At 46.9% G+C, this 230,686-nt stretch carries 166 protein-coding genes (2 of these 166 only partly in view); 141 read left to right on the top strand and 25 right to left on the bottom strand.

Annotation, left to right across the window (positions count from 1 at the left end):
* From A8709_RS21095 to A8709_RS21135, 9 genes are all read left to right on the top strand, one after another.
* Positions 1 to 591 carry the 3' portion of an AraC family transcriptional regulator gene (locus A8709_RS21095; protein WP_065854830.1) on the top strand. Its footprint begins 345 nt before the window's first position, so only the last 591 of its 936 coding nucleotides appear in the window; its start codon lies beyond the left edge, outside the window; the stop codon is at positions 589 to 591.
* Positions 592 to 795: 204 nt separating this feature from the next.
* Positions 796 to 3,504, top strand: coding sequence for a family 78 glycoside hydrolase catalytic domain (locus A8709_RS21100; RefSeq protein ID WP_065854832.1), 2,709 nt, complete (start codon positions 796 to 798; stop codon positions 3,502 to 3,504).
* A 103-nt stretch (positions 3,505 to 3,607) separates the two neighbouring features.
* Positions 3,608 to 4,567: an AraC family transcriptional regulator gene (locus A8709_RS21105; protein ID WP_065854834.1), complete on the top strand. Its 960-nt coding sequence runs from the start codon at positions 3,608 to 3,610 to the stop codon at positions 4,565 to 4,567.
* Between the two features lie 148 nt (positions 4,568 to 4,715).
* Positions 4,716 to 6,566 (top strand): cache domain-containing sensor histidine kinase, encoded by a 1,851-nt coding sequence (locus A8709_RS21110; protein WP_065854836.1) that lies wholly within the window; start codon positions 4,716 to 4,718, stop codon positions 6,564 to 6,566.
* Entirely contained in the window at positions 6,563 to 8,188 is a 1,626-nt protein-coding gene (locus tag A8709_RS21115; RefSeq protein ID WP_065854838.1) for a response regulator, read from the top strand. Before A8709_RS21110 ends, A8709_RS21115 begins: the two co-directional genes overlap by 4 nt.
* A gap of 98 nt (positions 8,189 to 8,286) precedes the next feature.
* Entirely contained in the window at positions 8,287 to 9,648 is a 1,362-nt protein-coding gene (locus A8709_RS21120) for an ABC transporter substrate-binding protein (RefSeq protein ID WP_065854840.1), read from the top strand.
* 65 nt (positions 9,649 to 9,713) lie between these two features.
* A complete protein-coding gene (locus A8709_RS21125) occupies positions 9,714 to 10,604 on the top strand; it encodes a carbohydrate ABC transporter permease (RefSeq protein WP_065854842.1) in 891 nt (296 codons plus the stop codon).
* The gene (locus A8709_RS21130; protein WP_084225257.1) at positions 10,604 to 11,437 is read left to right on the top strand and encodes a carbohydrate ABC transporter permease; all 834 of its coding nucleotides are present in this window, start codon (positions 10,604 to 10,606) and stop codon (positions 11,435 to 11,437) included. The genes A8709_RS21125 and A8709_RS21130 overlap by 1 nt, the downstream gene beginning before the upstream one ends.
* Positions 11,438 to 11,562: 125 nt before the next feature.
* Entirely contained in the window at positions 11,563 to 15,093 is a 3,531-nt protein-coding gene (locus tag A8709_RS21135; protein ID WP_065854844.1) for a discoidin domain-containing protein, read from the top strand.
* A 359-nt stretch (positions 15,094 to 15,452) separates the two neighbouring features.
* On the opposite strand, the gene A8709_RS21140 is transcribed toward A8709_RS21135, so the two are convergent.
* Genes A8709_RS21140 through A8709_RS21150 form a run of 3 tightly spaced genes read right to left on the bottom strand, consistent with a single transcriptional unit; the run spans position 15,453 to position 18,588 of the window.
* A complete protein-coding gene (locus tag A8709_RS21140) occupies positions 15,453 to 16,223 on the bottom strand; it encodes an SGNH/GDSL hydrolase family protein (RefSeq protein WP_167357145.1) in 771 nt (256 codons plus the stop codon).
* A 2-nt stretch (positions 16,224 to 16,225) separates the two neighbouring features.
* Positions 16,226 to 17,227 carry an aldo/keto reductase gene (locus A8709_RS21145; RefSeq protein ID WP_065854846.1) on the bottom strand — a complete coding sequence of 334 codons (1,002 nt, stop codon included), beginning with the start codon at positions 17,225 to 17,227 and terminating at the stop codon, positions 16,226 to 16,228.
* Between the two features lie 35 nt (positions 17,228 to 17,262).
* On the bottom strand, positions 17,263 to 18,588 hold the full coding sequence (locus A8709_RS21150; RefSeq protein WP_084225259.1) for a DUF455 family protein: 1,326 nt from the start codon (positions 18,586 to 18,588) through the stop codon (positions 17,263 to 17,265).
* 55 nt (positions 18,589 to 18,643) lie between these two features.
* On the opposite strand from A8709_RS21150, the gene A8709_RS21155 reads away from it, so the two are divergent.
* On the top strand, positions 18,644 to 19,612 hold the full coding sequence (locus tag A8709_RS21155) for an AraC family transcriptional regulator (protein WP_084225261.1): 969 nt from the start codon (positions 18,644 to 18,646) through the stop codon (positions 19,610 to 19,612).
* A gap of 96 nt (positions 19,613 to 19,708) precedes the next feature.
* Here the strand turns inward: A8709_RS21155 and A8709_RS21160 are convergent, their stop codons facing one another.
* Positions 19,709 to 20,113, bottom strand: coding sequence for a CBS domain-containing protein (locus tag A8709_RS21160; protein WP_065854853.1), 405 nt, complete (start codon positions 20,111 to 20,113; stop codon positions 19,709 to 19,711).
* Between the two features lie 235 nt (positions 20,114 to 20,348).
* Here A8709_RS21160 and A8709_RS21165 point away from each other — a divergent pair, with 235 nt between their 5' ends.
* The 11 genes from A8709_RS21165 (at position 20,349) to A8709_RS21215 (ending at position 40,360) form a co-directional block, all read left to right on the top strand.
* Positions 20,349 to 21,299, top strand: coding sequence for a sensor domain-containing protein (locus tag A8709_RS21165; RefSeq protein ID WP_065854854.1), 951 nt, complete (start codon positions 20,349 to 20,351; stop codon positions 21,297 to 21,299).
* 717 nt (positions 21,300 to 22,016) lie between these two features.
* Complete coding sequence (locus tag A8709_RS21170) at positions 22,017 to 22,898, top strand: carbohydrate ABC transporter permease (protein ID WP_065854856.1); 882 nt, start codon at positions 22,017 to 22,019, stop codon at positions 22,896 to 22,898.
* Positions 22,895 to 23,761 (top strand): carbohydrate ABC transporter permease, encoded by an 867-nt coding sequence (locus tag A8709_RS21175; RefSeq protein ID WP_065854858.1) that lies wholly within the window; start codon positions 22,895 to 22,897, stop codon positions 23,759 to 23,761. The genes A8709_RS21170 and A8709_RS21175 overlap by 4 nt, the downstream gene beginning before the upstream one ends.
* 20 nt (positions 23,762 to 23,781) lie before the next feature.
* Complete coding sequence (locus tag A8709_RS21180; RefSeq protein ID WP_065854859.1) at positions 23,782 to 25,143, top strand: ABC transporter substrate-binding protein; 1,362 nt, start codon at positions 23,782 to 23,784, stop codon at positions 25,141 to 25,143.
* Positions 25,144 to 25,201: 58 nt separating this feature from the next.
* The gene (locus A8709_RS21185; RefSeq protein WP_065854860.1) at positions 25,202 to 26,215 is read left to right on the top strand and encodes a LacI family DNA-binding transcriptional regulator; all 1,014 of its coding nucleotides are present in this window, start codon (positions 25,202 to 25,204) and stop codon (positions 26,213 to 26,215) included.
* A 24-nt stretch (positions 26,216 to 26,239) separates the two neighbouring features.
* Complete coding sequence (locus A8709_RS21190; RefSeq protein ID WP_084225263.1) at positions 26,240 to 27,205, top strand: N-acetylglucosamine kinase; 966 nt, start codon at positions 26,240 to 26,242, stop codon at positions 27,203 to 27,205.
* Complete coding sequence (locus A8709_RS21195; protein WP_425262341.1) at positions 27,174 to 28,526, top strand: 6-phospho-beta-glucosidase; 1,353 nt, start codon at positions 27,174 to 27,176, stop codon at positions 28,524 to 28,526. Before A8709_RS21190 ends, A8709_RS21195 begins: the two co-directional genes overlap by 32 nt.
* Positions 28,527 to 28,798: 272 nt before the next feature.
* Positions 28,799 to 30,601: a sensor histidine kinase gene (locus A8709_RS21200; protein WP_065854862.1), complete on the top strand. Its 1,803-nt coding sequence runs from the start codon at positions 28,799 to 28,801 to the stop codon at positions 30,599 to 30,601.
* A 2-nt stretch (positions 30,602 to 30,603) separates the two neighbouring features.
* Complete coding sequence (locus A8709_RS21205; protein WP_244163283.1) at positions 30,604 to 31,755, top strand: response regulator; 1,152 nt, start codon at positions 30,604 to 30,606, stop codon at positions 31,753 to 31,755.
* Positions 31,756 to 31,897: 142 nt separating this feature from the next.
* A complete protein-coding gene (locus tag A8709_RS21210) occupies positions 31,898 to 39,193 on the top strand; it encodes an S-layer homology domain-containing protein (RefSeq protein WP_065854866.1) in 7,296 nt (2,431 codons plus the stop codon).
* 201 nt (positions 39,194 to 39,394) lie between these two features.
* Entirely contained in the window at positions 39,395 to 40,360 is a 966-nt protein-coding gene (locus A8709_RS21215) for a GNAT family N-acetyltransferase (protein WP_065854867.1), read from the top strand.
* Positions 40,361 to 40,449: 89 nt separating this feature from the next.
* Here the strand turns inward: A8709_RS21215 and A8709_RS21220 are convergent, their stop codons facing one another.
* Positions 40,450 to 42,732, bottom strand: a complete 2,283-nt coding sequence (locus A8709_RS21220) for a helix-turn-helix domain-containing protein (protein WP_065854869.1) — start codon at positions 42,730 to 42,732, stop codon at positions 40,450 to 40,452.
* Between the two features lie 337 nt (positions 42,733 to 43,069).
* Between A8709_RS21220 and A8709_RS21225 the strand changes: the two genes are divergently transcribed.
* The 6 genes from A8709_RS21225 (at position 43,070) to A8709_RS21245 (ending at position 53,545) form a co-directional block, all read left to right on the top strand.
* Entirely contained in the window at positions 43,070 to 43,975 is a 906-nt protein-coding gene (locus tag A8709_RS21225) for an ABC transporter permease (protein ID WP_065854870.1), read from the top strand.
* An 18-nt stretch (positions 43,976 to 43,993) separates the two neighbouring features.
* Positions 43,994 to 44,854, top strand: a complete 861-nt coding sequence (locus tag A8709_RS21230; RefSeq protein ID WP_065854872.1) for a carbohydrate ABC transporter permease — start codon at positions 43,994 to 43,996, stop codon at positions 44,852 to 44,854.
* A 175-nt stretch (positions 44,855 to 45,029) separates the two neighbouring features.
* Entirely contained in the window at positions 45,030 to 46,538 is a 1,509-nt protein-coding gene (locus A8709_RS21235) for an extracellular solute-binding protein (protein ID WP_244163275.1), read from the top strand.
* Between the two features lie 116 nt (positions 46,539 to 46,654).
* Positions 46,655 to 52,516 (top strand): S-layer homology domain-containing protein, encoded by a 5,862-nt coding sequence (locus A8709_RS21240; RefSeq protein WP_208607721.1) that lies wholly within the window; start codon positions 46,655 to 46,657, stop codon positions 52,514 to 52,516.
* 298 nt (positions 52,517 to 52,814) lie between these two features.
* A complete protein-coding gene (locus A8709_RS35480) occupies positions 52,815 to 52,946 on the top strand; it encodes a hypothetical protein (RefSeq protein ID WP_279615888.1) in 132 nt (43 codons plus the stop codon).
* Positions 52,947 to 53,278: 332 nt separating this feature from the next.
* Complete coding sequence (locus tag A8709_RS21245) at positions 53,279 to 53,545, top strand: hypothetical protein (protein WP_065854876.1); 267 nt, start codon at positions 53,279 to 53,281, stop codon at positions 53,543 to 53,545.
* 67 nt (positions 53,546 to 53,612) lie between these two features.
* Here A8709_RS21245 and A8709_RS21250 read toward each other — a convergent pair whose 3' ends face one another.
* Positions 53,613 to 54,860 (bottom strand): carbohydrate-binding protein, encoded by a 1,248-nt coding sequence (locus A8709_RS21250; protein ID WP_065854878.1) that lies wholly within the window; start codon positions 54,858 to 54,860, stop codon positions 53,613 to 53,615.
* A 514-nt stretch (positions 54,861 to 55,374) separates the two neighbouring features.
* On the bottom strand, positions 55,375 to 56,244 hold the full coding sequence (locus A8709_RS21255) for an AraC family transcriptional regulator (protein WP_065854880.1): 870 nt from the start codon (positions 56,242 to 56,244) through the stop codon (positions 55,375 to 55,377).
* A 148-nt stretch (positions 56,245 to 56,392) separates the two neighbouring features.
* Here A8709_RS21255 and A8709_RS21260 point away from each other — a divergent pair, with 148 nt between their 5' ends.
* The 32 genes from A8709_RS21260 to A8709_RS21415 all read left to right on the top strand — a co-directional run bounded on the left by A8709_RS21260 (position 56,393) and on the right by A8709_RS21415 (position 106,743).
* Positions 56,393 to 58,714, top strand: a complete 2,322-nt coding sequence (locus A8709_RS21260; protein WP_141692606.1) for a glycosyl hydrolase family 95 catalytic domain-containing protein — start codon at positions 56,393 to 56,395, stop codon at positions 58,712 to 58,714.
* 270 nt (positions 58,715 to 58,984) lie between these two features.
* On the top strand, positions 58,985 to 61,315 hold the full coding sequence (locus A8709_RS21265; RefSeq protein ID WP_065854884.1) for a glycoside hydrolase family 95 protein: 2,331 nt from the start codon (positions 58,985 to 58,987) through the stop codon (positions 61,313 to 61,315).
* Between the two features lie 127 nt (positions 61,316 to 61,442).
* Positions 61,443 to 63,743 (top strand): helix-turn-helix domain-containing protein, encoded by a 2,301-nt coding sequence (locus A8709_RS21270; protein WP_065854886.1) that lies wholly within the window; start codon positions 61,443 to 61,445, stop codon positions 63,741 to 63,743.
* A 209-nt stretch (positions 63,744 to 63,952) separates the two neighbouring features.
* On the top strand, positions 63,953 to 65,086 hold the full coding sequence (locus A8709_RS21275) for an SGNH/GDSL hydrolase family protein (protein WP_065854888.1): 1,134 nt from the start codon (positions 63,953 to 63,955) through the stop codon (positions 65,084 to 65,086).
* 346 nt (positions 65,087 to 65,432) lie between these two features.
* Positions 65,433 to 66,287 (top strand): ABC transporter permease, encoded by an 855-nt coding sequence (locus A8709_RS21280; RefSeq protein ID WP_065855138.1) that lies wholly within the window; start codon positions 65,433 to 65,435, stop codon positions 66,285 to 66,287.
* 23 nt (positions 66,288 to 66,310) lie between these two features.
* On the top strand, positions 66,311 to 67,207 hold the full coding sequence (locus A8709_RS21285) for a carbohydrate ABC transporter permease (protein WP_065854890.1): 897 nt from the start codon (positions 66,311 to 66,313) through the stop codon (positions 67,205 to 67,207).
* Positions 67,208 to 67,314: 107 nt separating this feature from the next.
* The gene (locus tag A8709_RS21290) at positions 67,315 to 68,994 is read left to right on the top strand and encodes an extracellular solute-binding protein (RefSeq protein ID WP_065854892.1); all 1,680 of its coding nucleotides are present in this window, start codon (positions 67,315 to 67,317) and stop codon (positions 68,992 to 68,994) included.
* Between the two features lie 120 nt (positions 68,995 to 69,114).
* The gene (locus A8709_RS21295) at positions 69,115 to 71,574 is read left to right on the top strand and encodes a glycoside hydrolase family 27 protein (protein WP_244163276.1); all 2,460 of its coding nucleotides are present in this window, start codon (positions 69,115 to 69,117) and stop codon (positions 71,572 to 71,574) included.
* Positions 71,575 to 71,610: 36 nt separating this feature from the next.
* Positions 71,611 to 73,503, top strand: a complete 1,893-nt coding sequence (locus A8709_RS21300; protein WP_065854893.1) for a hypothetical protein — start codon at positions 71,611 to 71,613, stop codon at positions 73,501 to 73,503.
* 147 nt (positions 73,504 to 73,650) lie between these two features.
* Positions 73,651 to 74,910: an MFS transporter gene (locus tag A8709_RS21305; protein WP_065854895.1), complete on the top strand. Its 1,260-nt coding sequence runs from the start codon at positions 73,651 to 73,653 to the stop codon at positions 74,908 to 74,910.
* A gap of 243 nt (positions 74,911 to 75,153) precedes the next feature.
* On the top strand, positions 75,154 to 76,458 hold the full coding sequence (locus A8709_RS21310) for an ABC transporter substrate-binding protein (protein WP_065854897.1): 1,305 nt from the start codon (positions 75,154 to 75,156) through the stop codon (positions 76,456 to 76,458).
* Between the two features lie 86 nt (positions 76,459 to 76,544).
* Positions 76,545 to 77,435: a carbohydrate ABC transporter permease gene (locus tag A8709_RS21315; protein ID WP_244163285.1), complete on the top strand. Its 891-nt coding sequence runs from the start codon at positions 76,545 to 76,547 to the stop codon at positions 77,433 to 77,435.
* The gene (locus tag A8709_RS21320) at positions 77,432 to 78,277 is read left to right on the top strand and encodes a carbohydrate ABC transporter permease (RefSeq protein WP_244163277.1); all 846 of its coding nucleotides are present in this window, start codon (positions 77,432 to 77,434) and stop codon (positions 78,275 to 78,277) included. Before A8709_RS21315 ends, A8709_RS21320 begins: the two co-directional genes overlap by 4 nt.
* Positions 78,278 to 78,300: 23 nt before the next feature.
* The gene (locus tag A8709_RS21325; RefSeq protein WP_065854899.1) at positions 78,301 to 79,125 is read left to right on the top strand and encodes a response regulator transcription factor; all 825 of its coding nucleotides are present in this window, start codon (positions 78,301 to 78,303) and stop codon (positions 79,123 to 79,125) included.
* Positions 79,122 to 80,834 carry a cache domain-containing sensor histidine kinase gene (locus A8709_RS21330; protein WP_065854901.1) on the top strand — a complete coding sequence of 571 codons (1,713 nt, stop codon included), beginning with the start codon at positions 79,122 to 79,124 and terminating at the stop codon, positions 80,832 to 80,834. Before A8709_RS21325 ends, A8709_RS21330 begins: the two co-directional genes overlap by 4 nt.
* 173 nt (positions 80,835 to 81,007) lie before the next feature.
* Complete coding sequence (locus tag A8709_RS21335) at positions 81,008 to 82,282, top strand: response regulator transcription factor (protein WP_065854904.1); 1,275 nt, start codon at positions 81,008 to 81,010, stop codon at positions 82,280 to 82,282.
* Positions 82,283 to 82,302: 20 nt separating this feature from the next.
* Positions 82,303 to 84,033, top strand: coding sequence for a sensor histidine kinase (locus tag A8709_RS21340; protein ID WP_065854906.1), 1,731 nt, complete (start codon positions 82,303 to 82,305; stop codon positions 84,031 to 84,033).
* Between the two features lie 91 nt (positions 84,034 to 84,124).
* Positions 84,125 to 85,027: an ABC transporter permease subunit gene (locus A8709_RS21345; RefSeq protein ID WP_065854908.1), complete on the top strand. Its 903-nt coding sequence runs from the start codon at positions 84,125 to 84,127 to the stop codon at positions 85,025 to 85,027.
* Between the two features lie 11 nt (positions 85,028 to 85,038).
* Positions 85,039 to 85,965 (top strand): carbohydrate ABC transporter permease, encoded by a 927-nt coding sequence (locus tag A8709_RS21350; protein WP_084225273.1) that lies wholly within the window; start codon positions 85,039 to 85,041, stop codon positions 85,963 to 85,965.
* Positions 85,966 to 86,059: 94 nt separating this feature from the next.
* Positions 86,060 to 87,580 carry an ABC transporter substrate-binding protein gene (locus A8709_RS21355; RefSeq protein WP_065854911.1) on the top strand — a complete coding sequence of 507 codons (1,521 nt, stop codon included), beginning with the start codon at positions 86,060 to 86,062 and terminating at the stop codon, positions 87,578 to 87,580.
* A 102-nt stretch (positions 87,581 to 87,682) separates the two neighbouring features.
* A complete protein-coding gene (locus A8709_RS21360) occupies positions 87,683 to 90,715 on the top strand; it encodes a discoidin domain-containing protein (RefSeq protein ID WP_065854913.1) in 3,033 nt (1,010 codons plus the stop codon).
* Between the two features lie 41 nt (positions 90,716 to 90,756).
* A complete protein-coding gene (locus tag A8709_RS21365; protein ID WP_065854915.1) occupies positions 90,757 to 92,697 on the top strand; it encodes a glycosyl hydrolase family 28 protein in 1,941 nt (646 codons plus the stop codon).
* Positions 92,698 to 93,106: 409 nt separating this feature from the next.
* On the top strand, positions 93,107 to 94,402 hold the full coding sequence (locus A8709_RS21370) for a glycoside hydrolase family 16 protein (protein ID WP_208607722.1): 1,296 nt from the start codon (positions 93,107 to 93,109) through the stop codon (positions 94,400 to 94,402).
* A 197-nt stretch (positions 94,403 to 94,599) separates the two neighbouring features.
* On the top strand, positions 94,600 to 96,882 hold the full coding sequence (locus tag A8709_RS21375) for a glycoside hydrolase family 3 C-terminal domain-containing protein (RefSeq protein ID WP_065854917.1): 2,283 nt from the start codon (positions 94,600 to 94,602) through the stop codon (positions 96,880 to 96,882).
* 44 nt (positions 96,883 to 96,926) lie between these two features.
* The gene (locus A8709_RS21380; protein ID WP_244163278.1) at positions 96,927 to 97,805 is read left to right on the top strand and encodes a metallophosphoesterase; all 879 of its coding nucleotides are present in this window, start codon (positions 96,927 to 96,929) and stop codon (positions 97,803 to 97,805) included.
* A gap of 189 nt (positions 97,806 to 97,994) precedes the next feature.
* Complete coding sequence (locus A8709_RS21385; protein WP_065854921.1) at positions 97,995 to 98,966, top strand: N-acetylglucosamine kinase; 972 nt, start codon at positions 97,995 to 97,997, stop codon at positions 98,964 to 98,966.
* Positions 98,967 to 98,978: 12 nt separating this feature from the next.
* Positions 98,979 to 99,863: a MurR/RpiR family transcriptional regulator gene (locus A8709_RS21390; RefSeq protein ID WP_065854923.1), complete on the top strand. Its 885-nt coding sequence runs from the start codon at positions 98,979 to 98,981 to the stop codon at positions 99,861 to 99,863.
* Positions 99,864 to 100,029: 166 nt separating this feature from the next.
* Entirely contained in the window at positions 100,030 to 101,388 is a 1,359-nt protein-coding gene (locus A8709_RS21395) for an extracellular solute-binding protein (protein WP_141692607.1), read from the top strand.
* Positions 101,389 to 101,488: 100 nt separating this feature from the next.
* Positions 101,489 to 102,388, top strand: a complete 900-nt coding sequence (locus A8709_RS21400; RefSeq protein ID WP_065854925.1) for a carbohydrate ABC transporter permease — start codon at positions 101,489 to 101,491, stop codon at positions 102,386 to 102,388.
* Positions 102,389 to 102,412: 24 nt separating this feature from the next.
* The gene (locus tag A8709_RS21405) at positions 102,413 to 103,249 is read left to right on the top strand and encodes a carbohydrate ABC transporter permease (RefSeq protein WP_065854927.1); all 837 of its coding nucleotides are present in this window, start codon (positions 102,413 to 102,415) and stop codon (positions 103,247 to 103,249) included.
* Between the two features lie 36 nt (positions 103,250 to 103,285).
* The gene (gene murQ, locus A8709_RS21410) at positions 103,286 to 104,191 is read left to right on the top strand and encodes an N-acetylmuramic acid 6-phosphate etherase (RefSeq protein WP_065854928.1); all 906 of its coding nucleotides are present in this window, start codon (positions 103,286 to 103,288) and stop codon (positions 104,189 to 104,191) included.
* A 167-nt stretch (positions 104,192 to 104,358) separates the two neighbouring features.
* Positions 104,359 to 106,743: a polysaccharide lyase 8 family protein gene (locus tag A8709_RS21415; protein ID WP_141692608.1), complete on the top strand. Its 2,385-nt coding sequence runs from the start codon at positions 104,359 to 104,361 to the stop codon at positions 106,741 to 106,743.
* Here A8709_RS21415 and A8709_RS21420 read toward each other — a convergent pair.
* Positions 106,718 to 107,524 carry a helix-turn-helix domain-containing protein gene (locus A8709_RS21420; protein ID WP_065854932.1) on the bottom strand — a complete coding sequence of 269 codons (807 nt, stop codon included), beginning with the start codon at positions 107,522 to 107,524 and terminating at the stop codon, positions 106,718 to 106,720. The genes A8709_RS21415 and A8709_RS21420 overlap by 26 nt on opposite strands.
* A gap of 158 nt (positions 107,525 to 107,682) precedes the next feature.
* Between A8709_RS21420 and A8709_RS21425 the strand changes: the two genes are divergently transcribed.
* The 3 genes from A8709_RS21425 (at position 107,683) to A8709_RS21435 (ending at position 110,826) form a co-directional block, all read left to right on the top strand.
* Positions 107,683 to 108,492: a phytanoyl-CoA dioxygenase family protein gene (locus A8709_RS21425; RefSeq protein WP_065854934.1), complete on the top strand. Its 810-nt coding sequence runs from the start codon at positions 107,683 to 107,685 to the stop codon at positions 108,490 to 108,492.
* 176 nt (positions 108,493 to 108,668) lie between these two features.
* Positions 108,669 to 109,697 carry a LacI family DNA-binding transcriptional regulator gene (locus A8709_RS21430; RefSeq protein WP_065854936.1) on the top strand — a complete coding sequence of 343 codons (1,029 nt, stop codon included), beginning with the start codon at positions 108,669 to 108,671 and terminating at the stop codon, positions 109,695 to 109,697.
* 7 nt (positions 109,698 to 109,704) lie between these two features.
* Positions 109,705 to 110,826 carry a glycoside hydrolase family 88 protein gene (locus A8709_RS21435; RefSeq protein ID WP_065854938.1) on the top strand — a complete coding sequence of 374 codons (1,122 nt, stop codon included), beginning with the start codon at positions 109,705 to 109,707 and terminating at the stop codon, positions 110,824 to 110,826.
* A 1,179-nt stretch (positions 110,827 to 112,005) separates the two neighbouring features.
* Here the strand turns inward: A8709_RS21435 and A8709_RS21445 are convergent.
* Positions 112,006 to 112,926, bottom strand: a complete 921-nt coding sequence (locus A8709_RS21445) for an aldo/keto reductase (RefSeq protein WP_065854942.1) — start codon at positions 112,924 to 112,926, stop codon at positions 112,006 to 112,008.
* A 150-nt stretch (positions 112,927 to 113,076) separates the two neighbouring features.
* On the opposite strand from A8709_RS21445, the gene A8709_RS21450 reads away from it, so the two are divergent.
* The 7 genes from A8709_RS21450 to A8709_RS21480 all read left to right on the top strand — a co-directional run bounded on the left by A8709_RS21450 (position 113,077) and on the right by A8709_RS21480 (position 122,757).
* Positions 113,077 to 113,463 carry a MerR family transcriptional regulator gene (locus A8709_RS21450; RefSeq protein ID WP_065854943.1) on the top strand — a complete coding sequence of 129 codons (387 nt, stop codon included), beginning with the start codon at positions 113,077 to 113,079 and terminating at the stop codon, positions 113,461 to 113,463.
* Positions 113,460 to 114,569: a GntR family transcriptional regulator gene (locus A8709_RS21455; protein WP_065854945.1), complete on the top strand. Its 1,110-nt coding sequence runs from the start codon at positions 113,460 to 113,462 to the stop codon at positions 114,567 to 114,569. Before A8709_RS21450 ends, A8709_RS21455 begins: the two co-directional genes overlap by 4 nt.
* Before the next feature lie 232 nt (positions 114,570 to 114,801).
* Entirely contained in the window at positions 114,802 to 117,816 is a 3,015-nt protein-coding gene (locus A8709_RS21460) for an alpha-mannosidase (protein ID WP_065854948.1), read from the top strand.
* A gap of 120 nt (positions 117,817 to 117,936) precedes the next feature.
* Positions 117,937 to 120,300 (top strand): AraC family transcriptional regulator, encoded by a 2,364-nt coding sequence (locus A8709_RS21465; RefSeq protein WP_065854950.1) that lies wholly within the window; start codon positions 117,937 to 117,939, stop codon positions 120,298 to 120,300.
* Between the two features lie 108 nt (positions 120,301 to 120,408).
* The gene (locus tag A8709_RS21470; RefSeq protein WP_065854952.1) at positions 120,409 to 121,227 is read left to right on the top strand and encodes a metallophosphoesterase; all 819 of its coding nucleotides are present in this window, start codon (positions 120,409 to 120,411) and stop codon (positions 121,225 to 121,227) included.
* Between the two features lie 533 nt (positions 121,228 to 121,760).
* Entirely contained in the window at positions 121,761 to 122,546 is a 786-nt protein-coding gene (locus A8709_RS21475) for a TetR/AcrR family transcriptional regulator (RefSeq protein ID WP_065854954.1), read from the top strand.
* A gap of 16 nt (positions 122,547 to 122,562) precedes the next feature.
* Positions 122,563 to 122,757 (top strand): hypothetical protein, encoded by a 195-nt coding sequence (locus tag A8709_RS21480; RefSeq protein ID WP_065854956.1) that lies wholly within the window; start codon positions 122,563 to 122,565, stop codon positions 122,755 to 122,757.
* Positions 122,758 to 122,893: 136 nt separating this feature from the next.
* Here the strand turns inward: A8709_RS21480 and A8709_RS21485 are convergent, their stop codons facing one another.
* Entirely contained in the window at positions 122,894 to 123,703 is an 810-nt protein-coding gene (locus A8709_RS21485) for an ABC transporter permease (protein WP_425262342.1), read from the bottom strand.
* Positions 123,700 to 124,590, bottom strand: coding sequence for an ATP-binding cassette domain-containing protein (locus A8709_RS21490; RefSeq protein WP_065854959.1), 891 nt, complete (start codon positions 124,588 to 124,590; stop codon positions 123,700 to 123,702). The genes A8709_RS21485 and A8709_RS21490 overlap by 4 nt, the downstream gene beginning before the upstream one ends.
* Positions 124,591 to 124,921: 331 nt before the next feature.
* On the opposite strand from A8709_RS21490, the gene A8709_RS21495 reads away from it, so the two are divergent.
* From A8709_RS21495 to A8709_RS34705, 4 genes are all read left to right on the top strand, one after another.
* Entirely contained in the window at positions 124,922 to 125,851 is a 930-nt protein-coding gene (locus A8709_RS21495) for an ABC transporter permease (protein WP_244163279.1), read from the top strand.
* Positions 125,852 to 125,865: 14 nt separating this feature from the next.
* Positions 125,866 to 126,753 (top strand): carbohydrate ABC transporter permease, encoded by an 888-nt coding sequence (locus tag A8709_RS21500; protein ID WP_244163280.1) that lies wholly within the window; start codon positions 125,866 to 125,868, stop codon positions 126,751 to 126,753.
* Between the two features lie 106 nt (positions 126,754 to 126,859).
* Complete coding sequence (locus tag A8709_RS21505; protein WP_065854960.1) at positions 126,860 to 128,419, top strand: DUF3502 domain-containing protein; 1,560 nt, start codon at positions 126,860 to 126,862, stop codon at positions 128,417 to 128,419.
* Between the two features lie 187 nt (positions 128,420 to 128,606).
* Positions 128,607 to 131,714, top strand: coding sequence for a discoidin domain-containing protein (locus A8709_RS34705; protein WP_065854962.1), 3,108 nt, complete (start codon positions 128,607 to 128,609; stop codon positions 131,712 to 131,714).
* Positions 131,715 to 131,804: 90 nt separating this feature from the next.
* On the opposite strand, the gene A8709_RS34710 is transcribed toward A8709_RS34705, so the two are convergent.
* Positions 131,805 to 132,080, bottom strand: a complete 276-nt coding sequence (locus A8709_RS34710; protein ID WP_167357146.1) for a hypothetical protein — start codon at positions 132,078 to 132,080, stop codon at positions 131,805 to 131,807.
* 242 nt (positions 132,081 to 132,322) lie between these two features.
* On the opposite strand from A8709_RS34710, the gene A8709_RS21520 reads away from it, so the two are divergent.
* The 9 genes from A8709_RS21520 to A8709_RS21555 all read left to right on the top strand — a co-directional run bounded on the left by A8709_RS21520 (position 132,323) and on the right by A8709_RS21555 (position 138,392).
* Complete coding sequence (locus A8709_RS21520) at positions 132,323 to 134,023, top strand: CocE/NonD family hydrolase (protein ID WP_065854968.1); 1,701 nt, start codon at positions 132,323 to 132,325, stop codon at positions 134,021 to 134,023.
* Between the two features lie 158 nt (positions 134,024 to 134,181).
* Positions 134,182 to 134,325 (top strand): VWA domain-containing protein, encoded by a 144-nt coding sequence (locus tag A8709_RS33785; protein ID WP_084225279.1) that lies wholly within the window; start codon positions 134,182 to 134,184, stop codon positions 134,323 to 134,325.
* 97 nt (positions 134,326 to 134,422) lie between these two features.
* Complete coding sequence (locus A8709_RS21525; protein WP_065854970.1) at positions 134,423 to 134,833, top strand: hypothetical protein; 411 nt, start codon at positions 134,423 to 134,425, stop codon at positions 134,831 to 134,833.
* A 631-nt stretch (positions 134,834 to 135,464) separates the two neighbouring features.
* A complete protein-coding gene (locus A8709_RS21530) occupies positions 135,465 to 136,004 on the top strand; it encodes a hypothetical protein (RefSeq protein ID WP_065854972.1) in 540 nt (179 codons plus the stop codon).
* Complete coding sequence (locus tag A8709_RS21535; RefSeq protein ID WP_065854973.1) at positions 136,001 to 136,411, top strand: GNAT family N-acetyltransferase; 411 nt, start codon at positions 136,001 to 136,003, stop codon at positions 136,409 to 136,411. The genes A8709_RS21530 and A8709_RS21535 overlap by 4 nt, the downstream gene beginning before the upstream one ends.
* Before the next feature lie 17 nt (positions 136,412 to 136,428).
* Entirely contained in the window at positions 136,429 to 136,935 is a 507-nt protein-coding gene (locus A8709_RS21540; RefSeq protein ID WP_065854975.1) for a DUF402 domain-containing protein, read from the top strand.
* 110 nt (positions 136,936 to 137,045) lie between these two features.
* Positions 137,046 to 137,174 carry a hypothetical protein gene (locus A8709_RS35485; RefSeq protein ID WP_279615889.1) on the top strand — a complete coding sequence of 43 codons (129 nt, stop codon included), beginning with the start codon at positions 137,046 to 137,048 and terminating at the stop codon, positions 137,172 to 137,174.
* A gap of 145 nt (positions 137,175 to 137,319) precedes the next feature.
* Positions 137,320 to 137,583, top strand: a complete 264-nt coding sequence (locus A8709_RS21545; RefSeq protein ID WP_065854977.1) for a hypothetical protein — start codon at positions 137,320 to 137,322, stop codon at positions 137,581 to 137,583.
* Positions 137,584 to 137,834: 251 nt separating this feature from the next.
* A complete protein-coding gene (locus A8709_RS21555; protein ID WP_084225281.1) occupies positions 137,835 to 138,392 on the top strand; it encodes a DUF2569 domain-containing protein in 558 nt (185 codons plus the stop codon).
* Positions 138,393 to 138,491: 99 nt separating this feature from the next.
* On the opposite strand, the gene A8709_RS21560 is transcribed toward A8709_RS21555, so the two are convergent.
* From A8709_RS21560 to A8709_RS21580, 5 genes are all read right to left on the bottom strand, one after another.
* Positions 138,492 to 139,820 (bottom strand): FtsW/RodA/SpoVE family cell cycle protein, encoded by a 1,329-nt coding sequence (locus tag A8709_RS21560; RefSeq protein WP_065854982.1) that lies wholly within the window; start codon positions 139,818 to 139,820, stop codon positions 138,492 to 138,494.
* Entirely contained in the window at positions 139,817 to 140,149 is a 333-nt protein-coding gene (locus A8709_RS21565; protein ID WP_065854984.1) for a PadR family transcriptional regulator, read from the bottom strand. Before A8709_RS21565 ends, A8709_RS21560 begins: the two co-directional genes overlap by 4 nt.
* 180 nt (positions 140,150 to 140,329) lie before the next feature.
* Complete coding sequence (locus A8709_RS21570) at positions 140,330 to 140,803, bottom strand: SRPBCC family protein (protein WP_065854986.1); 474 nt, start codon at positions 140,801 to 140,803, stop codon at positions 140,330 to 140,332.
* A 29-nt stretch (positions 140,804 to 140,832) separates the two neighbouring features.
* Positions 140,833 to 141,273, bottom strand: coding sequence for an SRPBCC family protein (locus tag A8709_RS21575; RefSeq protein WP_065854988.1), 441 nt, complete (start codon positions 141,271 to 141,273; stop codon positions 140,833 to 140,835).
* 14 nt (positions 141,274 to 141,287) lie between these two features.
* The gene (locus tag A8709_RS21580; RefSeq protein WP_065854990.1) at positions 141,288 to 141,776 is read right to left on the bottom strand and encodes a MerR family transcriptional regulator; all 489 of its coding nucleotides are present in this window, start codon (positions 141,774 to 141,776) and stop codon (positions 141,288 to 141,290) included.
* 196 nt (positions 141,777 to 141,972) lie between these two features.
* On the opposite strand from A8709_RS21580, the gene A8709_RS21585 reads away from it, so the two are divergent.
* Positions 141,973 to 142,389, top strand: coding sequence for a VOC family protein (locus A8709_RS21585; protein WP_065854992.1), 417 nt, complete (start codon positions 141,973 to 141,975; stop codon positions 142,387 to 142,389).
* A gap of 84 nt (positions 142,390 to 142,473) precedes the next feature.
* Here the strand turns inward: A8709_RS21585 and A8709_RS21590 are convergent, their stop codons facing one another.
* Positions 142,474 to 144,486 (bottom strand): beta-galactosidase, encoded by a 2,013-nt coding sequence (locus A8709_RS21590; RefSeq protein WP_065854994.1) that lies wholly within the window; start codon positions 144,484 to 144,486, stop codon positions 142,474 to 142,476.
* A 146-nt stretch (positions 144,487 to 144,632) separates the two neighbouring features.
* Between A8709_RS21590 and A8709_RS21595 the strand changes: the two genes are divergently transcribed.
* From A8709_RS21595 to A8709_RS21720, 26 genes are all read left to right on the top strand, one after another.
* Positions 144,633 to 145,466 carry an AraC family transcriptional regulator gene (locus tag A8709_RS21595; RefSeq protein WP_065854996.1) on the top strand — a complete coding sequence of 278 codons (834 nt, stop codon included), beginning with the start codon at positions 144,633 to 144,635 and terminating at the stop codon, positions 145,464 to 145,466.
* Positions 145,467 to 145,623: 157 nt separating this feature from the next.
* A complete protein-coding gene (locus tag A8709_RS34715; RefSeq protein WP_065854998.1) occupies positions 145,624 to 146,427 on the top strand; it encodes an NPCBM/NEW2 domain-containing protein in 804 nt (267 codons plus the stop codon).
* Positions 146,428 to 146,603: 176 nt separating this feature from the next.
* Positions 146,604 to 147,380, top strand: a complete 777-nt coding sequence (locus tag A8709_RS21605; RefSeq protein ID WP_065855000.1) for an ABC transporter ATP-binding protein — start codon at positions 146,604 to 146,606, stop codon at positions 147,378 to 147,380.
* A gap of 18 nt (positions 147,381 to 147,398) precedes the next feature.
* Positions 147,399 to 148,220, top strand: coding sequence for an ABC transporter permease (locus A8709_RS21610; RefSeq protein WP_065855002.1), 822 nt, complete (start codon positions 147,399 to 147,401; stop codon positions 148,218 to 148,220).
* A gap of 33 nt (positions 148,221 to 148,253) precedes the next feature.
* Entirely contained in the window at positions 148,254 to 149,111 is an 858-nt protein-coding gene (locus A8709_RS21615) for an ABC transporter permease (protein WP_065855004.1), read from the top strand.
* Between the two features lie 22 nt (positions 149,112 to 149,133).
* Entirely contained in the window at positions 149,134 to 150,729 is a 1,596-nt protein-coding gene (locus A8709_RS21620) for an FAD-dependent oxidoreductase (RefSeq protein WP_065855006.1), read from the top strand.
* The gene (locus A8709_RS21625) at positions 150,726 to 151,067 is read left to right on the top strand and encodes a 4Fe-4S dicluster domain-containing protein (RefSeq protein ID WP_065855008.1); all 342 of its coding nucleotides are present in this window, start codon (positions 150,726 to 150,728) and stop codon (positions 151,065 to 151,067) included. Before A8709_RS21620 ends, A8709_RS21625 begins: the two co-directional genes overlap by 4 nt.
* A gap of 184 nt (positions 151,068 to 151,251) precedes the next feature.
* Complete coding sequence (locus A8709_RS21630; RefSeq protein WP_065855010.1) at positions 151,252 to 152,856, top strand: FAD-dependent oxidoreductase; 1,605 nt, start codon at positions 151,252 to 151,254, stop codon at positions 152,854 to 152,856.
* On the top strand, positions 152,853 to 153,188 hold the full coding sequence (locus A8709_RS21635) for a 4Fe-4S dicluster domain-containing protein (protein WP_065855011.1): 336 nt from the start codon (positions 152,853 to 152,855) through the stop codon (positions 153,186 to 153,188). Before A8709_RS21630 ends, A8709_RS21635 begins: the two co-directional genes overlap by 4 nt.
* Positions 153,189 to 153,200: 12 nt before the next feature.
* Positions 153,201 to 154,253, top strand: a complete 1,053-nt coding sequence (locus A8709_RS21640) for an ABC transporter substrate-binding protein (protein ID WP_065855013.1) — start codon at positions 153,201 to 153,203, stop codon at positions 154,251 to 154,253.
* Between the two features lie 34 nt (positions 154,254 to 154,287).
* Positions 154,288 to 154,902: a nitroreductase family protein gene (locus A8709_RS21645; protein ID WP_141692609.1), complete on the top strand. Its 615-nt coding sequence runs from the start codon at positions 154,288 to 154,290 to the stop codon at positions 154,900 to 154,902.
* Between the two features lie 4 nt (positions 154,903 to 154,906).
* A complete protein-coding gene (locus tag A8709_RS21650; RefSeq protein WP_065855017.1) occupies positions 154,907 to 156,166 on the top strand; it encodes an MFS transporter in 1,260 nt (419 codons plus the stop codon).
* A 152-nt stretch (positions 156,167 to 156,318) separates the two neighbouring features.
* Positions 156,319 to 157,446: a glycoside hydrolase family 88 protein gene (locus A8709_RS21655; protein ID WP_065855019.1), complete on the top strand. Its 1,128-nt coding sequence runs from the start codon at positions 156,319 to 156,321 to the stop codon at positions 157,444 to 157,446.
* A gap of 698 nt (positions 157,447 to 158,144) precedes the next feature.
* Entirely contained in the window at positions 158,145 to 159,107 is a 963-nt protein-coding gene (locus A8709_RS21660) for an ABC transporter permease (RefSeq protein WP_065855021.1), read from the top strand.
* Positions 159,108 to 159,124: 17 nt separating this feature from the next.
* On the top strand, positions 159,125 to 160,006 hold the full coding sequence (locus tag A8709_RS21665; protein WP_065855023.1) for a carbohydrate ABC transporter permease: 882 nt from the start codon (positions 159,125 to 159,127) through the stop codon (positions 160,004 to 160,006).
* A 122-nt stretch (positions 160,007 to 160,128) separates the two neighbouring features.
* Complete coding sequence (locus A8709_RS21670; RefSeq protein WP_065855025.1) at positions 160,129 to 161,691, top strand: extracellular solute-binding protein; 1,563 nt, start codon at positions 160,129 to 160,131, stop codon at positions 161,689 to 161,691.
* A gap of 119 nt (positions 161,692 to 161,810) precedes the next feature.
* Complete coding sequence (locus A8709_RS21675) at positions 161,811 to 168,074, top strand: fibronectin type III domain-containing protein (RefSeq protein WP_208607723.1); 6,264 nt, start codon at positions 161,811 to 161,813, stop codon at positions 168,072 to 168,074.
* Between the two features lie 206 nt (positions 168,075 to 168,280).
* Positions 168,281 to 170,071, top strand: a complete 1,791-nt coding sequence (locus A8709_RS21680; RefSeq protein WP_065855028.1) for a sensor histidine kinase — start codon at positions 168,281 to 168,283, stop codon at positions 170,069 to 170,071.
* 18 nt (positions 170,072 to 170,089) lie between these two features.
* The gene (locus tag A8709_RS21685; protein WP_065855030.1) at positions 170,090 to 171,178 is read left to right on the top strand and encodes a response regulator; all 1,089 of its coding nucleotides are present in this window, start codon (positions 170,090 to 170,092) and stop codon (positions 171,176 to 171,178) included.
* A gap of 142 nt (positions 171,179 to 171,320) precedes the next feature.
* Positions 171,321 to 172,661: a glycoside hydrolase gene (locus A8709_RS21690; protein ID WP_065855032.1), complete on the top strand. Its 1,341-nt coding sequence runs from the start codon at positions 171,321 to 171,323 to the stop codon at positions 172,659 to 172,661.
* A gap of 84 nt (positions 172,662 to 172,745) precedes the next feature.
* Positions 172,746 to 172,976: a hypothetical protein gene (locus A8709_RS21695; RefSeq protein ID WP_065855035.1), complete on the top strand. Its 231-nt coding sequence runs from the start codon at positions 172,746 to 172,748 to the stop codon at positions 172,974 to 172,976.
* Positions 172,977 to 173,124: 148 nt separating this feature from the next.
* A complete protein-coding gene (locus A8709_RS21700) occupies positions 173,125 to 174,963 on the top strand; it encodes an AraC family transcriptional regulator (RefSeq protein WP_065855036.1) in 1,839 nt (612 codons plus the stop codon).
* Between the two features lie 97 nt (positions 174,964 to 175,060).
* Positions 175,061 to 176,071, top strand: a complete 1,011-nt coding sequence (locus tag A8709_RS21705; protein WP_065855038.1) for an ABC transporter substrate-binding protein — start codon at positions 175,061 to 175,063, stop codon at positions 176,069 to 176,071.
* Positions 176,072 to 176,228: 157 nt separating this feature from the next.
* A complete protein-coding gene (locus A8709_RS21710; protein WP_065855040.1) occupies positions 176,229 to 176,942 on the top strand; it encodes an ABC transporter ATP-binding protein in 714 nt (237 codons plus the stop codon).
* A complete protein-coding gene (locus tag A8709_RS21715; RefSeq protein ID WP_208607724.1) occupies positions 176,939 to 178,177 on the top strand; it encodes an ABC transporter permease in 1,239 nt (412 codons plus the stop codon). Before A8709_RS21710 ends, A8709_RS21715 begins: the two co-directional genes overlap by 4 nt.
* 153 nt (positions 178,178 to 178,330) lie before the next feature.
* The gene (locus A8709_RS21720) at positions 178,331 to 180,379 is read left to right on the top strand and encodes a Na+/H+ antiporter (protein ID WP_065855044.1); all 2,049 of its coding nucleotides are present in this window, start codon (positions 178,331 to 178,333) and stop codon (positions 180,377 to 180,379) included.
* A 615-nt stretch (positions 180,380 to 180,994) separates the two neighbouring features.
* Here A8709_RS21720 and A8709_RS21725 read toward each other — a convergent pair.
* Positions 180,995 to 181,633 carry a DUF2306 domain-containing protein gene (locus tag A8709_RS21725; RefSeq protein ID WP_065855046.1) on the bottom strand — a complete coding sequence of 213 codons (639 nt, stop codon included), beginning with the start codon at positions 181,631 to 181,633 and terminating at the stop codon, positions 180,995 to 180,997.
* Positions 181,634 to 181,835: 202 nt separating this feature from the next.
* Here A8709_RS21725 and A8709_RS21730 point away from each other — a divergent pair, with 202 nt between their 5' ends.
* The 3 genes from A8709_RS21730 to A8709_RS21740 all read left to right on the top strand — a co-directional run bounded on the left by A8709_RS21730 (position 181,836) and on the right by A8709_RS21740 (position 184,818).
* The gene (locus tag A8709_RS21730) at positions 181,836 to 182,534 is read left to right on the top strand and encodes a hypothetical protein (RefSeq protein ID WP_065855048.1); all 699 of its coding nucleotides are present in this window, start codon (positions 181,836 to 181,838) and stop codon (positions 182,532 to 182,534) included.
* A 131-nt stretch (positions 182,535 to 182,665) separates the two neighbouring features.
* On the top strand, positions 182,666 to 183,937 hold the full coding sequence (locus A8709_RS21735; RefSeq protein ID WP_208607725.1) for a hypothetical protein: 1,272 nt from the start codon (positions 182,666 to 182,668) through the stop codon (positions 183,935 to 183,937).
* 5 nt (positions 183,938 to 183,942) lie between these two features.
* Positions 183,943 to 184,818, top strand: a complete 876-nt coding sequence (locus tag A8709_RS21740; RefSeq protein WP_084225299.1) for a sugar phosphate isomerase/epimerase family protein — start codon at positions 183,943 to 183,945, stop codon at positions 184,816 to 184,818.
* 66 nt (positions 184,819 to 184,884) lie between these two features.
* Here the strand turns inward: A8709_RS21740 and A8709_RS21745 are convergent, their stop codons facing one another.
* A complete protein-coding gene (locus tag A8709_RS21745; RefSeq protein WP_065855052.1) occupies positions 184,885 to 186,489 on the bottom strand; it encodes a copper amine oxidase N-terminal domain-containing protein in 1,605 nt (534 codons plus the stop codon).
* Between the two features lie 187 nt (positions 186,490 to 186,676).
* On the opposite strand from A8709_RS21745, the gene A8709_RS21750 reads away from it, so the two are divergent.
* The 12 genes from A8709_RS21750 (at position 186,677) to A8709_RS21805 (ending at position 200,975) form a co-directional block, all read left to right on the top strand.
* Positions 186,677 to 187,258: an RNA polymerase sigma factor gene (locus tag A8709_RS21750; RefSeq protein ID WP_065855054.1), complete on the top strand. Its 582-nt coding sequence runs from the start codon at positions 186,677 to 186,679 to the stop codon at positions 187,256 to 187,258.
* Positions 187,251 to 188,126, top strand: a complete 876-nt coding sequence (locus tag A8709_RS21755) for an anti-sigma factor (protein ID WP_065855056.1) — start codon at positions 187,251 to 187,253, stop codon at positions 188,124 to 188,126. The genes A8709_RS21750 and A8709_RS21755 overlap by 8 nt, the downstream gene beginning before the upstream one ends.
* Positions 188,127 to 188,253: 127 nt before the next feature.
* Positions 188,254 to 188,862: a TetR/AcrR family transcriptional regulator gene (locus A8709_RS21760; protein WP_065855058.1), complete on the top strand. Its 609-nt coding sequence runs from the start codon at positions 188,254 to 188,256 to the stop codon at positions 188,860 to 188,862.
* A 222-nt stretch (positions 188,863 to 189,084) separates the two neighbouring features.
* Positions 189,085 to 189,861 (top strand): ABC transporter ATP-binding protein, encoded by a 777-nt coding sequence (locus tag A8709_RS21765; RefSeq protein ID WP_065855060.1) that lies wholly within the window; start codon positions 189,085 to 189,087, stop codon positions 189,859 to 189,861.
* A gap of 28 nt (positions 189,862 to 189,889) precedes the next feature.
* Positions 189,890 to 190,921, top strand: a complete 1,032-nt coding sequence (locus tag A8709_RS21770) for an aliphatic sulfonate ABC transporter substrate-binding protein (protein ID WP_065855062.1) — start codon at positions 189,890 to 189,892, stop codon at positions 190,919 to 190,921.
* A 121-nt stretch (positions 190,922 to 191,042) separates the two neighbouring features.
* Positions 191,043 to 191,789: an ABC transporter permease gene (locus A8709_RS21775; protein WP_244163286.1), complete on the top strand. Its 747-nt coding sequence runs from the start codon at positions 191,043 to 191,045 to the stop codon at positions 191,787 to 191,789.
* A complete protein-coding gene (locus tag A8709_RS21780; protein ID WP_065855066.1) occupies positions 191,786 to 192,595 on the top strand; it encodes an ABC transporter permease in 810 nt (269 codons plus the stop codon). Before A8709_RS21775 ends, A8709_RS21780 begins: the two co-directional genes overlap by 4 nt.
* Positions 192,596 to 192,631: 36 nt before the next feature.
* A complete protein-coding gene (locus A8709_RS21785; RefSeq protein WP_065855157.1) occupies positions 192,632 to 193,975 on the top strand; it encodes an LLM class flavin-dependent oxidoreductase in 1,344 nt (447 codons plus the stop codon).
* A 504-nt stretch (positions 193,976 to 194,479) separates the two neighbouring features.
* Positions 194,480 to 196,945, top strand: a complete 2,466-nt coding sequence (locus tag A8709_RS21790; protein ID WP_065855068.1) for a discoidin domain-containing protein — start codon at positions 194,480 to 194,482, stop codon at positions 196,943 to 196,945.
* A 98-nt stretch (positions 196,946 to 197,043) separates the two neighbouring features.
* The gene (locus A8709_RS35230) at positions 197,044 to 198,273 is read left to right on the top strand and encodes a family 16 glycosylhydrolase (protein ID WP_065855070.1); all 1,230 of its coding nucleotides are present in this window, start codon (positions 197,044 to 197,046) and stop codon (positions 198,271 to 198,273) included.
* A 221-nt stretch (positions 198,274 to 198,494) separates the two neighbouring features.
* Positions 198,495 to 199,619, top strand: coding sequence for a PepSY-associated TM helix domain-containing protein (locus A8709_RS21800; protein WP_065855072.1), 1,125 nt, complete (start codon positions 198,495 to 198,497; stop codon positions 199,617 to 199,619).
* A gap of 273 nt (positions 199,620 to 199,892) precedes the next feature.
* A complete protein-coding gene (locus tag A8709_RS21805) occupies positions 199,893 to 200,975 on the top strand; it encodes a Gfo/Idh/MocA family protein (protein ID WP_065855073.1) in 1,083 nt (360 codons plus the stop codon).
* Positions 200,976 to 201,207: 232 nt separating this feature from the next.
* Here the strand turns inward: A8709_RS21805 and A8709_RS21810 are convergent, their stop codons facing one another.
* Positions 201,208 to 202,182, bottom strand: a complete 975-nt coding sequence (locus A8709_RS21810; protein WP_065855158.1) for an aldo/keto reductase family protein — start codon at positions 202,180 to 202,182, stop codon at positions 201,208 to 201,210.
* 182 nt (positions 202,183 to 202,364) lie between these two features.
* Between A8709_RS21810 and A8709_RS21815 the strand changes: the two genes are divergently transcribed.
* Positions 202,365 to 203,246, top strand: a complete 882-nt coding sequence (locus A8709_RS21815; RefSeq protein ID WP_065855160.1) for a TolB family protein — start codon at positions 202,365 to 202,367, stop codon at positions 203,244 to 203,246.
* Positions 203,247 to 203,286: 40 nt separating this feature from the next.
* Here A8709_RS21815 and A8709_RS21820 read toward each other — a convergent pair whose 3' ends face one another.
* A complete protein-coding gene (locus A8709_RS21820; protein WP_065855075.1) occupies positions 203,287 to 204,057 on the bottom strand; it encodes an AraC family transcriptional regulator in 771 nt (256 codons plus the stop codon).
* A 140-nt stretch (positions 204,058 to 204,197) separates the two neighbouring features.
* Here A8709_RS21820 and A8709_RS21825 point away from each other — a divergent pair, with 140 nt between their 5' ends.
* Entirely contained in the window at positions 204,198 to 204,965 is a 768-nt protein-coding gene (locus A8709_RS21825; RefSeq protein WP_065855077.1) for a phytanoyl-CoA dioxygenase family protein, read from the top strand.
* A 491-nt stretch (positions 204,966 to 205,456) separates the two neighbouring features.
* A complete protein-coding gene (locus A8709_RS21830; RefSeq protein ID WP_341833433.1) occupies positions 205,457 to 206,152 on the top strand; it encodes a hypothetical protein in 696 nt (231 codons plus the stop codon).
* 428 nt (positions 206,153 to 206,580) lie between these two features.
* Here A8709_RS21830 and A8709_RS21835 read toward each other — a convergent pair whose 3' ends face one another.
* Together A8709_RS21835 and A8709_RS21840 are read right to left on the bottom strand one after the other, a co-directional pair.
* Positions 206,581 to 207,192 carry an SGNH/GDSL hydrolase family protein gene (locus tag A8709_RS21835; RefSeq protein WP_065855080.1) on the bottom strand — a complete coding sequence of 204 codons (612 nt, stop codon included), beginning with the start codon at positions 207,190 to 207,192 and terminating at the stop codon, positions 206,581 to 206,583.
* A 20-nt stretch (positions 207,193 to 207,212) separates the two neighbouring features.
* On the bottom strand, positions 207,213 to 208,625 hold the full coding sequence (locus tag A8709_RS21840) for an FAD-dependent oxidoreductase (RefSeq protein ID WP_065855082.1): 1,413 nt from the start codon (positions 208,623 to 208,625) through the stop codon (positions 207,213 to 207,215).
* A 239-nt stretch (positions 208,626 to 208,864) separates the two neighbouring features.
* Here A8709_RS21840 and A8709_RS21845 point away from each other — a divergent pair, with 239 nt between their 5' ends.
* From A8709_RS21845 to A8709_RS21910, 14 genes are all read left to right on the top strand, one after another.
* Positions 208,865 to 209,905: a LacI family DNA-binding transcriptional regulator gene (locus tag A8709_RS21845; protein ID WP_065855084.1), complete on the top strand. Its 1,041-nt coding sequence runs from the start codon at positions 208,865 to 208,867 to the stop codon at positions 209,903 to 209,905.
* Positions 209,906 to 210,024: 119 nt separating this feature from the next.
* Positions 210,025 to 211,641, top strand: coding sequence for a response regulator (locus tag A8709_RS21850; protein WP_065855086.1), 1,617 nt, complete (start codon positions 210,025 to 210,027; stop codon positions 211,639 to 211,641).
* Positions 211,642 to 211,657: 16 nt separating this feature from the next.
* On the top strand, positions 211,658 to 213,538 hold the full coding sequence (locus tag A8709_RS21855) for a sensor histidine kinase (protein ID WP_065855088.1): 1,881 nt from the start codon (positions 211,658 to 211,660) through the stop codon (positions 213,536 to 213,538).
* Positions 213,539 to 213,675: 137 nt separating this feature from the next.
* A complete protein-coding gene (locus tag A8709_RS21860; protein WP_065855090.1) occupies positions 213,676 to 214,950 on the top strand; it encodes an FAD-dependent oxidoreductase in 1,275 nt (424 codons plus the stop codon).
* A gap of 156 nt (positions 214,951 to 215,106) precedes the next feature.
* Positions 215,107 to 216,075 (top strand): ABC transporter permease, encoded by a 969-nt coding sequence (locus tag A8709_RS21865; protein WP_065855092.1) that lies wholly within the window; start codon positions 215,107 to 215,109, stop codon positions 216,073 to 216,075.
* A 15-nt stretch (positions 216,076 to 216,090) separates the two neighbouring features.
* Positions 216,091 to 216,966, top strand: a complete 876-nt coding sequence (locus A8709_RS21870; RefSeq protein ID WP_065855094.1) for a carbohydrate ABC transporter permease — start codon at positions 216,091 to 216,093, stop codon at positions 216,964 to 216,966.
* Positions 216,967 to 217,043: 77 nt separating this feature from the next.
* On the top strand, positions 217,044 to 218,597 hold the full coding sequence (locus A8709_RS21875; protein ID WP_065855096.1) for an extracellular solute-binding protein: 1,554 nt from the start codon (positions 217,044 to 217,046) through the stop codon (positions 218,595 to 218,597).
* Positions 218,598 to 218,850: 253 nt separating this feature from the next.
* Positions 218,851 to 221,136 (top strand): AraC family transcriptional regulator, encoded by a 2,286-nt coding sequence (locus A8709_RS21880; protein ID WP_065855098.1) that lies wholly within the window; start codon positions 218,851 to 218,853, stop codon positions 221,134 to 221,136.
* Between the two features lie 246 nt (positions 221,137 to 221,382).
* On the top strand, positions 221,383 to 222,351 hold the full coding sequence (locus tag A8709_RS21885; protein WP_065855100.1) for an ABC transporter permease: 969 nt from the start codon (positions 221,383 to 221,385) through the stop codon (positions 222,349 to 222,351).
* A gap of 11 nt (positions 222,352 to 222,362) precedes the next feature.
* Positions 222,363 to 223,256 carry a carbohydrate ABC transporter permease gene (locus A8709_RS21890; protein ID WP_084225287.1) on the top strand — a complete coding sequence of 298 codons (894 nt, stop codon included), beginning with the start codon at positions 222,363 to 222,365 and terminating at the stop codon, positions 223,254 to 223,256.
* A gap of 58 nt (positions 223,257 to 223,314) precedes the next feature.
* Complete coding sequence (locus A8709_RS21895) at positions 223,315 to 224,958, top strand: type 2 periplasmic-binding domain-containing protein (RefSeq protein ID WP_065855102.1); 1,644 nt, start codon at positions 223,315 to 223,317, stop codon at positions 224,956 to 224,958.
* A 103-nt stretch (positions 224,959 to 225,061) separates the two neighbouring features.
* Positions 225,062 to 226,948: a heparinase II/III domain-containing protein gene (locus tag A8709_RS21900; RefSeq protein ID WP_065855105.1), complete on the top strand. Its 1,887-nt coding sequence runs from the start codon at positions 225,062 to 225,064 to the stop codon at positions 226,946 to 226,948.
* Between the two features lie 46 nt (positions 226,949 to 226,994).
* The gene (locus A8709_RS21905; protein ID WP_065855107.1) at positions 226,995 to 227,687 is read left to right on the top strand and encodes a hypothetical protein; all 693 of its coding nucleotides are present in this window, start codon (positions 226,995 to 226,997) and stop codon (positions 227,685 to 227,687) included.
* A 64-nt stretch (positions 227,688 to 227,751) separates the two neighbouring features.
* On the top strand, positions 227,752 to 229,803 hold the full coding sequence (locus tag A8709_RS21910; RefSeq protein WP_065855108.1) for a CBM96 family carbohydrate-binding protein: 2,052 nt from the start codon (positions 227,752 to 227,754) through the stop codon (positions 229,801 to 229,803).
* Between the two features lie 89 nt (positions 229,804 to 229,892).
* Here A8709_RS21910 and A8709_RS21915 read toward each other — a convergent pair whose 3' ends face one another.
* Positions 229,893 to 230,686: the 3' portion of an aminotransferase-like domain-containing protein gene (locus A8709_RS21915; RefSeq protein WP_065855110.1), read on the bottom strand. Its footprint extends 571 nt past the window's final position; the window shows 794 of its 1,365 coding nt (coding positions 572–1,365); the start codon falls outside the window, past its right edge; its stop codon occupies positions 229,893 to 229,895.

Raw genomic sequence — 230,686 nt, forward strand, 5'->3', positions numbered from 1 at the left:
AATATGGATAGCATTCCGTGGGAAGAAGAGTTAACCCATCGCCCCCATGTGGTGCTGAATGAAATTTCATTCCCTGATCATATGCAGCCTAGCGACCCTATTTTTGTAGCCAATCTATTAAAAGATTTACTCGCTACCTTTGTATCCAAGGAATATGGCTATCATTTAAGACTGCGTATTCTACTGTTGCAATTGCTAGAGGCTCTGCTCAAAGATATTGCGACAGACGATGGAGTCGGCAAACGGCATAAATATCGGGAAACCATTGCCGGGGCTATCCAAATCATGAAAAATCATTACAAGGATCCGCCGGATTATCGGAAAATGGCCAGTGATTTCGGGTTATCGCTCAATTATTTCCGCACGCTTTTTAAAGAAGCGACAGGTAAAGCCCCATTGGAATATTTGATTCAAATACGCATGGATAAAGCGAAGGAACTGTTAACCAATTCGAACTATTCAGTCGGAGAAATCAGCGAAATGGTGGGCTATGATAACATTCATCATTTTAGCAAACTGTTCAAAAAAATTGAGGGCATTTCGCCCAAACATTACTTAGAGTCTTTGACGGGCAGAAGGAAGAGTTGGTAAATAGGAGGAGGGAAATGATTCACGATCCCTAGTCGGACGCCTGGCGTTTCGATTAGGGATTTTTGTATACCCGAATGATCCAGAACAATAAACGTAACCATGTCCAAAAAATCCACCTCCAGCGTCGATTTTGTTCTCCCTATTCGTGCCCCTTTTCTCCTAAGATAGAGGTAAGAACGCAGGGATTATTAAGGAGGAAAAAGTATGAATCAAGCTTGGCACCTAACGAATCTAAGAACGAATGCCATGGTAAATCCATTGGGGGTGGAAACAGCCGCTCCCTTATTAAGTTATATTATCGAAGCTTCTGCTCGGAATCAGCGCCAACACTTTTATCAAATTCTAGCAGCGTCTTCTATATCCAGCTTAAAGAATCATATCGGTGATATGTGGGATTCAGGCAAAGTCGCGGGAAGAGCAACTAGCAACATACTGTATCAGGGTCAAGTGTTAACCTCGAGGCAGCGTGTCTATTGGAAGGTTCGTGCATGGAACGAGCTAGACCAGGTTTCAGATTGGAGTGAACCTTGCTATTGGGAAGCTGGACTTCTGCATAAAACAGACTGGACTGGCGCTTGGATTGGACAGGGGGAGTCGTGGGAAGGCAACCGTTCTGTGGTTCCTATGTTTGCTAAAGAGTTCGTGACCGCGGATGATAAAAAAATTACGGAAGCCAGACTCTACATAAGCGGTCTGGGGCTATTCGAAGCTCACTTGAACGGTAGGAAAGTGAGTGAGAATTATTATGAACCCGGTGAAAGTGACTGTAGAGATACCGTTTACTATGTGACTTATGATGTGACGGAGCAGCTGCAACGGGGGCATAATGCGATTGGCATTCTCCTTGGTAACGGCATGTACGGCAATTATGAGGAAGTGAGCACGCTAACTGGAGATCGTCTGCGTTATTCGAAGACAGATGGACTTGCAAAGAGCACCTCGTGGCAGGGCCTGTATGGAAGATTGAAGACAATCGCGCAAGTCGAAGTCACGTATGAAGACGGTACGGTGGATACGATTGTGACAGATGAGAGCTGGGTATTCACGGAAAGTCCGACGACATTCTCAGGCTGGTTCGGCGGTGAAGATTATGATGCGACGAAGGAAGTAACTGGCTGGCATTGTGCGGGGACCTCCCGGGACAATTGGGATCAGGCGCAAATCATGGAGCCTCCAATGGGTAAGCTGACAGCGAGAGAGTGTCCACCCATCACGATCGTTGAGAGCTTCCAAGCTGCATCGGTTACGAAGCTAGCGAGCGGCAATTATCTCGTCGATATGGGCAGGAATGGCGCCGGGATACCTGAAATCATTTTGACCCATACCACGCCGGAGATGGCAGGTGGCAAGATGACCTTATACCCAGCGGAAGTACTAACGAGCGAGGGCGGAGCAGACCCACATAGTGGTATTCAATATATTGAGTGGGGAATTGTTTACAACAGCTATATCGTAGGTGGAAAAGGGGAAGAGCGGTGGAAACCAACCTTTGCCTATCAAGGATATCGCTATATTGAAGTTGAACTTAGCCCGGAGTTAGCAGACTGGGTTCCGGATGTGACTCAGTTTATCAGTCATCTCCTAAGAACGGATAATGACATTGTTGGTACATTTCGGACATCAAGTGAGGAAATCAATACCATAGATACGATTATTACACGCGCGATTGAAAGTAACATGTACAGTGTTCTAACGGATTGTCCGCATATGGAGAAATTAGGCTGGGCAGAAGTGAGCCAGTTCATGTTTAATTCCATCGCATCGACATTTGATATCCAAGCCTGGATGAAGAAATTCACGAAGGATATGATGGATTCCCAAGAGGAAAGCGGTGAATCCGTCGCGATTGCCCCTGAATACCAGCGGATTACATTCCTGTACAAAGATCCGAACTGGGGCGGCGCGCTTGTCCTTACACCATGGCAGATCTATCAGGTTTATGGGGATTCGACCATTCTGAAGAACGCTTATCCGAATATGAAGGCTTATATTGCTTATCTCAAAAGCCAGACAACCGACAATCTGCTCATCGGCTATGCCCAAATTGGCGAATGGGGAGCCTATGATACCTCTACGCCTACCGACTTCGTGGCGACGTGTGCGTATTACCGAATTGTGCATACAGTAGCTCAGATAGCAGATGTTCTAGGGCATGCTGACGAGGCAACTTCTTATCTGGATCTTGCCGCAGCCATTAAAGCTGCGTTTAATCTCGCCTATTATGATGCCGCTACAGGCATCTATGGCTCAGGCAGTCAAGCGAGCTACGCTTGCGCGCTGTTTAGTGAATTGGTCGAAGAGACCCATATTCCGGGGACGTTAGAGCTGCTGGTTAAAGCGATCGAAGTGACGGACTATCATTTGAGCACAGGTGAGGTTGCCCTCAAGCAAATGTTATCGGTCTTAGCGAACTATGGCCGCAACGATGTCGTGTATCGCATGGTCACGAATAAAACGCAGCCAAGCTACTTGTACTTTGTGAGCCAAGGGGCAACAACGCTGCCCGAGTATTGGGATATGGCTCGATCGCAAAATCATTGCATGATGGGACACGCCAAGGAATGGCTTACGCGTTCACTGGCAGGGATTTCCCCAACATCGCCCGGCTATGACTCTTTTGAGATCAAGCCGTATCTGCCAGATGATTTGGCTGAAACAGAAGCAACGATGAAGTGCAATTATGGGATGATTGCTGCTCATTGGATTCGAGACATTACGAATAAGCAGCTTACTTTGAAAGTAACCATTCCGGTAGGTCCCGAGGCTAAAGTGTATGTCCCAAGATGCGGTGGAGCTAATCTTCGCATGGATGGGCAAGAGATCGCAGCTGCCCAAGATGACAGTGGCTCGTATTATGTGGTGGATCACGTAGGATCAGGAACGTATGTATTCTCTACAGATATTGTGGCTTAACATAGACGACCACAGAAGAAAGAAAATGCTTCAGCTGGTGCCCAGAAATGATAACATGGAAGTACCAACTATCATCTGGCCCTGTGGCCGTGGGAGACCACTTATGCTGCCTTTCATGCAAATGCTCCAGAAACAACCCATACGGCCCTACGTTCGATTTGCGCATCATATGCTTCAAGCCCTGGATATCGTGCCGCGTATCATATTCGATCATGAATTTGTTTGGATTGAAAAAGGGAAAGGCATTCTGACTGTGGGCGAGTCATTTCTCCCGTATCAGAAAGGGGATTTGCTGCTGATCCCCCCAGGAACGGTGCATGCGTTGTCGGGGCCCTTTGAAGCGCATAAAGCGATTCACTTTGATTGGGAGCACCGACCTGAGGCGCAAGAGTCACTCGATCAGCAGATCGATGACGGGCAGGCAGGGCGATTCCGCCTTCATGGGGGATCCCTTTGGCTGCCCCATGCCATTGTATTTCAAAAGGTTGGCGATGAAATCATCGCGGCCATTGATGAGATTGTAGACGTATACCAATCGAAGGCCACGTTTAGATCGCTGCAGCTTCAAGCTGCTTTCAGCAGGCTGCTCCTTCATCTCGTGATGGATGTAGATGAGGGGCGCACCGCATATGTTCAGCTTGTTTCCAAGGATTCACCTCACATGGCAGCCACGTTGGAGGAGAAGGCTGAGATTACGGGGCTAGCCGACCAGTTGATGACAAGGGTCGAAAAAGCGGACGTGGATCCGGGCATCTTGCAGGAATTGATGCAGCCCATTCCGCTTGGCGAAGCACAGATCAGGCGTCTATTCAAAAGACAATTTGGCTATACACCCCATATGTATGTAACCCTGCTATGTATGAATAAGGCTCGGAAGCTGCTGCAAGAAGGCTCGAAGTCGGTACAGGAAATTTCCTTTTCTTGCGGCTATGAAGACGCCAAATATTTCAGCAGACTGTTCCGTAAGCTAGAAGGTGTTGCGCCTGCGGAGTTTCGCGAGCTGCACAGGCTATACCGCGCGGAGCAGAGTAGTAAGAAAAGTATAGTGAAAAAGGTAGAATAATTGGATGTTTGTTCCACCCAATCGGTTATATAATTAGTGTACGTACACCAATAAATACGGTAACTTTTCGATGAGCCAGAGTATCGTTAAGCTGCCGTATTTGTCGTGTTATACTGGATAAAACTGGCATGAAGAGGCGGGTAGGGCAATGGCATGGTTTCGAAGACTATACAAGCGTGTTGTTACGGATTCCAGCATATTTAATAAAATTTTTTATGGCGTTTTAATCATTGTCTGCTTGGTCATATTCGTATCGAGCTTCTTTTCTTACAAATATACTAGGAATATGTATGTGGATGAAGCCGTAAAGAATGCTGCTCGGTTAGTCGACAATATCAATACCGAATTTGAAGATAATTTGGATCAGGTCGATCAGATTATCCAATCGATTTATGCAGAAACGGATTACGCAGATTCCAGTAACAGCATCAAGGAGATTCTATCTACGAAGTCGTACACAGGCATAGAAGATGAATTTCATTCGTTAAAAGTCATCCGCAACTTTTTCCAGAGACTGATGTTTCTACGAAAAGATTTTAATAGTTTTTACATCTATTCCTCCAAAGAGAAGGTTTTTTCCTATGCAATCGGCGGCAAAAATAAATTGGATTACTCGCCTACGAATGAAGCTTGGTTTAAACAAACGATGGAAGCCGATGGGAGAACGATTATTTTGCCGCCTCACTATCCTTTTCAGCTTCAATATAATAAGGAAGTTATTTCTTTCTCCAGACTTTTAAAAAATATCGATGATTTCAATGCGGAGCCGTACGGTGTTATTTTACTGGATTTGTCCATGGATTCGTTGAAAGGCATTATTGATAAAGCAAGATTAAGTGAAAAGACAGGTGTTCTATTCCTAGATCCGCAAGGAAACGAAATCTATCAGAACAAAGTGGAACAAGGGAGCATCGTCTTAAATAAGCAAATTTCCCATCAAATTATGACGGAGAGTAATGGGAACTATCAGGATACAATCGATGGGAAATCGTATCTAATTTCATTTAATACATCAAGTGTAACGGGATGGAAGCTTCTTACGCTAACGCCATATACAGAAATCGTCAAAGGCGGAGATCGGCTTTTACTCTTTTATATGGAGCTCGGTATTGCCGCTGTGATGATTACCATTCTCCTCGCTTATATGTTTTCTAAAGTGATGTTTAAGCCGATTCACAAGCTGCATAAAGGGATGAATAAGGTGAAAGCAGGCAGCTTTGAATTTCAGTTGGAGCATTACGCAAACGATGAATTAGGTCAGCTGATCCAGAGTTTTAACGCCATGGTATCCACGATCCGAACCTTAATTACGGAGAAATATGAAGAGAAGCTCGCCCGAAGTGAAGCGGAATTTAAGTATTTGCAGGCTCAAATTAATCCGCACTTTATGTATAATACCTTGCAAATTATTAGCTCTATGGCAATTGTGAAAAAGGTTCCTGAGATTCATCAGGTTTCCAAAAGCTTGGCCAAAATCATGCGATATAGCTTGAACACAGATAACAATCACAAAAGTGTGCAAGAAGAATTGGAAATTGTCAGTTCGTATCTGGATATTCAGAAGCTTCGTTATAAAGAGTATTTAAATTACCAAATAGACGTTGAACAGATTGGGCATGTACCTATTCTTAAATTAGTTATCCAGCCCATTGTTGAGAATGCGATTGTCCACGGTATAGAACTCAAGGGTGCAAACGGTTGGATTCAACTCTCCTCTCGCATCGAGGGGGAACATGTTTGTATTGATGTCTTTGATAACGGTGTTGGCATACCCCGTGATCGGTTGGAAAAGCTGATGCAGCACATGAATCATACGGAGACGATGGAATGGAGCGCTTCTTTGACAGACAATAACCATATTGGTTTAAAAAATATTCATCAAAGGCTCAAGCTCATGTATGGGGCTGAATACGGTCTGCAGATCGAGAGTGAAGAGGGAAATTGGACGAGAGTTACGATACATATTCCATTACCTAGGCCCGAAGGGAGATTGACATGATACGAATCATGATTGTTGATGATGAAGAGTGGATTCGACTAGGTTTGCGCGAACAGATCGATTGGAGCTCACTAGGTACGGAGATAGTCGGGGAAGCTCAGAATGGCCGAGTAGCTCTGCAAATGCTGGATGAATTGCGTCCGGATATTGTTTTGACGGACATTCGTATGCCTGTGATGGATGGCATCACTTTGCTCGAACATGCACATCAAGCTTATCCCGATATTATTTTTATCGTTATCAGTGGGTTTGCTGAATTTGAGTATGCGAGAAAGGCACTCACGTACCGGGTTTTTGATTATTTATTGAAGCCGATTGAAGAAGACAAGCTGGAAGCATCGATTCAGAATGCGGTGGCGATCATCAAGGAGAATGAAAAGACGAAGCAAGATCTTATCGACCTTAGAATTCAATTAAATGAAAGCAGTCATTTATCGCGGGAGAAGTTTCTTACTAGCCTTCTTACAGGCTCGCATGTTGGCGTCGAGGAAATGACACGTGAAATGGACAGAAATCAGCTGTCGTTCAATTGGCCTTATTTTATGATAACGGTTGTTAAGGTGGAGAATTTCACGGAGATAACAGCAAGGCATTATAATAGCGAGTCCAATGTCTCTAGTTTTGTTATTAACAATGTCATCAGCGAGTTAGTCGAACACATCGATAATATGATTGTATTTCGAAATTACACGAAGCAAGATGAGCTGGTCATGATCAAGGGCTTTGATGATGGTGAATATCAGGAAACGATTCAAGAGCTTACTGCCGAATGCAATCGGATTATTACAAGCGTGAAATCCATTATTCGGTTCGAACTTTACATGGGGATGAGCAGCGGGTTCGCGTCAATGAAGGATGCGGCGCAATCTTATACACAGGCTGTAGAAGCAGTCCGTCATGCAGGGATGGTACATCATAGTCGTATTGTACAGTACGACGAAATTACACGTAGAAATGACTATTTTATTTATCCGGATGATAAGGAGAAATCATTCCTTTATTACTTGGAGAATGGGTATAGCAAGCAAGTTACCGATATGATCGAAGATTTTTTCCGCGAAATTAACAATAGCCAGTCGCTGCATCCGCAAAGTATACGGAATACCGTCTTAGAATTATGTATGCTAATGAATAAAACGGTGAAGAAATATCAAGGGCTGTTGGAAGACATTCTTCAGGAATCCAACCTCCCAGATAAGATTACGAACGAACTATTCAGCAGCGCAGCGCTGGAAAATTGGCTGAAGCAAAGCGCACTGAAAGCGCTCTATTTTATTCAAGCCAATAAAAAAGTCGGCTCTAAAAAAGCATTAGATGATATTGTCGCCTATCTCCAGGCTCATTACGCCGAGAATATTAATTTAAATAGTGTGGCTGAAACGTATTTTATTAATCCAGCATACCTGTCAAGGATTTTCAAGAATCAGATGGGTCAGAACTTTAATGAATATGTAAGCAAAATTAGAATGGATGCCGCAGCCCGCTTGTTGCAACAGGACCACTTGAAATTAAGTGATATTTCATTGCGGGTCGGATATGAGAACGTCAATTATTTTCTGAAAAAGTTCAAAGAACATTTTGGTTGTACACCAAGTGAATATAAAAAGGTAGGAAAAATGTAGTGGAAGTAGTCAAATATTTGGATTATCTGCTCCAATTAAAATCGATATGATGAATACATAGAGCAGCACGCTTTAATCCAAATAGAGGAGGGTTTACATTGAGAAAAATCTCTTTACTAGCGTTAGCTTGTACATGTACAACCGTGTTGGCAGCAGGTTGCGGTACGACAGCAAGCACATCACCGACGCCTGCGTCAACTACGAGTGCGGCGCCTGCAGCTTCAGCCTCAGCACCGGCAGCAACGACGGCTGCAGCCAAACCGGTTACGCTCAAATATTTAACGTGGGATTATGCGGATAGAACCAAATCCACAGATGCTTGGATTAAGGATATGAAGGAAAAGTATAACATCACAATCGAGATGCAAAATGTGCCGACGGATCAGTATGAATCGTCTTTTAAAACCAAATTGGCTGCCAATGACTTGCCGGATCTGGTCGCTGTGCACGGGGTAGATAAAGGGCTTGTTGCTGAAAAAGCACATATCGATGCCAAACAGTTCTTAGATCTGTCGGATCTTAAATCCGTCTCCGAATATTTGCCTGCTGTCATTAAAGACAGGAAGGATAATAAAGCGAACAAATTATTCTATGTGCCTGTCTCCACGAACGTCTTAGGAGTTACCTACAATAAGAAATTATTCAAAGATAACGGGCTGACGGTGCCTACGAATATCGATGACTTCGTTGCAGCTGTAGAGAAGCTGAAAGCGGCTAATGTAACGCCTATCGCTGGAAGCTTTAAAGATGCGTGGACAACACAAATCGTTAATTTCATTGCCTTTGGCCAATATGTGAATAGCAAGGACATGAATACGAGAGTGAAGCTTGCTGACGGCTCCTTGAAGTATGGGGATATTAAACAGGATGTGAGCAAAGCGCTTAATGTGCAATTAGATTGGCTGAGTAAAGGGTACTTCACGAAAGATTATCTCGGTACGGATGTGAATGTGGCTAGTGCCATGGTCGGAACTGGAAAAACAGCGATGCTGATTAACGGAACATGGCAGTATAAATCCGTGCAGGACGCTGATCCTAAAGCGGAAATCGGATTCTTCGCTCTTCCTCTGAATGCCAAAGGGGAGAAAACAGCGGTTCCGACATCAGCGGACTCGGGTATTATGATCAATGCGGATTCCAAGAATGTCGAAGCGGCTAAGATTGCTTTGAACGCGTATTTGAGTGCTGATAATCAAACACGTGTCATCGCCGATCTGAATGGGATTTCCACCAACACCAAGGTGAAATCCGATAACGCCTACATTGCAGAGGTAGTAGGGGCCATGTCATCTGGCGATGTACAGCCGGATTGGTGGGGAGGCAACAGTAACTATCAGCCAAGCGGTTCCACCTTTGTTTATGATAAAGAGATGCAGAATTTAGTCGCGAAGGGTAAAACGGTCGATCAGTTTATCAGCGATTTTGATAAAGCGAATGATAAGGCACTAGAGAAAAAATAGCATAAAGCTGGCCAGCATGCATGTGAAATGCTGGCCTCTTTATTTCAATAGGGAGGCATGAAAAGATGTGGGCACATCGACATAAAGTATTTCTGGAGTTGAAATGGTTTGGATTTCTGCTGCCGGCATTGATTTTTTATTTGGTATTCTTTCTAATTCCAACGTTAAGCTCCGCTTATTATTCGTTGACGGATTGGGATGGCGTGACCAGCACATTCATTGGGTTGGATAATTTCAAAGAATTATTCCGCGATACGATGATTGTCACCACCTTCAGAAATACAGCCATATATACGGTGTCAATTACGTTGCTGCAAAACTTGTTTGGACTTCTACTAGCCTTGATTTTGGTTAAGAAGTTCGTAGGTGTGAATATCATGCGGACGATCTTCTTTATGCCTTTTATCTTCAGTACGCTATTAATTGGCTACATATGGGGCTTCATTCTTGAACCAAACATTGGTGTCATTAATCACTTGTTAGATGCGATTCATCTTGGCGGACTCAAGGTCGGTTGGCTGAGTGATCCCGCATGGGCCAAACGGATGATTATCGTGGTTACGATATGGCAATTCGTGGGATACACCATGTTTATTTATATCGCTGGTCTTCAAGGTATTTCGAAGGAGCTGTATGAATCTGGGGATATCGATGGCGCATCTGGCTGGAATAAATTTATTCATATTACATTCCCCTTAATCGCTCCGTCTTTTACGATTAACATCATGCTTTCTTTAATTGGCAACCTTCAGATATTCAATCAGATCTACGCCTTAACAGGCGGTGGCCCTGGTTACGCGACGGAATCCATCGCATCGATGATTTACCGTATCGGTTTTGGTAGTGGTTCTAGATGGGGATACGGATCGGCATTATCGATCGTGATGTTCGTCTTTATTTTAATACTAACGATTATTATGGTTAGCTTTCTGCGGAAAAGGGAGGTTGAAATGTGATGAGCAAATCTGCCTCCAGGGTGATGGGACCCCTATACAAGTTTCTCTTGTGGGTAATATGTCTGCTTCATATGTATCCCATCTTGCTTGTTCTGATCTCATCGGTCAAAACCAAGCATGAATTAGCCGTAAATTCGTTCGGGTTCCCTAGGGAATTCACACTGACCTACTTCAAGACCGCTTTCCAGACGATGCATTATTTTCAATCCGTTTATAATACTTTGCTCATTGCTATCGTTTCGGTCATCGGTTCTGTTTTGATAGCTTCTATGGCGGCTTATGCCATATCCAGAAAGAACAATCGTTTTTATAACACGATGTATGTGGTATTTCTGGCCGGCCTTATTATCCCTTTTCAAATGACGATGATTCCTTTATATAAAGTGATGCTAGGTTTCCATTTAATTAATACGTACCAAGGTGTCATTTTTATCTACCTAGCCACACTAGCCCCTTTTTCTGTTTTCCTATTAACCGGATTTGTAAAAAGCATTCCAAGAGAGCTTGAAGAAGCGGCTTCCATCGATGGCTGTGGGATGTATCGGACTTTCTTTGCAATCGTATTTCCGTTACTGAAACCAGCGCTGACAACGGTCAGTATTCTGAATCTCTTCACGATCTGGAATGACTTTTTAATGCCATTACTTTACTTAAATGATAGTCACAAAATGACGCTTACCGTTCAATTATCATCGTTCCGTGGGTTGTATTTTAATGATTGGTCGCTTATTTTTGCTGGTGTTTGTATGATTGTGGCCCCGATGCTGCTCGTCTATTTGTATGCACAACGGTTCATTATTGGGGGCATTACGGCAGGAGCATTGAAAGGATAGTTCAGTTAAGGAGCGAAATTCGAGGAAAGGAGGACGTAAGTGGAAGTCACGCCCAAGTTCAAATCGAAGCTAGTACGACAAGGATGGCTAGTTCCTGTATGCTAATTTGAAGGAGATGACTGTTGGTGAGAAGTTATGTGAAAACACTGTTCATGAGTGGGATTTTGTTAACCGCAATTTTTATTGGCCTATGCGCATTCACAAACGAGACATGGGCAGCCTATACGCCAAGTATCAATACGAGCCCGACGCTTCCTCAGGATGATGTTGTCATTTATACCGAGAACGTGGTTGACTTTGGTGCTGTTGCTAATAATCCAGCGGTGGACAATACGACAGCGTTTCAGAACGCGATTAATGAAGCTTATGCGAATGGCGGGGGGATCGTTTATGTACCTGCAGGTGATTGGAGACTGAATGGAACGCTCGTTCTAAAAAGAAAGGTCACGCTGCGCGGAGAATGGCGGAATCCAGATACCGCTGGTAATGAGGCAGCACAAGGCACAATTCTAAGTACGACAGCGAATCAAAATAACCCAGGCGGCTCTCCATTCATTACAGTAGCATCAAATGCGGCAGTCAAGAATCTGAGCATTTGGTACCCGAACCAAAGCTACGCCAGCCCTTCAACCTATCCCTATACGATTTCGGAAGGGGTATTTGATACGGAAGATGCCGCCCATCATGGTTTTGCGGTCATCAATGTAACGATCTATAACGCTTACAAAGGTATCGAAACAGGAAATGGGCTTTCACAGTCCCAAGAGCCGATGATCAAGAACGTAATGATGACTGCCTTGAATACAGGCGTGCATCAGACGAATGATTGGAACTTTGGGAATACGGAAAGCGTACATATTTCCTCCAAGTACTGGATCAATTCTGCACTTTCAGGTGCACCAAGCTCTTCACCGAATCAAGCTACTTTAACAAGTTATATGCGTGCGAATATGACGGGCGTCTTGTTGGATGGCCATATTGACGGCATTAATTTATACGATATTCGAGTGGAAGATGCCAAAATCGGGATCGATTGTGCCAATCGGTGGACACAGATTTCCAATATTACATTGAATAATGTCAATACAGGTGTTTACTACCATTACAGCGGTGGCGGAAATGCTGGGAACTCTTTAGTCGGCGGAACGATTAATGTCCTTGCAGGAACAAATACGTACGGCATCAAAATGAATCAAATTGGTGAGGCACTCATACAAGGGATTACAATTGGCGGCACTCCGACCAATGGCGTTTACTTTGATTCCAGCACGGAAACGTTGAATCTCATGAAGATGACTTTTACGAATTGGACTGATTCCGCCATTAAGGTTATGCAGGGAAGCGCCTTGATTGAGGCATCCGCTTTCAACTTGAGCGGTACGCATATTGCCTTGGATAGTCGAGTGAAATCGGCTTCGATTCTAGGAAATACGTTTACAGGAACGCCTACGATTACTTATGTGCCTTCACCGCAAATCTTCATTGATCATACATCGCTGGGCATTCCTAACTTGCCGGCCATTACGACAACCTACACGATGTTGAAAGAAAGAAAACCCGCTAATCCCACTAATTTCTACAACATTACGACCTATGGTGCAATAAGCGGCACCTCCAATCCCGCAACTGACAATACGACAGCTATTCAAAATGCCTTGAATGCAGCTTCCACTGCAGGCGGCGGTACCGTATTCGTCCCTGCTGGCTATTGGATGGTAAAAGGACAACTCACCATTCCAACAGGTGTTGAATTGAGAGGCGTAGCCGAATCGTCTTCCATGGGCGACAATAAAGGTTCAACCTTATTCTCCTACGCAAATCAAAATAATCCAAGCGGAACGCCATTTATCACGATGAATGCAGCAAGCGGCTTGCGAGGCATCATGGTGTATTATCCAGATATGGGCACAAGCAGAACGATGACGTATCCTTACACAGTGAAAGGGAATGGAAACGGCATTTGGATCCGCGATGTGCGGCTTGTCAATTCATGGAATGGAATCGATTTCGCATCCGTCCGCTCCGATAACTTTGAGTTTTCTGGCATATCCGGCAATGTTAGAAATATAGGGACTTTTGTTAGCAACGGCTCAACAGGCGGCATTATGGAAAATCAAATGCAAGCCTGGACCGGTGAAGGTGCCGAAAGTGCTGCCCTAGCTTTTCCTAATAACTCCTATCGCGATCATATCTCGTTAGCCAGCACGGCTTCTCCATGGAAGTTTGGTTCTACTTCGAATATCACTGCGCTGCAGATGTCCGTTTATTTACCAGACACAGGGATTGATTCACAGGCAGCAGGCTTAAGATTCGTTAATGATGGAGGAACGACGAATAATTTCACTTGTATCACGTGCCAAACCGATGCGACTTCTACGGCGCGGATCGACGCTGGCGGCACGATCAATCTTGTGGATTTCGGAGGCACACAAACGGGGTTAATCACCGGCTCTACATTTGCGGGTACAGTGAATGTATTTGGCTATCGCTATGCGGATCATGGCACGATGGTGACGATGAACGGCGGAACGTTGAATGCGTATCAGTTTATTACCTCGCCAGAAGATATTAGGTTCCAATTGAATGGTGGCACTTCTAATTTTTATGGGACGTATTTAACATACCCCTCACCGTATACTTCGTTTACCGTTGGTGCTTCGATCACAGCGGCGAAGATAGTCGGAGGAGCAGGAGTAGGCGGGATTGGTGTTGCGAATAGTGCAGGTTCCAAGCTTGTGCAAAGCAATAATATCGATACCAAATACAGCAGTGTTACGGCAACTGCAACCAGTTCAGCGGAAGATGCAAATTGGGGATTAAGTAAAGTCGTGGACGGCAATCCTAATTCAGTTAGCGGTGCTTATGGGTGGTCAAGTACCCTGACGCCAACGGTGAATCATACAGAATCGCTTACGCTGGATCTGGGTAATACCCGATCATTAGGCCGAGTCGATTTATATCCGAGAAATGATGGCGTGAATACGGGATATGGATTCCCTGTAGATTTCACGATTCAAGTTTCGACGAATGGTACGACTTGGACGACGGTGGTTACAAAATCCGGGTATGCTTTACCAGGTAATGCTGTGCAAAGCTTCACGTTCACGCCACAAGCAGCTCGCTATGTCAAAGTGCAAGGAACGAGCCTACGAGCTAATCCCAACGATGGCAACCTATATCGCATGCAATTTGCAGAAGCAAGCTTATTGGCTGTCACTAGCGTAAGCGCTACAAGCACAGTCGAAGACGCTAGTTGGGGCATTTCCAGATTAACGGACGGTAATTTGACGAGTGTTTCTGGTTCCTACGGATGGACCAGCAGCAATAACACAGGAGCTAATCATACTGAGTCCGTTACCTTAGATTTAGGTGCTAGCAAATCGATTTCCAAGGTTGATTTGTATCCACGTACAGATGGCGTTAATTTGGGGTATGGATTCCCAGTTGACTTTACCATTCAAGTTTCCACGAACGGAACAAGTTGGACGACAGTGGTTACGCGTACTGCGTATGCGAAGCCGGGTAATGCTACGCAGAGCTTTACGTTTACGGCACAAAACGCTCGTTATGTGAAAATTGAAGGCACGAGCTTGCGCTCGAATCCGAATGATTTCAATACGTATCGGATGCAGTTAGCTGAGGCTATTGTTTATTGAAAAAGGGGATAGAAAAAGGGTGTCTCATAAGTAGATTCTACTACTTCTAGCGCAGCTATCATCTTCTGACCAATAAGCACCCGCAGTGCTCTTATCGCATGAACAATCACGAGATTTGAAGTGATAGTCACGCTAGGATTGCTTATTCTACAAGTATGCGCTCAAAATGGCACCGCGTGCGACCCATACGCACTCCATGTGGGCTTATCGAACGAATAATCACGATTGCTGAAGCAATAAGCACACTAGGATTCCCTATTCGGCAAGTGCCCGCTCAAATGAGGCTGTCTCTAAAGGTCTGACAAGACCTAAGAGACAGTTTTGTTTTTTTTGTTTAATAATAGCTAGAAACAAAGGTGTTAATCGATTTCCCCTCGATTCCAATTATGTATGACTTTTGGGGCAGCCTCTTCTTTTAGTAATTTCTCTGCCATAGCTATGGCTAGCTGAGTGTGAAATTGGCGATCTGGGTGGTTGATGCCATTGGCGAGCCGTGCATGCAAGTCTTGACCATCCCGCGCTTGCTCGAACCAAAGCTGATAAGCATCTAAGACAGGGACATTCTCCGCTGCAGCTAGTGTCAGCATGGCCTCGCGGTAAAGGGCCAAGTACCCATGCTCCGCCGTGTGTAAAAAAGAGGGAACAGCAGGTCGATCACATGCATGGATGAATGGGTTGTCCGAGGTGATCATCCCCGTAGGGGTGATCAATAAAATATCGGCCTCCGTACGTGATCGAATAGAAGTGATGAGCTCGCGCAGCGCTTCCGTATAGGCGGCTAGCCCGCTCGGGCCGTCATGCGCATCATTGACACCGAAGCCGATCGTCACGAGATCGGGCATAAATCCGAACAGATCGCGCTCCCAACGCGCTCTAGATTGATGCGCGGTATCGCCAGAGACGCCGGCATTGATAACGCTAATCACGCTGCGCGGATAACGCTGCTCGATCAATCGTTTCACTTGCGCATGGTAGACGGCATCGAGATCGAGCGTGGCGTATTCCATGCAGCCCTGCGTGACGCTGTCGCCGAAGGCGACATAGACGACGGGCCGTTCACGCACATCGTCTGCCTTGCCGATAAGTCGACTTCGAAAGCGGTTGAAGGGGGAAGGAGGGCTAGTACTCACCATCAATTCGTCTCATCCGGATTGTGGTAGTTACGCGGCCAGTTGAAAGGTTGTAAAGCTTCCAGCAGCTCAGTTGGTAGCGGTTCGCCATCGGACACCTTGATGTTCGCCTCTAGCGAACGAATGGAGCTCATGCCAGGAATCGAACAGGATACCGCAGGATGGGACAGTGAATAACGCAGAGCAACTTCTGCCAGACTCGTATATTGGTCGCCTGTTAATTGACGAATAACAGCTTTCATCATCTCAACTTTGTCAAAAGTGCGAGCAAACCGGTCATTTTTGAAATAATGGCGGCGGAAGTCTTCAGGTGCGAATTGGTTGTACGTATCTTTCGTCCATGTCCCCGTTAGAGAACCTTCATCGAATGGCACGCGTGCCAGCACGGCGACGCCAGTCTCTTCGCAAACTGGAAACAATTCCTGAATTGGACGCTGTTCAAAAAGGTTAAAAATGACCTGCTCCGACTCTGTCATGCCACGTTTTGCTATTTCGATGCCATCTTCTGGGCGGTAGTCACGAATCGAAACGCCGATGGCGCGTATTTTGCCTTCTTGCTTTAATTGAGACAGGGTATCGAACCATTCTGTCTCTTCAATGCCACGTGTGAACCAGCCGTGCAGCTGGTACACATCGATCGTCTCCAGCCCGAGGCGCCGCAGGCTGGCTTCGCATTGCTCCCGCAAGTAAGCAGCAGGATAACGGGAAGCCATATCTGGATTGTCGATGCTAGGGTGCGGCCACTCGACGGGTTGAACCTTGGTGGCGATATAAATATGATCGCCATGCCATTGTTTTAATGCCGCGCCGATAACGGATTCTGACCGGCCCTTGCCGTACATTTGAGCCGTATCGACGAAATTAATGCCGCGCTCCCAGGCAGATAAGAGCAGCTTTATGGAGTTCCCATCCTCGACAGGTCCCATGTCGCCTCCGAGCCCCCAAGCACCGAAACCGATTTCGGAGACACGCCAGCCCGTTTTTCCATATGTGCGGTATTTCATGAGTAAGATTCCTCCAATTCTAATGGTTTAGTCGTTTACAGCTTATCAAATACAAGATTTTTGAATTCGATTTTGCCGCAGAAGGCAAAGTGCGTTATGCTGCTGCGTTCTTCAGCATTGAGTTTACTGAGATCGCTGCCTGGCGCAGCTTCAGCAAAACGTCGATCCATAATGCCGCGTACGATGTCATCTAAGCTGCGATCATCTTGGAGGCGATGTTTGTAGAGGAAGGGCGTCCATTTCTTGCCGAATTTGACATGTGTTCGCTCGTCGACAATATCGATCTCTGCTGTCATACCGGAAATAATATCTGATTTGGCATAAAAGGAATCCATCGATTTCTTCTTGCGGCTGAAGGAACACGATTCACCGAACATCGTTAATTCTGCATAGAAATGCTCCAGCTCTTGGGTAGCATCCTCGACAAAAGGAATCGGGAATTGCTTGATATCGAAGCCCAATTGTTCCAATCTGCGCACACCCATCTGATGGTGACGGCATTCATCCCAGATGTGGCGGCTGAAATCAACGAAAAATTCAAAGGGCATGTCGTCCATACCATAGAAAACGTAGCACATCGGATCGACGACCTGGATTTCTGTCATGTAGTGCCACATGAAGATTTTCAAATTATCGCGCACATCTTCCGGTGGATGATCAAAGTCTCCCTTTTTCAACCAGTCTGGCATCGTACGTTTCTTAGGTGCGGGTCCATAGGCCTCCACAAGTGGTTTCGCTGGTTGTGCAGTTACGCCGAAGTCACCACGCCCATCGATGCCATTCAGATGTCGAACGTAATCGCGTGCGTATTTGCGCCATCTTGTTACGCTTTCGAGGGTGGCAGGGTCCTTCACGCACTCATGGATTAGTCGTTTGGCCCATTCGATCTGATCGCGTTTTTTTGGCAATAATTCGGTAATAAGCTCTAAGGTTGGCGCATCGAAGATCGGGTCGAGTGATTCAGTAAGTCGTTCTAGTGCGTGGATGATTTCCGTTTTCACTTCCATGTACCAGCCAGCCAGAAATGCGTAGAATCCGTCCGCTGCCGCTACATCCTGCAGAAAAGTCTGGATTTGAGGCGTAGGAATATGGATCTTGGCGTTGGCCGCCAGCTCTTCCTTGCGCTCAAGAAGCCGATGGGCACAGGTCATATCGATCCACATATGTCGACAAAGCTCGGACTTCCATTCAAGCTCCTTCGCCGCGGGAACCCAGCCTGCGATAAGTCGGGCGGATGCCCAATCCAGAAAAATAAAACGATTCAGAAGTGAGATCTGTTCCGGTACTCGCATCCAGTAATCTCCTAGTTTGTTGCGCAAATCCTGCGATTCGAATCTCTCAATTTCAAAATGAACAGTCATAGGAACGCCAGCCTTTCCTGGTGATTTCGTTTAACTTAACTGATACAATTGTATAATGAAGGCTGCAAACGGACTTGGTGGATTTAACGAACAAACTGGCGAATCCGACAGATTGAAGGAGCGGCGAGACAACGTGACCGATGTGTATAGTAACGATAAGTTTTTAGAAAGTAAGGATTTTCTCTTCCATGCCTCTCCTTATCTCATTGCGAGCAATGAGACCATTCTTCCGCATGCGCACGAGTTCGTCGAGCTCGCTTTCATCAGTCATGGTGAGGGAGAACATGAATATGAGGGAACGTGGTTTCCGATATCGCAAGGTGATATTTTCATCATCGAGCCAGGGAAGGCTCATGGCTACCGTGTTGGAGCGGGACAGCAATTGAAGGTTGTGAATGTGCTGTTCGTGCCCTCGCTTTTGACTATGGAGCTTGAAGCGCTGTCGAACGTGACATCGTTTATGGACTTTTTCTACATGGAACCCTTCCTGCGGTCGGACGTGTCATTTCAGTGCAAATTGACATTGAATGCGAAGCAGCAGTTCGAGCTGCGAGAGTTGATGGAGCAGCTCATTCACGAATTTAGAAGTAAGGAAAGCGGCTATCGTTTCCTGATTAAGACGAAATTGATAGAGATTTTCATAACGTTAAGCCGCATCTATGAGAAAAATAAACAAAAACCGCTCTCCTCCATCACAAGTGATAGAGAAATGATTGAGCGGGTCTGTCAATTCATCGAATCGCGGCATGCAAGCCCGCTAACGCTCGAGCAGGTGTGCTCAATGGCAGGCATGAGCCAAAGTAAATTCACCGCGCTGTTTCGCGGGGTGGTGGGCAAGACCTTTTTGGAATATCGCAACGATATGCGGATTCGATTCGCTAAGCGTCTTCTGGAGACGACGGACGAGAAAATCATCCACATCGCGAAAGAAGTCGGCTTCGATGATCTAAGTCATTTCAACCGACTGTTCAAGCAAGAGGTTGGCGTATCACCCGGGAAATATCGGCGGTCGGCGGATATCTAGCGTATTTTATGAAGCATAGCTGATTGGAAAGGATGTAAAAAAAAGGATAGGAACGGGGCCCTTGAGCCCTATCCCTATCCTTTTTCCTACGACCATTTAATCCGTGATATTTCTCGTATAGTAGGCAATAATGTCCTTGCGTCGAATGATACCGAGGAAAATGCCTTCTCTATCTACAACGGGAACAAAGTTCTGGTCCGCGGCCAGAGCCAGCATATCCTCCATGTGTGCATCGATCGCAACGCATTCATTAAAAATCCGCTTCTTGATGTTGGTGACCGTAATCTCGTCCATGTTATCGAAGGTCAAGCCGGGCGTGCACTTCAGTTTCCATAATAAATCGCCTTCTGCTAGGGTGCCAACGTATTTTCCATTCTCGTCGATAATCGGAATCGCAGTATAATGGCAGGCTTCCAGTCGATCTATGGCATCTTTCATGGAAGCAGAAGTCGACAGGTAAGCTACTTTGTCTTTGGGTAATAGAAATGATTTAATTTCCACTGTGTTTCGCTCCTTTTTGTCCCGAGTAACGTCATCTCTTTTATTAAACCATACTTCACCTAGGAATAGGCAAGTTTAGACGGAGTAATAATTGGAAATGTGACCAAATGTGTCATAAAAAGGCCATATTCATTCTAGCAGGTGTTGTGTTTCAGGCTGTTGAATTAAGGGGAGAGCGCATCGAATAGCCCGCAATGATCGAATGGTTGCATATAAAAATGGGGAGTGTGTTACCATGCAAATACCACTAAAGGAATTGCAATTTTATAAAAACTTTGATGAACTTGCTAGGGATATTTTAGACATGGCCAAAGAATTTATGCCGGATAGACTTATTTACCTCACCACGTTTACGGATAAACACCAAGTGATCATAAAACTTTCAGAAACAAGTAGAGAGATCCATATCATTGAGGGCATGGTCATTGAGATCACTGAAACTGTGTGTAACCGAATTGATTTTGACAACAACAGGCCTTTGATTTTTGAAGATATGAGTAAAGAAACGAAGTTGGATGATCTGCGGAAGGCGCTTATCGGTGCCAATATTAATTCCTATCTAGGGGTGCCTATTCTTCTTTCGAATGGGAAGGCGTTTGGGACATTGTGTGCTGTTCATACCGATGCTAATGAATTTAGTACGAAAAGTATCAAAATGCTCCAAAACATCGCAAAACTGTTCGCTTATTACTTAAATTTAGAGCGGCTTGCCTATAGAGATTCTTTAACAGGGCTATATAATCGGCAGTTCCTACATAAATATTTTGAGGATTCTCCCGCGGGAGGAGGCGTACTATTTTTTCTTGATTTGGATGGTTTCAAAAAGGTAAATGACTTGTATGGACATGATACGGGAGATTTAGTCCTACGGGAAGTGGCCTTACGGCTTGACCAATTCGTCCAGCAGCATCAGGGCTTTGCTGTCCGACTAGGCGGAGATGAATTCATAATAAACATGATCGATCTATCTGACAAAGATGAGATTAGTCAGTATGCGGAAAGCTTACTTGCCCGGTTATCATCCTGGGACACTCAGCTAGAAGCGCTCCAATTATCGGTAAGTATTGGGATCGAATTGTATCCACCGCATGCGAGCAACCTGTTAGATACGCTTCTCAAAAATGCGGATAATGCGTTATACCGTGCCAAGGCAAATGGAAAGAATGGATATCAGTTTTTTTCTTAAAAGTAAGGAGCGCAGCTGCGAGCTGCCTAGGTTATGGCTATCTCAAGGGGATATTGCCTGTGAGATAGCCGGGGGACCATGATGGTGCAGCAAGTCGATAAAATCGACTTGCAGGAAATAATCAGAGGCCTCGAAGTGTAATAAGTCGAAAAAATAGAGCTGCTTGTCCGAGAGTCAATAGTAGCCAAATCCGGCTAACTGGAGTAGAATCGGGTCCCGCCGCAGGAAAATAGTCGGAAAAACCGGCTATCTCGAGTAGAACCGGGTCCCGCCGCAGTAGGATAGCCGGAAAATCCAGCTAACTCGAGTAGAACCGGGTCCCGCGGCAACAAGATAGCTGGAAAATCCGGCTAACTCGAGTAGAATCGAACCCAGCGGTAGTAAGATAGCCGACAAATCCGGCTAACTCAAGTAGAATGGAGCCCCGAGGCAGTAAGATAGCCGGAAAATCCGGCCAACTCGAGTAGAATCGATCCCCGCGGCAGTAAGATAGCCGGAAAATCCGACTAACCTAGTAAAACCGTTGCCCGCCGTTGCCCGCCGTTGCCCGTCCCGTTACCCGCCCCTCTGCACCTTCAAAGGCTGCTCGATCCTCGTTAAATTGCCGCCGAGCCCCCACAAAAAAAGCGATTGACATCCACTTCCACCCATATTAATATTAACCCATAAAGTATAAACGTTTATACTTAAGAAATTTTAAGGGAGGTGAAAACAACGATGTTAACTCGCAATGCCCGATATTTTTACTTCTTCATTACGCCGTGGCTCATCGGCGCGCTCGTGTTCATGCTGTACCCGATTGTCTCTTCGCTTTACTTCAGCTTCACAGAATATGACATTATTCATACGCCGAAGTGGATCGGGTTACAGAACTATACCAAGATGTTTCACGACGAATTATTCTGGCGCGGCGTCAAAGCAACGCTCATCTTCACCGTTTTCAGCGTCCCGCTGCAGTTAGTCTTATCCTTGCTGTTCGCTGTGCTTGTGAATCAGAAGGTCCCGTTCCGACGGCTGTTTCGCACGGCGCTCTATTTTCCAAGCATGATATCGGGCGTAGCACTCTCACTCTTGTGGTTATGGGTATTCAATTCCCAAACAGGCATGATGAATTACATGCTGGGTTTGTTCGGAATCCAAGGACCCAGTTGGCTGGAGAATGAGCATTGGGCGCTCGCGGCGATGGTCATTATGACGATGTGGGGAGCAGGGGCAGGGATGATCATTTTCCTAGCTGCGCTGCAGGGTGTGCCGACCTACTTGTATGAAGCCGCGAAGTTGGAGGGAGCAAGCCGCTGGCAGACGCTCCGCAACATAACATTGCCGGCCATTTCACCGGTCATCTTGTTTCAGCTGATCATGGGGATCAATGATTCGTTCCAAGTATTTACGCAAGCGTTTGTCATGACCAAAGGCGGTCCGCATTACGCTACACAGTTCTATGTTTATTATTTGTGGCAGAATGGCTTTAAATTTTTCAAAATGGGATATGCCTCTGCGCTGGCTTGGGTACTGCTCATTCTAGTCATGATCATGACCTACCTGGTCATGAAGATCTCCAAGCGATATGTGCATTATGAAGGGGGGGATGGCGCATGAGCCTCAGTTCAATCAAAACGGCAAAAAAGAATACGCTTACATCTAAAATTCCACAATTTCTTGTTCTAGCCATCCTCGTCATACTAGCGGTTATTATGGTGTTTCCATCCATTAACATGTTTTCAACAGCCTTGAAGTCACAAGCGGAAGTACTTAAGTTTCCACCGAAAATTATCCCCGAACATATTGAACTGAGTAATGTGAAAAAGCTTTTTACGACGTATCAATATGGCTTATGGTACAGGAATAGCCTATGGATCGGCCTTGTTACCGTCATCGGAACCGTGCTGTCGTCCTCGTTCGTAGCCTTTGGATTCGCCCGTTATCAAGCCAAAGGCAAGCAATTGCTATTCGCTTTTCTGCTCGGTACGATGATGCTGCCTTATCCTGTGCTCATGATTCCGCAATTTATTCTATTTAAGCAGATGAATTGGATGGACTCCTTTTTGCCGATTACCGTCCCTGCATTCTTTGGTTCAGCTTACATGATCTTTCTCATTCGTCAATTTTTCACGTCGCTGTCCAATGAACTTTTCGATGCGGCAAGAATGGATGGATGTTCGGAATTCCGCCAATGGTGGAGCATCGCTTTACCGCTATCGGGTCCGGTTCTTTCGACTGTTGCGATATTTTCATTCATCGGGAGCTGGAATGATTTACTCGGACAGGTGCTGTATCTGAGCTCCACGGAGAAATTTACCCTGACGATTGGCATGACATCGATGTATGCCTCGGCAACTCGTTTGGTCCCATGGAATCTGGTGATGATCGCGGCCATCTTAGCTGTGATTCCGATTTTGCTTTTATTTACTTTCGCGCAAAAGTATTTCGTTCAAAGCATTGCCATGACCGGCGTCAAGTAACGAATAGGGAGGATCTAGCCATGAAGAAAAGTATGCTGTCTGTAAGTTCTTTAGCTGTGATGCTTGTGGTAAGTTCAGTTGTAACGGGATGTTCGGATACGAAGAGTGACAACGATAAATCGGTGACGATTACCCAGTTTGTGCCCGACTTGCCTGACAAAACCTTTGTCGAACAGCTTGTACCCGATTTTGAAGCAGCGCATCCGAACATTAAAGTGAAAATTATGAAAGCCCCTTATTCCGAATTTGATTCCAAACTGCAATCCCTCGTCGCAGCAGGTACAGCGCCAGATGTAACCTCACATTGGGGAGAGATGGGTTTCATTGAGTTCATGGATAAAGGGATGCTTCGGGATATGACAGATCTCGTCCAGGCTGATAATTTTAAAGCGGCTGACTATGGGATGTCTGATGATGTACTGAACATTTATAAAATAGATGGCAAAAACTACGGGATACCGGTGTATAGCTATACTTCTTTGATGATCTACAACAAAGATATGTTTGATAAAGCCGGGATTCCATATCCACCGTCAGACTTTGAAGACAAATCATGGACCTTCGATAAGATGATGGAGGTTGCGAAGAAGCTTTCCAAACCGAGCGATGACCCGGAGAAAGCCCAATTCGGAGTGGATTGGGGCTGGGCTGAGAAGGATATGAGGCTCATTTATTTCGGCGCTAAAGTGTACTCAGAAGATACATGGAAGAACGGCGGTCATCCAACTGCATCCTATTTCAACTCTCCTGAAGCGGTCAAAGCGAATCAGCGGCTGCACGATATGATCTATACCGATAAGGTGATGCCTTCCAAAGAATTCACTAAGGCTGTCGCTGGGCAGGGCGGAGATCCTTTCGCCACAGGTAAGGTCGGCATGTCAGTAGCAGGTGCATGGATTCTCGCTTCTGTGAAGGATTACAGTTTCAAGGTCGGCGTTGCGGCTGTACCGATTGGTTATAACGATAAAGCGCGCGATGTGCTCTATATCGATCCGCTTGTGATTCTGAAAGATTCGAAGCATCCGAAGGAAGCGTATGAATGGATTAAATTCCAGCTGCAGAAGAACGTGCAAGAGAAGGCGATTGAGCTAAGCGGGGGTACACCGCCATCGAACGAACAAGCTGCTGAGAAATATTATAATCTGTATGCGCCAGCCATTGACCCGAAAGATCTAAAGAAAGTCGTGGAAGGCGGATTAAAATATGGAACAGAATCCTACAATCATTTGATTTCGAACTATTCGCATATTCTTGATGTGGTCAATAACGAAATGGATCAGATGGATAATGAAAAGGCGAATGCAACCACGATAAGTCCGGTTTTGGATAAGAAAGTGAACGATCTATTGACCGAGTTGAATGCAAAATATAAGAAGAATTAGGAATCTGCTATAATGAAACCGAATACGATTCGACTATCAAATTCGGGAGATCATGCGAATGAAAAAAGTTAGTATTTTAGACGTAGTGGAAAAATCAGGTGTTTCCCTGGTCACGGTATCCCGCGTATTGAACAATTCGACGACCGTTCGGGAGAGTAATCGTCAGAAAGTTCTTCAAGCCATGAAGGACCTAGGCTATACGCCCAGCTCGGCTGCCCGCTCACTAGCAAGAGGATCAACCGGATTAATCGGCATCACCTTGCAAACGCTTGGTGACACCGTATTTGACGGGATTATTCACGCGGTGAATGAAAGCCTGGAGGCCAAAGGCTATTTCTTAGCCTTATCTATCGCTTCTACTGCGCAATTGGACAACAGTGCGGTTAATCACTTCTTGTTCCAAGAGGATCGGGTAGACGGCATCATCCTGCTCTCCACTTTTGCGGAGAAGGAGTATGTGCTGGAGTTGAAAAGGAAGAAGATTCCTTTCGTCATTATTGATAATCATATTGAAGATACGAAGGCTGTCACAATCAATGTGGATAACTTTATAGGTGGATATGAGGCGACGAGGCATTTATTGGATCTTGGTCATAGTCAAATCCTGCATATTAGCGGTCCAGAGTTGTATCTCAGTGCGAGGGATCGAAGAAGAGGATACGAGCAAGCGATGACTGAGGCGGGGTTCGCGCCAACCGTTATTGGCACAGACGAATTTAATATTCGCTGTGGATTTAATTCCGTCAAAGCTTGTCTGGCACAGGGGATTCGGCCTACAGCCGTGTTTGCCGGCGAAGACGGTCTTGCGCTTGGCGCGATGGATGCTTTTCGGGATGAGGGTTACCGTATTCCTCAGGATATCTCGATTGTTGGTTATGATGATCAATATTTCGCCAAGGAGATTCATCCGCGTCTAACGACGATTAGGCAGCCTATGGAGAAATTAGGGAAAGAAGCCGTTCGGATTCTGCTCGACATGATAGACGGGCCATCCAAACGGAGTAAATCCGTCTGTTTGAAGCCGGAACTTATTGTGAGGGAGTCGACAGCGGAATGCGCAGCACATAAGTAGATTAAAGGATGGAGCCGAACGAATTTGAAAGCTTACTTAGGCGTGGATGCCGGCGGTACGAAAACGAAGGCGATGATTACCGATGAAGCAGGCCGAGTCCTCGCGATCGCTAAAGCAGGTCCAGGGAATCACCAAATTCGGGTTGATATGGCCAGAAGCAATATTCACAGCGCTGTTCACGAGGCGTTAAGGAGCGCAGCACTGCAGGTCAAAGATATTGCCGTAGCTTGGTTCGGTTTAGCCGGTGCAGATCGAGAGGCCGATTATCGCATCTTGCGTCCGATCGTGGCAGAGCTGGGTTTCGCTCAATCGGAAATCGTCTGTGACACCATGATTGCCCTGCGGGCAGGGACAACAAGACCCTATGGCGTCGTTTCCATATGCGGGACGGGCACGAACTGCGCGGGGGTGAACCCTCATGGGGAAGTGTACCAGTGCGGAGGCTTTGGTTATGCCTATGGTGACTTTGGCGGCGGCAGTGAGCTGGCGGTGGAAGCGTTTCGATCTGTCATACGTGCATGGGAAGGGCGAACAGCACCAACGCTTCTGACAGATCTTGTTCTAGCGAAGCTGCAATACGATTCCGTAGCGCAATTATTTCATCATTCATTAGATACGCAGCTGCGGATACCACCCGACTTAGCTCCCTTAGTATTCACAGCAGCGTCAGGCGGAGATGCCATTGCCCGTCAAATTCTGAAGAAGCAGGGCGAAGAGCTAGGAATATCAGCAAAAGCTGTGATTCAAAAGCTGGAGATGCAGCACGAAGTCTTTGATCTCGTGTTAGCAGGAAGTGTTTTGACCAAAGGTGCGAGTTCTTTCTTACATCCTTACATTGCGGAACAGGTTGCGGGGGTTGCACCAGGCTGTCAATTGAGGATACTAGACGTAGATCCCGTGGTAGGGGCTGTTTTCCTAGCGATGGAGAAGGATGGCATTTCGCTTACCGATGCCATATATGCGAATATCGCGCAAGTATCTCATGTTTAAGGAGTTGTCTGGATTGAAGAAGCAAGTCAAAGTGGTTGTCATTGGAGGCGGTTCTTCTTACACGCCGGAGCTGATTGAAGGATTTATTTTACACTATCAGGAATTACCTGTATCGGACATTTGGCTCGTGGATATTGAAGCTGGCAAGCAGAAGCTGGACATTGTGGGCCAATTAGCCCTGCGGATGGTTGAGAAATCGGGTCTTCCCATTCGAGTGCATATGACGCTTGACCGTAGATTGGCTCTGAAGGATGCAGATTTCGTATCTACCCAGATGCGGGTTGGCATGCTGCAAGCAAGGGTGTGGGATGAGACGATTCCGCTGAAGTACGGTGTAATTGGTCAGGAAACGACCGGCCCCGGCGGGATGATGAAAGCGTTCCGAACGATTCCGGTGCTGCTCGATATTTGCAAGGATATGGAGGAGCTGTGCCCCGATGCTTGGATGCTGAACTTCACGAATCCAGCAGGGATGGTGACAGAAGCGATCTATACGCACTCATCCGTTAAGGCCATAGGGATATGCAACTCGCCGATTTCTGTTTATAAATGGTTATCCAAGCTATATGATGTGGAGCCTAGCCGTATCTATGCGGAGTTCGCGGGGCTTAATCATCTGCATTGGGTGACGGACATTCAGGTGGATGGCAGCTCCAAGCTGGAAGAACTGCTTCAAAGCAACGACAGCTACTCTGCCCAAAATGTACCCCAGTACAACTGGAACGCTGCATTTATGCGGTCGTTGGGGGCGATACCTTCGTATTATTTGAAATATTTCTATTTAAATAAAGAAATGCTCGAAGATCAACTGGCTTCATCTACGAAGGAAGGTACGCGGGCTGAAATCGTGAAACGACTCGAAGATGAATTGTTTGAGCTGTATCAAGATCCGAATTTAAATCATAAACCGGCTCAACTGGAGCAGCGCGGTGGTGCGTATTACTCGGAAGCAGCAGTCAAATTGATGAAATCCATCTACAACGATACTAGAGATGTCCAAACATTGAATGTTCGCAATGGCTCGAATCTTGATTTTCTTCCGGAAAATGCGTGTATTGAGGTCAACAGTTTGGTGACGAAGCAAGGACCGATTCCACTGCAAGTGACGACGGTGCCCGACGCGATCAAGGGACTGATGGCGTCAGTCAAAACGTATGAACAGCTAGCGATCGAAGCGGCGGTACGAGGTGATCGCGGGTTAGCACTGCAAGCATTGGCGCATCATCCGCTGGTTCCTTCAATTAATGTGGCGGAGAAGATGCTGCACGAGTTATTGGAGCAAAACAAAGAATTGCTTCCTCAGTTTTATCCTAAAGTATAAACGTTTATAATTATAACGACCTCAAACCTACGTGTTTGGGGTCGTTTGTAATGGGAAGAAATTTTCCTATTCGTAATTTGCTCCATTTGGTAAAACTAGAATCTTGATAATTGAGACTCGAAGACGTGCAGGTATTCTTCCGATGTTTTCGAAAGGCGTAACGCAGGAAGACCAACTTCATAGACACCCCATGAAGAAGATGTTATCTTAACTTCAATAGATATTTGTTGAACGAGCCTGCAGGGCGGTTCACAATCAGGGGAGAGTCAGCTGTGACCACAATTCAATGGATGTCATTATTGCTTATTCTCGCGGCTGTGTTAATGCTGTATGTCGCATTTCTTTCTTATCAGAAACGTCATCTGCCGGTCGCGAGAACGATGGTGCTCATCATGCTGGGAGCGACCTTCTATGCGGTAGGTTATGCCTGCGAGCTGCTGAGCCATAACCTCTACGAAGTGAAGCTGTCCCTGCAAATTGAATATGTCGGTATTCCGTTCGTAACGACGCTTTGGCTTTTTCAAGTTATCCAATTCTCCGGAACCGCTTCTCGCTATCGCAAACGCCTTGCGGTGGCGTTGTTCATTATCCCTGCTGGGGTCTTTTTTCTCCATTTGACCAATGAGTGGCATCACCTTTTTTATGAGCAATATTTGTTAAATGAGAGTTCTTCGATCCCGCTGTACCAAACGGTCAAAGGACCTTGGTATAAAGCTCACACCCTCTATAATTATTTCGTTGTTGTGTGCGGATTTTTCTTATTTATCCCGATGTATTGGCGATCTTCGCGAGTCGTTCGTAAGCAAATTATTGTGCTCACGATGGGGGCTGCGGTGCCATTGCTGTTCAATATCTCCCTCTGGTTCGGGATCATCGTGGATTTGACGCCTTTCGGGTTCGCTGTGTCGGGTATCGTCTACGCGTGGGGGATTTTACGGTTTAACCTGCTTCGGTTTACGCCGCTCGCGCTGACCCAGGTGTTCGATTCGATCCGGGACGGAGTCATTCTGCTTGATTATGAGGATCAAGTCGTCAGCTACAATAAAGCGGCCGAATGGGTGCTGCCGGAGCTTGCTTCGACCAAGCACTATCCTGCTGATGTCGGGGAGGCTTTGTCAGCCAATCCAGAACTGATTATGCAAATTCGTAGTGCATATAACGGAAACGAGCGTTTCCCATTTCAACGCGTTCAAGCGAACCGAAGCAAGCATTATCACTGCAGTGTATCATTTATCTATGATTCTGGTACGCGAATCGGGAAAATGGTTATGTTTAACGAAATTACGGAATTGAAGGAAAATGAGGCTCGATTGCGGGTAAACGCGAACCAACTGTCCGAGCTGAATTCGTTTAAGGATAAGTTATTTACCGTCGTGGCACACGATATTCGCGATCCGATCGCGCTGCTTGTCAGCTTAACCGAGCTGCTAGGTGAAGAGCTCGCTGCCGATGAAAATGAACATGCCGAATTATTTCGAGTCCTCCAAGGACAAGTGCAGAGCACGTTCCATCTCGTCGAGAACTTGCTAGATTGGTATCGCAGCCAGAAGGGGAAAGTTGTGTTTCGCCCGTTAGGCTGGAATTTGCAGCAAGTTGTTCGACAATCGCTGATGCTAGCTGATTCCAAAGCAGCTATGAAGCAGATCATGCTGAGGGAGCATATTGATCAGAAGCTTACTGTGAGTGCAGATAAGGAAATGCTCGATCTCATTCTGCGGAATTTGCTCTCCAATGCGATTAAGTTTACCGGAATCGGTGGAGAAATTACGATAAGAGCGGCGGTAGACAAGGATCGAATTCTTGTGTCCGTAAGCGACAACGGAGCGGGAATGGATGAGGAGTCGGCAGAAATGCTGCGCCGAGAAGATCCGTCCATCCCGGTGACAATCCCCGAGGAAGATGCTGGACATGCCAGATTCGGACTGATGTTAACACGTGAATTCATTAGTATTCATGGGGGGAAGCTGTGGTTTGATAGTGTGCCTGGCGTTGGCACGACGTTTTTCTTCACATTGCCCAGCTCAGCTGGCGGAACAGGGCGATTTGATCGATGGCAGGGAGGTGAGAACGCTTGAAAGTGATCTTAGTGGACGATGAGCCGACCATGCATTTGATTCTGAGCAAAATGTTAAATAAGCTGCCCGAGGTTCAGGTAGCGGGTGCGTTCACAGATACGAAGTCGGCAGCCGACTTCTTAGAGGAGCATACAGACATCGGTCTAGCTTTCGTGGACATCGCGATGAAAGGCGAGAATGGGATGGCCATCGCTGCCAAACTGGAAGCTGCTGGCTCTGCCATTCAAGTTGTTTTTGTCACCTCACATAAGGATTTCGCGCTAGAAGCTTATGAGCTCTCGGTGGTGGACTACTTAATCAAGCCGGTGTCCCAGGAGAGGCTGCAGCGGACGGTACAACGGGCGCTCATGAATTGGCGGGCTTTTCACCACGCGGCATCGCTTCAAGGTACGGCTGCTTCTCAAAATATTCAAAGATACATCATAACGGCGCTCGGAGACGTTGTTGTAAGTAATGACACGGGCCGTCGCGTGAAGTGGATTTCACGCAAATGCACGGAGCTTTTCGCCTACCTTTTGCTATATCGCGGCAGACGTATTCCTCGTTCTAAGCTCGTGGCGGATATTTTCGGGGGCATGGAGCAGGCGGGTGCAGAGAGCTATTTGAATACAACCGTGTATCAATTGCGCAAATCGTTGGAACCACTGGGCATGCGCGAAGTTGTTCGTTCGGAGAACGATGGCTATGCGCTTGAATTGAATGATTGTGTTCTCGATTACGTGGCCTTTGCTGAACAAGTGGAGGAACTGTCATCATTTGACGTGGAAAATATGGAGAGAGCTCTACAAATTGAACGGTTGTATACAGGCGATCTGTTCGGAGATAAAGCGTATGTGTGGGCGATTCATGAAACAGAGCGTTACGGCCAAGTCTATAACGCCTTCGTCAAACGCCTTGCTGCCTCGCTTATTCAACTTGGAGATACGAGCGCTGCGTCGAAGCTGTTGCTCAAGCTGAATGAGCGCAATCCGCTGGACGAATCAGTGATCCGTCAGCTCATGACGATACGTGAATTGACCGGTGACAAAAAGGGATTGACGGCACTATACACCGATTATGTTCGACTGCTAAGTCAAGAACTCGGCATCCGTCCTTCGGAAGAGTTGAATCAGCTATACGACACGATGTTACGGGGCATAACCGATAAAAAATAAACAGACAAAACCGCGAAGCCTGCCGCTGCGCGGTTTTTGTCTGTTTATGATCGAATCTTTCATTATTCTTTTATTGGGCTGTACTAAACTTAACTTAGTTTAAGGTAAGGGATGTACAGGGATAAGAGGAGTGAAGGTAGATATGACTACGAAGGTGTTATTTAGAAGGTTTATGATTCGTTTATTATTGGGATTGATGTTAGTTTCATCGATGCCGTTTTCGTCTTTATTAACATTACCTGCGCTAGCTAACGGACCAGACGGCAGCACTGATTGGTCGGAATGTGCTGCGGAGGGTGGAGTCTGCGCGTTTTCAGGGACCAAGGAAGTGCGTTTCTGGGGAATAGGAACACCTGCTGTGCCGGCTAATTATGGCTATACTTCACAATTAATGACGGGAGGGACACCATGCACAACGGCTGCTTTCGGCAATATTGATCCTGCTTCTGGGACGTTTAAAAAGTGTTACTACCGAAACGTACAGTTGGATAGCCAAGTATCGTCCATGGCTAGTGAGCACGATAAGAAAGTGACGTTTAGATTTCATGTATATGCCATACAGGCCGGTACGTTAGATGATTTGAAGAGTAAGATATCCGTGAAAAAAACAGGTGAGACAACTTACTCAGCCCTAGGAACCGAAGATACCGTTGCGAATCCAACATCTACCGCGACGTTGAGTACGGTTGAAATCAACTTTAAAGACGCTTTAGTTGGTTCGGAGAACGCCATTCAGATAGCTCCAGAGGCATTCAAGGATAGCAACGGCGATCCGATTGAGATACCGGTGACGTCAATTGTCGTAGGCGAAGCGCCAGACGGAAGCCTTGGCTGGACGAATTGTTCTGCACTATATGGAAGTTGTAGCTTTACTGGGACGAAAGAAGTGCGATTATGGGGAACAGGTGCCCCTGCGATACCTGCTGATTATGATTTTGTAGCTAAAATTAGTACGGACAGTACGCTTTGCAGAGTTTCTGAATTCGGTGGCATTGATCCTGCATTTGGGACCGTTGAACGGTGTTACTACAGAGACGTACAGCTGGATAGTGCAGTAACGACGACAATGAGCGGACCCAATAACAAAGCGGCGTTGACCTTTCATACGTATGCCAAACAAACGGGCACATTGGAAGATTTGAAGCGTAAGATTACAGTGAAGAAAACAGGTGAGGCTGCCTACACAGCCCTTGGTGCTGAGGATACCGTTGCCAACCCAACCTCTACAGATACGTCGAGTACGCTTGTCATCAAATTTAAGGATACGTTAGTCGGTCCGGAGAACACGATACAAATTGCGCCTGGGGCTTTCAAGGATAGCAATGGGAAACCGATTAATGTACCAGTAACTGTTTCCATAACGTCATTACCAACTGGACCAGACGGCAGCCCGGGTTGGACGGATTGTAGCGATGAAGGCGGGAATTGTTCTTTTCGAGGGACGAAAGAAGTGAGGTTATGGGGTATAGGACCCAATTATGGCTTTATAAGTCATATCTTTAGAGATGTTACGGATAGTCCGCGCTGTCAAACGTACTTTATTGGTAGTTATGATCCTGCACCAGGTTCTCCGAAAAGGTGTTACTACCGTGATGTCCAACTCGATAGTGCAATGACAACGGTCGTTAGCGGACTCAATAACAAAGTGACGCTTACATTTAATATGTACGCGATACAGGCAGGTACATTAGAAGACTTGAAGCGTAAGATTATGGTGAAGCGAACGGGAGATGCTGCCTATTCAGCGCTAGGTACTGAGGATACCGTTGCTAATCCATCCTCTACGACGATTTCAAGTACCCTCGAAATTAACTTTAAGGATCCGCTAGTTGGGCCGGGAAACGCCATTCAGATCGCTCCTGAGGCTTTCAAGGATACCAATGGCGAACTAATAGACCTATTGGTCTCTACTGCACTAAAGGAGCCTCTTGCTATAGACGCAGCACCGGACGGCAGCCTGGGCTGGACATTTTGTGCGGTGGAAAAAGGGAATTGCAGCTTTACAGGGAGGAAAGAAGTGCGATTCTGGGCAACGGACCAACCTGACAAATTTCAATCTAGCATAAGCACAAAAGATATGGCCTGTACCCTTGCGTCCTTCGGCAATCATGATCCGGCCCCTGAATCCGCTAAAAGGTGTTACTACCGTGACGTACAGCTTGATAATAACGTGATGACAGTCATCAGCGGAAGTAATTCGAAAGTGACGGTCACATTTAACACAAATGCCGTTCAAGCGGGCACTTTAGAAGATTTGAAGAGTAAGATAACCATTAAAAAAACGGGTGATGCTGCCTATAAGGCGCTAGATACCGAAGATACACTTGCCAATGTCACCGCTACGGCTACTTCGAGTACATTCGAAATTAATTTTAAGGATGCGTTAGTGGGTCCGGAGAATGCCATTCGGATTGCGTCTAACGCATTCAAAGATAGCAATGGTCATCTCATCGACATCGTGGTGACGTCTATTGTAGTAGGTGTTATCCCAGATGGCAGCATTGGTTGGACGTATTGTGCTGCGGATGGCGAGAATTGCAGTTTTGCCGGGCTAAAAGAAGTGAGATATTGGGGAATCGGCACGCCAGCGCCTAATTATGGCTATCGAGCTAAAGTCATTTCGGGCGGTACGGCGTGTACAATGGCTGCCTTCGGTAACACTGATCCTGCCAATGGCACATATAAAGCGTGTTACTACCGGGATGTTCAGTTGGATTACAACGTGTCGACTGTCGTTAGCGGACAAAACAATAAAGTGACATTTACATTTTCTACGTATGCCCTACAGGCGGGCACTTTAGAAGAATTAAAGAATCACATCACCGTTAAAAGATCAGGTGACACTGCCTTTGCTGCTCTAAGTCCAGAAGATGTTGTTGCCAATAGAGTATCTACGGCTACATCGAGTACGCTTGAGATGACCTTCAAGATCAGCTTAGTTGGTTCAGGAAATGCGATACAGATAGCGCCTGGGGCATTCAAGGATAGTAATGGTCAGCCCATCGACATAGCGATTACATCTTCTTTAACCCTATTAGGTCTTGGACCGGACGGTAGTGCGGGTTGGACATATTGCGCCGCAGATGGCGGGGGATGTAGCTTTTCGGGAACCAAAGAAGTGAGATATTGGGGAATCGGGACACCTGCTGTACCTGCTAATTACGGCTTTAGCGCTCAAATCGTAACGAGTTATACGACATGTTCAACAGGTGCATTCGGCAGTATCGATCCTGCACCCGGTACGTCCAAAAAGTGTTACTACCGTGACGTCCAGCTGGATAGTGCAGTTAAGACAGTCGTTAGTGGACCCAATAATAAAGTGAAAATAACATTGAATACGTATGCCATACAGGCGGGTACTTCAGAGGAATTAAAGAATATGATTACAGTTAAACGAACAGGTGAGACCGTCTATAGAGTATTAGGTACGGAAGATACAGTTGCCAACCCAACATCCATGGCTATGATGAGTACGCTTGAAATCAATTTTAAAGATCCGTTAGTGGGTGCAGACAATGTGATACAAATCGCTTCAGGAACCTTCAAGAATAGCGATGGTCAGCCCATCGACATGTCGGTGACGTTACCTGTAACGTTGTTACCCGCGGCACCGGACGGCAGCCTCAGTTGGACGTATTGTGCAGAAGATGGCCAATTTTGTAGCTTCACCGGTAAAAAAGAAGTGAGATATTGGGGAATCGGTACGCCTGCGGTACCCGCTAATTACGGATTTAGATCCCTATTTGCAACGGACGTTACGGCTTGTTCCAAAGCTGCTTTCGGTAAAGTTGATCCTGCATTTGGCACGACGAAAAGGTGTTACTATCGGGATATCCAGCTTGATAATAACGTGAAGACAGCGGTTAGCGCACTCAACACGAAAGTAACTTTTACATTTAATACGTACGCCATTCAAGCGGGATCTTTAGCAGATTTGAAGAGTAAAATTTCGATAAAAAAAACAGGTGCTTCCACCTTCACAGCGCTAGATGCAGAAGATACGGTTGCGAATCCAACATCGACAGCTGAATCGACTACGCTTGAAATCAATTTCAAGGGCACGCTAGTTGGTTCAGGGAACACCATCCAGTTAGCTCCTGGGGCGTTCAAAGATAGCAATGGTCTGGCAATCAACATTACGATTACAGCCTTATTATCCTTGTTACCCACTGCACCAGATGGCACTTTTGATTGGACATATTGTGCAGCAGAGAATGGCAATTGTCCCTTTTCTGGAACGAAAGAAGTGAGATATTGGGGAACAGGCGCACCTGCAGTACCGGCTAATTATGGCTATTTATCGAAAGTCGTTACGAATGGTATCGTGTGTGATGGAGATAATTTCGGTGGTATGGATCCTGCTTCTGGCACGTATAAAAGGTGTTACTACCGTGCTGTCCAGCTGGATAGTGCAGTGAATTCAGTCGTAGGAGGAAGCCATAACAAGGTGACGGTTACCTTTCCTACATATGCCATCCAGGCTGGCACTTTAGATGAGTTGAAGCGTAAGATTACGGTTAGAAGAGCAGGCGACGCAGCCTACAAAGCGCTAGGCGCGGAGGATACAGTTGAAATCCTATCATCTACGGCTACTATGAGCATACTTGAAGTCAACTTTAAGGATGCGTTAGTTGGCTCAGGAAACACTTTAAAGATCGCTGCTGGGGCATTCATGGATAGCAATGGTGAGTCAATCAACATAGGAGTTTCATCCCCTTTAACCATGCCGCTGGAAGTGAACACGGTAGCTGCGAATGATACTCTGATTACGGGTACAGCCGAAGCGGGCTCTACGGTAACAGTAACTGCTGGTGCAGGTACATTGGGAACAGCAGTTGTGACAGATGGTACGTTCGCCATACCGATTGCTGTTCAAACCGTAGGTAAGACGCTTATGATTATCGCAAAGCATGTGGAGAATAATGTCATTCTAACCGCGACAGTCACGGTAACAGCCGACGTAACAGCACCAGCAGCACCTTCCGTGCATGCAGTGAATATTGTAGATACCTTCGTAACAGGTTCAGCGGAGGCTGGTTCCACGGTAAAGGTGAAAGCAGGGGCCAGTTTGCTTGGAACAGCACTAGCAGGAGTCGGTGGAGCTTACTCCGTACCGATTGCAGCTCAAGCAGCAGGCACACAGCTTACGATAACAGCTACGGATATAGGGTTAAACGAAAGTTTACCAACCCGTGTCATCGTAGAGCAGACGGATGAACAAGCGGTAACCGCTGCCATGCAAGCCCTGGCAATTATATATGGCGGCAGTGATGGAGCAGCAAGTGTAACGCAAGCTGTAGGCTTGCCGGCAGCCGGCATAAACGGGACGACGGTTGTATGGGTGTCTAACCATGCCGCAATTAACCCAACGACAGGTGCAGTAACACGCCCTGCATATGGGGCAGGTGATGCGTCGGTAACGTTAACTGCTACGATCAGTAAAGGCGCAGTAAGCGAGAGCAAAGCCTTCACACTGATTGTAGCTGCGGAAGCAGCTAACCATAACGCAGACTTGAGCGGCTTGCGTGTAAGCAGCGGAGCATGGAACGAGACGTTAGACGCGGCAGTAACAAGCTACGCGCTGAGCGTGCCGAATAGCATCGCCAGTTTAACAGTTACGCCAACGGCGACAGATGGGTTGGCGAGTGTGAAAGTAAACGGAGTGATCGTTGCAAGTGGAGAGCTAAGCGCAGCAATTCCTTTGGACGTAGGTACGAATACCATTCTCGTAGCCGTAACAGCACAGGATGGTACGACCGCGAAAACCTACTTGATTCAAGTCACAAGGGTCAGCAACGACGCGTTGCTGTCGAGTCTGACGGTTGACCAAGGCACATTAGCTTTTGAGCCGTCTGAACTTGCTTATAACGTAGATGTGGCGAGTACGGTTACAAGTCTTCTTTGGACCGTCACCAAAGCGAATTCCAGTCAAACTTTGACTGTTACGGGAGTGACGTACAGCACAATTTCAGTTACGGGCAATGTGTACACTTATAGCGTTCCTAGCTTACAAGTGGGAGCTAATTTAATCCATATTCAGGTGACAGCGGAAGATGGATTGACGACGAATACGTATCAGTTGACAGTGACCCGCGCACCGTTAGTGCCGATAGTTAGTAGTAATGCCGACTTGAGCGGTATCTTATTATCGAGCGGGGTGCTTAGTCCCGTCTTTGCTTCCGGTACAACAACCTACACATCCAGTGTGGGGAATGACATATCGCGTCTGACGGTAACAGCAAGCGTATATGACAGCAAAGCGACGCTTGCCGTGAACGGTATGTCCACAGCAAGCGGACTAGTAAGCGGAGCGATCAGCTTGCGTGTGGGTCCCAATCCAATCACGCTTGTTGTTACTGCGGAGGATGGGAGCATCAAGACATATAGGGTGACAGTGACGCGTGGCGACAGTACACCAGTCGTTGTCCCAGTTGATAACAATCCAACACAGCCAATCCAAACAACAGTTACCTCGACTGATGGGACCTTGACGTTGTCGATTGGTCAAACGGGCGAAGTTAGTTTGAATCAAGAGATGATGATCTCGATCCCGGCGAATGCTTCAGCCAAAGAACTCAAGATTACGATAGACAAAGTGTTGGATACACAACAGCTGGTCACGGATAAGGAAGTTCTAGCGAGTCCCATCTTTGAGATTCTCAAAAACTTTACAGAGAATTTCAGTAAGCCGATCTCGCTGACCTTCGTTTTCGACAAGGCTAAATTGCAAAGCGGCCAAACAGCAGCGGTATTCTATTATGACGAAGCTCACAAAGTGTGGGTGGAGGTTCCTAACGGTACGATCAATGGAGATCAAATCACCGTAACTGTGAACCATTTTACGAAATATGCCGTATTCGCAGTGGGTCAAGCGGCAGGTATACCAGCGAATTTTAGTGATATAGCTGGACACTGGGGAGAGGCAAGGATTAAGCAAGCGGTGGAGGATGGCATCGTTTCGGGTTATCCGGATGGTACATTCAAGCCAAATCGTGCTGTAACGCGTGCGGAATTTGCAGTCATGCTGATGAACACGCTGAAGACGCAAGGAGAAGGTGCCAAGCTGAATTTTACAGATGGCGCAGCTATCGATGCCTGGGCGCAAAAAGCGATCTCGCTCGCAGTACGAGAAGGCTGGATGAGCGGCTATGACGATGGCAGTTTTCGTCCGAACGCTGAGATTACGCGGGCAGAGATGGCCGTAGTCATTGCAGGCACCCTAGGCAAGCGAGTCGAAGGGCATGCAGCTACGCATTTTACAGATGATAAGGACATTCCATTATGGGCAAAAAGCAGCGTTGCTGCGGTGTTGCAAGCGGACATCATGCAAGGCAAGGGCGCTAACCAATTTGCGCCGCAAGATCGCGCAACACGAGCTGAGGCTGTGACGGTTTTGCTGAAAGCAGCCGCGGCACAGAAGAGCAACGGAAATCAATAGGCGTTGCATAAAAGGCTGTTCCCCAAAGTAGCTAGATCTGCTTAGGGAACAGTTTTTTTATTTGGTATTTTATTCCAATTCTAATCATCTACAAACGTTCGAAAGATTTGCTTATAGGCGAACTTGTCGTAATATTCTATATTTCTCTTAGAGGGCACGTAATGAGCCGTATAGTCCTATATAACGAAGAGGGGGAGCTCTATGAACTTCGAACGAATGGAAGAGAAACATCTGAGCGAAATGTTGATGCTCTGGAATAAAGAATTGGCAGCCTCGTTTCCAATGAGACTCCGATTGTTGCAGCAGAATATCGTAGAGGATCGCAACTGGCTGCGCGAGGGGTCATGGGTGGTGAGTGATGCAGAGACGGGGCGGGTCATCGGCTTCGTCGTCTCCAAAATCGCGCGCGAGGAATCGGAGCGCTTTGGAATCCGCCCTGACATGGGGTGGATTCAGGTACTCTTTGTAGATCCAGATACGCGGCGGCTCGGGATCGGGAGCGATTTGCTCTTTAGGGCCGAAGCAGCGCTGCGGAACGCAGGGGCTCGGCGAATCTTGCTCGGTAACGATCTGCACAGTCGATTGTTTCCAGGGGTTCCTGACGAACTCACAGAGGCGAAGAGATGGTTCGAGAAGCGGGCGTATCTCTTCAGCGAACAAGCCCATGATCTGCTGAATGCCTATCACGAGGGTGAGGAGGTAGGATTACCTGACGTTGCAGAAGCAACCTTCCGAGTAGCTAAGCCAAGTGATCAAGAAGCCTTAACAGCCTTCATGCATCGTTGCTTCCCAGGAACGTGGGACTACCAGCATAGAGATTATTGGAAACGAGGCGGAACAGGCAGGGAGTTTGTTTTGTTAGAACGGGAAGGGGCGATCATTGGCTTCTGCCGAATCAACGATGCGCAATCTCCTTTGCTGGCGCAAAATATATATTGGTCAGCGCTCTTCCAAGATGAGCTCGGCGGGATCGGGCCCCTCGGCATTGACGAGAGCTTCCGCGGCTATAAGTACGGCATTTCGATCGTACAAGCGGCTGTTCATTATTTGCTGGAGCGAGGCATTCGGCGCATGGTGATCGACACGACACCTTTCATTGCATTCTACGGGAAGCTAGGGTATACCCGTTGGAAAAGCTATGCGAAGTATGAGAAGTATATCGATTAGAAGTAAGTTAATGAGGGAGCAGAAACGCCGTTTAGGCGAATCAGCTCCCTCATTGTCATTTTATCTTCAATTTACTACGTCATTCGCTGTTATTCATGCCATTTGTTATTGAGCCTGCGGAATTCGCTTGGTGTAATCCCGGTATGCCGCTTGAAGACGCGATTGAAGGAAGCGGCAGTGAAATAGCCGACAAGCGAAGCGATTTCCTGGATTTTTAAATCTGTATCGCGCAGCATTTCCATCGATTTATTCATCCGAACGGCGAAGATGTAATCGCTGAAATTCGTGCCTGTCTTCTCTTTGAAATACGTAGACAGATATGGCCCTGTAATGCCGAGCTTGGCCGAGATCGCATCCAAGGACAGATCATCACCAAAATTCGATTCCACGTACTCCATGACGAACTTCGTCATGACGTCGGTTTCGGATTTTTTCTCTTTAATCGCGTCGGCGGAACGTGTCAGGAAGCCTTGAAAGAACGTTTTATACTGTTCAAGTGTATAACAAGCCTTCAATTGATCATAAGGTGAGCCCCTGTCTACGAGGGCATTGATCGGTATATTGAGAGCATATAGGGTCTTTATTGTTTTGTTCACGACATCTCGGGAGAAATCATGGAATTGATGAGATAATGCGCCGGCTTTGGCCAGCTGATCCAGAAGCTTATGCACTAAAGGAATAGTAATCGTGTCAGCCCCAGCCTGCAAATTAGCGGTCAATTCACTCTCCTCAGCAGGTGTCGGTATCATCAGAGCCGGCTGTGCAATCCATTTGGTGATGAGCTGAACGCCCTCGCCAAGACGACGTTGCTTAATCAGATCCAGCGCATTCTGATAGGTCTCGACGAAGTCAGACGCATGCTTGCGTACGGGACTTGGTGAGATGGTGAAATTGCAATATTCAGCATCGATTTCCAGCATGCTCACAAGGGCATCCAGCTCGTCAAAATGCGACTCACCCTGCTCGTTCTCCAGGAAGAGAATGGAAAGAATCTGATCCTTTTCTAACTGAAAGGTCAAGGAATCACTGAATACATGCGAGAAATGGGCATCGATAATTTCTTTATAGGTATTGAAAATTCGTTGCTGCGCATTGGAAATTTCCGTTAGGAAGCGTTCTTTAAACTCAATTTGAAAAAGAATAAGCCGGTAAGGTTTATTCGCATCGATGGATGTCAGCAATCGGGCACCCGAGCCATCTAGCTTTTTTAACCGAGTCATGTAAGCAAATTGCTGCAGTAAGGTGTTCTTGGAGCGCAGATCTTGGTTAAACGCATGATTGGACTGAGATAGCTGGTTCAGTGTGTTATGTAAGAGATTAAATTCCTTAATCCGGCTATTTTTCATCCCAGGGAGACCTAACGCATGTTGAGATTCTATCGAGCTGAGCAAATTAGCCAGCGGATTATGGAATCGCTTTGCGATCAGATACGAAACGGCAAGGCTAATGAAGAGTGACAGTAAAATAAGTGCAATCATATTGAGATTAAGCCGATGAAGCTGTGCGGTAAGTCCTTTGTCAGACACAATCTCGATATAAGTCAAACCAGTCTCTGCACCGGTCCGGTAGAAGTAATAGGTATTCTTGATATTCATGTAGCCAGTGCCGGATTTGGTACGGATTTGGGCTGGCAGCAAAGCATCACCAGATGAGGAAAAGACAATATCATGATTCCCATCCATAATGACGAGCTGGCTGTCTTGAAGTGGTTGATGGAACGCTTCATAAACCACTGAGCTCTTTAATAACACAATAAAGGCAAAATTCGTATCATAGGTGCTTTTGATGAGAATCGGCATTAAATTCCCGATCGGCTTCTGCTCGAAGGCAGTCACAGAACTGAATTGGGCGGAAGGATAGATTTGAAAACTTTGAGAGCTCTCGACCTGTTTGTTCCAAAAATCCACAGAATAGGTAGGCTGCGAATAGAACTTGCTAAACATCGTCTCGGTACTCCGCGTGCCATCTCTTTCAATGACGAAGCCGCTATCTTTGAAATAGTAAATAATATTGTCCAAATAGAGAAATGAATTGTTTAGGGAGTGCTGCAGGTCATTCTGCGCTTTAATGACGATATCGTAGTGGGATAAGGGGTTCCCGTTCTTAAGAATTTCCGTATCTGTATTGAAGAGATAGCCGACCATGAAGCTGCGAATCAGCTTGAGATGCTTCTCATAATTCGCAACCGTCGTGTTCAAGTTAAGCCCGCTGTTCACGATGATCTCGTCCTTGATTTTATCGCGAAAGAAAGAATAGGACCATGTGTTAATCGAAACGAGCAGCAGAATAATCGCGATGAAGCTGAAGAGCAAGGTGTAGAACAGAGATACTTGGTTTTGGATTCTTGTCGAAAATCGTGTCAACCATTTCATCGTGTCATTCCTTTCTGTGCGGGTCTTTACCTTACTGAGTATATCACGTCAGACTAGGTGACATTCAATACTCAGAGTTTCGGAAAGTTTTCCATTTTCATGTTCGGGGCCTAAATGAAGGCAGGGGAACGCTAAGAAATGGCTCAAATGTTGAGCCTGCCGGCTTAAGAACGCCATTTTGTTAAGCGTCATGATAGTTAACATTCCTTAAGAAAATACGTCAATGTTCGGAGAATCGGAAAAGAGAGAGGAATCGAAAGTATGACTCATTGTTCAGTTACTGTTGTTACCTTAAAGTTTGTTGCATAGACACGATATTCAGACTGGAGGTCAAGCAATGGCGCATTTCCAAAAGAGATGGCATAACAGTAAGTATTTATTGCTCTTATTTTTGCCGGCACTCATCTACTACCTGTTATTCAAGTATGTGCCGATGTTCGGAATTTTAATTTCATTTAAGAATTACAACACCTTTAAGGGCGTATGGGCAAGTGATTGGGTTGGTCTCAAATATTACTCACTCTTCTTTCATAGTCCTGATTTTCTAAAGCTGCTGAAGAATACGGTTCTCCTTGGTGTAACGAAAGTTATCTTCGGTTTCCCGGCGCCGATCATTCTGGCGTTAATGCTCAATGAGGTACGCCGAGCTGTTCTCAAGCGGTTCGTTCAATCGATCAGTTATTTACCTCACTTTATTTCTAACGTTGTTGTCGTGAGTATGATGTTCCTCTTTCTTTCACCAACAAGCGGTCTCATCAATAACGTTATCGAATGGTTGGGGTATGACTCTATTAATTTCATGCAGAATCAGCATTATTTCCGTGCTATCTACATTTTGTCTGAGATTTGGCAGCATGTCGGGTGGGAAACAATCATTTACCTGGCTGCGCTGAGCGCCATCGATCCGCAATTATATGAGGCAGCACGTGTTGACGGTGCGAATCGCAAACATCAATTGCTGCACATCACCCTTCCCGGAATTCGACCGGCGATCATTATTCTGTTTATTTTGAACATTGGACATGTCTTGGATATCGGTTTCGAAAAGGTGCTTCTAATGCAAAATCCGTCCATTTATGCGACGGCCGATGTGCTTTCCACTTATGTCTACCGGACAGGTATTCAGTCCATGAATTACAGCTATGCGACTGCGATTGATTTATTCACGAGTATTATCAATCTCATTTTCATATTAACCGCAAACTGGATTAGCCGCAGGACGAGTGAGACAAGCTTGTGGTGAGGAAAGGAGAGCTCGACAATGAAACCTAAATTTGGTCTGTTTGATGTTGTGTTGTATGGGATGTTGCTGTTAGTCGTTCTATCTTGTCTGTATCCATTTGTTTATATGATTGCTGTTTCGTTCAGCGGTGTCGTTCCTGTGTTGAAGGGTCAGGTATTTCTGTGGCCGAAAGATTTCAATCTGCACACCTATGCAGCGGTCTTTGAAAAGCCGGAAATCGGGCGGGCCTATCTCAACACGATTTTCTATACGGTGCTCGGCACAACGATCTCGTTGCTGGTCAGCGCAGCAGGGGCGTATGCCCTTTCTAAGAAACATATGCTGTTTCACCGTGGCTTCATGGTCATGATCGTCATTACGCTGTTCTTCAGCGGTGGGATGATTCCAACGTTTCTAGTTGTCAGAAGCTATCACCTCATCGATACCATTTGGGCGATGATCTTGCCTACAGCGGTCAGTTCGTGGAACATCATCGTGATGCGTACGTTCTTTGCAGGTATCCCGCAGGAAGTCGAGGAGTCGGGCAAAATAGATGGACTTACGGATATCGGTATTTTCTTCCGATTAGTGTTACCGCTTTCTAAAGCGATTCTGGCAACGATTGGATTGTTCTATGGCGTAGCAATTTGGAACAACTTCTTCTCCGCCCTCTTGTACTTGCGAGATGCCAACTTGTTTCCATTACAAATCATTGTGCGCAACATGGTTCTTCAAGGGCAGGGGACAGGCGCTGGGAACATCGGCGGCGACAGCCTCATCGTGGATGAATCGATTAAATACGCAACCATTATTATTACAACGGTTCCCATCCTTATGGTCTACCCGTTCCTGCAGAAGTATTTTGCAAAAGGAGCACTCATTGGGTCGATCAAAGGTTAAAATAGAAGCATAAGAAAGATGGGAAGCAGGGCTGGTAAGGAAGCAAGCTCAGCAGCATGAGGACGTTCAGCATAAGTAAGCTAAGCGTGAGGGGAAGTCAATTCGAACCAAATTAGGGAGAGTGGGGCAACGTATGAAGAAGAAATCGGTCGTATTGTTAGCAACAATGATGAGCATGAGTTTAGTTATGGGTGCCTGTTCCAAAGACAACAGCGGAGCAAGTCCATCCGCAGCATCGACAGCTGCAGCCTCATCATCATCTTCAGTACCCAAAGCACAAACGTTCAAGTTCCTAGACTACAGCAACCCAAGCTGGCCGTATGACGCGAACTGGAAAGTATGGTCCTATTTAACGGAGAAGACAGGAGTAAAGCTGGACATTCAATTGCCGCCAGGCAACCTTCTTGAGGATGCGCTAAGCATGACAGTGGCGTCTGGCGATATGCCGGATTTGATGTGGACACAAACGAAGGCGTTGGCTGATAAATTTGGGCAGCAAGGTGCATTAGTTAACATTCTTGATTATGTAAAAGATATGCCGAACCTCAAAGCTTGGATGGCGAAGTACCCAGCGGAGGCACAAAACGTACTTTCCTCTGATGGTAAAATGTATGAATTCCCTAACCAAGGCTTAGGTGAGTCTAACCGTCGTACATGGATGTATCGGGAAGATGTATTTAAGAAACTCGGTTTGGCAGCTCCAACCAATTGGGATGAACTGTATGATGTATTGAAGAAGCTGAAAACTGAATATCCAGACAGCTATCCGTTGACGTTCCGTAATGGCTTGCGTTATCTCTTTGATTTCGGAGCGAGCTTCAATGTGCCTGCTGAGGTAGAGAAACGTAAAGCTTCCGTGTTCTATGACAGTGCATCCAAAGATTGGAAATACGCGCCGATTCAGAATGATTACAAGACGATGCTGACGTATTTGAACAAATTCTACAAGGAAAGCTTGATTCCGAAAGACTTCTTGACCATCGATACGAAAATGTGGCAGGATATCGTCTCCACGAATCGTGCTTTCATCACATTAGATTACATGGGACGTATCGATTTCTATAACAGTGCGCTGCGCAAGGACAACCCGCAATTCACAATGAACTATATGGCTCCGCCAGCAGGTTGGGCAGGTGGACCGCGTAAGAATGCATTTACCGCAGTGACGGAAGAGGGCTTCATGGTTTCGTCTAAATCGACCAAAATTAAAGAAGTGATGCAGTATATCGATTTCCTTTATTCCGAAGAAGGCAGGAAGCTGGTTAGCTGGGGGAAAGAAGGAGACACGGCTAGTGGCAATGCCTATACAACGAAATATGCCGATATCGCGGACTTGAGAAAGAAAACGGGCTTGTCTACGGACGGTGCGTATACGTGGTTTGATTTCAACGCGCATATTTCAGTGTCTTCACCAGAGTTGCAAGCAGCTTACAAAGAAGCTCCGAAATACGATGGTGAGAAGAACAGTACGTTGGCATTTACGCTGGAAGAGCAACAAATTCTAGATACAAAGGGTGATTCCCTCAACGCCAATCGTGATGAGAACTTCTCGAAATTCATTATGGGCACACGCAGCTTCAGTGAGTGGGATAAATTCGTGGATGAACAGAAGAAGCTAGGCTACGATGATATCGTCAATATCTACAAGAATGCCGACAAACGTGCGAAAGCAGCAGTCAAATAAGGTTACATGTAAAAGCAGCACCGATTACGGCCCCGCCTGAGACTAGCGGGGCTTTGTATTATCTCATAATAGAGAGGATGGATAGTGTGATGTCCCTGCATGTCTTTAAGAAAAGAATGTCAATGATGCTGACTGCACTACTGCTTGTAAGCATGTTTCCCCTATTCGTTGTCCCACAAGCCGTGGATGCTGCGGTGCCATCATTCCCCATTTCAACGCAGCTGAATAATATGGATTCGGCGACGAACGCGACCGGTGATACGGTTGGAACCGCAGGTGTGGCAGTCATTGCCAATACAGATCCGCAATATATTAAGGAAGGCACAGGCTCGAAGAAGTGGTTATTAGCTTTTAACAATGGGGCCGATGTGGCAGGTTCTGCACTTATTTATCCGAAATTAGCGCCAAATGTAGATCTAAAAGGTTATAGCACGCTGAAAGTGTGGGCCTATTCCGTCAAGGCGAGAACGGGTGATCAAGCGGATAAACCGATTCAGATTCGATTTTTCATGAAAGGGGATACGAGTAATTATTACTATTACAGAGTCCCACTAGATTGGACGGGCTGGAAGGAAATTGAGGTTCCGCTTAATGTTGTACAAACACAGAAAAGCATCGATTCTTTAAATAACTGGGGATCACTGGATTATGTGCGTTTCGATCAAGCAGCCGTTTCGGGAACAACGCTCGACATGGGCCTGCAAATTTACTTAGACGATCTTCGGTTAACGAATACGGGCACAGTGATGCCAGCCATTGCGGATAAGCCCTCTGGTGAATACATCAATAAAGTAACGGTAAATCTATCTAGCCAATCTACACCAGCAGCACTTACCAAAATGTATTACAAAAGAGTGGGCATTGATAGTGGGTTTCAACTCTACACTACACCTCTCACGCTAACTACGGATGTAACTCTCATCACCAAATCGTCTATTACGAATGTGGATAGTGAAGAGACGACTTATACCTACACGTTTGTATATCACGATTACGTTGAAAATGTGGTTGCTAATCCTCCTGCAGGCACCTATGCGGAAGCGAAGACCATCGCGTTGACGTCGGAAACGGCAGGCGCTGCAATTTATTATAAAGTGGAAGGTGTAGATACTGATTACAAGCTGTATACTACGCCATTCTTGATTAATCAATCGCAAACGATCTCGACCAAAGCGGAATTCGAAGGCAAAGTGAGTGAAGTGACGAGTCAAGCATACACGATTGATCTGTCCGGCAGTTCTAGCGTGCCCATTGGGGATACAGAAACGTTCACGGGGTGGACGAATATGACGCCAACTGCGATACCGGCTGTTCTCGGTCAAAAATCAGGGCGATGGACGGATCCGACGACGGCGATCAACATCACCGGTATTACTGCACCATGGAAACAAAATGACCAAATCGAATTTTGGTTGTATTCGGAGAAAGCATCGAATAAGAAGGTATATTTCATTTTAGAATGCAACATACCGGATCCTGGTTTCGATTATTTCATGTCTTCTTTTTACGTGGATTGGACCGGATGGAAGAAGGTTGAAATCCCTTTTAACAAAATGCTAAATTCCACGGGATTAGCAGACCTGGCGAATTTCCACCAAATTATTATTCATCCCAAATGGTACGATTCCGATCCAGCGCCAGATCCGACGGACAGGCTGTATTTCGATAACTTTGCTCTAGCTAAGAATGCTGTAGAGCCTTCGATCAAACAGATCGATAAGAGTGCGCTGCCAGATAGTACGCTGCACTATACGTTCTCACTGAAGAATATCAGTGATGTGGACACGGCTTATCAAATTACGCCGAAGACGACGTTTGGCACCGGCTACGATGTGACGGTTTCTGGGGCAACGCCTGTCGTGGTGAAAGGCGCGGAAACCGATGTTGACCTTGAAGTGAAAGTACCCGTATCTGCTCAGGCTGGTGACACAAAGAAGGCGATCTATACGGTTAAGCCTTTGCAAGGCGGCAAGGAAGTATCGATTGAATTGAACGTAAAGGTTGGGTCGTCTAGAGTGGCGACGAAGCAGCATCCATATATTATGGCATCGCAAACGCAGTTGGATGAGGCTAAGGCCAAAGTTCAAAGCTTTGGCTGGGCCAAGGATTATCTCGATGCGATCAAAATCAAAGCAGATGAATGGTTGAATAAAGTGGTGTACTACCCTTCCAAGCCAGCAGGGGAGAGTACGTTATACGTCTGCGGGGATACACCGCTAGTGTTCGACTATGATAAACCGCATGAGCACCAGTGTCCAACGGACGGCACGTGGCTTACTGGAGAAGATCTAGATGCCGGATGGCGCTTTACAGCCCATACGGTGAACATCGAAGCCATTCGAAATCTTGCGATTACCTATTCGCTGAGTGGTGATGTGAGATACGCGCAGAAAGCTAAAGATATGCTGCTCCATTATGCAGAGCTGTATCCAAGCTATTCGCTGCAGGCGTTAAATGGGAAGCTCTACTACCAATCGCTGGATGAAGCGGTTCAAATGATTGAACTCGTACAAGCCTACGATTTGATTGAACCAAGCGGGTTGTTTAATGCTGCCGAGAAGTACAATGTGGAACAAAACTTGTTTGCCCCTTCGGCGAAGACCCTGCAAGGCTACGATGTCGGTAAATCGAACTGGCAAACGTGGCATAACGCAGCAATTGGCGCCATAGGAGCGGTGTTAGAAGATAAGACGCTGATGGATTTCTCGGTTCTGGGACGAAGCGGATTTAATTTCCAGATGGCAAACAGTGTGTTGTCGGATGGTTTCTGGTATGAAGGGGCCATCGGTTATCACTTCTATGCGCAGTCGGCGTTATTCTTCCATGCGCAAGCTTTGAAGAGCATGGGCTACGATCTGTTTGCGAATGCAAATTTTAAGAAGACATTTGATGTTACGTTGCAGTATGCATTCCCTGACCTGGGCATTATTAATGGGAATGATTCGGGTAAATATCCGACGAATTTAGGGGCACCGGGCAGAGTCGTGCCGATGGATTATGAGGGCGTGTACGCGCAGTACGATGATGCTGTTTATGGTGCCTTGCTGAACAAACTTTACGTGGATAAGGCTCGTGTGCGTGGAGGTTTCATCGTGCCAGGCAATACGAGTACAGGCATTGTGGGCGAACAAGCGGTGTTCTACGGAAAGGATGTTATTCCAACGGGTGGTGAATTGCCATCTTCTAGTATCAATTTTACAGGGATCGGCCATTCGGTATTGCGATCGGGTACGGGGAATGATCAGCTGTATGCGCTCGTTGATTATGGTTTGCATGGCGGATATCATGGACATCCGGATAAGCTGCATTTGGAAATTTTCGGAGAAGGAGAGCGATTAGCTCCTGACCTCGGAATTCCACCGTATAGCAATTCGATGTACGAGAAGTATTACAAGAAGACTTTTGCTCATAACACCGTTATGGTGGATGGTAATACGCAGGAAATTCCTGCTGTCAACAATGTTGAAGTCTATGAACCAACGAAGTTATTCATGCAATCGGCTCCATTTAATATCATGACCAATACATCAAGTAAAGCCTATCTGGGTATGGATCGCTATGAGCGAACCGTTGCTGTAACGAAGGATTACATGATCGATTTATTTTCAGTGGAGTCGGCCACTAGTCGTCAGTATGATTGGATCTTACATGGTATCGGTGCATTCACATCTGGAACGACCATGGATACGTTTGCAGGTCCACTCGGCACGAAGGATGCAACCTCGTACTTCCGAAATGGTACATCCAAAGAGCTTTCCGGTGAGTGGGATGGTGCTTGGAAGACTGTGAACGGGAATGGGTTGAAGCTTTTCAGCTTAACGAGTTCTCCGAGCACGACTTCTACAATGATCGTAGGTGAAGCCCCAGGACCGGGCAATGACACGAACGCCTATATCCCTACGGTGGTTAATCGGGTCTATGGCAACAATGCGCAATTCGTCAGCGTGCTTGAGCCTTACAAAGGTGCAAGTAAAATTGAGAACGTGCGTAGAACGGATGCCACTCACATTGTGGTGAATCTGAAAGACGGCCGTAAGCAATTATTTTACTCGAATAGTGCGAAGGAAGCAGTGGGTCAACTGCAATACTATTTCGTTGACGGCAAGAACTATGCAACGGAGAACGTTGCGATTACGCCTAGCGTGAACGCGGATGAGTTGAGCCTTTCTGCAGATGTTCAGTCAGGTATCAGCAGTATGACAACAGTTACGTACGCTCCTGCAACGACGAAGGTGCTGTGGAACGGCGTAGAAGTACCTTTCACGAAGGATAACGGATTTGTCATGGTGAGTGTTCAGGTGCCTCCGCCTCCTGTTGTGATTAGTCATGATGCTTTGCTGGCAGGCCTAACTGTAGATCAAGGTGAGTTGGCTTTTGACGCTGCACAACTTGACTACAGTGTGGATGTACCCAATAGCGTCAGCAGTCTCAATGTGACTGTAACCAAAGCAAATGCAAAGCAAACGCTGACGGTTACAGGTGCGACTTACAGCACAGTAACGAGTGATGTGTATACGTACAATGCTTCCGACTTACAAGTAGGGGCGAATGTTATTGTGGTTCAAGTCACTGCGGAGGATGGCATTGCCATGAATCCGTATCAAATCACAGTCAACCGTGCGCCTGTAGTGCCAATCATTAGCAGCAATGCGGATTTGAGCGGGATTACGTTGTCTAGTGGAACGATATCTCCTGGATTTGCCACTGGCATAACGACCTATGTTTCTAGTGTGGCGTATCCAGTATCGCGTCTCACGGTAACAGCGGATGTATATGATAGTCATTCTATGATGACGGTGAATGGCGTTCCAATAGCCAGCGGTCAAGCAAGTGGGTGGATTAACCTAAGTGTGGGTGCGAATCCAATCACAATCGTTGTGACCGCACAGAACGGCAGCAGCAAGACCTATACGGTAACCGTAACACGTGATGCTCAGCCAACTGTGCCTGGTGATAGTGGAACAACACCATCAAGCAACCTTCCCATTATCTCGAAAAATGGTGAATTGACATTGCCTTTAGGTAAAGCGGGCGAGGTGAGTTTGAACAATGAGGTCACGGTAACCATCCCGGCGGATGCTTCAGGGAAAGAACTGAAGGTCACGATTGACAAATTAGTAGATACTACGAAACTGCTAACAGGTAAAGACGTGCTAGCCAGTCCGATTTTTGAGATTTTGAAAAATTTCACGGAAAACTTCAGTAAGCCGATCACGTTAACTTTTGCTTTTGATGCAGCGAGCTTGAAGTCTGACCAGAGAGCAGCCGTATTCTATTTTGACGAAGCTAAAAAAGTGTGGGTAGAAGTTCCTGGCGGAAAGGTTAATGGGAATCAAATTACCGTAGATGTGAATCATTTTACCAAATATGCGGTATTTGCTGTGAATCAAGCGGAAGAAGTGCCGGGGAAAGAGCTAGTGGTCGATACCAAGCTGAATTTGATCGATATAGCGGGGCATTGGGCAGAGGCGGATATTCGGACAGCGCTGAAAGCTGGCATTGTACATGGCTACGAGGACAGCACGTTTAAGCCGAATCAATTCGTGTCGCGGGCGGAGTTCATCGTGATGCTGATGAATGCGCTGCACCCGAATGCGGGGCCGGAGAAGTTGCCGAGTTACACGGATTGCGAAACGATTGGTGAATGGGCCAAGCAGGCGATTGCGCTAGCCGCCAAAACCAATGTAGTCAGCGGCTACGGAGACGGCAGCTTTCGCCCGAGTGAACAATTAACGAGAGCTCAATTGGCTGTTGTGCTGGCGAATGTGCTTGGCGCATCGGCGGTGACATCAAGCGCAGAAGTGACATTTGCGGATGCATCTGAGATTCCATCGTGGGCTTTGAATGCTGTAGGTATTGCACAAAAAGCGGGACTCATGAAAGGGTACGCGGAGAACCGGTTCGGCCCGTTGGGTATCGTTACCCGTGCAGAGGCGATTACCGTGATTGTGCGGTTGTTGCAGGCTCAGAAGAAATAAGGATGCTATCAGCGATGTAGGTAGTCGTTGATAGACCGAAGTAGAAGGAACCCGAATGACGCTGCGAAATGGCAGTGAACCGCTATGATAAAAGAAAGGCCCAATTGCCGTGGCAATTGGGCTTTTAGTTATGCTTGTTCTATGAGAGTGGAGATAGTGGGGAAACAAATTAACTTCATGTTCAGCAGAGGATCCGGGGGGAGATAGGTGGAGAATCAGGCTAACTTGTGCGGAGGGGAGGTAATTAGTGAAGAGATAGCTGGAAAATCCAGCTACTAGTGAGAAGCAGAGGAAAAGCGTGAAGAGAAAGCTGGAAAATCCAGCTACTCGTGAGAAGCAGGAGGCAATGCGTGAAGAGAAAGCTGGAAAATCCAGCTACTCGTGCGAAGCAGAGGCAATGCGTGAAGAGAAAGCTGGAAAATCCAGCTAACTTGTGAGAAGCAGAGGCAATGCGTGAAAAGATAGCTGGAAAATCCAGCTACTGGTGAGAAGCAGAGGTAATGCGTGAAGAGATAGCTGGAAAATCCAGCTACTCGTGAGAAGCAGAGGTAATCTGTGAAGAGATAGCCGGAAAATCCAGCTACTCGAGAGAAGCAGGAGGCAATGCGTGAAGAGAAAGCTGGAAAATCCAGCTACTCGTGCGAAGCAGAGGCAATGCGTGAAGAGAAAGCTGGAAAATCCAGCTAATTTGTGATAAGCAGAGGCAATGCGTGAAAAGATAGCTGGAGAATCCAGCTATTTTGTGCGAAGTAGAGGCAATCTGTGACAAGAAAGCTGGAAAATCCAGCTACTCGTGAGAAGCAGAGGCAAAGCGTGAAGAGAAAGCTGGAAAATCCAGCTACTCGTGAGAAGCAGAGGCAAAGCGTGAAGAGAAAGCTGGAAAATCCAGCTACTCGTGAGAAGCAGAGGCAAAGCGTGAAGAGAAAGCTGGAAAATCCAGCTACTCGTGAGAAGCAGAGGCAAAGCGTGAAGAGAAAGCTGGAAAATCCAGCTACTCGTGAGAAGCAGAGGCAAAGCGTGAAGAGATAGCCGGAGAATCCGGCTATCTTGTGAGAAGCAGTAATAATCAACTTACCCCTGCGCAGCCGCACACAAACTAATACAACTTCGTAATCTTCCACCAGTTGATATCAAAACCGCCAGTTACAGCATAGAGGCCGAACTGATACGTGCCGGCAGGAATTTGAACCTGATGGGAAACGGTTTGATAACTTGACCAGCTTCCGGTATTGGGGATGTTAATTTCGCCTAGAACAGTTCCGCCCGAGTTGATGTCGAGTGATAACTTCCCATTGTTATTGGGGGATGCTATGCGATATTCGACCAAGTAAGTGCCTGCTGTCGGGATATTTACATTGCTGAATGCAATCCAATCTTGACTGTCGATCCCGCCGACGTCCTGTCCACCGCCTGTATCAGGGGTGGTTTCGGTCATGACACCGCTCATGGACGAATAACTTTCCGCCTGGAAAGTCCGGTTATAGCAGCCGCCGACAGCGAGCTCGCAAATTTCGGAGCGATTCGTGGAAACCTTAAGGTCATCGTACCAGACGTAAGAGTCATTTTGAGGTGCGAATGCAGAGGTAGCGCCACCAAAGAAAGAGGAGAAGTACGCTTTATCCACTAAATCGGTATTACGTACGAAGCGTAAGCCTGTAATATTGGCCGCCGAGACGCCGTTATACCAGATTTGAATTTCACCGTCCGGATTGGCGTTTCCGCCGGTAACGGTGTTCACTTTGAGGCGCTGGACGATGTTGACCCATGAACCTTTTGGGTAAATGATGTCAGCACCGTTATTTTTCAAAACAGCGTAGTCCCCGTATTGTCCAGCATCGTCCATATGATAGTAATAGATCGCGGCTTGGCCGCCAGCGCGCCAGATCATCCGTGAGCTGAATCCGTTGTAGCCCGTGCATTCCTGCCCGCCCGAGCAAGCAGCACCGCCGGCTAACCCGAGCCCTAATTTGCCAGCATGCTCCGTCGTCCCCCAGCTGAAATCGCTGCTAAACCGCACCCAGTAGGACAAGTAGTATTCCTGACCTGGCGTTACCGTAAATGGCGCTTGAGCGCCAGAGTTTTGCGGATCGATCTGCCCTTGCGGATAAAACACGCGAAGCGATTGGCCACCCGAGTGGTTAAAGTTATAGCCGTCAATCCAAGTGCGCGTGCTCATCCCGAGATCCCAAGGGGCACTCCAACCATCTAACCCCCATTGTGATAAGTTGTAAGCGCTTCCCCTTGCAGGCCGTTCAAACGTATTGATTTTAGGTGCAGCAAACGCGACCACAGATCCCATCATCATAAAAAGAACTAGTACTAACAGCATCACTTTTGTTTTCATAAACAACCTCCTGTTTATTCTTCTCCATCACCTTACGTCGAAAAGAAGTGCGGTTGATCCGATTCATGCATGCAATCTGTTCACTACTAATCGCTAGCTAATCTTGACTTGCAACGTTATTCATCACCTTCCTTCTTCGTCTAGGGAATCTCTCCACTACGCATAAATACCGCCCCTGTACCATCACAGGACGCGGTAATTAGCTGCGCTTCTCTATTTTATCTGTGCTAGCCTAAGGCAACTATCGTCAGATTTAAGGATACCTAGCAATAATTACGCAAGCAGGGGTAGCCATGGTTATCTCTTCTTAAGAAGTTTGATGTTACTTCAGATAAGAGTGAGGAGGCCTGACACGGCTTCAACTCATTTCTTCTCATCCTATCTCTGCTCACTCCTCACTCCGCACTTCTCACTTCTCACTCCGCACTTCTCACTCCGCACTTCTCACTCCGTACTTCTCACTCCGCACTTCTCACTCCGCACTTCTCACTCCTCACTCCCCACTCCTACTCCCTTACTCAAATGGGTCCGCAGCCCGAAAGTCCCGAGGGGATTGTCCGGTTTGCTTATGAAACAAGCGGGAGAAATAGTGGACGGAGCTGAAATGATACTTCTCGGCAATTTTGGAAATGCTGAGCGACGAGTGAAGCAGATCTTCTTTGGCTCGGCTGATCCGAAGCCCATTCAAATATTGGACGGGAGAGTAGCCAGTCGATTTTTTGAAAATCTCAAAGAAATGCCCTCGGCTAATGTGCAGGCTTTCGTAATAGTAAGCTAACGGCTGGATGGTTCCGTTCAGCAGATCTTTTTCTATTTGGTCAAGCAAATGGCTGATTCTAGGATCCGGCACGTAGCTGTCTTGCAGCATGTATGTTAAGAAGTAGTCGATAAAGGTTTGGAAATTTCGCTGCGCCGTAAGGCTTCTCATAAACGTACGCTCATTCGTATATTCGATTGCTTTGTAGAAGCTCTGAAATAGATCGATCCACACCCGCAGGGAATCAACTATCACCATTTCCGGAATGGCATAGGGAAACAGAGGCCCGACAAAGCTAGTCTGCAACTGGTCAAATTGATAGCAGATTGGCGTGGCTACATCAAACACTGACTTCCGTTCCACATAGTTCCAATCAAAATAACAGCAGATATGCACCATGGGTTCCCGCTGATCCGCGACCCATTCATGAGGCTGCCCTGCAGGCATATAAAAGAGTGCACCAGGGCCTGCCTCGTAGGTTCGATCGCCAGTTCGCAACAGGCCATAGCCTTCGCTTATCAGATAAATGGAGCTGGAATAACAAATTCGCGGAGCGCTCGACTGACCTGGATAGAAGGAGTAGCGCGTTGCGTAATAGACATAAGGATGAAAGGCAGAAAAGTCCATTGGTGTAACCTCCGTGGGAAGGGATGAGCCGAAATCATCCGACGATTGTGCAAAATAATGACGACCTGCTAAATACATCGAAGTGTGATTCAGATACATTTATAGAAAGATCTGAAGTGAGAAAGAGAGACGAAAGGCTGAGATGCTCATGGATACATTTGAACAAGCCCGCAAACACACGATACGTTATGAAGGACCTGCACCTGACTTTTTTGAGGGTGCACTGCTTGGTAATGGCGGACTAGGTGTCGTGGTTACGACGCGGCCGGACGCGGTTATGCTTCATTTTGGACATAACAATGTATGGGATATTCGCATTGCAGAGGATCATGCGCAAGACATCGGCACCTTTCAGGATGTATTCGACAAGCTGTTGGCCATACCTGCCGAGCTTTCCTCGTTGACGGAGGATCCCTGGTATCGTGACTATTGCGATATGGCAGGTCGGAATTACCGCAAAGCTTACCCGAAGCCAATGCCATGCGGTTCACTGCTGCTTCGCTATGATCGGCGAGACGCCGAGGTGTTAGGGCATACGGTGCACATTGCAGAGGGGCGCTGTCTTGTTGATTTTCTTATCCAGGGTAAGCTAGCCTCTCTTGAAATATTCGTGGAGCCTGAACATGACAGGCTTTGGATGCAAATGACAGATGCCAGCACGGGAGAGCCGCTGCCCTTTTTCCACGATGTGAGCGTACTGCCTGATCCCGATACGCCGCAGGAATTCCCTACAGCCCATATTCATAAGGAGGCCGGGGGACTGGTGCAGTCTTTTACGCAGATTCTTTCTTATGTGGAGCAGCCTTCAACCCCTTATGTGAGCCATCCGAAAGATAAAGCGTTCCGTTTAGCGGTAAGATCAGGAGCAAATCGTGGCTTTGCTGCTTGCGTGGAATTGTGGGAAGGTTTGTACACCGACTTCACAGAAACAGCCAATACAGCACCGCCAGAGCTCGAAGGCTACAGCGCCGCCCGAGTCAGTACGGAGGAGCATTGGCGGGACTACTGGTCCCGATCGGCAGTCGCACTGGAGGATGAGCTGCTCGAGCGGACGTGGTACTTGAATCTCTATTTCTTCAACTGCGCGGTGAAAGCGGGAGTCACGTGTCCCGGACTGTTCGCGAATTGGAGTTATCGGTCCATCGGTGCCGACTGGCATGGCGATTACCATATGAATTACAATACGCAGCAGCCTTTCTGGCTGCCGTTCTCGAGCAATCATTTGGATAAACATATCCCCTATGTCGATATGATTGATCACGTGCTTCCAGTTAGCCAGAAGTGGGCTAAGGAATACTACAAGCTGCGCGGTGCGTACTTTCCGCATTCGGCTTATCCCGTAGAAATGGCGATGATGCCGTATCCTGTACCGCATTGGGGTTGGGAAATCTGTGAAACGCCTTGGGCAGTACAGAGTCTTTGGTGGCATTATCTGTATACCATGGACGAGTCATTTCTCCGAGAGCGAGCGTTCGTGCCGATGAAAGAAGCCGTGTTATTCATGGTGGATTATATGAAGCGGACAGAGGCGAGCGGCGAGCGCTGGGGAGATGACAAGTATCATATTTTCCCGACGGTCGTGCCTGAGCTTTACGAGATTTCCCCTGGTTTTGCCAAAAATAGCGATTGTATCGTTGATTTGACGCTGACTAAGTTTTTGTTTAAAGCTTTTACACAAGCCTGCGGCATTCTCCAAGAACAAGAGACCGAATCGGCCTTGCTGCAGGAGATTGAAGAGATTCTGAGCAGGTTCCCTGCGTATCCTACAGCTCAATCTGATCGCGGGCAGGTTTTCGTATCCGTAGCTGGGGAGGACCCAGAGGTCGTCTATAACGTGCCGAATCCGATTACAACGGTTTTCCCTGGCGAGGAGCATGGGCTTCATTCACCCAAGGATGAATACGAAACTGCTGTGAACTCTTACCGCAATCATCGTAATGAAGGGGGCAATGATCTCGTCTTTTACAATATGGCGGGAGCAAGGCTGGGGGTTTTGGATTTGGAACGGTTCAAAAGGCAGATCACCTACTGCCTCTTGCCCAATGGCACCTGCACAGACAGAGTGCTTGCCTCTGGTGGACGATATGCCGATACAACGAACTTTGATTTTATGGCCCGCATGGGTATTTGGTTCGAAAATTTCTCGCTTCCCGCTGTGATCAATGAGTGCTTGCTGCAAAGCTATAATGGTTGTCTGCGATTTTTCCCGAACTGGCCGAAGGGGAAGTCTGCCCAATTTCAAACATTGCGCGCAGTTGGAGGCTTCTTGGTCAGTGCATCGTTCCATGCAGACGAGGTTGAGCATATTGAGATTCTTAGCGAAGCAGGTTCTAAGCTATCTTTTTACATCCCATGGGCTGAAGGGGCATTATGTATTGGCACATTTGGTGAGAAGCATCTGCAGGGAGAAGCAGGTGAGCTTGAGACGGTTGCAGGAGAAATAATTCGCATTGTGAAATGGCTGCCCTAAGGGGCGGCCATTTTTCCTTACTCGCTAAACGCCTATAAAACAAGGGGAAGTTGGATGCTCGCATGAGAAATGTACCTTCAAGATTGAAGCAATTGTACGTATCATACCGCAAATGTACCTATCCATGCGGGGGATCTTTCCCTTACAATATGGATCAAGAAAGCGCAACCATTATGGGGCTCTTGAACTTCGATTAGTATTTAGCCTTGGACTTAGCCTTCAAAAAGCTCGTTCAACGGAATTCTACACTACGTATAAGGATGGCGCGATATGAATGAATTGAAACTGTGGTACACGCGTCCTGCCTCGAATTGGTCACAAGGATTGCCTATCGGGAATGGACGTTTGGGTGCTGTAATCTATGGGGGCGTCGAGCAAGAAACATGGAGCATTACGGAAGTGACCTATTGGTCAGGGGAACCGGAATCGCTGCCAAATCAGTCAAAGGCGAGAGCGAATCTCGACCAAATGAGAGAGCACTTCTTTGCGGGCGATTATAAGGGTGGAGACGCGTTGGCGAAACAGTCTCTTCAGCCGAAGAAGGGGAATTTTGGAACAAATCTAACCGTGTGCGATGTAAAGTTAACGTTTGACCATTCGGGAGATGAGTTGGTTAGAGAACTGGATCTTGATAACGCTTGCATGCATACAGGCTACACTTCAAATGGAAATAGCATATCAAGAGAAGCATGGGCTTCACATCCAGACGGAATTCTAGCCTCGCGCATTTCTAGTGAACAGCCTGGGGGCCTATCTCTATCCGTGCAAATCCTCGGCAGAACAGATCACTTTACAGCTGTCGTGATCAATGACGATACCATCGTCTTCCAAGGTCAAGCGACGGAAAGTATGCATAGTAATGGCGAATGCGGTGTTCGTTGCCAAGGTACACTGAAGGTCATCGCCAGCGGCGGAAGGGTGTATGCGGATGAAGGCCATATCAGGATCGTCAACGCCGATGACGTGGTTATGTATTTGGCAGCCAATACCGATTACGGGACTCACAACGACGAATGGGCTTCGGAGTCTGAGCGCCAAGTGAAGAACGCTATAGCCAAAGGGTATGACCGTCTGAAAGAGGACCATATCGCGGATTATCGCAGTTTGTACAGAAGAGTCCATGTTGAATTGGGCGTAACCAGTCAATCCAGCCTGCCAACGGACGAAAGAATACAGCTATTCATGAAGGATCAGCATGATGATCCGCAATTGTTTGCTTTATTTTATCAATATGGCCGGTATCTCACGATTGCTGGATCAAGGTCGGACTCACCATTGCCGCTGAATTTGCAAGGGATTTGGAATGATGGCGAGGCCAACCGGATGCAATGGAGCTGTGATTATCATCTGGATATCAACACGCAAATGAATTATTTCCCAACTGAAGTAAGCAATTTGGCGGAATGCCATCTGCCTTTAATGCGATTTATTGAGCAATTAGCAGGAACTGGAAGATCGGCGGCGCAGCAGTTCTATGGCTGTGAAGGCTGGGTTGCTCACGTCTTCAGCAACGCTTGGGGATTCGCCTCACCAGGCTGGGAAACATCGTGGGGGCTGAATGTAACAGGAGGCCTGTGGATTGCGACGCATCTGCGTGAGCATTATGAGTTCGGTCTTGATCGGGCCTTTCTTGCCGAAACAGCGTATCCTGTTCTGAAAGAAGCGGCTGCATTTTTCCTTGACTATATGACGATTCATCCCAAGTATGGCTGGCTAGTGACGGGGCCGTCGAATTCGCCGGAGAACAGCTTCTATGTCAACGACTCCGAGAAAAGCGAACAGCAATTATCAATGGGATCCACGATGGACCAGATTCTGGTTCGAGATTTGTTTACCTTTTGCCTAGAAGCGTCGTCGTTGTTAGAAGTGGATGAGGATCTGCGGCAGAAGTTGAAGGATGCCATTGCCCTATTGCCGCCGCTTCTCATTGGACAAAGAGGACAATTGCAGGAGTGGCTCGAAGATTATGAAGAAGCGCAGCCAGATCACAGGCACTTATCCCACATGTTTAGTCTCTATCCGGGTAATCAAGTGACGCCGGAAGGTACTCCGGAGCTCAGCGCAGCGGCAAGAGTCACCTTGGAGAACCGGATGGGCCGCGAAACGCTGGAGGATGTCGAGTTCACGTTAGCTGCGCTTGCAGCGAATTTCGCCAGACTGCATGATGGAGAGAATGCCTACAAGCATCTCACGCATTTAATCGGCCATTTGTGTTTTGACAATTTATTAACGTATTCCAAAGCAGGGATCGCCGGCGCGGAAACGAATATATTTGTGGTAGATGGTAATTTCGGCGGCACAGCGGCTATCGCTGAGATGCTGCTGCAAAGCCATGCGGGTGACATTCATCTGCTCCCAGCTCTACCAGCCAAATGGCATACAGGAAATGTCAGGGGTCTCCGGGCCAAAGGGAATGCCGAGGTCGATGTAGTTTGGGTGAACGGCGAATTCGTAGAGGCAACCATACAGGCATTTTCGGCAGGCCATAAGTCCGTCCGTTACCGCAATCATAAAGTTGAGATCAATTTGGAACCAAACTGTACGTATCGAATCGACAGCAATTTGAACATAGAACGGATTCATCAGCGTGTTCTCTCATAGCAAACAGACGAAGGCAGCTACTGTCAGTATTCAAAAAGTAGTTGCCTTTCCTTTGTTCAAAATGGCGCAGAGTGGTATAATGTAATTCAATTTAGAGAACGCTTTCAAAAATGGAGGGATAGGGGTCATGCCAAAGTTTTCACGCATATTCCGTAAATTTTTGATTTCCTATATCGTGATCTTGTTTATTCCTAGTATCGCAGGATACATGTCATATCGTACCTCAATAGCAGTTACACAGTCCGTATCTATTGAGAATAATGTGACACAGCTTCGAAAGAGTCAGGATATATTGGAACGGAGAATGTCTGAAGTTGAAAGTTTTACGAGGCAGTTGGCTCTGAATCAGGAGTTGAATGTTCTCATGAACGAAAAAGGTTCGGATGATAAAGTCAATTTGTATGGCATTTGGAAAGTAAATAATGACATTAAGGCCTTTAGCCAAACGAATGATTTCTTGCAGCAATTTTATATCTATTTGAATAATTATAATGTGCTCATTACGCCAGCTTCTTCGTATTTCCAGCCTGAACGTTATTATCAAACGTTCTATTACAAGAATTTGCCGGTGGATGAATGGAAAAAAACGGTCTTGGAGCAAACGCACAATAGGGAGATTATGCCGCTTAATTCCTTTATGACCAATGGCGTGCAAACCTCTGTCATTACCTATATGCAATCACTGCCATTGAATAGTTTTAATGGTACCGCGCGTGCGACAGTCGTGGTTCTTATTGATGAGAAAGTCATTACTAGTCTCTTATCCGACCTCAAAGATCAATACGGCGGGTGGTCTCATATTAGTGATGCCCAAGGACACACCATTAGCTTGCTTGGCATCAATGAAGCGGATGTTGGCAAGTTAGCCTCAGACCATAGCTTTGACCAAAACAAAGCCAGTCAATTCTATAACGACGATTTGGTCATTACAATTCGTTCTAAGTCTACGGGGTGGGTCTATCAAGCAGGAATTCCGAGACAAGTACTCATGGAGAATGCCAATAAAATCAAATATATTACTTGGTCTGTGACTAGTGCCGCTTTAATTGTTGGGCTTCTGGTGGGCTTGTTGCAAGCGTACAGAAACAGTTCTCCCATGCATCGCCTGCTCACTGTGATGAAAGAGCAGTTTGGCAAGGACGTTGCCATGGGACGAAATGAGTATGACTTTTTGCAGGGAAATATAGCGAATATGATTACGAACAATAAGCGTCTGGAAACCGAGCTGAACCGGCAGGTTCCTTTAATTCGAGATGCTTTTCTCAAACGGCTTCTTGCAGGCGAATTCCGGTCGCAGGAAGAAATTGCTGCTGCTGCCGCCCAAGTCAATTCCGAATTACAATTAGATGCAGGCTACACTGGCATTTTACAAATCAATGGGTACTCTGGCATGGACAGCGTCGAAATCCTCAACGAGTTGAATGCGGCTCGGCTTATCGTGAAGCAGGCATTGCGTGATCTCGGCGGTCATCTTCCTATGACGGATCTGGGAGCCGATCGGGTCGTCGTCATTTTCGGAGGCATGGAAGCAGAGGAAAACAATGAAGCAGGTAAGAAGGAAATCGAGCGCATTCTGAAAGAACTGGCCCAGTCTGTTTTTAACGAGTATAAAATTAGAATAACGGCAGCGTTAGGGAACCCGTTCGCAAACGCGATGGAGATTAGCCATACTTACGAGCAAGCGAGACAGGCATTGGAGTATGCCTTGCACATCAATAAAACAGGGGTTCTATGGTATAGTGATGCGCACACGGATAGTGATACCTATTATTATCCACTCGATATGGAGCAGCGTTTAATCAGTACGATCAGAGTGGGGGACATTGACGAGGCCAAACGGATTGTTCGCTCTATTATTACCCAGAATATGGATAATCGTGAGCTTTCCATCGAGATGAAGCATCAACTAAATGGGGAGCTGAAAGGAACCTTCCTTAAATTGCTGGATCAAAAAACCTTTCAGGAGTCCGACATTTTCGAGAATATCAAAAATAGAATTGTTGGAATCCAGGCAAACGTCGAGATCGAAACGATTATGCAAGAGCTGGATGGGATTATGGAAGCGTTATGCGGTTTGATTGTCAGTAAAAAGAATGATAATCACAATAAAACCGTTGAGCAGATCATTCATTATATTGCTGAAATGTATAAGGATCCCGATCTCAACTTATATCGTGTTGCCGAGAAGGTCGAACGTCCGGAAAAGTATATCTCCCAGTTGTTTAAAGAGGTAACGGGGATGAACCTGTCCGATCATTTGGAAAAGGTGAGAATGGACCACGCCGCCGAATTATTAAAAGGGAATATGTATACGGTCGATGAAATTGCTTCGCGTGTCGGTTACAACAGTTCCCACTCCTTCCGAAGGGCATTTAAACGTGTGTTAGGCATTTCACCAAGTTCATACAGGCTATCTATGACGGAATAAATAATTGAAATAAGGAAAATCCCGATGGCGATGCTGTCGGGATTCTTTTGGTATCCACGCTTGGGGAGTTGGAAGCTTAACAGACAGATGTACCCTGTGCATATCGGGTAACTGTACGCCAAATGATGCAATTGTACCTATCTTGCAGTGGAGATATTCCCCTACACTACGAACAAGGAATTGATTATTCATTTATGGGGGGATTACAGATGTACAATATCAACGCATCCAAGAACGGTGCAATGAAGCTTCGCGGAGGATTGCCTCACATGAATGATAGACTTTTGCGTAACGATCACATTGTCGTCGCTTTTCTCGGCGGTTCCATTACCGAAGGGGCTGGCGCATCGGACTTGGTTGTGACAAGCTGGCGCGCCTTGACGGAGAAGTACTTGAAGGACCGTTACTCGCATGAGAAGGTTACTTGTATCAATGCGGGAGTGGGTGGAACAACTTCTACCTTCGGTGCTCATCGTCTGCATGAGCACGTACTCTCTAAGGGCGAAATTGATTTGTTGTTTGTTGAGTTCAGCGTGAATGACGGCGAGGATCGGGAAGAATCGATCAGAGGAATGGAAGGCATTGTACGTCAGTGCAAGCGGTTATCGCCACGTACGGATATTTGCTTCATCTATACGGCAGCTGACAAAAACTTGACCGAAGGCACACCCTTCAACATTGCTGTTCATGAAGAAGTAGCTGCGTACTATGCGATTCCTTCCATCAGCTTTGCTTCCATCGTCTACGAGTTGATGAATTCAAAGCAAGTACGCTGGGAAGATCTTGCTTCCGATCGGGTACATCCGAATGACGCGGGTCATGCTTTATATGCCGAATTTTTGCGGGAGTATCTGGACGCTGTACTTAACCCGAATGCGGTCACCGTTCACACACAAGGGAATGCACTCGTGCTTCCGCCTCTGAATCCCCAGAACTATGAATATGCGGAAATGCTGGATGTCGATAGAGCAGACCACCTGGAAGGCTTTGTGCGGCAACAATTAACATCAGAGCCGCTTATGAATTGGAGGTACGAGACGGAGCATCTCTTTACGGATACGTATCAGGCATCGCTTACGTTTACAGTGGAGGGACAGGGTGCAGGCGTGCTCATGTTATGGGGGCCTGACAGCGGGATTATTGAATACGCGGTAGATGGACTGCCTTTCGAACAGGTCAACCTGTTTGATGAATGGTGCTTGAAGGCGTTTCGTCCTATTATCGCCATGCTTCCTGTGCAAGATGAGCGTAGGAGCAGGCGAGTGACAATTCGTCATACCGGCTTGAAGGATGAACGAAGTTTAGGGACGAGTCTTCGTATTTTAAGGTTATTGTGCAATTAATAGAAGAGACAATCCCGTTGGTTGAGGATGATGGGACAGTCATGGCAGGAATGGCCGTACAGTTGAAAATTGTCCCCCTGTGAAAAGGGTGATTTGTACGTAAAAAGCGCAAGTGTACCTTACAGCAGGAAACGTTTTCACGTAGAATCGGTTGTGAAGAAAGCGTTGTCAATCATCACGCGGAACGAGAAATCAGAAAGCTTGGGAATCTATGACATAAGGGGGAATTGATTTGGAAACGATAATAACCGCGAAAAAAGAGCGGAGAAAGGCAAAGGGAACATGGGCTGCTATTGGAGCGAACGCGAGCAAGAGCTTTAGAAAGCATTGGCAGCTGTACCTGTTCATTATTCCGCCAATCCTATATTTTGTTATTTTCAAATATATTCCGATGTTGAATGCCGTGCTGGCCTTTAAGGACTACAATGTCATGAAAGGAATTTGGGGCAGTCCATGGGTTGGAATGAAGTATTTCAACTTATTCTTTCATAATCCGGTGTTCGGTACGTTACTGAAAAACACGCTGTTTGTATCCTTATATTTATTGGCAGTCGGTTTCCCGATCCCGATCCTTCTTGCGCTCGGGTTGAACGAAGTAAAGAACCGCCACTTTAAGCGTACCCTGCAGATGGTGACTTATGCACCATACTTCATTTCCACCGTAGTTATGGTTTCGATTATTATGCTCTTCCTTGCGCCGAAGGTAGGCCTCGTTAATAATATTCTCAACATATTCGGGGTTGGTTCCATTAATTTTCTGGGCAATCCGGGCATGTTCCGATCGATCTACGTTTGGTCTGACGTGTGGCAGACCGCCGGCTATTCTGCCGTTATATATTTAGCAGCGTTGGCTGGGATCGATCCTTCTCTTTACGAAGCGGCCAAAGTCGATGGGGCCTCGCGCATCCAGAAAATATGGCACGTTGACATTCCGGGCATTCTGCCAGCCGCAGTTGTTATTCTGATTCTGACCGTCGGGAATGTGATGGCGATCGGCTTCGAGAAAGTGTATCTGCTGCAAAATCCGCTTAACACGTCAACATCCGACATCATCTCTACCTATGTGTATAAGATCGGGTTGTTGAATGCCAACTATAGCTTTGCAACCGCAGTCGGATTATTCAATTCCTGCATCAATTTGATATTGTTGGTTCTGGTCAACATGATTGCCAAACGATTATCCAACAACAGTCTTTGGTAAAGGCACAGAAAGGAGCTACCACAATGGCAAACATGAAGCAAACCGTTCGCGAACCGTTCGGAGACCGGTTGTTTCTCGGATTTATTTACCTGGCTTTAACGATTGTATTGGTAATTACGTTATATCCGCTTATATTTATCGTAAGCTCTTCGTTTAGCAGCCCTTCCGCGGTATCAGGAGGTCGAGTATGGCTTTGGCCAGTCGAGGCGACGCTAATTGGATATAAGTCCGTTTTTCTAAGCAGTCAGATTATAACCGGCTTTTTAAATTCGTTATTCTATACGGTGTGCGGTACGGCAATCAGCGTTATCTTGACCATTTTAATCGCGTATCCTTTATCCCGCAAAACGTTTTTCGGACGCAGCGGACTGATGATGTTCATCGTATTTACGATGCTGTTCTCGGGCGGATTGATTCCGACCTATATGGTCGTGAAATCCGTCGGCTTGGTCAATACACGCTGGGCGCTGTTGTTGCCTAACGCCATCTGGGTGTGGCAAGTTATCATTGCGCGTACTTTCTTCGCCACATCGATTCCGGATGAGCTTGCGGAAGCCAGCGAGATTGACGGTTGCAGCGATACACGTTTCGTCATAAGCATCGTCCTCCCGTTGTCCAAGGCGATTATCGCGGTATTAGCCTTGCAGTATGCGATCGGCCAATGGAATGCTTATTTCGATGCCCTGATCTATTTGAAATCTGACAAGCTGTTTCCGCTGCAGCTCTTCCTCAGATCGATCCTTATTCTAAATTCGAATACCGGCACATTAGACTCTGGGCAAATTGCCGAGAAGCAGCAACTGCTGAGCTTGATGAAATATTCACTCATCGTCATATCGAGTTTGCCGGTACTTCTCATTTATCCGTTTGTTCAGCGATACTTCGTACAGGGTATGCTGATCGGTTCCGTCAAAGGGTAATGAACCGAAAAACGATCATAAGGAGAGGGGGTATGCCTATGTAGGCGGGCAGACCAAAAATTACGGACTCATCATACAAATTTCAAAAAAAAAAGGAGCGGTTTATTTTGAAAAAAACATGGATATCTGCAACGATCTGCGCGCTTGCCATCAGCACGGTTTTGGCCGGCTGCAGCGACAGCAGCAGTACAGACAGCAGCACTGCAACTCCAGGAAGCAGTGCGCAAGCGACAGCTTCTGGTCCGGTCAGCATTAAGGTATTTGCCGATCAAGACTCAGCTAGTAATCAGGATTTGGCGAACAGTTGGTTTTCCAAGCAATTAGAGCAAAAGTTTAATATCAAGTTCAACTGGACAACGGTTCCTTTTGATGGCGCTCCGGAAAAAAGACAGATCTCGCTAGCCAGTGGAGACTACCCGGACTTGTTCTTGCTTGTTCCTTATATCGATCACTTCACGCAAAGCGATTTGCTTAAATACGGCCAGCAAGGCGTCGTCCTTCCGTTGAATGATTTAATCGATAAGTACGGTCCGAACATCAAGAAAACGCTGGATGCGTATCCCGACTACAAAGCGATGAATACGGCACCGGATGGCAAAATCTACGGTCTCGGACAGTTTGCTGCCTGCTACCACTGCTCGTTCCCGAACAAAATGTGGGTGAACAGCACATGGATGAAAAAGCTCAACATTTCAACGCCGAAAACGACGGATGATTTCAAGAAAATGCTGGAGGCGTTCAAAACGAAAGACCCGAATGGCAACGGCAAAGCGGATGAAATTCCACTGAGTGGTTCCATTGAAACGTTCGGCGTGCACGTTGTTCCGTTCCTGATGAACGGCTTCATTTACGACGATGATCACACGTACTTGGTGATGGATAACGGCAAAGTGGACATCGCAGCCAACAAGCCGGAATGGAAAGAAGGACTGAAATATATCAAGTCTCTGTACGACGAGGGGCTAATCGATCCAGGTGCCTTCACGCAAAATGCTGACGCATTCAAAAAGATCGGTGAGAATAAAGACGCGCAAATTTTGGGAGCAGGCGCAGGCATGCATCCGGCGATCTTCGTTGATATTGCAGACGGGAACCGGTTCTCCAAGGATTACGATTCAATTCCGCCGATTGTTGGGCCAGGCAACGTTTCTTATTCCACTTTTAGCTATGCAGGTAATCCAGGTACATCTTTTGTCCTGACGAATAAAGCGAGTAAAGACGTCCAAATCGCTGCCATTAAGGCGCTGGACTATATGTATACATTAGACGGCCAACTTGCATCACAAGTCGGAAAAGAAGATGTGGACTGGCGTAAACCGCAGTCTGGAGATAAGGCTCTAGACGATTCGATGAAGCCGCTTTATGCGCCAATTCCGTTAAAAGCAGGCGAAAAGAACCTTAACAACAATTGGATCTCCTTAGGACAATACTTGTCTGACAGTAATCTTCGTGGTTCACTCGTTCAATCGACGGATATCTATAGCGACAAGGCCTATGAGCGCAGATTGTTTGAGGCAACCAAAAATAATTACGACACGAAACAACCGAAGCAAGTATTCCCTTACTGGGCACTGTGGATCGACCCGAATAGTGCGGATCAAGCCAGCATGCTGCAAACGAATATCACAAACTATGTTAATCAAAGCGCACTCCAATTCATTACTGGCAATAAAAACTTGGATAAAGATTGGGATGCTTACGTGAAAGGGTTCGACGGTCTGGATTTGAAAAGTTATTTGACAATTATGCAAAAATCGTATGACTCATCCACCTACAGCAAGAAGTAAAACAAGAGCAATCACATACTAGCAATTACAACAGGCGCTTTATCGTTACGTTTCGATAAGGCGCCTTCTTACTGTCTACAACTAGCTGTAATACTTAACTATTAAAGGAGATGAATGAAATTGATAACTAGGTTAAATCAAATTAGATTGGGGCGTTTAATCACAATATTCATACTCGCAGTAGTAGCCGTTTTTGTTTCAACTAACACGAAAGCAAGCGCTTCCAATAATGGGCTAGCCCAAAAGCCGCTAATGGGCTGGAGCAGCTACAGTATGCAGGTTTATACGAATGGCGGCACCACCTGGATTACGGAGGCACAGATTAAAGCCCAATCTGACGCGATGCATACGAACCTGCAATCCCACGGCTATAATCGTATTAATATTGATGCGGCCTGGAATTCAGGCATAGACGCTTATGGGCGTCCTTTGCCAAGCGCTGCGCTATATCCAAGCGGTTTTACAAATCTGGTCAATTATGTGCATGCCAATGGACAAAAGATCGGTATTTATTGGATTCCAGGCATGACGAAAGATGCTTATAATGCGAATTCGCCCATTTACGGAACATCCTGCCATACACAGGACATTGTCGTTTTGCCATTAACTACGGCCGATTATTGGAATAGTAATTATAAGATTAATTTCTCTAATCCTTGCGCACAGAGTTATATCACTTCCATTGCCGACCTGTTTGCATCATGGGGGGTCGATTTACTTAAATTCGACAGCGTCACGCCAGGGTCTGGTCATAACGATACGTCGATCGATGCACGTGGTGATGTTGCCGCATGGGCTACTGCGCTGGCCCCGCACAATATATGGTTAGAGCTTTCTTGGGCTTTGGATCATAACTATGTAGATACATGGAAGCAGTATGCGAACGGCTGGCGCATCGAATGGGATGTCGAATGTTATTGTGCGGGTGTTTCCTTAACGAATTGGAATAGCGTTGTCCAGCGTTATCCCGATGTGGTGGGTTGGTGGAGAGATGCCGGTCCAGGGGGATGGAATGATTTGGATTCCTTAGATATTGGCAATGGTGCCATGGATGGGTTGACGCAGGATGAGCGGCAATCAGCCATGACCTTATGGGCCATGTCGTCCGCACAATTTTACTTGGGTAGCGATTTGACCAATTTGGACAGCTTTGACCTTGGATTATTGACCAATGATGAAGTGATTGCTGTTAATCAAGCGGGTCATCCAGCACATCCTGTCGGTGCAGTTACTACGACTAACCAGCAGGTTTGGTATGCCAATAACGGAGATGGCAGTTATACAGTAGGATTAGTTAATCTGGGCAGCAGCGCCGCTACCGTCACTGTGAATTGGAACGATATCGGCTTGAACGGTTCTGCAACAGTTAGAGATTTATGGATCCATACAGATCTTGGAACCTTTAACTCGAGCTTCAGCTCCACCAATCTGGCTTCACATGCTTCGCGCTTACTGAAAGTTGTAACGAATGGCGGATCACTTACCGTCAATGATGACGATAACGGGATTAAATATACAGGTGCTTGGCAGCGAAGTTGGAATAGAGGATTAGGCGATTATATGGATGATGTGCATTACACTTCAACGAATAACGATTACGTTGAATATACGTTTCAGGGAACAGGCATTGATATGGTTACTGAAAAGGACGCTTCGCAGGGCAATGTCGATATCTATGTGGATGGTGTGTTTAAACAAACGGTGAGTACGTATAACGCCAGTCGATTAGCTCAGCAAACGGTGTACAGCATTACGGGATTGTCAAATGGCTCACACACGATTAAGGGTGTGAAAAAGACGGGAACGTATATGTTGCTCGATAAATTAAACTTTACCGTAGCGGCCCCCATTCAAGTGAATGATACGGACACAGGCATCACATATACGGGAACTTGGAATCTCAGCAGCGGCAGAGGTTTTGGGGATTACAACGATGATGTGCACTGGACCCAAACGAACAACGATTATTTCCAGTATACGTTTACGGGAACCGGAATTAATTTGATTTCGGAAAAGGATCCCTCCCAAGGCAATATCGATATCTACGTGGATAATGTATTTAAACAAACCGTGAGTACGTATAATGCGAGTCGATTGGCCCAACAAACGGTTTACAGTATTTCAGGTCTATCTAACGGTTCTCATACGATTAAAGGTGTAAAAACTTCCGGAACTTTTATGCTGTTAGATAAATTGAGTTTTACTGGTGGAACCAAGATTCAATATAACGATACAGACCCCGGAATTACTTATTCAGGAGCCTGGTCGCTTAATAGCGGTAGAGGATTCGGAGACTACAACAATGATGTGCATTTTACACAGACCAATAATGATTATTATCAATTTACTTTTACAGGAACAGGTATTGATTTAATTACAGAAAAGAGTACGGGGCAAGGCAACATGGACATCTATGTGGATAATGTGCTTCAACAAACGGTGAGTGCTTATAATGCGAGCTTGCTGTCTCAGCAAACGTTGTTTAGTATTTCTGGACTATCCAATACATCGCATACCTTGAAAGTCGTGAAGAAAACAGGCACATATCTCATTCTAGATTCTCTACGTGTGATTCATTAAGATGCACTGATTAAAATTCGAAAGGGGCTTGTGAAGATGGTAACCAGAATGCATGAACAAAAGTCAGGATTTTCAATTTGGGGTATTTCTATCTGGATAGCAGCGATATGCTTGATGGCAATATTGCTGTTAAGTAAACCTGCAAGCGCTGCTGTAGCAGGGCTAACTTTTGATGGGCCCGAGTACATCAACAATGCGTCGACGGATCAGAATGCTACCGTGAATCCGTATATCGATGGTACGTTAGGAACATGGAAGAAAGACGCCAATAATTTGTATGTGTTGAATGGCAAATGGGATGCCTTTAAGCTGTACTACGGGCCGCTAAGCAACCCTTTCCAGAATTTTGTTGGCAATGTGAGTATTGACCATAACGGATGGGATGGGTTGACTTGGATCTCCGGCGTATATAAATATGCCGACGGCACATTGCTAGGGCTTGTTCACAGAGAAAGATATTGGTCCAATTCAGCAAATGATTGCTTCTATCTTGGCTTAGCTAAGTCAACTGACGGCGGTTTGAATTGGAAATACTTAGGAGATGTATTGAGCCCGCATGTGAACTACAAAGAACCGGTTACGAACGGAGTGAATTCAGCTGCTGGTAATGTCGCCGGAGTTCCTTATGTGGTAGTTGGCAGTGATCTCTATATTTATTTTAATGAACAAACAGGCACGGAGAAAAGAATGAGTGTCGCTAAAGCATCGCTAGCTACGATTAAAACTGCTATTGATAGCAATACGACAACACCTTTTTATAAGTACAATAACGGTACTTGGACGGAACCGGCAATGGGCGGAACAGGCTCGAATATCATCCCTGGGGGAACGGTTACAAATGTAGGATTAGACTATTATGGAGGGCATAATCTCCGGGATTTCCATTCAGACGCTGCTTATGTTCCTGGACTTGGCAAATATGTGATTACGGTCAACGATGAAGGCGGGAGCAGGCTGCTGCTATACTCATCTACGGATGGATTAAATTGGGGAGAGGAAACAGTCATTGACGCTGCTCAGAGTGGAACGGATTACCGCATGCCGTATTCGACGATGATGAGCCTTTCTAGCGGTACATCGGATGATAATTCTACAGTTGGCAATGATTTCTACATCTTCTATCCGAGGGATTTTCATACGTCAGGCGGAGGAGAACGCTATTTTAGAATTCATATGACAGTTGGGAACGGAAGCGGCATTACAACAGTAAATGACGATGATGCTTCCATTAGTTACGACAGCGGCTGGAGCTATCAAAAAGATAGGAATCTAGGCGATTATAACAATGATGTGCATTATTCCAATGTTATTGGAGCTGTTGCCCAATATACGTTTACAGGCACAGGGATCGATTACTTAAGCGAGAAGAGTTCGGACATGGGCAACGTAGATGTGTATATAGACAATGTTTTGAAGCAAAATGTTAATTTGTATAATAGCTCTAGATTGCTTAAGCAAGTGGTTTATAGCATTAATGGCCTGACCAATGGCAGCCACACGATCAAAATTATTAACAAAACCAATTCCTATGGCATTGTCGATTCCTTCAAGGTTTATAAAGGGTTTCAGCTAGTAAACAATAATGCAGCCGGTCTAAATTATACAGGTACTTGGTGGAATAGCAGTGGTAGAGGTTTTGGCGATTACAATGATGATGTGCAATGGACCCAAACGAACAATGATTATGTTCAGTATACGTTTACGGGAACGGGAATAGATTTCATCACAGAAAAGGATCCCTCAGGTGGCGATATGGATATTTATGTAGATAACGTGTTTAAACAAACCGTGAGCGCCTATAACGCGACGAGATTAGCCCAACAGACGGTATACAGCATTTCCGGATTGTCCAGCGGTTCTCATACCATCAAGGCTGTGAAAAAATCCGGCACGTACTTACTTCTTGATGCACTTAAGATATTTAATTAAGCTTTTACTGGCAAGGACAGGCGAATGATGACATTCGACCTGTTCTTTCTTTATTTGAAATTTGACCAATAGTTAAAAAATAGGATTGAACTAGCTGCCGCCGCCATGTAAGATAGAGCACATACTAGCTAGAGGAAAGGTACATCTATGTGGTCGTATTTCATACAATTATTTCGTGACTTATCGCCTAACGTGAAGAAGTTTATCGCGACCGAAAGCTTGTTTGGCATCGGCGTGGGTATCTTCAGCCTAATTCTGAACTTACATCTCCTGGATCTCGGTTTCTCTAAAGGAGACATCGGCAAAATTACATCGCTCGGCGCACTGACCATTGGCTTGGCCAGCCTGCCGGCAGGCTTCATTGTCAAGCATATCGGTCGTAAAAAGATGCTAGTCGCCGGCATGCTGTTAGCCTTCCTGTCACTCATACTCTTCGGCTTCGGAACCAGTCTTGGCGCGATTACGGTCGCACAGCTGATTTATTCGCTTGGGATTACCGCGATTGTGAATTCCGAAATTCAGTTGATTTTCCAATATTGTACCAGTAAAAAGGAAGAAACGAGCGCGTACTCCTTGCTTTTCGCTATATTTACGCTGTTTACCGGCATTGGAACATGGCTTGGCGGTTACCTGCCGGAATGGGTGCCTGGACATACGACGCTGTATCAGTATGCCTTCTTCATAGCCGGCGGTTGCTTAGGGCTCTCTGGTATCCTGCGGGGATTGCTGCTTCCTTCTACGCACGTAAAAGTGAATGCTGCGGTGGCAGATGGAGCTAGCGGCGCTCAAGCAGCGAAATCTGGCAATCAGCCTCAGCCAAAAAGAAAGCACGCCATCTATTTTCTCCTGCTGCTTTCACTGCTTATTTTCAACTCAGGCTTTACGTTTGGGCTGCTCAGTCCCTTCCTGAATGTCATTCTGAAATTCCGTTTTCAGATGGGCGATGGGAACATCTCTGGTTTGCTTGCGCTGTCTGGCTTCTTTTTCTTCATCGGCTCGATTGTGATGCCCTATGTCGTGGAGAGATGGGGAGGCCGGAGAACCTTCGTATTCTTGTTTATCTATAACATCGTGGTCGTGGCGCTGATGGCGATTGCTATGCCTACCGCCGTATTCGCGATGCTGCTGCTCATTCGTGGAACAGGCTTCACGATGCTGAACAATTTGATGGACAGCCAATGCATGTCGGCTGTCGCGGAGGAAGACCGCAACCTGTTTGCAGGTATGCGCACGGTTTCCCGCAGCGTCGGCAATACGATCGCCTCGTACTGGGCGGGCTTTATTTTGGCTGGTAATCATTATGCGCTGCCATTTCTTCTTACGGCGATTGCCTTGCTGATTGGGTATGCGGTTTATGCCTGGTTCGTGCAAGGGATGCTGGATCGGAGATTGCAGGGACAGACGTAGCATTTCTTACAGTTGTCTAATATGGTAAAAATTTCGAAATTAAAAAGCTCAGACCAGCAACGAAATGAAAGTTGCAGGGTTTGAGCTTTTTTCTTGTAGAACTGCCCTGCATTTCACAACATAGAGATTTTCTCATAGCATTCTAAAGAATCTTAGATTTTGTCGCTCCCTCCCATCCGATATACTAAATATCAGAACCGGTTCGCAAGTGAGTAAACGAGTAGATAACGGGAGGGTCATCCGATGAAAAAAATATCGACAATGCTAGTGTCTGTAGGTTTGGTAGCTTCCATGGCACTCACAGGCTGTGCAAGTCAAAATGCAAGCGATACCAAAGCGTCTGCAACACCGCAATCCGATACGAAAACGACAACTAGCGCGAAGCAAGAGAAAGTGAAAGTGAGAATGGCGTACTGGAACAAAGAAGACAGCGTGAAGTCATTGCTAGATCTGATTAAGCAAAAGCTTCCCAATATTGAACTTGAGTACCAGTTTATCGATAATAAGCAGTTTGATAATATCGTGGCAACGCAATTAGCTGCGCAATCAGGGCCAGATATCATTTCGGTGAGCCCACCGACGAGTGCTAAGTATGCGAAATTAGGTTATTTGGCTGATCTGACCTCACTCGCGGATCGTTATAATGATGCGGGGAAAAATGTCTATACGACAGATGGCAAACTATATGCTTTGCCTGGGATTAGCTGGTTTGAAGGGATTTTCTATAACAAAGAGATTTTCGACAAATTGGGCTTGAAGCCGCCGACTACGTTCGACGAAGAGTTGAAACTGCACGAAGCCCTGAAGAAAGGCGGCGTGAAGCCGCAAGCCATGGGTGCGAAATCCTGGGAGCCGATGATGAAGTCCTCCATGGGACTTGTGATGAACGACTTCCTGTCCAAACCAGAGAACAAGACGTTCGATGTTGCGTATGGTCTAGGAAAAAAAACGCTCGAAGGCAGCTGGAACAGCTCGCTTGAGAAATGGTCGGAGCTGATTAAACAAGGCTATATCACACAAGATATGCTCGGTGTCGACTATGATCAAGCGCTGGATGAGTTCGCAACCGGCAAGGCAGCGATGTGGGAATCCGGTCCGTGGGCGATGGAAGCGATTAAAAAGAAGAATCCGAACATCAAGGTGGATATGTTTCCGTTCTATGGCTCCACAGCAGGACCAGGCTGGTTAATCGGCGGTCCAGGCGTAGGCTTCGCAGCAAACAGCAAGTCAAAGAACACGGATGCGGTGAAACAGGTTCTTGATCTGATTTCTACACCGGAAGGACAGAAGGCTTTCTGGGAGGATAACAAAGGTGGCAGCAGTTACTTGAAGGGCGTTGAGTTTGAGATGCCAAGCGAATACGAGAGTGTGAAAGCGACCTTTAAAGCTGGCAATGTATATGCACCGTGGAACAATTGGGGCGACAACGCGCAATCCATTATCGAGGATTATGGCAAGCACCTGCAAGAATTACTAGGCAGCAAAAGTGATGTCAGTCAATCACTCAAAGCGACGGATAAGAAAACAGCTGAACTCGTAAAGAAATAAGAAGAAGGTAATTTCATAAATGAACTTGCGGCGGTCATTGGCAATACACGGTGGCTGCCGTAAGTTGTCTAGAGAGGTTGATTATTGTGCGAATCAAGCTGCTGCGTCGAGAGCTGAGCTATGGCATGCTGATCATGCCTGCACTTGTGTTCTATCTCGTATTTTCTGTCTATCCATTTCTATCGATGTTCTATTACAGCGTAACGGATTACTCCATTTCGAAAATGACCCATTTGAACTATGTTGGATTCAAAAATTACGTGAGTATGTTCAACAATGATATGTTGGTCGCAGGATTTAAAAACTCACTCATTTATGCGCTAATCATGACGGTATTTCAAACAGCTCTTGGCCTTGTGCTGGCTATATTCCTAGATCGCAAGCTGTTCTCCCGCAATGTGCTGCGATCCGTCTTTTTCCTGCCGGCGGTATTTAGCCCGCTCATCATTGGATTCCTGTGGAACTATTTGATGTCGACGTCGGACTTCGGATTGATCAACAAAGGCTTAACCGCACTCGGATTAGCTAAAATTAATTTCCTCGGCGACGCCGATTTAGCCTTGTACTCGGTCGTTCTGACACAGCTGTGGCAGTGGACAGGGTGGGCGATGGTCATCTTTTTGGCCAATTTACAGAGTATTCCCAAAGATTTGTACGAAGCTGCCGATATCGACGGCGCCTCCGCATGGAAGCAGTTCTGGAAAGTGACGCTGCCGCTCATGCAGCCATCGGTGAATGTCGTTGCGGTTACCGCCATGATTGGCGGACTCAAAGTATTTGATATCATCCTCGCCCTCACAGACGGAGGTCCAGGTAATGCGACGCAGACGATCATGACGGCTTATATGAAGACGTCTTTCAATGAAGGCTTTTATAGTAAAGGAGCAGCATCAGGGGTGGTATTCTTCTTTGTGGTCATGTTGATCACGACCGTGATGATGCGCGTTCTTGGGAAATGGGGGAATCGCATTCAATGAATATGAAGCTGTCCACACGTGAGCGAGCCGTAAATGTTTCGTTCGAGGCCTTCCTCATTGTTATCGCGGCGCTATTCTTCATTCCCGTGTACTACCTGATTGTAACGACCTTCAAAACACCGGACGAAGCGACGTTGAACCCGCTGGCACTGCCAAGCCATTTTAACGTAGACAATTACATCTTGGCTTGGAAAACAATGAAATTCCCGCGCGTTTTCCTCAACACGCTGATTGTAACGGGAGTCTCTGTGAGCGGGATCATTCTGGTGTCCTCGATGGCGGCGTATGGGTTAGCTCGAAGGACGCATGCCCTGAACACATTTATTTTTTACTTATTTCTCGCCGGTATGATGGTTCCTTTCCAAATGGGACTGGTTAGCTTATATAAACTCATCAACAGCTTAGGGCTTATGGATAACTTATTAGCGGTTATTGTCGTGAATATTGGCAATGGCTGTGTCATTGCGATTTTCCTGTTTCACAGCTTTATCAGCACTTCGGTGCCGTTGGAGCTGGAGGAAGCTGCTTTCATGGACGGCTGCTCGGTGCAGGGCACCTTTTGGCGGATTGCGTTTCCGTTGCTGAAGCCGGTCATTGCGACGGTAGCGATTGTCACGACCTTGAACGTGTGGAACGATTTCATGAATCCGCTGCTGTTCCTGCAATCCCGTGAACATAATGTCATTTTACTGGAAGTATTTCGGAATATTGGACAGTTTTCCGTGGATTGGACCAGCTTATTTCCCATGCTGCTCTTAGGTGTAGCTCCTCTGCTCGTGTTCTATCTGTTTATGCAGAAATACATGATTAAAGGCGTAGCGGCAGGCGCGCTTAAAGGGTAGTATGGAAGCAGGGGGGATTTCACATGTACCGGATATTGATCGCAGATGATGACAAGATTGAGCGTGAAGGGATTAAGTTCCTGATGACCAAGTACAATTTCCCATTGGAGATCATGGAGGCGAAGAACGGCAGAGCCGCATTGGAGTTGCTGCAAGAGCATGATATGGACGTACTGCTGACGGATATTAAAATGCCCTTCATGGACGGGCTTCAACTAGCCCGAGAGGCTAGAGCCCTAAAGCCTCGACTCAAAATTCTCATTCTCAGCGGACATGGGGAATTCGACTATGCCAAAACGGCCATCTCCCTGCAGGTTTCGAATTATTTGCTCAAGCCCATTGAGCCGGAAGAATTTCATACTGTCATCGCTGCTGTCGTCCAGCAGTTGAATCAGGAGCAGGCAGCCAAGGCGCAGCAGCAGGACTGGCAGAAGGTGTACGAAGCGGGACTTGTCTACCAGCAAGAACAGCGCCTGCGCAACCTGATACACGATAGCACAGATGAATCGGATGCGGATTCCCGCAAGCGAGCTATAGAAGATGTGCTGCGCATTATTGAGAGAGAGTACGAACAGGATTTGAGCTTAGACTATTTGTCCAAAAGCGTTCATTTATCGGCCAGCTATCTCAGCCATATGTTCAAGAAAGCGACAGGGGTCAGCGTCGTTAAATATATTAATCAGTACCGTATGGAGAAGGCCAAGTATCTCCTAGATCAAAGCAATTATAAGATTAACGATGTCTATAAAATGGTCGGCTTCTCGGACATGTCTTACTTTGGTCTGACGTTCAAACAAAGCTTTGGTGTGACACCTAAGGAATACAGGGAAAAGGTGCGTCCATCGTGAAGCAGCTGCTCGGCTATTTTCGCAACAGTACGGTCAGGAAAAAGCTTATTATTACGTATCTAGTCGTTATTATCATCCCGATTCTGGCGTTGGGGATCTATGCCTATCAATCGTCCAAAGGCTATCTGAAGAAGCAGCTCCTCATTGGGATGAATCATACCGTTACACAAACCGCGCTTAACTTGGATCAGAAGATGGAGAAGTCAGGTAATTTCATCTCGTTCATGGTGTTTAATCCCATTGTGAAGAAGGTAACAGGCTCTGAGCTGCCGGATATTCTCAGCTATACCAAGGAGCTCAACGATAACATCGAGCCGACAATTTGGTATTATATCAACATCAATAGAGAGATGAAAGACGTGCTCTTTTATTCCGATTTTACGGGGAAACAGATCGGGAACTTCATATATCCCAGCGATGCTGTCCGTCATACCGAATGGTATGAAGAGGCGAAGCGGGCGAGCAAGACGCAATGGCACTATGATCAGCAGCAGCAGGTGCTTTATGCGACGCATAACATTCAGAAGAGTGACAATACCACCTTTGCTGGGGTGCTGTACGTGAAGATCGATTACGATAAAATGTTCGAGAAGCTCGATCAGGTCTACGACGGCGAATACGGGATTCTGATTACGGACACTAAGCAGCAGGTGATTTATGCTGGGGAACAAGCGTCGACATTAAGTGAAAAGGCGATCGGGGAGATCGGTGCTCAAGAGGAGGGGCAGTTCCGTATGCAGGGCAAAGAATATATGATGACGCGAAGCACACTGCCTAACTCGGGCTGGACCTTCACGTATTTTATGCCGACGACCAGCATGATCGTGGATACGCAGGACATTTTGAAAGCGACGGCCTCTGTTATTCTGATCTGTATCATGGTGCTGCTGTGCATCATTTGGCTGTTCTCGCGAACGTTGGTGCAACCGATTCTTGCTTTGAAAAAGAAGATCAGCATCGTGGAAAATGGCAACTTCGATGTGCCGATTATGTCCAATGCGAAGGATGAGATTGGCCAGTTGACCCAAAGCTTCGCCGACATGGTGAAGAAGGTGCAAGACTCGATTCAGGAAGCAGTTCAAGCGCGCATGTTGGAAAAGGAAGCTGAGCTGAAGGCGCTCCAAGCGCAAATCTCTCCGCATTTTCTGTACAACACCTTGTCCATCATTAACTGGAAAGCGGTTCAGCAGGATGCGATGGACATCAGTAAAGTGGCCAATGCGTTGTCGAAATTTTATCGAACCAGCCTGAACAAAGGACGACACCTCATTCGTATTCGAGATGAAATCGGCAATATCCAGGCCTATTTAGATATCCAGCTGATTATGCATGACGATGAATTTGAAGTCATCTATGAGATTGATGAAGCGGCTTATGACTGCGAGACGGTCAATTTCATTTTACAGCCCATTGTTGAGAATGCGATCATTCATGGATTGGATGAGAAGGAAGACGGCGACGGCAGGAAGCTGCTACGAATTGGGGTGAAGTTTGAGGGGAAAGATCTCCACTTTATCGTGCAAGATAACGGCATCGGTATGGATACATCCGTGTTAGCCAGCTTGCTGGAATCAGAAGGCGGCGGATATGGGCTGCGCAATGTGCAAGAACGTATTCGTTTATATTTTGGCGGGGAGTATGGTCTTACCATAGAGAGCGAGCCAGGTGTCGGAACGACCGTAACGGTCGTTATTCCGATGCGGAGATAGCAGCATATAGGCAGCAGAGAGGCGGAATGGGCCGATCTGCTGTTTTTGGTGTCCGCAAATGATGGACAAAATTCATTTTTGATATTGAAATTACTTGATTTCGTTCATTCACCAGCGGAGCATGTCATGCTATACTCATGTTTATTTCCGTAAATAAAGGGGGGAGTTTCACAGTGAGCCGAATTTTGCTAGTTGATGATGAAATCTATGCCATTGAGGGACTTAAATACAATTTAGCATGGGAATCGCTGGGATTTGTGGAGGTTTTGGAAGCTTATAATATCGACATGGCCCAAAAAATGATAACCGAGCATCCCATCGATATCATGATTTGCGACATCGAGATGCCGAACGGCAACGGACTCCAATTGATGGAGTGGGTCAAATCGTACTATCCTTCCATGGTTGTTGTGTTCCTTACCTGTCATTCGGAATTTGATTATGCGAAAAAAGCGCTGCAATTAGGCGTATTTGATTATATCGTGAAGCCGGTCAATTTCTCAGAACTGGAAGAAATCATTGTGAAAGCATTGGAAATCCGCAAAAAAGAGTTAGGATTTGAAGAAATCAAAGAGACGTATGAGAAGTTCTATCCGCTGTGGGAGGTCAAAAAGCCGCTGTTAATTGAGCGAATATGGCAAGATTATTTGGATGAGCGTATTTCGAACGATCCGGTCAAAATGGAGGGCGAGTTACAAGAGGTCGGGTTGACCATCTCGGACCATTTTACGATCCTCCCCATCCTAATCAGTGTGGAAAAGTGGCAGCGAGAATTCAGTTCCAGAGACGAGGAAGTCCTGGAATATGCCTGCCGGAATGCAGCAGCTGAGCTGGTCATTCAGCAGGATAGCGGGCTTGCCTTACAGGATCATTCTGGCAGCAATGTGATTTTCATCTACTCGGACGGAAGTAAGCCGCTTTCCCTAGAAGACTGGCGTCTACGATGTGAGACCTTTATTCGAGCATGCAGCGAGCATTTTTATTGCCAAGTATCGTGCTATATCGGGAATTGGGCCACCATTCAGGACTTATCTCGTGTTTATCAAGATCTGATTGCCATGGAAAGCAACAATGTGACCCTATCCAATCAGGCTTTTATGTACCAGAGACAGTTTGGCCGTAAAGGCGAAAAAACAGTGATTGAACTGGTCAAAGCCTATATTAAAGAAAATGTAACGGCGGAAATAACCCGCGAAGAGATAGCGGCGTCTGTACATCTAAATCCAGCATATTTGTCTCGCTTTTATAAGAAAGAAACAGGAGAAACACTCACCGATTTCATTACGTTCGAACGTATGAAGATAGCCAAAGAGTTGTTAACGGGGACAGAGGATACCATCAGTCAAATTGCCGTTTCTCTGGGCTATACGCATTTTTCTCATTTTTCGAAAATGTTTAAACGCGCCTATGGGATGACGCCGCATGACTTTCGGAAATTGAAAAATTAAGAGACTGGGGTGAGATGTGAATGAATCATAAGAGCAGAAATTCTCTTATTTTTAAATTTGTAAGCGTTTTTACTTTGGTTTCCTTGCCCTTATTTTTGTTGTTGTTTTTCAGCAATACCTATGCGATGAATCTGGTCCGCGATCAAGTCGCCCAAACGAATTCGAGCCTATTAAGCGGGCAAATGAGTCATATTGACAATAAGTTATCGGAAATCAACACCTATATGTTCAGGCTGGCCCTCCAGGATCCGGCGGTTATTTCCTTGGAACTGCAGCCTCGCGGAAGTGATGAATATTTGATGACGCGAATCGCTGCAGCTAATACGATGGAGAAAGATATTAATTACTATAGCGAATTAGGGGCTTTATTCATTTATTCAGCCAAAACGCAAGATCTTGTTATGACCAGGGCTAACGGGTCGCAAATCCCCCAGAATAAAGGGACAGAGGATTTCATCTATGAATGGATGCGCAGCGAGGGACAAGCCATGAAGCAGGAGGATGGCTGGAAAACCTTAAAGGTTGCTGACATCCCTTGTTTGATTCACGTCGTCAAGTCAGGGGCAAGTCTCTACGTAGGGAGTATCATCCCCATTCAAAGTTTGGCTGCTCCTTCCAATAAGGTTCAATTGGTCGCCGATGAGCAAATTATTTTCTTCTCTGAGCAGGCCGAACCTTTAACCGCAACGACGATTTCCCCAGACTATTTGCACCAACTGACAGGCAAGATTCTGCAAACAGATAAGGCTTTCCACACCGTGGAGATCCCTGACAAGTATTTATTAGTTACGAATCGATCTCAGGTCTCTAATATGATCATGACGGTTCTCTTGCCGGAGAAAAATGTGTATAGACAGCTCTCTTTGCTGCAAAAGCTAATTTATTTCCTGCCCTTTGCCATAGGCTGTTTGCTCATTATTAATTTAGTGTTACTTAAAAAAATCGTTGTAAATCCGATTATTCGAGTTGTTCGCGCTATGAGACGAATCCAGGAAGGCGATCTGCAATATAGGATGCCGCCTAGTCATTCCAAGGAGTTGGACTTGCTGTCGGAGACTTTTAACACCATGTCATCTGAAATTTCATCGTTGAAAATCAACGTCTATGAAGAGCATATTAAAACGCAGCAGGCGGAAATTAAGCACCTGCAATTACAAATCAATCCGCACTTCTTATTGAATTCTTTAAACATTGCGTATAACCTGATTGCCACGAAGAAATCCGAATTAGCTCAGAAAATGATCGTTCATCTGATGAATTATTTCCGCTCCATGATTCGTAGTCCCCACAAGATGGTGACAATTGCAGAGGAAATGAAGCAAATGGATCACTATTTGCAAATTCATAAGATGCGTTTTCCCCTGCATTTTGATTACGCGATTGAAATGGATGACGGAGTTGGCGAATTGCTTATTCCCTCTTTGATTTTTCAACCTTTTGTTGAAAATGCCATTATCCATGGCATGGTTATGCAAGAGGAGGGTTTTCATTTGAAAATTACTTGTTATGCGGAGCGGGCTACAGATACCAATGGCATCTGGATCCAGATAGAGGATAACGGCAATGGGTTTTCGGAGTCGGCTTTGCAAAAATTCGTTACAAGCGGTCAGTCATTAGAGGGTGCCGGAAATTTGGGCATTCAAAATGTGAAACAAAGACTGCAAGCCTATTATGCCAATGAGGCCAAGCTTGTAATTGGAAATAGACTGGAAAAAGGGGCGATCGTTCGTCTTTTTATACCTAAGAAGTAACTTGAGTGATAGGTTCGGTATCTTGAGCGCTATCTGAAATGGAGCTGCACCCTCTACAATAAAGAAGAGAAATCGAGTGGAGGGTAGCGGAATGGCTAAGAAATATAGCAGTCTCATTTGGATGACAGTGCCAGGCGTTTTGTATTTATTTATTAACAATTACTTGCCCATGCTGGGCACATTCATTGCGTTTAAGAACATTAATTACACCAAAGGAATATTCCATAGCGACTGGGTGGGCTTCAAGAACTTTGAATTTCTATTTAAATCCCATGATGCGTTCATCATCACCCGGAATACACTGCTCTATAATGGCACGTTTATCATCGTCAATAATTTAGCGATTGCGCTGCTTGTAGCCTTATTGTTGAATGAAATCAAAAATCGCTTTGCCCGTAATTTGTACCAAAGCATTATGCTGCTACCTTTTTTAATTTCGTTTAGCATCGTTGGCTATATTGTTCTTGCCTTTTTTAGTATCGAGCACGGTTTTATCAATAAAGTCATTTTTCCGTTTTTGCATATACAACCGATGGAATGGTATTTGGAATCAAAGTATTGGCCTTATATCCTAGTCATCGTGAACACATGGAAATATGTCGGCTATTCAAGTTTAATCTACTTTGCTGCTATGATCGGCATCAACCAGGAATATTATGAAGCTGCCCGCATGGATGGCGCGAATCGCTGGCTGCAGATGACGAAGATCACGCTTCCGCTTATCCGTCCGGTGGTGATTGTTGTAGTGCTGATTCTGATCGGCCGTATCTTTTATGCAGATTTCGGTATGTTCTTCCAAGTTCCTCTCAATACAGGTATTTTGTTCTCGACTACCAATGTCATTGATACCTATGTCTATCGAGCCTTATTGGTAACAGGAGATATCGGCATGTCCTCAGCTGCGGGTTTATACCAATCGACAGTGGGATTCGTGCTCGTCATCATCGCCAATATGCTGGTCAGAAGATGGGATAAAGAGAGCGCTTTATTTTGAGGAGGATACGTATGGAAGTGAATATTGGTAATCAAAAGCGGTTTCGATCGCATCGAGAAGGATCACCTTGGGCGAGCGGGTTATTACATGGTTTCTTCTTAGTCATGTGTGTATTTTGTTTATTTCCGATTGTGTTGGTGCTAATCGCATCATTTACGGATGAAAGTATTTTGCGTACAGGCGGCTACACCTATTTTCCGAAAATATGGAGCACTGCCGCTTACCGCTATTTATTTATAGACATTCATCAGCTATTTCGAGCTTATGGAGTTACTATTATCATTACTGTGGTGGGGACCTTAACCAGCTTATTCATTTCAAGCTTAGTTGCTTATCCGATGTCCCGTCAGGATTTTCCGTATCGAAAGATACTATCCTTTTATGTGTTTTTTACGATTTTATTAAATGGCGGCCTGGTTCCTTGGTATTTGGTTTATACCCAAATCATTGATTTGAGAGATACGATGTGGGCACTCATCATCCCGGGACTGCTGATGAATGGATTTAATGTGCTGATCATGAGGACCTTTTTCTCCAATTCTGTTCCGATTTCGGTGATTGAGTCGGCTCGCATAGACGGCGCTGGAGAGTGGCGAATCTTCTTTCAACTGGTTCTCCCACTTTCGGTATCGGTGCTGGCAACGATCGGTATGTTCACCACGTTGGCTTATTGGAACGATTGGTTTAACGGATTGATATTTATCAGCGATTCCAAGTATTTCAGTGTGCAATACTTAATGACGAAAGCTTTGCTGAATATTCAGTTCTTATCTTCACATACGGAAAATGCGAATTCCGCCAAATTAATTTCTGAAATGCCTCAGAACTCCATCATCATGGCAATGGCGGTTATTGGCATAGGTCCTATCCTTATTTCATATCCTTTTTTCCAAAAGTATTTGGTGAAAGGTCTCACTGTAGGCTCGGTTAAAGGCTAGTACTAGATTTAATGGAGGGGGTGATTCTGCAAAGCCACGTACGGGAAAAGGCTAGCTGCAAGACCAAAAACATTTCGGGGGAGACTTGATCACAATGAAAAAGGTTTTCGTAATGACGACGGCTATTCTCACATTAAGTGCTGTACTCGCAGGCTGCAGTTCTTCGGCGACGAAGGAGAATACTGCTCAAAGCACTTCAGGAAGTACGACGGAGAAGGCTTCCTCTTCGAAACTAGATCCGTATAAGTTGACGATCGTTTATGCTACAGGTGCAGTTCCCAAGGACCTCAAGGCCGTGCAAGACAAAATGAATGCGTATTTAACTGACAAGATTAACGCTACCGTTGAACTCAAGCCGATTGAGTGGGGAACTTGGATCGAGAAAACCAATCTGATGATTGCTACGAGTGAACAAATGGACGTCATGATGACGGCTGGCGGTCTTGGTTATTCTCAAAATGTGGCAAAAGGCGCGTTCTTGCCTCTAGATGAGCTTATTGCCAAATACGGCGGAGATGTTACGAAGGCCTTGCAGCCTCAGTTCTTGGACGGAACACGGATAGGCGGCAAGATCTACGGACTTCCAACGAACAAAGAGTTTGCCAGTGTGGATGGTGTTTTGTTCAATAAGGCGTTAGTGGATAAATATAAGTTTGATATTAGCAAGGTGAATAAGCTCGAAGATTTGGAGCCTATGCTGCAAACGATTAAGGATAATGAACCCGACATCGTTCCATTCTTCGGACAAGAGGGGCGCCAGATGAGCAATTTTGCCATTAGCTCTTCGTCGTTCGATAACCTTGGCGATTATTTGGGTGCTTTGGATCGTTCCAGCAAGGAGTTAAAAGTAGTCGATATTTTTGAATCGAAAGTATTCATGGATTATGCGAAGCTGGCACGCAAATGGTATCAGGCGAAGTATATGAATCTGGATGCAGCAACGGTCAAAGACTTTGGCGCTATGCAAGCTGGCAAGGCATTTGCGATGTATTCAGAGCTGAAGCCTGGGAAAGATGCTGAAATGTCCTCAGCCTGGGGAGTGAAAGTTGTTCAGAAAGAAATGGTGAACACCCCGATTACGTTGAACACGACCGGGATTATGACGGCTATTCCTAAGACGTCGAAAGATCCTAACCGGGCTATGATGTTCTTAAACATGCTCTACGGCGATAAAACGCTGCTTAATCTGTTCGATTTCGGTGTTGAAGGTACCCATTATGTGAAAAAAGATGAGACCACGATTGATTTCCCTGCTGGCGTTGATGCGGCATCTGTCGGCTATAAGAACGAGCCTTGGATGTGGGGCAATCAGATGTTAACGTACCTATTCCCGAATGAAGATCCGAAGAAATGGGACAAATTCAAAACATTTAATGAAACAGCTGACAAGTCGCCTGCGCTTGGTTTTGCCTGGAATTCCGAATCTTTAACGCAGGAAGTGGCTGCAAGCAACAGTGTGCTTAAACAGTACCAACAAGCGATTATGTCTGGTTCCGTGGACCCGGATGTCTATATTCCCAAAATGGTGGCTGCATTGAAAAGCGCGGGCATTGACAAAATTATTGCTGAGAAACAAAAACAATTAAATGAATGGAGCACGACTGCTAAAAAGTAACGATTTGAGTAAGGGAGCCTATCTGAATCTGATAGGTTCCCTGCTTATTAGGCATCCCACATTGCGCTCTCTGAGCGCTAATTTGAAAAGGGGGAAATTGTTATGTTCATGATGAAACGATATTCGTTATTCGTATTCCTGTTTAGCTTAATTGCTATACTAGGTTTCATAGGCGGCATACAGGCGAAGGCTGCAGGTACAAATGTAGTCCATGTATGGTCCCCTCCTTCAGGCACGCCAGCGAATCCTACATTCACAGTTCAGGTGAAACCATCGGATGAGGCAACCTGGATGGATCTATACGAATACAACGTAAAAGTAGGTCATCAAGATGGCACGAATTTCGATTCCTCCTATGTGAATGTTGATTTTTCCGGCTCATTAGACGTGAAAGTAACGTACAATGCCGGAACGATCAGCTCCTATAACATTACGCCGTCTTCCTACGGCATTCAGGCCGTCCAGACGGGGAATACGCTCACCTTTTCTACGGTACAGGACAATCTTTCGCCACGTAAAATCGTCATACGGGTCAATGACAGCTGGGATACAGGCGTTATGCATATTCTTACGAATCCGCTTGAGACCAATGCCCCGTCGCAGACGGCTTCCAATGTGTATCTGATCAATCCGGGTGATGCCATTCCACTGGAGCTGCCTGCCGGCAAAGATACGTATTATTTCAAAGCCGGTGAACACACGCTGCCCAAAGGTTCGTGGGCAGAGGTTGATCTTGGCGCTGTGTACGCGGTCGATAAGATCGGACTTGAGCAGGCGCCTTTATACACGAACGGCCCTGCGTATCCCAATAAGTTTATCATTGAATCGAAAGTAAATGCGGGCGATGCTTACACGACGCTCTATGATGGAACAAGCAACAGTCTTTTGGGGTCTATAACCAAGAGTTTTCCGGCCAAGAATGCGAGATATGTAAGATTGCGATTGCAGGGAAGCAATACGACTTCCGGCTATTTATTTAGCAATACCGTGACTGAATTTAAGGTGATTCAAGCTGGCGGCACAACGAATCTTGCTTTAAATCATGGGATTGCCGGAGCATTCCCCAGCTACACGCAATTATTCGATGGCAGCACGACGACACAATTTGGCTCGAAAAATGGATATGGAAACTGGCACCCGGGCGAGTCGTTCTATATCTCCAAGAATAATACGACGGTATATGTGGAGCCAGGCGCGGTCGTACATGGATCCATTTCATCTGACGGGGTCAGTAATGTAACGATTAAAGGCCGTGGCATATTGGATGGCAGCTTGCTGCAGCATGCGAATCCAAGCCCTGGAGAAGGAAGAACAGGCGCTATTTGGCTCAATAATGGAAGTGACAATACCATCGAAGGCATTACCATTCAAGACGCCTGCATGTGGACGGTCGTTATGAATTTCTCAACAAGGCCTACCGTAAGAAACGTAAATATTATCACGTATGTGGCGAATGCAGATGGCATCCACTTTTCCGGCAGTACGAACGGACTGGTGACCGGTTCCTTTGTAAGAACACCAGACGATAATATTGTCATGTACCACTACGGTCCAACCTCATTGAATACGGTTCAGAATAGTGTTCTATGGGGAGATGATGCACATACCCTTCTCATCGGTTTGGGAACGGAGCCAAATGCAAATATCACAGATTTAACTTTTCAAAATTTGGATGTCCTTGCCCAACAAGGGGTCGTGGATCTGACTAAATTTAACGGTGTCATGAAGCTGTGGCCTAATGGCGGCAATGAAATTAGAAATGTTTTATTTAAAGATATTCGCATAGAAGCCTTCCGCGATCCTTCCAAATCCGTCGTGTTTCAATTCCGCACCGATGAACGGTTTGCGGGAGAAGGTAATGGCCGCATATCCAACGTCACCATGGATAACATCACCTATAAGGGGAGCGGGGAATTGACATCGCTATTGTCTGGTGTGAGCAGCACGAATGATGTCAGAGATATTTATATCAACAACTATACGAGAAATGGAATCCTTGTTACGGATCAAGCATCAGGCAATATCACGAGTGCGGGGAATGTTTCGAATGTGAACTATACGTATACAGCCAATTTCAACAGCGATGCAGCTGGAAGCGCCCCAGCAGGTTGGACGAGCAGTCCTGGAATAACGGTTCAGCCAGATCCAAGCGCAAGCGACCAAAGTGTACGTGTAAGTAAGACGACAAGCACCGCCATAAGCAGTTCCAAATCCCTGCCCCCAACATCTGGTATCGTGACTGTGCAGGCTAAAATGAAAATCGTTGATAAAACCAACTGGAAATCATTAGCTATACTGAATGCCTCAGGTACTGAGTTGATGCAGGTCGGCTTTGATTCAGCGGGCAATATCTACAGTAATAACGGATCGACTTGGACGGCTTTTATGCCTTACAATACCAATCAATGGTACGACATTAAGGTAGAGATGAATACCGCAACAGACCAATATAACCTCTATATGGACGGTGTTCTCAAAGCAGCCAATCAATCACTTGAAGTTGCGACAACGAATGTGGCCAATGTCATGTTCACTTCGGGTGAAGCTGCTGCTGGCACGTATTATTTTGATGGAGTAAAGGTATCTTTCCTGCATACGATTATTGACAGCGATTTCAACTCGGATACGATCGGGAACGCGCCAAGCGGGTGGACGAGCACATCGGGAGCCACTGTCCAAGCCGTACCGAGTTCGACAGATAAAAGTGTGAAAATGCTCAAGACGACGGGCAGCATCGTCAATTCGTATAAGACGATAGGTGCTATGTCCGGCATCGTGACCGTTCAGGCCAAAATGAATATAGCTAACAAAACCAATTGGAAATCACTTGCGATATACAACTCTGCAGGAGCTGAACTTACCCAAGTTGGCTTCGATAGCGGTGGAAATATATACAGCAACAACGGGAATGTCTGGTCAGCCTTAAAGCCTTACAACATCAATCAATGGTACGATGTGAAGCTGGTTATCAATACGATGACGGATACGTTCGACTTGTACGTCGATAATGTGCTGATCAATGCGAATAAATCACTGGAGTCCGCTACCCATGATATAAGCAGAGTAGGTTTCGTATCGTCTGAAGCGCCTACAGGCGGAATCTTTTATTTTGACAATGTAATCATTACGAATTAGCGGCAAATTTATCATCATATTCAGGTTTCACAGGAGGAAAAATGTCCAATATTGTTCATACATGGTCCCCGCCGGCAGGAGTAGCAATGAATCCTACCTTCACGGTTCAGATTAAGCCATCTGATGAGTCGAGGTGGACCGATTTATTCGTTTACAATGTGATTTTAGGTCATCAAGATGGAACAAAGTTTGATTCTTCCATGGTGATTTTTGATTTCTCCGGCTCCATAGACGTCAAAGTCACCTATCATGGTGGAGCAATGAACGGCTATGATATCAGGCCCAGTTCATATGGCATTGATGCTGCGCAAACCGGAGATACGCTCACGTTCACAACCACACAGGACGATGATTCTCCGCGCAAAATCGTCATCCGTATCAACGACAGCTGGAATACGGAAAACCTTCACATCCTTACCAATCCATTGGAAACGGATGTGCCCGCTGAAAGTGCGCCCAATGTTCACCTTATTCATCCCGGAGATGCGATTCCTTTGCAATTACCGGAGGGGAAGGACACGTATTATTTTAAACCTGGCCTGCATACCTTGCCGAGAGGTTCTTGGGTAGAGGTTGACCTTGGGGCAGTGTATGCGATTGATCGCATTGATCTCGGGCAGACGATACTCAAAATGCAGGGGCTAGGCATGGAGCCAATCTCGTACCCGAATAAGTTCCTTGTGGAAACGAAAGTGGAGGCCAATGATTCATATACCCTCGCCTATGATGGTACCGATAATACGCTTGAAGGATATATAACAAGTTCGTTTCCCCCAAGAGAAGCCAGATATGTGAGGCTCATGCTTCTAGGAAGCAACGTTGCTTCAGGCTGGGTGTTCAGTAACTCCATTGGTGAGTTTAAAGTTTATGAAGCAGGGGGTGGCACTACGAATCTGGCATTGCATCGCGCCATTGCAGGAGCTATGCCCAGCTACGTCCATGCCGTTGATGGGAATGAGCATACCCGTTACGGAACAAGTTCCAATTATGGGAACTGGCATTCGGGTGAATCCTTCTTTATTTCACAACCTCATACGACCGTGTATATGGCTCCTGGCACTGTGTGTTACGGATCGATATCTGCTGACGAAGTGGATCATGTGACGGTAAGAGGCCGTGGGATTCTCGATGGCAGTCAATTGCAGCATACCAATCCGACTCCGGGCGAAGGCAGGACGGGGGCGATTTGGTTAAGCGGCGGCAGTGATAATCGAGTCGAAGGCATTACGATTATCGATCCAACCATGTGGGCTGTAGTGATGAACTTTGCGACAAGACCCGTTGTCCAAAATATTCATATTATCGCCTATGAAGTGAATGCGGATGGAATCCATTTCAGTGGATCAAACCACGGTCTCATTACAGGAGTATTTATTCGAACGCCTGATGATGATATTGTGATGTACCACTATGGCCCAACTTCCCATAATACGGTGCAAAATAGCGTGCTGTGGGGGGATGACGCGCATGCCATTCTCATTGGTCTGGGTAGCGTACCAGATGCCCATATCTCCGATTTAACGTTTCAAAATATCGATGTGCTGAATCAGCAAGGCGTGTACATCCTCGATAAGTTTACGGGCGTGTTGAAATTATGGGCAAATGGGAGCAATGATATCCGAAATATCGTATTTAAAGATATTCGAATCGAAGCTTTTAGAGATCCTTATAAAGCCGCCGTGTTTCAATTCCGAACCGATGAACGATTCCTTGGAGATGGAGACGGGGGAGTCATCCACAACATAACGCTCGATAACGTCACCTATCAGGGTAGCGGGGAACAGAAGGGTTTAATCAAGGGTGTAAATCAGGCTTCTTATGTCAAGGATGTTTATTTCAAAAATTACCGAAGACAAGACAGACAGGTGACAGATATCAGTTCCGGTCATATGGACATACAGGCGCATGTATCGCATGTTCGATTTGGGACAGAGGAAGATCAGTCGGATGACGCGGTTCCGGCTCAATACAGCGGTAGTTAAGGTAGTTGAAAGTGCTTATTAGTTCGAATACCTTCTGTTTCGCAGGAATAAGCAAGCTGTATGCGCCTATTCATTGCATAGGCGCCTCAAAGGTAGGTTTGCGCAGAACATAAGCACGTTCTGAGGTTTTATCACGCGAGATGATGCGCTAATTTTAAGAATAAGCACCTCGGGCGTGCGTATTCATCTGTCAGCGCCAAATTTGAAGGACCTAGCCTCTGGCTAGGCCTTTTTCTTATGAAAGAAGACCGAATTATCGTAGGAATCTAAAGAATCTTAGATATTTTGCCGGAAAGAAATGCCTATATAATAATGGCGTAAACGTTTACTTGAGACAGAGATGGAACTTGAGCTTGAGACTGACAAGGAGGGTAGCAGTAATTTTGAAGTGCGTTCAACCAACACTCCCATGGGGAAAGGAATTGTGATGACGATGAAGACGAAAATGATGAGCTGGTGCCTCATGCTTGTGGTTCTGTTAACAACGCTAATGCCACTAAGTGTATCTGCTGCTGATTTCCCAGCGAACCCAGTCACCAAAACAGGGTATACCCTTGATTTTCAAGAAGAGTTTAATAACACAACGTTGGATACGAACAAATGGCTGCCGTACTATTTGCCTCACTGGACAACGCCAGCGGATCGGGAATTAGGTGCCAAAGCGCGATATACCATTGCCAATGGTTCCTTGCAAGAGCGTATTGATGCTGACACACCGGCGTGGAACCCAACCTACGATTCTACGGTCAAAATCTCCAGTATTCAGACGTATGAGAAGGATTATTGGCATAAATTCAACGGCTCGATGCCGAATAATCATCACGAAGCTGACTTTAATGGTTACAGCACGATGTATGGCTATTTTGAAATGAGAGCGAAAAATGCTAATGTTGGCGGCGGTGGACATCAGGCTTGGTGGATGGTAGGTACGCAGGATACGAGCAGTGCTTCGGCCAATTCTGAAATCGATATTGTGGAGACATTCTTCTCCAAGCCTAACACATGGAGAATCAACGGATACGGTTGGGGTGATCCGACGTTTCTAGACCACTGGGAGGGCTTTGAAGATCCTGTGCCGTATGGGGATCAATCTTCCGAGTATCATATTTATGGGATGGAATGGTCGCCTACCCAGCTGAAATTCTACTATGACAACGTGTTGTACAAAACGATTAATGACGCACCCAACATGCCGATGGGGATGATTCTGGGGATTTATACCGATGCAGGTTCAGGCGTGCACAATAATGTGTGGCCCAAAACGTGGAGCGTCGATTATATCCGTGTATGGAAGCCGAATGGCGGCTATCCGACGCCGTACTATCGTATCAAAAACCATCAAACGGGCTTGTATATGCATACGGATAATCTGACTGGCAAAATTGAGTACGGCAATGTGCCGGCAACCGACCTAGGCTCCCAATGGTCGAAAGAAACAACAGAGGGCTATACGAGATATAAAAACAGATTAACAGGCCAATATATGCATATTGAAAATTTGACGGGGAATGTCCAGTATGGCACAGTGCCGGCTACCTATTGGAGTTCCCAATGGACAGAAGATGCCGTCTCCGGCTACACCCGCATCAAAAATCGTTGGAATAGCACCTTTATGCATACCGAGGATAATACGGGTTATGTGCAGTACGGCAGTGTTCCGACGACGTATTGGACTAGCCAATGGACATTTGAACCCGTCAGCTAATAATTGCATGTATCGAAGAAGAAGGCGCCCTAAAGCCATGATAATGGTAAAGGGGGTCTTTTTTTGATGACCTCTGGCCGCGTATAAAAGGTTCCACAGGATCGTACAATTTTTCTATGTATTTTACCATAAAAGAAAGCGTATCCATGAAATAATACAAGTTGTACGCACTTCACTTTCACAAGGAGGATTTAACAATGAAACGGGATATTCAAGCGCTTATTGCTCAGATGACGTTGGAAGAAAAGGCTGGTATGTGCTCCGGTTTGGATTTTTGGCGGTTAAAAGGTGTGGAACGCCTTGGCATTCCTACGATTATGGTCACAGATGGCCCGCACGGTTTGCGTAAGCAGCGGGGTGGCACCGACCATCTAGGCATATTCGATAGCGTGCCCGCCACCTGTTATCCTTCCGCCGCTGGTATGGCCAGCTCGTGGGATCGAGAACTGATCGGCAAGGTTGGCGTGGCACTCGGCGAAGAATGCCAGGCGGAAGACATTGCCGTCCTGCTCGGGCCAGGAGCCAACATCAAACGCTCCCCGTTATGTGGACGCAACTTCGAGTATTTCTCCGAAGACCCGTACCTTTCCTCAGAAATGGCGACCAGCCATATTCAAGGTGTGCAAAGCCAAGGCGTCGGCACGTCGCTCAAGCACTTCGCGGCGAACAACCAGGAGCATCGGCGCATGGGTGTGGATGCCGTTGTCGACGAACGCACGCTTCGCGAAATCTATTTGGCGAGCTTCGAAGGCGCGGTGAAGAATGGTCAGCCTTGGACGGTTATGAGCGCTTATAACAAAGTTAATGGAACATTTGCATCCGAAAACAGCTATTTGCTGACCGATATTTTGAAAGAAGAGTGGGGCCACGAAGGCTTTGTCGTCACGGATTGGGGTGCAAACAACAATCGGGTAGACGGTCTTGTTGCTGGGCAAGAGCTGGAAATGCCTTCAAGCGGCGGTCTGGGTGATCGTAAAATCGTCGCGGCAGTCCTAAGCGGCATGTTATCCATCGAAGCGTTGGATCGTGCGGTGGAGCGGATTGTGCGCATCATTTTCATGAGCGTAGACCAGAAGAAACAAGATGCTTCGTACGACCAGGATGAACATCATCGCTTGGCACGCACGGTTGCAAGTGAAACAATGGTGCTCCTGAAGAATGAAGATAACTTACTTCCATTAGCACAAGGGAAACGCGTAGCGGTCATTGGTGCATTTGCTCAGAAACCGAGATACCAAGGCGGCGGCAGCTCGCATATTAAGCCGACCCAAATGGATGTCCCCTTAGAGGAAATCCAAAAGCTAGCGGGTGATGGGGCAACCATCGTGTACGCGCAGGGCTACCATGCAGACAAAGATGATCTCGACGCGAGTCTGATCGATGAAGCAGTTAAAGCGGCCCGCGAAGCCGATGTCGTGATCGTGATAGCAGGTCTTCCCGACCGCTACGAATCCGAGGGTTATGATCGCAAGCATTTGCACATGCCTGCGAACCAGAACCAGCTGATCGAAGCGATTGCAGGTGTACAAAGCAATGTTGCCGTCGTGCTTTTGAACGGCTCCCCGGTTGAGATGCCTTGGATCGGCAAAGTGAAATCGATTCTTGAAGCCTACTTGGGCGGTCAGGCTGTAGGCGGCGCGATTGCCGATGTCCTCTTCGGTGTAGCGAATCCAAGCGGCAAGCTGGCGGAGACATTCCCGATGAAGCTGAGTGACAACCCATCGTTCCTCTTTTTCCCAGGAGAGGGGAATCGCGTTGAGTACCGGGAAGGAATTTTCGTTGGCTACCGCTATTATGACACGAAGGAAATCAAGCCGCTGTTCCCGTTCGGATACGGACTGAGCTACACGACTTTTGCCTATGAGAATCTGACCATCGACAGCACGGAAATTAAGGATACTGACTCGGTAAATGTGCAGGTGACGGTGCAAAATACGGGAACTCGTGCCGGTAAAGAAGTCGTCCAACTCTATGTTCGCGATGTGGAAAGCACGGTTATTCGCCCGTCGAAAGAATTGAAAGGATTCGCCAAGATCGAGCTGCAGCCTGGTGAAAAGAAGACCGTAAATTTTACGCTTGATAAACGTGCCTTCGCCTATTACAACACGCAGCTGAAAGATTGGCATGTTGAAACTGGAGATTTTGACATCATGATCGGCCGCTCGTCGGAAGACATCGTCTTAACCAGCACACTTCAGGTTCAATCGACGGTTACCGTGAAAATGGTATGCGATCGAAACGCGATGCTAAGCGATCTATTGAGTGATCCGCAGCGGGCGCCGATCGTACAAGGTTTACTTCAGCAGTTTCAGGAGGGCGTGGGCGTTTCCATGACGGAGCTTCAGTCCACAGAAGGCATGGGAGAAATGTTCGCCGAGATGATGAAGTATATGCCGCTGCGCAGTTTGGTTGCATTCAGCCAAGGAGCCTTCACCGATGAGATGCTCGACGGGCTTGTGTACCAATTGAATCAACTGTAAGGACTAGATGAGATCGGGAATAGAATTGGTAATCGGTCTGAATTTTGATATATGATAGAGATATGGAAAACTTTGAGAAAATGAGTCGCCGCTCCTTTCTGAAGAAAGGGCTTTGGTTTGGCGGTGGATTGCTGTCAGTCCCCCCATTCGGTTATGGGTATGCCATTTGGGTAGAGCCTCGTTGGCTGCAAGTCGAGCGTATTTCGCTGGCGTTTCCAACATTACCAGAAGCTTTCAAGGGACTGCGTGTGGTGCAGTTTAGCGATTTGCATTTTGGCTTCCATTTGGATGTAAATCAATTAACCCGTGTAGTTGAGGTTATTCAGGCGGAACAACCAGATATTGTATGCTTTACAGGTGATCTAGTCGATTATGCCGTAGGTCAACATGGTAAAGAAATGCGAGATGTGTTGAAGCGAATCCAACCAACATACGGCTGCTTTGCTGTCCTTGGCAATCATGATTATTACGGTAATGCCAATGAAGTTGCGAGTGTTCTAGAGGATGGCGGCTTTCATTGCCTGCGCAATCGTGGTGTTCGGATACAGAAAGACAACCAATCGATTTGGATGGCTGGCGTAGAAGATATGTGGGAGGGTGTTCCTGATCTCCAAGCTGCCCTGCAGAAGATGAACAAAGAAGAGTGGGTGCTCTTGCTATCCCATGCACCTGATTTCGCTGATACTGCCGCCGCGTCACCCGTCCAATTGCAACTCTCAGGACATTCCCACGGTGGTCAAGTGAGGCTTCCATTCATCGGACCGCTCGCCTCGGTGCCCTATGGAGTCAAGTATCCGTCCGGGCTGTATCACGTGGGGCCCAATAAGTCACTTACGCTCTATACGAATCGAGGTATCGGTGTTTCGGTGCGACCCATCCGGTTTATGTGTCGACCTGAAATAACGGTCTTCACTTTGATGTAAAAGAAGTCCTAATGCAGCTAGCCGCATTAGGGCTTTTTTGTAATGTGGACGCTCATCTGGAATGAGCAATATGGTCGATGAATGTCAATGAAATATAATTTCAGTATTATTAAAATATTATTGACATGTTATTTTAGAAATCATATAATTTGACATATACCGATACTAACTACTTGGAGTGATCCGAAATTGCCATATATCATTGGGATTGATGGGGGCGGAACCCAAACAACATGCGCCTTTCAGAAGGTAGAGGAGTACGATCCGCTATCCAAACCTCAGAGAGAAGTGAGCGTTGGAGCGGGTACGAATGTACTTACGGTTGGTATGGAGACAATGAAAGCAAGACTTCACGATCTTATACAGAAGGGTCTGATCTTGCATGGCATCCATTCCAGAGAAGTGATTGGGATTTGTGCAGGCCTTGCCGGTACGCGGCTGGAGGAGAATAGACTAGTCGTTGAGCAGGTATTGGAACAAATAGCAAGAGAATTAAATCTTCATGAGGACATTATCATTACCGTGAAAAGTGATTTATATGTTGCTCTCCGCGGGGCGATGCAGCCTGAGCATCGAGAAGGTATCCTCGTCATATCGGGGACAGGATCGAATGCGATCGGTCTGTCACGAGCCGGTAAATTAGTTTTTAACGGCGGTTGGGGCCATATTTTAGGTGATGAAGGAAGCGGTTATGCCATTGGACTTCAGGCACTGAAAGTCATCTGCAAAGCCTATGATCGAAGGGAGTCCCCCACACAGTTAACGGGTATCATATTGGCCTCACTAAAGCTTGCAAGTGAAGATGAGCTCATTCATTATATATATGGTGGTGCTCCCAATAAACAGGAGATTGCCAGATTAGCTAGGCTAGTCATAGACGCATCCAGACAGCTAGATCCAGTAGCGGTGAGAATCCTGAACGAAGCGGGTAATGAACTCGTTGAATTGGTCCGCGGATTACGATCCAAGTCAGACGACTTCGACGAAGCAACACCTGTTACAGTCGCAGGATCCATTTTAACGTACTCGGATATCGTAAGAAATCAATTCATTGAGGGTTTGAACGTACATAGACTTGGCCGTTATGAACCTCCGTTCGCTGAACCAGTAGACGGTGCAGTGAAAGTAGCTATGGAAGCCATCACTAAACAGAACCAATAAGGGGAGAAGCTTATGGCAGACAACCACCTTGCCGAGTCTTTGACAGGCGGTTTAATCATGCTGAATGAAATTGCGGAACAACTACCGCCTTCGGAGCGCAAAATAGCCCTTTATATCATTGAAAATCCCCAAGAAGCGATACGCAGCACGGCCAATGAATTGGGCGAATTAAGTGCGACAAGTGCATCAGCGGTTATCCGATTGTGCAAGTCGTTAGGCCTCAGCGGATTTCAAGAATTAAAGCTGAGAATAGCGGGGGATATTCGCAATACCTCAGAGACTGATTTTACGGACTTTGTTGCCCAAGAGACACAGCAATCCATCGTTCAAAAAATTACGAATAACAGCATCCGCTCCTTGCAAGAAACCGCCGAGATTATGAATTATGAAGCGTTAGCGCGAGCTGTCGACGTGTTGAAACAGGCTGATCGCATTCATTTCTATGGCATAGGAGCTTCTGGTGTCATTGCGCAAGACGCCTATCTGAAATTCGTACGCATTAATCCATCCGCCACATCCAGCTCAGATTATCATTTATCTGCCATGCTGGTAGCGCAAATGGGACCGACGGATGTCGTTGTCGGCATTTCTTTTTCGGGAGAAACCTTTGAGGTAGGCAAAATCTTGGAATTAGCCAAGCAAAAGGGTGTAACAACGATCAGCTTAACCAGTTACGGTTTATCGCCGATCAGTGAAATGGCAGATATTAATTTATATGTGTCATCTAAGCAAGAAGAGGTATTTCGAAGCGCGGCAACGTCATCGCGTCTTGCTCAGCTGCATGTCATTGATATTCTGTTCATGTCGGTGCTCACAGCAGATTATGAGAAATCGATTGAATTGCTTGATGAAGTTCGACTAGGGATAAATTTTGTTAAACAGCGCGCTAAAAAGTAGTAAAACGTACCCAAAAAGAAACAGCGTACAAAAAGAAGTCTTTCCTTGCTTCTTTTTATATATAATCCTTAGTTTTCCCATATGAATACTGAGGATGTAATTACACAGCAGAGATTCTTTTCGCACAATGATGTCATCCATTCTATTAAAAAAGGGGCTCAATGGTATGAAAATGAAGTCAATCAGTGCAAGTCTTATGGGTGTTGTGGTAACGGCTGGATTAGTGACTGGCTGCGGTACATCTACATCGAAGCAAGAAGCGAGTCCCGCTGTATCTTCTGCGAAACCAGCCGAAACGGCCAGCGCGAAAGAATTGACAGGGGAACTGGAAATTCAGTACTTTGTCGGCGGCTACGGAGATGCTTGGTGGAAACAGTCCATCGATGAATTTCAGAAGCTAAATCCGAAGCTGAAAATTACGCAAACCGCTGGACCGACGATTAACGAGCAGATGAAACCACGTTGGATTCAAGGTAATCCACCTGACCTGATGTTTATCAATGGAGCGGGCTCTAATGCAAGACAAATGTTTCTCGATAATCAATTGATGGATCTAACCGATTGGCTCAAGGATGCGAAGAACGTTGATGGCGAGAAAATCACGGATATTCTGTTTAGTAAGCCCGAAGAATACCAACCAGGTAAAGCTTATACCTTGCCGCTTGTATTCGGCTCTTACGGCACGTTCTATGACAAAGCTGAGTTGCGCAAAAATGGCTGGAATGAGCCGAAGGATTGGGCTAGCTTCATAGATACGATGCAGAAAATTAAAGATTCAGGCAAAATGTCACCTTATATTCATACAGGGGTGTACCCACAATATATCATTGGCGGTTTGCTCAATTCAGCGATTGTGGCGGCAAATGGCAGCGACCCTTCCATCATTAATAAGATCAATTCGCTTGAAGCCGGCGTATTCAAAAGCCAGCCTGTCATGAAAGCCTTGGATAAATTAGTCGAGCTCAATTCCAAGGGTTTTATTGAGGGCAGCTCCGCAGCACTGAATCATACGGATTCTCAAATGCAATTCCTACAGCACAAAGCGGCATTCATCCCGAATGGTCTGTGGCTCGAGAATGAAATGAAGAAGGATATTCCGGCAGGTTTTGAATTTGGTTTCATTCCTTCTGTGGTTCAAGATATAGGTGGCAAAGCCATTATTATTCCTTCTACAGCAACAATGGGTATCGCGAAAAAGGCGAAAAATCCAGATGCAGCGAAAGCGTACCTCCAGTATGTCTTCACGAAGAAGCAAGCCGTTGCCTGGGCTGAACTAACAGGTTCCGTACTCAATGTGAAAGCCGATTTAAGCAAATCGGATAAAGTAAGTTCCCTTGTAAAGCAAGCCAGCACTTATTTCTCCTCTTCCGATGTTGTTATTGCACCTGTTCCTGTTCTTGCAGAAGAACTGTTCAAGATTGAGAAAGATGCGACATTAGCTTTGGTTACGGGCAAGATTACGAAAGACGAGTGGGCAACACGTCTCGAGGATGGCGCAGCGAAACAACGCGAGAAAAGCAAGTAAACATTCATAAGCCAAGAAGGGATGGATACTTCACTTCGGTAACTTGAGCGAAGTATCCATTCTGCTTTTCTAATGACAACCTGATAGGAGGAAGGCTGTATTGAAACTAGGGTCTAAGCTACAGCGAAAACTGTTTGTCGCATCGTTTATTTTGCCAACACTGATCCTCTACTGTATCTTTCTCGTTTATCCGATGTTGAAAGGGATCTACTTAAGCCTATTTGATTGGTCTGGTGGTTCTGAAACGTACAATTTCATCGGGCTCGATAATTATAAGAATATGTTCCATGACGAGGTCATCCCCAAAGCGGTTCGTAACGATTACATTTTGGTGATTGGCAAAGTGGTTGGTTTTATGATTCCTTCCTTACTGCTTGCTGTTGCACTTACACGTTTCAAAATCAAAGGCGCAGGCTTCTACCGCTCTGTTTTTTTCATCCCGAATGTCATATCGGTCGTTATTGTTGGTGTCTTGTGGCGGTTTATTTATAATCCGAACATCGGATTTGTGAACTCTTTGATCTCGCGTGTGACAGGGAAATCTTTTCAATTTGCTTGGTTAGGTGGAAAATGGTCGATCTTCGCCTTACTGCCAACGTCCATATGGGCGGGGATTGGGTTTACGATTATTTTGTTAATCGCGGGTATTCTCAGTATTCCGGAATCTTTATATGAATCAGCGAACATCGATGGCGCGCAGCAGTGGCAGCAATTTTGGCAAATAACCCTCCCCTTAGCTTGGGAGCAGGTCCAAACTTCCGTCATCTGGATTGTCACGACAACGCTCAGCGGTTCCTTCGTCATTGTCAGCATTATGACCTTCGAAGGCGGTGTTGATAATGCTACGCAAGTGATGAGCTCCTACCTATATGCCCAAGCTTTCCATTACGGCAATTTCAGTTACGGCGCAGCCATCGGGGTGCTGATCTTGATCATCGCGTTAATTACAACCATCACGCTCCAGCGTCTGATGAAGAGAGAAACCATCGAATTGACATAAGATAAGCAGGAGTTGAGCAATTGAATGAGACAATCTAGAATTCAGACCTGGAGTATGACTTTCATTCTCGGCATTTGGACATTATGTGTGCTATATCCGCTATTTTGGACGGTTATTGCTTCCTTAAAGGATAATAAGCAGTTCCTCTTAGGTCGACCTTGGGCGCTGCCGAATTTTCCATTGCTTTTGGCGAATTATTCCTATGTGTGGGAAAAATATAAATTCGGGCATTACTTCATCAATTCCATCAGTGTAACGACCGTAAGCACCATCTGTGGTGTGTTACTATCAGCGACAACCGCCTATGTCATTGCGAGATTTGCTTTCCGAGGAAGCAATCTTCTCTTTCTCTCCTACTTAGCTTATAAAATGATTCCAGCCTTCCTAGGCATTATTCCGCTCTTTTTCCTTATGAATGATCTTCATTTGACCAATACGCTTAGCGGGTTAATGTTGATATATGCGATAACCGCCGTGCCGTTCGGTGTGTTTATGCTAGTAGGTTTTTTCAAAACGCTGCCCAAAGAGCTCGAAGAAGCAGCAGCGATCGACGGTGCCAACCATTACGGTACATTTTTCAGAATCATGCTTCCGCTTGCGAAGCCAGGTCTTGTATCTCTAGCTATTGTCACGGTCTTGAATATCTGGAATGAGTATATTATGGCCTTGGTTTTCATCAACACGCCAGGGAAATACACGCTGCCTGTCGGTATTGCGGTCATGCAAGCCGAGATGCAATATCGCACGGAGTGGGGTCCTTTGTTTGCAGCATTAACCATCGCCATGGTACCTGTGCTTGTGTTCTATTTTATTTTCCAAAGACAGATTACTGGCGGCATGACAGCAGGTGCAGTGAAGTAGCAGATCATCAGGATGAAGGGAGTTTACGAAAACACCATGACTCATAAATTAACGACAGAACAGCGTAATGAGCGAAGTGCACAGTTGGATCAATTAAGCACTATCGAGATTATTACGTTAATGAACGAAGAAGATCAGCAGGTACCTTTAGCCGTAAGAGAGGCACTTCCACAAATCGAACGCGCCATTGAGGTTATTATTGAGAAACTGGCGAATGGAGGTCGACTCTTTTATATTGGAGCTGGAACGAGTGGAAGACTCGGTGTTCTGGATGCTGCGGAATGCCCGCCTACCTTCGGCACGAACAAAGAGCTGGTGACGGCGATCATAGCCGGGGGTTCACAGGCGATCTTCGAAGCCGTAGAGGATGCGGAGGACAACGAGGAAGTTGGAAGAAGCGAGGTACGTAAACAATTAACCAATCGTGATGTGTTGTTTGGTATTGCTGCAAGCGGCAAAACGCCTTACGTATTGGGAGCTGTGCAGGAGGCGAAACAGTTAGGCATACTAACGATTGGCCTCGCATGCAACGTGAATACACCGCTAGGCGGGTTAGTTGATTACCCGATAGAAGTGAGTGTTGGACCCGAAGTGGTGACGGGCTCTACCCGACTCAAAGCGGCAACGGCTCAAAAGTTAATTTTGAACATGATTTCAACAGCTACCATGATTCGTTTGGGCAAGGTCTATAAGAACCTGATGGTGAATGTGCAGGCGACCAATGACAAGCTCCGTCACCGTGTTATTGATATTGTGATGGAAGCGACACCGACGAACGAGGAGGAGGCACGCCGCTCCTGTGATTTGGCGAATGGGGACGCGCGTGCGGCTATTTTGATGCTGCAATTTCAAGTCGATTACCCGACGGTGATGCAGGCACTGCAGAAGTCAGGCGGCCATTTCGGCAGGGCGCGAAGTCAGTTGATGGTTCAAGGAGAATAGCAGTCATACAGATGCAGCTTAGTTACAGAAACCGGACAAGGGTTACTATAACTAGGCTTTCTTTAATCATGCCCTGCGCATAAGCACGAAAGGGGGTGAAAGTTAATAAGTAAGTTTGATCGAACGTTGATAGTGGAGCTTTTAAAAAAATGAGAGAAGGTGTTTGTATGGCTGTTAGATGTAAGCAGGGGTTTCTATGGTCTCTTATTCTTGTTTTGTTCGCTTCAATCGTGCTTTCGATCTCGTCCCAAAGGGCTTATGCAGCAGATGAATATGATGGTTTACGTACGAAGTGGAAAGGTCTTCTAGCAGGTGATTCTTACAATACGTCGGATCCCGATATTGCAGATCAGATTACCGCTATCACTGCAACGGCTAACGGTTATTGGACAACTCTGAATACGAGTGCGAGCCGGACTGCATTGTGGACAGATCTGACAGATTGGACCGTCTCGAGTACACTGACAAGTACATACAATCGATTGAAGAGTATGGCGCTCGCCTATGCGACTGTTGGATCTTCTTTGTATGGAAATGTAACGCTTGCCAGCGATATTAATGGTGGACTGGATTGGATGTATACGAACAAATATAACGAATCCAAAAACCAAAGCGATAATTGGTGGGACTGGCAAATCGGTACGCCTCAACTTCTCATGGATACAGCCATTTTGATGTATGACACGCTAAGTGCGACGCAATTGACGAATTATTACAAACCGATTGATAAATGGGTTGCCGACCCAACGAAGAGATACAACTCAACGACTGTAGAAACGGGAGCTAATCGTTCGGATAAAGCTCAAGTTGTAATTGTTCGTGGCATTTTGGGCAAATCTACGACCAAAATTGCCCAAGGCAGAGATGCCTTAAGTCAAATTTTTCCGTATGTCAGCAGTGGGGATGGCTTTTATACGGACGGATCCTTTATTCAACATACCAACATTGCTTATACCGGTAGCTACGGAAATGTGTTGATCGCTGGGCTTTCCAAGCTACTCTATGTGCTTAAGGGGTCTACATGGGAAGTAACCGACGCGAACGTTAGTTATGTCTATAACTGGATAACGGAGGCATATCAGCCTTTGATTTATAAAGGTGCCGTCATGGACATGGTTCGAGGAAGAGCGATTTCACGTGAGGATCAACAGGATCATATGATTGGGAAAAGTGTCATGGCATCGATCGCCCGTCTAGGGCTTTCGGCTACGACAACGAAATCTAATTTATTCAAAAGCCTGATTAAAGCATGGGTACAGCAGGATACGTCCTTTCCCAATTATTATGCCAATGTAGCGATTTTTGATATTACGCTGCTTAAATCCATCCTGAGTGATACGGCGGTGACTCCTGCTGCTGAGCTTACCTCAAATACGCAGTATGCGGAAATGGCTCGTGTTGTGCATCTGCGTCCAGGATTTGGGTACGGGATCAGTATGTCTTCTAGTCGTATTGCTCGATATGAATCCATCAATAGTGAGAATCTGCATGGCTGGCACACGGGAGATGGGATGACGTATCTGTATAATGGCGACATTAACCAATTTGGTCAAGGATATTGGCCGACGGTCAATCCTTATAGACTGCCTGGTATTACGGTTGATCCCGTTACGTTAACGAATGCGCAAGGAAATGTTTCCGTATCCACGTATAATTTCGTCGGGGGCGTAACAGATGGTAATTACGGAGTGGCAGGCATGCGTTTTAGCTCCATTGGCTCTGATTTAACGGGCAGAAAATCATGGTTTATGTTCGGGAACAAAATCGCGGCACTCGGCAGCAGTATTACGAGCACCTCCGGTAGAACGATTGAGACGATTGTCGATAATCGCAAGTTGAACACGAGCGGAACAAATACTTTGACCGTTAACGGAACCGCTAAGTCAACGAACGCGGGCTGGTCTGAAACGATGACGGGTGTAAATTGGGCGCATTTGGATGGTAATGTAATAGGTTCGGGTATTGGCTATTATTTCCCAGGTTCGGCAACCGTGTATGGGCTGCGGGAAGCTCGGACGGGTGCTTGGAGTGATATTAACACGCGATATAGCTCCACGCCGATTACGAATTCATACGCGAGCTTGGCGATTCAGCATGGCGTGAGCCCTACCAATGCCAGCTATGCCTATGTAGTGCTTCCGAATGTAACGGCCGCACAGACGCAAACCTATGCGAGTAATGCCGATATTACAGTGCTGGAGAACTCGGCCGATGCACAAGCGGTCAAAGACAGCAGCTTGAATGCGGTAGGCATTAATTTCTGGAATAACATCACCAAAATCATTACGGTTGATGGTGCTAATTATCTCACGAGCAACAAGCAGGCTTCTGTGTTCACGAAGGAATCAACATCAGATCTGGAGGTTGTTGTAGCAGATCCTACACAAACGAATACGGGCACAATCGCTTTGGAGATCAACCGCACGGCGACGGGGATTAACTCGTCAGATGCCACTATCACCGTGACGCAGCTGAGTCCAACCATCAAGTTGACGGTGAACGTGAGTGGGGCGAATGGTAAATCGTTTAAGATTTCGCTGCAGAAGAAGTAGCATCTGTTGTTCGATGTTCTTTCATAAACATGCTCGGTGTCATGCCTTGCCATTTGCGGAATTGATTCGTGAAGTGGTTATAGTTTTGAAAACCAACATCATAACAGACCTCAGAGGCGCTGCGCCCTGTATAGGACAGCATCAAGGCCGCTTGTTGAATCCGCATGCGATTCAGCGTATCGATAATGGAGAGGCCGGTGCTCTCTTTAAAAAGATGAGATAATCGCGAAGGGGAGAGCCCCACGGTCTGCGCCAGTTCTTCAATGCGAATATCTTCGCGCATCATTTGGGAGAGCAAGTGAAGGACCTCTTCGATGCGTGGATCCATTTTGTGAATCGTTTTCTGGGCCATAAGCAGCAAGATTTCGCGTATGGCATTACAGCAGAGCTCGAACCAATATTCGCCGCGTTCACGAGAATCCGCCAATATACGGCTAAACGCCTGATAAATCCGCTCCTGTAAGGATTCGTTCTCGATGGTCAGGAACACCTGATCTTCCTGTGGAAGCAGGCTGGTCTCGGTTAGCATGTTTGGGAAATGTGTCCAAACGAATTGCCAAGTATGATGTTTCACTGTGCCATAGTGATGGGGCGTTCCGGGTGCCAATAGAATGATATCCCCTTTGGTACAGACACGTTCTACACCTTGGTGATAGACAAAGCCTGCTCCCTCCAAAGTGAACATCACTAACCAATCATTTTGCCCATGGGGGCGTTTCACCCAATACGTATCTGGCTCTATGAAGTGGCCCGCGATCAACTGGTTCGTATGCAAGGTCATGCCGAAGTTTCCTTTCGTCTCATGCTCAAGATGGTTTCTAGTATACCATGAAATAGCAGGATAATAGGAGTGATTAGCAAGATTATTACTTCTCTGATCTTAGGGATTTCGGTATGCTGAAGACATAAGAAATGAGGTTGAAGCAGGAGGGAACAGCGATGACGAAGTTGCTCAGCAAATTGACTAAGGAACAGAAGGAGCATTTTGATACAGAAGGATATGTGATTGTAAAAGGGTTGTTCTCGGAGGCGAACTTGGCTGAAATTGATGAAACCTTTGAAGCGATAAGCCATCAGCCGGTCCCTGGTTATTTTGAGCCAGAACTGAATTCGGATACGACGGACCCGTTAAAAAGGTACCCGCGTGTGATGCATCCGCATCGCTTTAATGAGACAGCCAAAACCTATATGCTGCACCAGCCAGTGTTAGAGGTGTTAGCAGATTTATATGAGGAAGAGGCACTGGCAGCGCAAAGCATGTTTTATTACAAACCGCCAGGTTCCAGAGGGCAGGCGCTTCATCAAGATAACTTCTATTTGCAGGTGGAACCGGGCAATTGTATTGCTGCTTGGACGGCGATTGATGCCGCGGATGAGGAGAATGGCGGGTTGCTCGTCGTCCCCAAAACGAATGATTACGAGATTTCCTGCCCAGACATCGCAGACTCGAAAGAGTCATTCACGACGCATTATGTGAAGCCGCCCAAAGATGAGAAGGCCATGCCCGTCGTTATGGCGCGAGGCGATGTACTCTTTTTCAATGGTAATCTGATTCATGGCTCGTATCGAAATAAAACGAAAGATCGTTTCCGCCGTGCGTTCATCTGCCATTATGCCAATGCTTCTGCAACCCATATTAGCAACCATTATCGACCTTTGTATCGCGGCAATGGAGAGCCTGTTTCCTTGGAAATTAACCCAAGCGGGGGGCCATGCGGCGAAGAGTTTGAGAATGTGTATCCGCATTAAATGATCATCCTAGAGAACCGTTCGATGGCTGGAGTTATGGCCGGGAACGGTTCTTTTTGCTGAGGTCAGAGGGGCTGCATGATGAAAATATGAAAGGATTTCGCTTGACACATTAAACGTTTCAATTTAAGCTAATAGGGTATGTTAAACGTTTAACCAACGGAGTTGAAACACGTATGAGCAAACCAAAACAAGTGACCATTGTAGAAGTGGCAGCAGCAGCGGGTGTGTCGATTGCTACGGTCTCCAATGTGCTGAATCGAGGTGGGATTCGTTCGTCCAAAGAGACGATTCGCAAAGTCGAATTGGCCGCAGAACAATTGGGATATCGCCGGAACACGATGGCAGCTGGATTAAGTCGGAACAAAACGTTTGAAATCGGTCTCATTGTTCCTGGATTGACGAGCTATTATGGACGGCTTGCGGAGCATTTGCAGATAGAAGCGCACCAAGCGGGCTATCACTTATCTGTCTTTTCCTCTGGGGGATTCGATCCCGCGATCGAACGAAGGAATTTAGAGGTTTTGCTGCAGCGAAGAGTTGATGGGCTCATTTGTCATGGTTTAGCGATGGGCATGGAATCTACACGAGCCATTGTCAACAGCGGCACACCTTTGGTGCTCATTAACGGCTGGGGTTGGCCTGAAGATATCGCCGTCGGCGCTGTCAATTTAGGTTTTGCCGAGGCTTGCAGACAGTCAACGAAACTGCTTGCCGATCGCGGATGCGAATCACTAGTTTATGTGGGCAGTAAGCATTCCAAAGTGATTGATGAACAACGCCGCCTTGGTTTCGAGGCAGGCATTGAGCAGTTGAATCGCCAGATTCCTCATCACATCGTTGACATGAAGGAATTGGATGTAGAGGCTTTTCTTCAAGAGGAAATAGCGGGTCAGCAACAGCGAGTGGGCATCATTGCTTTTGATGATCATGTTGCTTTAAAGCTCCTTTCAGCTGCGAACAAATTGCGTATCGACATCCCTGAGCGCCTTCAGATGATTAGCATTAATAACAATTATATTGCGATGCATAGCTATCCTGGCATTTCAAGCTGGGACATCCCGTATACCCTTCAGGCTCAAATGGCCATTCATAAATTGCTGCACAAATTCGGACATAGCGTGGAGACAGGGGAGGAACGGGAATTTGAAGTCCCCCTTACCTTCATCGAGCGTGAAACAACCCAATTAAACGATATGGAGTGATACTCAGATGTGGAAACAGGCGATTGAGGATGCTTTGGCAAAAACGAAAGTGAATATTACGCGGTTCGGCGATTTGTTCCCTCATGTCAGCGAGAATGATATCTATGATTTGAATCCGAATACGGATTGGACAGATGGCTTCTGGTCAGGCCTATTGTGGCTAAGCTATCAATACAGCGGAGATCAAGCGTTCCAAGAGGCCGCTCAGAAAACGGTTGCCAGCTTTAAACAAAGACTCGCGGACAATGTAGCTTTGGATCACCATGATATTGGCTTCTTATATTCCTTATCTTCCAAGGCACAATGGATTCTTGAGGGAGACGAAGACGCTAAACAACTCACCCTGCAAGCGGCAGACGTGCTCATGAAACGTTGGAGACCGAAGGGCCAATACATTCAAGCATGGGGACCTGAGGGTGATGAGCAAAATGGTGGACGGATCATTATCGATTGCCTCATGAATCTGCCACTGCTCTACTGGGCGTATGAAAAAACAGGCGATGCCAAATACCAAGAAGTCGCTGTCGCACACGCCGATTTATCGCGCCGTTACTTGGTGCGTGGGGATGATTCTTCGTATCATACATTTTATTTCGATCAAGAAACGGGCGAGCCGCTGCGTGGCGGAACTGCCCAAGGCTATCACGATGGATCTACCTGGACGAGAGGGCAAGCTTGGGGAATTTATGGCTTCGCGCTATCCTACCACTACACCAAGAATCCACTCTACTTGGAGACGGCAAAACGCTTAGCGCGTTATTTCTTCGACCGTTTACCGGAAGATGACGTCGTATACTGGGATTTTAATGCCCCTGTGAATGCCGAGACCAAGCGGGATAGCTCCGCATCGGCCATTGCTTCTGCAGGCGCTTTGGAAATTCTGGAGCATTTGGCGGCTGATGACCCAGATCGCGCTTATTTGGAAGCTGGCGTGCAGCGCTCCATGGCTGGTTTGGTGAAATCCTACGCCACCATTGGCAAAGAGGATGCACAGGGCTTGCTTGAGCGCGGCTCGTATAGTGTGCGCGGCGGTGCTGCGCCGGATGACTACGTCATCTGGGGCGATTATTACTATTTAGAGGCGCTGCTTCGCCTTGAAAAAGGCTTTAAAGGCTACTGGTACGAATAAGTAGCTTGCAGCGCAGTGTTGAATTGAAGCAATTTGATGAGAAGTGCTGCGCTCGTGGCAAATTTGGGGTTAAAGGGGAGACCTTTCGCAGGATTGCGGAAGGTCTTTTTGTGTAAGTCGTGTGAGTTGGCGCCTGACCCGAAGCCGAAGCCGACCCCGACCCCGACCCCGACCCCGACCCCGACCCCGACCCCGACCCCGACCCCCGAACCCGAACCCAAACCCAAACCCAAACCTGGCCCCGAGCCCGCCACGATAATCTAAAGGGGAGTCTAAGTCTAGTGGCCATTGGATAAGTCCACTGTAATGCCTTAAAAACGAGCTGATTTATGCATTTGATTGGACAAATCCAGTCAAACTAACGAAATTCGGTCTTTTTCGGCCGATTTAGGAAGACACCACTGGATATATCCAATGTACAAGCCTTTTTCTCATTCATTTAACCAAAAATACTGGATATATCCAGTGAACGAGGCAATGATACTGCGCACTGCTTACTCGCGCCTCAACAAATGAAGTTGAATCTTTTCAAACAGTAGTCCAATAGCAAATGCCTCCCACTACAATTTCTTATTTTAACTACTATTTCTTGACCCCGAATCCGTAACCCGTAACCCGTAACCCGTAACCCGTAACCCGTAACCCGTAACCCGTAACCCGTAACCCGTAACCCCAAACCCCGAACAATGGATAGATGGATTTTATGTAGTTATTTTTCTCGGAAAACTAGAAATATACCGAATAGATGGATTTCCTGTAGGTAAATCAAGCATATTTCGTCAGGTTGGCCATTTTGGGGGTAATTAACTGCACTTTTTCCAGTTAAATTAAATTTCGAGCGAAAACCATGGAAAATAGATGAATATTTTCCAGTTATTTAATCTCAATTTAGCAATTGAATTTCGAATGCGAATTTATCGGAGCAAAATGAAAATTTGTGAAGTGATTTTAGGTGCGGAGCAGATCCTGTAGTTGTTAGTTGCTACGATGCGAGTTGAGTGCTTGCACGATAATAGGATGATTTCCTATAATTCAGCCTTGAACTTGTTTTTCTATCTTTTTAGATACGAGTAAATAACTATATGGAATATTTTCTGATATTTAGTTAAATAAAAACCGCCAACCCACGAAAAACCAATAAGGTTTTCGTAGATTGGCAGCTTATGCTACGCAGTCTTTCTATGGCAAGATCTTACCGCCAGCTTGGTAGATGGCGTACCATTCCTCACGCGTAAGTGGGATCTCGGAACCTTGGCAGGAATCCTTCAAACGGCCAACGTTGGTTGTACCTAGTACAACTTGAATTTTTGCTGGGTGACGCGTAATCCATGCAACGGCAATGGCTGTGTTGGTTACACCATATTTGGCAGCAAGGCTATCGATCAATGTGTTCAGCTCTGGGTAGTTCTCGAGGTCGCCAAGGAATGGGCCGTCGAAGAACGCTTTTTGGAACGGAGACCACGCTTGTACCGTCATATCATGCAGACGGGAGTAGTCTAGGATGCTGCTGTCACGGTTGACAGATTGATCGATATTCATGTTCAGTGCGATACCGGAATCAATCATTGGCGTATGCGTGACGCTAAGCTGAAGTTGGTTGACGACGAGCTTCTGGTTGACGTGCTTTTTGAGCAGCTCGATTTGCAACGGAGTGTGGTTGGAAACACCGAAGTGTCTAACTTTCCCGCTGGCATGCAGTGTATCGAAAGCTTCGGCAACTTCTTCTGGCTCTACAAGGGCATCAGGGCGATGAAGCAGCAAGATATCCAGATAGTCCGTGTTTAGTCGCTTAAGGATGTTATCTGTCGAAGAGATGATATGCTCCTTGGAGAAGTCGAAGAAACCTTTGCGGATTCCGCATTTGCTTTGCAGCACCATTTGCTCACGAATACTCGCGTTCATGCCAATCGCTTCTGCGAAATGCGTCTCACACTCGCCGCCGCCGTAAATATCAGCATGATCGAAGAAATTGATGTTTTCCTCCATAGCGGTGCGGATGAGGGTCTCTGCCTCCGAAGTGGAGAGCTGCTTCAAGCGCATGTTGCCCATGATGATGTTGGATACTTTCAAATCAGTTCCTTTAATGTCTATATATTTCACAATTGTTAACTCCTCTCGATTGGTCTTCCCTATTAAAGATAAAGGCTAGAGTGCACTTTATGTCAACAGTATGCCACTAGATTGACAAAATATAATTGCTGGAGTAAGTTCAAAGCACAGACAGGATGCAAAAAGTGAGGGATTGGACGTATGAGCTATACGATCTCGCAAGTAGCCGAGAAGACAAATCTAACTATCCATACCATTCGCTATTACGATAAAGAAGGATTGCTGCCTTTTATTGATCGAATCAATGGTACGAGGGTATTCCAAGAGCAAGATATCGACTGGATCGATCTGATTTGCTGTTTGAAGAAAACGGGCATGCCCATTAAAGATATTCGTACGCTCATTCAGCACTGTATGGATAACGACGCGGTGTTGGAGAAAGGTGTTCAAATCCTGATGAGGCACAGAGAACACGTCGAGGAGCAAATCAAAGACATGCAGAACAATCTGAGTACCATTGATTACAAAATTAAGCATTTGCCTCGCATGTATAAGGAAAGATTTTCGATGGGAGCAGGCTTACAATGACAACCTACCCCTATGAACGTATCAAAGATGAAATCAAAACGCGCATCATGGCAGGCGAATGGCTTGGTGAAGAAACAAGGCTGCCATCTTCGCGTGATTTTGCCAAATATTATCATTCAAGTGTGAATACCGTGGAGAAAGCGATCAAGGAGCTATGCGCGGAGGGACTGTTGAAGCGAGATAACCGAAGGGGCACCTATATCGATATAGGTTTAGTTTCACCGGGCAGCCAGCAGGGACGTTCAGGCCTAGTCGCCGCTTCGGTCATCGGGATTGACAATCCGCTGTGGGCAACAGCCCTGCGCGGTATTGAAGACGTGCTGCATCTGCACGGGTATCACCTGTTAAGCTATAGTGATGATCGCAACCTCGATAAGCTCGAGTCGTTAATGAAAGGGGCCGTCGCGAAGAAAGTAGATGGTGTGATTCTAAGCCCTATTTTTAATGAAAAGCATGAGGAGCGTAATCAACGTCTGTATCAATTGCTGCAAGATAGCGGCATCAAGGTTGTGTGTCTGGACCGCCATTTATATAACAGCGACCTTCCTTATGTCACAAGTGATAATGTAGCAGGGGCGTATAAGCTGACGAAAATGCTGCTCGAAAAAGGTCACAGACGTATTCTCTTTATTCGGAATTCCGATGTGAGCACGTTCTTCGAACGGTTGCTTGGCATGAAGCAAGCTTTTCTCGAAGCGGGCATCTCGTTTGAAGCGGATCAAGATGTGCTGATCCCAACAACGTTTGAGAATTTCGAGGATGAGCTAGTCGCGTATAGTTATGAGGTTGCGACGTTGATTCAAGAGAGCTCGTGCACCGCTATTTTTGCGGCAAATGATCAAATTGCTGAGGCCGTTATCGCAGCGACTGAGCTGCTGGAGATGTCGGTTCCACAGGATATTTCCCTTGTGACGTACGATGCGCTGAATGTGAACCGTAAATTGAAGCTCAATATAACAGGTGTGAACCAGCCTTTCTATGACATGGGACGAGCCGCTGCGATGCAGCTGATGCACGAGCTGAACGGGAAGGATCATTTCTCGGTGCAGGGCCAGATCTGCAAGGCGGATATGCATGAGGGCAACACGATTAATACAGTGAAGTGATACAAGAGGTTGAACGCTAAGTTAGGCGAAATAATAGGCACAGGGCCCTAGGAATTTGATGGGGCTCTTTTTGTTGTATTATCTGTATTAAAATAAACAAATACTATTTATTTTAATTGACACAGATATGTGATAAACTTATTATTTATTTAATATAATAATACAATTACTCATATCTGTATCAATATTGTTAATACAGAATATTCATCCCCAACAGACGGAGGCCCCCATCATGCGATCTCAAGAATACCTTTTCCACATCGAAAAGTGGCTGAAAGAAAAAGAGCAGCGACTATACAGCCCCATCGGAAGCGTCGATTTTACATATATGCTTGTGAATCAATGGCTTCCTTATGAGGAGGCAATCCAAGGTTCCTTCGGGCCCGTCCAACCGGGAACGGAGTGGGGGAAGAGCTCGCACTATGGTTGGTTCAAAAGCACAGTGATCCTAACGCCGGAGTCGGCTGGCAAGCGTGTTGAGCTGCAGTTAAATATTGGCGGCGAAAGCACCATTTATGTCAATGGAAGGCTCGCAGGCGCAAGCGATTTACAGCATAGCGGCGTTATGTTAACGCAAAAGGCTGAAGCGGGAGACGTCTTCGAAATCCTGGCGGAGGTCTATGCCGGTCATGATCGTGCCCTACCTATATACGGTGAATCGAAAGTTGTGATCGTTCAAGAAGAACTGTATCAGTTCTATATCGATCTACAGACCTTGCTTCAACTCCGCAACGCACTGGAGCCGTCATCGCTAAGAGTCAGCGAGATTGACAAAGGCTTTCGCAAGCTCATCGCTACACTGGATTGGAGTACGAATGAAGAGGGATTACAGCTGCTAGCCGAGCAAGGCCGGCTCATTCTCAAACCGCTGCTGGCTTGCGTCAACGGTTCCACGGCACCCAAGCTGTATATGATGGGCCAATCCCATTTAGACATTGCTTGGTTATGGCCGATCGAGGAGACGAAGCGCAAGATTGCTCGCACGTTATCCAACCAGATGGCGCTATTGGAGCAATACCCCGAATATACGTATGTGCAGAGCCAACCTTATTTGTTTCAAATGGTCAAAGATCTGTATCCAGAGCTTTATGGCCGCTTGAAGTTCTATGTTGCGGAAGGCAGGATCATCCCTGAAGGCGGTATGTGGGTAGAACCGGATACGAACATCCCGAGCGGTGAGAGTTTGGTTCGTCAGTTTTTGTACGGCAAGGCCTTCTTCCGTGAACAGTTCGGGGTAGAGAACGAAATGCTATGGCTGCCGGACGTGTTCGGCTATTCAGGGAACTTGCCGCAAATTATGCGGAAGAGTGGTATTCGATATTTTGCCTCGGTGAAAATGTACCAGACCTATGATAATGTAGCTGATCCATTTCCTTATAACACCTTCACCTGGGAAGGCATTGACGGTTCGGAAGTCAGCGTTCATTTGCTGGATTATGGCCCATTTCCGAATCCAACCGATGCCGCTTATGTCCACTTGCAGTGGAATGAACGTATTCAAAAGCAAGACATCTCAACTCGCCTCGTTCAATTCGGCTATGGGGATGGAGGCGGGGGCGCGAACCGCGATGATTTGGAATCCCTGCGGAGAATGGGCAACCTGGAAGGGCTGCCGCAGACGGTAATCGCATCGCCGATCGATTATTTCGAAGATTTGCAGCAGCGTGGCATGCCGGATAGCCATTATGTCGGCGAGCTATACTATCCTGCGCACAGAGGGACATTCACCACGCAGGCGAAGATGAAGAAGGGCAACCGCGCTGGCGAATTTGCCTTAAGAGATGCGGAGCTATGGAGCGCCGTCGCTGCTAAGCAGCATGGACATCGCTATGCGAAAGAGGCTTTAGCTGAAACATGGCGTAAGCTGCTGCTGCTGCAGTTTCATGATATTTTGCCGGGGACGTCCATCACGAGAGTACATGTGGAGGCAGAGAAGGCTTTTACTATGGTGTTAGAGGAAGCGCGTTCGATGGCGCGAGGTGCTTTACAAACACTAGTTGCACCTCATCGCGAAGGGGTGACGCTTTTCAATTCCTTGGCTTGGGAGCGATCTGCACTTGTGGAATTGCCATCCAACATGGCAAGTGATCAAAAGTTACTGAGCAGCCAAGTCCATGACAACAAAACCTATGTCAAAGTGCAGCTCCCGGCAATGGGATATACGGACTTGAACACAGCGTCTGTCAGCGCCGAATTTTTAAACAACGAGCTCGCTGCAACTCCGACATCCTTAGAAAATCAATGGCTGAAGCTAACGCTCAATACATTCGGCGAGATCACGAGCCTAATCGATAAAGAAACCGGTGAGGAATGGCTGGGTGGACGAAGCAATCAATTCCTGATGTACCGCGATCAAACGTCCAATTATGACGCGTGGGAAATCGATCGCAGATACGCGGATTCGGCGATTGAACTTCATGAACCAGCGCGTATCACCGTGCTAGCCGAAGGCCCGCTTTTTGCATCCATCCTTGTGGAGCGCACGCTCAATCAGTCTACGCTGACGCAAGAAATTCGGTTGGAAGCGGGCAGTAGACGGGTTGATTTCCGAACGAAGATTCTGTGGAAAGAGAAACACAAGCTGCTGAAGGTCGGCTTCCATGTGAACCTGCACAGCCAAGAGGTACTCAGTGAAATCCAATTTGGCTATGTGAAAAGGCCCAATCATTTCTCCCGCATCCATGACGCGGATCGTTACGAGGTCAATCAACATAAGTGGTCCGCCTTCGTGGAAGGTGACCGGTGCTTCTCCCTTTTGAATGATAGCAAATATGGCATGAACGCCTCGGGGAAACACATGAATCTCACGTTGCTGCGGGGTGCTACGTATCCGGATGAGCGTGCTGACGAAGGTGTACATGAATTCACCTATGCGATGCACATTTGGCATAAAGGCTTCATGAGCGATCCTGTTATTCAAGAGGCTTACGAGTTGAACAGCCCAATTATCATCGCTGCGGGCTCAGCCCAGCAATCGTTCCGTCTAGCCCACTGTGATCGCAAGAATATTATCATCGACACGATCAAGTTAGCCGAAGATGGGTCTGGCGATTGGATCCTTAGAGCTTATGAATCGAAGGGGGCAACCACACGTTGTTCGCTTACGCTGGGCGTCGATTTCAAGCGAGCTATTGAAACCAATATGCTTGAAGAACCGATAGATCACGTATCCATAGATCGCATAGACGCATCTACCCTATCTTTATCCTTTACACCTTTTGAAGTGAAGACAATACGAATGAGCTAAAGATATGGATATCGAGCAAGTCCCTATGATGCAAATCAGTAGGGACTGTTCCCGTTGAAAGGGTTATAATAGGGTGGACTATTCGTGCTAGGTTTAGATTGGACATAAGGGGGAACTGGCATGAAGCTTTGGCGAATCGTTCAGGGGAAAAAGTATTTGCTGCGCATTTTTCTCTGGATAAATTGCATTATCCTACTGATCTTACTTTCATTTTCCAGCTTAATCTATGTGAATGTGGAGAAAAATGTATTCCAAAGTGAATACGAAGGCAGTCAAAAAGTGTTATCGCAAATGAAGTACAACATTGATTATTTGGATACGATGATCCGCAAGTTGACCTTGTCTACCTATGGAAATAATGATGTGAAGGCGCTTATGTATTTGAATGATGAAGAGACATACGATCATTTGAACACGATTAATAAATTGAATGCGACCATCGTCGCTAATTATCCGTTCGTACAATCGATCTATATCTATAACAACCATAAGAAGATGTATTATTCGACCTTCGGTGATCTGTATCATAAGGATGCAGAGTTAGATAAAGTTCTCTCGGCGAACCCGCATATTACACCCTTGAAGGCTATTGTGCGGAAAATGCAAACCGGTGGCACGACAGAGAAACCCACCTACGATACGGTGTTGAGTTATGTCATGTTTGAAAATGTGGACGAACAAGGCTTCATGGATGGCGCAATCATTTTGAACGTCAAGTTAGATTGGCTTGTCGATAACATTCGAACGATTAACCAGTTTGATTCGCGCACGCAGAGTGATTTATATATTTTAGAAGACAACCATCAATTCATGGAAACGGATCCAACCCATCTGATCGCAAACGACGCATCCGCGGTGATGATTAAGCAAGCTTTTGAGGCATCGGTTTCCCAAGAGTTAGTTCATTCGGGAGAGCCAGCTGGATTTTTCTCCACAAAAGTGAAGGGCGAGAAGTTCATCGTTTCTTATATATATTTGGAAAATACGGGATGGACGCTGCTGGAAGCAAAGCCGTACAAGGAAGTGTACGCGAATCTGAAGCAACTAATGGATACGATTTTGTTCATCACGGCGGCCGTTTTTGTGGGCGCGCTGCTCTTAACGCTATCGGTTTCGCAAGGGATCTATCGGCCGGTAAGAAGGCTAATGGAACAGACATCTTTGGGCGGAGCGGGGAAAGAGAGCTTCTTGAAGCCGGGCGTGAAGGATGAATTCTCCTATTTGACCGAGGTGTACCGTAAGTCCAGAGAGCAATTGTACGAATACAATCTCGAGAAGAACAATAATACGAGCATTATGAAGATCTACTTTTTGAAAAAGCTGATGGCCGATAGCTACAGTATGAATGCAGCTGAATTCGAAGATGTGTTGAGGTCGTTGAATGCCTCCTTGACCAAAGATCAACCATTCCTGATCTGTGTGCTGCGCATCGATGAGTACAAACGTTTCTTAAGCCACAAAAGCTTGGCTGAGCGTGAGTTGCTGCGTTTTGCGATTGCGAATGTCACGACGGATGCGTTGTCGAGCCTTTGTATCGTCCAAACGGTGGATATGAAAGACGACTCGTTCACGATTCTTTTGAACACCGCTGAGGATCAAGGGGAATCCGTGGAACATGTGGAACAAGCGCTGCGGGAAGCGCAGAACTATATCCTGAAGCATTATCATGTGTCTTTTTCTGCGGCGGTGAGCCGGCCGATGGTTGACTACACGGCGATTGCTGCCGAATATAACAGCACCTTAGCGAACAGTTCGTATCGGTATGTATTCGGAACGAAGTCGGTCATCACGCAAGCCTTGATTGATGAGCATACCGGCAACGTGGATGTTGAGCATGTATTGGCCTTGGTCGATAAATTTATCGAAGCGGTACCGAAGGGGAATTCGCCGAAAACGGAGGAAAAACTCCGCGACGTCTTCCAGCAGATTCGCAAGTTGGACTATGGCAGCATCATGTTGGTGAGTATGCAGTTGGTGCACCATCTGAAGAAAACGATTTTTGAGATGAACCGTACAAGTAAGGAACCGATTGCGGTCCCCGCCAGACTCATGAGCCGCGAGCTGTATGAGGAAGAGACCATCGAGCAGTTCGAGGGGCTCCTCTTGGAAGCGGTCAGGTCGATTCATAGCGAAGGCGAAGAAAAAGGCATTCAAGGCAACCAAGTTGTCGCCGATACGATCAAGGAGATCATTGATACGAACTACTTTGATTCTTCGCTCTCGGCAGCAAGCATTTCTGAAATGATGAGGCTGCCCGCTTACAAGTTGAGCAAAATTTCGAAGATTCATCTCGGGATGTCGATCCCCGAATATATCAATCAAGTGAAGCTCCACAAAGCGGTGGAGTGGATGGAGAATTCGAAGCTAAGCATCCAAGAGATCATGCAGCGAGTTGGGGTAGAGAATGAGAGCTATTTCTATAAGCTGTTCAAGGCGAAGTTTGGGATGACGCCGAGGGAGTATATGGCGAAGCGGGTGCGGTGAGTGAGATGGGCGGGATACTTTTATCAAAATCCAAGAAAGGGCGTCCCTTTTCGCATATAGATGTGGCATATACGTACATCGATATGTGAAAGTGAGGTGTGACTTTTCTTGAAATGGTTGACTAAGCTGCGGCCTACGCTTACTAGTTGGAAAAAGATTCCCCCAGCTGCCGTGCAAGTCGTTAACTTTGCGATTATGGGTGATAGTCATGTCGGCTATGGGCATAGCCTAGCTATTTTCCGAAATCTGCTGCCCAAAGCCGTGAAATCGGGTAATAAGCAGTTCGTGATTTTTGGCGGAGATAATAAACACGGGTCTGTGGGTGCACAATCAGAAGCAGATTACAAAGCTTTTAAAGATACGGTAACGAGCGTTCTAACCCCTAGAAAGATTCCCTTCAAGGCTTCGATTGGGAATTGGGAGAATAACACGAGGGATCAGTTTAGAACCTATTTAGGCGATGTGTTTGGGATCATGAATTTCCCGGGAACGCAAGGTAAGGTGAAATATGTTTGGTTGGATAATGCCCTTGGTAAGTTCAGCTTTGCTAGCATTAGCTTGCTTAAAAGTTTAGACCCTCGATATTACTATATCATTGATTGTCATTGGCCCTTGCAGGTTCCTGGTATTTCGGTTGACCCGTCGCATATTGTGAGTCAGCAGGAAACGGATAATTTCTTCAGGGCCATTCCTGCAAATGTGAGAGATAACGTAATCGGTATTTTCACTCACCATGCACATACGTTTTATCAAAACTTGTCGCATATTTATCCTGGTTTCACCAAGACGAAGTTTTATGTGTGCGGCTGTTCGGGTGCCTACAAATGTCAGTGCAATTCCGCCAACTGTGGCCGGGGGTATTATGAGGCGAGTTTGACGATACGTAATGGTCAATACGATCTGAAGGTGAAAGCGGCGCCGCAGTAGTGGACGGGGATGGGACTTAGCGTGGTGATCGGCAGCTCTGTAGGAATGAAGCGGGCTCAGCTTCGCCGTTGTAATTAGAACCAGCGTATCGGGATGACCGGGATGCTGGTTTTTTGGTTTAAGGGAAGTGGAGCTGGATAAGCAACCACCGTGGTCTTATTCGAATGAAAATGCCCTATTCTACTTGTATAGGCAAGGTAGGAATGCTTATTGCTGGAGCGTGTGCCCAGAAAGGAACGTGTTGCGGCAGATTAGCACACGCTTTGGGCTTATCTGTTTATAAGCACCGAACTGAGAAGGAATAAGCAACCTGAAATGGCTTAATAGGATCCGAATTTGGAAGATGGGCCTCAAGCTTTTAGGCCCCTAATCATAAGGAGCAGACCCTATCCGCACCGCGGGATTTCGCAAGGTGAAACTGCAAAGAGGGTGTAAGGCAATGACGACACATTTTAAAAGATAAAAGCGATTATGCTATACTGTATATGAGGTATACATATTCGGAATTGCAAGGATGATGGAGGCATAGACACATGGAGAACGGCGACGGGATCGATGATGAAATCATACAAAGCTTACCTTCAGGGGTAGCAATGAGCTGGGGAATTGTTAAGACTTCCCGTAGGGGACCGAAAGGTGAGCTCAGCATTAAAAAAATCGTTGACGCGGCAATTGCCATTGCCGACAAGGATGGACTTGCGGCAGTCTCGATGCATAGAGTCGCTCAATCGTTGGGTTTTACAACGATGTCGTTGTACCGCTACATTACGAGCAAGGAAGATCTGCTCGTGTTGATGCAGGATGCAGTCTGTGACATTCCGATCCCACCAGAGGTAGCGGATAAACCGTGGCGTCAGGAAATGACCGAATACGTCTGGGCAACTGTTGAGGTCTTCCGCAAACACCCTTGGTTCGGTGATATTCCGATTACAAGTGTTCCTATCACGCCAGGCAATTTGCAAGTCATCGATTGGATGTTGAGAATCATGCGGGATTTCCCGCTGAATGATTTTGAGAAAATGTCCTTCCTATTACTCGTAAGTAGCTATTCTAGAGCATGTGGTCTGCTTGCGCGAGACATGGACAAGAGCATCCGCGGTGGTGCGAGCCCCGAAGCGTTTAGTGGAATGAACTATAGTGCTGCACTTAAGCAATTGGTTAAGCCAGATCGGTTCCCCCATTTGCATCCTATCTTGATGGCAGGTGCTTATACGGACGAAGCAGATAGCCCGATTGGCAATGATCTGGATTTCGGACTCGAACGGATCTTGGACGGGATTGAACAGTATGTACAGTTGAAAAGAGTTGGCCAAGGGTAAGGGGCACCTCTTCAATATGAAAAAACAGCGTCTCGGACATAGCCGAGGCGCTGTTTGTATTCGTGTGATCAGCAAGCAGTGCATGAGGCGACCATTAAACACACGTCATGGTCTTATTTCGCAAAATATCGCGATGCTAGAGGCAGTAAGCACGCTGCAAGTGCTTATCTTTCAGCAAAACGCCGAGCGCAGCACATTGTATACAGAATAAGCAAACGCCATGGTCGTATTGCACGAAATATCGAGATACTAGAGGCAATAAGCACGCTGCAAGTGCTTATCGTACCGCAAGCGCCGAGAGGGACACATTGTCCATGCCAACTAAAGGCCATACCATTTGGCACGCTTCACTTTCCACCATTCCGGCGGAAAGAGAGAATACACCAGCCAATCGCCATAATCAATATGGCAGCACACCACCCAATCGCCCACCAAGCATGATTCATCACCGGTGTACCGGTGAGCAGTCCGCGAATTGTTTCAATGACAGGTGTGATCGGCTGATGATTAGCAAACCCTTGCAGCCAAGAGGGCATCGTGTTCGTTGGAACGAAGGCACTGGACAGATAAGGGAGGAACAGGAGCGCGAAGCCATAGCTGCTAGCAGTAGTAGGGCTGCCCGTGACAAGGCCGATTGCAGCGAATAGCCAGGTAAAAGTCAGAATGAACAAGATTATGATACCAATGGCTCCTAGCCATTCAATGAAGGTGGCGTTGGGGCGGAAGCCGACAAGCAAGGCAACGCCGAAGACGAGACAAGTAGCAAGCAAATTCCGAGCGAGGCTTGCGGCGACGTGACCTGTGATGACGCTGATGCTGCTAATCGGCATAGTCCGGAAACGATTGATAATGCCGTTCGTCATGTCGGTTGCGACATCTACAGCTGTGCTGGATGAGCCGAAACCTGCGCATAGCAGGATGATGCCGGGTACGACATAGTTCACGTAGTCGCCGCTCGGATCGAGTGCACCGCCGAAGATGTAGGTAAACAGCAGCATGAGCATAATCGGAAGCATGATGGCCATCATGAGCGCCTCGATGTTGCGTAAGCTATGACGGATACTGCGGCCGATGAAGACGGCGTTGGTTGCTGCGAATGAAGTGGGCTTTGGCAAAGCTTGAGGATTGTTCATATTCAAAGGTTGAAAATCATTCATGCGAGTGAAGCCTCCTTATGATCATCTGTTGTCAGAGCTAGAAAGACATCGTCCATGCTAGGCTTGCGAATAGAGAAGCGTGTACCTGGCGGGCACGATTGAGCGATTTCGTTCAAAGTGTTACGAACGTCCTGAACACTGCCGCTCGTCGGTATGGATCGAATGACGTCGTCCATCGGATTCCGGAGCTCGATGACTTCGCCGCCAACTCGTGCTTTCAAGGTCTCGGCAGAACCGGATGCGACGATCCGTCCGTGGTTCAGCACCGCGATCTCGTCTGCAAGCTGATCCGCTTCTTCTAAATATTGCGTGGTCAACAGAATGGTCATGCCTTGCTGCTTCAATTGCAAGATCGTTTCCCAAAGCGAGCGGCGGCTAATGGTATCGAGTCCTGTCGTCGGCTCGTCAAGAAAGAGCACCGGACGGCTGATGACAAGGCTGACAGCGAGATCCAGTCTGCGGCGCATGCCGCCGGAGTAGGTTTTGACACGCTTGCTTGCAGCGCCTTCGAGCTGAAACCGATGGAGCAGCTCTGCCGTCCGTAAGCGAGCCTCGCTAGCAGATAAGCCTGACAATCTACACATCATGATGATATTTTCTTGACCTGTCAGCACTTCATCCACCGCGGCAAATTGCCCGGTAAGAGAGATGGAGCGTCGTACTGCATCTCGGTCTGCGAGTACATCATACCCTTCAATGCGTGCGTACCCTTCATCCGGCTCGGATAGTGTTGAGAGAATGTTGATCAGTGTCGTTTTGCCAGCGCCGTTGGGACCAAGCAGCGCCATAATCGAACCTTTGGCCACCTTTAAATCGATGCCGTTTAACACAGTCTGTTTGCCGAAGCTTTTACGCAATCCGTTTACATCAATCGCATTATGTTTCATTGTCGTATCTCCCGTCCTTTAAATTGTGGATCATATAAACAGTATATTATATACTCAGTTATTTGATATCCTTCTTAAGGCGGATATTCCACTCAGCCGCAGGCATCAATCCATTCCCTCTCGCTGACCCCTCAATCACATAAACCCGCATTCTATAAGGGTTTTCACGCCTTCTTTTAAGAAAAGTACAGTGTAAATCCACCCGTTTTTCGATTCTTACAGTACATTTTACCCCCAGCAAAAATGAGCAGTATCCAATTCTCTCCCGGATTTCGTATGATGAAATCGCAAAGAGGACGCAAGGCAACACAGACAGAAGGAGGTAGCATACTTGGGAATCTTCTCAGCCCTACGTAAAGAATGGAAGCATTTCTGGAAATCACGCAGTTTGTTTTTTATCGGTTTGCCGGCTCTCATCGTTGTGTTCGTATTTTACTACTTACCGATGTACGGCATCGTGATCGCATTTAAAGATATTAATTATGCCAAAGGCATTTGGGGCAGCGACTGGGTAGGGCTTCATAACTTCAAGTTCTTCTTCAACTCGCAAGATGCACTTAGAATCACACGGAACACGTTATTACTCAATGGGTTGTTCATTGTGGTCGGCATGTCCTGCGCGCTAGTCATTGGACTATTGCTCGCTGAGTTGGGACGGAGATGGGTGAAGCTGTTCCAGACGATTCTGTTCTTTCCTTATTTCCTTTCTTGGGTCGTCGTCGGATTCGTCAGCTACATTTTGCTGAATCCATCCTTCGGCGTGATCAATAAGCTATTGGAGCAGCTCCATTTCTCCCCAATCGACTGGTACAGCAAGCCGGGCTATTGGCCCCTCATTTTAACCCTAACGTATCTATGGAAAAATGTCGGTTACACCGCCATCATCTTCTTTACAGGACTGCTGTCGATCGACAACAGTTATTACGAGGCCGCTTCTATTGACGGCGCTTCACGCTTACAGCAAATTCGAAAGATTTCCATACCGCTCATTACACCATTAATCACGATGCTGTTCATGCTCAATGTCGGTCGGATTTTCTACTCCGATTTCGGATTATTCTACTTCGTACCTCGTGATGCGGGCATGCTGTATGCAACAACAGATGTCGTAGACACGTACGTGTTCCGATCCCTACGCGTTGTAGGAGACTTGGGTATGGCATCTGCCGCTAGCTTGTACCAGGCGATTGTTGGCTTGATTCTTGTTGTCACGACCAACTTGCTCGTCCGCAAATTTAATAAAGATAATGCTTTGTTCTAAGGAGGAGGGTGGCAGTGCTTTCATCTATTAAGAAAAAGTCAGAAAATAACTGGCTAATCGTTCTATTCTTCATTTTGCTATCACTCCTGTTCATCTATCCCATGCTGTACGTTGTTTCGGTCTCGCTTTCATTCGACGGGGACATCGCCAAGTATGGCTATCAATTAATACCGAAGCGGATTACGTTCATGGCGTATTCGTACATTTTCCAAACACCGAAGGCGCTTATTCAATCCTATATGGTTACAATTTTTGTGACAGTCGTAGGAACCTTGCTAAGCTTGATACTCACTTCATCCCTGGCGTATATTATGACTCGGAAGGATTATCGCTACAGCAGAATCACTGGCTACTTCGTCTTCTTCACACTGCTCTTTAATGCAGGATTGGTGCCGTCGTATATCGTCATGACGACTGTGTTACACTTGCAAGATACGGTGTGGGCCTTGATTCTCCCGTATGGCGTTAGTGCCTGGTTTACGATGCTCATGAAGGGCTTCATGGATGGACTGCCTTTTGAAATTATTGAGTCTGCCAAAATCGACGGCTCTTCCGAACTAAGCACATTCGTGCGTATCGTTCTTCCTTTATCTAAACCGGCGTTAGCCACGGTGGGCTTGTTCTATGCACTGGCCTATTGGAATGATTGGTGGCTGGCCATGCTATATATCCAGAATGAAAAACTGATTCCGCTACAATACTATTTGCAGCGCATCATGTCGAATATCGAGTTTTTGACGAAAAATATGCAAGCCGGCATCAGTGTGGACATGAGCACGATTCCAGCCGAATCGTCTCGTATGGGTATCGCCATTTTGGCAGCAGGCCCGATGTTATTCGCTTTCCCTTTCTTCCAGAAATACTTGATCAAAGGATTGACAGTTGGCGCAGTTAAAGGCTAACTGAAGGTAAGTCTATCCACGTTTGTCAATCCGAATCCGGATCGGATGATAATAAATTGCAGTGCTTATGCCATTTTCGACCATGATATCAGGAGGGTTCGATCATATGAAAAATAGAACATTGAAAAGCTTATCACCTGTACTTGTCAGCGGCTTGACCCTTAGCTTATTACTCACGGCTTGTGGATCTAACACGAACAGCTCGTCGCCATCCCCAGCCAGCTCAGCACCTGCATCCCCAGCCAGCAGCGCTGCCGCTAGTCCAGCTACAGCGGAGCTTAAACCTTATGAAATCACTTGGTATTTGCCGCAAGCGGTATTCCCTGATGCGAAGCTCGTTCAAGATGCGATGAGCAAAATTACGAAAGAAAAAATCAACGCGACACTTAACATTCAATTGGTCGATTGGGGCACATACGATCAGAAAATGCAAGCGATTGCAGCTTCTGGCGAGAAAGCGGATCTGATCTTTACCTCCAACTGGACGAATGATTATCTGCAAAATGTTAACAAAGGCGCATTCCTCGATATCACGGATCTGCTGCCTAAATATGGTCCAGACATTCTAAAGCAAGTGCCTCCGTCAGCTTGGGATGCAGCGAAAGTGAAAGGCAAGCTGTATGGGATTATTAATACGCAAGTTTTGGCTCGTACACCAGGTGTTCTGATCAACAAAACCTACTTAGATAAATATGGCTTTAAGGCGGATCAATTCAAGACATTAGCCGATCTGACACCGTTTTTTGAAAAAGTGAAACAAGGCGAGCCAGATAAATATCCGTTTAGCTTAAAGGGTGACACGGATGTCATGGGTAACTATGGCAGTGCGATCGGACTGGAATATTTCTCCCAAAAGAACCCGGGTGTTGTTCGCATCGACGATGCATCCTCTAAAGTTGTGAATCTGTATGAAACACCTGAATTTACTGCCTTTTTGAAACAAATGCGTGACTGGTACTCCAAAGGAATTATTCGTAAAGATGCAGCTACGATTAAAGATACGAACTCCGATGAATTGGCAGGCAAATATGTATCGTCCACGTTTACGGTTATCAATCCGGATTCCGCAGCGAACCAAGCACAACGCTTCGGTGGTGGGGATTCAGCGAACGTAGCAGCGGTGGAATTCTCCAAGCCGTATATGAGCACGGGTTCCATTATTGCGACGATGACAGCGATTTCCCGCACATCCAAGGATCCAGCAAGAGCGATGATGTTCTACAACCTGATGTACTCCGATCCTGAGCTATTCAATTTGATGAGCTTCGGGATTGAAGGCAAGCACTACACGAAAGTTTCTGATGGTTTGATCAAAAAGGTAGACAATGCCGGCTACTGGATGGATTCCGGTTGGGAATACGGCAACATGTTCAACTCGTTCCGTACGAGTCCAACACAGCCAAAATGGTACCCAGCAGGACCAGATAAGAATGCAGCTGCGATTCCTTCCAAAATACTAGGCTTCTCTTTCGACCCAAGTAACGTGAAGAGCGAATTGGCGCAAACAGCATCCGTCGTAGATGAATTCTATGCGGGCCTCATTACAGGTATCGCTGATCCGGATACAACGTTGCCGCAAATGAATGCGAAGTTGAAGAAAGCGGGCTTGGACGCGATTATTGCCGAAATGCAGAAACAAATTGATGCTTGGAAAGCTTCGAAGTAAGCATAACGATTGCATCACACCTTAGAATGAAAGCCGCTTCTCTTTTAAATAGAAAGATGATAGCGGCTTTTGTTCGCGGGTTCATACATTAGGTTCACACATCAAGTTATACAAGAAAGGTTGGAATTATCGGGTAGCAGTGAGAATGAAGCTTGTAGAGTAAACAATTCTGAGGAGGTTTTACGTAATGAGAAAATTAGGGGCTGCTTGTCTAGCACTCATCGTAGCGGGTGTATCCGTCGTGTCAACCGTCGGTGTGCCAACAGCGAGCGCGGATACGATTACAACCAATCAAGCTGCGCGTATTGTAAGCGCATACAAAGGATCGTGGACAACGCCGCCAACGGATACGAACTTCGGCAACACGACCAACGCGCCATTGCTGGGCAACGGAGATATTGGCGCCGTTTTAGTTGGTAACATTGATGCGATGACCGTTGTGCTGGGGAAGAATGAATTTTTCTCCGTGGCGGAGCGGCAATTGAAATCGATGGCTAGACTAGGCATCTCCGCATCTGGCATGACGGGCGCATCGTACCTAACGGAACAGAAACTAGCCAGTGCGCAAGTGGACGGCACGTTCTCCTTGTCGGGCAATACGATTAACACGACGAGCTGGGCGCAGGCGACAGACACGACGAACAATCTGCTCCTGACGAAATTTACATATACAGGAACAGGTTCGAAAACAGTCACGGTCTCACTCGATCCGGCAAATCAGAATACATTTACCAGCACAATTGGCTCATCTGGCGATATTTTGTATCGGGATGTGCGGGCGGATAACGCTGACACGGTCAATGGCATTACGACGATCAAAGCACGTGTCGCAACACGGATTATTGGAACGACAGGAACAATCAGTTCAAACCAGCTGCAATTTACACTGACACCTGGCAACACGTATACGCTGGCTACTAGCATTATGAGTAATAAGGATTCAGCGAATTATCAAGCGCTTGCCCTTAGCAATATTAGCTCCAAAACACAAGGTGATATTGATTCTTTAAAAGCAGCACATCAATCCTGGTGGGATGCCTACTACAGCAAGTCGTTCATTGAAATTCCGAACAAAACAATTGAGAAATCGTTCTATGGTTCGCTCTATTTGCTCGGAAGCAGCTCGCGAACAGGCGAAGCGCCTCCAGGCCTATGGGGGGCATGGATTGCTCGGAATTCCGACTGGGGCGGCGATTACCATCTGAATTACAACACAGAGGCTCCCTTCTATTTTGCTATGCCGACGAACCATGTTGAACTGGCCACTCCTTACGATAAACCACTCCTAGACTGGGTTCCGAAAGCGCAGACGGCAGCTACGAATGCAGGATACACGGGTGTTTATTATCCGGTTGGAATTGGTCCATATACGATGGATACCGATGGCGGCTACCATAATCAGAAGACAAATGCCGTGTTCGGGGCTACTGTTATGCTCGATCACTACTACTCGACAGCGGACACGACGTATGCAAATTCGATCTATGCGTTCTTGAAAGAAGCGACGAAATTCTGGCAGAACTACTTGACTTGGGATGGCACGAGGTATGTGATTAATAATGATGCTCAGCATGAAGATGATGTCTACCCACAAACGAATGGCGTCATGTCGCTTGGAATGGTTCGCTATGTGCTCCAAGGCTGCATCGATATCAGCACAGCTTTAGGAACAGATACGACACTGAGATCCACTTGGCAAAATATTTTGAACACCCTGAGCCCGTTCCCGACGCAAACGAGGAATAGTCAAACCGTTTTCCGCTATACAGAAGTAGGGCGGGATTGGAGTACAGATAATGCGATTGGGATTCAGCATATTTATCCAGGGCGTCAGATCGGTCTTTCCAGCAGCGCAACACTACTTCAAACTTCGAAGAACATGATCGGCCAAATGGCTCGCTGGACCGACGGCAACGGCACGAATACGTTTTATCCGGCAGCAGCACGGGTTGGTTACGATCCTGCGACGATTCTGAGTCAGCTATCTTCCTTCGTGGGCAGTGCGAGCTACAACAATATGCATATCAAAACAGGCGGAGGCGGCATTGAGAATTTCAATGTGGTACCAGCAACGCTAGCTGAAATGATGCTGCAGTCGTTCCAGAATAAGCTTCGCATCTTTGCGAACTGGCCGACAGGTACAGACGCGAAATACGGCGACTTGCGCTCAGATGGCGCATTTCTTATCTCTAGCAGCATGAAGAGTAACCAAGTAGAATATGTTCGCATTATTAGTGAAAAAGGCAAAACCGCAACGGTTGCCAATCCGTGGAGCGGGCAAACAGTTCGGATTTACCGCAATGGTGTTGACGCAGGTACCATGACCGGAACAGATTTGACGATTACGACTTCTGTCAATGAGACGATCCATTTGGCGCCAGACGGGACTTCGTTAGCTGCCATTACAACAGCGATGAATCAAGCGTTAGGATCCACGGAAACGGTGAGTGCGAGCACAACGAACAGCCCGAGCGGCGAGGAGAAGGAAAAAGCCTTCGATGGCGCATCGGCTACCAAATGGCTGATCTTCACGAACGCTGGCTGGATTCAATATCACTATACGGCGGCTAAAGTGGTGAACAAGTACGACATTACGTCCGCTAATGACGTGCCAGCGAGGGATCCGAAGAATTGGACCTTGAAGGGCTCCAACGACGGAACCAACTGGACAACGCTCGACACGAGATCGAACGAAACGTTCGCAAGCAGGCTTCAGGTGAAGACGTATACCTTCACGAACAGCACGCCATACACGTACTATCGGTTAGATGTATCGGCCAACAGCGGAGATGCCAATCTGCAAATTGCCGAGATTACGTTCTACGCTTCCACATCGACACCGACTAACGTTGCTTTGAGTAAGACAGTGACTGCGAGCGATGAGATTAATGCGACGGAAGCGGCAACGAAAGCTGTCGACGGTGTGGCGACGACCAAATGGACATCGCAGCCGATCAATCTTGTCCCAGGCGACAAGTGGCTGAAGGTCGATTTGGGCGCTAGTTATGCGATCACTCGCTGGGTGGTGAAGCATGCCAGCTCGAATGGCGAGTCGGCAAGCTACAACACGAAGGATTTCAAGCTGCAGAAGAGCAGCGACGGCACGAACTGGACGGATGTTGATACCGTGACAGGGAACACTGCAGCCATAACGGATCGGACAGTGGCGTCGTTCTCGGCCCGTTACGTTAGGCTCTACATCACGACTACGGTTCAAAGTGACGCTGGTTATGCAACAACGCCTGGCGACCGCAGCAACGCGCGTATTTACGAGTTTGAAGTGTACGGCAACTAACGCAAGGTGTTTGATGCCCATCCCCGTGTGCGGGGGTGGGTGTCTTTTGCCTAGTTGGAAGGGCCAATGCCGAACACATCAAGATAGCCGTTACACAGGGCAAATCGAGCAACGCATCATGACAATGAACACACATTTGGAGACCGAACTTGCTAAACGGACTTCAAGCACATCAAGCACATCAAGCACATCAAGCGAATCAAGCGAATCAAGCACATCAAGCACACCAGGCACACCAAGCACACCAAGCACACCAAGCACATCAAGCACATCAAGCACATCAAGCACACTAAGCACACCAAGCACGCCATACCACAGCACATCGCACATCTCAAACAAGCCCATCAGCCAACCTACATTTCTCAAACTAAATGGATTTTATGTAGTTAATTCTGCGCAGGCACCGCTAATTTTCCGAATAGATGGATTTCCTGTAGTTAATTTCAGCCAAATTAGCTCGGAAGAGTATATTCGGGAGAATTAACTACATGTTTTCCATTTAGATTGAATTTGGAGCGCGTTTTGCTGAAAATAACTGCATGTTTTCCAGTTATTTTACAATTCAGCCAGGCTTGTATAGCTAAATTTACCTTGAAGGGACTGTTAACATGTCACATACAAACGAAGATTTACTCCGCGCCCCCACGTATGAGGTGGGACCATATCACCCGTTTTACGTCACGATGCGCGACGGCACTCGATTAATGACGCATGTTTGGCTTCCTGATGGAGACGGCCCGTGGCCGACTATCCTGATGCGTACGCCTTATGTAGACAGCGGCGAGGTGTACGATCCTGGCTTTGTGATTTTCGCGCGATATGGCTACGCGGTTATCCTGCAGGAATGCCGGGGACGAGGGCAGTCCGAGGGAGTCTGGGAGCCTTTTGTCAACGAGCGGTCAGATGGTTTGGACACGCTGGATTGGCTCATTCAGCAGCCTTGGCAGGATGGCAACATCGGGCTGTATGGCGGCTCGTATTTGTCCTTCAGCCAATGGATGCTTGCCGATGGTCTCCCACCGCAGGTGAAGACATTGTATCTCTCGGCAATGGGCACGGATCAATACCGTTTTGCCTATATGAATGGCATGTTTAAGCCTGATATTTATACCGCCTGGGCGGTCACCAACTCCGATGTAGATTGGGGGGATAGGGATGTAACCGGAATCGCACTGGATGCTTATCGCTTTTCGCCGCCTATGGAGATGGATCAGTCTTTGTTAGGCAGAAAGGTGCCGTGGTATCGCGATTTCATTTCCAGTTCGGGCTCTGGCGCTGCGCTTTGGAATGAGGGGTTGTGGGCGCTGTTGAAATCTATGCCGGCCAAGGTCAACGTTCCCGTCTGTATGGTCGCGGGCTGGTTTGATATCGCGCTGGAGACGATGTTCGCCTCATTCGGGGAGTTGAAACCGGAAATTCGTGCAAAAAGCCGGCTCATCGTCGGTCCATGGGTTCATTCCTTTGTCACGTATGGGGACTTAGATTATCCTGGCGGAACAACAGACGGCACGAACGGAGGCACCAAAGTTGTGCTAGCCTGGTTCGATGCTAATCTGAAAGGTCAGCCGCATGCTCCAGAAAAGCTGGGAACTGTCGAAACCTATGTCATCGGTGACAATGAGTGGCGAACGTGGGAGCAGTGGCCGCCGGCGAGTGAATCGTTGACGTTTTACCTAAATGAAAACTTCTCGCTAGGGATGCGCCCCTCCGATCAACCAGTCTCCTATTCATACACGTATGATCCGAAAAATCCCGTTACAACGGCCGGCGGGGGCACGATACTTTCGGTGTATGGGGATTCCCCTTATCTACCCAAGGCAGCCAGTGTTAAACAACCAGAACCGAATGATAGGCCTGATGTCCTTTCCTTTCAATCCGAACTGCTTACGAGAGATATGCTCATTGCCGGTCAGATTAAAGTAGGACTGCATGTCAGCTCGACCGCAGAAGATACGGCTTTTACAGTGAAAATCAGTGAGGTTTTCGCAAATGGTGAGACGTTTAATATCGCGGACGGTATTACTAGCTTAGCTTATCGAAATGGTGCGTCATCGCCTCAGTCCTATGAACCTGGTCGCATCGAGAGCATCCGAATGGAATTGTGGCCGATCACGTGGCAGCTTCGCAGCGGTTCGCGCCTTCGACTGGACGTTTCTTCGTCAAATTTTCCAGCCTATCATGTGCATCCGAATGTAGCTGGTAATTGGGCGGAGCAGGCAGAGGTGAAGCGTGCGAACCAGACATTGTATGGCGGAGGTGGATGCGTGTCATTGGTTGAAATTCCTTTGTCGACGGTTGTTACGACTTAGTTCCAACGATACACAGACTAGTGCTTTGCTCTGCTAATCTTTGTTTGAGAGTTTACGATTGTATGGTACTGTTGAAAGGAGCTACTATATTCTTCAGTACGAGGAGACCCATACATGCTTCTTTCAAAAGGACGTTGATGTAACCAAAGCTAGATACGATGGAAGGGCGCATAGTGGACAATGCGAAATTTATCCACATCAAGGATATTGCTTCCATCTCGGATGAGGATTTATATAATCAACTGCTAAATGAATTTCCGTTGTGGCTGAAGGCAGCGACAGATAAAAGGATTATTCGTTAAGAAGAAATTCCACAATATAGGATGAACCTCGCTCGAGTAGCTATTCTTTTTCCTTTTGTCATATAATGAGTGAAAAAAGAAAGAGGATATCAATTCGATGAAACAAGCACCTAGACGTATAACTGGTATTGTAGTGGCGTTGATTGCCATTGGGGGGCTGATCACAGGCTTAATCGCACTCCGAGAAACACAGAACGCGAATCGCATCACGAATATTGAACTGGTCGGTGAACAAACCCTTTACGGAGAGCCCGGCTCACAGATGATCGTTCGAACGGGCAAAATGGTGGCGGTTAGCACCGACAAGGAAGGTATACCGGATTTAACCGTTGGTCAGGACCTACTGCCGGGAACGCCGATTCCTGACAATCACTTGTTATTTTTCCCAAAGACGACTCGAGGTCTTAAGGCTGATCTGCACACTGATAACGAGATTTGGATTACGGTTCGTGGCGGTTACACGGTTTATGATGAGAAGGGCAAGAAAATTACGCCGATTATTGAATAGGGAGATAGACAAGCCCGGATTTCGTTGAAGCTGCCATTTGGCAGCTTTTTTAATATAACCTAGTTCGATAGAAAGGTATGATATTTGAAAACTGACCAGTTCCTAATACTCGGGACATTTGTGCAACTATTCCAAATACACCACGTCTATAACATAAAATGGAAATTGGGGCTGAATGTGAATGGTCAATAAGTTTTTCATCATTGTAACATTTCTTATTTCACTTGGATTCATGAATGAAAGCGGCCACAGCAGTTCCAAGGAGTTGTCACATCAGGATAGTTTTGAGGAATGGGAAGAGACACAATGGTAAATAGAAAAATCTTCGTTTTAGGATTTTTATGCGTTTGTCTAACTTGTACACTCTTTACACCCATTGGATGGCATGCGAGGGTTGTGTTAGCGGAAAGAATGCTCAGTACTAGATACCAGTCGTACACTTTTTTAATTGTAGGCAAAGCCAAAAGAGATCAGATGATACGAGATCGTATCATTGCTTTCTGCGGGTATATGCCAGATGAGCAACATCCCTGCTTCTAATTACGAACGATGTTATAATAAATTTGTCCATGGAGAGTAGTGGAATAGACTTGTACAATAGCACATGAAGCTATGAGAAGAGGAATGAAGCATGAATTTTACTATGAATAATATAAAAGATGTAACTGAAAAATTTGATAAATTCGGCATCACCTACTCATTAGGTGGGAGTGGTTTACTGCTCAGTTTGGGGTTAACGAATTCGATTAATGACTGGGATGTCATGGTAGAGGCGCCAAAAGATCATGTTTTGAAAGCCCTAACGCCTTTTAACATAGAAGAAAAACCATGCGGCGACTATCCGTTCGGAACCGCTTATAAGCTGCTCGTACATAACCAAAGGCCTCAAGTAGAAATACTTGGGGGATTTTCGATTAATAGCCCTATGGGTCTTTGTAAAATACCATCTATCCCGAGCGTGATTTGGAATGGCATTCATATCGGTAGTCCCGAAGCGTGGTATGTGGCGTATGCTTTGATGAATAGGAAGGAGAAGGCGGATGTCCTGCTTTCTTATTTGAAGAATGTCGGTGCCAATGCCGAGACGATTCAACTATTGTTGAATGAACCGCTTCCGGATGAAATGCTAGAGGAAATATCCTCTCTGAATAGGGGCGACAACTATAAATGAAAATTGATGTTGCAACAGAATCCGATTATGCATATATTCTGAAACATGATCTCCATATTGCAGAATGCTTAATCATGCCGAAAATTAATAACAAAGAAATATGGATGTTACGAAATGAAGAAGCAAGCACTATCGGTTGGTTGAGATACGGGTATTTTTGGGATAACACACCTTTTATGAATATGATGAAGATTGATGAGCCATATCGGGGCAAGGGTTTAGGGAAGAGAGTAGTTTACTTTTGGGAAAACGAAATGAAACAAAGAGGCTTTAAATCGGTTATGACGTCAACATTGGCAAACGAAGAGGCACAGCATTTTTATAGAAAATTGGCATATAAGGATGCAGGTTGTCTATTACTCCCAAATGAACCGTTAGAAATATTATTATTTAAAACATTAATATAAAGCAAAAGGACGTTACCATGACAAACCAAATCACTATACAAGCCCTAAAATACGGCGATTTACTACATTATGAATGGAACACCACGTTACTGGAAAAGACGGATTCACATGTTTTCGTATTAGGTGAGTACGGAAGGCAACTACATCACTACACAAAGCAAAATGTGTTTACGATCGAGAACTGGACGATTGAATATTTCTCATTCGATTCTTGGTTTACGGTCAGCGCGGACGTCGTCGGTGGTAAGATCCAACAATACTATTGCAACATCAACCAACCAGCGAAGATGAACGGTAATACGGTTTCTTTCGTAGATTTGGACCTGGATTACGTGCAGAGAAAGGGCGTATGGATGGTCGTTGATGAGGATGAGTTTGAGACGAACGCCATGAAGTTTGAGTATCCGCAAGAACTTATACATAGAGCGGAACAAGAGTTGAGGAACTTGAAGGACTTGATAAGTAGAAAAGAATTCCCGTTCGATGGAGCAATTGAAAAGTTCCTTGAACGCATTCCGAAGTGACATCGTTCTATCTCAATTATAGCTTCATAAGTTTCACTTTCGGAGGCCGATTTACAGGATTTACACCATATGTTACGCACGAGAAAACATGACAAGGGAGCGTATGCGAAATGAGCCAAGAGGTGACAGATCTGTTCGATGGTCCGCCAGAAAGAAAGATGCTGAAGTTGCGGCAAGAACAAACATTTGATTCCGAGCAGCTATCGGCGCTGTTACGTCAGGCCGCTGCGACGCTTTAATTGCAGAGAGATGGATATGAAGCTTGCTTCGCGGCGGCTTCTTTTTGCTATTCCATTTAATGGTTGATTTCGCAAATCACGAGATGGCATAATTAGGGAAATAAGCGTCGTGAATGAGCTAATCCTAGGAAGGAGTTTTGGCAATATGCAACGCTTTAAGTTTATGTATAAGCAATTCTTAAAAGAGCCGCTTTGGTTTAAAATACTGGTTCTTTCCATGTTGATGATCTCGGTTGTTTTTAGCAGTTCCAGCTTTGCGAACGAAGGCTATTATCAAAGTATTGCTAAGTTGGCAGCGGCAATTTTTTTATGTTCATATGCCTTCAAGCTGCGGAGGAATATAAAAGTCTCAGGTGTTCTTTATGTTCTTGCGGGCTTATGCCTTTATCTGGCTTTGGATCTGTCATAAGACTTTTTTGGGGGTTAAAACACAATGACAATACTTACATTCCTTCTAATCGCTTGGATATTAAATTGGTTTAAATTTGAACGGTTGATTATTGGGGCGTTTAAGGAACTATTTAATAAAGAGATTACAACAGCAACTTATTATTTCTTGTTCTTTTGCCTAGGTGTATTCGGAGATATGGTACTACTGATTCAAGGTGCTTATTATGACTATTTCTTGAATAGATAAAGCAACACGTAATCCTCCCATAGATGGAGAAGAAAATAGGTGCCTACATGTCACAGATTGATAATGAATTGGCCATGAAAGATGAACCTGTTATGAGATCTGGGAATGAACCGCCATTAGATGAACATCAGAAACTTTATGGTTTTGGTGGCTGGTTGTATTTCGTTGTAATTGGCCTGCTGCTTACCTTTGGAAACTCCTTGTATTATTTACTTACGACCTTGTTGCCGATCTACAAGGATGGACTTATCTCTGATTTACAAAGTGAAAACGGCAACTACTTAGTACTCATTATTTACGAAACGGTTACCTACCTATTTTATGTACTTTTCCCGCTTTATGTGGGGTATCTTGGCTTCAAAAAAATGAAGCGAGTAAGGACAATGATCATTTGTTTTTACTTACTTAATTTTGCTTTCAATGTCGGTTACTATTTTGTTGCAAATTCAATCGAGGAATTGGCATCACCTGATTTTATTGGTGAACAGGGAAGAAACATCGTGAAGTCCCTTATTACTTGTATCGTGTGGATCCCTTATTTTATTAACTCGAAGAGAGTAAAGTGTACGTACGTGAATTGAGCTGGATACCGCCATACAAGAATAGGCCATCCTGCAAAGGATGGCTTTTTCGATGTTTATCTAACTCGAGGATGATCGGAGTCTATTCTTACGGTTGTTCTAATTAAAACGCCAAGTACCAAGGTCCTTACGTCTATACACACTGAGCATGAGGCCTATGGAAATAAACTGGAAAATAACAAGTGATCCGCTAAAGCTGATAAATGGAAGATGAAATGAGCCGTATGGGGCTAGCCCGATTGACATAAGCATACTCCAAATATACTGCACTACAAACATGGTCAATAAACTAGAGACTAATGCTTTCCCGTAGGGGTCTTTCACTTTCCGAGAAACGCCAACCGTTTGTTGGACAAACAGGATTATCATAATCACCAAAGCAATGCCTGCCCCCCAACCGAAACAATAGATGAGAAAAGGGAACATCATTTCGTACTGGAGATTAGGCAAAGCACTCAGCGGGGCACCAAATCCATGTCCCCACCAACCAGCGGATTGCAAAGCCAGCTTGGACTGGGTGAGCATATAGTTCATGCCTTGCTGATCTTCATGGGCATGTAAAAATGCAAATAGACGTTGTACTTTATAGAGGCTTAATAAGAACCATCCAAAAGAAGCGACAATTAGAACGAAGTGAGCAGCGAGGATGATTCGCTTTTTTCTCAAAACCAGTAACATGCACAAACATCCAATAAAGAAAAGAAGGAAATTGGGTATTGAATGGGTGTTTAATAGTAATACACTTGGCAACCAGACGGTTCCTACGTAGATCCAACTCTTGTGAATGAATGTTCGCAGGGATGATTCGTTAGTAAGTTTTTGCCGGGGTGTGCTCCAAATCCCAGCTAACGCGATCAGAAGCAAGTAGGGGGAAAGAGCAGAGATATTCATTTGAATGGGTCCCCATCTTACATAACCTCCAAGTTCTTGAATAACTGTCCTAGTTAGTATGGTGTAGCTAAGCAACGCGATCACTCCGAAATAGACACCCCATGAATACCTTGCTAATTTACTATAGTTACTAAAGCCAATCATCAACATTAAGCATGACCCTGTGCCCAAATAAACAATTTGTTTCAGACCGATGGCGTCTAGATTTTGACGATAGGAAGCCATTTGAGCTGAAAATATAGCGACCAACCCCATCGACATAAAGAGAACGATAATCGCAAGCAGCCCCCAATTAAAACGAGGCCTATGCGCCTTATGAAACTGCTGTCCAATTAGATCGGGCGTTCCCATTTGACCAATAGCTTCCTTAATGGCTGAATCCAGATTCATGCCGCGATTAAGTTTTTCGTCGATCAGGTCCTGTAAGTGACTCTCAAGCTCCATGCGTACTTCGCGATGGACTTCTTTCGCTTTAATTTGATGACAAACTTGTTTCAGAAAAGCTCGGATCTCCTCATGCTGAGCTAACGAATTCATACGCCGCCCTCCCCCAGAACGCGATCAACCGTATTGCGAAAGAGCGACCATTCTTCCTTCTTCACCTTGAGTTCACCCTTGCCCGCCTTGGTTAGTCGATAATTCTTTCGTTTCCGGCCTTCTTTTTCGTCCCAATAAGCTTCCACATAACCCTCTGACTCCAGTGTGTGCAAAATCGGATAGAGCGTACCCTCCTTTAACGTAAATACGCCATCGGAGTATTTTTCCATCTCTTTGGTCATTTCGTATCCATACATGTCTTTGCGATCTAAAAGGGTAAGGATCAGAATGACGGTGCTTCCTTTCATGAGCTCTTTATTGATTTTCATGGGAAACTCCTTTCTGTATATACTGAAATTCGATGCATCGATTATCTATGTATAAGTATAAAGGATAGAAGTAATATTGGCAATTAAATCCAAATTACCCAAACGAGACGTAACTAAAGCACGTGAAAAAGCCGACCTAGTGGCCGGCAGGTGATCTCTTTTCAAACCATTATAGCTGCCTTAGACTGACTTCATCTTCTGCAACTGTATGCCAAGTCGATCTAAGTTTTGCTCATTAGCTTCTGGTGCATATTTGCTAGCTGCGTTAAATTCAGAAGCCGTACTGAAAAGCTGGCGGAAGGTCAGTTTAGTTTGGCTTCCAAGATCCTCCAGGATAGCTGTTATCTGAAAATGAGGTGCCGAAAGATGCCGCAGTACGATCCGTTCAGGCCCGATTTCAACGAACTCGCTTTTGTTGGGATAATCGACACCATTGGGCCCATGCATGACGAATTGCCATGCTCCGCCCGGCCGTAAATCAAATTCGTGAAACGTATTCGTAAAACCGTTCGGCCCCCACCACTTAGCCAAATGATCAGGATTTGTCCAAGCTTCGTAAACGAGATCGCGGGGGGCGTCGAAAACACGCGAAGCGATCAATTCGTACGCTTCCGCTGCGCTGGTATCGTTGTTTATACCCTGTTTTTCAGTCATGTTCCATGCCTCCTTAAATGATAAAACGTTTAGCTATTCTCAAACAGTATACCCAGCTTGTCCAACATTTCTTTGGTGCCATGTTCACGTTGAGCCGGTGAGTCGTGACCATCAAGGAAAACGCCTTGTTCAGTGAAAATGAGCTTCGTACCGGCACCTTCTGGCTTGAACTCGACAGTTGTCACGGAAATCGAAAGCCGTTTATCATCCATATCCAAAGTATAGGAGTAAACAATGCGCTCGTTCTGAACGATGTCTTGATACTGGGCATCGAAGGTAAATACGGGGCCGCCTGGAGGACCACCTTGACTTTTTTCCGCACCGCCGACCCGGAAATCGAATTCATCGGCTTTTGAAAACCATTGTTCTTTCAGCTTAGGATCCGCCCAGTTGGCAAATACTCGCGTTGGTGAGGCTTTATACACCCGTTCGACGACGAAGGTGTTGTGTAAGGCAATTCGTTCGTTCATACTTGTCAGCTCCCTTAGTTTGAATCGTCGGAATTTCCGTCTACGAGGTCACCAAGCAGATCCAGCCGGCGTTCCCACGTCATCCGACGTTCGAGTACATATTTTTCATGACTATTTTTCATCATTTCCAGTAATTTGGTGAAATCATCAACCGTCACAGGTTGTTTCAACTGCATGAGATTGGAGACGTACTCCAATTCGACCAAGAGATTCTGCTCTCTCTGAATATTTTCCTTTAGTCGAGCGATTTGTAGCGAAACGATCTCCAGCGGGCTGAACTGCGCGCCGGTTAAGACGGACTTTACCTCATCGAGCGATAAGCCGAGCTCTTTTAACGATAAAATTTGCTGCAGCCGCGACAGATCAGCTTCATTGTACAGCCTGTGTCCCGAATCGGAATGCGCCGAGGGCGAGAACAAGCCGATTTGATCGTAGAATCGCAACGTTCGTATCGTGAGTCCCGTAAGCTTCGCAAGCTCTCCTACTTTCCAAAGCCGCTTCATGACCATCTCCTTTTTGCTGTGCTAGCTGTTTACCGGTAACTATACTATAAAACATGACGTAACGTCAGGTTCAAGTGTTTTACTGATTTTTTTGGAAAATATATAAAGTACACCGATGAATTTCCGCATCAGCTTTCGTCTAAATAAACGAAGGCATCAATGACAACAAACCAATTTAACGATGAGGTGTTTAAAAATGGCACTAATGTCCACATTCACGAGCTTCAATCTGCCTGTAAACAACGTAGAACAATCGAAGGCGTTCTTCACCGGACTCGGATTCGAGCTCAATCCGCAATTCCCCGAAAATGAGAAGTCGGTAGCCATCGTGATCGGCGACAACCTGCAGGTCATGCTGCTCACCAAAGAAATTTTAAAGTCGCTCACACAGAAGGAAACCGTTGATACAGAAAAGTATGCGCAGATGACGATCGCATTGGCCTTCGAGAGCCGAGAAAAGGTGGATGAAATCGTGAATACTGCGGTCTCCTTGGGCGGGAAATCGTATGAAGAACCTGAGGATTATGGATTCATGTATCATTGGGCCTTCGAGGACTTGGACGGCCATATGTGGGCAATCAACTACATGAACACGGATGCAGCTCAAGGTTAAGGATAACAGAGAGCGCACTCCTACTTGGATTAACAAGGAAAGACGCCGGGCACCTTCCCCAGCGTCTTCTTCACGATGATTAGTTTATTGCTGCCGAATCACCATCACCCCATATGGCGCAAGCGTGATCAGCCCTCCGACCGAAGAACCATCGAGGAGACTAACGTGATCCCCCGGTATCTCGAAGCGTTTTCCCTCATTCGTATAGTTCAAAAGCACCCAAAACGGCTGCCCATCCTTCGTCTTGGCAATAATCTCAACGCCGCTCACCGGTTCGCGCAGCAACGGTACTAATCCCTCCCGCTGGGCAACGAGCTTCATCAGCTCGCCAAGCGCAACAGCATCTAGATCACAGCCCACGTAATAAACGTGCCCCTCACCATAACGATTCACGGTCACCGCGGGCTGCCCCGCATAGTAATGACTGTCGTAAGTCGCCAAAACCTCGGCGCCGTTACTATTCAGGACATCCGCCCAAATAGCGGCGGTACCTTCCCCGAACTCAGCTTTCACCTTAACGGTTCGCCCGAAATTAATCGAATCGAACTCCTCCAGCTCGACGCCCGCCATCTCTCTGAAATGGCCAGGTACCGTCAGCGTCGACATCTGATTGTTCCACGTCTTGGTGCCGGAGCGGAAGGTGATCAGCAAAGCGCCGCCTCCAGCGACATAGGCTTCACATTTGGCGGAAATCTCCGCTGTCATCAGGTTAAAAGCGGGCATCATCACCATTTTATACTTGGCAAAATCCGTCTCGACACTCGTCACATCCAGATTGATGTGCTGATCCGCAATAGCATCGTAATACGCATTCAGCAGCATGCCATAACTGAATTTCCGGTTGTGAGGCTGTTGCCGATGACTCCAATAATTATCATAGCTTTTGATAACAGCGATAGGACTCACATTCTGCGAATCCACGAATACATCATTCAATCCCGCCAATTCGGCGCCAAGCTGCTTAATCTCCCGATATCGTCTGCGTCCAATCCCATCATGATCGAGAATCCCATGCCAATACTGCTCGATCCCGACCGTGCACGCGCGCCAGCGGAAATAGACCATCGCTTCCGCACCATGCGCTAACGCTTGATACGTCCACAACCTCAACTGCCCGGGCTCCGGCGTGTCGCCCATATGCTGCCAACCGCAGGGACCGCTTTGCTGCTCCATCATCCAGAAATTCTGCTCCTTAATGCCTCGCATCAGATCATGCGCCATGGAAGCGCTGGACGGTGAGGCTTTGCCCCACATGTTATTCGGATAATTGTCCCAACAGATGAAATCGAGATCTTTGCCCAGTTTAAAATAGTCCAAATCACTCGCATGCCCCATTAAATTATGGGTGATTGGCAATGCCGTGTAAGCGCGGATCTCATCGATTTGAGCCTTTTGATAGGCGACCGTTGCGTCGGTGAAAAAACGATGATAATCCAGCAGCATGCCCGGATTGTGATTATGAGGCGTGGAGAGGTCGCCAGCGCCTGCATTTTGGCTGAAGCCATCGCTAGAAGAATAGGCCGGTAGGTCGATTTCATCGAAATGCCGATACGTCTGGCTCCAGAAAATCGTTCCCCATTCGCGATTCAATGCTTCAATAGTGTCATATTTACGATTCAACCACTTGCGGAATTCACGCAAATCACTCTGGCAATAGCAGGGACCGCCAAACTCATTGTCCACCTGCCAAGCGACGACATGCGGGTTGTCTGCGTAATGCTCTGCCATTTTGCGCGCTATCCGCTTCGAATGTTCGATATAGACGGCGTGATTCGGACAGTAATGGCGGCGGGTACCAAAGCCTTTCTTTAATCCATACACATCCACTGGATACATATCCGGATGCAGATCCATCAGCCATTTGGGCGCAGCAGCCGTCGGCGTACCTAAGATAATCTGAATCCCTTCCGACGCCAGCACTTCAATTGCGCGATCCAGCCAGGAGAAGTCATACACGCCGAGTTCGGGCTCCATTTTAACCCACGCAAATTCAGCTAATCTTACGATATTCATCCCAGCTTCACGCATCATTCTCGCATCCAATGTCCAACGTTCTTCCGGCCAATGTTCGGGGTAATAGTCAACGCCAAAGTACATAGCAGCTCCACCTCATTAATGAAATAATACCAGGATATTGCTTTTCTGAAAGACTATACATACATTATAAGTAGGAATTAAAAAGGGTGTAAATCCTATCATCTTGCTGAGCATATAACTATTTTGCTCTTTATAGGAGAATTGCGATGAGACTGAATTATTTTATGCCAAAGCCTCAAAATGAACATTACGTCTGCTTCCCGGAGTCGTTCGGACATTATTACGAGGAGCCTGCTCATAGAGAAGTGCGAGAAGGTGGCCAACTGACCACATACAATTTACACATCGTTTCAAAAGGCAAGGGATACCTGAAATTAGGTGGCGAGATCGTCGAGATGCAGGCTGGGAGTGGCTTTTTATATGGACAAGCTTGTGAGCAATCCTACTATGCCGATGAGGAAGATCCCTGGGAAGTCAGGTGGGTGCATTTCTGGGGTGCAGGTGTCGAGTCGTTGCTGCAAGGGAAGGGGGAGGACAAAGTTTGGCTTTTCTCCTGGCAAGGAAATGAGCAAATCATCGAGCTGATGGATGACATGTTGGCGTGTGGGGAATCTTTTGCGCAAAAGAAAGAGCCCCATCTATCCGCGGTTCTCTACGAGCTGCTTGCCGAATTAGTGCAGCATGCCGAGAATCTGCAAGGCGCACCGGTGTTTGAGATGCGGGAGAAGATGCTCAAAGCCTCTGAATGGATCCGCGTCAATTGCCAGCAAACCATGACCCTGAAAGAGATGGCCGCGATGATCGGGCTCAGTCCTTTTTATTTTTCGAGGCAGTTTCATCACATGATCGGGAAAGCGCCAAGCGAATTTCTGCTGGAGAGCCGCATTCTTAAATCTAAGCAGCTGTTGGTGGGCACCGACATGACCGTGAAAGAAATTGCCGAACGGGTCGGTTTCTCGCAGAGTTCATACTATATTAAGCGTTTCCGTCTATCGGAGGGGATGACGCCGGAGCAGTTTCGGTTGATGCGGAAGTCATAAGCATAGTTTGTGATTTTTTTGTAAAAAAATGATGAATGTTCAATTTAATTCGACATAAAACGACGGCATTTGCACCACGCCTCATGTAAAATATTAGAGTTGTTTCATAGTAAAGAAAAAAGTAGAAACATCTAATCAGAGAACAAGGGGAATTCGAATGAGAAAGTATGTACAAGGATTTATTGGGGGATTTTTGATTTGTCTTTTATTATCAGGAACGGTGGTTTATGCAGCAACAGGCAGTTCCAAAATTGAGGTGTATTTCAAAAATTTAACGTATCTATTTGACGGAGTTAAGAAAGCTCCTCCTCAAGATGCCAAAGGTTTCATTTATAACGGAAATACCTATGTACCACTACGATTTATTACGGAAACATTAGGTAAAGAAGTGAAATGGGATGGAACAACGGAAACGATCTCGATTGGTAATAGTACCACTGGCACTACTACCACGCCATCACCTACGCCTACCCCGAATGCCTCTGCGCAGAATGAACAGTATTTGAGTGAACTCGTCTATGACTCCAAAGAAGGAGATGCCTATGCTTTCTTAAGTCTAGATAATTGGGAGAAATTCGCTTGGAATACGATAATCGGCGATCCATTCCAGATTCATGGCATGATATTTAGACATGGTCTAGGCGTGCATTTGAACAAATCAGGTCCACCTTGGGAAAAGGAAACCGGAGGCGCCGTCACCTATTCTTTAAATGGCCAATATAAGAAACTGACAGGATACGTCGGTATTGATGATTCCGTTAGTAAAAGCAAAGGGAAAGGTAAGCTGACCGTAACGGGGGATGGCAAGGTGCTGTCAGTGACAAGTGACGTAATTGCTAATACAGATTCGATCGCTATCAATGTCGATATCACGAATGTGAAGGTCCTGGAAATCCGATTCCAGTCCAATCGAAACGATCAAGTCAATTTGGTATTCGCTGAAGCGAAGTTAGTGAAATAAATAAAATAGGCTGAAATCCAATATCCGATAAAACTTATAGGAATATATTAAATTATTATTGACGAAGTTTATTACGGAGTGGTACTCTGGAAATGTGACCACCGTATGAACGGAGACACTTATTCTCTTTCGAGAGAAAAGTGTCTCTTTTTTAATTTAAAGAGGAGTTGAACCTGATGAGCGAACCGTTATTGAAACTCGAGTATGTGAACAAGACTTTTCAGTCCAGCAAAGGGGCTGTTCAAGCCTTACACAACATCCAGCTGCATGTCAAAGAAGGGGAATTTATTACGGTCATTGGTCCCAGTGGCTGCGGCAAAAGCACGCTGCTCAAGATCATCGCCGGACTGGATGTTCAGCATACCGGAGAGGTTCGGCTCGGGGGTCAGGTGATACAAGGACCGGGCATTGATAAGGGCTTTATTTTCCAAGAGCCAAGGCTGTTCCCATGGTTAACGGTTGAGAAGAATATTGCAGCTGACCTCTCGCTAAGAGACCCCGAAGTTCGCAAGAAGGTGGATGAACTGATCGAGCTTGTCCGCTTAGATGGCTTTCAGAAATCGTTCCCGAGGGAGTTGTCGGGCGGGATGGCGCAACGTGTGGCCATAGCGAGAGCCTTGCTTCGCAATCCGAAGGTGCTGCTGCTTGATGAGCCGTTCGGCGCATTGGATGCTTTTACGCGAACACACATGCAAGAAGTGTTGATTGATATTTGGCAGAAAAATAAAACGACGATGATTTTCGTCACGCATGATATCGATGAGGCGATCTATCTAGCCAATCGTGTTGTGATTCTGAAACCTAGGCCTGGCGCCATACGGAACATCGTTCCCATTGATCTGCCGATTCCGAGGAAGAAGACGACGACGTCTTTTCAGGAGCTGCGCCTAAAAGTATTGAATGAGTTCGAGAAAATTGAAGAACTTGAATTAATAGATAGCTCGGGTATTTAAAAGAATGGGGGGAGCCTTATGAGCCAAACACAACCACAAGTACAACTAGCAACGGCCCATCAACTACGATTCAAACAACGGATAAACCGAGCTCTGCTAGGTGCTTTGGTGCCCTTTCTCGTGCTGCTTGCCTGGCAGGTATTAGGTCAACAGGGCGTGATTTCATCGCTGCTGTTTCCAACACCACTGCGCATTCTGAACGCAGGCATTCGACTGATTCAAACAGGTGAGCTCTACGACAATATCAAAATTAGTGTGCTGCGAGCGCTCTCTGGCTTCGTCCTTGGCGGCTCATTGGGGCTTGCCTTCGGTATTCTCGTTGGTTTATTCCGCAAGACGGAGAAAGCCTTAGACCCAACGGTCCAAATGCTGCGCATGGTGCCACACTTGGCGATCGCGCCCTTATTCATTCTATGGTTTGGAATCGGGGAAACGGCCAAAATTCTTCTTATAGCCAAAGGCGCTTTTTTCCCACTGTATATCAATGCTTTCCTAGGAATTCGTGGTGTGGACAACAAGCTATTCGATGTAACACGTGTGTTAGGGTTTAGCAAATGGAAGCAGATCATCCGCCTCACGATCCCCGGAGCGCTGCCTCATATTCTACTAGGCGTTCGCATCTCATTAGGGGTGTCCTGGTTAGGACTTGTTGTTGCTGAATTAATGGGATCGACCTCTGGCATTGGTTATATGATGTCGGATGCCCGCCAATTTTCCAAAACGCCGGTTGTCTTCGTTGGTATTATTCTATTTGCCGTATTCGGTATCGTGGCAGATTCCGCCGTCAGGCTGCTCGAACGCAAATGGCTGAGCTGGCGAGACAGCTACAAGGGGCACTAACACTAACTATGGAAAGCTAGAGGGGGAGAAGGTATGAGCAACCGTGTCGAGGCACTGCACCAAGCCACGCAGAGAGTCGGAAAATCCAAGGGGCAGAAGATAGAGGTAATACGAATCAAATGGATATGGGAGAAAGTGAGCGATTTCGTGATCGGCTCGATCGTGCCGGTATTGCTGCTTATCATCTGGCAGGTCGCGGGGGATTTAGGACTGTTTTCACCTTCCTTTTTACCAACCCCTTTAGAAATTGTGGCTGAATTTCGCACGTTGATCGCTTCTGGCGAACTCTCCCAGCACTTAGCCATTTCCCTGCAAAGAGCGCTTGTTGGCTTTCTCATAGGTGGATCGATTGGACTTTTATTCGGTTTTTTCGTTGGTTTTGTGCAAAAGCTGGAGGTCTTGTTAGATCCGTCCTTTCAAATGCTGCGCATGATCCCGCATTTGGCGATCGCGCCTTTAATTATTCTATGGTTTGGCTTTGGTGAGACGTCGAAGATCGTGATCATTGCGAGCGGTGCTTTTTTCCCGATGTACATCTACACGTTTCTGGGGATTCGGAGTGTCGATTATAAATTATTCGAGGTCGCTCAAGTATTGAATTTTAGCAAAACGAAACAAATATTCCGCTTGATTCTCCCAGCTTCCATGCCTGGCATCCTCTTAGGCTTGCGCTTATCGGTGGCGATTTCGTGGCTGGGCCTCGTTGTAGCGGAGCTCATCGGTTCGCAGGAAGGGATTGGCTTCCTTATTAATTATGGTAAACAAAATTCAAACGCAGAACTGATTTTCGTCGGGGTCATCATTTTTGCAGTGATCGGCAAACTGGTGGATTCGCTTGTGCGCTGGTTGGAAAAAAGATGGCTGAGCTGGCGAGACAGCTTCCAAGGTTAGCCTACATCAAGGAGGGATTGCGATGAGTTCAGGCAAAATGACAAAACTAGAAGCCGATGTCTTAGTCATCGGTGGCGGCCCCGCTGGGGCGTGGGCAGCTTGGAGCGCAGCCCAGCAGCATGCGAAGGTCATCCTCGTGGACAAAGGATATTTAGGCTCCAGCGGTGCAACCGCTCCAGGAGGAACGAATCTGTTGTACCTGCCGCCAGATCCCGAGCTGAGAGAGAAAGCTGTCCAGCAACGCTATAAGGAGAGCGGATATTTGGCAGAACCGGCCTGGATTCATCGTGTGCTCGATCAAGTGTATGAGAGCTTGCTGTTAGTGGAGAAATGGGGCTATCCATTTCGCCGTGATGAGAAGGGCGTTCCGTTGCGTGATCATTTGCAGGGACCGGAATACATGAAGTTAATGCGCCGGCAGGTTAGTCGTGCGGGTGTGAAGATTCTCGATCAATCACCAGCCCTAGAGCTGCTCGTTGATGAGCATGGGGTTGGCGGTGCCAGAGGTATCTCGCGATTGGATGATTCCGAATGGGAAATTCGAGCGAATGCTGTCGTGATTGCAACAGGAGGCTGTGCTTTCCTAAGCAAAGGCTTGGGCTGCAACGTCCTCACAGGCGAGGGCGTATTGATGGCGACAGAGCTCGGTGCGGAGCTGTCCGGTATGGAGTTTACGCGTCAGTATGCGCCGAGTGCGGCTTTTGGCACGGTGACCCGTGGCCGCTTGCTGAACTGGGCGACGTATACGTCGGAGGATGGCACGGTGCTGCAAGGCGGGGGACCGAGAGCGGGCGATTTTCTGCCTAAAATGCTAAGCAAAGGCCCGGTCTACGCGGTGCTAAACCACGCGGACACGGTAGAAAAGCAGCAAATCCTGCGCAAGTCGCACGCGATTTTCTTCGTGCCGCTGGATCGCGCAGGCATCGATCCCTTCACAGAACGGTTCCCGCTCACGCTTCGCTATGAGGGAACCGTCCGCGGGACGGGCGGCATCCGCCTCACCGATGAGAGCTGCGCCTCAACGGTGCCGGGCCTTTATGCCGCCGGCGATGCGGCCACCCGTGAACGTGTCACGGGTGCCAAATCTGGCGGAGGCGCGTTCAACGCCTCCTGGGCCATTTCCTCCGGCACGTGGGCCGGTGCCGGAGCGGCGAAGCATGCGCTGGCGCTTGGGCACAGCGCGAGAGATCTCCGACCAGCGGGCCGCTACGGCCTGGTCGATCCAGAAGCAGCCCCCGAGCGCATCTTCGATGCGGGGGGTTTGGTGGAAGCTGTCCAGGGGGAGGTCTTCCCGCTGGACATCAATTACTTCCGCAGTGAGCCCGTGATCCGTCAATCGCTGGCGCGATTGGACGGTCTGTGGGCGAGCTTGCGGGGAGCAGCCGTGCACCCGTCGGTGCAGGGCCGGGTGCGGGCGCGCGAGATCGCCGGGATGATCGCGACGGCGAGGTGGATGTACACCGCTGCGCTCGCACGCAAGGAGACGCGAGGCTTGCATACGCTGCTGGAATACCCGGATACGGACCCAGCGCAGCAATACCGCCTGATTGTCTCAGGGATTGACGAGATTGAGCTGCGCAAAGAGCAGGCTGCGGATCAGGAGGTTGTCACACGATGATTGAATTGGTAAGCACGGAACGTTGCGTAGGTTGCACACTATGCGTGAAGGTATGTCCAACCAACGTGTTTGATAAAGGTCCAGATGGCATTCCGAGCATCGCTAGGCAGGAAGATTGCCAGACGTGTTTTATTTGTGAAGCGTATTGTCCTGTAGATGCGTTGTATGTATCACCGTTCGATTTGCCTCTGGAGGCAGTGCCGACGGAAATGGAGCTTGTCGAGGCTAATCTGCTAGGCAGCTGGCGTGAAACGCTCGGCTGGGGCAAAGGCCGTACGACGTTAGCGGAGCTGGATACGACACCGTTCATTGATCGTATTTTACCTGCGCGTCGATAGGTTGACTGTAAATAAATAGTGTTGACGTCTTGGAAATACGGTGCTACGATGTGTTTAATCTTAGTAAACAACTTGGTTTTGTCGACATACAACTCAATATCCTGTCCAACCGTACACACGGAGGCGTTCCAACAAAGGGATGCCTCTTTTTTGTTCTTATAAGCATTTAGAGGAGGGCATGGTAATGGCAAAGGTTTGGGAAGATAACGAATTGCGTCTCGCTGCAGATGTGCTTGTGATTGGGGGAGGTCCAGCGGGTACGTGGGCGGCTTTAACGGCAGCAACGAATGGCTCCAAAGTAATTCTCGTGGATAAAGGCTACTGTGGTACGAGCGGAGCAACGGCGCCATCTGGCACGGGGGTTTGGTACATTAAGCCAGACGAGAAGCTGCGCGAGGAAGCTAGGCAGAGCCGTTATTTATTGGGAGGCAAATTGGCCGAGGTGCCTTGGATGAATCGGGTGCTGGATCGGACCTATGAGAACATGAATAAGCTGGGCTCCTTGGGGTATCCATTTCCGAAGGATGATATCGGTGATCCCTATAAGCGAGGGCTGCAGGGCCCTGAATACATGAAGTTGATGCGAAAATTGGTACAAAAAGCAGGCGTACAAATTCTCGATCACAGTCCCGTACTCGAATTGCTTGCCGATGAGCATGGGGTTGGCGGTGCAACCGGTGTGAGAACACAAAGCGGGCAAACCTGGACGGTACGTGCAGGAGCAGTGGTTATCGCAACGGGTGGATGTGCTTTTTTAAGCAAAGCCTTAGGAACGAACGTGTTGACTGGGGATGGCTACTTATTGGCTGCAGAATCTGGGGCCGATTTCTCAGGTATGGAATTCTCGAACGCATACGCGATCTGTCCAACCTTCTCATCCGTAACCAAAACAGCCTATTACCGCTACGCCTCCTTCTATCACGAAGATGGCTCGATTGTAGAAGGAGCGGGTTCACAGCGTGGACGCTCGATTATAGCGCGGAATTTGCTGCAAGGCCGTCAGGTCTACGCGAGCTTAGACCAAGCGCCAGAGGACATTCGTCCGTTGCTGCGCGTGAATCAAACGAATTTCTTCCTGCCTTTTGACCGTCTCGGCATCGATCCGTTCAAAGATAAGTTCCCAGTCACCCTTCGCTTAGAAGGTACGGTGCGTGGGACTGGCGGTATTCGTATAGTTGATGAGCAATGCTCGACGATTGTACCAGGTTTATATGCAGCAGGTGATGCAGCTACTCGTGAGCTGATTTGTGGAGGTTTCACAGGCGGTGGCAGCCATAATGCGGCTTGGGCGATGTCTTCAGGTTCATTCGCAGGAGAAGGCGCTGCGAAATTCGCAAAGGATCTTGGCGATAAAGCGGCCAATCGTCAGCTGAAAAGCGTCTCGACCACAACCTTTACGAAGTCGGGATCCGGTCAAATTTTGAGCAAAACAGGCGAAGCGATTCAAGCGGTACAAGAGGAAGTCATGCCGTATGACCGCAATTTGTTCCGTACACAGAAAGGGTTGGAAGGATCAATTAATCGTCTGGATGGCCTGTGGAACGATTTGCGCGAACGTGTGACAACGCAGGATCTGGCAGGTGTTCGTCATCGTGAAGCAGCGGCCATGACAGCGACAGCTCGCTGGATGTACAACACGGCACGTGAGCGTACAGAGACGAGAGGCATGCACAAGCGGGAGGATTTCCCAGAGCTTGATGCAGCGCAACGGTACCGTTTAATCAGTGGTGGGCTAGATCAAGTTTGGACACAAAAGGCTGAAGTGAACAAGGAGGCTGTTACCCCATGATTGAGCTAGTCAGCGAGTCCAAATGCGTATCATGCAACCTCTGTGTGTCGGTGTGTCCGACGAATGTATTTGATCGTGTGGAGAATGGCATTCCCGTCATTGCACGGCAAAGCGACTGCCAAACCTGCTTCATGTGTGAGCTGTACTGCCCAGCGGATGCGCTTTATGTGGCGCCTGATGCGGAGGGACCGATGCTTGTGAGTGAAGAGGTTCTAGATGAGCAAGGACTCTTTGGCGGATATCGCGAGAAAGTTGGCTGGGGCAGAGGACGCAAACCTGTCGCTGAGCATCCCTATATTTATGAATTAACGAAACGAACTTCCATTGGATAAGGAGAATGAAAGATGATAGAGAGACAGAAGCAGAGTAAAAGGGGATTTGGACTTTTCCGTACGACACATGTGGTCATACTTTTAGCGGCTATGGTCGCTTTCTTAGCAGCTTGCGGCAATTCTGACGGAGGTGCGAAGACGGCTGGCGCCAGCGCAGCTGCGACTAGCGGCGGGGCCGCCAAAGTGCAGCCACCAGCGGTAATCAACTACGGTTATATTGGCACGAATAAGCTGAACTTCCCAGGCGGCGCTGAGGGATGGGGCTTTTACAAAGGGATTATCCAAGATGAGTTCAAAAAATACGGCATTACCGATGTCAAGCTCGTTGCTTTCCCGAATGGACCTGACCAAAGTGAGTCGCTGATCAGCGGCAGATTGGATTTCGGCAGCTTAGGTGATACGCCAGCGTTGCTTGCTCGTTCGACTGGAGCGAAGACGAGAGCGATTACGCAAGGCGCGACGGATAGTATAGGTTACCTGATCGGTAAAAAAGGCGGTCCAACAACGATTGCTGATTTGAAAGGTAAAACGATCGCGATCCAAAAAGGATCTTTCATGCACCGTTATATTGCGGGCCTTGTGAAGGAACAAAATGTGCCCGATGTGAAGTTCATCCACATGCTGCGTCCTGATGGCGAAGCAGCCCTGGCTCGCGGGGAAGTGGATGCGATGACGAATAGCGCGATCTTTGCTTTGAAACAAATCGATCAAGGGTTCCCATTGATTGATGATGCCTCCAAGCATCCGAACTTGATTGGAACGAGCATCACGGTTGTTTCGGAGGATTATCTTAAGAAATTCCCTGATTTCCAAAAGGTTTGGAATGAAGCGCGGGCGAAAGCACTCAAGGATTTGCAAGCGAAGCCAGATGAGTATTACCAGTTCCTATCGCAGCTGAATGGATTCACGCCAGAATTGAACAAGAAGGTTACACCGATTTCGTCGATCAGGGATGTTAATTTTGCTGATGATGGTATCAAGCTGCTCGATGGCACGAAGAAATTCCTGGTTGATGAGAAGCTTGCGGAGAAGGATTTTGATCTGAATCAGTGGCTTTTAAAATAAAGGCGTAGCGCCTATCGGAATAGGAATGATAACTATGACAGTATCCACACAAATAGGTTACCAAGAGGCAATTTCTCCCGAAGTAGAAGCGAATCGCAAGGCGGACTATCCGGTTCATTCCCTTTTTCTGAACCGCTGGTCTTCCCGTGCTTTTGAAGAGAAGGAAGTCACGCAAGAGACGTTGCATACCGTTCTAGAGGCTGCTCGGTGGGCGCCATCCAGCTCTAATTTGCAGCCATGGCGATTCGTTGTCGCGCATACAGAAGAGCAGAAACAGAAGTTTCAAGCGTTCATCAAGCCGAACAATCGCTTGTGGACGGATCATGCTCCTGTGTTGTTGCTGCTGCTGTCGCACAAGCTCCGCCAAGATGGCGAGCCCAACGGTGCGCATGCCTTTGATACAGGTGCAGCTTGGGCGTCCATTGCCTTTCAGGCGCATTTGCTCGGTCTAGCAACACGCGCAGTTGGCGGCTATGACCGAGAAAAAGCACGTGAAGTGCTGCAGGTTCCCGCGGAATATGAGCTTCATGCCGTGATTGCTTTAGGTTACCGGGGAGCACGTGAAACATTGGTAGAAGAATTTCAGCAACGTGAGCTTCCGAATGGCCGTCGTGCGCTGAATGAAAGCATTATTGAAGGTTCATTTTAACCGAATGGACTCGTGGAACCGGCAGTTTGCAGCGTTATTGTCTGTACAATTGCTTGTATCAACCGCACACGGTATGTTCGTTCCCCTCTTGCCCAGCTTCCTTCAGGAGGTTGGGCATGTCAGCGGAGATTCCCTCTACATATGGTCAGGCGCGATCTTCTCGGCGAATTTCATGATCATGATGTTGGTCATGCCCTTCCTTGGTCGCATCGGGGACCGCTATGGACGTAAGCCTGTGATGCTGTGGTCTGGCTTTGGCATGACCCTCGTTACGGCATGCATGTCACTTGCCACAGAGCCATGGCAGCTAGCGTTGCTGCGATTGGCGCAAGGTTGTTTTACCGGCATCCTGCCATTCACGATGGCGCTGATCTTGACCGGCGCAGCGAAGAATAAGGTCGGTGTCTCAGCCGGCACTATGCAAATGATGGGTGAGACCGGCTCGTTAGCTGGGCCGCTGATCGCCTCATCGTTACTTTCATTTTATTCGGTACGAGGTGCCTATCCGGCTATGAGTGTGTGCATTATGCTCGCGACTATTAGTGTGCTCTTGTTTGTCAAAGAAGGACCTCGTGCACCTGTCGTTTCTAAAAAGGAACGGAGCACATTGCTCTCGGACTGGAAGCACATCTGGCGGATGAAGCCACTCCCTTCGCTGCTGCTCAGTGCCTTATGCATTAATTTCGCCCTAGTCGGGACGAATCCGATCCTCCCCTACTATGTGCGGCAATCCACGCATACGTTCACCTTCCTGAACGAACAATGGCTGCTCGGCATTACGTTATCGGCGACCTCACTTGCCGTCATCTTATTTTCTCCGTTGCTAGGCATGCTCTCTGATCGGGTAGGGCCTCTGTTTTTGCTGAAAATAGCGACCAGCACTGCGTTCATGCTATGCATTGTGCAAGCTGCGACGCATTTCTATCCGCTGATTCTTGCTTGCCGGTTTCTACTCGGCTTGTGTGTAGCGGGCATGATGCCCAATATCCAAGCTCAAGTGCGGGGCATAGCTCGCAAGGGGATGGAGGGACAGACCTTCGCCATGGTGAACTCCTGGATGTTCTTAGGTGCCCTGTCCGCTCCACTTCTAGGTGGCTATATCGTCGCACAGCTCGGCATTCGAGGTTGGTTTATTACAGCCATGCTGGTATTTGGCGTCAGCTGTTGGCAAGCTTTTCGCATTGGGAGCTATCAGTCGCGGAAGGTGGAGCTGGAAGGTATTCAAGCTGTGACGCATGTAACTACAACGGCCAATTCAAATTAGCGAGCCCCTTGGGGTTCGCTTTTTTTGACGCGTGGCGGGCAGACGATTGTAGATGTAACAGAACAACCAATTTTAAACAGCCCGAGCATTTCCCAAAGTGAGATGTTATAATAGGTTAAACGTTTCAACAAACCTATTGAGGAGTGTCACAGATGGCAATTCAGAATGATTGGGCACAAGAAGCATGGCATCAAACCATAGCAAAAGTAGGTAAAACCAGCAAACGTATTGGTGATGGATTCCCGCATGCCAGTGTGGGCGGTGAATATAAGCTGGAGCCCGCTTATTGGTGGACAGCGGGCTTCTGGCCGGGGCTGTTATGGCTTTTGTACAGAGACACGAAGGATGAGGGACTTAAGCAGTTGGCCGAGTCCTGCGAGCAGCAGCTTGATCAAGTTGTAACCGACTACTACCGGCTGGATCACGATATCGGCTTCATGTGGACGCTGACGAGTGTCGCACGTTATAAGTTGCTTGGCGCGGATGACTCCAAGCGCCGTGCTTTGCTGGCCGCGAATCTGCTTGCTGCACGCTTCAATGTGAAGGGAAGCTATATTCGCGCTTGGAATCCTTGGCGCGAGGGCGAGGACAATGCTGGCTGGGCCATCATCGACTGCATGATGAACCTGCCGCTGCTGCATTGGGCTACGCTGACTACAGGCGACCCGCGCTACAAAGAAATCGCGGTAAGGCATGCCGACATGGCGCTCCAGCACTTTATTCGTCCCGATGGATCGGTGAATCATATCGTGATTTTTGATCCTGCGACAGGTGAGAAATTGGAAGTGAATGGCGGTCAGGGCTTTGCACCCGAATCGGCTTGGTCGCGTGGAACCGCGTGGGCCATTTATGGGATGAGCCTCAGCTATAAGTACACTGGCGATGAGAAGTATTTGCAGGCGGCGAAGCGGGCTGCGCATTTCTTCTTGGCGAACCTGCCGGAAGACCATGTGCCGCATTGGGATTTCCGGTTGCCAGATGGCATTCCGGCGTACCGCGATTCCTCGGCAGGCGCATGTGCGGCATGCGGACTGCTCCTGATCGCGGAGCAAGTGAACAGCCAAGAAGCGTCGCTTTACCGCGATGCGGGTGAGCGAATCCTGCATTCTCTTTACACGAACTACGGCGCGTGGGATTCCGAAGCTGAAGAAGGCTTGGTGACGCACGGTACAAGCCATTACCCAGAGGGCAAGAACATCGATGTTCCGCTTATTTACGGCGACTATTATTTCGTAGAGGGCCTTTCCCGATTATTGGGGCATGGCGAGTTGTTCTGGTAAGCTAGGCGAAAAAGTTGGGTTAAAGGTTATGAATTAGTTAGCTGACATACAGCTAAGATATAAGAGTTGTCTGAGAGTAGCATGGAGCTGCTTGCAGGCAGCTCTTTTTTGCGTTCATTTCCAGCCACAACCACAACCACAGCAGCAGCAGCACCAGCACCAGCACCAGCACCAGTAACTGTATAACCTCCAGCTAATTCTACGCATGTTACTCGTTTCGGACGAATAACTGGATTTCCTGCAGTTAAATCAAGCTACTTTCGCTGAAATGGCTGAATTGGACAGAATTAGCAGTATGTTTTCCATTTAAAGTGAAAATCAAACGAGATTCATAATAATTAGCTGTATATTTTCCAGTTATTTTATATCAATGCGCTAGATTTCACTTGATATCGGAGGCAGAGGTGTTTTCATCAGGGAAGAGATAGCTTGTTCAAACCCTAAGCGCAGCATGAGAGGGAAAGAAGTCAGCATGATGCTAACGTGTTGTTGTAGAAGAGCAAAGAAGTCAACACGATATTGACGCATTCTTGTAGAAACGCAATGAAGCTTTGTGCACTCGCTTATCGTGAACACTCCGCTTACCCTCAAAAAAAGACTTTCACTACAGTAAATCGACAACTGCCCTCATTGTTGGTCCCTCCCCCTCAAACCTATAATTAACACATAAGACAAATAGATAGTGTAGGTGAGAGCGAATGAAATCCGCTACTGTGAATGACCCGGTTGCCCAGCGGTCAACCCAAGTATTAAAGAAGAAAAGCTGGACGAAATACGTCCTGCAGCATCGCGCTTTTTATATCATGCTCATTCCCGGACTGCTGTATTTCTTGATTTTCAAGTATGTCCCCCTGATGGCGAGCTTCATTGCTTTCCAAGATTACAACATTTTCAAGGGATTTACAGGCAGTGAGTGGGTAGGCTTCCAATGGTTCCAACAGCTATTCACGTATGACAAATTCGGGCGGCTGCTCCGAAATACGTTACTTATCAGCCTTTACCAGATTGTGTTCGCTTTCCCGTTGCCGATTTTATTGGCGATCATGCTCAATGAAGTGCGAACGATGGCGTTCAAGCGCATCACGCAAACGGTGCTGTATCTACCACATTTCCTATCGTGGACGATCGTTTTCGGACTAACGTATATGATGCTGTCTCCCGCTCAAGGGTTAGTAAACCATATCATTGCCTCCTTTCACGGAGATACGATTACGTTCCTCCAGAAGCCGCAATACTTCCGCTCGATTATCATCATATCGGGAATTTGGAAGGAAATGGGTTGGAACGCAATCATCTTCATCGCTGCGCTGGCAGGTATTAATCCCTCCCTCTATGAAGCGGCGAAGATGGATGGAGCTAATCGCTGGAAGCAATTTCTACATATTTCGATACCAGGCTTACTGCCTGCGATTATGATTCTGCTCATGCTCAAAATTGGACACATCATGGATTCCGGTTTTGAACAAATCTATCAATTTCTTAACCCAGCGACGTTCGAGACCGGTGATGTACTGGATACTTACACGTATCGAGCGGGTATTCTACAGGGTCAATACAGCATAACAACGGCCATTGGGCTATTTAAATCCGTCATCGGATTCCTGTTATTAATCATTGCTAACCGAGTAAGTAAATGGACAACTGGCGAAGGGCTATATTAAGGGGTGATTTTACGAATATGAAAATCAAACGAACATCAGGGGAAGTCGCCTTTGACGCGCTTAACATGGGACTATTGCTGCTATTCTGCCTCGCAGTCGCGATCCCTTTAATGAATGTCATCGCAGGGTCGCTTAGCTCCAATGAAGCTATTATTCATTCGGAAGTAACGCTCTGGCCCGTAGGTTTTAATCTGCATAACTATGAATTTGTCATCCGAAATGCGGTGTTCTGGAAGTCGTTCTGGGTGACGATTCAAATCGTTCTCATCGGAACTGCGATCAATATGATCCTCACGATTCTTACCGCATACCCCTTATCCAAAGGCTGGTTAGGCGGCCGGAAAATCATTTTACTCTTCATCATTTTCACGATGATTTTCCAAGCACCGATGGTGCCGATGTACATTCTTGTCAAAAGCCTTGGCTTACTGAACAGTATCTGGTCACTCATTATCCCAGGCGCACTCAGTGCATTTAATATGATGCTGTGCATCACCTTCATGAGGTCGCTTCCGGAGGAGCTTTTTGAAGCAGCCAGAGTGGATGGCATGTCCGAATACCGCATTGTGTGGCGCATTGTGGCGCCATTATCGATGCCGATCAATGTGACGCTTATCTTATTTTATGCAGTGGGGCATTGGAACAACTATTTAGGCCCCCTCCTGTATATTACGGATCGCAATTTGCAACCGCTGCAATTGTACTTGTACAAGCTTATATCGCAATTCGATATGGACTCAGCAGGCGGGCAATCGGTACTCGAACTCTCAACACCGATTACACCGCAGGGGTTACAAATGGCAACGATTGTGATCGCAACGATCCCGATTATTATCATCTACCCGTTTTTGCAAAAGCATTTCATCAAGGGGGCTCTCTTGGGTTCTGTGAAAGAATAGTGAAGTGCTTGAGCTGAAGGGAGATTTCATATGGGAGGTGGATCAATTTATCCCAATATCGTCCAGATGATTTGGAAGAATGAACTAATTTATAATGTAGATAACTAGGGAGGTTTTATTCGATGAAAGTTTCTTTATCCAAAGTGGTTACGTTAGCCTGCGTCGTATGTCTGGCTGGTGCGACAGCAGCCTGCTCCTCTGATAAAAGCGCGACAACAACTCCAACATCCGCGACACCAGCTGCAAGCCAAAGCGCGACACCGGCAGCACCGGAGAAAATTAGTATGTTCGTTTCAAACAACGCGCAACAGATTCCAGCTGGCAAATCGATGGATATTTCAACGGTCAAATATCTCGCCAATAAAACAAACACAGATCTGAACATTACCTTCCTACCGCATGAAAATTATATGGACCAGCTTAAGCTCAAGTTCGCTTCTGGTGACATTCCTGACGTTCACATGGTTTGGGGCATTGAAACCTCTGATCTCGTAATCAATGGTTTAGCCTTGGATTTGAAGCCATTAATCGATAAATACGGACCGAATTTGAAGAAAAATATCCCGCAATCCGCTTGGGACGCTGTTACGCTGAACGGCAAAATCCTAGCGATTCCACAATTGGCGCAAGGCAATGCGCCAGCGGAGCGTGTGATTTATGTGCGTAAGGATTGGATGGATAAGCTCGGAATCAAAGAACCTAAGACATCAGACGAGTTCCTAGACATGCTGCGCGCCTTCCGGGATAAAGATCCGAATGGGAATGGCAAGAAGGATGAAGTGCCATTTGCTTCCCGTGAGAAGTTCGAGTGGGCGGACAATATTTTCGGCATGTATGGGGTCAATTTAGATTCTAACACTGTGTACAATAACGAGGTTATGCCTGGCTATGTGAGTCCGAATATGAAGAAAGCCTTGGGCATGCTCAGAACGATGTACGCTGAGAAGCTGATCGATAATGAGTTCCTGACGAATACACGGGCTATTTGGGATCAAAAGATTAAGTCCGATCTTGTTGGCTCATGGAACCATGTCGTATTCGGGATCTGGGATCCGTGGCAGAAAGAGCTTAGTAAATTGCTTCCTGACAAAAAGCCTAACGTAGTTGCCATCACGACACCAAGAGGTGTAGGTTACGATGGTCAATTAGGACGCGTTGAGCGCCCCGTTTTGAAAACGTTTGTCGTGAATAAAGATATGAAGCATCCAGAAGCGGTTGTCAAAATGTTTGATTGGCTCGTTTCCGATGAGGGTCAAATGTTCACCGAGCTTGGGATTGAAGGGCAATCCTACACCAAAGATGGCGGGGCCATTAAGTACAATGCAGATAAAGATACGGATGTAAAATGGCGTTCTGCAGTGTTCCAAATGCACGGCTTTAATGAAGCTGCACAGAAGGTTTTGATCAATAACGATGAAGCCTACAACAAACTGCTTACAACGATTGAAACATCGCGCAAAGAAGGAATTACCAATCCAACCGCAGGTATGCCGCCTTCCGAAACTTTGACGAAGAATGCAGACCTTGGGTACAAGGGCTCTTTCCAAGAGGCAGCAGCCAAAATCATTCTAGGCGAGAAGCCGCTCGACTATTTCGATGAGTATGTAGCGAATTGGAAGAAGCAAGGCGGAGACAAAGCGATTAAGGAATTAACGGACTGGTATAACGCAAACCGTAAGAAATAAGGTTGTTGCATGACGGATGCCCATCTGAAGCAAGCAGGACACTCGCTCAGATGGGCCATCTTTTATGTTTATGCATTTGAAATAAAGGAAGGAAGAGATCAATGATGATAATGGGTAAAATGGGTAGAATGCTCGCTCTCCTGTTAATCGGTGCCTTGCTGATTGTACCGTTCCAATCGATACGTGTTTTAGCACAAACACTGACGGAAGATGAGCTGGGGCAACTGCCTGGGAGTGAAGTTCTGATTTCTGATATTAAACAGCAGGGAGCGGCATTAAATCCAGAGGCCCCAGCTTACGGAACGGTTGCTAACTCAACAGTGGAGGGGCAAGCTTTTACAGAAGCATTGCGTTTCACAACGAACGTGCAGCCTGCTAGTACCTATCTCCTACAATATGTACTCCCCATCCAGGCAAGTATCGAAAAAGATGACGTCATGTTGGCAACGTTTTACGCAAGAACACTGAGATCTACGGTTGAAACGGCCGAAGGTACAGTGGCATTGGTTATGGAGAAAAGAGGGAATTTCGAAAAATCCATTACGGAGACGTTAACTGTTCCTTCGCAATGGAAGAAATTCATTGTTCCGATTAAAGCTGCTTTGATGATGGAAGCGAACACCCCACAGATTACCTTCCGTCTAGGCTTTAAGCCACAGGAGATAGAAATTGCGAATCTTAAAGTAGTGAATTATAAGAAAGCGGTTACATTCGAGAACTTACCAAGCACACCCGTTGTTTACGATGGCATGGAAGAAGACGCGCCATGGCGGGCAGAAGCGAATGCACGTATTGAGCAGATCCGCAAAGGTGATCTAGCTGTCGAAGTGAAGGATGCGGATGGTCATCCCATTCCAGATGCCGCCGTGCATGTTCAGATGACGAAGCATGACTTTAAGTTTGGGACCGCCGTGAATAGCAACTTCATATTCGGGACCGATCAGAACTCGGAGATGTATCGAACGAAACTCAAAGAAAATTTCAATTCTGTCGTTATGGAAAATGAAATGAAATGGCCCTTTTGGGAGTCGGATAAAAGTAAAACAGTTAAGCTTTACAATTGGCTAGGTGAAAATAAATTCGACATCCGAGGTCACGCGCTTCTCTGGGATGGATCTGCCCGATTGCCGGGAGATATCCCGGGACTCCTCAGTGATAAGACCGCTTTGGAAAAGCGAATTCAAGACCACTTCCACGAGCTTGCTGGTCTCTTCCGAGGCAGATTGTATAACTGGGATGTGTTGAACGAACCCGTCTTGAATAGTATGATCCGCAGCACCTATGATGACCAAGGCGCTGTCATGGCGAATTGGTTCAAAACAGCAAAAGAAGCCGATACAACGGCCAAATTATACGTAAATGAAACGCAGATTCTAGGCACAGATGCGCCTGTCATTCAGAATTTCTCTAACATTCTGCAATCCATGAAGGATCATGGTGCGCCCATTGATGGCATCGGCATTCAAGCGCATTTTGGCAGTACGCCAGTTAGTCCTATGGCTTTCTATGATCAGCTTACGCATTTCACGCAGTATGCACCTGAAATCGCAATCACTGAATTTGATGTGAACTCACCAAGAGAAGATATTCAAGGGAAATTCACACGGGATATTTTGCTTGCTGCGTTTAGCCATCCGAACGTGAAATCGTTTACGATGTGGGGCTTCTGGGATGGCGCACATTGGCAGAACAATGCCCCGCTGTTTCGTAATGACTGGTCGCTGAAGCCTTCTGGGGAACAGTGGCGCAATCTGGTCTACGGAGCATGGTGGACCGATGTGACGGGTACAACAGATGCGAACGGACAGTATGGTACACGCGGATTTTATGGGGATTATGATGTCACGGTAACACGTGGCGGTATAAGCCAAACGGTGAAGACCTCCTTGCAGCAAGGAAAAGACAACAAAGTATCCATTGTGTGGGGAGCTCCTTCAGAAGGTGGTTCGCAGGCTAGCTTCGTTCCGCTGCCGATTCCTGCTCAAGATGCAGAAATTACGGCCCCCGTATGGCCGTATGGCAGTGCATTTGGCGTCTCAGCGGCATCACCTACCTCGGTGACCTTCAACTGGCCTGCTGCGCATGATAATCAAAGTGTGGATGGTTACTTGATCTATCAAGACGGCCAATTACTGAAACGAACAACACCGAATGTCACCAGCTATGATGTGACAGGACTAACACCAGGGCAATCGTACCTTTTGCACGTGCAAGCCGTAGATAAGCAAGGCAATCTATCACTTCCGAGCCCTGATATCCAAGCAACGGCGGCATCAGCTGCAGACCAGACCGTGCCTGGATGGAAGAAAGGCGCTACGATCGCCATAGCGAATCTAAGTCAAACAGGTGCATCACTTTCCTGGCCTTCCGGCGTGGATAATGACGGAGCGGCTGGCTATCGCATTTATGTGAATGGGCAAATCACTGGCGATACCGAAACACCAAGCTATGCGTTGGCTCATTTGACGGAGAATACGCAATATACTGTTCGCGTCGAAGCGAAGGATGGAGAAGGCAACTTATCGCTGGGTGGACCCATTGTTACCTTCCGTACGTTGGGGATAGCGGATATAACGCCACCTGCATGGACTTCACCCGCAACCCTGACAACTTCGGATATAACGGCAACTAGTGTGAACTTGAGCTGGAGCCAAGCATTGGATGCAAGAGGTGTAACGGCCTATCGCGTGTTCCAAGGCAATAAGGAGCTGGTTACGCTGCCAGTGACTACGAACAGTTTCCATGTAGATGGGTTAACTTCGAATACGACGTACAACTTCAAGGTTGAAGCCGCCGATGGCAGCGATAACTGGTCCGTGACAGGCCCTGGGAGTACGGTCAAGACGAACGTAGGCACCGATGCTTCAGCGCCGATATGGCCAGCCAACCGTATGCTGACGTATAGCGGATTAACGGATCGCGCTGTGACATTAAACTGGACGCCAGCTGTGGATAACATTGCGGTTTCTGGATACCGGGTATATGGCAATAATACGGTACTCGCTGATGTGTATGGCAATGTGCAAAGCTTACCAGTAACGAACTTGTCTGCAGGTCAACCCTACACATTCCGCATAGAGGCTCGCGATGCAACTGGGAATTGGAGCGTCAACGGACCTTCGGTTACGGTAACGACCGTCCCAGGCGTTACTAGAACGCAGCAAGTCCTCTATCCAAGTGATGACGCCTTCATTCAAGCACCTGCAACACTTGGCGGGGCGGGTACGACGAATAATATCGATTATCTGCGATATAAGAATGCAGCAGGTGTCACACCGAGTGAGACCAATAAGAACACAGGAAATAACAGACGTGCGTACTTGAAATTCCCTTTAACAACAGTGACGGGAAATGTCTATGATGCCTCGTTAAATCTTTACGTGTTTGCCGTCCAAACACCGAACATGAATATCAATATGGATCTTTATCAGACGGGTGATAACTGGCAGGAAGCAGGAGCGACACCAGTGAACTGGTTGAACAAACCTGTTGATGGCTCCAAGATCGCCTCAACTATCATCAAAAATGCAGGCTATTGGAAGAAATTCACGGTCACCGATCAGGTCGTTACCGAGGTTAATGGAGATCGAGTAATTTCATTTAAGCTTCAGGACGATGCATGGCTGGATCAGAATGTTGATTTCTATTCCAAAGATGCTACAGGAGCTAATGCGATTTACAAGCCGTACTTATCCGTAGGCACAGAACAATTGCCAGTTGATGTCATAGCACCAACCTGGACGAATGGCACGTTAACGGCCTCACATGTACAACCACAAGCAGCGAGCTTAACGTGGTCAAGTGCACAGGATCAAAGCGGAATTAATGGCTACACGGTTTATCAAAATGGTACAGCGATTGCAACAGTAGGCTCCGATGTCTACAGCTACAATCTAACAGGCTTAACGCCTTCGACAGCCTATACGTTCAAGGTTGAAGCGCGTGATGCAAGCTTGGTATCGTCTACGGGACCAACAACCAGTATAACGACACCAAGCGCGGACATCCTTGCGCCTGTCTGGTCACCTACAGCCACATTAACGGCACAGAATGTGTCACGCTTTGCAGCCACTTTACAGTGGCAAGCGGCTGCTGATCAATACGGCGTGGCAGCGTATGATATGTATAACGGAAATACAGTGTTGGCTTCCGTATATGGCGATGTCCTTTCCTATGAGGTAACAGGACTTACGGCTGGAACGGAGTATGATTTCCACGTAACGGCACGCGATGCGGCAGGGAACCTAGCGACAGGTCCTAACGTGCATGTGACGACACTCGCACCGGATACAACCCGACCTACATGGGGCGTAGGAAGTCAACTTTCCACACCAGTAGTTACGTCATCCGGCTTCGCCTTAAATTGGCCAACAGCGACAGACGAAACGGGTGTTGATCATTATCTCATAGAAATGGATGGTTCAACCGCCCCTGAGGTTGCTAAGGATGTTAGAAGCTATTATGTAAATGGCTTGAATGAGGACACGGATTACCCGATCCAAGTTGTCGCCGTTGACGGAGCAGGTAACCGTTCGGATGGCTTGGCGCTGACAATCCGAACGCTGAAAGAAGATACCATCACGCCGCAATGGCCAACGGGATCTCGCCTCACATCCACACGTGAATCAGACAGAGAAACGCTGGCATGGGATGCAGCAGAAGATAATGTGGCAATTAAGCAATATGTCCTGTACAGGGACGGTGTTGAAATTGCCCAAGTCGATGGAAGTGTAAAATCTTACACCATCATGGGAACCCCAGGCGCTACGGCAGTTTATAAAGTAGAGGCGCAGGATTTTGTAGGCAATGCCACTGTATTTGGCCCGAGTACGAATGATCCTATCATTCCAGTGCCAAGTGATACAACGCCACCAGGATGGCCGGCAGGAAGTAGCCTCACGTCAGGAGGCCTTTCAACGACATCGGTTCAGCTCACTTGGAGCGAAGCGATTGACCGCATGGGAGTAACGCAATACAAGCTGCTGAGCAGTGGAAGTGTGGTAGCGACAACACAAGGAACGACTTGGTTGGTGAACGGTTTGACGCCAGATACGACGTACAACTTCAAGGTGGAAGCGGCAGATGAGGCCAAAAACATGTCGAGTAATGGACCGAGCTTAACCATCACAACGCCAGCATCTCCACCACCAGTTGTTGTTCTACCTGTTACATCGCTTCCAGATCCGAAACAACCCGTTATTGATGTGATCAAAGGGGGAGCGCGAATTACAATCTCGCTGGAAGGCTTAGCAACGCAAGCAGGTAAAGTAAGTGCAACGCTGGATCAAGCAACACTTGACGCTGCCATCAAGAAAGCGGATGAGCAAGGAGCCGGAACTAAGAAGGTATCTATCCAGCTGCCACATGTAGCGGGAGCACAAACTTACGCGTTGCAGATCCCTACCGACTATCTAACCAAGCAAGATGTGCTGCACGGCTTAGAGATTTCGACAGAGTTAGGTACCTTATTCCTGCCAAGCAACCTATTTGCCAATAACACAGAAGCTGCTGTGCATGCGAATGTGACGGTAAGCATTTCATTAGCGCAGCTTCCGAAGCAAGCGAATCTCGGCGGTGCAACGAAGAATGTCGTGGAGCTGCATTTCGAAGCAGACGGGCAACCCTTGAAGTTCGAGAGCAGGGATACGAAGGTTTTTGTCGGTCTGCCGTATGTACTTACTACAGAAGAGAGAAGCCATGCCGAACTTCTGAATGTTTGGTATGTGAACGCACAAGGCCAAGCGCAGCTTGTACCGACAGGTCACTATGATCCTGCATCGGGCCGTGTACAATTCAGCACGAACCACTTCAGTATGTATGCTGTTTCCTACAACAAGCCAGCTTTTCAAGATCTAGCTTCCACACCGTGGGCGCAGAAAGCCATTGAAACGCTTGCTGCCAAAGGAATTATTCAAGGGGTTACAGATCAAATCTTTAACCCGACCGCCACGATCACCAGAGCTGATTTCACGAAATTGCTAGTCGAAACGTTTGGCTTACAAGCGACAGCTCAAAATCATTTCGAAGATGTCGCCCAAAGCGCTTACTACGAACGCGCAGTAGCGATCGCGAATCAACTCGGCATCGTGAATGGCGTAGACGCGCAGCACTTTAACCCGCAAGCCAGCATCACGCGTCAAGATATGTTCGTTATGATAGTGAGAGCCTTGGCTCAAGTTAACAAATCGCTGCCAACAGTGAACACAGCGACGACATTTACAGACGCAGCGGACATCGCTTCCTATGCGGTTCAGGCGATCAACGCCCTCGCCCAAAAAGGCTTCGTAGAAGGCAACGCCGGCAAAGTAAACCCTCTGGGTCATACGACCCGTGCGGAGACTGCCGTTATGCTGGACCGACTATTCCAGTATTTGTATCATTAATCGTGATGATGAGAACCGTGCCTATACATAGGTGCGGTTTTTGTTATTTTTGAATAGGAAAAAGTACGATCCCTGCAGTGAATCCTACGCTAACCATATTGAACCCGCATGAAATTCAGCCTATTATTTGGTGTATAGCGTAATTGGGAGAACCCGATTAGACTACGATTGAAAGTATTTACGCGGTTTACAGGAGGCAAGTCGACTTGTTCAACTATATGGTCAAAAGCGTGAAGCGTTCTCTCAAATGGAAGCTGATCTCGATCATCGTGACGATTTTGATTTTTACCGTGTCAACGATTGGGATTTCGAGCTATATCCAGACGAAGAGTTCGGTTCGCAAAGATATCGATCACCTCAGCATGCAAGTGTTGAAGCAAGCGAATATGAACCTCAATCGGTACTATTCGGAGTATGAGTTAGCCTTCCTAATGCTCAGCAACAGTCTGGAAGTGCGGGATTGGATGCGTGTTTCGTCACCTACCGTTTCCTCTGAGCTTATTCGCAACTACGAAAGAATTAAGGATAACTATTTGAATCGCTTATTTCTGCAATATCCAGAAGTTCTATCGGTTACTTTATATAATCCAAGCGGGTATGAACAACATTTTGTAAATACGTATGCGCTTCCTTTAAATTATTCGATTAAAAATGAACCTTACTTCTCGCAAAGCAAAAATTTTGAGAAAATCAAATTCATTACCGGCATGTCCGAGAATTATTTGGATGCTGCGAATCAGAAATTAAAAATTCCTGTCTTAACCCTGTTCAAGCAGAGTAATGATGGCTATCTCAAGATTGATATATCCCTTACACCTTCGCAAAGCATTATGTCACAAATTGATATTTCGAACTCAGGCGTTGCTGTCGTGATGGACCAGTCCGGTACGATTATTCATCATTCGCATGCGGAAGAAGTCATGGGGCGTATGGATGTTCATATTGTAGAAGCGGTGAAGGATCAGAAGGAAGGATCGATTTTCGACAAGTCGGGCAAAGAGTTGATTATTTTCCAAACCATTCAGATGACAGGCTGGAAGATTATCGCTATTTTACCGTACCAGGAAATTGCCAAGAGTATTAACTATACGCGCAATATGACGATTATCGTTGCCATTTCTGCTTTAATTATCTCGGTGTTGCTCACCTATTTCGCAGCATCCTCGATCACGGGCCGAATTCTTGGTTTGCGTAAAATGATGAAAGCGATGCAGCTGACAAGCTCTTTTCATCTGCGCGCAGAGGTGGAAGGCGTCGATGAGGTAGCTGATTTAAGCATCTCCTTCAATAACCTGCTCGGGCACTTGGAGCAATCGATTCATGATCACGCTGAGACGCGGGTGTTGCAGCATCGGGCTGTAATTTCCGCGCTTCAATCGCAGATTAACTCGCATTTTCTATATAACACGCTCGAAACAATCAATTCAATGGCCGTCATCTCCAAGCAGTCCCATATTGGTCATGTCGCGGTCAATCTCTCTAATATGCTGCGGTATACCTCGGATTTTAAGAATGTGCAGGTCATTCTCAAAGAAGAGATTAAACATTTGGAAAATTATTTGACGATTATGAAAGTCCGATTTAAAGATGAAGTCACTTATGGCATTGAGGTGCCTGATGAGCTCATGCAAGCTGTATGTACGAAAGCGCTTTTACAGCCGTTGGTGGAAAATAGCATTAAGCATGGGCGCGAAACAACGGGAGAATCCGTTCATATTCGTGTGATAGGGAAAGTGATGGAGGGGGACAGGCTGCTCCTGACCGTTGCGGATAATGGCCCTGGCTTCACGGCAGACACACTGGCGCGTTTAACAAAAGAGAGTGCGGACACGCAGGGACATTCGTATCGGCACAATCAAGTCGGACTATCGAATCTGATTTACCGTTTGCATATGTTTTATTCGGGTGAAGCCAAAATCTGCTTCTTCAATGATCCCATCTCAGGCGGGGCGGTCGCCCAGGTGTCATTGCCTTTACAAGCGAACTTGGATACATAGAAAGGGGTCTAGAGACAGATGAATAGACTGATAATCGTAGATGATGAAGATTTAATTCGGGAAAGTCTAGCTATACAAGTTTCAGAGATGGAAGGTGTTACGGTCTCAGCCACACTTGCGAATGGCAAGAAGGCGTTGGATTGGTTGAAGGATCACTATGCGGATATCTGCATGACGGATGTGCGGATGCCTGTGGTTGACGGTTTGCAGCTTATGAAAGAGATCAACGAACACTATCCTTGGATGATCTGTATCGTTATTTCGAGCTATGATGATTTTCAGTATGCGAAAAGGAGTATCGAGCTGGGCGCAGTCGATTATGTGCTCAAGCCGATGGATAGCGTCCTCTTGCAAGAGGCCGTGGTCAAGGCTTGCGCTCGTATTCGGAGCCACCGCCGCAATGCAGCGAATCAGCTCCTATTGCATAAGCTGCCTGTTTACAAACCGATGCTGGACCGCTGGATCGAGATGGTCTTGTCTGTTTATTTGCACGGGCAGCCGCTGCTGATTGTAGATACACTAGCCATGTTGGAAGTGTGGGTGGAAGGCCGCTATGAACTGCTGAACGAGCTAACGATGGCTTGGACATCGCTCGTCATCGAAGAGCTGAAGAAGCAGGACATCCATGTGACGTATGAGGAAGGCGAAGATTTGGAGCTGGGGGAAGAACGCTTACAGCATGCCGAAGTGCGGCAGTATTTCCGCTTGTGCGCGGTGAGGCGGCTGGAGCAAGCAGCGAATATTCTCATGGATCGCGCTCGGAAGGCGAAGAACCTGCAGAAGGAGAGCGTTGTCGATCAGGTCAAACGATATATCGAAGAGCATTATGCCGAGAACTGGGGGCTTCAGGAGCTGGCTGATCACGTCGCGATGAGCCGCTCATATTTAGCGAAGCTTTTTAAAGAGCAGGCGGGGATGACGATTTGGACCTATTGCGTTAACGTTCGGATGCGCAAAGCGCGGGATTTGCTGCTTACGTCCTCCTTGAAGAGCTATGAAATTGCCCTGCAAGTTGGCTACGAGAATAGCATTCACTTCTCACGTATTTTCAAACAGTATCACGGGTTGAACCCGATGGAGTATAAGGACCGATTTGGAGGTGAATAAGGCAGGAGAAAGGCTTTTTGCAACATTTGCATCGCATTTGTGCAGTAAAAAACCTTTTCCCCTCAGTGTATTGAAAGCGATTTCAGATTAAATTAAGGGAGGCTGAGCTTAGGCCAAATTGGAGAAAAGAGGTGCATGCAGGATGATTTCACGAAGAAAGAAGGTTTATGGTGTAATGGGATTGGCGGTTGCGATGTTGGTGAGTGTGGCACCACCTGTGTTGGCAGCTAGCACGGTGACGGTGTATAAGGATACGACGTATCAAACGATTTGGGGATTCGGCGCGGCAGCCAATCACCCGGTAAATGAGTTGAAAACGAATTTTAACGCGGCCACGCAGGGAGCCATCTTGGATACGTTGTTCCGTACGGATAACTCGAATGCTGGTTTGTCAATCGTCCGGATGGAAATTAATCCCTATACGGCTGCCCAGGATGCGGTGCAAACGACATTCATGCCCTCATCGGGCGTCTTGGATTGGAATACGGATCTCCATCAACGATGGTTCGCCCAAGAGGCGGAGAATCGCGGGATGAATCAATTTTACGCGGTACCGTGGAGCCCTCCTGGCTGGATGAAAACGAATGGTTCCCCGAATAACGGCGGCCATTTGAGCACCTCGCAATACGACAATTTTGCCAATTACATGAAGACTTACGTGGACCACTACCGCAATGTGTTCGGATTCAATATCAAATGGGTCAGTGTGCAAAATGAACCCGATTTAACTACGCCGTATGCTTCGGCATCCTATACGACGAGTGAATTGGATCAAGTAGGGGCGAAGGTGGCCGATGCCATTCACAGCTTGAATCAAGGCGTGTTGGTTGGGGCGCCAGAAGGCTCCAATCGCACCTCCTCGAACAACTACATGGTCAATTTTAGTAGCACAACACGAGATAAATTGGATTTTGTACCGGTACATGATTACAGCACCTATGTGGATGTGAACCATTTTGGCAAGCCGCTAATCGCGACAGAGGTGAGTGACTTCCAGAATACGAACGATCCATCAATTACGGATGGGTTGAAGTGGGCCAATATGATTGCCGCTGATTTGAAGCGAGGGGAGCGGGGCTGGTTCTATTGGTGGGCGGTGAATCCGGCCTCCAGCACGACAGGTGAGGGACTCATCAACTTAGGCGCAAATAATACGTACACGGTGAACAAAAGGCTCTACGTGATGGGCCAATTCAGCCGCTATCTGCGGCCGGATGATACCCGCATTCTGGCTGCGTCGAGCGACAGTAACCTCGTGGCCATCGGTGGCAAGAATGCCACGGGTCGATCCTCGGTTGTCATTATTAACAACAGCGCGTCTGCAATTACGACGACGATTAGCGGCCTGACGTTTGCCAATGTATCGGCAAGACGCACGAGCGCTACGGAGGATTTGGCCAAATTAACAGACATCGCCGTGACCGGCGGAGCGGTTACCGTCACGCTGCCAGGTAAATCCGTGACGAGTTATGTGGAGTATTAAGCGAGGTCACTGGTTTATCCTGCGCGGAATGTGGGCATCCTTTTACTAGAGTGATAGATTCTAGTGAAGAGGTGGAGTGGTACGATGTCAACAGAAGCGTCACAGATATTCAAGCCAGTCATTCCTAGCAAAATTGCGGCATCCATTGAAAACCTGCGGAACGAAGGATGGACGGAGGACGATTTCTTTAATTTTCCGCGTTATGATGAAGAGTGCCCGGAAGAACGGATGTTATTTCACTACTTTCGACATAATCGGGTAGCCTTTGCGGCGGCGATTATTAATAGCTACAGTGTTCAGGAGATGCAGCAGTAACACCATAAATAAACGGAGATCCTTATCCTGCGGAAGCTGGATGAGGATCTTTTTCGTTAAACGGCGTGATGTAGCTTTTTCATAGTATAATCGTATGTAAAGTTGAAGTCCCCAATATAGTCACCAATAGGATGGAGGTATTGCCCGCATGTTTGTAAAGAAAAGCATGTTTACTCGGAATGGCAAGTCCTATGTCTATTATAAAATCGTCAGTACCTATAAAGATGAGTTCGGTCGAAATAAGCATCGCGTTGTCAAACACCTCGGCAAGCTGACAGATGCGGAGGTCGCCGAGGTGCGCAGCGTGTTGAAGGAACAGAGCCAATTGCAAGCCGGCCAGGTCATGGAAGCGGCTGATTCAAGTATCCGAAGTACGGTTAATGTACCGCAGGAAGTACCGCAATTTGTCCTGCATGATACCAAGCAGCTGACTTATGAACCCTTCGCGCAGAAGGAATGGAACGTGACAGAGGCAGATATGCTGCTGCTCGTTCGTGAGGGGACTGGCGAGCTGTTCATGAATGGCAAAAAGGTGGTGCTAAAATACGGGACGGTCGTCTATGCGCCCTCCGGCAGCGGGATGCATGTTGTCAACACTAGCAGTACTGTGCTGCAGATGGATCGGATTGCATTTGATGTGATCATCCGAAGTGGGTCACCTGCAGAAAAAGGCACCTACCTGCCATTTAGCATACAAAGCATGTTCCAAGAACCGATTCAGCTGCAAACGCCTTACTGGGCGTTGCAGGTATCTAGAGAGCTGGATGAGATGCAAGTAAGCGGCCGACCGCAGGATTTGTTCAAAAGACAAATTCTATTCTATACGATGATGGACATCATATTTAAGAACACGGGTGAAGCACGTCCGCCAGAGATGCACAATGTCATCGAACATGCGGTTATGCTGATTCATAAGCATTATCGGGATGATTTAACACGAGATCAGATCGCGGAGCAGCTCGGTGTAAGCCCAGAGCATTTCTCCCGATTGTTCAAAAAAGAAAAAGGGATCGGTTTTATCGATTATTTGCTCCATCTTCGCATTGAACGGTCACGTGAGCTATTGCAGCTTTCTCGATCCAACGTGCAAGAAATTGCGCAGGAGGTTGGCTTTCAGAGCCAATATTATTTTAGCCGCAAATTTAAACAACTGGTGGGCTCTTCGCCAAGTGCCTACGTGCATCAACCGAAAAAATATGTCTCGCTGGATGCTTGGGCAACCTCAACCTTGTTGACGTTGGGTGTTGTTCCGCGTGTTGGCATTATCAATCCTTGGATGACGGCACATTATCAGCGTGTGCTGAGTCAAGCTGAGTTTAAGCCGATCGAAGGCTTAGATGAACAAAGCGCCGAGGAAGTTAAAGCGCTGCGGCCAGATTTGATTTTCAGCAATGTACATAAACAGGATGTGACGTGGATTCGCACCCTTGGCCCTGTGGCTGATTTCAATCTAGAGAAGATGGATTGGCGGGCACAGTTACGTTTTATTGCAGATGTTGTAAGGAAGGGGCAGGAGGCAGAGGTGTGGCTTCAAGCGTTTGACCGCCGAATTGCTGCAGCGAAAGAGGTACTTGGACGTGTCCTGAATCCTGACGACACGTTCATTATTATGAAGGTGGTTTCGGGCAAAATTTATGTCTACGGTGATCTGCGAAGTTTGGGCGGACCTATGCTTTATCAAGGCTTGCAGCTGCCTCCTCCGCGCATTGTCAAGGAGCGCATTATTGATGCCAAGCTGCTGAATCGCTGTATTTCGCTTGCTCAGCTTGGCGATTATGCAGCCGATCATGTCTTTCTCGTCAACTATGAATCTAACTGGCTGGAGGGGGCGGAGTCGTTCAAATCGCATCCGAACTGGAAGAAGTTTACGGCCGTTCGCAAAAACCAAGTGTATGATGTGAATCCGGATATCTTCTATGGGTTTGATCCGCTTTCGCTGGAGCTCCAGTTGCAAGAGATTGTTGATCGGCTTTCATCACATTTGTAACGAAATATCGTCATGAATGTGTATGGACGACATCGCAAAGTCGTTGATATGATCCTAGTGAGAACTATTATCATTATCAAGAGGAGAGATACACATCATGAAAGCAAAGAAATTATGGTTATCTACGGGGATGTCAGCCTTGCTGCTCATATTGAGTGCATGCGGCAGCAGTACAGATACAACGAACTCAAGCCAGGCCACTTCCCAGCCATCGGCAGCAACCACGGCGAAAGCAGAAGCGGCAGCTACCGCAGCTCCGAAGACGATCGTAGCGAAGACCGCTAAGGGGGATGTCACGATTCCTGCGGAACCGAAGCGCGTCGTGGCAGCTTACTACCACGGAACCTTGGCTGCGTTAGGCATGGCTCCGATTGCGGCCAGTAAGGAATGGTGGATGGGAAGTCCATTCCTTAAGGAGCAAGAAGCGAATATGACGGATATCGGTTCACCGGCTTCTCTGGAGAAGGTGACATCGCTCGATCCAGATTTAATCGTGATCAATGGCTTCTCGGAAGACAACTACGATAAGTTTTCCAAAATTGCTCCAACCGTGTTCATCCCATATACGGCCTATAAAAATGTTCGTGAAGAGGTGAAGCTGCTCGGAGATACATTTGGCAGACAGAAGGAAGCTGCAGCGTGGTTAGCTAAATATGAACAAAAGGCCAAAGAGAGCCGCGAGAAGATTAAAGGCTCGGTAAAAGAAGGAGAAACAGCTGTTATTATCAATGTCCGTGAGAAAAAGATATCCTTGCTCGGCGATAACTATGGCCGCGGCGGCGAAGTCATTTACAATATGCTGAAGCTGAAGGCTCCTGATTTTGTGCAAAAGGAAGCGATTGACAGCGGAAAGCAGCTTGTCGAGATCTCGATGGAGACGTTGCCGACCTATGCGAATACGGATCATATTTTCATCTGCATGAATGCAGGTACGACAGACGAGCAGGTGAAGGCGATTCTGGACAGTCCAATCTGGAAGACGCTCCCAGCTGTTAAAAACAATAAAGTACACATCCTAGACTACAAGACCTATCTGCATTACGATCCGATCTCCATTCTAGGGCAAGCGGATCTGATTGCGGATATGTTGGTTAAGAGCGGATCCTAGAGATTTGTACAACATAAGCAGTAGTTAGCGGAGCCTATCCTGCCAAGGATAGGTTTTTTTTTTGGCTTTTTTATCTAACCTTCATACATTGGGCAAACTTTCATGATAGGATAGAGGGAATATGCATGGATGATGAGGATAGAAGGGAAGTCACGGAATGTCAGAAGAACGATTAGCCTTATTAGATGTATACATTGAGCAAGCCGGTTATGATGAGGTGCCGGACATGATTAAAGGGATTCATTTTACAGTTCAGCAAGGCGAGCTGGTTGGATTGTTAGGCCCGAACGGCGCTGGCAAAAGCACGACAATTAAGAGCATCCTCGGGTTACTGAAGGATTTTAAAGGAAAAATCTCCTTCATGGGTGAAAACAAAAGCTACGCGTATATTCCCGAGCATCCCATTCTTTATGATGAGTTGACGCTGTGGGAGCACATGGAGTTCGCGGCATCGGTTTATGAACTGGATCGCGCCGTCTTCTTAGAGCGTGCGGACGATCTCTTGCATCGATTCCGCTTACTGGATGAGAAGCATCAATTGCCTGGGAAATTTTCGAAAGGGATGCAGCAGAAGATTATGCTCATTCTTGGCTTTTTAAATAAACCCGATGTGTACATCGTGGACGAGCCCTTCATCGGCTTAGATCCGAAGGCTATCAAGGATTTCCTGGGGATGCTGGAAGAGGAGCGCAAGCGTGGTGCAGGCATTCTGATGAGTACCCACGTGCTGGATACGGCTGAACGGATTTGCAGCTCATTCGTGCTGCTGTCGGGCGGAAGATTGGTGGCGAACGGCACCCTGCAAGACATTCAGAAGCAATGCGACATGCCGGATGCAACGTTGTTCGACTGCTTCCATTCGTTATTATGAGAGGGGACAGCGGTTTGACTAGCAGCTTTCAACTTTTTGCCAGACGGGTACGCTCGGACTGGAAGTTTCAGTATCGCGCCTTACGGATGGCCGTGGACTGGGTAATTGCCATTTATTTTGTGATTCCACTGCTGATTGTGGCGGGTTATCACTATTATGCTTGGTATATGACGCCGCCGACTTGGCTAAGTGGGATTTCGGTGCACACCGTAGCTACACTTTTTTACATCTTCACATGGCTAGGCACGCTGCGGTACTTTGTTGAGGAGGGCGATCAGCTCTTTCTCCGGCAAAATGAAGGCTGGTTCCGGCATCTGATGCATCTCGGCTATCGATATTCGGTCGTGCTTCAGGGCTTCACTTCGTTGCTGGCCACGCTTTTCTTCCTGCCATTGTTAGTGTCTGTTTATTCGTATAGCGTCCCGCAGGTCGTGTGCTTCTGGTTGTTGACTTACGTGGTCAAATTAAATCTAGGATTGATTCGCCAGCTGCTTGCGCTTCGATTGCGAGGTTTCTTGCTATGGGTGCTGCGCATTGTGATTTTTGTGATCGGCGTATTTCTCTTCCTGATGCTAGTGACGGAGATCACGGATCAAACCCTCTACGGCTGGATAGCAATAGGGCTAGGCATCATTACGTTCGCGTTGTTAACCCGGATCAGGCTGCGTGAAAAAGGCACCTTCTTCGCCGACATTGCGAGAGAACGCGATGCACGGATGCGAATCGTCTCCTTGATGTTAATTCGTGTGATGGAGCGTAAAAGAAAACCAACGCGCAGATATCCGCTTTTATTTGGCAAATCGCAGCGATTGCTCAAAGGCAAGGGAGCTGGCATAGGAATTGCCGAGCTGTTAGTGAAGTCTTATTTCCGAAATGGTCTGCAGTGGCGACAATCGATACAGTTTGTTGTCGTCGCCAGTGGAGCTTTGTTTATTTTGCCAGGTGCGATCAAAATTCTCGTCTGGATCCTGGTGGCTGTCATGCTGGTTTTCTGGCGAAAATCATTTTGCAAGGATGAGCTCACGACGCCGTTCCTTAACCTTTTTCCGATTAAGGACCCAATGAAGCATCAAGCCATTCAAACGGCTATCCCTATTCTCGTGCTTCCGGCCCTAATCGTGATCAGCTTAGTTGCAGGGATCTCCCTCTTCACCTGGTGGGGACCGATTGTCATGATTGCAGCGGCAATTCCTTTGGCGTACGGTAGTTCATCTGTATTTACAAGTTGGTATTGAGTTTGCGTAGGAACGAACAAAGGATTGAGGGTAGCCAAGTTCGTTTGGCTGGCCCTTTTTTTTACGCTGAAAAAGCGGTATAGAACGTTAGATTAGTGAGGATGCTACCAAAGAATTCCCTATTTAAGGAAATGAAAGAGAGGCAGAGCTCCGATGGAACTTTTGTTGCCTTTATTAATTGTGGCGGCTGTGATTGTAGCAGCAACGTTATTCAATAAGCGATATCCCCAAATCCCATTGCCCTTCTATTTAATTGGCTTAGGGGCGCTCGTGTCTTGGCTGCCATTCGTCCCGACCGATTTTGAATTTGAACCAGAAGCGTTCATGGTGTGTCTGATAGCACCCATTTTATTTGGTGATGGGCGGGTTATATCTCGTAAAGAACTATGGAAATACCGCAAGCCGATTCTTTCTATGGCGATATGGCTCGTTGTTTTTACCGTCATCGGTATCGGATTCTTCATTCACTACTTGATCCCGTCCATGCCGCTCCCCGTGGCGTTTGCACTGGCCGCGGTGATGTCCCCAACGGATGCGGTTGCGGTCAAATCCATGACTAGAGGCCGTACCTTTCCCAAAGGTTTAATGCCCATTCTAGAAGGGGAGTCGCTGCTTAATGACGCGGCAGGCCTCGTTTCTTTTAAAGTAGCCTTAGGCGTCGTCATGACAGGAGTATTCTCCGTGAGATCCGCGACTTGGGAATTCCTGCTCGTTGCTATAGGCGGATGTATTGTTGGTCTTGTACTTGGCGCCGTGCTTGTGAATTTCAGACTTTTTTTACGGAAAAAAGGCTTGGAAGAAGTCCACTCGCTCGTCACGATTCAATTAATGACGCCGTTTGTGATTTATATCGTGGCGGAGGAAATTGGCGTATCCGGTATTTTGGCCGTCGTCGTGGCGGGCATTGTTCATGGCTTAGAGCGCGATCGTTTACAGCAAACGACCACCAAGCTGCACATCATCTCGACGAATACGTGGTCGATTTTGAGCTATATTTTGAACGGACTCGTCTTTGCGCTGCTGGGTCTGCTTCTCCCAGAAGTGATAACTGGATTGATCCACAGTGGTGAAACGTCGCTTGTCAAAGCGCTAGGATTGGCGGTGCTGATCTACGCAGCGTTAGCTGTAGCTCGGTATCTTTGGGTGTTCATTTTTCATCACGATTTTATGCCAGAGAGCTTACCGGAGAAGAGCTATCAAACGAAAGCCAAGCGAAGAGCTTACGCGTTAGCAGCCAGCTTATGCGGTGTCCATGGCACGATCACTTTGGCTACGGCCTTGTCCATTCCTTTTGAATTGTCGGTGGGTGTGCCTTTTCCTTTGCGCAACACCATTCTGTTTATTTCCGCTAGTGTCATCTTGATTAGTATGCTTACAGCGACGCTCGCCATGCCGTTCCTTGGGAAATCAGAGACGGTGGCGGAACCGAATCAAGCCGCGATGTCGTTGAAAGAGGCCAGCATACATCTGGCCAACAAAACGATTCAAGTGCTGAAATCAGAGAAAAGCGCCGCCAATATCGAATCCACCCTCGCGGTCGTTCAACAGTTGGAGGAACAAATCCGAATTGAGTCCCACGGTTCCGTTAAGCTGTCTGGATCACATATTCGCGAGCTCCAGCAAATCGGTAGAGAAGCAGAAGCTGCCAGGCTGTCTGAGCTGATTGAGGAGGGCGTTGTCTCACCGCAGCTGCAGACGGTTTTCGCGCTGCTTCATCAACCGCAGTCTGAATCTTTATTCCTAGCAAGACTTCAATACCTTTGGGTACGATTCAAATTGAACCTGCTCAATCGGAGGATCCGACAGCATCGAAGAGGCGGACTTTCAGAGAAATACAGATCGGTTACGGAAATGTTTGATGCCCTCCAAACGATTGAAAAACAACTGCAGCAAGCAGCTGTTGCTGCAATCCGCAAAGAGCAATCTGCCGAACATAAGCTAGAGTCGCTCCTCGTCATTCAACATTACACACGTCTGTTGAAGCATGGCGGCGGCTCTAATCCTAGTGAGCACCATAAGGAGCATTCCGAAGCCGATTTCCTCCATCAGTTAAGGCTTGTTCAATTGCGAAGTGTTCAGATCAGGCGAGATGGCATTCAGGAGTTAGAGGAGTGCGAGCAGATTTCAACGAGTACTGTGCATGAACTGCTGCAAGCAATCAATTATGAGGAAATGCTGATTTTGGAAAATGGCGAGGAATAGAGGCATGACGTAGGATTGTCCAATCCATGTGCAATTGGCAGGATGGATACCGATAAGCGTCGTTTACATGAAAAGGCTGATCTGCTAGTCATTTGACTAGGGACAGCCTTTTTAAGGTTTATGTGAACGAAACATATTGAACCAAACACACCAAACGAAACAAATCAAACCAAACACAATGAACGAAACACACCGAACGAAACACATTGAACCAATCACACCGAACCAAACACATCGCCCCGCGCAAACCCAACCTAACCCGCACAAATCCATTCCGCTATCAATTAACATGATAAGACAACTGAGATTGCTTATCTATCAAAAATGTCGCATCTTTTGTGGTTTAAGCAAGCTTGAAGTGCTTATCAGGCATAAATGTGCGATGAATGTGCGGTCATGCCGGATACAAGCACTCCCTGCGGGCTTATGAACCCAGAAGTGCTGATGCTAGCTTGGACAGGCAAGTTTGGAGTGCTTATTTCTACTATCACATGCCAGGTCACATGAAAATATGCAAGTCACGGCTGATTTGATTCTCGAAGGTGTGCAAGAGAAGATGCACTTGGAGAAGGTTTTCATTGTGAAATAGAGCTGGTGGATAGACAGCTCTATTTATTAGCTTTTCTTCCGAGGTCGCAGCAGATACCACTCAACAACTAACAGATTAAGAATCAATCCGATCCATATGTTCACGTCTAGGATGTCAGCGATCATCTGCTCTCTTCCTCCAGCAGGGAGGTGAAATCCATGCATCGCCAGGTACAGCAAGATACAGACCGGCACGACTAGACGAGCCGATGTAGCGACTAGAGTGACCGCATAGCTGCGTATCATCCAGATACGATGCTGTGCCAATTGTCCTTTGACCGCGTAGCGGAAGCCTTTCCAGCAAGTGAACAGCCAGAGTACACTCAGTGTGAGGAAGGCCAGACCTTTCGTAAAGCTATCTGCATAAAAGCTCAGCACAAGTCCTAACAGTCCACTTAGGAAAATACTGTACACATAAATGCGCCCTAATAGGCGATGCCATGCTGGGTAATTAGAAAGAAAGCGTGTGTGAAATTGAAATAAGCCGCTCACCAGAGCTACGAACGCCCCTGCTATATGAACAATAAGCAAGGTGTAATGGAGCGGGAAATTCGCATCCGGTGTGATACGGCTATTCGCAGGATTTAAAGTGACGTAAGGAAATACAGCGGCTATCGCTACGCCCATTATGATGATGATGGCCCAAATCCCTTGTTTTCTACTCATATTTTGCCCCCGTTCATGTACGCTCCTCCCAATTGTACGTCCTGTATCTAAACACATTCTTATCCATTTATTAAAATCATCTAAAGTGACGCGTATCTGACAAATAATGGGAGCGTATGATCTAATAAGTGTGGTATTATTTCTTAATATTGTAAATTTATATGGGAATTTAAGATGAGCTTGGATAGGGAGGTACCTAACTATGCATACGAGTATTCGTAGTGTGTTAACTGTTATCGTGATGGCGGGTTTGCTATCGGTGGCCGTTGTAAATGACGTTTCGAGTCGTAAAGAGTTGAGCTTACCTATATTTAAGCAAAATGCAACAGTGGATCATTCAACTTGGCTTGCGTCTCCTGAGCCGCTATTCGACGAAAAAAATAACGCGAAGCTGAAGCCGTTACTAGGGCTGATGTCGGGTGCTGTTGCGCTTGAGTACTATGGACCCCAGCCGACGTTAGCGGTTAGCTTTGAATACTGGAAGGATGGTGTGTTGGAGCGAACTTCGCCTGGCATGAGTATAACGATGATGGATGAAGATAAAGATGCGCAAGGCAATTACCGTTTTAATGGCGATTTTGTATATGAATTCAAAGATCATGGGGATCCTAGCGGCAAGCTTTATTCCGAATTGGCCTATGCGCTTATTGACCAAAGAGCTTCCTATAGTGCAACACTGATTGTAGATAAACCGGCAGATATAGGGATAACTGGTGAAATGAAATTACAGCTGCCAGTGCAAGCTCCGCGAACCGAAGGTATTATTGTTTGGGGCTTACAAGGCACGAACAAACAATCCATGTTTACGTTAGGAAGCATTTCAGAAACACTCCAACAGGCTCAATGGGCCATGGTAATTCGACTTGGATTTACTGATCAAATCAGCGGACCTTCTAAATAAAGTAAGTATAATAGTGCAAATTTATATGTTGTACAATGCATGTATTTAGAGCCTGTATTCCACTATGATTGTTGTATGAACAAACAATAAAGTGCAAAAATACTGGAGGGGTACTTGTGTTGCATCCATTCATGGGAATTCAAGACTGGGATCGTATCGGGATGTCTGTGGAATCTTCGGCAAAAACGTTACAACGAATCGCCTATGTTGATCGGCAATTAATGAGGATCGAGGCTGGCCATGTGGTGGCTAGACCTGAATATGAAATAAAAGGAGCACTTGCACGCTTAAGCTCGCAAGATGCAGAGCACCACGAGCAATTTCGCAATCGCGTTAAACAGCTTCGTATGAGTACGGTGGCCTTCGACAAATGCCCGGACGTCAGTCTGAACGAACTCATGCAGACGGTGCTGAATTCGGAGACGACGTTGTGTTTGTTAACGGCGCTTTTTGAAGTGATAAAGCCGGCGCAAATCGCTGCTATTCACGCTTACCAAGGCAAAGCGCAGCCGCTTGTTGACGAGCCTACGCTTCAGATCATGAAGCATCAGCTCATCGATCGTGAAGAGCAAATGGATTGGGGGCGCGAAGCGCTCGCACATATCCGCCTTACGGCATCAGAACAGGAGAAGGATCAGGCGCAGCGCTGGAAAATGTATCTAGAGCAGCTGTTTGCTGCAGCTGGTGGCATCACAGGCTGGGAGGAACGAGCAGCCCTAGATCCCGCGCTTCGAATAACGACGAAGCCGTTCGCGATGCCGCAATCGAGCACGAGAGACAGCCGTTTTCAAACAGAGGTCGTCAAATTTCAGAGCATACCGTTGCCTGATAACGCTGAGGGTCGATTCATGACCATGATGCTGTCTCGTTACTTTGAAATGTCCCCAGCAGAGGGCATAGCTTATGTGCATGTTACAACGGAAGGTAAGCCATGGAGCTTCTATCGAGACACAGCAAGGCACATGTGGGACGAAGTTCGGCATAGCTGGTTCGGCGAGGCAGCGCTTCGTGTGAAGGGGTACGATGTGTATCAATACGCGAACTGGACGGGGTGGTACGATATGACCGCACAGTTGTTCGAGGGAACCGAGGCGTATTCCCATTTGACCATTGCGATAGAGAAAGCAGCGATGAAATATCCGCCAGGCAAGCGCGAGGAGTGGGAATTCTGTCGTGATGTGGTGAAGGATCCGCTTATGACCACATTTCAAGATTTTGATTGGGCAGACGAAGTCGTACATGCGGGCTTTGGTCAGCGCTGGATGATCGAGGATGTCCATGGCGGTGATGCGCGTGCGGCTCAGGAGGAAGCGGAGCGAACAGTGAAGAAGCGTACTGTTTATATGGAGGCGCAGGGGGAAGTCACTAAGAATAAACTAGCTGGAAGCTTAGGGGGATATTAATTTTGATGCAGGCCAAATTCGATAGAACCCGAATTAATGATGGCTCCAATCGCCCGCCACGCCTCGAAATTCATCAATCCATGTGGGCGATGATGGGGGTGGTCCCTTCGGGCACGGAGCTCCTGCTTGAGGAGAAGTTCGAACGCATCGCGGATGCAGGTTTCACGGGGATTCTAGCTAGAGTCCCAGAAGCCGGCAGTCGGGATGAATGGCAAAAACTGCTGCGCCAGTATAACCTAAGCTTCGGCGCGCATAGCTTCCCGTTCAATGCCCACGACCTGTCACTTCAGCTGCAACAGGCTGATGATATGGAGATGCTGTACGTGAACGGGCAAGTAGCAGATGCTTTCATCATCGGTGATGAGGCGATTAAGCTATTAGACGAATTGGGTGCTGTGTCTACTGAGCAGCGAATGCCTTTCTTTGTTGAGACGCATCGCGGCAAAATTACACAAGACTTAATCCGTACGGTGCAGTACGCTGAAGCGCTGCCAGACTTACGGTTTACGCTGGATATCTCCCATTATGTAGTAGCGGGGGAAATGACAGAGGAGCAAGAAAAGGCAGAGCACCTATTCGAGACTGTACTTGCACGAACGTCGGTCATTCACAGCCGCATCTCCTCTGGGGAACAAATTCAAGTGGATGTCGGCTATTCGGATGCGATGCTAGCCCGTTTTGAGACCTGGTGGACCAAGGCCATGCGCTATTGGCTGCAGGATGCGCAGCCAGGCGATATACTGCCTTTTGTCTGCGAGCTTGGTCCTGCACCTTATGCGATTACGGGGCAGGGAGGACAAGAACTCTCGAACCGATGGGAGCAAGCCTTGGCTTTGAGAAGCTTGGCGCAGGGCTGTTGGAAACGAGCGGTGTCTGAATAAATAGCGTAAAGAGTCGAACGAGGACGTCATGTCCTTGCTCGACTCTTTTTTAGTGAGTGATGACCATTAATGCGAATGTCCCATATCCATAGCCATGGCTTTCGTCAATGTAATTGACCAATCAGCGTCATTCCATTTGACATCCCAGCCAAGCAGCTCGGTAATGAAACGAAGTGGAACTTGTGTACGTCCGCCATGCAGGAAGATCGGAGTGCCGATGTCTTTCCGTTGTCCGTTCAATTCCATATAAGGCTTGCCGATCCAAAATGTAGCGGTGTTTCCGCCAGTTTTGACCCAAGCGGTTTGCGTTGCAGCATCCCAAGTGACTTCAGCGCCAATGGCTTCTCCCAGATAACGAAGGGGAATAAACGTATTGCCATCTTTCATGAACGGTGCTACATCCATCCAAGTGGTCGTGCCATTAATAGTTAGTGCACCGCTGCCAATTTTCATCCAGATGCTAGTCGTTGGCGACATGGTAACAGGTCCGTGGAACTTTTCTGGGAATTGCGCTACGATTCCGCCAGCAAGTGCGCTTGCCGTAGCAAACATGTGGGCATATGCGGTACGCTCAAACGTATAAGCACCTGTAAAGTCCTTGTTTACGTAGCTATCAAAGGCTTCAAGCAAATGCGTAATGTGCATTTTTAGCCCGTCAGCAATCGTTGCTGTGTCAAAATACATCGGATTCGCCATGTTGAAGAACGCGGCTTGCTTCATCCGGTAGTCTTCAAGCTCAGCCACGGCATTCTTGCGGCCAGCTTCATCTTTGGCACCGGTTGCTTTCACATACTCGACAAAGTAACCAATGTGGGAGGACCAAACGGTATTGAATGCGTCACCCGCCGCTTGACCATAAACTGATGCAATGGCTGCGGATAAGTCGTTGGTGTTATTGCCAAGAGCTCTAGCGGCTGCAGCAAAATCGGGTGCTCCATCGATGCCTTTTTGCATCGCGATGACAGCCAAACTAGCATGCTCACCAAGCAGTTGGCCCAGGCCAGCACGAAGGTCAATGCCAGGGGATTTCACAGTTTCAGCTGGAAATTTAGCTGGGAACTGTGCTTCAATGCCGCCAGCAAGCGCATCAGCGGTCATGAACATATGCGCATAGGCGGTACGAGCATCGGAGTAGGCTTTGTCATAGTCTTTATTTACATAGTCGTTGAACGCATCGAGTAGGTGGGTAATGTGCATTTTCAAACCATCTGCAATGACTGTTTTATCAAAATAAGTTGGATTCGCCATGTTGAAAAAGTCAGCTTGCTTTAAACGGTAGTCCTCAAGCTCAGCGATCGCTTTTTGACGGCCAGCCTCGTCTTTGGCTGCTGTTGCTTTCACATACTCAACGAAGTAACCAATGTGGGAAGACCAGATGGGCTTGAAGGCATCACCGGCGGGCTGCCCGTATACCGATGCGATAGCGGCTGTCAGATCATCTGTATTTTTGCCAAGTGCTGCTGCGGCATCACCGAAATCAGGTGCCCCATCGTACCCTTTTTGCATAGCGAGAATGGCTAGTAGGGCGTGCTCTCCTAATAGTTGGCCAAGTGCTGCCCGCAGGTCGGGTGCTGCTCCTGTGGTCTTGACTTCATGTGCACTTGCAAGGGTAGGTAACAGTAAACTGAAACATAACATAAGAATTGCTAACTTGCTTCGTAAACCTTTCATTCTCTTCACTCCCTATTTCAAAGTTGGTCCGCTTGTGAAAAGCGGTTATACTTAGTGGAACGCAACAAGAGTACATTTGGATCACACTTGCACCAAAAGAAATTTGGGCCGTGTAGAAGTAAATCCAAAAAGGGAGATTTTACGAAGATACGAATAAGAGGGAACATGGGGGAAGGGGCGCTTAAGTTTGAACGAAATAGCCGACGATCGGCAATTGATGCAAAGTATTGTACAGAAAGACGCCAGTGCCCTCGAGAAGCTCTACGATCGCTATGAACAAGTGATATATAACTTTGCTTTTCGGATTGTGAAGGACTCGATGGCTGCCGAAGAAGTGATGCAGGAGCTATTTATGCGGATTTGGAACAATGCGGAGAATTTCGATGGGAGTCATGGGAAGCTCTCGACTTGGATGTTCGCGATTACCCGCAATATTGCGATAGATCATCTGCGCAGACGAAGTTCACGAACTTCGCAGCAAACGAGAGAATCCGAAACCCTGAATCTCATTCAAGATAAGGGAACGCTGACAGAGGATATCGTGGAATTGCGGATGATCGGAGAGCAGGTCAGAGATGCACTTCAGGAGCTAAGTATCGATCAGCAGCAAGTGGTGGATATGATTTATTACCAGGGTTTAACGCAGCAGGAAGTTGCAGATATCGCATCGATTCCACTGGGCACGGTCAAAAGCAGGGTTAGGTTGGCAATGAAGCAATTACACCAACGGATGAGTCATTGGGGAAGGAGGGATCGTGTTCATGAGTGATAACAGGAATCATCAATGCGAATTAGCTGAATTGTATGCGCTTGGCGCACTTGAAATAGATGAAATGGAGAAATATGAAGCCCACTTGAAGACGTGCCAGGACTGTCAGGAGCTTGTGAGTGAATACCAACGTGTGACAGATCTGCTTCCTCTTGCATCAGAAAGAGCTGAACTGCCTACAGGCATGAAATCGCGGGTGTTGACGCGGGTGTTGATGTCCGACGCACAAGTTCAAGGGGACAACATGACGGTGATGGCAAGTGAACGGATAGAGGAACGTTATGTTGAACGAGGTGCTGGCAGAAACGTAGTATCGCAGAGGACGACTCAGCTAAAAGATAGAGTGCCGGATGCTGATACACAAAAGAAAACATCAACAAATGTAACGCGAGGTAGCCGAGCTTGGCGTTATCTGAGTCTGGGACTTGCTGTAGCCGTGATCGCATTGATCTCATACACCAGTCAATTACAGCAAGATATTGATAGGTTAGAGCAAAAGGTTGCCATCAGCACCGAGCCTGCTCAAGGATTTAAGGTGAACCAGGCTGTGGCGCTTAGTCCGGGGGCCAAGGACATCGTGGCCAAAGGCTTGGCTACGATTGTCGTGGATAGCAAAGGGACTCATCTCGTCGTGCAAGCAGAGAATCTCCCTGCGCTGAAAGGAACGGAGGCTTACCAGGTATGGCTGATCAAAGGTGAAGCCAAGTATAATGCGGGCACCTTCGTCTCCCAAGACGGAAATGGGGCGTTGTATTATTCCTTCCAGCCGCAGGAGTATGACACGGTCGCGATCACGCTTGAACCCGATGCGCAAGGTGAAACACCGCGGGGGCAGATCGTACTTGCTGCGCCGATTAAGAACGGGTAAAGATATCGGAGTAGTCGATGGTAGAAAGGGCTCTATTCGCAGCCATGCGGGTAGAGCTTTTTTTATCGTGACATTCTCCCCAAAATGGTTATAATTGCATTCATATCTCAACAAGGAGGAAGTCCACATGTCACCTCGTAACATCGAAAAAGACTTGCTAATGCGAGAAGAGCGCAAGAAATTCATTTTAGACTCGGCGGTTCAAGTTATTGCAACCAAAGGGATTGGCTCAACGCATATGAATGATATCGCAGCAGCAGCCAGCATTAGCATAGGCAATTTATATCATTATTTTAAATCAAAGGATGAAATCTACGCTGAACTCCTCTACATGACGCAGACAGACTATGGCCTATTCGTCACAGCTGCTTCGCAAATGCCAGGCAACGCCATCGATAAGCTTCGCTATATTTGCTCGACGTGGCTGTCCATCAGTACGAACTGGGCGTTTACGATTCTCATTCAAACCGCGCGTACGACGGAAAGTATTCCTCTTGAAATTAGAAATGCAGTAACGGAGCGCTTTACGGCTAACCTGCAGCCTGTTGCAGCCATCATGAAGGAAGGCCAAGAAAGCGGCCACATTCTGGATGGCGAAGATCCATTAGAACTGGCCTTTTATTTCGTCAGTTTAATTCAAGGATTAACGTTGCAGCGCGCGCCAGGCATTGAAGTTCGGATAACACCAAAGACGGAAAGTATAATCCGACTATTCCAAGTGGGATTTAAAAAATAAGCATTGACAATACGTCAACACAGTTGTTAAGATATGATTCATAGAAACCGAATACGAATTCGGTTTGTGAAGAACAACTACATAGGTGATCAATCGACCAGACCAACTGGAGATTCGACGTATGCTTTCTATTGTGCACTTTTGAAGCGTTGAGTCTCTTTTTTGCATTTTAAATCCTAGTAATAGTATGTGAATAGTATGAAAAGAGGGGCGTGACCATCGATGACTACACAAACGCTTACGATTTCCGGGCTGAATAAACAGTTCGATACACCAACTGGCCGTACAATTGCACTGAGTAATATCCAACTGCAGCTGCAACAAGGTGAATTTATTACGATCATTGGACCGAGTGGCTGCGGCAAAAGCACATTGCTCAAGATTATTGCTGGCTTAGACACAGCTTACAGCGGGACGGTTCTTCTGAGCGGTAAACCGATCGACGGACCGAGTATTGAGAAGGGCGTTATTTTTCAAGAACCAAGGCTCTTTCCTTGGCTGACGGTAGAGAAGAATATTGCAGCTAACTACAATCTGAAGGATCCTGCTGTTCGTTACAAGGTAAACGAGCTTATCGAGCTTGTTCGGTTAAAAGATTTTGCCAAAGCATATCCACGCGAGCTATCCGGCGGTATGGCGCAGCGTGTTGCGATTGCTAGAGCACTGCTTCGAAATCCAGACGTGCTGCTGCTCGATGAGCCTTTTGGTGCGCTTGATGCGTTTACTCGCTCGCACATGCAGGAAGTGCTGCTCGATATTTGGGAGAAGAATCGGACGACGATGCTCTTCGTGACGCACGATATTGATGAAGCTGTGTTTCTAGCGCAGCGAGTGGTCATTATGAATGCGAGACCAGGTCATATTCGCAATATCGTGCAGAACGACTTGCCTTTTCCACGTAAAAAGGCCGGTCATTCTTTTCAAGAACTACGACGAATTGTGTTAAGTGAATTTGAAAAAGTCGAAGAACCCGCAGGTGTAGATGGAGCGGGCATTTAATTCTTATATTTTGGGGAGGGTTTCTTTTATGAAAAATGTTCGTTATGTAATTGCCATTCTCGTTGTCTTTGCTATCGTACTAACCGGTTGCGCTAAAGCAACCGACAATAAGCCAGCTTCAACGACGGCAGCAGCTACCAACTACGAGGGATTAACCGTGAAGCTTGGCGTGCAAGGCAGCGGAGGATTGTTTGGCAAAGCCCGTGAGGAGAAATGGTTTGAGACGGAGTTTGAAAAGCTAGGCGTTAAAGTGGAATGGGCCGAATTCCAAAGTGGTCCTCCGATGACAGAAGCAATGGCTTCCAATCGACTTGATTTTGCAGGATTAGGAAATATGCCAATCGTTGCAGCACAAGCTGCCGACATTCCTTTCAAAGTTATTTCACAAATTCTCGATGGTAAAAAGAACGTCGCCTTAATCGTACCGATCAATAGTCCGCTTAAAAAGCTAGAGGATTTGAAAGGCAAGAAAATTGCGGTTGCCAAGGGGAGTAATGCTTTCAACTTCTTATACCGCAGCTTGGAACAGAGCGGTCTTAAATCCTCGGATGTGGAAGTGATTCAACTTCAACCCGACGAAGCGCAGCCTGCTTTTGATAATGGCGGTGTGGATGCTTGGGCAACGTGGGACCCGTACATCACTCTCAATACGCTGAATGGCAAAGGCCGTGTCTTGTCGGATGGCGAAACGTTAGGTGTTCTTTCACCATCCTTTAACATTGTGCGTAAGCAATTTGCTGACAAATATCCGGATCTTGTCACCCTGTATCTCAAAGTATTAGAGAAAACGCGTCTCTGGGAAGCTGCTAATACGGATGAAGCATTGAAACGCTATGCAGCTGAACGGAAAGTGCCTGTTGAGGTGATCAAAGGGACGCTCGATCGTTCTAAAATGATTAATATTCCGACAAGCAAAGAGATTTCGGCGGAGCTGCAAAAAACGGCTGATTTCCAATTCGGTATCAAGTCTATTCGTAAACAAATTCAAGTCGCAGACATCATTGATAATCAATATATAGAAAAAGCGCTCAAACAGACTGCTGATGAGACAAAGAAATGAGGCGTTTCCGATGCTCTCTAACGAATCTCGAATGGAACAAAGTCTTCCTATTGCTGTAGGGAGGGAAAGAAAGCTGAGAGGGTATCGCCCCTCGATTAAAGCCGTAAATATAGCGCTGGGCATGCTCCTGCCAGTCGTTCTTCTCATCCTATGGTCAACAGGGAGTGCGCTCGGGCTGCTTAATCCCATCTTACTTCCCTCGCCTTTGGCGATTGTGAAGGAATTTATTAGTATGACCGCTTCAGGCGAGTTATTACGAAATTTGCAAATTTCCGCATGGCGGGCTTTCATTGGCTTTCTTATCGGAGGCGGGCTGGGCTTTCTAATGGGGCTATGGGTTGGATTTTCCTATCGAACGGAGCGTCTGCTCGACCCTTCTATACAAATGCTGCGCACACTGCCTCATCTAGCGCTGGCACCGCTGTTCGTTCTTTGGTTCGGATTTGGGGAAACGTCCGAAATATTACTCATCGCCAAAGGCGCCTTTTTCCCGCTATATGTAAATACGTTTCTAGGTCTTCGATCTGTCGAAGTGAAGTTGTTCGAAGTGGCACGTGTGCTGCAATTTAGCAAATGGCAAATGATTAAGAAGCTGATTGTTCCCTCAGCGCTGCCTCATATTTTTCTAGGAATCCGATTATCGCTGGGTATTGCTTGGTTAGGACTCGTTGTAGCGGAAATGATGGGATCCAGCTCAGGCGTGGGTTACATGATCAATGATGCTCGGTTTATGTCGATTACGACTGTCGTTTTTGTGGGGATTATCGTCTTCGCAGCTGTCGGCAAATTAACGGATTCTGTGGTGAAATGGTTGGAAAACCGATTGCTTAGATGGCGTGGAACGTTTGAAGGGGAGGGTGGAAAATGAGTCAATTACCAGTCGGTACTCGTCAGTCACTCCGCGCCTCGGGCAATCGGATTCCATCCTACTTGCATGGTTGGATCGTCCCCATCATCGTGATGATAGTCTGGCAGGCAGCGGGCACGTATGGCATTGTGCCTACGAGTCTCTTGCCGACGCCGCTTGCCATATTGAAACAGTTTGTAGATTTGGCCGCAAGCGGTAAACTGTGGCACAACCTAGAGATTAGCTTATATCGGGCAGCGCTAGGCTTTCTTTTAGGGGGAAGCATCGGGTTACTGCTTGGACTTTCCGCAGGGTTAGGGAAGCTCGTAGAGCGGATTATGGATCCCTCGCTTCAAATGCTAAGAACGGTCCCGCTGCTGGCGCTGATCCCGTTATTTATTTTATGGTTCGGTATCGGGGAGTTTTCCAAAGTGTTAATGATCGCGCTAGGCGCTTTTTTCCCGATCTACATCAATGCTTTTCAAGGTGTAAGAAGTGTCGATGTAAAGCTATATGAAGTTTCTCGCATTCTGCAATATTCCAGATATCAGCAAGTTACGAAGCTTATTTTACCAGCCGCTTTACCGCATATCTTGCTTGGTTTACGGCTGTCATTAGGCATCTCATGGCTTGTACTCGTTGTAGCGGAGTTAATGGGAACAAGCGCGGGAATTGGCTATATGATCCAGGATGCACGGACGTATTCCAAGACAGACGTCGTGTTTGTAGGCATAGTGATCTTTGCACTTGTGGGTAAGCTGTCCGATTCCTCTGTACGCTTGCTCGAACGCAAATGGCTCACGTGGCGCGATACCTTCAAAGGATAAGCCTAATATATGCAAACGAGAAAGAAGGAAGATACGATGAAAAAAAGAGATGAACAGCTACACTTAGGAGCATTCATTTATTATACAGGACATCACAGCGCAGGCTGGCGCCATCCGGATTCCGGAGTGGAGCAAATGTTCGATATTCAGCTGTACAAAAAGCTAGCGCAAACAGCGGAACGCGGTAAATTTGATATGATGTTCTTCGCTGATTTATTGTACGTGTACGGCGTTGATCAAGCTGCCTCTGGGATGCTGGAGCCGTTGACCCTGCTCTCAGCATTATCTCAAGTGACAGAGCGAATCGGGCTTACCGCAACGGTGTCAACAACCTATAGCGAACCCTACAATGTGGCGCGGAAATTCGCTTCTTTAGATTTTATTAGCGGGGGCAGAGCGGGATGGAATATTGTGACTTCCCAGCAAGATATTGAAGCAAATAATTACGGGAAAGATAAACATCCCGAGCATGGCCTTCGCTACGAAATGGCGCGAGAATTCGTCGACGTAGTCACCCAATTATGGGATAGCTGGGAAGATGATGCACTCGTTTTGGATCGAGAAAAAGGTCAATTCGCGGACCCTGCCAAAGTCACAGCCATCGATTACAAGGGGAAATGGTACTCCTCCAAGGGTCCTCTCAATGTTCCGCGTCCACCTCAAGGATATCCCGTTTTGATCCAAGCCGGATCATCGGGACCAGGACAAGACTTTGCGGCCAGCATTGGTGAAGTTGTATTTACCGCTCAGCAGTCTCTTGCTGCGGCTCAGACCTTCTACAGTGAGGTTCATGCGAAGCTTGCGAAATATGGGAGAACTGATCAGGAGCTCCGCATTATGCCAGGCCTTTCGCCGATTCTCGGTGACACGGTGGAAGAAGCCCAGCGCAAATATCAAGAGCTGCAAGCTCTGATTCCGCCTGATGCGGCAGTTCGATTACTATCGGGCATGTTGAGCTTTGACCTTTCGAGTTATCCTGTTGATGAGGAGCTGCCAGACATTCCGGATCCCGTCGAGGCATCCAATGGGATGAAGAGCCGTATTCAACTGATCATGGATATGGCGAGGAAAGAGAAGCTTTCTATTCTTGAGCTGGGCCGCCGTATTCTCGGTGCGAGAGGGCATATGCAGTTCGTTGGTACGCCAGAGCAATTGGTCGATCTGATGGAGAATTGGTTCCATTCTTACGGCTGCGATGGCTTCAATATTATGCCGCCTGTCCTGCCGGACGATTTAACGGATTTCGTCGACAAGGTCATACCTATTTTGCAACAAAGAGGATTGTTTAGAGACGAGTACACGGGGACGACATTACGGGAACATTTGGGATTAGCCAGACCGCAAGTTGGGCACTTTAGGCAAGCTGCAGTGACGAGTTAATTGCAAACAGAATGTTGTAATAGAGTCTAACGACATGAAAGTATCAACAACGAAACCTTGTTAAATCAAGGTTTTTTTATGTTGTCGGATATTCTGCCGAAACTCATAGTAAACCATGTAAATAAGACTTGGATAACGTATTTTGTATTTTGCATGAATTGGTTAAAAAAAGGTTAATATTGGTCAATTTATTTCCTTATATTGGATGTTGTTTTTCATTATACTTCACAGTGAGGACGCTTGGAAACGTATCTTATTACAGAAAAGAGCCTTTGCTATCCAACGTCTCTTATGAATGTAGATGAAAGATGATATATCTTTATGGTAACGCTTTCACGAAATCTACATGGACAGCATTTCGATTTTGTTGTTTGTTGTGAAAGGAGGTGGTTATATTTTGGAAACTATCCAAAATCAAATTTAGGAATCTTTTTCAGAAAGAGATTTACAAAGGAGAGAGTAAACGAACTGTAACTTGATTCAATAGAGGAGGAATACGAAGTTATGATCAAAAAAGTTCTTTCGGTTGTCTCTGTTATGGCCATGGCTACGAGTTTATTGACCGCTTTTTCCGGTGCCGCCGGAGCAGCATCCATCAGTGACGCGAATTCTACGATATTCGGTCCTAACGTTTACGTCTTCGATCCAACGATGCCTGCGGCCGACATTGAGAATGTGGCAACCAACATTTTCAACACACAGGAAACTAATCAATTTGGTACCCAGCGATATGCGATGCTCTTCAAACCGGGAACCTACAATGTAAATATTCGGGAAGGTTTTTATACACACATTGGAGGTTTGGGGCAGAATCCCGGAGACGTGAATATTACCGGCGGACTCAACGTAGATGCAAAATGGGCAAACGGCAACGCGACACAGAACTTCTGGCGCTCCATCGAGAATTTGAAGGTTACGCCGTCGAGCGGCAAGATGCGATGGGCCGTTTCGCAGGCGGCACCTATGAGGCGCTTGCAAGTTCAAGGCAATCTTGAACTGTTTGATTTTGATTCGAACTTTAATGCCGGTTGGGCTAGCGGCGGCTACATGGCAGATTCCATCGTAAGCAACAAAATAACTCCTGCCTCGCAGCAGCAATGGTTTAACCGGAATAACCAGTATGCATCATGGGGAGGCTCTGTTTGGAACACCGTAATGGTTGGAGACACCACGCCACCAGCGGCTACTTTCCCAGATCCTCCTTATACAATCGTCGATAGTGCTCCTGTCATTCGTGAGAAACCCTATCTTTATATCAACAGCTCCGGGCAGTACAGTGTTTTTGTCCCGTCGCTTCGGACGAACGCCAAAGGGGTAAGCTGGGCAAGTGGATCGACACCGGGCACATCCATCTCCATCGACCAATTTTATATCGCCCGTCCTGAAACTGCCACAGCGGCTAGCATCAATTCAGCACTCAGCCAAGGTATGCATCTTCTGTTTGCGCCAGGTATTTTCCACTTAAATGATACTATTCGTATCACAAATGCCAACACCGTAGTATTGGGCATCGGCATGCCGACACTAATTCCCGATAATGGGAAAATTGCGATGTCTGTTTCAGATGTGGACGGCGTGAATATCTCGGGAATATTGTTCGATGCCGGCCCGTCCAACTCGCCTTCGTTGCTGGAAGTCGGACCCACCGGCAGCTCACTGAATCACGCCTCCAACCCGACCTCGCTGCAGGATCTTTTCTTCCGGGTGGGTGGTGCCGGAGCAGGTCTGGCAGACACCGACCTGAAGATCAACAGCAACAACGTCATCGGCGATCATTTCTGGATTTGGCGTGCCGACCACGGCACAGGAACCGGTTGGACCGTTAACGTGTCTAATTACGGACTCGTAGTCAACGGAAATAATGTCACCATCTACGGCCTGTTCGTCGAACATCACAACATGTATCAGACACTGTGGAACGGCAACGGCGGAAGGACCTATTTCTATCAGTCTGAAATCCCTTACGACGTGCCTAACCAGTCTTCATGGATGAGCAAGAATGGGACAGAAAACGGCTATCCTTCCTATAAGGTGGCAGATACGGTAACCACGCATGAAGCCTGGGGGCTTGGCGTATATTCCTTCTTCAGGGACGCGGCCGTCAAGCTTAACAGTGCGATCGAAGTACCTAACGTGACAGGTGTCAAAGTTCACCATATGACGGACATCTGGCTATCTGGAACGGCAGGCAGTGAAATCACTCACATCATTAACGACACGGGCGGACGCGTGTACGCCAATTCACCAAGTACCGCCATGAGACAGACTGTTGCCGAATTCCAGGGCACTGGCACGGGCGATACCCAGCCGCCGAGCGTTCCGGCTAACCTGACGGCGACGGCCGTTTCAAGCAGTCAGATCAATCTCAGTTGGACTGCCTCGACGGACAACGTGGGCGTAAGTGGATATGATATTTACCGGAACGGTACGCTGGCAGGCAGTTCCACATCGAATTCGTACAGCGATACAGGGCTGACGGCTTCGACGACCTACAGTTACACTGTGAAAGCGAAGGATGCGGCTGGCAACGTTTCCGCAGCCAGTAACACAGCCAGCACGATAACGCAGGCAGCAGGAGGAACGGTGCTCGATCGCACGGGTTGGTCGGCGTCTACCTCGCCTGTAAACAGTAGCCCTATCAACATGCTGGATGGTAACACGACCACCCGCTGGACGACCGGCACGGACATGGTGCCTGGTCAATATTTTATCGTCGACATGAAAGCGTCGAAAACTTTCAACAAGCTCACCATAGACTGCACGGGCAACAATAATGACTATGCTCGAGGATACCAGGTGTTTGTCTCTAACGACGGCACCAACTGGGGGAGCGCGATTGCGAGCGGCACGGGCACAGCTCCGCTAGTAACCGTCAACTTCCCGGCGAACACTGCCCGTTACATCAAAGTTGTGCAAACCGCTACGGCCACCAATTGGTGGTCCGTGAGAGAGTTTAACGTTTATAACTGATAAGTAGTTGCAAGTTTGGGGGAGTGATAACAACTTTTACTCCCCTCGTTCCTTTCGAATAGAAACGACAAACTTTATGAAAGCGAAGGTATTCAACTATGAAGAAACGTTTTTCGTTTGCACTCGTGCTGTTATTAGTCTTGAGCCTGCTTCCCGCGTATTCCGCTTTATCTGCTCCTAGTGACAATTGGCAGCTGGTCTGGTCTGACGAATTCAACGGAACGAACGGCTCGGCACCAGATTCCACCAAGTGGAGTCTCATCGACCAAGGCGGTGGATTCGGTAATAGCGAGCTTGAATACTACACTAGCCGTAGAGACAACTCGTACCAGGAAAATGGATCGCTAGTTATCGCTGCCAAAAAGGAGAGCTATAGTGGACAATCGTATACCTCTGCAAAATTAATTTCCAAGAGTAAAGGCGATTGGAAATATGGGCGTTTTGAGATTCGTGCCAAACTTCCTCAAGGAAGAGGCATGTGGCCGGCGATTTGGATGCTTTCGACGGATGCCGTTTACGGCGGCTGGCCGAAGAGTGGCGAGATCGATATTATGGAAAACCGCGGAGACCAGATGGACAAAGTTTCCGGTACTATCCACTATGGAAACGATTGGCCCAATAATACGTATTCCGGAGGAAGTTACTCGTTGCCCAGCGGCCAATCTTTTGCGGATGCGTATCACACTTTTGCACTTGAGTGGGAGGAAGGTGCGATCCGATGGTATGTAGACGATGTGCTCTTTTCAACGAAAACGAATTGGTTTACGCCTTCCGCGCCCTATCCGGCACCGTTCGATCAAAACTTCTATTTGATGCTCAATCTCGCAATTGGCGGACCTAACACCCCGTTTACAGGCAAAACAAGCCCGGATGACTCTGCTTTACCACAAAAATTTTATATTGATTACGTACGTGCGTATACAAAAGCCGCTAGCGGTACGGCACTGGACCGCACCAGTTGGACAGCTACTACCTCGCCTTTGAACAGTACCCCTGCCAACATGCTGGATGGCAATATGAGTTCTCGTTGGACAACAGGTACAGACATGGTACCCGGTCAATATTTTATTGTCGACATGAACGCATCGAAAACCTTTAATAAACTCACCATAGACAGCACTGGCAACAATAATGACTATGCTCGGGGTTACCAGGTGTTTATCTCCAACGACGGTACCAACTGGGGAAGCGCGATTGCGAGTGGCACGGGCACAGCTCCGCTAATTACTGTTAACTTCGCGTCAAAGACTGCCAGATACATCAAAGTTGTGCAAACCGGTACGGGTACTAATTGGTGGTCCGTAAGAGAGTTTAATGTCTATAATTAAAAAAATCTTTTAGATGAATCTTTGCATATATTGATAATAAGTATAGATTCATGTTGCTAGAATACCTAAGACTGCCTACGGTTTTCAAGACCAGAGGCAGTCTTTTTGTGATTTTAAAATAAGTGTTGACAATGAATATGATAATCATTATCATTTAAAACTGTAGCAATAATTGACAGAAGCTAAACTAGATAAAACGATTAGGTTGGGGGAACCATAGCATGCGCAAAATTGTATTAACGATTCACTTGACGCTGAGTTTAATTTTTGGCTTGTTCTTTGTAGCCACTTGTACTTCAGGCAGTCTTCTAATGATCGAGTCTGATGTCGAGGGATGGTTGCATCCGGTAGACCATAAGGTAACACCGGGTGAGATCAATATGGCTGTGATCAAGCAGCACACGGACACTTCTTACCCAGACTACAAGATTGATTCGGTTGAATACCCTCAGAAAGACAAGATGTACCATGTTCATTTGTCCAAAACAACAGGTAAAGGTACGCAAACGGTATTCGCAGATCCGGGAACAGGAGAGGTTTTCGGGAAGGTGCAGGAAGCGCGGTTAGAGCCGTTCGCGACGATTTATCAGTTGCATCGTTACTTTTTGTTGTTGCCTTTGATTGGTAAAACAGGTGCAGCTACCGTTGTCGGCATCATTGGTGTAGGGATGATGTTGGTCCTTGTTACAGGTGCTTACTTATGGTGGCCAGGTCTACGCAAGTGGGTATTAGGATTCAAATACGTACGCAATCGTGGAAAATTAATGCAAAACATGAGTTTACATAAGCTAGTCGGTATTATTTCTTTGCCTATCCTGTTTTTTGCAGCTTTCACGGGCGTTATCAATGCGTTCGAGAAACAGATCCCAGGTTGGATTGGCTTCCAAACGAAAGAGACAATTCCAGCGACAGCTCTGCAATCCAAGACTAAGGATGGCAAAACATTGCCATTGGAGAATGTCATTGATGTCGTCAAAGGTAAGTATCCAGACAGCAAAATTATTAAAATTACATTGCCAACGAAGCCTGGTCAATCCTATCAAGTTGGTGTGCAGGATGGCTTTGCAGCCAATACGGCAGGTAGTAACAGCACAATCTATGTAGATTCTTTTGCAGGTGACGTTCTGTACAAAACGAATCCGACTAAAGCAATTAACTTGTATAATAGCTGGCGCAAAGGCCTTCATTTCGCGACATGGGGCGGCGAGACAACGAAGCTGCTTGCTTTCGTGTTCGGGATGATGCCGCTTGTGCTGATGGTTACAGGTCTTGCCATTTGGCGGATTAAAGCGAAGGCACGCAAACGGAGCAGGAAGCCAGCCACAGCTGGAGCTGTCATAGCTTAATAGAATTGAGAGGCTGCCTTTCTGTAGATTTGTTTACGGGACGGCGGCCTTTTGTAATAGCAATGAAGCCGTCTTACGAGGTCGATGACCTCAGGGGCGGCTTCTTCGTTTCAATCCGTTCGACGTTGGTAACCGTCTCGTTGTCGTAAATTCACACGCCCAGTGACATCAATTTGAACTAAACTTCGTCATGTCGATATGCTATCGTCAAACTATGTCGCGATTAATAAAAAGTTTCACATCATCCACATACATAGGAAGAAGGATTAGACGATGAGCAAAAAACTGCGTATTGGAATTATCGGAACCGGAGGCATTGCCAAGGCACACGTAAATGCCTACAAGAAACTGCCATATGTTGAGATTGTAGGCGTAGCAGATGTCATTGCAGGCAAGGCCTTGGCGTTTGCACAAGCGGAAGGCTTGACAGAAGCTGCACCATTTAACAGTCATACCGAGCTACTGCGTATGGATTTGGATGGAGTCAGCATCTGCACGCCAAATGTATCGCATCATATCACGACTGTTGATGCTTTGCGTGCAGGTAAAAACGTCCTGCTTGAAAAACCGATGTCCGTCACCCTTCAAGAAGGATTAGACATGACTCGGACAGCGAAGGAAAGCGGAAAAATGCTGACGCTCGGCTTCCAACCACGGTACGATCCCAACATGAAACTGTTGCAAACAATCGTGCAATCCGGACGCCTCGGTAACGTGTACTACGTTGAGACGGGCGGTGGACGCAGACGTGGTATGCCAGGAGGTACTTTCATTAATAAAAAACTTGCAGGAGCAGGGGCGATGGCCGATATTGGGTGTTACTCGCTGGATATGGCATTAAATACGCTAGGATATCCTCGTCCGCTTACGGTGTCTGCGTATACAACGAACCATTTCGGTACGAATTCCTTGTATCATCCAGAAGCGAGCAAGTTCGAAGTCGAAGATTTCGGCGTGGCGATGGTTCGCTTCGAGAACGATCTCGTGCTGCAGTTCAAAATATCTTGGGCCATGCATATGGATACACTTGGGCCAACCATGTTTCTTGGCACGGATGCGGGACTCAAAGTGTTGCCAGCGGGTACTGGGCCATGGTCGGGCGTGTGGGATGGATCTGTCGGTTCCATAACGTTATTCCATGATGAATTTGGTGGGCATACCTCTACGCCAATTCCGCTTGTCGAGCATCAATTGAATCTATTCGATTGCAAAGTGCATGATTTTGCTGAAGCGGTTCGGGACGCTAAACCGGCACCCATTCCAGGTGATCAAATTCTGATCCAGCAAGCGATTATTGACGGGGTACTGCGGTCAGCGGATTCGCGTCGAGAGGTATCGGTGGAACTTCCCGAATAGTAAACCGGGTTGATCGGTGCCCCTTTATACCTTTCTAATTCGGCAGTTTAAGGGTAATCGGTAATCCATATCCAAGAAATCCAAAAAAATCGCCTGTTCTTAACTCCGTCAAATAGACAGGGTTCTGACTCAGCGAGTCCAGCGTCAGAAAAGAAAAGGACAGAGCGCAGTGGCTCCGTCCGACATGGTTGATTTCACGCTATATGATGCTAAAAAGGTGAGATGCCCGTGACTAGCGTGCTGGTGAGAAATCCGCGACGTTCTTTAAAATCGCTTCAATCTGCTCCAGGGTTGCCGCTCCGAGCTGGACATTCACAGCCTTCACGTTCTCTTCGATCTGCTCAGGTTTAGTAGCACCAATCAGAGCCGAGCTTACCCCTGGCTGGCGAAGTACCCAAGCAATGGCAAGCTGAGCTAGCGAAATGTCCAGTCCCAGTGCAAGCTGCTCCAGCTCATGAACGGTTTGTAGGACGTTGTCATTAAAGTAGCTATTGATGACACCATTCACAGAGCTGTTGGCTGCGCGGCTATCGGATGGAAGCGGCTGTCCCAGCTTGTATTTACCCGTTAGGATGCCTTGCGCAAGCGGGGAGAAAACGACCTGTCCCAGTCCTTTTTGCTCGGATACGGGAAGTACTTCACGCTCGATATAGCGCTCGAACATGTTATAGATCGGCTGATTGGAGATCAAAGGCCGCAAACGTAGACGATCAGCAATGCTAGCTGCCTCCGTAATTTGCGAGCCGTTCCATTCGCTGACGGCAGGGTAAATGATTTTGCCTTGCGAGACTAAGTCGTCTAAGGCGCGAAGCGTTTCCTCGAGCGGCGTGTGGATGTCATAGCGATGACAGAAATAGATGTCGATGTAGTCAACGCCAAGTCGTTTCAAGCTAGCATCACATTGTTCCATAATGTGTTTACGTGATAATCCCCGATCGTTCGGGCCTTCGCCCATCGGGAAGTAGACCTTCGTCGAGAGCACATAGCTCGAGCGATCATAACCTTGAAGAGCGGCTCCCATCGCTTTCTCGCCTTCGCCTCGATTGTACGCATTCGCGGTGTCGAAGAAATTAATACCGCTTTCAAAAGCTTTCGCGATGCAGGCATCTGCGGCTTTTTGCTCCGCAGCCGTTCCGTAGGTAAGCCAGCTGCCTAAGGCGATTTCACTTACTTTTAACCCGCTGCGTCCCATGTTTCTGTATTTCATCATCACTCAACCTTCCTCTGTTTGATCTAGTTAGTGTAAGTATAAGGGAGTCCAGAGGGAGCGACAAGAAGGCACTATTTATTCACTTAGTTACGTGGAGTTAAGTAGGGGAGCGGGTAGTTCGAGATTTGACAGTGCTTAAATCAAGTAGGTATGATGGGGCTAAAAGGACGGTGGATACCATGAATACCTTACAGGAAGCGCGCAAGCATGAAGATCGTCAAGTTATTAGCTATCTTGAAATCGTAGATGTGAATACGGGAGAGCGGCAGGTGTTGGCGGAGTTCGATGATCTGATCGAGGCGCCGAATTGGACGCGGGATGGCAATTGTCTTATTTATAATCGGCGGGGGCTGCTCTATGCCTTTGAGATAGCGACAGGCGAGAGTTCTGTCATTGATTCCGGGTATGCGAATTGGTGTAATAATGACCATGTGCTTTCGCCGGACAATACGCACGTCGCCGTTAGTCATCACACCGAGGAGGACGGACAGTCACGGATCTATGTTTTCCCGTTGTCTGGCGGCACGCCGACTTTGATTACGCCGATGGCACCTAGCTACCTTCATGGCTGGTCGCCAGATGGGAAGGAGTTGGCGTATTGTGCGGAGCGAAATGGCGTGTACAACATCTATACAATTCCTGCCCAGGGCGGTGTGGAGCGACAATTAACGGATGTTACTGGGCTTGACGATGGTCCGGAGTATTCGCCAGATGGCCAGTCTATATGGTTCAATTCGACGCGATCGGGTCTGATGCAAGTGTGGCGGATGAAAGCAGACGGCAGTGAGCAGACGCAAATGACAACGGACGAGAGTAACAATTGGTTTCCACACGTAGCCCCGGACGGTACTACGGTTGCTTTCATTGCTTACCGCAAGGGAGATGTGGAGCCGAATGATCATCCGCCGAATAAAGAGGTCGAAATCCGATTGATGGCCAGCACCGGAGGCCCTACGCGAAGCTTGGTCTCACTGTTTGGTGGTCAAGGGACGATCAACGTTAACTCGTGGTCTCCGGATAGTCGGCAATTGGCTTTTGTTAGCTACAAATTGAAGCAGTAAGGATGAGAGATGAGCCCGACTGTTGTCGCGGCTTGTTGAGTTAGAAACGGTAGGTCCTTCGATACGTCGAAGGGCTTATTTTTATTTTACTTTTGAACATACGACTCATGTAAAAAGCATTCTGATACCCGCACTGCTCGGCAATATCCTCGAGTGTCAGATCGGTGTCTACGAGCAGGTTGCGGACTTTTTGCAGTCGCAGCGTGGTGGCGTAGGCGATTGGGGAAAGCTTATACACCTGCTGAAACCTTCGTGTTAGCTGCGAAGCGCTTAAACCAAGCTCCTTGGCGAGGTCTTGCAAATGCAGTTGCGAACCGAAAGCATGCTGCTCAATATAGGCGAGGGCCCGCAGTGCAATCGGGTCGGATTTTTCTGGCTGATAGGGCGTATTATGATCGATTTCATGATGGATTTGAAAGAGAAGATCAGCAATTAAGTGGTTGGTGTAAGCTATGTTGCGGTCAGTCGGATCATCTGATAGTTGACGCAAATAAGTGAAGGTAGATATGAGTCGCTGGACATTTCTAATGATGATTTTGCCATGGGGATGTGCGACAGTTGAGTTAAATTCTATAAAGATGAAAGAGAGCGGATCGATTACTTTGCGTTTCAGTACCGTTCCCGGCGGACACAGGACAAGCTCACCAACGGCTACTTCTTCGTAGATCTGCTCTGCGCCTTCGCCCATGGTGTAAGCAAAACGGCCAGTTTGAGGTGCTAGCAGTACCCAATCCTGATAAATGTCATCTGCCAACGAGAAGCTGTCTCTAATCCCGCTGCAATAACATCGAATCATACGAATAGCTGACATGGTATCCAGTCTCCTTACTCGTTGTGTATGCAAAAAAGTATATAAATTATCATAATTCAGTGCATGTGCTTTGTAAATAACTAAGCGTATGATGAAGTCATGGAAGCAAATACAAGCAACATACAAAGGAGATTGCACGTATGAGTAAAATCAACATTCTTACCACAGAACAGATTCAAAGCTATAACGAGAAAGGGTATCTTGTATTGCGCAATGTGTTCAGTGAACAGGAGGCCATCGTTCTCCAAGCGGAATGCGATAAATTGCTCAGTCTAGATGCATACACAGCTCCGAATAATGTCCGGGCGGGGCATAAGGGATACGCGAATGGTGAGGTGAAAATCGAGCGCTTGGATCCGGTTCATGATATTTCAGCGGTTTTTGCTGATTTGGTGAAGGATGAGCGTATTTTGACACCGCTTCGTGATATTTATTTGGATGAGCCGCAGCTGTTCAAAGATAAGCTTATCTTCAAGCTGCCGGGTGCGAACGGCTACAGCATGCATCAGGATGCTGCGTGGTGGCAAGGTTTTCCGATCGAGGGACTCATCAGTGTGATGGTCGCGATTGACGGGGCCACGGAAGTGAACGGAGGCTTGGAGTTGTTTCCGGGGTACCATGAGAGACTACGCTCGGCACCAGGCGAGCTGCGGAACATGAACGCGGAGGAAATCGCACAGATCGATCCTGCTAGCGGCGAAATTGTAGAGACGAAACCGGGGGACGTGATCATTTTCCACTCGTTCACACCGCATCAAAGTGGAGCCAACACATCGGACAAAAGCCGTAAGCAGCTATTCCTGACCTACTCACCGGCCAAAGACGGCGACTTGTACAAGGCCCATTACCAGCATTACAAACGCTACGCTTTGAAGGGGAAAGATTTGGCGCAGTATTATTTCTTGTAGGATAAGTTGAGCACTCCTTACTTTAGTTCTCAGATGCGAGTAGCGGTAGTCGGACTTATGAAGTAACCAAGTGAGAGCAGTGGCTGCCATTCTTATGAAGTAACCAAATGCGAGTAGCAGCAGCCAGTCTCATGAAGTAATAACGGGAAAACATCCATTTATTTTCTCGGGAAAATGCGATTTCATTCAATTAACTGGAAAAGCTCCAGCTAATATCACCAAATTCACCGTATTTGGCCGTTTCGGCCAGAATTAGATGTACATTTTCCATTTAGTTTAATGAAACTGGCAAAAAGGCTTAAATTAGCTACATGAATTCCAGTTACTTGGTAAAAGTGGCATCCCCAATCTATCAGTGGTATCAGATATCGTTCGAGATATTTGATGAAGTAGCACTAGCCGATAACCAATTTTTCCCTTATAATGATATAAAAGTGACGAAGAACGTCCCGTTCCATTCTAATTGAGTGGATGCGGGGCGTTTTTTATTTGTGCTTCAAGAAAGGGATGAGGGAATGAATGTGGCTGATGCGTATAAGGTGTTGATCCAAACACATCTGGACAAAAGGAGAGGTGAACGGCGAGGCAGATTAGAGAGAGGCCATGGGCATGGGGAATCACTTTTTCTGAAGCAAATCTGGTGGAATCTAGTAGGGAATTTTGATGATCTTCATCCTGAGTTTGAGGTGCTTGATTGGCGCGGTCGATCTTACTTTGCGGATCTGGCTTGGCTACCCGGATATGTGAAGCTGCTAATCGAGATCAAAGGTTATGCCTCGCACATTCGTGATATGGATCGGCACAAGTTTTGCAATGAATTGAACCGTGAGACGTTTCTTCATGCCATGGGATATCAAGTGATTTCATTCGCATATGACGATATTGAGCAAAGGCCTGAGCAATGTATCGCTTTACTGCGCATGGTGCTAGCTCGATATCAAACCAGTCCAACGCCTACCCTACGAGCCCAATTAGCTGAAAAAGAAGTCCTTCGCCTCGCTGTTCAGCATGCAGCATCGATCCGGCCGAAGGATGTGGCGTTGCATTTTAATATCGATCACCGTACAGCGGTGTTGATGCTCAAAAAATTATGCAGCAAAGGCGTGCTGGCACCTTCTTACAGCGGAACAGGACAACGGATTGTCAAATATGAGCTAGTCAGAGGCGGGCTGCTAAATTTAGAATAGCTGGAAAACCTCCAGTTAATCTAGAAGGAAATTCCGATTTCATCTATCTAGATGGAAAATATGTAGTTAATTTTGGCGGAAACAAGGGAAAGTCGCATATTGGCTAATAATAGATGTACCTTTTCCATTTATTCTGAGAAATTCGCAGAAAAGCGCCAAAATAGCTGCATGAAATCCAGTTATTGCATGTCGGAACAGCTGCGAGGGGGACCAAGCTACTCAACAGACGAAACGCACGAACAGTGCAGCCCGAGTAAAGTTCCAACGAATTATCATTCGTTCAATAAAGCAAGCTACTCAACAGACGAAACGCACCACCAGAACGCACCGCACTCCCAATCAGTGATGCACGCAATCATCGAATCACATCACAAACAGCCGCCCTCCAGGTTACATAACCCAGAGCGCGGCTGTTGTTCATCACTCTTCTACAATCCCAACAAAAACGGCGCCGCCATATCGGCGATCCGCCGATGGCCGAGTTCATTCGGATGCAGCCCATCCGATGTGAAATGAGGCAGCGTCAGCATATTTAGCCCACTTTCTCCATACAGATTGAGCACAGGTAGCGCGTAAAGCTGGCCGATCTGCTGTATCGCGTTGACGTAATCGATAAGTCGATGACCAGCGCCATTAACATAGAAGATGTCATAGCCATCTTTGTCCCGCTGGAGCGGCGTCCATAGACTTAAGCGGCATGTCGGATTTTTCGCCAATATATCTTCAATCAATGTGGCATAAGCGCCATGGAACGTATATACATCCCGACTACCCAGTTCGCCGAGGGGCTTATCTAAGCGGAAATCATTCACACCTGCGAAGATGGTAACGCAGTCCAAAGACGTATCGATCCCCCGACCGACATGCGTTGTCGCACCATAGTCACGGTCGCCTCCAGCTGTCATCGGACAGCCGCTTTTGCCATAGTTGATTACGCTAGCGAACCCAAGCGCTTCCTGCACAAGCGGCTGATAGCCGCCCGCTTCGGTAATGCTGTCCCCGAGGGTTCCCCACGTTTTTCCTGCCCATCTGCTGCTCATGCTAGAAAATCCCCTTTTGATTAGTTCTCTTCATCGTAAGCAATAGTACCCACAGCTATTTCACGATCTGCATCCGCCACTCCAGGATGTTCGCCAAGATAAGCTCCTTGCGCAACCAGCTTGCGCTGAAGCTCAGGAATAGACACCTCACGGAAACCAACGCCCGCGATGCTGGCCATCGAGGCAGCAACACCTGCGGCTTCGCCCATTGCAAAGCAGTTCGGCATCACACGAAGCGAGCCCTGCACAGGTCGGTCAGAAGAGACGGAGCGCCCAGCGACGATCAGATTCGACTTCCCTTGCGGCAGCATGCAGCGATAAGGGACACCGTGTGATTTTCCTTTTGGCAGATGCTTGATCGTCATCGCGGATCCTGCATTGGCTAGATGGATATCAATAAAGTAGGAATTGCGCGCAATATCATCCTCAAATGTGCGCATCGTGAGGAAATCTTCAACGACAAGTGTATAGTCGCCTTGAATGCGACGTGTCTCGCGAATACCGATCTGATCACCGGAATGCACGAGGAAAATGTTTTCGAAGCCAGGTACATATTTTTTGAGAAAACGAATCTGGGTTTCGATCAACTGACGACCTTCGATGGCTGCGCGAGTTAGATCCTCTGCTTTCGTTCCATCAATATTGAAAATATGGCCAAAGTTAAAGCCAGCCACCGAGTTAGAAACCCAAGAGATACCGGAGATTCGCTTGCGGCCCTCTGGCAGTTCCCCGTTCTGCTGCGCTAATGTCACAAGACCTTCTAGCTGCGGCTGCTGACCGGTTTCAGCGATAAATTGGTCGAAGCGCTCCTTATCTGCACCTGTCACTACATAGCACATTGTGCCCGGTTGAAGATCGCCATTTTCGCCGCCAACTTGAAAAGGTACCCCAGCCAATGCAGCCAAATCTGCATCGCCCGATGCGTCAATATACAGCTTCGCTTGCACAACGGAGCGGCCCGATTTATTGCTAATAACCAATCCGCTGATGCGATCGCCATCCAATAACACGGAATCCGTAACCGTATGGAACAGGATCTGCGCGCCGCTAGCTAATACTTCAGCATCATAGACGCGTTTGAGTGTTTCTACATCGATCGGAACCCAGTCCAACTGTTCTTCGTAACGGTTTAGGAAATCATCTCCAGCGGCATGCTTCATTTTCTCCAGCAAATCGAGGCCGATGCCGCGGATGACTGGTTTTTCACCATCGCTGTAAGGGCAAAAGGCAGGAACAAGTGCTGCGGTCCCCATGCCGCCTAGATAGCCACGTTGCTCAATTAAAAGCGTGCTTGCACCGTTGCGTGCGGCAGCTATTGCGGCTGCAATCCCCGTGGCACCGCCCCCTACGACAACGATATCGGGTGTGTGGCTAATTGGAAGCTGCTGGGCAGGGATGGTAACGGTTACAGTGTTGTTAGTTGAGTTCGTCATTCGGATCTTCCTCCTAATAGGTACCCTTTGTAAGAGTCTCTGATCTTGCACGCTAGCACGTGCTGGCTGCTTATGTTTCCATTATAGATCGTAGGTTAGAACGAACTAGTTTAATTTTTGTTTCATCCAAAAAGTAAGCATGATATGATACCAAGAAAGCAAGAATTGAACGACAGAGCGAATACAAGGGATTCATTTCACACCGAATCTACGACAATCCTGGAGGTGCTCTTCCCCCTATGCCAACCCGCAAAACCGTCACCCTCAAAACGATCGCCAACGAGCTCAGCCTAACCGTCCAAACAGTGAACAAAGCATTGAAAGGCAAACAAGGAATGTCCGAAGCAACCCGCCAGCTCATCGTCCAAACGGCCGAGAGGCTCGGTTATTATACGATGGATCAGATCCGCAGCTTGCGGTTGGATCATATAGCACCCTATCCGAATGAGCGTCTGCGGTTTCTACTTGTGCAAACCGCCGAATCGGTTTCCTATAACCGTCTGCTGCTGCAAGGGCTGCAGGATCGCTTTTTTTCATTCGGCCACACGATTGAACTGCTCATGCTGCCGCAGAATCCCAAACCAGGGAAAATGGCCGAATGGCTGGAGGAGAACGGCGTCTTGTATGCGGACGGCGTTTTCATTGCGCCCAGTATCGTGCCGAAGGAATGGGAAATGGCGCTTTTTGATCTGCCAATTCCCCGTATCCTGCTGAGCTTTCCACCAACAGGAGTGCGCATCGACAGTGTGATCTGGGATGTGTATGAGGCCACTTGCCAGGCAGTGGCCTATCTAAGAAATCAGGGACATGAACGGATAATGTACGTTGGGGATATTCAAATTCAGCGAGGCTCTATTCTGCGTTGGCAGGCATTCAACTATGCAATGACAGCATCAGGCGTAGCCATCACATCGTCCGAACATGTTATTGGCAGCCGTGATAACCAATCGGAGTGGCGTGAAGATCTCAGCAACAAGATCACGCGCCATAAACCGACCGCACTCCTATGTGGTATCGATCACGAAGTACCTGTAGCTTACGAGGTATGTAAGGAGTTAAATTTGAACATTCCAGAAGATATCTCCGTAGTCGGTTTCCTAAACGAACAAACAGATACACTCCCCCTATTCACGCGTCCGCTCCTGCCAATCGCACAAACAGGGTATCGAGCAGCGGATCGAATGCTGTGGCGGATAGCCAATCCGACGTTACCGTATGAGCATATTCGCATTCAAGGCGAATTCCACATCGGGGTTACAACTGCGGGGATTTTAGTCTAAGCCAGCACCTTGTCTGTAACCATAAGATCCCACCAGAAATCATAAGATCCTCCTATGTCTCTTGTCTTTTTCCAAGCTATAATGAAGGGAACTGCTAAGAGGTGGGAGGCTGACACGAGATGTTTAAACTAGTCATTGTGGACGATGAACCGACAGTTCGTTACGGGTTGAGTCAGTATTTTGACTGGAAGGCCTATGGCATTGAAGTTGTAGGCGAGGCGGATGATGGTGACGTCGGTCTTGAGGTTATTGAGCGTGAGAAGCCAGATATTGTCCTAACGGACGTGCGAATGCCGAACATGGATGGGATCCAAATGTCTAACCAATTAAGTGAACAGTTTCCTCATATCAAAATTGTGTTCGTCAGCGGACATGACGATGCGGAATACTTGAAATCTGCGCTGAAAGTTAAAGCAGTTGACTATATGTTCAAGCCCGTCAATCTGGGTGAGTTAACGATTGTGATTGAGCGATTGGTAGACATACTCCATGCGGAGAGGCAAGAGCGCAAGCTGATTGAGGACATGCAGGTCAAGCTAATCGAGAGCATGCCGTTACTCAGAGAGAAATTCCTGATGTCACTGATTAGAGAAGGAATTATGTATCCATCACGTGTACAGGATCGGATCAACTTCCTTGGCTTAACGCTTCCGTTGGAGGGGGCGTACTGGGTCATTGCGATTCGCATCGACGACGCCACCGAGATCGCCCAAACCCGCTCCGAAAGGGATCAACAGCTGCTCTCCTATTCCGTTCTTAATATTGTTCAGGAGCTAATTGAGCGACATATAGGCGGATATGTGTTTGAAAATCAAATTGGTGAATTCGTCGGCATCTTACGCATGACGGAGGAGGAGGATCAGGAGAACCTACTGTTCACCTTGGCGCAGGAAGTTCGTGAAAGTCTCCATAGCTATTTGAAAATTAGCGTTACGATCGGTGTAGGTGAGCGCATTTCCAGACTTGCCAGCTTGCCGCAATCGTACACACAAGCGAAGGAAGCCGCTGACCAGCGCTGGTTTCTTGGTAAGAACCAAATCATCTCCATGGATAATTTGGAGCAGGATCAGGAGAGTGTGTACCGTTTTGATGTTTCACAGCAAGAGCGCATGGTTTCCTCATTAAAGTCTGCGGATTCCGAGAAAGTACGAGAGGAGCTGCGTGAAGTTTACAGCGGCCTCTCTCGCAATCGCACGAATGGCATTGCTTATGGGCGCAACATCAGCCTGCAGCTGCTCTTACTCGCGAGCCGCATTCTTCTGGAGCTGCATGTTTCGAAGCAAGATCTCGAGGCCAAAGAAAACGAGCTGATGGCAAGTGTATTTCAGCAAGAAACGTTGCGCGACTTACGGGGGCTCGTCGAATCTCATCTGCTTGAAGTGTGTGAACGCATCGGTGAGAAGAGGAACGGGAAATCGAAGAATGTGATAGAACGCACACGTGCGATCATTGATACACGTTTTGCAGAGAATCTGCAAGTGGGTGATATTGCGACGGAAGTGTTCCTGTCTACGACGTATTTATGTTTGCTTTTTAAGCAGGAGACGGGTGAAACCATTAATGAATATATGACCAAAGCCCGCGTCAATCAAGCGAAAATGCTATTGAAGGATCCCGCCAATAAGTTCTATGATGTGTGCTATGCGGTGGGGTATTCAGATCCTAGTTATTTTAGCAAAATATTCAAGAAATACACGGGATACACACCGAGTTCCTATCGGGAACAAGTGATGTAAAGAGAGTAGGCCCATCATGTACCTCAAGAATCGAAGATGGACGTTTATTTCAATGATAGGCAAGGGCGTCCTGGCTGCGAGGCTTTGGCTGATCGCCTATGTGGTGTTAATTCTCATACCCGCTTCCATTTTCTTATATGTTTATTCCCAACGATACTCGCACATTTTGGAAGACGAAGTGACACGTTCTATGCTTCAAACGCTGAAGCAGGCTGAAATTAACTTGGATCATCAATTTGGGTCCTTAAGTGATACGTCGAATACGATGTTTTTGAACCCCAAACTCTTGCAATATTTAAGTAATTCCATTCCATACAGTGAACAAATTGATGCCTTGAAAGAACTCCGCTATTTGATGGATAACGGTCAAACCAATTCAAATGTGTTTCGTGTACGCTTATATGTGGATGAAAGTAAGCTGTTTTCCCATGAAAGAGTAAACTTCTTCCCAAAAGACACCCTCAAGACACGCCCGTGGTATGAAACTGTTATTAATGCGGGGGGGCGGTTGGTTTGGACAGGCGTTTATAAGGAAAGCTTTATCGATCGTGAGGATGCTTACATTTACTCAGGTATTCGCCTTCTTCGAGATCCAGACCATTATGATAACCCATCGGGCTTTTTATCCATCGACGTTGATGCGAAGACACTTGAGAATACATTATCAACCATCGTATTGAATAAAGATCAACGTGTCTTTATGATCGCGCCAGATGGTACGATCGTCTTTCATAAAGATGAGTCATTGCTAGGCAAGAAGCTGGAATCGGAGGCGGTTTTGCAGGCAATTGCTACAAACAAGGAAGGTGTGTCTCCGATTGTCGAAAACGATAATCAACAATACGTGGTTTATACGACAGTGAACGCCACAGGGTGGAAGCTAGTAGCAGAAGTGCCGAAGAAGGGAATCAATTCACGGGCCACATCACTAAATCAATTTTCGAGTGTAGCTACTTTAACAGGGGTGACGATACTATTCCTTATCCTTGTTTTCATTCTTTTAGCGTTTATCGTTCAAGGGATGAATCGCCGAGTTCAGACAGTAATTAAAGTCATTAAACGCGAAGGAGTAGCAGGTCTGGAAGAAATGTCTGTCACACCGGATGGCGATTTTAATTTTTTGGAAAAAAGTGTTGATCATCTTATCCATCGCGTGAAGGATTTAATGGAGGAAACCTATAAATCTAAGGTGCAAGAGCGAGAGGCTCAATTACGAGCCTTGCAGGCACAGATTAATCCCCATTTCCTCTACAATACATTGGATACGATTAATTGGATTGCCATTGGACATAAGGCACATGATATTAGCCAAATGATTGGCGGTTTAGCTCGCTATTTTAGGCTTAGCTTGAATAAGGGGAAAGATGTCGTTACGGTTACGGATGAGTTAGAGCTCGCCAAGGTATATTTGGAAATTCAGCAGACACGGTTTCCCAAAAGCTTTGAGTTCGTGTTTGATTTAGCAGGGAAGGAGGAATCAGATGGTGTCCAGAATGAAGGACTACAATTAGATTCCTATGTAATCCCCAAGCTCACTTTGCAGCCAATTGTAGAAAATGCATTACTCCACGGTATACGTAAATCAAAAGGGAAAACGGGTAAGATTACAATTCGTGCTTATATAGAAGGGGAGGATCTATTCTTGTCAGTAACTGACGATGGCATTGGTATGGATCCTGATTTTGCCCAATCTCAGCTCACGGAACCTAGACCCGTGATGCGAACAGATGGTTCTGGGAGCTCCTATGGATTATATAATGTGAATGAGCGCATTCGTTTATTTTCAGGAGAAGCTTACGGACTGTGCATACATTCACAGCCTGGGGAAGGGACTACGATTACAGTACGTTTCAATGTCAGCGCAACTAAGAGAAGCAGCAGTAGTTTAAACGAATAACTAAATGCTTAGGATTGTACCAGAAATAGAAGCATTGCCATCTACACTCGATATTGGCGCTTCGATATAATTGTCTTGATAGAGGTGTTGGCGTGATGAACAGCATCTTTCACTAACTTGATGAGAGAAGGGTGAAAATGGGTAACCAACAATCCAAAACTTATGATTTTCAGAGACAAATCGAAATGTACGATGCAGCGGATATTGTTGTCATTGGCGGGGGGCCAGCTGGAACTGCAGCTGCTATTAGTGCGGCAAGACTAGGGAAGAAAGTCATTTTATTGGAAAAATCGGGCCAGTTAGGAGGCATGGGGACGCTCGGAAACGTAAGTATTTTTATGCCGATTGGCAATGTAACCGGTATTTACCGAGAGATGATCGCGGAAGCAATGGCTGAGCATTTGCCTAAGGATCACGACGTGTCCATCGCCCCGCAATATTCACCTTTCGTATTAAGACAATATTTGAATGAGAAAATGAAGAAGGAAGGCGTACAGGTTATTTATCATGCGGAGTTTATTGGCACCGTGAAGGAAGATAGATGCCTAAAGGCTGTTATCGTATCGACACGAGAAGGCTTAAAAGCATTCGAAGGCAAGCAATTCATCGACTGTACGGGAGATGCAAGGGCTGCATTGGATGCTGGGGTTCCCTATAAGTCAGGAAGAGATGAAGACGGCATGACTCAGCCTATGACGTTGATGTTTATGATGCAAAATACAGGTAAGCCTGTTGCACAAATGTTGCCTGAAGGTTGCTACCGGTACGAAGAAATATCCGATTTGCCCCAAGGGCGCCGTTTATATTGGGAGCGGAACAACGATGGCACACTGCTTGTGAATATGACACGTGTCAAAGGAAACGGAGCTAAGATCGAAGACGTCAACTATGCGGAGACTGAGGCGTTGAGGCAAGTGTTTTCCGTCGTCAATTACTTACAGCGGAACGGGTTTGAAACCTACGCCCTCTCGCATGTCGCGAATCAAGTTGGTGTTCGGGAAACGAACCAGATTCAAGGTCTTTACACGCTAACGGAGCAAGATGTAGTGAGTGGGACACGCTTTGCGGATGTTGTTGCCCAAACGAATTACGAAATCGACATCCATAGTCCTGACGGTCAAAAAACGACAGATGAGCGCGAGGTCGATGGCTATGACATTCCATACCGTTGCATGGTAACCGAGCAGCTGGATAATCTACTGGTAGCGGGACGCTCGATTTCAGCTACACATGTGGCAATGTCCTCGATGCGCGTGCAGGCGACTTGTTACGCGCTGGGCCAAGCGGCAGGAATTGCGGCATCTCTCGCTGCAGAAGAAGCATGCCCGGTACGAGAGATTTCGATCGAAGCGCTTCACAACGCGCTAAGCAACCAAAATGTTGTCTTTTATAAGCAAGCTTCCTATCAATAATAATAGTCTTAAGACAAGCCGCCTCTGTAAGAAAGAGGTCGGCTTTTTTTTCGCGAAAGATCATAAGAATGCACCAGAAACAGAAAGATTACCATCTACAAGCGGCCTCTGGTGATCGATATAATTATCCTATAAGAACACGGAGGTGAGCCATTCATGCGCGTAACACTGACAGAGACTGAACGAACAACAGTTGCTCACGCCAAGCCAAGAACAAAAGGCAGCGGCCGTTGGAAGCTAATTGTGACCAATTATGATTTATACCTATTATTAGTGCCAGGGATACTATTTTTGCTTTTATTCAAATATGCGCCTATGTATGGGATTGTCATTGCTTTTCAAGACTTCAATATTTTTGATGGTTTTATGGGAAGCAAATGGGTGGGATTGGATCAATTTGAGAAGCTGATTCATTCGGAAGAGTTTTATCAGGTTTTCAAAAATACCTTGTTAATCAGCGTTTATAAAATTGTGCTTCTTTTTCCGATTCCGATCGTTATCGCGCTTTTCTTAAATGAGGTTCGAAAGGCAATCTTTAAGAAGACGATTCAAACAATCATATTTCTTCCGCATTTCTTATCATGGGTCATCATATCTGGTTTATTTATCAATATCTTGTCCCCTTCGGGCGGTTTAGTGAATAACGTGATTCAGTGGTTTGGTGGGACACCGATTTCCTTCTTTCTAGACAATCATTTTTTCCGAAGTGTGGTCGTATTTACAGCAGGTTGGAAGGAATCGGGCTGGAATGCCATTATCTTTATTGCAGCTATCGCAGGTATTGAGCAGGAACAGTATGAGGCTGCTTCCATTGATGGTGCAGGCCGCATCAGACAAATGTTTCATATTACATTGCCAGGTATTGTGCCAACGATTGTGCTGATCTTAATTTTACGTATGGGCTACTTGCTTGAAGCCGGTACGGAACAAATTCTGACCATGTACAACTCAGTCGTCTATCAATCCGGTGATGTCATCGGTACATTCGTTTACCGTCAGGGGCTTGGTCAACAGGATTATAGCTTTAGCACAGCAGTCGGGTTATTCAACTCTCTTGTTGGATTTATCCTAATCGTGGGCGGTAATGAACTTAGTAAAAAGCTGATTAAGCGAAGCATATGGTAGGAGGTACTGAAGACCATGCATAAAAAAACACTTAGCGATTGGACTTTTGACATCTGTATTTATCTCGTTCTACTGCTCTGCGGCTTAGCGACATTGCTGCCATTAGCGAATATTTTATCCAAAGCGATTAGTGATGAATCGGCGGTGATATCTGGAAAAGTAGGGATTTTCCCAATCGGTTTTCAGCTAGATACGATGAAATATGTGGTGTCCTCCAGTCAGTTTCTTCACTCCATAGGGGTATCTATCCTAATTACCGTTGTAGGTACTGTGCTTGCAATTGTGATAACGGCACTTACAGCGTATCCATTGTCGAAAAGACATCTTCCCGGTATTTCGATTATTATGGTGCTATTTATCTTCACGATGATGTTCAATGGCGGTATTATTCCGAATTACTTGCTGATGAAGAAACTACATTTAATCAATAGCTTATGGTCGCTAATGCTGCCTGCATTGATTAGTGTGTTCAATATGCTAGTTATCAAAAGTTATTATGAATCCTTGCCAGAGGCACTTGAAGAATCAGCCAAAATGGATGGCGCTCGTAATTTTACAATTCTATTCCGAATTATTCTTCCCCTAAGTGTTCCAGTTATTGCGACCATTGCTCTTTTCTATGCAGTCTACTTCTGGAATGACTTTTTTAATCCGATGCTTTACATCAATGACGCTGGCCTTAAGCCATTGCAGCTTTATTTGCGCGATATTGTCATGGATGCAGACAGCTCTAGTGCTGTAAACAAAAGTGTTGACGATATGATGAACGTATCACCGGAAGGTATTCGCGCTGCCACTGTCATTGCATCGATCATTCCGATGCTGCTCGTGTATCCGTATTTGCAAAAGCATTTTGTCAAAGGTGTACTTATTGGATCTGTAAAAGGGTAAATTTGCATTAACCGCCTATGATGCGAGCATCAAGGGTTTAATGATATATTAAACACAAGACTTAGGGAGGTTTACACATGTTAAAAAACAAAAAAGTGATGCTAGTAGCTGTTGCAGCAAGCTTATCTGTAACATCTCTTGTCGCTTGCTCTTCCAAAAGTACAAATACAGGAAGCAGCACAGCTCCAGCAAGTACAACAACGGCTGTAGCTACTGCTTCAGCTGGTCCAAAGCCAGAGTTGAAATCGCTTCAAATTTGGCAAAAGGATGATTACAACACGTATCCCGTTGCTAAATACTTAGAACAAACAACAGGGTATAAAGTGCAATATGATATGCTGCCACAGGACAAGCCGCAAGATAAATTGAACATCTTAATTGCTTCCGGCGAACCCTATGACGCAATTACAACAGCAGGCGGTACAGATTTCAAAGCGTTATATGCCGATTATGCGAAAAAAGGGGCTTTAACGGACTTAGGGCCGCTGATCGATAAATATGGACCCAATATTAAAGCTGCTATAGACCCTGCTGCCCTTGAGGCTGCAAAAGTAGATGGTAAGCTTTACGCAATACCAACTACAACGATCTCATTTGTAGGTGAAAGCTTATTCATACGTCAAGATTGGCTTGACAAAGTAGGAATGCAAGCGCCTACAACAACAGATGAGCTTGTTGCTGTTCTTAAAGCCTTCAAAGAGAAGGATCCTGGCGGAAACGGAGATAAAAATATTCCATTTACCGTACGAGGGGATGCTCCGCTCATTCCTAATATTATCGGTGCGTTCGGTATACCTAACGTTTGGAATGACTTAAACGGCAAGCTAACACCTCGAATTTTAGACCCTGGATACAAAGATTATGTAAGTTTTGCTTCTGACCTTTTTAAACAGGGCTTGCTAGATAAAGAGTTCGCAGCTAACAAAGATGCTACCGCTAAAGAGAAATTTACAAGTGGAAAAGCAGGTATGATTTTGCTTCACTGGGCTGACATACCTACGATTATGGATGCCTTGAACAAAAATATTCCTACAGCTAAAGCTAATTATATCCCGGCATTAAAAGGGAAAGACGGAAAAATTGGATTAGGCGCTTCACAAGGTTTCGACCGGATTACGTTTATTCCCAAAGCTTCTAAACATCCGGAAGATGCAATCAAATGGATGAACGCCAAGCTGGAGAAAGATACATTCAGAACGATGGCAATTGGTGAGGAAAATAAGCATTACACGTTAAAAGATGGCGCTTATACGCCAATTCAACCCATCTTTACCGATGAGCGAAATCAAGCCAACAACTTCTTGACGGGTACGGATGATAAAATCTACCCGACTTACTGGCAAGCACGTGTGCGTAAAGATATGCGTTTATTCGATGGTTGGAACTTCATGAATACCATTCAACCAGCGAATACTAGAATTAAGGATCCGTTAGGTTTTGCTCCTTTCTTACCGGAGTTTTCGAAGAACTTCGCACAACTGAACACGATGGTTGGAGACTATACGACGAAGTTAATTTTCGGAGTTGAACCCATAACAGGTATCGAAGCATTCCAACAAAAATTCAAATCATCAGGCGGAGACACAAGTTATAAAGAAGTAAACGATTGGTACGCAACTGTGAAGAAGTAAGGGAAGGCCTAATAATTCGAATCTTAGGAAGAGCCAAGAGAAATCTCTTGGTTCTTTTTGTTCTTCTTCGTCCAACCGTCAATAAGACCTTAGAAAGTTTGTGCTTAGATCAGCTTGATGCGACTTTTCACGCTCCCCCATGACAAGCCGCAATTTTGTGATATAGTAGAAGAGGTTGCTTTTGAAAACGCTTTATATTGATGTTGCCGCAACTATCTGCCCGCAACTACCCCACCTTGCAAGGAGGTGTTCCATGTTCAACATCCGAGCCAGGATGAGCACGATTTATTCACGAATCCTCTTGTTTAACATCTTGCTCGTGATCATCCTTTCGCTAGCTCCTCAACTCGTTTATATTCATTATTTCTCTTCCGCTTATAATCAAGAAATCAACAGACAGAGTACCCAAGACGTAAGCAAGCTGAAATACGCCGTTGATGAAACGATTCTCGATCGCGTCATTAGATTGGTGAATATTTACTTTTCTGACATTCCTAGCAATGAAGTGCTTGCCTATCCGCTAACCCATGATATTAGCGGCAACGGCTTCAAAATCGCCGAGGTTAGTAACTTTTTGACGGACATCCCCTATAAGCTGAATTTCTTGCAATCTGTCGAAGTCTGGTATACAGCTGGGAATATCTATATCAATGATAAATATAACTCCTACTTGGATTCCGAAGGCTCCCGAAAGAGCCTAGACGAAGAATGGATCAATGTTCTACGGACCATGAATACGCCGAATCGGTGGCTGCCTCCGCGTATCATCCCACCGTTGAATACGTCGGTAATCACCTATTTATCGAACATTCCGCTGATTGACAGCCTAGCGAACCGGCAAGCTGTCGTCGCCATTAATATTAAAGAAAGCGCCATTCACAATCTCATTCAATCCTCTCCAACGGATGGCGAAACTTTGTTCATTGTAGATGAGACAGGAAAAGTGCTTGTACATAGTGATAGCCAACAGGTTGGTCAGAATTTCAGTCAGAAGGATTACATCACGTCACTTCTGCATAACCAAGACGCTGGAACCTTTGAAGCTTCTGTGGACGGTGTTCAAAGTGTCGTTTCCTATGCGAAGTCCAAGTATAACAATTGGAAATATGTTTCTGTGATTTCGATTGATACGTTATATCAGAAGTCGAAGCAGCTCAAGCATTACTTGCTGATTACCACAATTATCTTGCTTACGGTAAGCTTACTGTTCTCGATTTATATGACCCACTGGGCTAATAAGCCGATGCGCAGCATCATCCAAACGATCCGTAATCTGGGTCAGTCCGATGGCCAAGAACAAGCTGGGAAGAATGAATTTACGATGCTTCATCAAGTGATGGATCGCGTTTCCCATACGATCACCGATTTGAATCATCAAATGGAGACGAACAAGCCGATCATTCGTGATAAATTCATCATGCGCCTGCTTCAAGGCGATCTTGATCAATCCGATCCGCAAGTTGTGAATATGGAAAAAGTGCTGCAGTTGCCTTTTGATCGGGAAAAAACAGCCTGTATGGCGCTTAAGATTTTTGGCACGGAGGGCATTGGCCTGAAGAATGAGATGATGATTCAGTACAGCATGCTCCAACAGGTGGAGGAACTCGGGGATTACGGACTATGCTCAACCATGGATAACGCGGGTCATATTATTGTTATTCTCAACTATTCGCACGTTTTGGATAAAGTACAAATTCACAATAGCATAAGCGGGCAGATGAAAGGGAAGTTCGTGCTCGGCTTTGGCAGAGAATATGATCACGCTTATAGCCATATTGCTCAATCCTATACAGAAGCATGCGAGTGCTTAAACTATGCCTTCATTATGCCTGCGGAGTCGTGCATATCCTATGAGGATCTGGCGATCGCGCAGCGCAAAGATCATGGGAGCGGTCTTCAAATTATCGAGCAACTGTCTGTTGCGGTGCGAAATCGGAATCAGGAAATGGTTGCTTCTATTCTTGATATTTTGCGGAAGGGTCTTGTATCCGGGAGGTATCACATTGATTTCTGCCGGAATACCGTATTCGATGCCATTTCGATTATCCGTACGACTGCGATTGCCATGGACATCGATCTGGAGCGCTTCCTTGGCTATGACATTCGGGACTATGGCCGCAAGATGGACAATGTCGCCGATCTGACAGACTGGCTTACTGGCGTAGCGGTACAAATTATGGACTTCCACACGGCGGATGCGACGGAAGATGATCCAGGCACGGCCTTAGAACGTCAGATTCTCGCTTACATTGAGCAAAATATTTACAACGAAATCTCTTTATCGTCCTTGAGTGAGGGCATCCATATGAATTCGAGCTATGTGAGTCGGATCTATAAATCGGTCATGGGATCGAATTTCTCAGAGCATGTGGCTGGGATCAAAATGAAACACGCCGAAAGCCTCCTCCGTGAGTCGGACTTATCCATCAAAGAGATTGCAGCAAAGCTTGGCTACACAAGTCCCCGTTATTTTGCGAATGTGTTTAAAGAGAACTTCGGTTGTACGCCCAAAAGCTATCGAGATAGCCTCGGGAGTTAGCTATTCCTCATAAAAGCTGCGATGCACTAGGCATTGCAGCTTTTTCTTTCCAACATGGCAAAAAAACAGCACAAGTAAAAATAACTGTCATTGGGTAGCTAAATGGAGCGTTTTAACCGCGTTTCACCACAAGAGGTAAAAAAAACAGCACATCGGTAAAGAGAATATCCGTTGTCGGTAACACGGTATAGGCCGTACGATAAGGGCATCGAAGCGCAGACAAAATACATGAACAGGAGGAAAGGCATGGAAAGTAATGCAATTATCGTTACACGAGAAGTCAAGGATCGTGTGCAGCAGCATGTAACGAAAGAACGTGCAAGCAAGCTCTATTGGAAGCAGAAATACTTTTTCTTCATGCTGATTCCGGTCATCGCGTACTACCTCATATTCCATTACGCCCCTTTATATGGGATCGTCATTGCTTTTCAGAATTATTACCCGCTGAAGGGTGTGTCAGGCAGTGAATTCGTTGGACTTGACCATTTTAAGGAGCTATTTACTGGGCTTTACTTTCTCCCGGTTCTGAAGAACACGCTTATTATTTCCACGTATAAATTGATTTTTGGCTTCCCGGCGCCGATCATTCTCTGTCTCATTCTCAATGAGGTACGCCTTGTGTTTTTCAAAAAAGCGGTTCAAACGATCACGTATTTACCGCATTTCATTTCCTGGGTAATTCTCGGCGGGATCGTGATTGAATTTCTGTCACCGACACGAGGATTGATCAATGCGATCATCATGGATCTAGGCCATAAGCCGATTCTCTTCGTTACAAGTGAGACGTATTTCCGGTCCATTCTAGTCCTTTCCTCCATATGGAAGGAAGTAGGCTGGTCGACGATCATCTATCTGGCAGCGATTACAAGCGTTGATCCAGAACTGTACGATGCGGCGGATATGGATGGGGCAGGTCGGCTTCGGAAAATTTGGAACATCACGCTCCCCTCCATTATGCCGGTGGTGACGATCATGTTTATTTTCGCGGTAGGCGGCATCATCAATGATGATTTTGACCAAATTTACAATTTACTGAACGCTTCGGTTCTTTCCGTAGGTGATGTCATTTCGACCTATACCTATCAGATCGGACTTGTGAAAGGTGATTACAGCTTCGCAACAACGGTCGGTTTGTTTAAAAATATGATTGCCTTCATCCTCATCCTTCTTACGAATTATGTAGCAAAGAAAACCAATGACTATTCCTTATGGTAGGTGATCCGCACATGGACATAGCAACAAAACGCAAGAAAAAGAAACGAACCGTGGAAGATATCTTCGTAGATACCGTCGTATATGTAACACTCATCCTATTAAGTTTACTGACCATCATCCCGTTCATGCAGGTCGTCACGGTTTCGATGAGCCCGCCAGATGTCGTCAGCAGCTATGGCATTCACTTAATTCCACTCAAATTCGATTGGGATGGTTATCGTAAAATACTGGCCTATCAGCAGATCTGGACAGGGTACCAGAATACAATCGTTCGGGTCATTCTCGGGATTATCGTCTCCATGACGCTGATGATTCTAGCAGCCTATCCCTTATCGAAGAAGAACCTGGTACATCGCAAGTTCTGGACGATTTTCATGGTATTCACGATGTTTTTCAGCGGTGGTTTGATCCCGACCTACCTGATTGTCAAAGGTGTCGGTCTCTATAACAGTGTGTGGGCGCTTGTACTGCCTGTCGCAATCAATACGTTTACGATGCTGATCATTCGCAATTACTTCATGTCGCTGCCCGAAGAGATCCAAGAGTCAGCTCGAATTGATGGGGCGAATGAGTTCGTCATTTTGATGCGCATCATCTTACCGATTTCGATCCCGATCCTCGCAACTGTGGGGCTGTGGACGATGGTTTACCACTGGAATGAGTGGTTCAATGCCATGATTTATCTGAAGGATTCGAAGAAAGCCGTTCTACAGCTTGTCCTTCGCAAAATTATGTTCGAGGGCTCCGAGCCACAGGCTGTCGAGGCCGCCAATACGATCTATGCTAACACTGACACGATGAAGATGGCTGCGCTCATGGTTTCACTGATTCCCCTGCTAATTGTTTACCCTTTCCTGCAAAAATACTTCGTCAAAGGCGTCATGATCGGCTCATTGAAAGGTTAATCCCAGCCTCTATCCAGGGGATGGTTCACTAACATACATGTCTAGGAGGGTCTAAAAAATGAAACGAAACGTAATTCGTCATGTAGGCAGCTGGGTGAGCACAGCAGTGTTAGTAGGAAGTTTAACCGCCTGCAGCAGCAGTGCAGGAACCACAGCAACAAGTTCGCCAGCACCCGCAGCGACAGGTGCGACAGCAACAGCAACATCGGCAGCTAAGAATGATACCCCGGTTACGATTGAATGGGCAGGCTATAACATCAACGATGTAGCACCCGATCCGAATTCTGAAGTGCTGCAAGAACTGTCCAAACGCTTTAATGCGAAAATCAATGTCTGGACAGCTGATTCACAGAAATATAGTGAAGTGTTCAACGTTCGCATGGCTTCGGGGGAAATTCCAGATATTTTAAGACTGAAGGGCTTCGAGTTATCTAAACTTGTGGATAGCGGTGTGGCCGCAGAAATTCCGGTCGATATGATCAAGCAGAAAGCGCCGAATTACTACAAACTGATCAAGGATAACGATACCTCAGGTTCAGCTTTCCGTTCCAGTATGTATAAAGGCAAAAACTACGGCTTGTCCGCCTTCCAATTGGACGGAACATATCCGACCAGCCTCGTATGGCGCATGGATTGGCTTAAGAATGTGGGTATCACCAAGGTACCTGAAACGCTAGCGGAGTTTGAAGATGCGATGTACAAATTTACGAACAATGACCCGGATAAAAATGGTAAAAAAGACACCTACGGCCTCTCCAGTACGGCGATGCAAACCGTTCTTGGTGCCTTTGGCCCTATCCCGACCGATGTAATCAAAGGGACTACGCCTTACTCAGCCCTCTGGTACACCGTTAAGGATAATAAAGTGCTGATGGATGCCATCCAGCCAGAAATGAAAGAAGGCCTGAAGCTGCTGGCCAAATGGTACAAAGACGGCGTCATCGATCCGGAGTTCGTCACAGGTGAGAACAAGGGCGGCTATTGGGCAACGTCCCATGCCTTTATCAACAACCGTGTTGGTGTAACGGGCAACGTGATGTTCTACCACTGGACACCGCCGCTTACGGAGGGGGATAAAGGTGGGCCGGTTTATCAAGAGTTCCTCAAAGTGAAGCCAGATGCGAAGTACGATGAAACCTGGACGCTGGGTAAAGCGATCAAGGGTCCGGATGGCAAGGCCTATGGCGCGAACATTTGGGGCTATAATAACGAAACGCTAGTCATTACGAAGAACGCAGCGAAAGATCCGAGAAAGCTGGATACGATTTTGAAAATGCTAGATACGCTCGTAACCGATAAGGATTATTACATGTTGGCCAACTACGGTATCAAGGATAAGGATTATGTCATTAATGCGGATGGTTCTGTAGCTTCCAAGCTCAAAAATCCAACGGAAACAGCACAACGCGGTGTGGGCACCTTTGGTATGTACACGCAAAACCCTGATGTAGCCAAACAGTTATTTAAAGCGAAATATGTCGTAGCGGATAAAACGAAAGGAACTGGGACGCCGCCATCTTACCTGCCGAGTGTTGAGGCTTCAGGGAAGTATACAGCGGACTTGCAGAAGCTGACGACTGAGAATTACATCAAGATCATTACCGGCGAGCAATCCGTGGATTCTTTTGATGATTATGTGAAAAAGGCGAGAGCAGCTGGCGCCAATGAGATCGAGAAGCAATATACCGACGTTATTAAATAATCGTCAATCAACATGCAAGATTGTATTCAAAGACTGTCACATTCGTAGCGTAATGGCTGATGAGGCAGTCTTTGTTTTACCATGCCAAGGAGGCAGCAGAGACATGAAGTTAACTGATTTTATAACCATTTCTGACATAAAAGAACATGTGTTCGGTAAAGCGGTGGAGGGACGCATCTTCCCAGAGCTAGCTGATCGCGAGGCCTGGATGAGCGTGCCCTTGGTATTGCAACAAGCTTGGGTGACGCAAGCGGAGTCCTACCTGAACTATGAATGGCCCTCTTTGCGTGCTACCGCGTTTATGGCCTACTTTGAAGAGGGCAGCCGTCAACCGTACGATACCGTTGAATCAGAAAGGCGTGCCGCCCTTTGCACATTGCTAATCGCTGAATGCCTAGAAGCAGAGGGCCGATTCCTGCGGGAAATCATCAACGTCGTGTGGCTCATCTGTGAGCAGACGACTTGGTGCGCCCCGGCCCACCATTATTTATCCTTGCAGCCCGGGGAGCTGCTTTCGGATATCGAGGAACCCTTGTTTGACCTGACGGCGGGTGAAACCGCAGCCCTCTTGGCGTGGACGTCTCATCAGTTAAAGGCACCCTTGGATGCCGTTTCCCCTCTTATTCGTAAACGTATTCGCGTGGAGCTAGAGCGTCGGATCGTCACTCCTTACATAAGTAGAGATGACTTCTGGTGGATGGGCTTTGGCGAACGAGAGGTGAATAATTGGAATCCGTGGTGTAATGCCAACATGTTAACAGTCCTTCTGCTGCAAGACATGGAGCCTGAACGGAAGTTATTGCTAGTAGATAAGGTACTCCGAAGCCTCGATAGATATCTGGAGGTGCAATTTGAGGATGGCGGTTGTGATGAAGGCTCAACGTATTGGGCTAGAGCAGCAGGCATGCTATTCGTTAATTTAGAGTTAATGTATCGTGCATCGGATGGCGCGTTGCAGGTCTACGACCAACCGTTGATTCAGAAGCTAGGTCAGTTCGTCTACAAGATGTTCATTGACGATGCCTACTTTGTTAACTTCGCAGACGGCGCTGCGATCGCTTCGCAGGATTACGCGTTGGTTCATTTGTATGGCTCACGGATTAACGACGACCGACTGCGTGCTTTGGGGCAGCATGGCTTTCATCATTATCAAGTACCTGATCGCACGAGGAAAGGGAACTCATTTTTCCAAGAAATGATCAGCCTATTGAGCTTCACAAGTATCCAATCGGAGGCTGCGCTGCCGCCACCTTTCATTCAAGAGGCTTGGTTTCCGAATCTGCAGGTAATGGCGGCAAGACAAAAGGAAGGCTCTTCACATGGCTTATACGCAGCGATCAAGGGCGGACACAACGATGAGAGTCATAATCATAATGACATTGGACATTTTGTGGTGTATGTGAATGGCAAGCCGTTCTTGATCGACATCGGGGTAGAGACGTACACATACAAGACATTCAGCCCGCAGCGGTATGAGATTTGGACGATGCAATCCGGCTATCATAATGTGCCAGTCATTAACGGTTTTGAGCAAAAGGAAGGCCGTTCCTTTCGGGCTGAAGATGTAACGTATGAGCACAGTGAAGACGGGGTTCGCTTCGGGTTAAATATGTCGCAGGCTTACCCAGCTGAAGCGGGTGTGCGAAACTGGCATCGCAGCCTGACGCTGCACAGAGGAGCTGAACCCACAATCGAGCTAAGAGAAGTGTGCTCATTTGCCGAGCCAACAGATGGCATTCAGTTGCACATGATGTCGACCCAGAAGCCTGAACTTATCAACCCCGGATGCTTACGCCTGCAGGATCGTGATCACAATCAACTTTGGCTGGCCTATGACACTGAGCAGTGGGAGGCAGCGTTTGAACTTATCTCGGTGAAAGACGAGAGTTTGACTCGCGTGTGGGGCGAAAGCTTGTACCGCATCCAATTTAAGCTACGTCACACTGTGCGACACGGCGATTGGACTTTCAAGATGACGGAGCGGCAATAGCGTCTCCCGTTCAGTTGGAGGATATCGGGGAGGAGAATCAGCAAGTATGTCCCAAAGAAGCAGTGAAATGACGTTCCTAACTGTGTTAATGCTAATCATTGTTATTTGCTCAGGCTGCGCCGCTCGGCAGAATCACTCCTTAGCGAGTCCTGCTTATGAGACCGTGGCCTACATCAATGATTCTCCCATAGACGAGCGCGAGCTTCAGTTATTTATGAACGGAGTAAAGGCTCAGGTCGCAGCATATTTCAAACAAACCTATAACTCGGATGACTCACCCTCCTTCTGGACAACGAGCTTTCATGGTGAGGTGCCGATTGAGAAAGTGAAACAATCAGCCCTAGAACAATTGAAAGAGGTCAAAGTTCAACAGCTTTTAGCCCAGCAATACAGCCTTGTGGATGATCTGAGTTATTCGGCCTTCTTAGGTAATTGGACGAAGGAGAATCAACGCAGGAAAGAGGCTTTGAAGAATAACCAAGTCATCTACGGTCCCAAGCAATACGACGAGCGAGGTTATTATAATTATGTGTTTTCTAACTTGGTACTTAAAGTGAAAGCATCTTTTCAAGAGAAGACGGCACCGAAAGGGGGTGAGGATAACGCTAGTGGCATGTTAACAGATGATCAAAAGCAGCGCGCGTTGGACGCCAAGTACGCAGAGAAAGTGAAGCAGATGATGGAAGCTGCACAAGTGAGGATCGTGGACGCTGTATTTCAAAAAATGAAGCTGCAATAAACCGCAATGAATGAAATGATGCAATTTGCAAGCGATTACATTGAAACGTAGAGGAGAATGAATAATGCGAAGATCCCTAACACTTCGACTTTGCTTATCGGTCGGTCTTATTTTCACACTCCTGCTGACGGTCGTATTATCGTTGCCAGCACTGGTGGCAACCGCATATGCGAACAACACGACCTATTATGTCGATGCATCCGGAGGGAGTGACAGCAACAATGGGCAAAGCACGGGCGCCGCATGGCAGTCATTAACCAAAGTCAACAGCACGACATTTCTCCCAGGGGATAAAATCCTTTTTAAATCTGGCTCCGTCTGGACGGGACAGCTGCATCCGCTAGGATCAGGCTCCGCAGGCTCACCGATTACAATTGATGCCTACGGCACAGGAAGCAAGCCAATCATCAATGGCAATGGCTTAACAGGGGCCACAGTGTATTTTTATAACCAACAATATTGGGAAATGAATTCACTGGAAGTTACGAATACATCCGCTTCAGCGGGAGACCGATATGGGGTCAAAGTGGAAGCGCAGGATGTCGGCACCTATAATCATTTCTATATCCGAAATATGTATATCCATGATGTCACAGGAACGAATACGGATGCCTTGAAGGTGACTGGAGGGATCTTAGTTACTGTATCGGGTACGGCAGTAAGGACCAAATGGAATGACGTTCTCATTGATGGTAATACGATTGAGCGCACAGACCGTACAGGGATTAGCAACGGCAGCTCTTGGGGGAACAACGATGGTTCCGGCAATTTTGAACCGTATACGAATCTAGTCATTAGCAATAACACGTTGAATGATATTGGCGGAGACGGTATCGTCATGCGTGCTTCCATTAATGGCCTGATTCAATATAACGTGGTGAACAAGGCACATGCTCGGGATACGAATTTCGACGTGGCCATCTGGGCCATTAACAGCACGAGTCCTGTCATGCAGTATAACGAAGCCTATAACACCAAAACAACGAATGACGGTCAAGGCTTTGACTGTGATTTCAACTTGACGGGTTGTACGGTTCAGTACAATTACAGCCATGATAATGAAGGCGGCTTCCTGCTCGTGATGGGGAATGGATCGATTCGGAATGACAATATGATCGTCCGTTATAATATCAGCCAGAATGATCGTGCACGTATTTTACAGTTCAATAGCGGTTACACACCCCTAAACAGCCAAATTTATAATAATACGATCTATATCGGTTCTAGCTTGAGCACCAGTATAACAACAGGGCTTGCCGGAAGTAATCCGATTTATTTCAAAAACAATATCGTCTATAACGCGGGCTCCGGCGGATATTCGGTAAAAGCGAATGATGTGTATGACTATAACCTCTTCTATGGAAATCACCCAGCCAGTGAGCCAACGGATGCTCATAAGTTAACGACGGATCCACTGCTAGCAGGGGCAGGTAGCGGAGGTATTGGTTTAAGTACGGTCAATGGCTATAAACTAGGAACGGGTTCGCCTGCCTTAACCTCCGGAGTTCTAATGAGCAGCAATGGGGGCAAAGATTATTGGGGTAACACCGTGTCATCTTCAGCGGCTCCTAATCGCGGAGCCTATAATGGAGCAGGCGTCATCTTAACGAGCCCAACTGCGTGGGTGGCTGTCGATGATGCGAATGTGAGAGATGGCACTTATTCAGCAACGAACCAAGCTGGAACAACGGCTGTGACTGTTGATACCAAGAACGATTTAACCAGCTACAAACGTGATGGCTATTTTAAATTTGATTTTAGCAGTTATAGCGGCACTGTATTGGGAGCGACAATCAGGTTGATGCCAACGTTTGCTGCAATGAGCGGTATTCAGAATGAAGTAGCGCTGGTCAGCGATAACACTTGGACAGAAGGAGCTATCACTTGGGATACGAAGCCTTCCTCCAGTACAGTGCTAGGAACGTATACAATCACCGCGGGCACGCCGATTACCATTAACGTCACATCTCAAGTGCAAGCCGCTATGTCCACCGGCAAAAAGCTTTCCATCCGGGTGTACAGTACGTCAGCTGTGAACTCCAATGGCAATGTTTCTTATGCATCGAGTGAAAGTACAACGAGCAGTGACCAACCTAAGTTAACGATCACACCGTAGTCCCATGAGGGCAGAGTATTGGACAATAAGTTCGGCCGCTGGTGTCGAGGTGTCCAATACTCAGCTTTTTCTTATATACCCTTGGCAGATTATCGATTTCTTCCTAGCTTCATCTGTCCTATCATATGCTTAATCTCATGGGCAATGATTTGTACCCCTGCATCGATTCGCTCATCGGCTACCCTTGTAATGCTTAGCGATAGCAGCGCCATCTGATCAAAGCCAGGTAAATAATAAGGCGCAAGGTTCTGAATCAGCACCTGTTTCTTTCGTAATCTTTCGAGCAAAAGGGGGATCGGCATGTGAGCTGGCAATTCAATATGGGTGTGTACACCTGATAACAGAGGAGTACTTACCGTGAAGCTGCCATTACTATTAGCGGTTAAGGAGTTATGCAAGTGCACCAATCGCTCGGAATAGGCATCCCTGATTTTCCGCTGGCGTCGTTCAAACATCCCGCTTTGGATATAAATCTCCAAGGCAGCTTGGGATAGCATAGGGCTATCAATATCGGAAACCTTTTTGAACGTTCGGAAAGTGTCATCGAGATCCGGAGGGAGCACGGCGACCCCAACTCGCAGTCCAGGAAACAGAATTTTAGCGTAGCTTTTTAAATAAATGACGTGGGATGAATCGTAAGCATAGATCGGATCGGACTTCGAATCTTGCTCCAGATCCGCCAAATAATCGTCTTCGACGATATACACATCGTTGCGTTTTGCTAGCTTAGCAATCGCTTTTTTGGTGCTTTCCGAGTAGGAACATCCCAGCGGGTTGTGAAACCGAGGCATTGTATAGAAGAACTTGATATCTTCTGTACGAAAAAGATGCTCTAACTCGTCTAAATCAATACCTTCCACGGATCTGGCAATGCCATGCACAG

This window comes from Paenibacillus pectinilyticus (assembly GCF_001700435.1).
GTDB classification, from domain to species: Bacteria; Bacillota; Bacilli; order Paenibacillales; family NBRC-103111; genus Paenibacillus_E; species Paenibacillus_E pectinilyticus.

Excerpts from the sequence above, each read along its gene's own strand:
- A8709_RS21490 (WP_065854959.1), bottom strand. The coding sequence starts at position 124,590 with ATGAAACATAATGCGATTGATGTAAACGGATTGCGTAAAAGCTTCGGC.
- A8709_RS21870 (WP_065855094.1), top strand. The coding sequence starts at position 216,091 with ATGCATAAAAAAACACTTAGCGATTGGACTTTTGACATCTGTATTTAT.
- A8709_RS21225 (WP_065854870.1), top strand. The coding sequence starts at position 43,070 with ATGGCGCATTTCCAAAAGAGATGGCATAACAGTAAGTATTTATTGCTC.
- A8709_RS21310 (WP_065854897.1), top strand. The coding sequence starts at position 75,154 with ATGAAAAAAATATCGACAATGCTAGTGTCTGTAGGTTTGGTAGCTTCC.
- A8709_RS21235 (WP_244163275.1), top strand. The coding sequence starts at position 45,030 with ATGAGTTTAGTTATGGGTGCCTGTTCCAAAGACAACAGCGGAGCAAGT.
- A8709_RS21480 (WP_065854956.1), top strand. The coding sequence starts at position 122,563 with ATGAAAAAACAGCGTCTCGGACATAGCCGAGGCGCTGTTTGTATTCGT.
- A8709_RS21230 (WP_065854872.1), top strand. The coding sequence starts at position 43,994 with ATGAAACCTAAATTTGGTCTGTTTGATGTTGTGTTGTATGGGATGTTG.
- A8709_RS21560 (WP_065854982.1), bottom strand. The coding sequence starts at position 139,820 with ATGAATTCGTTAGCTCAGCATGAGGAGATCCGAGCTTTTCTGAAACAA.
- A8709_RS21765 (WP_065855060.1), top strand. The coding sequence starts at position 189,085 with ATGACTACACAAACGCTTACGATTTCCGGGCTGAATAAACAGTTCGAT.
- murQ (WP_065854928.1), top strand. The coding sequence starts at position 103,286 with ATGACTCATAAATTAACGACAGAACAGCGTAATGAGCGAAGTGCACAG.
- A8709_RS21275 (WP_065854888.1), top strand. The coding sequence starts at position 63,953 with ATGTACAATATCAACGCATCCAAGAACGGTGCAATGAAGCTTCGCGGA.
- A8709_RS21645 (WP_141692609.1), top strand. The coding sequence starts at position 154,288 with ATGACAGTATCCACACAAATAGGTTACCAAGAGGCAATTTCTCCCGAA.
- A8709_RS21465 (WP_065854950.1), top strand. The coding sequence starts at position 117,937 with ATGAAGCTTTGGCGAATCGTTCAGGGGAAAAAGTATTTGCTGCGCATT.
- A8709_RS21545 (WP_065854977.1), top strand. The coding sequence starts at position 137,320 with ATGCAACGCTTTAAGTTTATGTATAAGCAATTCTTAAAAGAGCCGCTT.
- A8709_RS21810 (WP_065855158.1), bottom strand. The coding sequence starts at position 202,182 with ATGAAATACAGAAACATGGGACGCAGCGGGTTAAAAGTAAGTGAAATC.
- A8709_RS21525 (WP_065854970.1), top strand. The coding sequence starts at position 134,423 with ATGAAACAAGCACCTAGACGTATAACTGGTATTGTAGTGGCGTTGATT.
- A8709_RS21430 (WP_065854936.1), top strand. The coding sequence starts at position 108,669 with ATGAGCAAACCAAAACAAGTGACCATTGTAGAAGTGGCAGCAGCAGCG.
- A8709_RS21670 (WP_065855025.1), top strand. The coding sequence starts at position 160,129 with ATGAAAGTTTCTTTATCCAAAGTGGTTACGTTAGCCTGCGTCGTATGT.
- A8709_RS21300 (WP_065854893.1), top strand. The coding sequence starts at position 71,611 with ATGGTAACCAGAATGCATGAACAAAAGTCAGGATTTTCAATTTGGGGT.
- A8709_RS21485 (WP_425262342.1), bottom strand. The coding sequence starts at position 123,703 with ATGAATGATTTTCAACCTTTGAATATGAACAATCCTCAAGCTTTGCCA.
- A8709_RS21590 (WP_065854994.1), bottom strand. The coding sequence starts at position 144,486 with ATGTACTTTGGCGTTGACTATTACCCCGAACATTGGCCGGAAGAACGT.
- A8709_RS21875 (WP_065855096.1), top strand. The coding sequence starts at position 217,044 with ATGTTAAAAAACAAAAAAGTGATGCTAGTAGCTGTTGCAGCAAGCTTA.
- A8709_RS21775 (WP_244163286.1), top strand. The coding sequence starts at position 191,043 with ATGCTCCTGCCAGTCGTTCTTCTCATCCTATGGTCAACAGGGAGTGCG.
- A8709_RS21705 (WP_065855038.1), top strand. The coding sequence starts at position 175,061 with ATGAAAGCAAAGAAATTATGGTTATCTACGGGGATGTCAGCCTTGCTG.
- A8709_RS21835 (WP_065855080.1), bottom strand. The coding sequence starts at position 207,192 with ATGAGCAGCAGATGGGCAGGAAAAACGTGGGGAACCCTCGGGGACAGC.
- A8709_RS21130 (WP_084225257.1), top strand. The coding sequence starts at position 10,604 with ATGAGCAAATCTGCCTCCAGGGTGATGGGACCCCTATACAAGTTTCTC.
- A8709_RS21100 (WP_065854832.1), top strand. The coding sequence starts at position 796 with ATGAATCAAGCTTGGCACCTAACGAATCTAAGAACGAATGCCATGGTA.
- A8709_RS21860 (WP_065855090.1), top strand. The coding sequence starts at position 213,676 with ATGGGTAACCAACAATCCAAAACTTATGATTTTCAGAGACAAATCGAA.
- A8709_RS21250 (WP_065854878.1), bottom strand. The coding sequence starts at position 54,860 with ATGAAAACAAAAGTGATGCTGTTAGTACTAGTTCTTTTTATGATGATG.
- A8709_RS21240 (WP_208607721.1), top strand. The coding sequence starts at position 46,655 with ATGTCAATGATGCTGACTGCACTACTGCTTGTAAGCATGTTTCCCCTA.
- A8709_RS34715 (WP_065854998.1), top strand. The coding sequence starts at position 145,624 with ATGAGAAAGTATGTACAAGGATTTATTGGGGGATTTTTGATTTGTCTT.
- A8709_RS21805 (WP_065855073.1), top strand. The coding sequence starts at position 199,893 with ATGAGCAAAAAACTGCGTATTGGAATTATCGGAACCGGAGGCATTGCC.
- A8709_RS21370 (WP_208607722.1), top strand. The coding sequence starts at position 93,107 with ATGGGGAAAGGAATTGTGATGACGATGAAGACGAAAATGATGAGCTGG.
- A8709_RS21110 (WP_065854836.1), top strand. The coding sequence starts at position 4,716 with ATGGCATGGTTTCGAAGACTATACAAGCGTGTTGTTACGGATTCCAGC.
- A8709_RS35230 (WP_065855070.1), top strand. The coding sequence starts at position 197,044 with ATGAAGAAACGTTTTTCGTTTGCACTCGTGCTGTTATTAGTCTTGAGC.
- A8709_RS21595 (WP_065854996.1), top strand. The coding sequence starts at position 144,633 with ATGAGACTGAATTATTTTATGCCAAAGCCTCAAAATGAACATTACGTC.
- A8709_RS21460 (WP_065854948.1), top strand. The coding sequence starts at position 114,802 with ATGCGATCTCAAGAATACCTTTTCCACATCGAAAAGTGGCTGAAAGAA.
- A8709_RS21825 (WP_065855077.1), top strand. The coding sequence starts at position 204,198 with ATGAGTAAAATCAACATTCTTACCACAGAACAGATTCAAAGCTATAAC.
- A8709_RS21360 (WP_065854913.1), top strand. The coding sequence starts at position 87,683 with ATGTTCATGATGAAACGATATTCGTTATTCGTATTCCTGTTTAGCTTA.
- A8709_RS21675 (WP_208607723.1), top strand. The coding sequence starts at position 161,811 with ATGGGTAGAATGCTCGCTCTCCTGTTAATCGGTGCCTTGCTGATTGTA.
- A8709_RS21780 (WP_065855066.1), top strand. The coding sequence starts at position 191,786 with ATGAGTCAATTACCAGTCGGTACTCGTCAGTCACTCCGCGCCTCGGGC.
- A8709_RS21695 (WP_065855035.1), top strand. The coding sequence starts at position 172,746 with ATGTCAACAGAAGCGTCACAGATATTCAAGCCAGTCATTCCTAGCAAA.
- A8709_RS21270 (WP_065854886.1), top strand. The coding sequence starts at position 61,443 with ATGCCAAAGTTTTCACGCATATTCCGTAAATTTTTGATTTCCTATATC.
- A8709_RS21165 (WP_065854854.1), top strand. The coding sequence starts at position 20,349 with ATGCAAATACCACTAAAGGAATTGCAATTTTATAAAAACTTTGATGAA.
- A8709_RS21425 (WP_065854934.1), top strand. The coding sequence starts at position 107,683 with ATGACGAAGTTGCTCAGCAAATTGACTAAGGAACAGAAGGAGCATTTT.
- A8709_RS21865 (WP_065855092.1), top strand. The coding sequence starts at position 215,107 with ATGCGCGTAACACTGACAGAGACTGAACGAACAACAGTTGCTCACGCC.
- A8709_RS21535 (WP_065854973.1), top strand. The coding sequence starts at position 136,001 with ATGAAAATTGATGTTGCAACAGAATCCGATTATGCATATATTCTGAAA.
- A8709_RS21170 (WP_065854856.1), top strand. The coding sequence starts at position 22,017 with ATGTTAACTCGCAATGCCCGATATTTTTACTTCTTCATTACGCCGTGG.
- A8709_RS21350 (WP_084225273.1), top strand. The coding sequence starts at position 85,039 with ATGGAAGTGAATATTGGTAATCAAAAGCGGTTTCGATCGCATCGAGAA.
- A8709_RS21325 (WP_065854899.1), top strand. The coding sequence starts at position 78,301 with ATGTACCGGATATTGATCGCAGATGATGACAAGATTGAGCGTGAAGGG.
- A8709_RS21180 (WP_065854859.1), top strand. The coding sequence starts at position 23,782 with ATGAAGAAAAGTATGCTGTCTGTAAGTTCTTTAGCTGTGATGCTTGTG.
- A8709_RS21505 (WP_065854960.1), top strand. The coding sequence starts at position 126,860 with ATGAAAAATAGAACATTGAAAAGCTTATCACCTGTACTTGTCAGCGGC.
- A8709_RS21340 (WP_065854906.1), top strand. The coding sequence starts at position 82,303 with ATGAATCATAAGAGCAGAAATTCTCTTATTTTTAAATTTGTAAGCGTT.
- A8709_RS21650 (WP_065855017.1), top strand. The coding sequence starts at position 154,907 with ATGGACTCGTGGAACCGGCAGTTTGCAGCGTTATTGTCTGTACAATTG.
- A8709_RS21815 (WP_065855160.1), top strand. The coding sequence starts at position 202,365 with ATGAATACCTTACAGGAAGCGCGCAAGCATGAAGATCGTCAAGTTATT.
- A8709_RS21570 (WP_065854986.1), bottom strand. The coding sequence starts at position 140,803 with ATGACTGAAAAACAGGGTATAAACAACGATACCAGCGCAGCGGAAGCG.
- A8709_RS21415 (WP_141692608.1), top strand. The coding sequence starts at position 104,359 with ATGGCTGTTAGATGTAAGCAGGGGTTTCTATGGTCTCTTATTCTTGTT.
- A8709_RS21540 (WP_065854975.1), top strand. The coding sequence starts at position 136,429 with ATGACAAACCAAATCACTATACAAGCCCTAAAATACGGCGATTTACTA.
- A8709_RS21620 (WP_065855006.1), top strand. The coding sequence starts at position 149,134 with ATGAGTTCAGGCAAAATGACAAAACTAGAAGCCGATGTCTTAGTCATC.
- A8709_RS21145 (WP_065854846.1), bottom strand. The coding sequence starts at position 17,227 with ATGAAATACCGCACATATGGAAAAACGGGCTGGCGTGTCTCCGAAATC.
- A8709_RS21660 (WP_065855021.1), top strand. The coding sequence starts at position 158,145 with ATGAAATCCGCTACTGTGAATGACCCGGTTGCCCAGCGGTCAACCCAA.
- A8709_RS21215 (WP_065854867.1), top strand. The coding sequence starts at position 39,395 with ATGAACTTCGAACGAATGGAAGAGAAACATCTGAGCGAAATGTTGATG.
- A8709_RS21285 (WP_065854890.1), top strand. The coding sequence starts at position 66,311 with ATGGCAAACATGAAGCAAACCGTTCGCGAACCGTTCGGAGACCGGTTG.
- A8709_RS21455 (WP_065854945.1), top strand. The coding sequence starts at position 113,460 with ATGACAACCTACCCCTATGAACGTATCAAAGATGAAATCAAAACGCGC.
- A8709_RS21625 (WP_065855008.1), top strand. The coding sequence starts at position 150,726 with ATGATTGAATTGGTAAGCACGGAACGTTGCGTAGGTTGCACACTATGC.
- A8709_RS35485 (WP_279615889.1), top strand. The coding sequence starts at position 137,046 with ATGAGCCAAGAGGTGACAGATCTGTTCGATGGTCCGCCAGAAAGAAAG.
- A8709_RS21420 (WP_065854932.1), bottom strand. The coding sequence starts at position 107,524 with ATGACCTTGCATACGAACCAGTTGATCGCGGGCCACTTCATAGAGCCA.
- A8709_RS21845 (WP_065855084.1), top strand. The coding sequence starts at position 208,865 with ATGCCAACCCGCAAAACCGTCACCCTCAAAACGATCGCCAACGAGCTC.
- A8709_RS21855 (WP_065855088.1), top strand. The coding sequence starts at position 211,658 with ATGTACCTCAAGAATCGAAGATGGACGTTTATTTCAATGATAGGCAAG.
- A8709_RS21655 (WP_065855019.1), top strand. The coding sequence starts at position 156,319 with ATGGCAATTCAGAATGATTGGGCACAAGAAGCATGGCATCAAACCATA.
- A8709_RS21220 (WP_065854869.1), bottom strand. The coding sequence starts at position 42,732 with ATGAAATGGTTGACACGATTTTCGACAAGAATCCAAAACCAAGTATCT.
- A8709_RS21885 (WP_065855100.1), top strand. The coding sequence starts at position 221,383 with ATGGAAAGTAATGCAATTATCGTTACACGAGAAGTCAAGGATCGTGTG.
- A8709_RS21800 (WP_065855072.1), top strand. The coding sequence starts at position 198,495 with ATGCGCAAAATTGTATTAACGATTCACTTGACGCTGAGTTTAATTTTT.
- A8709_RS21735 (WP_208607725.1), top strand. The coding sequence starts at position 182,666 with ATGGGAATTCAAGACTGGGATCGTATCGGGATGTCTGTGGAATCTTCG.
- A8709_RS21760 (WP_065855058.1), top strand. The coding sequence starts at position 188,254 with ATGTCACCTCGTAACATCGAAAAAGACTTGCTAATGCGAGAAGAGCGC.
- A8709_RS21730 (WP_065855048.1), top strand. The coding sequence starts at position 181,836 with ATGCATACGAGTATTCGTAGTGTGTTAACTGTTATCGTGATGGCGGGT.
- A8709_RS21910 (WP_065855108.1), top strand. The coding sequence starts at position 227,752 with ATGCGAAGATCCCTAACACTTCGACTTTGCTTATCGGTCGGTCTTATT.
- A8709_RS21900 (WP_065855105.1), top strand. The coding sequence starts at position 225,062 with ATGAAGTTAACTGATTTTATAACCATTTCTGACATAAAAGAACATGTG.
- A8709_RS21755 (WP_065855056.1), top strand. The coding sequence starts at position 187,251 with ATGAGTGATAACAGGAATCATCAATGCGAATTAGCTGAATTGTATGCG.
- A8709_RS21450 (WP_065854943.1), top strand. The coding sequence starts at position 113,077 with ATGAGCTATACGATCTCGCAAGTAGCCGAGAAGACAAATCTAACTATC.
- A8709_RS21395 (WP_141692607.1), top strand. The coding sequence starts at position 100,030 with ATGAAAATGAAGTCAATCAGTGCAAGTCTTATGGGTGTTGTGGTAACG.
- A8709_RS21615 (WP_065855004.1), top strand. The coding sequence starts at position 148,254 with ATGAGCAACCGTGTCGAGGCACTGCACCAAGCCACGCAGAGAGTCGGA.
- A8709_RS21355 (WP_065854911.1), top strand. The coding sequence starts at position 86,060 with ATGAAAAAGGTTTTCGTAATGACGACGGCTATTCTCACATTAAGTGCT.
- A8709_RS21790 (WP_065855068.1), top strand. The coding sequence starts at position 194,480 with ATGATCAAAAAAGTTCTTTCGGTTGTCTCTGTTATGGCCATGGCTACG.
- A8709_RS21665 (WP_065855023.1), top strand. The coding sequence starts at position 159,125 with ATGAAAATCAAACGAACATCAGGGGAAGTCGCCTTTGACGCGCTTAAC.
- A8709_RS21725 (WP_065855046.1), bottom strand. The coding sequence starts at position 181,633 with ATGAGTAGAAAACAAGGGATTTGGGCCATCATCATCATAATGGGCGTA.
- A8709_RS21520 (WP_065854968.1), top strand. The coding sequence starts at position 132,323 with ATGTCACATACAAACGAAGATTTACTCCGCGCCCCCACGTATGAGGTG.
- A8709_RS21565 (WP_065854984.1), bottom strand. The coding sequence starts at position 140,149 with ATGAAAATCAATAAAGAGCTCATGAAAGGAAGCACCGTCATTCTGATC.
- A8709_RS21150 (WP_084225259.1), bottom strand. The coding sequence starts at position 18,588 with ATGACTGTTCATTTTGAAATTGAGAGATTCGAATCGCAGGATTTGCGC.
- A8709_RS21580 (WP_065854990.1), bottom strand. The coding sequence starts at position 141,776 with ATGAAGCGGCTTTGGAAAGTAGGAGAGCTTGCGAAGCTTACGGGACTC.
- A8709_RS21770 (WP_065855062.1), top strand. The coding sequence starts at position 189,890 with ATGAAAAATGTTCGTTATGTAATTGCCATTCTCGTTGTCTTTGCTATC.
- A8709_RS21640 (WP_065855013.1), top strand. The coding sequence starts at position 153,201 with ATGATAGAGAGACAGAAGCAGAGTAAAAGGGGATTTGGACTTTTCCGT.
- A8709_RS21715 (WP_208607724.1), top strand. The coding sequence starts at position 176,939 with ATGAGAGGGGACAGCGGTTTGACTAGCAGCTTTCAACTTTTTGCCAGA.
- A8709_RS21210 (WP_065854866.1), top strand. The coding sequence starts at position 31,898 with ATGACTACGAAGGTGTTATTTAGAAGGTTTATGATTCGTTTATTATTG.
- A8709_RS21175 (WP_065854858.1), top strand. The coding sequence starts at position 22,895 with ATGAGCCTCAGTTCAATCAAAACGGCAAAAAAGAATACGCTTACATCT.
- A8709_RS21475 (WP_065854954.1), top strand. The coding sequence starts at position 121,761 with ATGGAGAACGGCGACGGGATCGATGATGAAATCATACAAAGCTTACCT.
- A8709_RS21530 (WP_065854972.1), top strand. The coding sequence starts at position 135,465 with ATGAATTTTACTATGAATAATATAAAAGATGTAACTGAAAAATTTGAT.
- A8709_RS21745 (WP_065855052.1), bottom strand. The coding sequence starts at position 186,489 with ATGAAAGGTTTACGAAGCAAGTTAGCAATTCTTATGTTATGTTTCAGT.
- A8709_RS21255 (WP_065854880.1), bottom strand. The coding sequence starts at position 56,244 with ATGGACTTTTCTGCCTTTCATCCTTATGTCTATTACGCAACGCGCTAC.
- A8709_RS21115 (WP_065854838.1), top strand. The coding sequence starts at position 6,563 with ATGATACGAATCATGATTGTTGATGATGAAGAGTGGATTCGACTAGGT.
- A8709_RS21345 (WP_065854908.1), top strand. The coding sequence starts at position 84,125 with ATGGCTAAGAAATATAGCAGTCTCATTTGGATGACAGTGCCAGGCGTT.
- A8709_RS34705 (WP_065854962.1), top strand. The coding sequence starts at position 128,607 with ATGAGAAAATTAGGGGCTGCTTGTCTAGCACTCATCGTAGCGGGTGTA.
- A8709_RS21305 (WP_065854895.1), top strand. The coding sequence starts at position 73,651 with ATGTGGTCGTATTTCATACAATTATTTCGTGACTTATCGCCTAACGTG.
- A8709_RS21435 (WP_065854938.1), top strand. The coding sequence starts at position 109,705 with ATGTGGAAACAGGCGATTGAGGATGCTTTGGCAAAAACGAAAGTGAAT.
- A8709_RS21840 (WP_065855082.1), bottom strand. The coding sequence starts at position 208,625 with ATGACGAACTCAACTAACAACACTGTAACCGTTACCATCCCTGCCCAG.
- A8709_RS21630 (WP_065855010.1), top strand. The coding sequence starts at position 151,252 with ATGGCAAAGGTTTGGGAAGATAACGAATTGCGTCTCGCTGCAGATGTG.
- A8709_RS21605 (WP_065855000.1), top strand. The coding sequence starts at position 146,604 with ATGAGCGAACCGTTATTGAAACTCGAGTATGTGAACAAGACTTTTCAG.
- A8709_RS21740 (WP_084225299.1), top strand. The coding sequence starts at position 183,943 with ATGCAGGCCAAATTCGATAGAACCCGAATTAATGATGGCTCCAATCGC.
- A8709_RS21610 (WP_065855002.1), top strand. The coding sequence starts at position 147,399 with ATGAGCCAAACACAACCACAAGTACAACTAGCAACGGCCCATCAACTA.
- A8709_RS21720 (WP_065855044.1), top strand. The coding sequence starts at position 178,331 with ATGGAACTTTTGTTGCCTTTATTAATTGTGGCGGCTGTGATTGTAGCA.
- A8709_RS21880 (WP_065855098.1), top strand. The coding sequence starts at position 218,851 with ATGTTCAACATCCGAGCCAGGATGAGCACGATTTATTCACGAATCCTC.
- A8709_RS21785 (WP_065855157.1), top strand. The coding sequence starts at position 192,632 with ATGAAAAAAAGAGATGAACAGCTACACTTAGGAGCATTCATTTATTAT.
- A8709_RS21185 (WP_065854860.1), top strand. The coding sequence starts at position 25,202 with ATGAAAAAAGTTAGTATTTTAGACGTAGTGGAAAAATCAGGTGTTTCC.
- A8709_RS21320 (WP_244163277.1), top strand. The coding sequence starts at position 77,432 with ATGAATATGAAGCTGTCCACACGTGAGCGAGCCGTAAATGTTTCGTTC.
- A8709_RS21890 (WP_084225287.1), top strand. The coding sequence starts at position 222,363 with ATGGACATAGCAACAAAACGCAAGAAAAAGAAACGAACCGTGGAAGAT.
- A8709_RS21585 (WP_065854992.1), top strand. The coding sequence starts at position 141,973 with ATGGCACTAATGTCCACATTCACGAGCTTCAATCTGCCTGTAAACAAC.
- A8709_RS21365 (WP_065854915.1), top strand. The coding sequence starts at position 90,757 with ATGTCCAATATTGTTCATACATGGTCCCCGCCGGCAGGAGTAGCAATG.
- A8709_RS21390 (WP_065854923.1), top strand. The coding sequence starts at position 98,979 with ATGGCAGACAACCACCTTGCCGAGTCTTTGACAGGCGGTTTAATCATG.
- A8709_RS21105 (WP_065854834.1), top strand. The coding sequence starts at position 3,608 with ATGCTGCCTTTCATGCAAATGCTCCAGAAACAACCCATACGGCCCTAC.
- A8709_RS21905 (WP_065855107.1), top strand. The coding sequence starts at position 226,995 with ATGTCCCAAAGAAGCAGTGAAATGACGTTCCTAACTGTGTTAATGCTA.
- A8709_RS21125 (WP_065854842.1), top strand. The coding sequence starts at position 9,714 with ATGTGGGCACATCGACATAAAGTATTTCTGGAGTTGAAATGGTTTGGA.
- A8709_RS21195 (WP_425262341.1), top strand. The coding sequence starts at position 27,174 with ATGCGAATATCGCGCAAGTATCTCATGTTTAAGGAGTTGTCTGGATTG.
- A8709_RS21260 (WP_141692606.1), top strand. The coding sequence starts at position 56,393 with ATGGATACATTTGAACAAGCCCGCAAACACACGATACGTTATGAAGGA.
- A8709_RS21375 (WP_065854917.1), top strand. The coding sequence starts at position 94,600 with ATGAAACGGGATATTCAAGCGCTTATTGCTCAGATGACGTTGGAAGAA.
- A8709_RS21850 (WP_065855086.1), top strand. The coding sequence starts at position 210,025 with ATGTTTAAACTAGTCATTGTGGACGATGAACCGACAGTTCGTTACGGG.
- A8709_RS21895 (WP_065855102.1), top strand. The coding sequence starts at position 223,315 with ATGAAACGAAACGTAATTCGTCATGTAGGCAGCTGGGTGAGCACAGCA.
- A8709_RS21405 (WP_065854927.1), top strand. The coding sequence starts at position 102,413 with ATGAGACAATCTAGAATTCAGACCTGGAGTATGACTTTCATTCTCGGC.
- A8709_RS21700 (WP_065855036.1), top strand. The coding sequence starts at position 173,125 with ATGTTTGTAAAGAAAAGCATGTTTACTCGGAATGGCAAGTCCTATGTC.
- A8709_RS21155 (WP_084225261.1), top strand. The coding sequence starts at position 18,644 with ATGAAGGCTGCAAACGGACTTGGTGGATTTAACGAACAAACTGGCGAA.
- A8709_RS21820 (WP_065855075.1), bottom strand. The coding sequence starts at position 204,057 with ATGTCAGCTATTCGTATGATTCGATGTTATTGCAGCGGGATTAGAGAC.
- A8709_RS21635 (WP_065855011.1), top strand. The coding sequence starts at position 152,853 with ATGATTGAGCTAGTCAGCGAGTCCAAATGCGTATCATGCAACCTCTGT.
- A8709_RS21690 (WP_065855032.1), top strand. The coding sequence starts at position 171,321 with ATGATTTCACGAAGAAAGAAGGTTTATGGTGTAATGGGATTGGCGGTT.
- A8709_RS33785 (WP_084225279.1), top strand. The coding sequence starts at position 134,182 with ATGGAAGGGCGCATAGTGGACAATGCGAAATTTATCCACATCAAGGAT.
- A8709_RS21575 (WP_065854988.1), bottom strand. The coding sequence starts at position 141,273 with ATGAACGAACGAATTGCCTTACACAACACCTTCGTCGTCGAACGGGTG.
- A8709_RS21265 (WP_065854884.1), top strand. The coding sequence starts at position 58,985 with ATGAATGAATTGAAACTGTGGTACACGCGTCCTGCCTCGAATTGGTCA.
- A8709_RS21710 (WP_065855040.1), top strand. The coding sequence starts at position 176,229 with ATGTCAGAAGAACGATTAGCCTTATTAGATGTATACATTGAGCAAGCC.
- A8709_RS21555 (WP_084225281.1), top strand. The coding sequence starts at position 137,835 with ATGGAGAAGAAAATAGGTGCCTACATGTCACAGATTGATAATGAATTG.
- A8709_RS21685 (WP_065855030.1), top strand. The coding sequence starts at position 170,090 with ATGAATAGACTGATAATCGTAGATGATGAAGATTTAATTCGGGAAAGT.